This window comes from Bacillus sp. J14TS2 (assembly GCF_018333015.1).
Taxonomy (GTDB): Bacteria; Bacillota; Bacilli; order Bacillales; family Bacillaceae_C; genus Lederbergia.
In genome coordinates this window covers 115344-330191 of record NZ_BORE01000005.1, presented here as the reverse complement: position 1 = coordinate 330191, position 214848 = coordinate 115344, and the positions used below count along the sequence as shown (strand labels likewise).

The following is a 214848-nucleotide window of genomic DNA, read 5'->3' as shown; positions in this document are numbered from 1 at the left end:
ACTTTAACTTTATCAGAAGGTATCCTTTTTTTGTATATTTTTTCATTTTTTAATCAAATTAAAAAAGTGATTTCCTACTTCATCTTAGTAGAAAATCACTTTTTCTGTTTTTACTGGGTTTTGTCCCAGCCTCTTTTTCTTATAGGAGTCGAAATAAATAAAAGTATTTACAGAAGATTATAAAACACTATACATTCATTTTCGTATCTGAGAAGATATAGACAAAATAAAAAGCTGAAAATCAGGAGGCGTTCATTATGGTAGGAAAAGGTATTACTGAATTATCATTCAAACCATTCACCACCAATGAATTAAAACCCAAAGGCTGGCTGTTACGACAACTACAAATTCAAGCAGAAGGACTCAGTGGGAATCTTGATAAATTTTGGCCAGACATCAAGGAGAGTAAGTGGATTGGTGGGGATAAGGAGGGCTGGGAGCGTGTACCATATTGGTTAGATGGTTTTATCCCATTAGCTTATTTATTAGACGATGAAGATATGAAAATGCGGGCCGAAAAATATATAGATGCGATCATAGATGGCCAAGAGGAAGATGGTTGGATATGCCCATGTACGAGAGATGAAAGAAATAGCTATGATATGTGGGCATTGTTTTTAATTCTAAAAGTATTGGTTGTTTATTATGAATGTAGTAATGATAAGAGGGTAGAAGAGGTAATCTATAAAGCTACAAAAAACTTTGAACGTCATATAGATACATTTACAATTTTTAATTGGGCTTCAACAAGATGGTATGAAATGCTTATTCCCCTATATTGGCTTTATGAAAGACGAAAGGAAGAGTGGCTATTAAACTTAGCTATTAAAATAAGAGTTCAGGGATTTGATTATAAGTGTTTATATGAAAATTGGCCATATGAAAGCCCGCAAGCATTTGGACACTGGAGTCAAATGAATCATATTGTCAACCAAGCAATGGCGGTTAAATCCTTAACATTATTTAGCAGGATTAGTAAGAGTGATGAAGATAAACAGTTTGCCGAAATGATGATTCAAAAGTTATCTAATTATCATGGTACAGCAACGGGCATATTTACCGGTGATGAATGTCTCTCTGGTGACAGTCCTATTCAAGGAACGGAGCTGTGTGCTGTTGCAGAATATATGTATTCCTTGGAGCATCTTCTTCAAATAACAGGCGATATGGAATGGTCAGATAAGCTTGAGTATCTTGCTTATAATGCATTGCCCGCTGCTTTTAGCTCTGATATGTGGTCACATCAATATGATCAACTCGTTAATCAAGTGGAATGTAGTCGGATTGAGGAAGGAAAACAACCCTTTAACACAAACAATGGCGAAGCACATATATATGGTCTTGAGCCACATTTTGGTTGCTGTACGGCTAATTTTAATCAGGCTTGGCCTAAATTTGCATTGTCTACATTTATGAAAACGGATAGAGGGATTGCTTGCACGGCAATTGCGCCTTCGGAAGTGGAAACAGCCCTAAAGGTTGGGACAGTAAAAATAAGTCTATCTACAGATTATCCTTTTAACGGGAAATTAACCTTTACCGTTACAGCAAATAATCCACTCGATTTTGATTTTGATATTAGAATACCTAGCTTTTGCTCACATGCTACCGTAAATGGTGAAAAGGCGAAATGCGGAGAATATTTTAATCTATCAAAAACCTGGAGTGGTATAGAAACAATCGAAGTCTTGCTTGATTTCGAGACTGAATTTATCAATCGACCAGAAGATATGGTGGCAGTGAAAAGGGGACCACTTCTATATTCCATTGCGATTAAAGATGAGTGGAAAATGATTGATTATGGGCAAGAGGAAAAATTACGGGTATTCCCTCATTGTGATTATGATGTATTTCCACAATCACAATGGAATTATGGATATGTTGATAAGGATATCCAATATAAGTTTAATGGAATAGGGAAGTTTCCATTTAGCGTAGAAGAAGCTCCAATTGAAGCCACAGCAAACGTTGTGGAAATAAACTGGCCTAAAGAAAATGGAGTTGTTTCTAGAGTTCCAGCAGATCGAAAGCCACTGAGTTCAGTGAAAAAGGTAAAACTTTTACCATATGGTTGTACGAATCTAAGAATTACGGAAATTCCATTTATAGAAGATGAGTGATTGAGCGGGAGTTAATCCGAATGTATAGGAGTAAGCCCTTACTTTTCACTACTAAAAAACCACAGGAATGCTTGATATAAAAGCATTTCTGTGGTTTTAACTGTCAAAGGTGAACTAAATTAGCGTTATCGCACGCACAAGGATGTTTAATAAAAATTGTGGTTCCCCAACCTTTTTTACTCCTGATAATAAAAATATAATTGTTATTAAATACTAGTGATAAACGCTTTTTAATATTAGCTAAACCAATATGATTCGTGACATATTCATCTTTATCAAGTTCAGTATGTAATTGCCGCAAGGAATGTTTACTCATTCCTTGTCCATTATCAGTAATACGGAAACTCATACTATTATTTCGTCGCTCTATTTTTATCCTGATCTTGCTCGTGCTCTCGCCGTCGGTCCCATGCTGAAGGCAGTTTTCTAGTATTGGTTGCAAGATGAATTTCAAGACTTGCTGATCAAGATCAGACTGGTTATATTCCCAGTATATATGAAAATCATTTTGGGATCTTATTCTCATGATCTCTACATAATTTTTAGCATTTTCAATCTCCTCTTTCAAAGTCACTGTATGACTTTTAGTTCTCAATGAGAAATTTAGAATATCGGTTAATGTTCCCAGCATTTCAGTTACTTTATTTGGTTTCCCAGTCAATGCTATTGCCCTCCAATAAATAATAGCAAGTGTATTTGATAAGAAATGTGGATTAATCTGATTATGTAAGGCAGATAACTCTGCTGATTGAAGCTGGTATTTTTGTTCGTTTAATTCTTTTTCAAGATTGTTTTGGTTTATATAATTTTTTAAAATTCCTCTGACAATCAATTGATATTCATTGTCTCTGAATGAGATATCGTTGGTTAAGTTTTCTTTCTTTTGATTCGTCATATTTAAGATCATAATAATATCACTAATATGGCGGGCATTTTTTCGGGATAAATAGTAGATGATCGCAATTCCTATAATAAATGATAAACAGACAAAAATGATGGTTAATAATCGTAACTGATTGGGGATCCAGTAAATAATATTCTTTTCAACAATAGAGTAGTATCTAAGATTATAATTCTTCGAATGAAGTTGGTTCACAATATAGACTTTATGATCCATTTTAACTTCAAATGTTTGTTGATCAGTTGTAAGATCCCAATCTTCTATATTTAACATTTCACTATTTTTATTGCCATATAATTTGTTATTCTGGTCATCTAAGACAAAAATGCTTTGATTATGATAATTATTCCATTCATTGATTAGGTCTTCAAAATAGTTCTGTTGGATATTTAAAACAATCAAACCTTCAGAAGTAGGTGCATTTGTTTTGAACACATTTTTAAATATAGTGATAAGCGGTTTTGGCTCTTCAAATGGAAATTGTGCCTCATTTCTATTTTTTATCCAAATATTTTCTTCAGTGGATGTGGGATCAAACTCGTTAAACCAAGACTGGTCATTCATGGCATCTATTGAAGTAATCCCTGTTTGAGATGTTAAAACACGATTTTTCGTATTCGTGTAAAATACATAAATGGAATGAATATAAGGTGTGGCAATTTCCTTACGCCGAAGTGTCCCTTCTTGGTATTGCAGCTTCTGGTTTTGATTAAGAGTTAGATAATCCGAATCTAAAATATCTTGAAGAGAAAGGATAATTTCAGGATTCCAGTTGTAATCCAAATTCAACAAGTGCATTTCATTTAATACAATATCCGTTTGTTGCTCTAGCTGTTGTAAGGCATTAAAGTTATTACTAGTAATGGATTCTTTCATATATTTATCTGTAATGACTATGGCAAAAGATCCTAAAATGAACAAGGGAATTAATAATGGGAAAAGAAATAGTAAAGTATTCTTTAATAAGAATTTTCTATTTCTAATCACAATGACATAGCCCTCTGATTTCGATATTCTCGCGGGGACACGCCATAGTACTTTTTAAACATTCTAGTAAAACTCTTGGGATTATTATAGCCTAAGAGGTGACTAATCTCATAAGTTTTATAATGGTAATCAATTAAAAGTTCTGCTGCTTTCTTCATTCTAATCTCCGCTAAATAAGTAGAAAAGTTTATCCCCGTCTTTTCTTTAAAAAATGTACTAATATAATTTGGGGACATTTTTAATAACTGGGATAAATCCTCAAGTGTCACCTCTGAGTAATGCTCCTCTGTATATTTTTTTATGGTCTGAGTAATGTTTTCCGAGTAACTATTGGCAGATTGGTTTCTCCTTGCGTTGTTCCATTCTTGATCCAAGTCTTTTTTGAGTATGGTAAAAACCTCTTCAATTTCTTCGTACTTTCCTGGCTTTATAATATAATCTCTTACCCCATATTTAAGGGCATTTTGGGCATAGTGAAAGTCCTTATATCCACTTAGAAAAATGATTTGAATAGGGAATTCCCTTTTCTTAACCTCTCTAGCTAAATCAATGCCATCTAATACAGGCATGCGAATATCTGTTAATACGACATCTATCGGATTTTCCTTCAAAAATTCAAGAGCTTGTTGTCCGTTTTCGCAATCATGTGTAACTGTGAAGCCAAGATTGTTCCATGGGAAGTAATTTTTTAAACCGAAACGAATTTCTTGCTCATCATCAACAAGAAGTATTTTGTACATATCGAAGCTCCTTCCGCGAAAAAAGGTATCATATTTTATGAAACAAAAGAAGAAAAGCTACTTTTATATGTAAACGCTTAATATATTGGCGGTTATAAGAGATAGGATGCCTTTTTTTGATTGGAAAATTACTATACTCTTTTTATACAGTCATTCTAATGGAAATGAAGAACAATAACAACTAATGATGAAAGAGGTGACAAACCATACTTCAAACAAAATTAACGGAATCTGTGTATGTGTTTTGTATTTACGCATTGAAGCTCGTTTATGTAAATCTTTTGTGGTTCCTTTTCACCTTATTGGGTCTCGGTATACTGGGTATTTTTCCAGCGACCGTAGCGCTTTGTAAAATACAACAACAGTGGTTAACGCAGAAAAATGAGTCTTCTCCGATATTTATCTTATATTGGCAAGAATATAAGCAGCACTTTTTAGAAGTTAATATGTTAGCGGTTACCTTGTTCATTATTGGGTTTATTATCTACTTTGATTTAAGATTTTTTGTCCAAAAAGGAGGGTTGATCAATCAAATTATCAGTATAGGTATCTATATTATATCTGTTTGGTATTTGATTGTTTTAATGTATATCTTACCCACGTATACCACATACCGACTAAAATTACATAAATATATTCAATATGCTTTTATTATCGGTATGTTAAATCCGTTGAAGACTCTTGGCTTAGCCATTGCTGCAGGCGGCATGATGTATCTATCCTTATACTTTCCACAAATTTTGTTTTCGGTGGGAGTGAGTCTCACCTTGTTCATTATCATGATCGTAGGTGGTCAAGCTATCCATCAGGTCACCATGCTTAAGGGGAGTTTCAGCAAATACTGAAGGAATAAAGAGGAGAGAGAAAAATGCAAAGAAAAAGGAAATATTGGATCGCTATTATCTTATTATGTCTAACCATTGGTATGTTGGCAGGTTGTAATTCAAAAAAAGGAAACTCTAGCGGTAAGTCTAATGGAGATCAAGTAGAGTTACGCATGGTATGGTGGGGTTCTCAGGACCGCCATGATCGCACGCTGAAAGTGATTGATCAGTACATGGAGGAAAATCCACATGTAACGATTTCTCCTGAATTCACAGGTTGGGATGGTTATTGGGAAAAGATGGCAACCCAAGCAGCAGGAGGGAATTTACCGGATATTGTACAAATGGATTATAAATATTTATCAGAATATGTAGGAAAAGGATTGCTCGCAGATTTAAATCCTTTTGTAGAAAAGGGTGCACTTGATTTAAGTGATGTGGAAGATACCTATATTGATGGTGGAAAGCTTGATGATAAACTATATGCGGTCAATATCGGGGCCAATGCGCATGCCATTCTGTTGGATAAAGCAATGTTTGAAAAAGCTGATGTACCTGTATTAGAACCTGGTTATACATGGGAAGATTTAAAGGATGTGGCCCAACAATTATCAGATAACCTGGGAGAAGGTGTATATGGTGTTCAACCACATGCAGGAGTTATGGGATTCAAGCATTATTTACGAGAACATGGGAAGTGGCTATATAACGATGAAGGAAACGGATTAGGTTATGAGGATGATCAATTACTCATTGACTTTCTACAAGTAACCGTAGATATGTTGGATTCCGGAGCGGCTGCACCACCGGATGTATTTAAGGCTACTGGTGGCAGCGTTGAACAATTACCAATCATAAATGAGAAAACGGCTATTGTGACGGATTTTCATAGTAATCAATTGATTGCTGTTGAAACGGCTGCTGGTAGACCACTAGATTTAATGCTTCAACCTATGCTGGAAGATGGGGAATTGGGTCATTACATCAAACCAGGCCAGTTCCTTTCTGTTTCGACACATTCCAAAGAACAGGAGGAGGCTGCAAAATTTATAAGCTACTTCACAAATAGTATTGAGGCCAATGACATATTAAATGCCGAACGTGGTGTTCCGATAGCAACAAAAGTCCGTGAACATTTAAAAGGAAATGCAGCTGAAGCGGGGAAGAAGATGTTTGAGTATGTAGAACTAGCTGAGGAATACAGCCGTGAAATTGATCCACCAGACCCACGAGGCTCCACTGAAATTGAAACATTATTCGAGAATGAAGTAGCAGATCCAATTTATTATGGAGAAATGACACCTGAAAAAGCTGCAGAGAACTTTAGAAAGAAAGCGACAGATATACTAGCTAAAAATAAGTAAGGGAAGTAGTACAAGAGGCTGGGCCATAACTAAATGCCAAGCTTAAAGACGAATAGCGCATTACTTGAGCGAAGGGAATATTGCGGGAAGTAAGACTTCAGATAGATCTCGGAAGGCGAAGCCTGAGGAGACTTGCCACACGCCCGCGGCAAGCGGAGTGGACTATATGCTCCATGCTAGTTCGTCTTTTCTTTGGTGAAAACGTCTTTGCCTCAGCCTCTTTACGATTATAAATAAATTGGAGGTAGAACAAGTGGCCGGAAAAATAGCTGAGCAGGTAAGGAAGGCACATCTGTATCAATCAAATAAACCGCAAAACAGCATAAAAAATGATTTAATTGGTTTAGGCTTTATCGCCCCATGGTTAATAGGATTTTTAGGCTTTATTGTTGGACCAATGATCGCATCTTTTTATTTTTCCTTTACCAATTATGATCTATTGTCCGAGCCCTCTTGGGTTGGCTTTGATAATTATATTAAGATGTTTATAAATGATGACCGTTTTTGGAGAGCTGTTAAGATTACTTTTATTTTTGTATTCGTTAGTGTTCCACTTAAATTAGCATTTGCCCTTTTTGTTGCCATGTTATTTAATACAAATCGTCGTGGTGTAGGGTTATATCGCACTTTATATTATATCCCATCTATTTTAGGTGGAAGCGTAGCGATTGCGGTCGTATGGAAGCAACTTTTTGGTGGAGAGGGCGCAGTAAATGACATACTATCCATTTTTGGAGTTCCGTCCATTAGTTGGGTCACAAGCCCAAATTTTGCTCTCTCTACATTAATTTTGTTAGTTATTTGGCAATTCGGCTCGCCAATGCTCATTTTCTTAGCAGGTTTGAAGGCGATTCCTAATGAACTTTATGAAGCAGCTGCTGTGGATGGGGCCAATCCCTTTTTAAGATTTATGAAAATTACTCTACCGATGCTATCACCTGTTATATTCTTCAACTTAGTTATGCAAACGATTCAAGGATTTATGGCTTTTACTCAAAGTTTTTTAATTACGGAAGGCGGACCAATGGATCGTACCTTATTCTATGCCGTGTATTTATATGAGAAAGCATTTGGGCATTTTGATATGGGATATGCTTCCGCATTAGCTTGGATTTTGTTACTTATTTGTGCAATATTCACAGCTTTTATTTTCCGAACGGCGAAAAGTTGGGTTTATTATGAATCAGAAGGAGGGAGGTAAAGTTGAGGAAGAATAAAACAGTCAAAACATGGATTTATCATGGAGGTATATTGCTTTTAGGGTTATTGATGATTTACCCAATATTATGGACGATTGCAAGCTCCTTGAAACCGGAAAGTGAAATCTTTCGAAATGCTGTCTCCTTAATTCCTTCTGAATGGAAATGGGAGAACTATGTAACAGGGTGGGAAGGGTTTGGAAATTTAAGCTTCTCAACTTTTTTTCTTAATTCTACCTTTGTCACAACAATGGTGGTCATTGGTACTTTATTTTCGTCAACCTTAGTTGCCTTTGGATTTGCGAGACTTAAATTCAGGTTTCGCACCCCTTTATTTGTATGTATGATTGTAACGTTAATGTTACCTCAACAAGTAACCTTAATTCCGCAGTATATTTTATTTCATAATTTAGGATGGGTAAATACATATTTACCTCTAATTGTACCCGCATTTATTGGAGGCACCCCTTTTTTTATCTTTTTGATGATCCAATTTATTAGGGGGATACCTAGAGAGTTAGATGAGGCAGCTTATATGGATGGTGCAACCACTTTAGGCATTTTCTGGCGGGTAATTTTACCTTTAACTATACCAGCTCTTGCCACTGTCGCAATCTTTTCTTTCTATTGGACATGGGATGATTTTATGACACCACTTGTTTATTTAAATGATACAAAATTATATACAGTTGCATTGGGTTTACAACTTTTTTCCGACCCTTCTTCTGTATCTGCTTGGGGCCCAATGTTTGCAATGTCAGTAGCATCCATCGTCCCGCAGTTACTGATTTTCTTGTTTTTCCAAAAATACTTAGTAGAAGGGATTACGGCTGGAGGAGTGAAGGGGTAAGCATAAAACTGGCTCTCATTAAAATGCATTAACGCGAAAATTTTATCCCGTCTAGGGAGCTAACTGTCTTAATTTGCTTCTACCAGTATACCAGCTGCCTATTCTTTATGTGTTTAGAATAAAGAAAGAATATTCGTTTTTCTACAAGGCATTCTTTTCGCTACCCGAATGAAAAGAGAGTAAATCATGGCGGCATAACTTAACGTTTCCGGAGCACCACGATAGGTCTTTTTAGAGACAGCCCAAAAGAAAGGGGATATCAATTCTCTCGAAGATCCAACCATATTTTTCATTTGGCGATATTTCCTATAACTTTTCCATGCTGAATAGACTTTCTTGTACTATACTCTACATAGGGAGTTCAATCCTTTCATCTCTGTGTAGAGTTGCCGTAACTATACATTTCGAGATGTGAGGAGGTACCCCTTTTCTCTTTCCTTAAAAACTTAGTCATATCAGAGGGTTTGAATTATGAAATTTACTCTGCGAAAGTTGAGATATAAGTTTAATGGAATAGGGAAGTTTCCATTTAATGCCGAAGAAGCTCCAATTGAAGCCACAGCAAACGTTGTTGAAATAAACTGGCCTAAAGAAAATGGAATTGTTACTAGAGTTCCAGCAGATAGAAAGCCACTTAGTTCAGTGAAAAAGGTAAAACTTTTACCATATGGTGGTACGAACCTAAAAATGACTGAAATCCCATTTATAGAATAATAAGCGAAATTTACTAGCTAGTGAAAGATGAGTATCTGAGTAGTACTTTGTCTTCGGTTGTGGGGGAGTGAGTACAAAAAATGATACATGTATTTAGTGTACACTTCTTTTCTAAGACATTAGGACAACTAGCTGATTAGTGGTATTGCCAGGTAGAAATCAAAATCACCTAAGAAACAAGTAAAACAATAAGCATATTTATAACTATAGTTAATAATTATTGTTGACTGATTATTATTCAATAGTTATACTTGCTATAACGTTTTAGCAAAAAGGAGTAATAGTATGGTCAGTATTAAGAAAATAGCTGAATTAGCTGGTGTATCTATGAGTACTGCGTCTTTTATTTTAAATGGTAAAGGAGATGAGGCTCGAATAGCGAAAGCAACTCAAAAGAAAGTATTAGAACTTGCAAGAGAATTGGGATACAGTCCAAATATTGCCGCTCGAAGACTTAGAGGTGGAAAAGGAAATATGGTTCCTGTAATTGCCATTTTTTGGACTATTGATACTCGTACCTCACTCATTAGCCGATTTTTAAGAGGAATTAATTTCAGCTATCACAGTCATGAAAGCGAATTCGAATTAGTCATTCAACCATATGTTAACTCCGAATTAAAAAATGTAAAGAGCTTATTTACAGGAAACAACTTTAATGGCGCTATTATCGCTAATGCTTCTGATGAAGATCTACTCCATTTAGAAAATAATGAAGTGAATGTCCCAATTGTTTTGTATCAACGAAAATCAAAGAAGTTTAGTTCTGTTTTGGTAGATAGTGTCCAAACAGGCAGCGATGTAGCAAGATTATTCCATTCACGGAAACATAAAAACGTTGGATTGATTCAGCCGAGTATATCTTCTCAGGCAGTTCAACTTAGAAAAGAAGGTTTCTTAAATGAACTTAAGAAATATGAAATGTATCTTTCAGACCAACACATTATAGAAGGGGATTTTTCGGAAGAAGGAGGCTATCATTGCGCGCTTGAATTAATCAATCAACAGATTTTACCGTCAGCCATCTTTTCATTAAGTGATCATATGGCCATTGGGGCATTAGCAGCATTTCATAAAGCAGGGATCAATATACCTAAAGATATTGAAATGATTGGGTACGATGATAACGAAAATTCAAGATTTTCTATCCCCTCTTTAACAACGGTCCACTTACCTGTTGAAGACATGGCAAATGAATGTCTCAACATATTATTGGAGCTTATTCATCAAAAAGCAAAACAGCCTATTGCAAGAGAATGGACTACTTCCATCGTAATCCGTGATAGTTGTGGAGATTTTTTTTAAAATGGCTTTATTGCTAAAACGTTATAGCTAAAAAGGGAGATGTGATATGACTTTTGCAATTGAAAATGGGGTTTGGCCGACTATGGTGACCTTATATACAAAGAAAAATCAAATCGACTATCAGGCTATGAAAGAATTAATAAATTGGTATAAATTACATGATGTAAACGGGTTATTTGCCATCTGTCAATCAAGTGAAATGTTTTCTCTATCCCTTGAAGAGAAAGTAGATTTAGCACGATTTATCAAGAAGGAAGCTAAGTCTATGCAGATCATTGCATCTGGCCACACTTCCGATGAACTAGAAGCGCAAGTTAATGAGATTAGGAAAATATCTGATACTGGAATTGATGCTTTTGTTTTAGTGAGCAATCGGCTAGCTAAACAAAGTGAATCTGATGATGTATTTAAGCAGAATGTAGAAACGATATTATCCGAAATACCTAAAGTGAGATTTGGAATCTATGAATGTCCATATCCATATAAAAGACTTGTTTCCCCCTCTCTATTAAAATGGTTAGCTGAAACAGGCAGATTTTACTTTTTAAAAGACACCAGTTGTGACCTGCATCAATTAAAACTAAAAATGCAAGCTATTGAAGGGACTTCTTTAAAGATTTTTAATGCTAATTCGACAACTCTATTTGAATCCTTAAAGTACGGAATTCATGGCTATAGTGGAGTCATGGCTAATTTCCATCCGGAATTATATTCTTGGTTACAAAGCAATTGGGAAGAGTTTAGTGAGAAGGCGAAATCTATTCAAGCATTTCTTTCCATGACTTCCCTGTATGAACTGCAAAATTATCCTAAAAACGCAAAATATTTTTTATATTTAAATGGTGTAGCCAATACCTATATTACTCGGACAAATCAACATTTAACATTAACTGAGTTCCACAAAAAGGAAATTCAAAACTTGCAAATGATGACAGACTATGTAAAGAAGCAGTTATTCATAAATTGAAATAGCTGGAGGATATAGAGGATCCTAAAAAACGAAAAAAAGATTAATCGATGTGGTGACAGATAAAAGTTAAGTAAAAGAATGAACGTTTAGATATAGTTCAGATATCGCTCAATGTCTTTACTTGATCAACTTTTTTACAATTATGGAGGAGAAAATGAATATTCTGAAATTGGAAAAGGAATATATTTTTAAGGATGATCGTCCTTTTCAATGTTGTCATGCTTCTACGATCGTTCATTTACCAAATAATGAATTTCTAGCAGCATGGTTTGCCGGAACACAAGAAGGAGCTTCAGATGTTGATATATGGTGTGCTCGAAAACAACATGGAAAATGGTCAACCCCATATAAAATATGCGGGGAAGAAGGTTTACCACACTGGAATCCTGTTTTATTTAAAGGGAATAATCATATCTTGTATTTGTATTATAAGGTAGGTTATACGATCCCTAAATGGCATACAAGAGTAATAGAATCAAAAGATAATGGAAAAACATGGTCAGCACCAAAAGAGCTAGTGCCTGGTGATATCGGAGGAAGAGGCCCGGTTAGAAATAAACCCATCATCTTGGAAAATGGAAATTGGCTTGCTCCGGCTTCTATTGAAGAGGGAAATTGGGATGTATTTGTAGATATATCTAGAGATCAAGGAGAATCCTGGGAGAGCACAGATCAAATCTTTCTAGATCATAGCCTCACCAAAGGAGACGGTATTATCCAACCTACTCTTTGGGAATCACAAACAAATAAAGTACATATGCTGATGCGCAGTACCGAGGGAGCGATTTATAGAAGCGATTCAGAGGATGGGGGAGAAACGTGGAGTCCAGCCTATCCGACACCCTTACCTAATAATAATAGCGGAATTGATTTAGTTAAACTTGGAAATGGCTCACTCGTGTTGATATACAATCCTGTTAGAACAAGTGGTGTCCGAACCCCCTTAGTCCTTCGTTACTCAACAGATAATGGAGATAGTTGGCAAGGAGAAATCTCTCTAGAAACAAATGAAGGAGAATATTCGTATCCTGCGATCATATCCGATGGCAATAAAACCTATATCACTTATACGTGGAAAAGAGAAAGAATTGTATTCTGGAAAATTGAGTGGAAATAAACAAAGTAGAAATTTAAGATAGTTATCAAACACTAAAATAGGATTAATTATTTCAGAAGAAATGGAGTTCTTATCTTTTAAATTATCCGTGTAAAGAGAGCGCTTTATTATTGGTTGTTTTAATAAAATCCTATCAAACTTAGATGAAAATACGTTTTATGATATGGAGGTATTTATTTATGAATAGAGTTTTTAAAATGTTGGCTTTAATGACAATGGCTATACTTGGCTTTTCACTCCTTGTGGCATGTGGTGAATCACCAACCCCTTCCAATACTTCTGAACAGAAGACAAAGGATAACGTTGAGCAAGAACAGGAAGAAATTACGCTAATCTGGGCATATCAAGGAAATGAAGAACAATATTATGAGGATGTCGGTCAATATATTGAAGAAAAGTTCCCACAAATTAACATTGATGTATATGATGCAGGGACCGATCATCCAGAGACGCTTGAAGATTTAATTGCTAAAGGAAAGGTTCCAGATATTGTTACGATGGGGGCGATTAGTCATACAGGTCATTTAGCAAGGTATGAATTGGCGTATGATATGAGCGATTTAATTGAAGAAACAGGTTTTGATTTAGATCGCTTTGAGCCTTCATTTATTGAATTTGCGCGGAACCAAGATCCAAAGCAAGAGGGTGAGCTCGTCGTTATTCCAATGACACGCCCAACTTATTCTTTGCATTATAACAAAGACGTATTTGACATACTTGGCTATGACTATCCTACAGACGGAATGACATGGGAAGAAGTAACAGAACTTGCTAAAGACCTAACTCAAGAAAGGGACGGGGTTCAGTACCGTGGCTTAGACCTAGATACGCCTTATGATGCTTATACACAATTTAGCCAGAATTCCATCGATCCCGAAACCAACGAAGTGTTAATTACGCAATCAGAGGCTTATAAAAGATACTTAGGGCTGATAGGTGATGTAACATCTATCCCAGGAAATTATCCTGGAGAAAAACCTGGTGATCTTCTACATAATTGGGGAGAGGAATTCGGTAAAGGGAACGTTGCGATGACGGCGATTGGTACTAATTTTGGTTGGTTGGAACAAGATAATATTGATATTGTCACATATCCAGCTTGGGAGGGATATGAAGGCATTGCTCCGCAACCAAGAGGTAGGGGACACGCTATTACCGCTCCAAGTGAACACAAAGAAGCTGCATTAGAGATTATCGATTTTCTGCTATCCGATGAAATTCAAATAACAAAATCAAAAGAAGGAACAGCCTCACCATTAGCAGATCCAAAAATTCATGAAGTTTATTTGGAAAATAAACCTGAATACAAAGATAAGAATTTTGCATCATTATTTATGCATGGATATGCAATTGGGCCATCCAAAATGCCGAAGTATGATGATGGGGTGATTACAATGGCTGGTATTAATTATGTGAATTCAGGTAAGGATTTAAATGAATATTTAAGAATTCTTCAAGATGAGGCTGAGGAGAATGTTCGTACTCAAATGGAACAGGAGTAGGTCAAACAAGCCACACTCCTATTCGTTATATGTTTAGAATAAAGAAAGCCCAATCGTTTTTTTGCTAGGTATTCGCTTTCAAAATAGTATGATAGAATAAAATAAGCAACTGCATATTGTAGGGATCGGGACAACCATCCTGATGGCAGTAGTCACCGGAGAAGTGCTTTAGCACTTCTCATTTTATATACTTCGATTAATGTATTCTTTTAGAGGGGTTGATATCGTGAAACAACAAAAAAATTGGGCTGGAAATCTTATATATCAAGCAAAACATTGGCATGAACCAAGCAATGTAGAAGAAATTCAACAGATTGTCAAAGAAGCAACTCATGTCCGGGTGGTAGGCTCGCGTCATTCTTTTAATAATATTGCAGATTCAGATGATACCATTCTCTCTTTAGGGAATCTAAACCGTGTACTAGCCTTTGATAAAGAAAAGCAAACGGTCACGATAGAAGGTGGGATGAGGTATGGGGAATTAAGTTCATATCTTGAGGAGCGTGGCTTTGCTTTACCTAATTTGGCTTCTTTACCGCATATTTCGGTTGCAGGTGCTTGTGCGACAGCAACACATGGATCTGGTGATCAAAATCAATGTTTGTCTAGTAGTATAAGAGCGATGAAGGTTGCCAGGGCAAATGGAGAAATAGTAGAGTTTTCTCAAGATAAGAATCGAGAAGAGTGGCAAGGGGCAGCCGTTCATTTAGGGGCATTAGGTGTCATTATTGAGTTGACATTAGCTGTGATCCCTAGTTATCAAGTGAGTCAATATGTGTATGAACATCTGCCATTTGTCCAATTGCCAGGACATTTAGATGAAATCTTCTCCAGTGCTTACAGTGTTAGTTTGTTTACAGATTGGAAGCAGGATGCTATTAACCAAGTGTGGTTGAAGCAATTATCAGCTGACAAATCGTCCGTAAGATCGGAGCTATATGGTGCATTACCAGCAAAAGCCAATGCACACCCTATTCAAGGAATAGAGAGCATTAACTGTACGGAACAAATGGGAGTGGATGGCTCTTGGTTTGATCGATTGCCTCATTTTCGTCTTGATTTTATGCCAAGCAGCGGAAGTGAGTTGCAATCGGAGTATCTGATTCCGCGGCAATATGCTATGGAGTCATTGCAGGTCATTGGGGAGATGCGTGCAAAGATATCCCCTTTACTCCATGTGAATGAAATCCGCAGTGTAGCAAAGGATGACTTTTGGTTAAGTCCAAGCTATCACCAAGATGTCATCGGCCTTCATTTTACTTGGAAGGATAATTGGAAAGCTGTTCAACAAGTCCTCCCGCAAATTGAAGCAGCAATAGAGCCATTTCAGGCACGGCCCCACTGGGCAAAAGTATTCACCATGCCGAAGGAAAAAGTCCAATCCTTCTACGAAAAATTACCAGAATTCAGACAACTACTAATAGAAAATGATCCGGAAGGAAAATTTCGCAATAAATTTATAAACCATTATATCTTCTAAAATGGGGGCCAAATTGGGGGCCTGTCCCCCACCATGGTAACGCTGTACCACATTGGGGGACAGACCCCGATTAAAGAAAGGGCCCAAGAACGCTGTTATAGAAACGTTCTTGGGCTCTTCATTTAGGCAATCTCTTTACTTCATGAAACTCTTTATACAGCTTTCTTCTTAATTTTTCAAATCTTCGATAGAATTAACGTCTTCCATATATGCTGGAACACCTAAACCTTGACGTACTCCCTCCATATTTGCACCTAGATCGTCTAATTCATCTTCATACTTTTCGATGTAATTTTGATGGGTGACCGGAAGCCAAGCTGCCATTGTTGCATCTGCACTTCCATCCGCAACCCCCGCGAACATCGGGCCAGGTTCTACTGAAGATATGGTTACGTCATATCCTATACTTTCTAGTACTTGTTTCATCATAAAATGGCTGGCAATTTCACTATCCCATGGGGCGTAGGCGAGTTTAATTTTATCCCCGTCCACCTCAGGTACACCTTCCGTCCATTCTGCAACCTTGTCCTGATTATCATTTACCCAATTCTCTGCTGCAACATCAGGATCTTCTCCGTCTTCAATGTCTACCATAATATCCCCCATATCTTCTGTTTCCCAATGAAAACGTTCCAATATGGTGTAGGCTTCAGGCATGTCCTCTTTTAATCCTGTTCTAGCAAGTGTGTGAATTTCTTCCTCATCCCCATATATTAAATCTGGATCATCCAAGAATTTGAGATCATATTTTATAAACTTCCAATGTGGACTCCATGCAGCAAATACAATTGGTTCCTGTTTATCATATGCCTTTTTCAATGCAGCTGTCATAGAAGCCCCGGATCCTGTAATGAGATTCCAATCATCAAGCCCATAATCCTCCATCGCTTTTTCCGTTTCTTGCATAAGCCCGGAGCCAGGATCGGTTCCAACGATTGTATAGTCAACCTGTTCTCCAACAGTTTGATCTTCTGCCTTTTCATCATCAGTACCACAGGCCGCAAGTCCAATTGCTAACAATGTGGCTATTCCCATTCCTTTAATTAGTTTGAAATTCTTCATAGATGTAAACCCCCTGTAGTATGTCTAGTTATGAGAGCTGTATAAAGAGGGGGAAGGAAAAATATAGTGAGTATAAACGGACTACTTTGCCTATCTATTTGCACTCGCAAAAAGCGTACAAATTCAACTATAGTGTGTATCTTCTTTTTGAGCAACGCGCATATAGATACGTTATCGATGTGGAGCGAACGTAAGAGCATATTTAATGGACAATTAACGACGTTAACTTATAAATACTAGTATATCCTTTGATTATAGGCATGTTATAACATAAAGAATTATGAGAATCGTTGTTAAAGAACCGAGATAGGGGCCAGTCCCCCGCCATGGTAACGCTGTACCACGTTGGGGGACAGTCCCCTTAAAAATGTTCAACACGAATCTCATTATTTCGCTTCATATACCACTTGAAAAGTGTGGTTGCTAATGCAACTGGTATGTCGTTTATGCCTGAATGATGCACTGGTCTTCCTCTATTGATTGTCCCGATGGATGCGAGACCCAGCATTTTTTGAATGAGGTTTCGTGTGACTTTCACTTCGATTACTTTCTCTCGTTTTGAGAGGAATAACGAGGTCGTGAGCGCTCCTTCTTTAAACTGAATAAATTGGTCATTAATCACGTAACGGGTATGGAGAAAATTTAACCATCTTGATACTACAATACAAATTAAGAGAATTGCTGATAGGGTCATCCAAGCCTGTTTCACATCCAAAATGGTTGGCTTAAAATAATATAAAACTCCTGTTGTAATGATCCAGAGCCAGCTTGGTCGTAATAAGCGAACCCAAAGGGACTTTTTTGGAAGTCGATTCATTTTTTGTGTAATCTCATAGGATGGCAAAATTTCTGATATCATCTTATATGCCTTGTTAACAGGTAGAAAAGGATAGAGTGTATTCACTTCGAGCGTATCTTCCTCAGATCTTAAAGTACCGGCACTTGTCAGCTTTACTTCAGCAAGCCCGAGTAGTCTTTTCATTAAGGATTGTGTTATTTCAATGGCCTGCACTTTTTCTTTGGAAATGGAAAAGGCTGTTTCATCGATAACCCCTCTAGTAATAAAAATGAGATTCGAATCTGAAGATATTTCATATTTCCCATACTTTAAATAGGTTCTCACCCCTCCAAAGGTGGCAGAAGCAATAACGAGTACGATCACAATAATAGTCATAATCCACCAGGAGCTGATCAACTTTTCAAAGAATCCCTGTGCCGTACCTTCCACATGAAAAACATCATTGATTTTGTAATAAAATGAACCAACTAAAGGGATTAGCACTAAAAAACTTAAAGATGAAAAGGATGCTTTTAAGATATCCTTTTTCGTTGCTTGAAAATGAATCGTTCGATTCAACTTTGGATGTTCAACATCAACCTCCGAATCGTCAAATTCATGATCTTGTTCTTCAATCTCCTGGTCCACACTTTTAAGGTGTGCTTCTATCCGCTTAGCCTCTGTTTGAGAAATGACTTCAAACTTTATATTCGCATTTTCATCTGTCATCGCCGTTTCAAAACGAACAGAGGTTAAATGAAAGATACGATGGATCAAAGACGTGTGGCGATGAATGTTTTGAATTTTAGAGAACGGAATCGTTCGTTCTGATTTGTTAAAAAGACCTTTGTAAAGATAAAATGCCTGATGATCAAGCTTGTATTTGTGAGTAAACCACTTATAAATGATTGAAAAAAATGTCAATCCAACTACGATCAGGAAAATAACCCGGCCGTATGTGTTAAAAGCAGCTGAGCCTGTCTTTAACACATATAAATAAAATACGAAGATAAGGGAATTCCGTACTAATTTCCCTAGATCAAAAAGCATTACAAACGGAGAGTAACGTCTAATCATTTCTCCACTTCCTTAATTTTTGCGTATTGAGCAATTTGATTTCTCAACTCAACAGCCACCTCCTTTGGTAGAGCTGGTATGGTGTGAGAAGATCCCATTGTTTTAACTGATACGGAGCAGAGTCCATATTTTCTAAGAAACGGTCCTTGCTCAGTCATGACCGATTGAATCTTTGTCATCGGCACAAGTTGATGCGTTTCGTTAATTGCTCCTGATTTCAATTGTAGAAATTCCTCATCTACACCATAGCGCCAATTTTTATAAAGTATAAAGGGCCTGATCAATGACCAAATTCCAGCAATCGAAGCAAAGACTGTTATAACAATCAATATCCACCCAATCCATTCCTTCCATGAAAAACGATAATCAAGGTAAAATAAAGCACCCAGAATGATAAGGCCGATAATATTCTCAACTGTCTCGCTGATAAGCCAAACCTTAACTGCATCCTTCGATAAACGTTTCTTGGGTGCATCCAATGGGGTATACAAAAAAACACCTCCTATACCTATTTTAAGGTACTTACCTTACGTCCGCGAAAATTTCAGCTTAATTTCTCCTTAATTTTTTATGGTTTTTCGGATTTTGAGACTTTATATAGTAGATGGAACAGAATAAATCTCTTGTTCAACAAAAATCCCCTTTAGCCCTTAGTATTCATAAGGGCTAGAGGGGTTTAAGTTTTTATAAAACAAATGGGACATTTATAAAAAGAATGATAATCCAATAAAGCATCTGATCAACTGCTCCGTAATAACCGTAGGCGGTAGTTGACACATTAAGGGGTATTTCTAACTCTTCCTGTATATAGCCATTTTCTATTCGAAGATCTCTCTTAATCGTTTGCCTAATACGTGCATCCCCACTAAGCTGGCAATGCTTGGAGAAAAAACTACTTCACATTAAGTGTCAATCGTCTCGTTATTCTTTGACAGATCCAATTAACAAACCTTTTACAAAATAGCGTTGTAGAAATGGATAGAATAAAATAATTGGCCCAATTGTTAATATAGCAGTAGCCATCTTGACAGATTCATTAGGGAGAGTTGCACTTGCTGCCGCTGCAGTGCCCTGCATTTGTTGAATCATACTTATTTCAGAGTTCAATTTAAATAGTAGGTATTGTAAAGGATATAAATCTGGACGATCGACTAGCATAATGGCATTGAACCAATTATTCCAATAAGCAATACCGTAAAATAATGTGATGGTTGCTAGTACAGGCATGCAAAGTGGGAAGTATATCCGGAATGCAATGTAAAAGTCGTTAGCACCGTCAACTTTTGCTGCCTCTATGAGTGAATCTGGAATTTGCTTCATAAAATTCTTTACTAAAAATAAATTAAATGGATTAAAAACTAGGGTTGGGATGATTAGTGCCCAGATATTATTTTTTAATCCAAGAGAAGTACTCATCATATACCAAGGAACCAAGCCAGTATTAAACACCATTGTGATAAAAAAGAATATAGCCAAGGCATTACGATATTTTACATGCTTAGCCACAAGTGTGTAGCCAGCCATAAATGTGATTGATACAGCTAGCAAGGTACCGACTACCGTTACAACAATCGATATAAAATAACTTTGAAAAAGAGGGGAGTTACCAGTGAAAAGCAATTTATAGGCATCAAGAGAAATCTTTTCTGGAAAAAAGCTGTATCCATGAACTTGTATGGCTCTTTCATCGGTAAACGAAACAATAAAAACTAACAATAAAGGTAGTGTACACATGAGTGATATCACTGTAATAGCAAGTTTATTAATGTGATCAAAGAGTTTGGCTGCATTCAATTGATTGGCTCCTTTCTTTAAAATAATGAATTATCAGGGTTTATTTTTTTTACAATCCAGTTTGCTCCAAATACTAAAATGAATCCAACAACAGATTGGAAAATCCCTACAGCCATAGCTTGAGAAGGATTTCCTATTGTTCTTAATGCGCGAAATACATAAGTATCAATGACATCAACTGTCGGGTATAATAATCCGTTATCTTTGATAATTGCGTAAATCATATCGAAACTTCCGAACATGATCTTGCCCAATGCGAGTAATGATAAAATAATAACAGTGGGCATTAGAAGTGGCAGAGTAATATATCTAATTTGCTGCCAGCGATTGGCTCCATCGATTTTTGCCGCTTCAAAATAAACTCCATCAATTCCTGTGATTGTAGCTAAATAGATAACAAGCGAGATTCCAACATCCTTCCATATATTAGCTCCTACTAATATTTGAACCCAATATTGGGGCGAAGAATACCAATTAATAGGATCCAATTGAAAATATTCAAGGGTTTTATTGATTAGTCCAAAGTTAGAAGCAAATAAACTATAAATAACATAGCTGACTATTACCCAGGATAAAAAGTGGGGGAATAAAATAGTAGATTGTGTTATTTTAGAAAAACGTTTGTTTTTCAGTTCGCTAAATAAAATAGCTAATATTATGGCACAAATCGTGCTAAAAAGAATATAGAGAACATTTAGCCTAACCGTATTAAAAGTTACTTGCCATGCCCTGTCAGAGGCAAAGAAGAACTGAAAATTTTCTAATCCTACCCATTCAGAACCGAGTAATCCCATTTTATAGTTGAATTTTTGAAAGGCGATAAGCATATAAGGCATTGTTAGATAACCAAATATTAGTGTATAAATTGCAGCAGGTAGTGCTAACAAGTAAGCAGGATAGTTTTTCTTTATTTCACTCAAAAAGGAAACTTTCTTTTTTCCTTTTATATGGTTTTCTTTTACCTTTTTCATAGTAGTGATTTCTGCTTTATTAGAAATCATATTATGACCTCCCTTTAGATTTTTAATAGCAAGGAACAATTATTTAAGATAGGTGAACACTTTTATCACTCCTTCAATCTCTATTCCTATTCAACTTCTTTACGTACAGTAAACATATGATTTTATGAAATGGCCGTAAAGTATCAATATTTCGAATGAATAGAAAAACTTCGAGAGCTGTATTTTACTTTTTTATAAAGACTTTAAATTTTTACAATATGCAAAGAAAATAGGAATCTGCTACTTTTTAGGATTGGAAATTTTGCTATGATAAAAATATTAGTAGCCTTATTCATATAATTCTAACAACGGGGAGGAAAAAGATATGAAAGAATTAAAAGAAAAGATTATTCACTTTTCTACATATAGGAGTATTTTCTTAGGATTTATTATCTTGTCATCCATCCTTATTGCAGTGGCCTGTATTCTATTATTTTCCCTTTTTTATAATAGTTCAGAGAAGGAACTTGGTAATATGTCAACATCGATGTTACACCAAACAAGTTATGTAGCTGATATTGTAAATGAACAAGTTTTTGGCATTGGGAATTATTTAATAAATGATAGAGTTGTTTCAAATATGATGTTTAATAAAAAAGTGGATCGATTTAAAGAATATGAAGTAGTCAAATTTATGAAGAATATACAAATAAACTATCCTTACATTTATTCGATAGGGATATTCAATGAATACACAGATCGGTATATTAATACGAAAGGTTTTACTCGAGAGGATGAAGGCGCTTTAATAGATGAGCTGATCAATCAAAAAGATAGAATGTATATTAGTTTTTTTCCGAGAAAAGTGAAAGATATTGGAACTGATAAAGACATCAATCTGTTAACTTTTGTTCTTTCACCTGGTTATTCTTCTTACTTACCGAATAATGGTCTTATTATTATTAATTTTGACGAGCAATATTTACATAATCTTGTAGATCATTTAAAAAGTGAAAGCTCCCATTCCTTATTAATAATAGATACGGAGGGGAAAATTATCTCGCAAACAGGTGGGAAAGATTTTCTTAAAAATATCGCAAATAGGCCTTATATTGAAGAAGTCTTAAAAAGTAATCAACCAAGTGGTAACTTTACAACAGTTATTAAAGATCAACAGAGCATGATTGCTTTTGTGAAATCTGAAAGCTTAAACTGGTACCTTATTGGTGTCAATCATTATTCAGATTCATTATTTAGGATGAAAGATTTAAAAAAAAACGTACTGGTAGTAGCCTTTTGTTTGTTTTTAGTATGTATAGTAATATCCATTTTGTTAACAAATTTCATGTATAGTCCAATGAACAAGCTAATGAAAAAAATAATGAGTATCTCAAAGAGTGAAAACAAACCAACGAATATTAACGAGTTTCAAGTTCTTGATAAGGAGTTTTCCCAGTTATCAAATAAATTAAAGTTCTTAGAACCAGCAATAGCAGTAGTTGAAAAAAGTTATTTATTACATTATATAAATGGCAGTAAAGTAGACATTGAAAGTCGATTTAATCAACCATTATCAAGTGCCTATTTCATCGTTGTATTACTGAAAATGGATTGCTTTAAAGAGTATAAGGGAATGCATAGTTCACAAATCCATTCCCTAATTCAATTTTCAATTTGCAACATCGCAATGGAATTGGTAGGAAAACAAGAACGTATAGAAACAATAATAATAGAAGAGGACGAAGTAGGCATTTTGGGGTTGTTAAATTCAGAATATTATTCTCCCGATTTTTTATTATCTTTGGAGGAACTGCAAGAGAATGTGCAAAGACATTTTGGGATCGGACTAACAGTAGGTGTAGGTACTATTGTTAATAATTCTGAAAAAATACGTGATTCGTACTTAACGGCTAAAACGGCAGTTAACGAGAGATTTACGAATGGCGGAGGAAAGATTTATTCATATTCCGAAGATGCTATAATCAAGGACATCACGAATTATAGGATCCCGAATGATTTGGATAAAAGGATTATTAATGCCATTAATATTGGTAATGAGCAAGAAGTTATAGATGAAATTCGTTCCCTTATACCTACCTTAACAGGAGTGAATTATCACCAGGCCGTATTTACATTAAAGAAGCTATTATTCACACTTTATAAGTATTACGAAAATCTAGAATATACGAAACAGGCTTCAGATTTATTAACAGATTTAGTCTTTCAATTACCTAGTTTCGAAAAATTAGCGGACTTAGTAGGGGAGATGGAAACAATTTGTTTGGCTATTTGCGGGGAGTTGAGTGAGAATTCCAAAGGGAAAAACAGTGAAATGATTGAGAGGATAAAGGAATACACCCAAAAAGAATATATAGATCCAAATCTATCCATAGAGATACTGGCTGACCAAGTTCAAATTACACCTGGCTACTTAGGGAAGATGTTCAAAACTCATTGTAATATGTCTTTTAATGATTATCTAAAAGATATACGGCTTGAAAAGGCTAGAGATTTACTTTTAGAAACAAACGATGCTGCAAATATTATAAGTAATAAAGTAGGTATCTTGAATACGACCTATTTTTATACATTATTTAAAAAGAAATATGGTTTATCACCAGCAAAATATCGATTGGCAAATAATAAGTCTAGAATTTCAAATGAGTAGGCGTAATTTAAAATTAATTATCAATTTTTTTATAGTTTTTGCTACTATTTGAAGTTTACGGTTAGAGGTTTGTAAGGATATGATGAATGCGATTACAATACTTTTAACAAGGGGGATTAATTTTTATGATAGCTAAAAAGTCATGGATTGTTTTGCTGCTCATTTCAATCGCTTTTTTCTTAGGGGCATGTTCTAAATCATCAGTAGATAGTGAAAAAAAGGCCGATGGTGAGGGGAAATTAGCTGTTCGTTACGTAATGCCAGGAAATGCACCAGAAGATCAAAAGCAGGTTGAAGATGCTATAAATGAAAAATTGGAGATGGATGGTTTGAATTTAAAATATGAGGCCATTTATATTCCATGGGATGTCTGGGATCAAAAAACAAATCTAATGATGTCCACAGGTGAAGAATTCGAACTTATTCATATTATGCATGACCAAAAAGGTCCAAACGTTTTAGCTAGTAGTGGAGGAATTGTGCCAATTGATGAGTACCTAGATGAGTACGGATCAAACCTAAAGAAAAGCCTTCCTGATTGGATCTGGGATTCTTCCAAAATTAATGGTGAAACTTATTTTTTGCCGAATTTTTGGATGGATACTGCTTATGCAGAGGGCATGGTGACTATGCGTTCTGATCTATTAAAGGAAAACAACTTACAACCTCCGACATCTACCACAGAATTATTAGATGTATCTGAGACATTAAAAGAAAATTGGCCAGATGATAATAAAGATGTATATATTCGTTTTTTGAAAGAAGAAACACCAGCATATTTACACACAACTTATGATACCTATCCATTTACTGTCTTTTCGGACCTGATTTATATTGATCAGGAAGGAAATGTTCAATCTTGGATTGAAACAGATGAGTTCAAGAACGACGCTGCCTTCTTCAGGGAAGCGTATAACCGTAAATTGGTTAACCCTGATATTCTAACTGAACCAGTAGAAGTGACGAGTCGAGAAGAAGAGTTGGGGCGTTTTCTATATAGAGAAGGAGAAGGAACAAATGGGCAAGCGAATTTGGTTAAAAAGGTACCAGGTGCAGAACTTGATATTTATTATTTAAACGATAAAGAAAAGTTTCGTCCTTATGGTGTTCGAAATTCTAATGGAGTATCTGCTACGACAGAACACCCAGAAGCAGCTGTACAGTTTTTAGATTGGGTGTATTCAAGCCAAGAAAATTTTGACTTAGTATCTTATGGAGTAGAAGATGAGCATTGGGCTGATTCCGGTGAAAATAAAATGGATTTATTAAAAACAAATGACACTGGATCAGCATCGTATACTCTAGCATATTGGATGTTGGGAAATATTGAAATGAGTAGATGGGCTGCTGACACTCATCCTGAATTTCTGAAAACTCATACAACTGTTGAGGATAATGCAGTGAATAGTATTACTCTAGGATTTAACTTTGATGCAACCGAAGTAGGTGTTGAATACTCAAACTGTTTAGCAGAGTTGAAGACTAGTATTTATCCTATAAAACTAGGTTTAGTTGATTATGAGGAGGCCTTTCCAGAAGCACTTAATAAAATGAAAGCGGCAGGGATCGATAAAGTGGTTGCTGAATACGAAAAACAATTTAATGACTGGCTAGAAAATAATAATGAGAGTTAGGACTAAGAGGATATGGAGATAGGAAGTGACAGGATGATTTATAAGGATCGTTTTCGGCCAATAGAAGAGCGAGTAGAAGATTTATTATCACGAATGACGCTTAAGGAAAAAGTTGGTCAATTAAATCAAAAGATGTATGGTTGGAATGCATACGAAAATAGAGGGAATAGCATAGAATTATCGGGAGAATTTAGGAAGCAAGTTGCTTTTGGAGATGGGATGGGGGCATTATATGGTTTATTTCGTTCGGACCCATGGTCAGCAGTGACGTATGATAATGGAATTCCGACTGGTGAAAATGCAAAAATTGCCAATCAAATTCAAAAATATGTAATGGATCATACACGTTTAGGTATTCCAGTGCTTTTATCAGAAGAATGTCCACATGGACACCAAGCACTTGATGGAACTGTCCTACCAACCAATATAGGTGTTGGATCAACTTGGAATAGTGAGTTAATGGAAGAAGCCTATGCACACGTAGCGAAAGAAATTAGGGCTCGTGGTGGTCATCTTGGACTTATCTCCACTTTAGATATATTACGTGATCCGAGATGGGGACGATCAGAGGAATGTTTTAGTGAGGATCCCTTATTAGCGGCAAAAATGACTGAAGCAGCTGTTAAGGGGTTGCAAGGTGAGACAGAAGGTGAACGACTGGGCTCTGATAAAGTGGTAGCAGTCTTGAAGCATTTTTCAGCCCAAGGATCTGCTGAAGGAGGACATAATGCAGGCCCTGCTTCTATTGGTGAAAGGGAACTTAGGGAAATACATTTACCTGGTATGAAAGCAGGTGTGAAGTCGGGAGCACTTGGGTGTATGGCGGCATATAATGAAATAGATGGGATCCCTTGTCATGCTAATAAAAGTCTTCTTACAGAAATCCTTAGGGGAGAACTTAGGTTTAAGGGGATTGTTATGGCAGATGGAGTCGCTATTGATAGGTTACTTGCCTTAACGGGAGACCTTGAATCTGCTGCAAGTGTGGCATTGGAGGCAGGGGTAGACTTAAGCTTGTGGGATACGGCCTTCACAACACTAGAAAAAGCTGTTAAGGAAGGAAAAACAAGTGAGGAACGAATTAACAGAGCTGTTCGGCGCATACTACACTTGAAGTTCACTTTAGGATTATTTGAGACTCCATTTGTTGATGAGAGCACCCACATTAATGTGATAGGGAGCAAGGAATTTCAAAAGACGAATCTCCAAGTGGCTAGAGAATCTATAGTATTATTAAAGAATAAAAACAATATTTTACCATTAAGTAAAAAATTAAATAGAATTGCTGTAATTGGCCCGAATGCTGATTCCATTTACAATCAACTTGGCGATTACACAGCTATACAACCTGAAGGAAAAGGAGTTACAGTCCTTCAAGGAATAAAAGAAATTGTGTCTAAGGAGACAAAGGTTTTATATGCAAAGGGATGTGGAATACGTACAGAATCCAAAGATGGGTTCAAAAAAGCTCTATCTTTAGCAGAGCAATCTGATGTGGCTATTTTAGTATTAGGCGGCAGTAGTGCGCGTAATTTTGATATTGAGTTTGATACAAATGGGGCTGCTATTGTTTCAGATAATCCATTGGAAATGGATTGTGGGGAAGGTGTTGATTTGGCAGATTTACGATTGGGCGGTGCTCAAATAGAATTGCTTAAGGAAGTTGCAGCCATTGGAACGCCAATTATTACGATTCTTATTCAAGGAAGGCCTCATGCGATCACTGATATTGAAGATGAGTCGACTGCCATTCTCTGTGGTTGGTATCCTGGACAAGAGGGTGGAAAAGCGATTGGTGAAATATTATTTGGTGCGGAGAACCCTAGTGGGAAGTTGCCAATATCAATCCCACGAACTACCGCTCAACTCCCGATTTATTATAACCGTAAAGAACAAAGTAGAAAGCTTTTCTATGCAGATGTCACTGGAGAACCTTTATACCCTTTTGGTTATGGACTAAGCTATACGGAATTTAAATATAGCAATGTAAGACTAAAGGATTCTAGAATGTTATTGGGTGATTTACAAAACGGGAGAGCAGTTGAGGTTTCTGTTGATATAAAAAATGTTGGAAAAAGAGTTGGTGCTGAGGTTGTACAGCTGTATATCAAAGATATGGAAGCTAGTATAACTAGGAGAATATTAGAATTGAAGGGATTTCAAAAATTGAGGCTTATACCAGGGGAACAGAGGACTATTACCTTTCTCCTTAGGAATGAAGAGTTGGCCATCTGGAATGATGAAATGAAATTTGTTGTGGAACCTGGTAATGTCAAAATCATGGTTGGGAGTGACTCAACAACTACTCAAGAAGTAATGTTGGAACTGCAATAATGGGATTGAAGGAAAAACAAACAGCATTTCTTGAAAAAAACTCACATTATTTCAAACGATAGGCTCTGAACTTATGTTGTTCAACAAAAAGCCCCTCTAACCTTATAGTATTTATAAAGGTTAAAGGGGCTTAGGTTTTTATTAAGTAAATGAAACATTTATAAAAAGAATGATAATCCAATAAAGCATTTGATCAACTACTATGCTATTAGGTCTCTTTTCTTACAAATTCCCAAAATCTTTGTAGTTTTTTACATTTTCCTCTAGCTGTATACTAATTTCCTCAAGAAATAATTCCTTCATTTTCCTTAAAACGCGTAGTTCTGATTCACTTAGTGATAAATCCTCACTAATCGTATATTGCACAAGGGGATTGGGAAGAGAGAGACTTAGACAAGCTATGCAGAAAATCAAATTAGTACTATAAAAGGTCATACAATTCCCCTTTAAAAATATACTTATTCCAGTAAAGTTAAGGGAAATAAGGTTATTGGAGGTAAGAGGAATTGGTAAAGGAGCTAAATGCTGATATTGTCATAGTTGGCGGAAGTATAGGTGGGTGTGCGGCGGCGTTAGCAGCATCAAAAATGGGAAAAAAAGTTATTATGACTGAAGAAATGCTTTGGATTGGCGGACAATTAACAAATCAGGCAGTGCCGCCAGATGAGCATCCATGGATCGAACAGTTTGGTTGCACGAGAAGTTATCGTGAATTCCGAAACGGCATTATGAATTTTTATCGGAGAAATTTCCCGCTTACCCCCGAGGCTAGGGAAAAGGTAAACTTTGATCCCGGTAATGGTGGAGTAAGCAGAATATGTCACGAACCAAAAGTTGCTTTATCTGTCATCCAAGATTTGCTGGCCCCTTATGTTCATAGTGGAAAGCTAACGATTTTAACGAAGCATAAACCAATTCATGTGGAATCGGCAGGAGATTTTATTAGATTTGTACGTGTTCAAAGTCTTGAAACGAGTAATGAAATTGTCTTAACGGCGCCCTATATCTTAGATGCGACAGAGTGTGGCGATCTTCTATCATTGGCAGAGGTTGAATATGTAACAGGAGCGGAATCTCAATCAGAAACAGGGGAAGAGCATGCACTTCCAGGTGATGCGGACTCGTTGGATATGCAGGCAATTACCTATTGTTTTGCAATGGATCATCTGGAGGGGGAAAATCATACGATTGATCGACCAGCCGATTATGATTTTTGGAAGGGCTATCAGGCTGATTTTTGGCCAGGTAAGCAATTAGGGTGGGTATCTCCGCATTATATTACTCATGTCCCAACCACATATAGCCTCTTTCCATCAAAAGGCAAAAAGGATAGATGGATCTATAGAAGGATTATTGATAAAGGGAATTTTGCTCCTGGCGTATTTGATAGTGATATCACACTAGTAAACTGGCCGCAAAATGATTATTGGCTTGGCCCCATTTTTGAAGTGAGTGAAGAAGAAAGAAATAAACATTTGTATCAGGCTAAGCAACTAAGTTTATCTTTATTATATTGGTTACAAACAGAATCTCCGAGACCAGATGGTGGAGAAGGATACCCAGGGTTAAGGCTTAGAAAGGATATTGTTGGTACAGAGGATGGTTTGGCAATGTCTCCATATATTCGTGAATCAAGAAGAATTAAAGCAGAATATACGATTGTTGAACAGGATATTAGTGCTAAGATTAGAGGGGACAGAGGTGCGAAAGTATTCCATGATTCTGTAGGCATCGGTTGTTATCGAACTGATCTTCATCCAAGTACTGGAAACCGAAATTATATTGATCTATCTAGTTGGCCTTTTCAAATCCCGTTAGGTAGTTTATTGCCAGTTCGTATGGAGAATCTTTTACCAGCTTGTAAAAATATTGGTACAACTCATATTACGAACGGAAGTTATAGATTACACCCTGTAGAATGGAATATTGGGGAAGCTGTTGGTTATTTAGCTTCCTATTGCTTAGAGAAGAATATTCCTCCTCGTAATGTTCGATCAAATCAGCAGCATTTAAATGATTATCAAAAATTACTAACACAAGAGGGAATTGAATTGACTTGGCCTAAATTAAGGACAGTTTAATGAGCAAGCTCTAACAGTAATATTAAAGTTATGTTGGCATAAGGATTGTGAACTGAAATTAGTATAACAAGAGAGAATATAAGATAAGTAGAGAGAGGTTGAGATAAGCTACCAAGACGGACAATGCATTATCTTAGCGGAGGTATATGCACTCTAGTAGTTCGTTTTTTGGTGAAAACATTTTTGTCCCAGCCTCTTTCATGTTGCGATCTCCCGTAGAAATTCACCTTGTAACCACGTTTTAATAGAACATTGTTGCTTTGGGCAGCTGTGTTGCACCATATACGCCCCCGCAGAAACAATCATTTCCTTATCTTTCGGGATTTCATTTGTGTCAAGCTCAAATAATCTATAGGCCTAATGGTTGTTTCTAAACATGCGTGAACATAATCATGTGTGTTTATTAATATTTACCTCCAGTTTTAAAGTGTAGACCAAAGTGTAAAAAAGAATCTCTTTTTTAATTCCAATCGAATTAATAGTCATAAAAGTACCAAGATAGGTAAACAAAATATCTATTTTTAGAAATCGCTTTCAAATATAATGAAATCAATCATTACTAGCAAAAAAATGACCAGAGAGGTGGTGAAGCAATGAAAGAAGAAGGGGTGAAATTAGCCAGACAGCGACCTTCGTTGAACCACATTAAGGTTAAACGTAATATCTCTTTTTCTAAATATTGGAGTTTATATCTAATTATGGTTCCAGGAATTATTTATTTTATCTTATTTAAATATTTGCCTATGTGGGGAGTGATCATTGCTTTTCAAGATTACAGTGTATTTGGGGGACTCTTAGAAAGTACATGGGTTGGTTTGCAACATTTTAATCATATGTTTCACGATCGAGAGTTTTATCAAGTATTATGGAACACTTTTATTATTAGCTTTTATAAACTATTATGGGGATTTCCCGGACCGATTGTGCTGGCAATTTTGTTAAATGAGATACGAAATATGGGGTACAAGAGAGCTATTCAAACACTTGCCTATTTACCCCATTTTCTTTCTTGGGTGATTGTTGGTGGAATCCTTATTAATATCCTATCCCCATCTACGGGTATCGTTAATGAAGTCATAAAATTTCTAGGGATGAACCCTATATTATTTTTAGCGGATACAAGTTGGTTCCGATCTGTACTTGTTGCAAGTGACATTTGGAAGGAAATCGGCTGGGGCGCTATTATTTATTTGGCAGCGCTTGCAGGGGTTGATCCACAACTATATGAGGCAGCTACAGTGGATGGAGCAAATAAGTGGAAACAATTATGGTATGTAACGATACCTGCATTACTTCCAACGATTGCTATTCTATTCGTCCTTCGTCTTGGGAATGTATTGGACGTTGGGTTTGAACAAATATTTGTATTATATAATCCCGTAGTATATGAAGTGGCTGATGTAATTGAAACCTATGTCTATCGGGCTGGTATTGAGCAGGCGCAATTTAGCTATACAACGGCTGTTGGGTTATTTAAATCAGTAATCGCTCTACTCTTAGTATATTTAGCAAATAAAGCAGCGAAGAAAATGGGACAAGAAGGGATTTGGTAGGAGGTGAATAGATGAAATTATCACAGGGTGAAAAGATATTTTCATATACGAACTATTTCATACTGGGGATTTTTGGGATATTGGCTTTAGCTCCATTCATTTATGTTATGGCCCAATCGTTTAGTAGCCAACGTGCCATTGTGTCAGGAGAGGTTATCTTTTGGCCGGTAGAATTTAATGTGAATGCATATAGCGAGGTGCTAAATGATGATGCCTTTATGAAAGCATTCGTAGTTAGTGTAGGACGTACGGTAATTGGAACATTTATCAATGTCTTTCTTACTTGTTTATTAGCCTATCCACTTTCTAAACCTTACATTAAAGGAAGGGGAATCATTCTATTCCTAGTTGTTTTTACAATGCTATTTAGCGGGGGAATGATCCCAACTTATCTAACTGTAAAATCTTTGCATCTATTAAATTCGTTTTGGGCATTTATCATCCCAAGTGCTATTAGTGCCTTTAACGTGATTATTATGAAAAACTTTTTTCAAAGTGTTCCTTATGAACTTGAGGAGTCAGCGCGGATAGACGGTTGCTCTAATCTCGGAATTCTTTTCAGAATTGCTGTGCCACTATCCATGCCGGCCTTAGCAACGATTGCATTATTTCATGCTGTTTTTCATTGGAATTCATTCTTTGACGCCATGCTTTATATTAATGATCGCGGGTTATTCCCGCTACAAATTTATTTAAGAGAATTAATCCAGTTTAATCAAACAGACATTAATTTAATGGACAATATGGAAAAACAATTAATTGCTACAGAGTCATTAAAGGCTGCGGCCTTGATCGTAAGTACAATTCCCATACTAATGGTTTATCCATTTTTACAAAGGCATTTTGTGAAAGGAATTATGCTTGGCTCCGTTAAAGGATAAAGTGAGCCTTAATTAGTGGGATTTTCGACACATAGAGTGTGTTAGTTGCAAGGAGATGGAGCTAGATTAGGGATTACGTCTTCTCCGTATTCTCTAATGCCTTGAATAGGGGGATACTGCTTGTTAATGCGGATAAAAATGAAAGGGGCTGAAATGATGAAGAGGAAATATTTCCGGTTGAGTTTGATTGTGATGCTACTCCTAACTTTATTGATAGCATGCTCTTCCAATCAAGAAGCAGGGAGCAGCAAAAAGGACAATGGAGACAAAGAACAAATAGAGATTGTTTTGAATAATGCAAGCAGGAATTATCCAAAAGGAATGGATGCAAATAATAATCCTTATATCGAATATATTAGGGACAATACTGAACTGGACATTAAGGTGACTACTCCTTCAAGTGACGGTTATAATGAAAAATTAAATGTGATGATGGCATCCGGAGATCTCCCAGATATGATCTATACTACTGATCCTTCATGGGTAGTGAATTATGTCAATCAGAATGGTTTACAGCCGTTAGATGATGCGATTGAGAAATATGGTGAAGATTTAAAAAAGAATATACCCGATGAAGCATGGGAACATGTGACAATCGATGGGAAAATTTATGCAATTCCAAGTGTAAATACTTACCCAGGGACGATGATTATGTATGTTCGGAAAGATTGGTTAGATACGTTAAATTTAGAACCACCGAAAACATTAGATGAATATACAGAAGTGATGCGAGCTTTTAAAGAAGAAGATCCGGATGGCAATGGAAAAGATGATACATTAGGTTTAGTGATAGCGGAAAACTTAGCACGAACAGAGCCATTTTTTGGTGCATTTGGTATTCAAAGAAATCAATGGATTGAAAGAGATGGAGATTTGGTATATTCAAGTATTCTTCCAGAAACAAAAGAAACATTAGAATATCTTTCTACCCTTTATCAAGATGGAATGTTAGATAAAGAGTTTGCTCTTAATAAAACAGAAAACTTTGAGGAGAAAATAGCAAGCGGTAAAGCGGGATTATTTGCGGCCACTTGGTATGATACACGTGGGCCAATTCTTACGAATGAACAGAATGATCCGGAAGCTGAGTGGATTTCGTTAGACTTTCCTATTGGACAAAATGGAGAATCCGGGACAGATGGCACTGCACCAGTTAGAGTTTATAATGTCGTACCTGTAACAAGTAAACAGGCCGATTCCGTTGTCAAAATGTTGAATTTTATGATTGGAGAAGGATATGAAACACTGAAATTTGGCTTTGAGGACGATGTTTATACAATGGAGGATGGAAAAATGGTAACCGATTTTGAAAAACATAATAACCATCTTTATCGTTTAACATTGGCAGAGACGATTGAGCCTGATAATTTGGATTTAGTCAAACTACGGCTTGATTCCTTAGGGGAAGAATTTCATTTATATGATAACTTGCAAAAAATTAAGGAAAATGCGATTTACGATGAATTTCTCGGTACCCCGACAGAATCGATGGGGAAATTTAACGCAAAGTTAAATAAATTGGAAGCAGAGGTTTTTACCAAGATAGTCATGGGAGAAGCTCCACTTGATAAGTTTGATCAATTTGTGGATGAATGGAAAAAAGAAGGGGGAGATCAGATTACGAAAGAAGTAAATGATTGGTATAGCAATAAATAAACGGTAAAAGGAACTTAATTTCTTTGGATATGAAAGGACGGATAGAATGTTAGATTCATCTAAATTGAATTATTATACTCAGCAAACTAAATCCAATCAATTTGTCAGAATTGAAACTGATTTATGTATTTACGGAGGTACTTCAGCGGGTGTAACCGCAGCTGTGCAAGCTAAACGAATGGGATTAGATGTTGTGATACTAGAATTTGGTAGGCATTTGGGTGGGATGACTTCAAGTGGTTTAGGTGCAACAGACATTGGCAATAAGGAGGCAATCGGTGGAATATCACGTCAATTTTATCGTACGCTTGGAAAATATTATGAAAGCGATGAACCCGATGGAGCTGCATGGAAATTCGAACCTTCAGTAGCAGAGGAAGTTTTTAATACATGGATCAATGAGCAAGGTATCAATGTATTCTATGACCAACATCTAGAATCTGTACAAAAGGAAGCAGGACGCATTAAAAGCATTGAAATGGAAAATGGTGATGTTTTCTCCGCGAAAATTTTTATTGATGCTACTTATGAAGGGGATCTACTAGCGAAAGCCGGGGTTTCTTATCATGTAGGTAGAGAAGCGAATTCTGTATATAAAGAAACATTGAATGGTATTCACTTTGGTAATCCCAATCATAATTTTAAATCTTGGGTAGATCCTTATGTGGTAGAGGGGAAACCAGACAGCGGCTTATTGTATGGTATAACGAATGATACACTCGGTTATCAAGGGCAGGGAGATTCATCCATTCAGGCCTATAATTTTAGAATTTGTCTAACAGATCGATCTGATATCAAAATGCCATTTCCAAAACCAAACAATTATGATCCCAATAAATATGCCTTACTTGCAAGGTATATTGATACAGGTGTATGGGATGCCATGCAACTTCATAGAGTTCTACAAAATAGAAAAACAGATTTAAATAATTATGGAGGATTTTCAACTGATCATATAGGATTCAATTATAACTGGGCTGAAGGTGATTACGAAACACGCGAAAAGATATTTCAGGATCATGTCGACTATAATTTAGGAATGCTATATTTTTTAAGTCATGACGAAAGGGTGCCTACTACTATTCGCGAAGAGGTCTGTAGCTGGGGATTACCAGCAGATGAATTTCCTGAAACTGGCGGGTGGCCACATCAATTATATATACGTGAGGCTCGTAGGATGATATCAGATTGTGTGATGACGGAGCGCCATTGCCGAGGATATACTACTGCAGAAGATTCAATCGGTCTAGCAGCCTATACAATGGATTCACATCATTGTAGGAGAGTGATCATAGACGGCAGAGTGATTAATGAGGGAAATGTAGAGATTTCCCCAACTGCACCATATCCGATCTCTTATCAGGCTATTGTCCCAAAAGAGGATGAATGCTCCAACTTAATTGTTCCTGTTTGCCTTTCGAGCTCCCATATAGCCTTTGGTTCTATAAGGATGGAACCGGTATTTATGGTATTAGGTCAGTCTGCTGCAACGGCTGCCGCATTAGCTATTGAGGATGATGTATCGGTTCAACATGTAGAATACCAAAAGCTAAGGAATAAATTAATAGAAGATAATCAAGTATTGGAGTGGAAACGGAATACATTAAGTACAACTAAATGACTGTAGTGTTAAAGCTTAGTTTTGTTATTTAAAATCTAGCATTCTAAGTATATTGACAACTCAATTGGGGTAGGACAAAATAAAATTAATTGGTTAGCCGAAGTGGGGATAGGGAATGTGGAAGCGACTAAATAGTAGTTTTAAAACATCAATCCAATTAAAGCTTACTGTTTACTTTCTATTAACTCTAGCCCCACTTATTTTTATTAGTGTATATTCGAATATTCAATCTTATAAAGTTTTAAAGCAACAATTAAGCAAACAAGCAACAAGTGTCATGCATTCAGAAGTAGAGTATATCGATATGATCATGCAAAATATAGATGAATTATCTGTACTTATTAGCACGGACCAAACGATTAATCATTTGTTGAATCAAACTACTAGTGAGTTAACACCAGCATCTATCCTTGATCTTAAACAAATCCTTGATAAGGTGACAAAATTCTCCGATGCCAATAATTATATTTCAAATATATCCATATTCCATACTTCCTCGAAAACAATGTTGTCTTCTGAATATGGAGGTAAAAGAGGTTTAAATATTGAACAAGAATCCTGGTTTCAGCAAACAATGGCAGCAAATGGTCAAACCGTTTTGGTCGTTCTTCCAGGGACAGAGGAAAAGCATTCAAATTCAATATTTGATCCGGATGATTTAATTTTTATGAGATTACTTGATATTAATAATCCTGTGAAAAACAATAATATATTGGCCATATCAGTACCTCAAAGTAAATTCTTACATTTTGCAAATGAGTTTGCAGCTTCCAATCATACCCAGTTTTATCTTTTTTCTAATGAAGGGAAATTACTTTCTACTACAGTTAAAAATAATAAGATTCAATCTGAAACAGAATTACAGCATATACAAGAGGGAGATTTTTTCAAAATTGATGTGAGCTCTCCTTATTCTCATTGGAATCTAGTCATGATACAACCGAAGGATGAATTTTATAAGGAATTAGATACGATTTCACTTTTTACAATCTTTATTATTAGTTTAAGTTTTTTGTTGGCAATCTGGACTTCTTGGTTAGTCTATAAGACGATTGCTTCTCCATTGGGGAACCTATCTCAAGGGATGAAAAGGCTTAAACAAGGAGAATTAAATATCCAGTTGAAGGAAGGTAGAAAAGATGAATTTGGGTATTTAACGACAGCCTTTAATCAAATGGCGCTTGAACAAAAACATTTAATTAAAGATATTTATGAGAAACAGCTGAGGATGACAAAAACAGAATTGAAATTTCTCCAGTCCCAAATCAATCCTCACTTTTTATATAATACTTTGGATTCTGTATATTGGATGGCCAAAGATCATAATGCAGAAGAAATTAGTGAAATGGTCTTTAATTTATCAAAATTTTTTCGACTTAATTTAATGAAAGCAGATGAAACAGTATCGCTTGAAGAGGAGATTAAACATTTACATTACTATATTCGAATTCAGCAAATAAGGTTTATGGATCATTTTGAAGTAGATTATAAAATAGCAGAAAATACGAAACATATCCCAGTAATAAAACTATTATTACAACCATTAATCGAAAATGCCATTTTACATGGATTGGAACGTAGGAAGAGTAAAGGAATTCTTACGATTGAAACAAATATAGTTGAAGATAGGTTAAAGGTTGACATTATTGACAATGGAATCGGGATACGAATCGATCGTTTGCGCTATATTCTCGATGAATTAAATCATATAACGATCGAAAGGTTAAAGAACTTCAATAATTACCAAGAATTTAAACCAGATATCTTTGGGTTAAGAAATGTGAAATCAAGATTAAAACTCTTTTACGGTGATCAAGGCGATTTAGTTATAGGGAGTAAGGAAAATGAGGGGACGGTCGTAACCATATATATTCCTTTTTTGAATTTACGTAACGGAAGCTCATATCCTAATAGATCTGTTCCTTATTGATTTTCATTTTCAAGGGAGGATTCTGAATGAATTTGTTAATTGTTGAAGATGAGATTCGACTTTTGAATGGAATTACAAATAATATACCATGGAAAGAAATTAGTATGGAAATAATCGGCGCAGTTTCCAACGGATTAGAAGCATTAAAGATCGCAGAAGAAAAAAGGGTAGATATTATCTTACTTGATATTCGAATGCCTGAAATAGATGGAATAACGCTTGCTAAGCTGGTTTTAGAAAAAGATCCAAGCATAAAGATCATCTTTTTGACTGGACATGATGATTTTAATTATGCACAAGAAGCTATAAATATGGGCGTTTATAAGTACCTTTTGAAACCAGCTGGTGATAAAGAAATATTAGAGTCAGTGAGAGAGGCAGCTGTACAAAAGGAATTAGAATGGGAAAGGAAGCATAAACAAGTAGTGTTAAATAGAAAATGGAATGAGCATCTGCCTTATCTTCAGGAGCTTTTCTTACAGAGGTTGATTCTTGAAGGCTATGAAGACCGAGAACTTAAACAAAAAGCAAAAGAATTAATGATGGACTTGCCAGAGGATCCCAAATTTATTGTTGCGGCGCTGGATATTGATTCTTTGGTTGATGTAGAAAGGGAACGCTCTGAAATAAGATTACAACAATATTCCATTTTTTACTTTACGAGGGATTTTTTAGAAGGATATTCGTGTGAGCTTTTTAGAGATTCCAACCATTTAACGATAATTTTATTTTCTTGCGATCATGATAATGAAGACGATGAGTTTATAAAGGAAATTATTAACAAAATAACTGAATTGCTTTTGAGTATTCAAGATTATTTGAAGGTTTCGGTAAGTGTGGGCATGAGCCAAACTGTAAAACTTACGAAGGATCTTCCAAGTTGTTACCAACAAGCATTGAAAGCACTACAAGAAAGAGTTGTTTATGGCCGGAATGCGGTCATTCCATTTGTCCAAAAGATGAATCAAGATTACACCCAAGCAACCACTATTATGATTGATCCCCATATCGAAACTTTGATTATTTCCGGAGAGTTAATCAAAGCGACTAATCAGTTTAACTCTTTTATTGACGGTTATTTACATCAGATTTCCTCTTTTGAAGAGGTGAAGGAATTTATTTTATTTATTTATCACTTTTTAATCAATATTATTTATGAAAGAGGCTGGTTAATAAGTGAGGTACTTAAAAATGAATCCTTTTATCTTATAACAGCAGCAGAGAAATTTAAATCTAAGCAGCAAATAAAAGACTGGGCCAACAAAATAATAATTCGCATTGTAAAATATGCTGAATACCAGAAAAACATTAACCCCAATCATTTAATAAAATCTACTCTTTCTCAAATTGAAAAAAGTATAGAGTTGGAAGAAGAGATAACATTAAACTCAATTGCAGAAAAGCTATTTATTAATCCATCTTATCTTAGCCGTCTGTTTAAACAAGAAACAGGAAGTACCTTTTCAAAATATTTATTAGAACGAAAAATGAAGCGAGCAAAGGAATTACTTAATAGAGGAGAAAGGGTTTATGACACTGCGAACTTTTTGGGATACAATGATGTCAGCTACTTTACAAAAGTATTCCGGAAATATTGGGGGACCACTCCAGGAGAAATTAAGAAGGCTAGTGCTGTGAAATAAAATAAGAGTCTATAAGGGGATCAAACAGCGAGAACGAAGAAAAAAGGTTTTGGCTCAATATTGCGAGAGAAGTGTTAGTAGCACTTCTCTTTTTATATTTATCCCGCATTAACTGGCTGTAAAACCCCCACTTCAAAAATTCGTGGAAAAACCTAGAATTGTAAGTGGGGGATCAACAGCCAGGAAAATCCCGATTTGTTCGGGACGACAGGAAGTTGGTCACAAAGGTATTGCGACAGGACGTCGCGAATTTAGGCTTTGATCTTCTGAAATCAGTGGGGGATGAAAGAAAAACCCTCGATTGAAGTTTCACTTTATATTACAAAATAGATGATCTAGTTTTGAGTGAAACTCGTAGTTTATCAAAGCGGGAGTTCTCTATTTTTTAAAATGAAGGAAAAATCCTCTTTTTTAAAATAAATAGAAGAACATTTCCTTCCCTGGGGATATCATGTTATAATTCGATTATAAATGAATAGGCTTTCTAAACGTTTACCCTGATGTAACTGTCCGTAATCTCACATATTAAAACACTGAGCTTCCAAAAAAACTTAAGTAGAGTGAAGGAACGGATGCTAGCATTTGCGGTACGGAGAGTCACAATTGAATTTATTTCCCTGTTTTTAAAGCAGGTTAGTTAGGAGGAATTTTATTTTGAGTGACACTTTTTTTTCAAATATTAAGAATGAATTGATTGTCTCCTGTCAAGCTTTACAGGGAGAGCCTATGTTTGGTTCATTTATTATGGGAAGAATGGCTTTAGCGGCGAAGCAAGGCGGAGCAATAGCCATTCGAGCGAATGGGACAGAGGACATTAAGGAAATTAAAAAAATGGTCGACTTACCAATAATTGGCTTGATTAAGCGAAATTATCCAGGCAGCGATGTATACATTACGCCAACAAAACTTGAAATAGATGAACTATTAAACATAGGAGTAGACGTTGTTGCGCTCGATGCAACAGGGCGAAAACGTCCCAACGGGGAAAAGATAGAAGATCTAGTTGAATATTTACGATCAAAAGATCAACTGATTATGGCGGATATATCAAATTTAGAGGAAGGGATATATGCGGAGTCTTTGGGGGTAGATTGTGTCTCCACAACTTTGTTTGGCTACACTAGTGAGACAGCTGGAATAGAAGGTCCGAATTTTGAGCTTGTAAAAGAACTAAGTTTGACATTAAAAATACCAGTTATTGCTGAAGGGAGAATATCGTCTCCAGAGCAAGCGGCACATGCCATGCAGATAGGAGCTCATTCAGTTGTTGTTGGTTCGGCTATTACTAGACCGCAGATTACTACTGAACAGTATGTGAAAAAGATAAAGGAATACCAAAATGGAAATTAGAACGAATAATGTTATAAGTGTAATCCAAAGTTATTTACCATCTTTGACAAAAGCTGCTGGTACTTCTGGAATAACTGCTTTAAATGCGAAAAATCGTTTTTCAAGAATTGGACAAGATATTGAGGCTGTTATAGATCCCCATCCCAATCAATGACAGCAGTTACATTAAAGAAAAATGATCTCGTTATTGGCTTTAGTGTGTCAGGCAGTCCGATTGACACAATGAATACACTAAAACTTGCTAAGAAGAGCGGGGCTAAAGTAATTGCGGTTACGAACTATGCACGATCGCCTATCACTAGTATTGCAGATATTAGCTTAGTAACTGCTGGGAAGCAATTTCCATTAAAGGGAGGCTCCCTATTAAATAAAATCTCGCAATTATTAATCGTAGATTTAATATGTTTAGGTTTAATGAAATATGATGAACAGCTGGCGAGAAGAATGTTAGAGAAAACGGCCAATTCTGTTGCGGGTAGAATTATGTAATGTTATGCCATTGGATAGCTTTTGGATCTAGATCTAGGTGAAGAAAGTGAAAGATTACTAAATACGAGGAGGAACCATTTTGAAGATTAAAATACTATTTACTTCATTGTTACTTGTTATCGCTATTTCGTTGGTTGGTTGTTCAAATAACTCAGAAGATGGGGATGGTATAACACTTACTATGATGAATAACTGGAGCATTCAGTCTCCTGAATTTGATATTTATCAAGAAAGAATTGAGCAATTTGAAAAAGAAAACCCGGATATAAAAATCAAACAAGATAAAGTTCCGGCTGCCGATTACATGACAAAATTAAGAACGCTTGCAACAGGGGGGAACCTTCCTGATCTAGCAGTTGTTTGGCCAGAGGTTGATCTGCATCCTCTAGTGGAAGGAGGAGTCATTCAGCCATTAGAAGATATGTCAAAATGGGAAGACTTAATACTAGAAGAATACCTAGAAGGCTATGAAGTCGATGGTGAAAATTACGCAATCCCTACTAAAGTAAATTCGATGTCGGTTATTTACTATAATAAAGAATATCTTCAGCAAGTGGGATATTCAGAGTTCCCAAAAACCTATTCAGAATTACTTGAGCTTGTGTCTGCATTAGAAGAGGATGGGATCACTCCTATAGGTGTCGGGAATAAACCGAAATGGCCACTACAGTCATCTTATCTTTCAGTGATTGCTGATCGAATAACTGGAAGTGATTATTTAGCTGATGTATTAAATGGGGAAAAGAAATTTACAGATGAGGAATTTGTAAGTGCTTTAGAAGTAGTGGAAGAGTTGGTTGAAAAGAATGCATTTAATGAGGATATAAACTCAATAGATGCCGTACAGATTGAAGATAACTTCTTACAAGGTAAATCAGCGATGATTATGACGTCTGCTTCATCTAATGCCCGTTTAAGGTTAGATAATGAAAATGGCGATAATGTTGGAATCGCGCTATTTCCAGAAATTGAGAATGGGAAAGGGAATACGCTAGCAAGTCCAACTGCTATTCAATATGGGGTAGCAATGAATAGTGACTTGGATGGTGAGAAGAAGGAAGCAGCTACGAAGTTCTTGGAATTCTTCTTTAGCGAAGATTTATATGTAAGTTTAGCGGAAATAGGTGTTCCTATCCCTGCGGAAGTAGACATAGATGAAGATGTTGATAGTAAAATTGTTGAACTGCTTGAGCTAACCAGTCAAGGGATATCTCCAGTTTACGATAGTGTCGTTTCACCAGAATTAAAAACAACTTTAGAAGATGGATTACAAGCTATTACAACTGGTCAAAAAAGTGCAGAGGATGTATCTAAAGAAATGCAAGAGATTGTGGAAAATCAACAATAAAACAAAAATAAAGGGGTACTAATGGAAGCCGCTGAAAATCTTATGTTTTTTTGCGAAATGAAAGATTTACTGTGAAAAAGACGATGTATTTTCCACACTTAACCTATGTTAATGATTTGATTGGAGTGGAAGGTGGCAAGACTTAAGAGGGGGCTGGGGAAGCCCGCAAAAAGCGAAGCCACCTGAACGGAAATCAACAACTTAGTTTTTCCAGTTCCTTAATGGAAATGACTTTTTCAGTGGCCTAGTACTCATACCTCTTTATTTGTTAGAAAGGAGTTAATCATTTTGTATAATACGAAAAAGGCAAAATGGGCAGTGTTTTTTGGATTATCTCCAATTCTACTCATATATGTTGTTATGGCAGTAGTCCCCATCATCATTTCCTTTTACTATTCCTTTTATGATTGGAATGGACTTACTGACCGTAAGTTTATTGGATTAGAAAATTATATTGAAATTTTTACGGACTCGAATTTTTGGAACTCCTTTAAAAACAACATAATTATTATTTTGGCTGGTCTACTTGTGACAATCCCACTTGGATTTTGTACAGCACTAGCATTAAACAAAGCACTTAAAGGGATTAAATTTTATAGAATGGCTTTCTTTTTACCAGTGGTTATTTCGGCAGCTATTATTTCACTGGTATGGGGATTTGTATTCAATGTCGAACATGGCTTGATCAATAGTTTCTTAGAAATGATTGGTTTAGATGGTTTAACTAGAAACTGGTTAGGCAATCCAAATATTGCTATATATTCAGTGAGTGTAACCTATATTTGGTCGAATTTTGGTCTCTATATGGTGATATTCCTTGCTGCCATCCAAACTGTTCCGAAAGAGATCATTGAGGCAGCTCTAATCGACGGTGCAAATGGTTGGGTTCGTTTATGGAAAGTAATTATCCCATCCATTAAAGAAACAATGGTGGTAGCGATTATCTTTTCAATTAGCAGTAGCTTCAGGGCATTTGACTTACTCTTTGTATTAACTGGTGGTGGGCCATCAAAAAGCACCGAAATCATGACCCTGTATATGTACGAAAACACCTTTCAATTTATGAGATTTGGTTATGGCAGTGCCATTTCTGTAGTGATATTGGTCATTAGTTTTATTGTTATTTCAATTGTGCAGTTTTCTGCAAATACAGACAGAAAGAAGAAACTTAAGCATTGAGTAGTAGGGTGCTTCAGTTGAAAGGAGGATTTTGATGACTACCGAAAAAGTCAAAAGAATTTCTTTGTATGTATTTTGCATATCGTTTAGTTTAATAAATCTTGTCCCTTTACTATGGATGATTATGAACGCCTTTAAAAGTGAGCAAGATTATGCTGTGAATCCATTCGGATTACCGAAAGAATGGGTATGGGGAAATTTTAAAACGGCATGGGAATCAGCCGGTTTAACTCAATTTTTCATCAATAGTATGATTGTGACAATCATTGCCACCGTAGTAACCGTTATTTTAGGAGCATTGGCTTCCTATTTTATAACCCGGTTTGATTTTAAAATCCTCAAATGGGTTAAGGCCTTGTTTTTATTAGGAATGTTGATCCCGATTCACGCAACACTTGTCCCGGTTTTTCTAATGATGAATGAGGTAGGCTTGTCTAATAGTAGGATCGCATTGATTTTTCCCTATATCGCCTTTAACTTACCGATTACTATTTTTATTTTAAGTGGATTTATGAGTACTATCCCGAAAGATATCGAGGAGTCGGCTACGATCGATGGATGCAGTATTTTTAGAGTATTTCGGTCCATTATTCTACCCATAACTTTACCATCTGTTGCAACCGTTACGATATTAAACTTCATTTATAATTGGAATGAATTTTTATTTGCGCTAGTGTTAATTAATGATAGTGCACTCAAAACCTTACCGTTGGGTTTAACAAGTTTCGTCGGGGTAGAGACAGCAAGTTATACGTTGCAAATGGCAGCCTTAACATTAGCTTTAATCCCAACTATCGTTGTGTATCTATTTATGGAAAAGCAGCTTGTTAACGGTATGAGTGCTGGGGCCGTGAAAGGATAATTTTAAATATGGAGGAGTGTTTATAATGAGCAAGATTGTATATTTGCCCCTTGATGAAAGGCCTTGTAATTATAAATATCCCAAACAATTGGCAGCAATGACGGATGTATCATTTATTACGCCAAGCAAATCGATATTGGGAGAAAAGAAAAAGCCAGGTCATTTTGTGAAAATACAAGAATGGTTATTAGAGGCAACCAGAGATGCAAATTATTTAATTTTATCTTTGGATTCATTAATTTACGGTGGAATAGTTCCATCGAGGTTACATTATTTATCAAAAGATACTTGTCTAGAACGATTATCGATCATTCATGCAATCAAGAAACAAAATCCTGCTATAAAAATATATGCCTTTAATTTAATCATGCGTGTACCAAATAACAATCGAGATGAAGAGGAACCAGACTATTATGAGTATTATGGTAAGAATATTTGGAAATACGGTTGGTTATTGGATAAACAAACTGGAGAGTCATTAACTACTGAGGAAGAAAGAGAGTTTAATCAATTAAAAGAAATAATTCCTGAAGAGGTTATACAAGATTTTGTACAACGAAGAGAAGTAAATAAATTTGTTAATAATAAGGCATTAGACTATTTAAAAGATGGGGGATTGGACTATTTAGTCATTCCACTAGACGATAATTCAGAATATGGCTTTAGCGCCAAGGAGCAGAGGGAGTTACTTTTTAAGGTACATGCACAAGATCTAACCGATAGAGTCATGATTTATCCCGGGGCTGATGATATAGGTTGTTCCTTATTTTCAAAAGTATTTTGTGAAATAAAGAATTATGTGCCTGAAATATATATTAGATATTCCTCAACCCTTGGTCCTTATATGAAACCAAAATATGAAGATCGTAGTCTCAATGAAAGTGTCAAATCACAAGTAACAGCAGCAGGGGGAGTCATTGCAGACCAATCAACTGATACGTATATTATATTAGCAATAAATTCACCATCAACAGAGCAATGGAATATGGCAGAACAAGGTCCCTATGAAAGTAGACATCCATCTTACTATAGTGAAATCAATTATCTAGAATTTGTAGAAGCGATAAAAAATTATGTTCGTAAGGAAAAATACGTTTCCATAGCAGATGTGGCTCTATGTAATGGAGCAGATGAATATTTAATGAAACTTTTAGAGAAAAAGAATCTATTAAATAAATTGGCAGCATATGCAGGCTGGAACACTTCAGGAAATACATTAGGTACAGTCATTCCACATGCTATTATTGATTCATATAATTGTTCATATGCACAAAACCCTGAGTTTGCAAAGGCAAGTAGAGCCTTCTTTTATTCACGCTTAATTGAAGACTGGGGTTTTCAAGCAACGGTCCGCGGTGATGTAGTTGATAACCATCTACCAACTATGGATGCAAGCTATTTTAAAATATCCCATGTATATGATGACGTTGTACAACTTGTCGAGCAAAAATTAGCAGCGTTTATTGCAGATCATTTCCATGAGGAGAACCTGTCTATCCAAAATGTTCATCTTCCTTGGATCAGAATGTTTGAGGTAGACTTTGAGCTAATGAATTAGGAATGAATCATTTTTAACCCGCATTAACAGGCAGTGTATTCCCCCACCTCAAGACTTTAGAGAATACAAGTGGGGGATGCACTGCCCGTAATTGCAGAAAAGTATAAAAAGGGTAACGGCGGGAGGCCCGGCCGTTCCCAAAATAGAGGAAAAGCGTAAAAAGGGTAACGGCGAGAGGTCCGGCCGTTCCCGAAATAAAGGAAAAGCGTAAAAAGGGTAACGGCGGGAGGTTCGGCCGTTCCCGAAATAGAGGAAAAGCGTAAAAAGGGTAACGGCGGGAGGTCTTGCCGTTCCTGAAATCATGGAAAAGCAGCAAAAGGGTAACGGCGAAAGGCACGGCCGCCTCTACCCCATCTTTAATGATGTGGAGTGATATGATGGCTAGTGAAAAAGCCAAAAAGCTTTGAGAAAACGTCTCTATCCATGATGCGTTCCAAAGCTAAGACAGGGAGAAAATTAGTAAAATTAATTGTGTATGCCTTTTTCCCTTAAATAAAGATGTGGTGTTGTTCCTGTTATTGATTTAAAGACCTTGTTGAAATAAGTAATATTATTAAATCCAACCATATAGGCAATTTCCCCAATTTTATAATGGGGATTTTCTATTATAATAGACTTGGCTATTTCAATTCTATAATAGTTTAAAAATGTGACGAAGTTATCCCCAGTAACCTTTTTAAATTGACTACTAATATAGCTGGGGGTCACGTGAAGTTTTCTTGCAATTTCAGATAATTGAAGATTTCTCTTATAGTTCTTGCTCACTAAATATAGAATATCCATTATGAAAGGATGAGAAATGGCCCTTTTTTGTTTATAGGACTGAATGATATCATCACCGGTATCTGCAATGGGTTCCTGCTGGATTTCCGCTTCATTTAATCGATAAAACAGTTCATTTAATATATTCTCATCAATTGGTTTTAAGAGATAGTCGTGTACACCATAACGCAAGGATTTTTGAGCATATTCGAACTCTGAATAGGCCGTAAGCATAATACATTTTGTACAAGGAGAGATAGCCTTTTCTTTCCAATTCTTTACTAGTTCAATGCCATCCATAATGGGCATCTGTACATCAATAAAGGCGTAGTCAGGCTGAAGTAACTCGATCTTTTTTAATCCTTCTTCTCCATTTCTTGCTTCTCCAACAATTGTAATATCAAATTCCAATTGATCGAATAATAATTCCATGCCTCTCCGTATTGTTTTCTCATCATCAATCAGCAAAACCCTCATTTCCTCCACTCCCTTGGATGATAAAGTTTGATTTTGATGAAGGTGCCATTACCCGGCGAACTAGTTAATATAACCTCACAGCTATTCTCATAATAAAGAAAAAGGCGATTTAGAGCATTATACATGCCAATTTTATCTGGTTGAAATTCTTTGATAGAATTCATATCGATGATCTTATTTATTTCTTGGTCAAATCCACACCCATTGTCAATGATTTCAAATATTAAGATCCCTTCTTTTGTAAGATCCCCCTTTATTTTTAACTGTCCGCCATGTTCAAGATTCTTAAATCCGTGCATAATCGCATTCTCGATAAATGGTTGAAGAATTAAACGGTGAATTTTCATCTTAATTATTTTTGGATCGATCGAAAATTCTACTTCAAAGCGATCTTCAAAGCGTAATTTCTGTAAATAAATATATCGTTCTAGCCAGCGAATTTCATCCTCTACAAATACCAAGCTATTTGATTCTGTAATGGTATAGCGGAGATTTGCGGATAAAATAAAAAGCATATCGGCTATCTCTTTGTTATTTTGTTCAAGTGCTTTAAAGCGTATCGTGTCAAGAGTGTTATATAGAAAATGAGGATTGATTTGTGCTTCAAGCATTTTCTTTTCTGTTTCAAGTAGAATGAATTTGTTTCGATAATCCTTTTTAATTAAGTCCTGTATTCTATCAATCATATTATTGAAGCTAGTCCCTAATAAGCCAATTTCATCTTTTGTTGAAATTGGGAAAGGTTGATTTGATGGTTTCTGAATATATTGCTCCATTTTATACGATAAATTTCTTAGAGGATGTAAATTTTTATAAAAATAATAAATGGATAAAATGACTAAAATGATCATAAGCGGCATGATGAATAGATGAATCATCAACATATTTTTTAAATTATTAGCTAACAATACTGAGGTTGGAGTTAAATGGATCAAATTAAGTGAGTATTCATCCAGCGAGTCATAAACCATAAAATATCTTTCATCGTTAATCAAAATTTTCTTCGAACCAGAGCCGTTTATATCATGAAATTCTTGTGCTTTTTGGGGAAGAATCTCTTCTGGAAGCATTCCATCATGGTAGAGGATAACACCCTCGGAATTTGTAATAAGAAAGTTCCCCTTGTTTTCAATGAAGGATTTCCCGAAAAATTGGTTAAGAGAATTAAAATTAAACTCAAGTAGAACGACACCTTGTGGAGCTTTAGATAGTTTGATTAATTTGGAAATAGAAAACACTGGTCTGTTCGCATTTTGATAGGGCGCTCCCTCTGTTAATATATGCGTTCTTCCATTCTTTTGAACTGTTTCGATAAACCAAAGCTTCGATTGGTTGTCTGCATCAATTTCTGGAAATATATCTGACCAAAAGCCCCCATTATATGAATAGATTAAACTCCCTGATAAAGAAAAAAAATAAAAGTTAAATTTATCTGGACGAGAAGGGGACGTGTTTAAAAAGAGTTTGTCGAACTCCTGAAACAACTTGAGCTTTTCATTATCGTCGCTTAGTATATTGGTATTTTTTATAAGGTTCCCTAAGTCATTATTGTAGTATAAAGATGTAGAAAGGGCTTCCATTTGTTCTATATATATCTTTAACAATTGCTTTGAAGACTTCAAATTATCACTGGAGTGATTGTATGAGTTCTCTTTCGTTTCATTCCACCAATACACTGAAGTAAGTAAGTAGGAAAAGATAAATGGTATAGCTGTTAAACACAAGTAACTAATGGTGATTTTCCAAACCAAACTGTGATTCCAAGAGATTTTCCCCCGCAAAGTATCATCCCCCATTATGCAATTGTGTAAATGATTATACAGGAAGTGTAAAATATTTCAATTTATTTAAAATATTTCAATTGGTTCCGGAAATTAATTTGCTTATACTTCTTAATAACAAAGATAACTATTAGGTTTAAGGGGGTTGGAGAATGAGTCAAAATCAAACTACTGGAATGTTAAATCGTGGTCCAATATCGAAGGAGAGGAGACGTAATTTACTTGCTTTCTACTTGTTTATTAGTCCTTGGTTACTTGGATATTTAATATTTACATTAGGACCGATCATTGCATCTGGCTGGTTGAGTTTAACAGATTACGATATTGTGAATCCCGCAAAATTTATCGGTCTAGATAATTACAAGGAAATCTTTCAGTCAGATATTTTTTGGAAATCGGCGTGGGTTACCATTTATTATACTCTTGGACATGTACCATTAAGTGTGATAGGTGCTCTTTGTTTAGCAGTGCTTCTTAATCAAAAGATTCCTGGTTTATCATTATGGCGAACGATATTTTACCTGCCCGTGGTAACTTCTGGTGTAGCTGTTTCATTATTATGGTCATGGATCTTTCAACCAAGTTTTGGCTTAGTAAATAGTTTTTTGTTCGAAGCCTTTCATATCCAAGGACCTAATTGGTTTTTTTCAGAGGAGTGGGCTATTCCGGCATTTATTATCATGAGTCTATGGGGCGTCGGAGGACCGATGCTAATTTATTTGGCTGGCTTACAAGGAATTCCCAGTCAACTTTATGAAGCCGCTGAAATTGATGGAGCAGGAGCATTTAAAAGGTTTGTTCATATTACAATCCCCATGATTACTCCTGTTCTTTTCTATAATATGATCATTTCAGTCATTACATCTTTCCAAGTTTTTACACCAGCCTTTATTATCACAAAGGGAGGCCCAAATTACGCTTCTTACTTTTATGTTTTATATCTTTATGAGAACGCATTCAAGAATTTTCGAATGGGATTTTCCTCAGCACTTGCTTGGATCCTTTTCTGTGTAATTTTAATCATTACAATCCTGTTATTTAAATGGCAAAAAAGGTGGGTTCATTATGAGTCCTAATACACAAAATGAAAATCAAAAAAATGAATTTTCTTTTATAACAAAATATAAAGAAAATCAAAGGATCCAAGAATTAGGACTACGCTTTATCTATTTAATCATTGTTATAGTGGGAGCTATATTTACTCTTGCACCAATTGTCTGGATGATATCCACTTCCTTGAAAACAGATGGGGCTGTCATGATTATGCCGCCGCAATGGGTCCCTAGCCCACTGCGTTTTGAGAATTATCTTGAGGCATTAAATTTTATGAATGGAGGAAGAGTCTATTTAAATACCTTCTTCATTTCCTTTGCATCAATCCTAGGGCAAATTTTTGCCTGTACCTTAGTTGGTTTTGGATTTGCTCGAATTAAAGTGCCTGGAAGAAACTTTCTATTCATACTGGTGCTGACAGGGTTTATGCTTCCACCACAAGTAACATTAATCCCGCAATTTATTATGTTTAGTAAATTGAATTGGATTGATACGTACTTACCTTTAATTGTTCCAGAATTTATGGGAGCACCGTTTTTAATTTTTCTTGCTCGGCAATTTTTCCTTACCATCCCATTTGAAATGGATGAATCTGCCAAAATGGATGGCTGCGGTTATTGGGGGATTTACTGGCGGCTGATTTTACCTTTATCAAAGCCTGTTATAGGGATTGTCGCCATTCAAACTTTTATGAATACATGGAATGAGTTTTTAAAACCATTAATTTTTATTAACTCTTCAGAGAAGTATACAGTTGCACTAGCTTTACAAAATTTTACTGCCGACTATGGGATGACCCCTTGGCATCTGCTTATGGCAGCTTCTCTTACGGCTTTGCTACCATGTATACTATTATTCTTTCTTGCACAGAGATACTTCATTCAGGGAATTGTGATTACTGGTGTTAAGGGATAAAGCGTCGTTGTTTAGATTTTTAAGAATGGCAGATTTTACAAAAACAAAAAAGGGGAGAAAAACTTATGGGCAACAAAAGGATTAAGAAGATATGTGCGATCTTAGCTATCATGTCTATGATGATTTTGGCTGCATGTTCAGGTGGGAATAGTGGTGTACCGACAGATGGTAAAAGCTCATCAAATTCAAGCACAGATAATAAGGTGGAAATTAAATGGTTAATGCGAAGCAATCCATTTGAAAATAAATGGCAAAAAGAGCAGGTGATTCCGAAATTTGAGGAACAGTATCCGAATATCAAGGTGAATTTAATTGTAGTGCCACCGGAAGAGGTAGATTCTAAATTATCAAGTATGGTTGCTGCCGGAGATCCACCTGACGTTTTCTCCATGTGGGGAGACTCAGGATTTAGTGATTATTACAATCGAGGGATGTTAATGGACCTTACGGAATATGTTGAAAAAGACTTAGATAAAGCGGATTTTGTGGATGGGATTTTTGATATTTATGCTGTAGATGGACAGTATTTCTCTGTCCCTCAAGTGACTAATTTTGGGTTAATGATGGTTTATAATAAAGATTTGTTTGCTGAAGCAGGATTACCTGATCTGCCAACCAGTTGGGATAATGATACTTGGACATGGGATCAAATGATTGAATATGCCAAGAAACTTACAAAGAATTATGGTGAAGGGACAAATGCTCAGTATGGAATTGCTCCCAATTTTGAACCACATCAAATTGCTTATATGTGGGGAACTGATGCTTATCTTCCGGAGAATTACGAAACTGGATTGGCGACCGAAAGTAATTATGATGACCCAGCTTTTATTAAAGGACTTCAAGCAACGGCGGATTTAACGTATAAACATAAGGTTGCTCCAACACCAGCAGACACAAGGACACTCGAACAACTGGGGAATATTTTTCTTACAGGTAAAATAGGCATGGCTTTTATGTTGCCCACACAAGCTTACGGGAATTTAAAAGATGCACCTTTCAAGTGGGGATTAGCACCAGTGCCTCGAGCAGAAGATAATAAAACAGCCTTATTTAACGGAGCCTATTTTATCGCAAAGGATAGTAAGCATCCTGATGAAGCATGGAAACTAATTGACTATCTTCTGACTCCGGAGGCAGCAAAGGATATGAGTGAGACAACAGGATTCTTAGTTCCACATAATAATGCGGTTGAAGAATGGTTGGATTTGTTTGTAGAACCGACGGGGATGGATAAGGAAGAGTTAAGAGAAGTCATAACCAATTATCCAGAAAACTCTGTGGAAAATATTAATCATACATTTGTAAACTATCGAGAAATGGCAACGATTGCAAATCAGGGACTTGATCAACTTTGGATGGGGAAGGCAACTGCTGAGGAAACGATTGAAATACTAAAACCAAAAGTCGATCAAATTCTGAAAAGAACGTATGATGAATTTTCAGATGAAGAAAAAGACTAAGATGAAATTTGATCTTTTAGGAGAGTAGAACTTGGGCACATAGTAGTGTTTGAACATGCACATGATCCTGGCCTGCTATGTGTCTTTGTAATAGAACTGGAGGGGCTTCATAATGAATGACGAGAATCAAAAAGAAAAGAGAAAAAACGTTATCTGGATTTTTGGTGATCAGCATCGCGCCCAAGCTTTAAGTATTCACAATGATCCTAATGTAAACACACCCAATATTGATAATCTTGCTGTGTCAGGTGTAGATTTTCCCAATGCCATTGCAGGATATCCATTATGTTGTCCGGCTCGAGGCTCGATTTTGACAAGCAAATATCCCCATAAATGTGTTCCAGGCCATGAACATCAGCTGCCACAAGATCAACCAACGATTGCTCATGTGTTTAATGAAAATGGCTATGATACAGCCTATTTTGGTAAATGGCATTTAGATGGCTTTCAGGAAAAAGAGGGGAGAGCAGCAAAGCATTATATCCCAATAGAAAGAAGAGGGGGATTTAAAAAGTGGCTGGGATATGAAAATAATAATAGCCAATGGGATTGTTGGGTACATGGCAAAGTGAATGAGGAGGTAGAACCATATCGTTTGCCGGGCTATGAGACAGATGAATTAACGAATCTTTTTATCCAATACATTCAAGACAAAGGAAAAGAGAAACAAAACGAGAAGGGGAGTCCCTTTTTTGCTGTATTATCTGTACAGCCACCTCATGATCCTTATATTGCGCCGGAGGAATTTCGCCAGGGGCATTCACCAAGTCATATTTCATTGAGATCTAACGTTCCATCCGTTCCTCGAATTGAAGAAAAGGCTAGACAAGATCTATCTGGCTATTATGCGATGATTGAGAATTTGGATTGGAATTTAGGAAGAATTCAAGCTGCTTTACAGGAATGTGATTTAAGTTTTGACACCCATATTGTATTTTTTAGTGATCATGGTGATTTACATGGTTCACAGGGACAATTTAAAAAAACAAGCCCTTATGAAGAAGCGATTCGAGTCCCATTTATTATTGGGGGTGAGCAGTCTTTTTACGATGGGAGGAAAACGGGAGCGAGTTCTGTTCTCCTAAATCACGTGGATATTGCCCCCACCACTCTTGGTCTATGCGATATCGAAAAACCGGAATGGATGGATGGAAAAGATTATTCACCTTATCGTTTACAGAATAACAAAGAGCAAATCGAACCTGATTCCGCATATATACAATCGGTTATTCCTACGGGACATGGTGATAGTGTGGATAAGCCTTGGAGGGGTATTGTTACCAAGGATGGTTGGAAGTATGTATGCTTTGAAAAAATCACTTGGTTAATGTTTAACTTAAACGAAGATCCCTTTGAGCAAGTGAATCTAGCCCATAATACACTGTATTTTAAGAAGAGAAAAGAACTGAATGACCGACTTAAACTATGGATTGAAGACACGGAAGATGTATTTATCTTACCGATCTATGATGAGTGATTGAGACTAATCAGGTTATACGGCATGCAGGATTCTATTCGCTCAAAAAGGATGATTATGGAGGGGATTCATTTGCGAGATTCAGCTTTGTCTTTTTATAATCAGTTAGCTAGTTCTTATCATCTTATTTTTAATGAATGGGAACAGGCCATCTCAAATCAGGGAGAAATCCTAAATAAATTCATAAGATCAAAAATGGATCTTGATAGCTTGGAGCAGATTTCCCTTTTAGATTGTTCCTGCGGGATCGGTACTCAAGCAATTGGATTAGCTAGACATGGATTTAAGGTCACTGCTACTGACATAAGTCCGGTATCGGTAGAGAGAGCCAAAAGAGAAGCGGAAAATTTAAAAGTAAATAATATAAACTGGGGAGTAGCAGATTTTCGAGCTTTAGAACAAGAAGTTTCTGGTGTTTTTAATGTGGTGATGTCTGCAGATAATGCTATCTCTCACCTTTTAAATGATGAGGATTTGCATCTCGCGTTTAAGAATATGAATAGCAAGTTGGTAAAAAATGGTTTACTCTTGCTTACCATTAGGGATTATGACTCCATAATACATGATCAACCTACGGCCACCACTCCATATATATTTGAAAATGGTAAACGGATTGTTTTCCAGACTTGGAATTGGGATGAAAATGGGAAAACATATATGATTCAGCTATTTATCTTACAGCAGGAAAATGAAAAATGGGTCACACAACATTTTAAAACGAAGTATAGAGCCCTAATGCAACAGGAGATTAACAAAATGTTAAGTGAAACAGGCTTTTCGAATATTCAATGGTTTACAGCAAAAGAATCGGGTTATTATCAACCGATTGTCATCGCCAGAAAGATTAGCAATTAGCAATTTTTAGGAGGTCATGAGTTTGAAAGTTATTATGATTATGTTCGATACTCTTAATCGCAGAATGTTACCACCATACGGGTGTGACTGGATACATGCTCCAAATTTTAAGCGACTTGCTGACCAAACGGTTATTTTTGATAATTGTTATGTAGGAAGTATGCCCTGTGTCCCTGCTCGAAGGGAGCTGCATACGGGTCGTTATAATTTCTTGCATCGCGGATGGGGACCGTTGGAACCATTTGATGACTCAATGCCAGAGATTTTAAATCGGAACGGGGTATATTCCCATCTGATTACCGACCACCAACATTATTGGGAAGATGGCGGTGCAACCTATCACCAAAGATACAATTCTTTTGAATTTGTTCGTGGACAAGAAGGAGATCCGTGGAAGGGGAAGGTAAAAAGCATAAATGCAACTGATCCTTTAAGTCAAGTTCATCCTGCTGTTCGACAAGATCAGATCAATAGAAGTTATATTAAGAATGAACAAGACTTTCCTCAGGCTAAGGTATTTCAATTGGCTTCAGAATTCTTACTAGATAATGATCAAGAAGATAATTGGTTTCTTCAAATTGAAACCTTTGATCCGCATGAACCTTTTTTTGCTCCTCAGAAATATAAGGATTTATATCCTCATGAGCATGCAGATAATCTTTTGGATTGGCCGAGATATGGGGAGGTTACAGAAGGAAAAAAAGAAGTGGAGCATTTACGACTTGAATATGCTGCTTTACTATCGATGTGCGACAACTATTTAGGGAAGATATTAGATCTAATGGATGATTTAGATTTATGGAAGGATACCATGCTTATTGTCAACACCGATCATGGCTTTTTGCTTGGAGAACATGATCAATGGGCAAAGTGTGTGCAGCCATTTTATAATGAAGTAGCCCATACTCCATTATTTATTTGGGATCCCAGCTCCAAAAAGAAAGGTGAACACAGGAAAAGCCTTGTACAGATGATTGATATGGCCCCAACATTATTGGAACTTTTTGATATTACTAAGCCCAAGGATATGCAAGGATTTTCCTTACAAAAAGTGATAGATTCAGATGTTCCTGTTCGCGAGGCAGCTCTCTTTGGTATTCATGGTGGGCATATAAACTGCACGGATGGCCATTATGTATATATGAGAGCCCCTGTCACAGAGGCTAATGAGCCTTTATATGCCTATACCTTGATGCCTACACATATGCGCGCTTTTTTTAGTATAGATGAAATGGGCTCTATGGAATTATCTAAACCATTTACCTTTACTAAAGGATTAAGACCACTTAAAACAAAGGGGAATTGGCAACAGAAACCAAAGTCTATGGAAACCTTGCTCTTTGACCTAAAAGCAGATCCACAGCAAATGGAACCATTGAATAATTCAACAATAGAAAAATATATGTTAGAGCACCTTAAATATTTAATGGAGGAAAACGACGCTCCAAGCGAGCAATATCAAAGGATAGGTATTGAAGCGAAAAAATAATTCATATCAGACTAGTTATAATGACGCTTTCGACTCTATATTGCGGCAAAAATGAAAATGCTAAATTGTTAAAATAAAAAAGCAATCCATAAAGGTGTCTCGAAATCTCATTCTCTCGATTTTATGAAAACGATCTTTGGTGATATCCTCATTTTAAATGCAGACGAAGGGGGGAGGATGGGGCCTGTAGTAAGTGGATGTGAATATGCCAACATAAAAATAAAGCAGCACGACTAGTTCCCCCTTAAACCATCAGTGTGGATAAAGAAAACCCTACTGATGGTAGTCTTGTTTTATTAGCTATTCATGATATGTTTGGGGGAATATAGTAAGAAAAATGACGAAAGGGAGTTCAAATGTCGTGGAAAAAAGTAAAAAAAGCGTCCCAAAATAAATGGGGGGTATTTGAAGTACTTGAGGCACATTCCGCTAATCATTGATATAACTGTAATTGATTCCTATGATGCCTACATGGATGCATTCCGTCCCCATTCGAAACTACATAAGCAAAAAACATATCGTGAATTATAATTTTTCCATATATCAAGAGAAAATTTGGATACCCAAGAAAAGATGCAGCATTTTTATCTAATCATAATGACTGTTGTCTAACACTTTTATTATTATTATGCCTGTACGAACCTAAGCGTCATGACCATCATTTGCGCCTCTGGAAAGGGTCAACCATCGAAATGTTCCCCATCAATATCCCCTTGTATATCAATCATTTGATCAAGTAAGTCCAATTACATGTTGATCTAGAAGGATTCGCCATTGCTGGATCTGTTTTGTTAATCGAATAAGTGAGATAATTAGGATTGGCTAGGTCAATCCTTTTACCCCGTATTAACTGGCTGTAAAACCCCGATTTGTTCAGGCCTGCAGGACGTAGTTCACAAAGGCGTTGCGACGTACAGGACGTACTAGTGCAGGCGAAACGACAGGATGTCGTGCTTTGAACCTGCCGACAGGATGTTGCAACGCCTTTGATCCTTACTAATCAGTGGGGTTGAAGGAAAAACCCATTGATTGAAGTTTCACTTTTTAGAAGACAACATTGTGCCCACCTGTTAGCTCTCTTCCTAACTCCGAGTTTTCTTGAGAAATTCCAGAGAGAATATCTGCAAATCTGGAACAAACATTTCTTCAAATCTTTGCGATTAGGCCCAACTCTAACGTGATATAAGAAGGCAGTTTATTGTTCTCTAAAAGAAAATAAATCTAGCTTGCTGTGCGGAGGTAAATAAGGCCAAAAGTTAGTAAGAAGATTTTCTTCCCTCACTTTTTACAACAAAAAATACAATTTTCAAATATAAAACGAGTTAAACGCTTAACTAAAAATCTCAATATGTATATAAGGTTGAATAGTTCAAATGGATAGAGAAACCAGCTTTCGTAGTTCTAATTCCCACTGACAGTGTTCGTTTGACTGTAAAAATGAGACTCTTGAAATTCACTGATACTCTTGTAGTGACAATACCTATTTTGATTTTCAAGTAGCTATAATTGATTAGTTTTGAATGAAGTGGAAAAGTATAAATGCGTTGCGAGTATATAAAATTTTCAAAAAATATATTGCATTAACAATTGAAAGAATGTATTATAGGGAAAACGCTTACCCTAACTAATTACTTAGGGATAGAGTTTGCTGCAGTTTTTATGAATAGTTATGAAAGCGCATACTAAATGGGACCTCTAAAAGGATACATAGTCTATTTTTGTACGTAAATATAGTTTAACTTTTGGTATCTTTCCACACGTACTGACAGAATAGTCTACCTCAGAATTCGAATTTACCTAGGAGTATTAGTCACTTGAAATACACAGAGATTATCTACTTAACTGGAAATCTATTAAACGATAATTAAAACAAATACATTTATCCGCAATAATTAGATGCTTTCGTAGACATATGTATTTGTTTTTTTATAAAAATTGATAAAAGGAGGGGTGTGACCGTTTGTTCGGTAATGAATTAAAAAATTGCTTTTAAGGGGGAGAATAGTTTGAAAAAGAGGTTGAAGATATTTCTTATCTTTGTTTTTCTTATCTTGTTTCTAACTGCATGTATGAGTGCAGGAGTCGATGAAGCATCTAAGAATGTAGAGAACGAAACAAATAAAGAAGCAAATAACGAGTCTGCTGCACCTGTAGACCCAGCGGACATAAGTGAATATAAAGAAGCACCTGAACTAAAAGAGCTTGTTGATTCGGAAGAATTGCCACCAGTAGAAGAACGCTTACCAGTTGCTGAAGATATTATGGTTGAAGACGTGCATGAAGAATTAGGTAATTATGGTGGAAACATATCCATATCGTGGGGTGGCCCTGATGACAAGTGGGCTGTTGGTAAAATTACTGAAGAAGCACTATTTCGCTTTAATGAAGATGGGAGTGATGTTGAGCCCAATGTAGCTAAAGGTTATGACGTTAATGAAGATGCAACAGAATATACTATCTATTTAAGGGAAGGGATGAGATGGTCTGACGGTGTACCTTTTACAGCAGATGATGTGTTGTTCTATTGGGAGCACATGTTGACAAAAGAAACGTTCGGTAAATCAGTTTATGATGCCTATTTTACAATTGATCCTGATACTGGCGAGAGGAAAATGGCTGAAGTTACTAAAATTGATGATTATTCATTCAAAGTTACACATGCTTTTCCTAGTCCAGATTTCTTAAAGCGTGTCGCGATCGATAACAAATGGTTCTTTGCTCCAAAACATTTTCATGAAACGATATTACCGGAATTTGTCGGTGATGAAAAGGCTCTAGAGATAGCTAAAGAACATGGATACCCTGATGTCGGTACATACTTGGTAGATACAGGGTATTACTATTGGATTAATGAAGAAATTCCAACGCTTCGACCGTGGGTGGCAAGTAACGACCCCCACAATGAAGACTTTGTGATGAAACGCAATCCTTACTATTGGAAAGTAGATGCAGAAGGTAATCAGCTTCCCTACATTAATAATTTAGTAGCTAGTAAGATACAAGATCCAAGTCAAAGTGTACTTGGTATGTTAGGTGGAGACTTTAACTTAGGTTGGTTTAATGCCAGTGATTTTACCGTATTAAAGGAAAATGAAGAAAAAGCGGATTACCGTGTACTAATGTGGCCGACAGCTAGTCTTACTAGTGCTGCGATTCAGTTAAACCAAACAGTTCAAGATGATAAGCTGCGTGAATTGTTCCGAGATATCAAATTTAGGGAAGCACTTTCCGTTTCTGTCGATCGTCGAGAAATAACAGAGATTGTTACAAATGGTATTGCGGAACCAGTACAGGCGGCGGTTATTGAGGGATTATTTGGTTATCAAGAAGGATGGGAAGATCAATGGGCTGAATATAATCCAGAACGTGCCGAACAATTGCTTGACGAAATCGGAATAACAGAGAAGAATACCCAAGGCTTCCGATTGTTTGATGATGGCTCGGTTGTAACACTTACAATTACAGAGCAAAATCAAGCTAATGCTGATTTTTTGGAGTTGGTAAAAGATGCGTATGAAAAAGTCGGTCTAAAAGTCAACTTAAAATTTGTTGATGGAGGAACCTTTCAAGATTTGAAATATAGTAATCAGGTGGAAATTTCTACAGAAGGTGGAAACATAGTCAACGTGATATTACGTCCAGAATTACTTGTACCATTGCGTGTGCTAACACCATGGCAAGGGGATTATGGATTATATGTCGAAACTGACGGTAAAAGCGGAACAAAACCGGAGGGGGATGTTGCCAAGCTGTTAGAGTATTGGGACAATCTAAGAGGTTCTAAGACGGAAGAAGATACAAACCATTGGGCTGATGAAATTTATAAGCTCCACATGAAAAATCAGTGGATTATTGGTTATGCAGGTGGAACGCCTGCCGTAGTCGTTGCAGCAAACAGTTTACGGAATATTCCGGATAGTCTTACTCATTCTGATGAATTCCGAGAACTTGGACATGGTCATCCGGCACAATTCTTTATTAAAGAATAATATCATGGGGCAGAAGTTAGTGGGGATATTTATCCCTGCTGACTTATTACAAACCTAAATGAAAAGAGGGTAAAGAGGGTGCTTAAATATATATTTAGAAGGATTTTGTTAGTAACACCGGTTCTTATAGCAGTTTCTATTATCGTTTTCTTTATCATTCAGCTCCCGCCAGGAGATTATGTCACGCACTATGCGGCACAAATGTCAGCACAGGGTGAGAACATGACTGCTGCAGAAATGGCTGATATGAGAGCGAGATTAAATTTAGATAAACATTGGTTTATCCAATATCTGTTATGGATGCGAGATATCATCTTTGACTTTGACTTCGGTCATTCTTTTAATTATAACGAGCCTGTCACTACCGTTGTTGGACGTTATATGGTATTGACATTAATTGTGTCCCTTGTAACGATGGCATTTACCTACTTGGTTGCTATTCCGATTGGTATTTATTCGGCGGTCAGACAATATTCAATCGGTGACTACATCGCTTCCACAATTGGCTTCCTTGGTATGGCAACACCAAACTTCTTATTGGCAATAATTCTGATGTATGTTTCTTATGTGAATTTTGGTGATCCACTATTAGGGCTTTTCTCGAATGAATTTGAAAATGCTCCATGGACATGGGCAAAAGTTTGGGACTTAGCTAAGCATATGGTGATCCCGGTTATTGTTATTGGTACAGCTAGCACAGCAGGGTTAATTCGTATTATGAGGGGACAAATGCTTGACGAGATTAATAAGCCAAATGTTGTGACAGCTCGATCGAAAGGTTTATCTGAGACGAAAATATTATTTAAATATCCGACTAGAGCAGCACTGAATCCTATTGTTAGTACTTTTGGCTGGACCTTATCGAGCATATTTACAGGTTCAACTATAACTGCAATTGTTTTAAATTTACCAATTCAGGGACCGGTTATGTACAACGCACTCTTAGGCCAGGATATGTATTTAGCAGGAACCTGGTTGTTATTTATGGCTGTTTTAACAGTTGTCGGTACATTAATCTCGGATATATTACTTGCATGGCTTGATCCAAGAGTTCGAACCGAGATAAAAGGAGGGTAATGAATGAAAAAGTTACGTTTATTAAACAAATTATTTAATAAACGGAAAGACAATGATGCTGTTGATTCTAAAACAAACGATTCCGTTGACCCTACGGTAAAAAAGGAAGTTTACTATGACTCACAATGGAGTTTGATTTGGAAGAAATTAAAGAGGCATAAGTTAGCCCGTTTTAGTTTATTCCTCTTAGTTGTGTTTTACATAGGCATTATTTTTGCCGATTTTATTGCACCACAAGGATTACAAGAATATAAAAGTGATTATGCAAATGCACCACCAATGAATATTCACTTTTTTGATACAGAAGGTAATTTTCACCTTCGTCCATTTGTCTATGGCATTGAAAGCACACGACATCCTGACACATTTAGAAAGATATTCGTCGAAGATCGAACCGTGATGTATCCAATCCAATTTTTTGTAGAAGGGAGAGAATATAAATTTCTTGGCTTATTCCCAACAGATAAACATCTATTTGGTGTAGAAGAACCTGGTAAATATTTTGCCTTAGGTACAGATGGGATGGGGAGAGATTTATTTTCCCGGATTGTGGTAGGGAGTCGTGTATCTTTAAGTATCCCGCTAGCTGGGGTAGCCATTAGTTTAATCATTGGTTTGATTCTTGGTGGTATTTCTGGCTACTTTGGTGGTTGGATTGATGCGATTATTCAACGTGTCATAGAAATCTTTCGTTCTTTCCCAACTCTACCTTTATGGATGGCTTTATCTGCAGCAATTCCAGCGGGCATAGATGTGGTTATGATGTATCTCTATATTGTGATTATTATTTCGTTTATTGAGTGGACAGATTTAGCGCGGGTTGTACGTGGACAGTTTATGTCATTGAAAAATGAAGAATATGTTTTAGCGGCTAGAATTGCAGGTGTTAGTACCCCGAAAATTATTTCGAAACATCTCGTGCCAGGAATTGTTAGTTACTTGATTGTCTCAATTACGTTAGCCATACCTGGAATGATACTTGCGGAAACAGCAATGAGCTTTTTAGGTCTTGGTATTCGCTCACCAGCAACAAGTTGGGGAGTTCTACTTCAAGAAGCACAGCAAATTGATAATGTTGCGCTTTATCCATGGAAGCTAATTCCATTACTTTTTGTTGTCTTTGCAGTCCTATGCTTTAACTTCTTTGGAGATGGTTTGCGTGATGCCGCTGATCCATACAAAAGCTAGACATTTATGGTTAATATATTAAATTAGAGTGAGGAGATATTATGAATGTAAAAACTTCACAACCGCAACTAGAGGAAAAACCTATTCTTTCCGTTGATAACCTTAAAATTAATATTCAGGTGGATAATGCAGTTCTGAATGCAGTCGACGGGGTTGACTTTACTATTGAGAAGGGAAAAACACTCGGCCTAGTAGGAGAATCTGGTTGTGGGAAAAGTTTAACTAGTAGAGCGATCATGGGGCTTAACCCAAAAGAATGTGAAACGACAGGTGAAATTTTATATAATTCTACTGTAGATAAGAAGATGAAAAATATAAATATGTTGGATTTAAATCCAACTAAAAAAAAGTTCCGTTCGATTCGCGGGAAAAAAATATCGATGATTTTTCAAGAACCGATGACAGCCCTTTCACCATTGTATACCGTTGGGAACCAAATCGTTGAAATAATTTTATTACACCGTACGAAGGATAAAAATGAAGCAAAGAGAATTGCGCTAGAAATGTTAAGTAAAGTAGGGATATCTGATGAAGAAAAACGATTTAATCAATATCCACATGAATTCTCTGGTGGTATGCGTCAACGTGTAATGATAGCAATGGCATTATCTTGTAATCCGGAATTGCTTATTGCAGATGAGCCAACTACTGCATTAGATGTTACCATCCAGGCTCAAGTAATGGAGCTTATGAAGGATTTGCAAGATGAATTTAGTATGGCTATTCTGCTTGTGACTCATGATTTAGGGGTTATTGCCGAAATGTGTGATGAAGTAGCAGTGATGTATTTGGGCAAAATTGTTGAAAAAGCATCGGTAAAGGAGATTTTTAATAATCCCAAACATCCTTATACTCAAGGTTTAATCAACTCGATGCCAAAATTAGGGTATAACAAAAAGCGCCTTGAGCCCATTGAAGGGACGGTGCCACTTGCAATTAATATGCAGAATAAATGTGGATTTTACGACCGTTGCAAACATCGAATGCCTGGAGTTTGTGATGTGAATGCGGTACCAAATACAACAGTATCTCAGGATCATACCGTAAGATGTTTTCTTTACACAGAGGAGGGGGAGGAAAAGAAAAATGCCTGAGCGTATTTTGAATGTGAAAGGGTTAAATAAAGAATTTAAAGCTAAATCTACTAAACTATTTAGTCGGGCGATACCAATTAAAATTTTAAAAGATATATCTTTTGACTTATTAGAAGGTGAAACGTTAAGCATCGTTGGTGAGTCTGGTTCTGGAAAAACGACGCTAGGTAGATGTGTTTTAAAAGGCATGGATGCAACCTCTGGTGAGGTTATCTATCAAACGGAAAATGGGAAAGAAGTCGATTATTTACATTTAACAAAAGTAGACTATAAGAAATATCGGAAAGATCTCCAAATGATTTTCCAAGATCCATATTCGTCACTAAATCCTAGGATGACTGTTTTTGATATTATCTCAGAGCCGCTGATTACCAATTTTGATGTGGGAAAGAAGGAAATAGAGAAACGTGTTGCAGAAATTGCCAAAAAGGTGGGACTTAATCCAACATTGCTTAAACGTTATCCTCATGCTTTCTCCGGTGGGCAAAGACAACGGATAGCGATAGCTCGTGCATTAATTACTCAACCGAGAATCATTGTTTGTGATGAAGCGGTGTCAGCGCTTGACGTATCAATTCAGGCACAGATTATTAATCTGCTTAGTGATCTGCAAAAGGAATTTAGAATTACGTATATCTTTATTTCACACGATTTATCGGTAGTTCAAACAATATCTGATAGGGTTGCTGTTATGCACCTAGGGAGAATCGTTGAGCTTGCATCGGTTGATTCCATTTTCGACAACCCCAAGCATCCTTATACAGAGGCACTATTATCGGCTGTACCGAAGCCAGATCCAAATGTTAAGAAAGACAGAATCATTTTAGAAGGCGAAGTACCAAACCCTGGAAACCCGCCGAGCGGATGTGAATTCCATCCAAGATGTCCATACGCAACAAAAAAGTGTATGACCGAAGTTCCAGAAATAAAGGCGATAGGTAAAGATAGAAGACATTCTGTAGCATGCCACTATGCTGAAAATTTACAATTGAAAGGTGTAGACTATGGATCAAAAGCTCAATAACGAAAATAATAAGAAGTTAATAGTATTTTTAGATTGCGGGGATACGTTAATTGATGAGGGGACGGAAATCCGTGATGACCAGGGAGTGGTGATAGAAGCAAATCTGATACCTGGGGCAGATACAATGGTCAAGACGCTTGCTGAGCAGGGGTATACCCTTGCTATTGTAGCTGATGGGCTTGCGCAATCATTTAAAAATATACTAACCCAGAATGGGCTATACGATTATTTTACCACGATGATTTATTCAGAAACGATCAAAGCGGATAAACCAAGTACTCGAATGTTTAAAGCGGCAATTGGAGCATTAGATCTTAGTGAAAAAGACCGCTATCGTATTGTGATGGTAGGTAATAATTTGAGTCGAGATATTGCAGGTGCTAACCAAATGGGATTAACAAGTGTTCATTTAAATTGGACAACTCGATATCCCAAGCAACCAACTCACGAAGATGAAGTGCCGGATTATACAATCAGTGAACCAATAGAGTTGATTGAGTTAGTAGATTATATCAATCAGCAATTAACTATAAATCAATGAATATAATGAAAAAATCTTTAATATGTTAAACTACTATAAAGAAGACAGTTTTACTTCACACATAATGATGAATTGATACTTAAGCGCTTACCCTGAAACACGATTATTTTAGAGGGAGGATTGTTAGTTAACGTTGAAAACATAATAGATAAGCGCTTTGTATCAAACTAACCTCTAAGGAGAATGGCTGTGAAAAAATTAACGATAGGTATTATTGGGGCAGGAAGAATCGGACAATTGCATGTAACAAATGCTTTAAAATCTAACAAGATAGTATTAAAAGCGATAGCGGACCTTTATATTGACCATCTAAGCGAAAGTAATTTTGCACAGGACGTTCCAATCATTACACAAAACCCGGAGGATATTTTTAATGATCCTGAAATAGATGCTGTGTTTATTTGCTCAAGTACAGACACTCATGTTGATTTTATTAAAAAAGCGGCTTGCTCGAAAAAGCATATCTTCTGTGAAAAGCCGATAAGTCTGAATGTAGAGGAAACAAAAGAGACATTAGAAGTAGTAAAAGCTTCGGGAGTTAAATTCCAGATTGGCTTTAACAGGCGGTATGATAAGCACTACAAAGCTGCATGTGAAGCTGTGCGTGATGGGAAGATTGGTAATGCCCATCTGGTTAAAATTACTTCTCGTGACCCGGAAACACCTCCAGAAAGCTACATTAAAAAATCAGGCGGAATGTTTATGGACATGACGATTCATGATTTTGATATGATTCGCTATTTGGCTTCAAAAGAAATAAAGGATATTACGGTAAAAGCCTCCTCACTGATTGATGAAAAGTTTGTAAGAAATGATGATGTAGATACGGCGGTGATCATAGTAACGTTTGAGGATGGAACACTAGGTGTTATTGATAATAGCAGGCAAGCTGCCTATGGATATGACCAACGAATTGAAGTTTTTGGTAATAAGGGCGTGGTGACCGTTGGAAACGAGAAACCTACGAATGTCACGATTAGCACAAAAGAGGCGGTTGTTTCTGATAACCCTAAATATTTCTTTCTTGAGAGATACAATGATGCATTTATCGAAGAAATTAATTCTTTTGTAGCAGCTGTTCTTGAGGATCTACCTATCCTATCTACTATTGACGATGGATTTAAAGCCCAATTGCTAGCAACTGCAGCAAGAATTTCTTGGAAGGAAAATAGAACCGTAGAATTAGCAAATCTATTTAAGGAATTGCAATTATAAGCGTTAAACTATACTACAAATATTACTTAGGAGGTATTCGATGTCAAAATTAATTGTTAAACCAACAGAAAGAGATCATGAAGGAAAGATTCTTTCTGTCACACCAGAATCAGCAGGATGGGAATACGTTGGTTTTGAAGTGTATTCCTTAAAAAAGGGAGAAACCCTTTCAAAAGAAACCTTTGACAAGGAAGCGTGTTTAGTTCTTTTATCTGGAAAAGCTACAGTAAAAACTTCTGAGCAAATATTTGAAGATATTGGGAAACGAATGAGTGTGTTTGAAAAGATTCCACCATACTCTGTTTATGTTGCAGCTGGTGACAATTTTTTTGTAACCGCCAACACTGATCTAGAATTAGCCGTTTGTACAGCACCTGGAGATGGCAACCACAAAACTCGATTCATTTCACCGGATGATATTGGGGTGGAAGATCGTGGGCACGGGAAGATGTCGAGAAAAGTCCATAATATTTTACCAGAGGAAGAGAATGCAGATAGTTTGCTCGTTGTTGAAGTGTTTACACCTGATGGTAATACATCCAGTTATCCACCACATAAACATGATCAAAACAACTTGCCGTATGAGTCTTATTTGGAAGAGACGTATTATCATGAAGTAAATCCAAGACAAGGTTTTGTATTTCAACGTGTATATAATGATGACCGCAGCTTAAACGAAACGATGAGTATAGAGAATCGCAATGTCGTTCTCGTCCCAGAAGGATATCATCCGGTCTCCTGTGTACCAGGTTATGAATCGTATTATTTGAATGTAATGGCAGGCCCTGTTCGTACGTGGAAGTTTCATAATGAACCCGCTCATGAGTGGCTATTTCAGGGAGTCATGAAAAAGTAATCATTGTAGAAGGAGGTAAACCATGTATCAATTAAATTTTAAACAAGGAAGACCGATAGATCTAATCGGTATTGGTAGGCTTTGCATTGATTTGAATGCCAATGAGTTCAATCGTCCAATGGAGGAAACAATGTCATTTACCAAATATGTTGGTGGCTCTCCGGCGAATATTACGATTGGTGCTTCAAGATTAGGGTTAAAAACTGGTTTTATCGGAAAAGTTTCAGATGATCAAATGGGAAAATTTATTACGAACTACCTTGAGGATGACAATATTGATACATCCAATATTGCGATTGATAACACAGGGGCTATGACAGGGCTTGCATTTACAGAGATTATAAGTCCGGAAGAATGCAGTATACTAATGTATCGAGACAATGTGGCTGATTTAAAATTAACGACTGACGATGTATCTGAAGACTACATTAAACAATCGAAAGTGCTGCTAGTTTCCGGTACAGCACTCGCTGCTAGCCCTTCGAGGGAAGCGGTATTTTTAGCATTAGATTATTCAAGAAAACATGATGTAGTTGTTGTTTTTGATCTCGATTATCGTCCATATACATGGGCTTCGGATAAAGAGACAGCAACCTACTATAATTTAGTAGCGGAAAAAAGTGATGTTATCATCGGTACACGTGAAGAGTTTGATATGATGGAGCAATTTGAATCCGATCACAACTCTGATGATCATCTGACTGCACAAAAATGGTTTAATTACCAAGCGGAAATTGTTGTAATTAAACACGGTGGTGCTGGTTCGATTACCTATTCTAAAGATGGGTCAAAGCATATAGGTGGGACATTTAAAACGAAGGTGCTAAAGACATTTGGTGCTGGTGACTCTTATGCATCTGCATTTATTTACGGATTAATGAACCATTGGGATATTCCAAGAGCAATGGAATTTGGAAGTGCCTCGGCAGCAATTGTTATTTCTAAGCATAGCTGTTCCGATGCGATGCCGACTGTAAGTGAGATTGAAGATTTCATAAAATCGGCGGAGAGATACTAAGGAGGGAGAGGATTGTTAGCAAAGCTTAATGAGGTATTAAAAGATACGTTAACACATAATTATGCGATTCCTGCATTTAATGTATTTGGTTATGAAGATGCAATAGCAGTGATTGCTGCAGCAGAAGAAATTAATGCTCCAGTGATTCTTGCAACGAATAAAGTAGCGATTGAGTTTATACCCATCACTATTTTAGGAAAGATGCTGATAGGGCTTGCTGAGGAAGCATCTGTTCCAGTTGTTGTTCACCTAGACCATGGTAAAGATTATCAGACTGTTGCTCAAGCGATTGACGTTGGGTACAGTTCGGTGATGTACGATGGATCGTTACTGCCATTTGAAGAAAATGTTAGAAGTACCAAAAAAATTGTTGAGTTAGCGCATGGGTTTGGCATTCCAGTTGAAGCCGAAATTGGCTCGGTTGGGTATAGTGATCAAGCTGGAATGAAGGGTGCGTTGACAGATCCTGAAGAGGCAGCAGCTTTTGCAAAGCAAACGAATGTGGATGCATTAGCCGTTGCGGTTGGAACAGTTCACCGAATGGAACAGCAGGTGGCATCGTTACAATTTGATCGAATTGAACAAATTGAGTCGCTCGTAAATGTTCCATTGGTGATGCATGGCTCGACCGGCATTCCGGATGATGAATTGCGTAAGCTTCCATATACACAATTTGGAAAGGTCAATATCGGAACAGCAATTCGGATGGCTTTTGGGAAAGCTCTGAAGTATGAAATAGTAGCAAATCCAGATATATTTGACCGTCTTAAGTTGTTCGAAGCACCAATCGAAGCGGTTAAGCAAGAGGCATTAAAAAAGATGAGATTATTAAACTTAGAAAACTATTTTTCTGATAAATTGGTGTTTAAAAATAAATAGGAGGCAATAAGATGAAAGATACTGCAATGAAAGCACTAAAAAACTATGTTGCCGGCGAATGGGTCAATTCTCTCACGACAAAGACTGAGGAAGTATATAATCCTGCAACAGGTGAAGTGATTGCCCGAGTGCCTATTTCTATCAAAGAAGATTTAGATCACGCAGTGGATGTTGCTCAAAAAGCGTTCAAAGCATGGAGTGAAACAGCAGTACCGAAGCGTGCAAGAATACTATTTAAATATCAGCAATTATTAGTCGATCACTGGGATGAGTTAGCAGAGTTAATCACAGTTGAAAATGGAAAAAACTTTACAGAAGCGAAAGGGGAAGTGCTTCGCGGAATCGAATGTGTAGAGTTTGCTGCTGGTGCACCAACCCTAATGATGGGTTCACAATTGCCCTCGATTGCAACCGGCTTGGAATCGGGGGAATATCGATATCCAATCGGAGTAGTTGGTGGGATTACTCCATTTAACTTCCCAATGATGGTTCCTTGCTGGATGTTCCCAATGGCGATTGCGATGGGAAATACGTTTGTCTTAAAGCCATCGGAACGCACGCCGTTGCTTGCCAATCGATTAGCAGAACTGTTGGAACAAGCTGGATTACCGAAAGGTGTATTTAATATTGTGCATGGTGCTCATGAAGTAGTTAATGGCTTGCTCGACCATAAAGACGTAAAAGCCATCTCTTTCGTTGGCTCTCAGCCTGTTGCTGAATATGTGTATAAAAGAGGAACAGATAATTTGAAAAGAGTTCAAGCGCTTGCTGGGGCGAAAAATCACTCGATTGTATTGCATGACGCCAATTTGGAAAACGCAGTAAGTCAAATTATAAGTGCGGCATTTGGTTCTGCTGGTGAGCGGTGTATGGCCTGTTCTGTAGTAGCTGTCGAAGAGGATATTGCAGATGATTTTATCGACATGCTCATTGACAAAGCTAATGAAATTCAAATTGGTAACGGTTTAGATGAAAATGTCTTTTTAGGACCAGTTATTCGTGATCAACATAAACAAAGAACATTAGACTATATTGCAACAGGGGAACAAGAAGGCGCGAAACTGGTACGTGATGGCCGTATTGATCAGGTTGCCCAAAACAAAGGGTATTTTGTTGGGCCAACTATTTTTGACAATGTGACAAAAGAAATGAAGATCTGGCAGGATGAAATCTTTGCCCCAGTGTTATCGATAGCACGTGTGAAAAATTTGGATGAAGGAGTGGAAATGGCAAACCAATCAACATTCGCCAATGGTGCTTGTATTTTTACAAAAGATGGTGGAAGTGTAAGGCAATTTCGTGAAACAGTGGATGCAGGTATGCTGGGTGTCAATATTGGTGTACCAGCGCCAATGGCTTTCTTCCCATTCTCCGGTTGGAAGAATTCCTTCTATGGTGATTTGCATGCCAATGGTAAGGATGGAGTTAATTTCTATACAAGGAAAAAAGTAGTTACTGGACGTTGGGTATAATCATGTTTTTCTTCTATAACCATCCGTAGGACTGCTTCTAAAAAAGTATACGAAGACTAACCCTTCAATTTGTGCAATTAACAATTAGTCGGAAGAGCAAGAATTCCAAACTGATTGAAATTTCACTTTAGCGAGCCGGATAGGGCATCGTCCTATCTGACTCTATTTAACGGTCTTAGGCAGAAGTCTCCTTCCTCAACACCTGAAAGATGTAGGTGGGAGATGAATGCTTGCTCATATTTTTTTATTACTTAACGAACGCTTGTTTCTATATGTGGTATAATAAAAGTGTATCATCATATGGAGGGATAGAAATGATTCGTTGTATGAAGACGCCGTTCCGGGCCAGCAAAGAAACCATTGACCATCTGTTCCAGTGTAACCGGATTTCGGGGGAAGTTTGGAACCGATGTCTAGAACTTGCGAAAGAGGCCCATTTGAAAACGGGGAAGTGGATCACCAAGAGTGCGTTACAGAAAGGGACAAAGGGGATTTTCCCGCTTCATTCTCAATCCGTACAGGCTGTTTGCCATAAATATCTGTTTGCACGTGATGCGGCATTAAAAGCTAGAAAAGCGGGATATAAAAATAAATATCCGTACAAACGAAAAAAACATTTCAATACGAAGTGGGCCAACAACGGTTTCAAATTCTTTGAAAATGGGAAAATCCAATTATCAATGGGTGACTTTGAAGGCAAAAGACAAACACCACTTATTCTTTGGATAAAAGAATTACCAAAAGGCCCAATTAAAGAAATCGAACTGATTTTTGACCGACAACTGCAATTGTCCATTGCTTATGAAGATGGACAAGAAGTGAAAGGAAATTCCTTTGTGAACCGTTCAGCTATTGATGTTGGAGAGGTTCATACGATAGCGGCCGTCGCGGAGAATGGTGAAAATGTCCTCATCATAGGTCGTAAAATCCGTTCCATTCATCGGTTACGTAATAAAAAGCTGGCAGAACTGCAACGAAAAATGAGTAAGTGCACAAAAGGCTCGAGACAGTGGAAAAAATACAATCGAGCGAAACGCTATGTTCTCTCGAAAAGCAATCGACAACTTCAAGATGCCCTTCACAAAACAACGAAGCAATTTGTCGATTGGTGCATTGAAAATGAAGTAAAAGAAGTAGCTTTTGGCCATGTAGACGGGGTTCAACGCAACACATCTCATCGTCGTAAAAGAAAAGGGGTTCGTCGTAGGACAACAAATCAGAAACTATCCAATTGGTCTTTTGGAAAAGTCTATGCCTACCTTACTTATAAACTAGGGGCAACAGGAATGTCAATCAACAAATATGATGAAAGCTATACAACGCAACAATGTCCTTGTTGTTCGAAGAAGCGAAAAGTATCTTCGAGAAATTATGCATGTACTTGCGGATATTCGAACCATCGCGATATTCACGGTGCATCCAATTTCTTTGCCAAAACATTTTACGGAGAAATCAAAGTGCTTGATTTCAGCCTGAAAAGTACAAAGTATCTACGGATTGCCTAATGGCAGGAAGTAGTAGATGGTCAGTTCCGACCCCGCTTATCTTTAGATAAGTAGTTGCCTAATGTAGTGAATGAAAACGACTCCTACGAGAGTTCGTAAAAAGAGAGTGTCACCCACTTTCTTTGTTGGAGCGCTTCCATTAATTTGTTAGGAAACCCCCACTTCAAAAACGGATTGTTTTAAGTGGCGGGAGGTTCATATAACTAGCTCTTTATGAGGTGATAGGATGAAATTAACAACAGCTCAAGCGTTAATAAAGTTTTTAAATCAACAATATGTCGAGGTTGATGAAAAACAAACGAAGCTTTTTAAAGGGATTTTTTCGATTTTTGGTCATGGTAATGTACTCGGAATGGGGCAAGCACTAGAAGAAGATAGTGGCGACCTCGAAGTATACCAAGGCAGAAACGAACAGGGGATGGCGCATGTTGCTACTGCATTTGCCAAGCAAAACCATCATAAACAATTGATTGCTTGTACATCATCGGTTGGCCCGGGTTCGGCAAATATGGTCACTGCTGCTGCAACAGCTACAGCCAATAATATTCCATTGTTATTGTTACTAGGTGATACGTTTGCGACTCGTCAACCAGATCCAGTCCTGCAACAAATCGAACAAACTTATGATGCAAGTATTACAACAAATGACGCTTTCCGCCCTGTAAGTAAATATTGGGATCGGGTTAGTCGTCCGGAACAATTGATGTCTGCGATGATTAACGCCATGCTCGTTTTAACAGACCAAGGTAATGCTGGTGCTGTCACGATTGCCTTACCACAAGATGTGCAGGGTGAAGCGTATGATTATCCTGATTACTTTTTCAAAAAACGTGTGCACCGATTTGAGCGTAGACCCTCATCAGAAAGTCAGTTACAAGATGCAGTTGAAGTAATTAAATCGAAGAAAAAGCCTTTAATCATCTGTGGTGGCGGCGTTCGCTATTCGGAAGCAGGCGCAACATTAAAAGCATTTGCTGAGAAATACCGGATTCCGATTGCGGAAACACAAGCTGGGAAGAGTGCAATTGAGGGCGATCATGAGTTGAATCTTGGCGGAATCGGTGTCACTGGAAATTTAGCGGCTAATAAAATAGCGGCTACGGCAGATTTGATTATCGGAGTGGGAACCAGGTTTACCGATTTTACGACATCTTCTAAATATTTATTCCAAAATGAATCGGTGGAATATATAGCGATTAATATATCTAATTACCATGCCAACAAACTGGATGCTGTGAAAATTGTGGCAGATGCAAAAGAAGGGTTAGCCCAGTTAATGCTAAAATTAGATGAGATTCATTACCAAGCAGGGTACGATACAGAGATCACTGATGTGAAAGAAGAGTGGTGCAAAGAATTAGAAAGACTGTACCAAACAAACTATGAAACTAGTGATTATAAACCGGAGATTGCTGGGCATTTGGATGAGGAATTGGAGGAATATAAAAACACATTTGGCTCTTCATTAACGCAAACAGCTGTGATCGGTGAGCTTAATACATTAATTGATCCTAATGCGATTGTAGTTGGATCATCTGGTAGTTTACCGGGGGACCTGCAACGGATGTGGGTAAGCCATAGGCCAAATACATATCACATGGAATATGGATATTCTTGTATGGGATATGAAATTGCTGGGGCGTTAGGAGCTAAACTTGCTGCACCTGATCAAGAAGTATACGCCATGGTTGGGGATGGAAGTTATCTCATGCTTCATTCCGAACTAGTCACGAGTATTCAAGAAAATAAAAAAATAAATGTGGTGTTATTTGATAATGCTGGTTTTGGTTGCATCAATAATTTGCAAATGGGCAATGGAATGGGGAGCTTTGGAACCGAATTTAGAAAGAGAGATCCTGAAACAAATCAACTTACTGGCCCAGTAATTCCACTCAACTTTGCCCAAAGTGCTGCAGGCTATGGCGCGAAAACATATTCAGTTAGAAATCTATCAGAACTACGTGAGGCGATTATGGACTCTAAGAAACAATCGGTGTCGACATTAATTGATATTAAAGTGTTGCCAAAAACGATGACAGATGGCTATGACTCATGGTGGAATGTCGGTGTTGCGCAAGTGTCGAAAAAGGAAGCAATTGCAAGTGCGTATGAAGAAAATGTAGCGCAATTAAATAAGGCACGTAAATACTGATAGTGGGAAGGATGAATACACATGTTTAAACAAGATGCAGTGAAATTGGGAATTGCTCCAATTGGTTGGACTAATGATGATTTACCAGAACTTGGAAGTGAAAATACGTTTGAGCAATGCATTAGCGAGATGGCACTAGCTGGATTTAGCGGGACGGAGGTGGGAACTAAATACCCTAGGGATGCGGATAAATTGAAAAAGGCATTAGCACTAAGAAATATAGAAATTGCTAGCGCGTGGTTTAGTGCCTTTTTAACAACCCAACCGTTGGAACAAGTAAAACAAGAATTTATACTCCACCGTAATTTTCTTGCCGAGATGGGTGCCAAAGTCATTGTCGTCTCTGAACAAGGACATAGTATACAGAAAGAGGATTTACCCTTGTTCGAAAACAAACCTGTTTTTACTGATGATGACTGGACGAAACTAGTCAGTGGTTTACATGAATTAGGTCGTTTAGCCAAGGAAAAAGGGATGGATATCGTATTTCATCATCATATGGGAACTGGTGTACAAACAACAGAAGAAATTAATCGATTGATGGAACAGACGGATCCAGAACTCATTAGTCTTTTATACGATACAGGTCATCTTTATTTGTCAGGTGAAGATCCAGTAGAAGTATTGAAACATCATCTTCCCCGCATTAAACATGTGCATTTAAAGGATGTTCGTTCAGATATTGCAAAAAAAACACGCGAAGAACATCTTTGTTTTCTTGCCGCAGTAAAGTTGGGAGTATTCACGGTTCCTGGTGATGGTGCATTTGATTTTACACCAGTTTTTCAAGTGCTTGCGAATTCGGATTACAAAGGATGGATGTTGGTAGAAGCAGAACAAGATCCTGCAAAAGCAAATCCATTTGAATATGCTAAGATGGCTAGGACTTATATAGCCGAAAAAGCTGGTGTATAATACACAATTAGCTTTAAAATATATGCAAACTCGATATATGGCCTATGTGTAAAATTTCGCTTGATAAATAATACTTGTAAAAAATAGGAAGGCATTCTATTCTAAAAGTACGCCCTGTTAAGCGGTACTTAAAAGAAAGAGGCCTTCCCATGAAATCTGTCATTAGCCGATAGAGTTGACATTGGGGTAGTACCAATTGAAAAGGTGAACAAGAGATACATAATGGGTTTTTAGATGAGTCAATCTAAGATATCTACATATACTTAGTAAAAATCTATAAGAAGCGATATCAGTTAAGATCTGAACCAAAAGGTATAAGGAAGCGGAGAATGGTTCTCTATTCGGCATGCTGTTCTTTTTATTTCGAATGAAATTGTAGGGATGGCAAGTGCCTCGCTTTGATTATAGAATGATACCTGCTATAAATTCTAACGAGAAAAATTTGAAAAATGTACTAATTTTAATAATAGTGCGTGTTCAAAAAGGACCAAGTCGGCTAAAAGCGCTGACGTCCTGTCAGCAACGCCGACACTAGCACATCCTGTGCGTCGAAAGGCGGTTTCGAGCAGCGGACTTGCACAGGATGTGCTGACTTCTACGTTGCCCGCAGGTCGTGGGCGGTTTTAGTAGAAGTTCCTTATCCTAATACATGAGCAGCGAAGAAATTCGCAGTGTCATTTTTACCAGACTTTTTGAACATCCTCTAATACGTAACAGTTATAACAAAAGAAATGAGGCTTTAAGGTGAAAATAACTATTTATGATGTAGCAGAAGAAGCGGGTGTTTCCATTGCGACCGTTTCCAAGGTAATTAACAATACTGGAAGAATAGGAAAAATGACACGAGAAAAGGTTCTGCAGGCAATGGAAAAACTAAATTATCAACCAAGTTTTGTTGCTTCAGCCCTAACTGGGAAAAAGACTGAAACAATCGGCTTATTAGTTCCTGATATTTCTAATCCCTTTTTCTCAGAAATCGCACGTACAATCGAAGATCGAGCACATGAACGAGGAAAAAGTGTCATTATGTGTAGTACGAACTACAACGAAAAGAAAGAGGTAAAATATATAGAATTATTACAAAGGAAACAAGTGGACGGAATAATTGTTACCTCGGGTTTCCAGAATAGGACATTAGTCCAGCAAATGCAGAGAAATGGTACACCTTTAGCTCTTTTAGCTCAAGATGATCCTATTCTGAATGTTTCAGTTGTATCTGTTGATGATTTTAAAGGTGGCTATATGGCAGCATCTTTCTTGTTTGAAAATGGTCATACGAATATTGGGATTATTGGTGAGAAAGTTCAGTCAAGTAAAATGAGGGTTTATGGTTGTCTAGAGGCGCTTGAAATGGAAGGGATTCAGGTGGAGAAAAAGAATGTGATTAATACAACTGCTTCCATAGAAAATGGCAGAAAAGGTATTCTTCAACTACTGGATTGTGACAATCCTCCGACAGCAGTATTTGCTGTGAATGACTTGATTGCGATCGGAGCAATTAAAGGTGCAAGAGAAGTGGGAGTACTTGTACCAGAAGATCTGTCTATCATTGGTTTTGATAATACTATACTTGCAACTACTACTGTCCCTGAACTCACTACGATAGCTCAACCAATGCGTGATATGGGAAACAAGATTGTGGACATTTTAATAGAAGAAATTGAAACAGACAACAGTACCAAAAGTAAAGAAAGAATTTTATTTGTTCCGGAATTAATTGTCAGAGGGACTACTGCGAATTTACTAGTAAATAAAATTTAAAAGAAACAAGGGACGTTTCTATTAATTATAAGGAAGTGAGAACAGTATCAATTTAGACTAATCCATGAAGAAACATATAACAACAAATTAAATAATGTCGAATGGAAAGTCAATAAACTTATTTTTGCCTCATTTCCTTTAGATATCCTTTCACTTTATTGCTTTGTACTCCATAATATCTGCTTCATTCCGCTAGAAAACAACTCGACGCTGTTGAAGCGTTTTTACACATTCCCAAAACTATATTCGTAAACGATTTAAAGCCTTATAAAGGGTAATCCTTATAAGGTCTTTGAATGAGTCTTTTGCTAAGTAGGGCAATGAATTGGTTTGGAACTTGACGTTATGAAATTCGCAAAGATTTCCAGTTTTAGGTTCTAACTGCTGCGGAGTTTTATGCTTAAGGAATTATAAAATTATAGCTTGTGGATAAGTTGTAATTTTGAGTTTTGTCGTCTAGCTTCAGCGCCCAGCAACTAGCAAACTTTCAGCTTCTTCCTACGATAAGTCAACATCGGCTCATACTTCGCCGTGTATCCTTTATCTCGTCAGAAGCTTAAAAAGTTTGTACGTCGCTATACGGGCGCTTGCGCTTTTGTTCATTCAGCTTGGGTGCAGTGATCCTTCTCCTACCGAGTTTCCTTCGACTAAATTCACATCAATAAGGCTTTCTTCTATAGGTTGCTCTTTTATCATGTTCAATAATTGCTCGGCTGCTACCTGCCCCCATTGTTGACGAGAGTAACCAATGGTTGTTAATGTCGGTTGGATGTATTGGGAAAGTTCAATATTGTCAAAACCAATAATATGGACATGTTCTCCAATACGCAAATCCGTCTTAAGAAACTCATGGTACATGCCAATCGCCATTTCATCGTTAAAACAAAAGACAGCGACAGGTTGCCTGTATTCTTGAATGATCTGTTGTGCAGCTCGTTTGCCACTTTCCTTTACAAAAGCCCCACTAATCTCAGTGTAGTCGACATGTAAATAGTTGCTTACCACTTGTCTGGCAGATTGGAGACGCTTTCTATTATCAAAATTATTTTCAGGTCCCTTTACCATATAAAGCTTTTGATGACCTTTTTGAATTAAATGCTCAATCGCTAATTTTGCCCCTTGTTGATTATTGAGCAGAACGGGGTGTATGTTTGGGTGATCTAAATCTCGATCTAACACGACCATTTTGTGTCCTCTACTAGCATAGTCCATTATTTTTTCATTTGAAAATGAAATATCTAAGATGACAGCACCATCGAACATTCGCTCAGGGATAAATCGATGCGATTTTATACCGCTACAAACAACCAATTCATAATTATGAGCGTTTAACGCTTCCCGCATTCCTTGAAGAATTTGACCAAATATAGGAGCCGTGAAATCGTTAATAAAAGCTCCGATCACATTTGTTTCCTTCTTTTTTAAATTCCGCCCCGCAGCATTGGGAATATAATTGAGGTCGTTGGCGATCGCTAAAATTCTTGATCGCGTCTGTTCAGAGACTCTTGTATTTCCGTTGAGCGCATAAGATACCGTCGAAATAGAGACCCCCGCTTTTTGTGCTATATCTTTAATGTTCACCATAAAATTGATTCTCCTTAACGTGCTAAAGCAATCTGTATTTTAATTATAAACAAATTCTATTTGTTTTGATATTGTTTAGTAGATGACAGATAGAAACGTTTCACTTAAATTTGACTAAAACTCTATATATTCAAATAGGTTATAAAATGATTATACCCTAATTTATTAAAAATGCCTATATTTTATAGAGAAACGTTTCAGCAAATAATAAGCAGGGTATATGAGTGCTAACAATTTACGTTGTCATAATAAGATTAAAAAAATATTTGAAATCGCTTTCGATGTGTTTTATAATCTTTTGTAGAAACGTTTCAGCAGTTTTTTTAGAAAAGGGGGCTAAATTTGCTATTAATAAAGAAAGGGATTGTGAATCTATTGTTTCATTTTAATGATAGATTCATTTGTTTCAAGTTTAATAACAGCATGATGTCCATTGGAGCTGTGGGAAGACTTTAAGAAAATTAGAATACTAAAAAAGAGGTGTGATAGAGATGAAAAAGATGAATATAAAGCTTTTCACGATGATAATGCTGTGTGCGATCCTGATTCTTGGTGCATGCGGTGGTAATCAAGATTCCAGTGATAAAGAAGGGGGAAAATCCAGTAAAACCTTAAAAGTATGGCAAATGGGTGACTCTGGTTGGAATGAGATCATTGGACCGTATGAAGAGGAAACGGGTGTCGATGTCCAAATACAAGGGATACCTTGGGACAGTGGGCATGATAAATTATTGACTGCTGTGGCTTCCGGAAAAGGTCCGGATATCATATTAATGGGTACAACGTGGATGCATGAATTTGTCGATGCCAACACATTTGTTGATTTAACGGATTATCTGGATGAATATCCTAATCTAGCAGCAGATGACTTTTACGATGGTGCGCTGGAAGCAAGCGTGTTTGATGGAAAAACATATGGTATACCTTGGCATGTTGATACACGAGTACTTTTTTATCGAAAAGACTTATTAAGCGATGTCGGTTATCCCGACGGGCCCGAAACATGGGATGATCTGGAGGATGCTGCCAAACAGCTTGTGGCCAGTGATAAAGGGAAATATGCTGTTGATTTACCTCCAAAGGATATAAACCTAATATATCCCTTTGCTTGGGAACAGGGATGGGATTATGACCCCGATATGGGAGCCGACAATTTTACAAAACCAGAATTCAAAAAGACGGTAGAACTGTATAAAACTTTCTATGAGAATAAGTATTCTCAAATCGAAAAAGGCAAGGAAATGGTCCAAGCTTTTGAAGATGGGTCAAAACCGATGTTCTTTAGCGGACCTTGGGATATCAAAACGATTGAAGAGGGTGCACCTGACCTTGATGGAAAATGGGATGTCCGTTTAATGCCCGATGGTGGCACAAATCGATCGATAATTGGTGGCTCGCAAATAACCATTTTCAAAAACTCAGATAATGTTGATCAAGCACTCGACTTTATTAACTGGTTGTCTGATCCAGAAACGCAACTTGCTTGGTATAAAGAAAAAAATGAACTTCCATCTAGAAAAGAGGCTTGGGAGGATCCTCTCTTAGCTGAAGATCCTATGTTTTCTGTATTTGGTGAACAACTGGAATCAGTTGAAGCATCACCTACGATGCATGGAAGCGATAAAATAGCACAAGAAATTACGAAAATGATCGAGAAAGTCGCTCGGGGTGGAGAAGATATCGATAAAGCACTGAACGATTTGCATCAAAAAGTAGAAAAAATTCTTAAAGATTAATAAAGGCAAATTTATGGGATATTAGCATTCGTTGTCTCCACTTAGATTTATTAGAATCTAAGTGGAGGTCTTACGGACGGTTGCACAGGGATAAAGGTCTGGGGCATATACACGGTGATGCCTTAGAAGAATAATTTTAAAGGAGGGGACGAGATGAATAAACTAAAAATGAAGATGATACCTTTCTTTTTCATTATGCCAGCTGTCCTTTTATTGATCGTTTTTTCCTTTTTTCCGATTATTGTTGCCGCTGGAATTAGTTTTACAGATATGGATTTACTTGGGCTCGCTGATTGGTCCCAAATTAATTTTACGGGTTTCGAAAACTATATTGAATTATTCAAAGACGAAGAATTCCTGCAAGCTATTTATAATACATTATTTTACGTGATCATAGGAGTGCCACTGGCGGTCGGGAGTTCGTTCGTTATTGCTTTTCTCTTAAATCTTGTGAGTAATTGGTTATCATCTTTTTTTCGGGTAGTGTTTTACATGCCGTCCGTTACAAATATTGTTGCAGTTGCAGTAATCTGGGGATTTCTTTACAACAATGAATACGGTTTATTCAACTATATTCTTTCTCTTTTTGATATTGGTGCAGTTCCATGGTTAGAAAGCACCCAAATTGCTAAATTATCACTCATTTTGCTAGCAGTATGGAAAAGTAATGGCGTCAGTATGTTGATCTTTTTAGCAGCATTACAGTCGATACCCAAAATGTATTACGAAGCGGCAGATATTGATGGAGCGAATAGATGGCAGAAATTAACGAAAATTACCCTTCCTTCCGTTAGTTTTGCAACCTTTTTTGTTGTCATAACCACAATGATCGGCTGGTTCCAATTTTTTGAAGAGCCGTTTGTGATGACAGAAGGAGGTCCGCTGAATAGTACCAATTCTATGGCCTTATTTATCTACCAAGAAGGGTTCCAATATAATGAATTTGGATACGGTGCTGCCGGTTCATTTGTCCTATTTGCAATTATTATTGTGGTAACTCTTATTCAATTTAAAATTAGAAAAATAGAACAAAAAAGGTGAGGTGACAATCATGCAGCTAAAGAATAATGCTGAAAAAGCTTTGGTAACGATTGTTCTTTTTATTGGTAGTATCCTCGTTGCATTGCCGTTTATTTGGATGATGCTCAGTTCCTTTAAAGATAGTAGTGAGGTACTAAGAATTCCACCGACCATTATTCCGGAAAATCCAACGATCCAAAATTTTATTGAATTATTTCAAAATCTTAATTTTGATGCTTATCTAATTAACACATTAATCATCGTTGCTTGGTCCATGTTTGGTTTGCTACTGAATACAATGGCAGGGTACGGGTTTGGTAAGTTTCAGTTTCGGGGTAAAGAAACATGGTTTATCCTCGTGCTTATCACGATGATGTTACCGGGACAAATTACGATGATCCCAACTTATTTAATTCTGAATGAAATGGGACTAACAAACTCGATGACTGGTATCGTGTTACCAGGTCTGATCTCGGCATTTAATATTTTTCTAATCAGACAGTTTATGACGACGATCCCTGATGATTTGATTGAAGCTGCAAGATTGGATGGGGCTGGGGAATTTTACATTTTCCTACGATTGATTATCCCATTATCTAAGCCGATTCTTGCAGTGCAAGTGATTTTAACCTTTATTGGTGCATGGAATAGTTTTCTCTGGCCTTTGATTATCGCCAATGATGAATCTTTATATACCTTATCTGTTGGTTTATCACTCTTACAAGATCAAAATGCAACGAATTATGGTTTACAGATGGCAGGCTCAGCGGTCATGGTAATTCCGATCTTAATAGTTTTCACCATCTTCCAGAAACATCTTATCGAAGGTTTCAATGTATCGGGGATAAAGTGAAACTTCAATCAGTGGGGGGCCTTCATCTCCGACTGATTGTTAGTTGAACAAATCGGGCTTTTACTGGCTGTTGATCCCTCACTTACAATTCTAGGTTTTTCCACAAATTCTTGAAGTGGGGGTCTTACAGCCAGTTAATGCGGGATAAAATAATAAATACTTGCTGAATGGGACTATGGTTAAAGGTGTTTTACAATCAAAACAGATATCCACATTCACTCTCAAAACATAAAAAATTGAACATAAATGCTAGGAGAGATAATCGATGGAACAGCGGAAGCTTGAGAAGCTTTTATCGAATATGACGATAGATGAAAAAATCGGTCAGCTTATGCAATTTGCTGGTCACTTTTATGCAACAAATGATAATAAGGATCCGGTGACAGGTCCCGATGATTTACAGGTCAGTACTAAGTCCGTTAATCGCAGTGGCTCTGTTCTAGGAAGTGCGGGGGCAGAAAGGAACAGAGAGATTCAGGAGCGTTATTTAGCACAAAGTCGATTAAAAATCCCCCTGCTTTTTATGGCAGATGTCATTAATGGCTTCCGTACGATATTTCCGATCCCGTTGGGACTAGGAGCCTCATGGGATCCGAAGCTCGTGGAGCAATCTCAAGCGGTTAGTGCTAAGGAGGCTTCAAGTGCAGGAATACATGTGACTTTTGCACCGATGGTTGATTTGGTACGAGATCCTAGATGGGGACGAGTGATGGAGTCAACAGGAGAGGATTCCTTTCTAAATGAAGAATTCGCAAAGGCAAGTGTTCGCGGATTTCAAGGGGAGAATTTACAAGCTGATTTAAATAGAGTGGCAGCCTGTGTGAAGCATTTTGTTGGCTATGGCGCCGTAGAAGGCGGCCGTGATTATAATAAGGTAGATTTATCCGAACGTGAATTAAGAGAAAACTATCTACCAGCTTTTCAAGCGGCATTAGAAGCTGGGTGTGAATTAGTTATGACGGCTTTTAATACCATTGATTCGATCCCGGCCTCTGGAAATCAAAAATTGATGAGAGATATTTTGCGGGATGAATTTAATTTTGCAGGTGTGCTGATTTCAGATTACGGGGCTGTTGAAGAGCTCATCCCTCATGGAGTTGCGGCAGATCGGAAAGAGGCTGCCCAAAAGGCAATTTATGCAGGAGTGGATATTGAGATGATGAGCTTGTGCTATGAACATGGCCTTAAGAAACAGATTGAAGATGGGAAAGTTCCCGAAGAACTGCTTGATGAAGCGGTATTACGAATTCTTAACTTGAAGAATAAATTAGGCCTTTTTGAAAATCCGCACAGAAACGCCAGTATTCAGAAGCAAAATGAATACTTATCTTGTCCGCAACATAGAGAAATTGCTCGGGTAGCGGCTGAGAAAAGTTGTGTGTTGTTAAAAAATAATGATGTCCTGCCCCTTCGCAATGAAAAGATTGCATTGATCGGCCCTTATGCTGATAATCGAGATATTCTTGGAGAATGGTCTATTTTTGGTAAAAAGGAAGAGGCTGTAACTTTAAAGGGAGGAATTGCTAAACATACTGCAAACTATGAATATGCGTTAGGTTGTCCTATGTATGAAAGGAGCGAAGAGGCACATACTGAAGCCATAAAAATAGCAAAAGATGCTACTCACATTCTTCTCGCACTTGGAGAAGGCAGCGATCGAATTGGCGAAGGAAGAAGTCGATCCAGTATCACATTGCCTGAAAATCAATTGGAATTATTAAGGGAATTAAAGAAGATTGGAAAACCGATTACCGTCGTGTTGTTTAATGGGCGTCCTCTTGATTTGACGGAAGTAGAGGCGTTAGCGGATGGGATCCTAGAGGCATGGCATCCCGGTTCAGAGGGAGGAGCAGCCATAGCTAATCTATTATTTGGGCAAGTGAATCCCTCGGGAAAACTAACTATGTCTTTTCCACGAACAACGGGGCAAATTCCCGTGTATTATAATGCGTATAGTACAGGTCGCCCTCTACCTGAAGGCAGTACAGAGCGATTTTACTCCAAATATATTGATACTCCAAATGAGCCACTATATCCATTTGGCTTTGGATTAAGCTATGCCGACTTTCAATATGAATCTCTACGATTATCGGCAAACGAACTTGCACCAGGTGGATCGATTGATGTGCAAATTCGTGTGAAAAACCACAGCGATTATTCAGGGGAAGAAATAGTCCAGCTGTATATTCGTGATCTGGTTGGAGAGGTAGTACGTCCGGTAAAAGAACTAAAAGCTTTTCAAAAAGTATTTATTCCTGCCAATCAAACCAAACAGGTGAGCTTCTCCATTACAGAAGAGATGCTACGCTATCACCATGCAAACCTAGAATATAAAAGTGATACTGGAGAATTTATCGTGTTTGTTGGAGGAAATAGTTCAGATGTTTTAAGGCAGTCGTTCTATTTTAAGTAAGGAATCTATTCCTTCTCCTTAGGAGGTCTATTATTTTGGACAACCTACTATATTTGTGTGCTAGTTCTCCAGGCAATTTAATCGGTTTGCATAGATAATAAAAATACATGAGGCTGGGACAAAAGTATTTTCACCAAAGAAAAAAACGAACTAATATGGTGTATATACTCGTTCCGGAAATATCCTTCGCTTTCCGCGGTCGAGTGGCAAGTCTCCTCAGGCTTCGCCTTCCGGGGTCTTGCCGAACTCTCACTTCCCGCAGGAGTCTAAGTATATTTCCTTCGCTAAGGTAATACATCGTTCGTCTTTGGATCTTAACATTTTAGTTTTGTCCCGGCCTCATCATTAAAATGGGTTTATGTTTATATGTTTAATGCATATTCAAGCTTCATTTTCTCGCAGGCAAGTGAAGTTTAACACCTACTTTGCTTTTACAGCAAATAGTTTCCTATAATTTCCTGGGGTAATACCTTCTGCCTTTTTGAACAGACGTGTAAAGCTGTTGGGATTGAAATAACCAATTTGTTTAGCAATGTCTTTAATTGTTTCATTACTTTCTCTCAATAATCTTTTTGCTTTTTCAAGCCTGATTCTTTCCAGATACTCTACAAATCCTTCGCCAGTCTGCTGTTTGAAAAATCTACTGAAATTTGAGTATGATAAATTGAATTCATCAGCTAATCTTTGTAATGATATATTTTCCTCGCAATAGTGTTCATCGATAAAATGTAAAACTTGGGAGATTTCTATTTGCTTCATTGTGCTCTTTTTTAATAAATGCTCCCTTACCTTATGTCCCTTCTCTAATAGTTTTTTTGTAAGTTCATTAATATTTAAATCCTTTTCAGGGACGACATAACAGTATTCTTCATTAATGCCGAATTTGTTTAGGGCTTTTACGAACACATTATATGTATTTGTAAAGATAATATTTAAAATAAAAATGCGATTGATGTCATTTTCTATTACATTTATTAATTTATTCAAATGTTTATTAAATTGCTTTTCGTCTTCTCGCGTTATAGAAAGTTCAATGATATTAATCATTTTGAATAACTCACTAATTTCCTTTGAATTTTTAATATTGATATCGTAATAGCTCATAATGTGAAGATCTCTATTTAAAATTGCAAGTTCCAATGCGGCTAAGCTATGTGTGTAGCTGTGACTTAATAAACCAACATCTTCTACTGTACCAATTCCGACCTTCACACCGTTATCCATGCTATGAATTTTATAAATGAATGGCTTTATCTGCTCTTCCCGATCAAAAGATAATATTAATATAAAATCCTCATGACGAATACCTTTTACTCTGTAACAGGATATAAGGTTTAGCTCATCATTTAAATCAATCAATCTCTCTAAAGATGCAAGTAATGTAAAGATATTTCTATCTTTTGTAAAAAATGTGATACAGCATACTTTATTATTTAATTTTATATCATGTGCATGAGCTTGCTCAATCATTCTATGATTGTCAGCCGATGTTTTGTTTAGATATTGAATAAAAAAGTATTCCATTGAAATATTCTTATTTAACATTTCTCTGCTAACAAGTTCTTTATTTTCCTTTTGTAAATTGTCAAATGCATAAGAGACGATTTCATATTCAGTCTTTTCAAGATGAGACTCACCGCTAATTGCCTTAAGAGCGCTTTGGCGAAGCTTTTTAATAGGATTATAGTTCAGACGCATAAGGATAATGATTAATCCCACTTCGATGATTAATATCAAGAGAACCAATAATAAAGTTTTTCTTTTTAGCTGTGTAATCTCAGAAAGAATATCATCTAATGGTGTTAAATTAACGAAATTCAATCCATATATATTGGACCTTTGCATGTTAATCATGTAGGTCTTATTTCCGATTTTTATTTGACTGGAAGGTTCATTGCTTTCTGATAACCTCTTCATTAATGAAACTCCATCAATGTTTAGTTGATGATTTGATTGCGCTAAAATCGATTTTTTATTATCTAATACGAGAATATTATGATTGATCTCATTAGCACGATTACTATATGGGGAGAAATTTTTTTCTGAAATAATTAGGAGAAGAACACCATATGAGTACGTTCCTTTCCCGGGGATTGGCATCATGATTGTTATACCTTTAAAAGGTTTCTTCCCTATACTCCGGTCCATGATGCTACTAGCAGGTCGAATTTCTACATTTTCCAATTCATTTAATTTACTCATCATTTCTTCTTTATCCCAATCTAAGTAATAGAACGTTTTTTCACGATTATTAAAGTCATCTAATGTATAGGTCCCTGGAAAAGAATAAAAGGTTTCTGTTCTATTATTGTATAAGATAGCCTTTTCTATAAAAGAATTATAACCAAACATATTTTGCATTTCCTGTGAAATTTTATAAGCGTTAAAATAGTCCTTTTCCTCAAAAGTATCAAATTCTAAATGAGAATTTTTATGTATGGCATATGGATAGTACCAGATATTCCTCAATTGCATTTCTATATGATTCACTGTTTGTCTAAGTATAGAGTTAGCTTTCTCCACGGCATTATCATAAATAATGTCTGAACTCTTAGGATAAAAAAAGGCTAATAGGACAAGGACAGGTAATAGTAAAACGAGGATATAGGAAATAAGAAAATTTAATAAGACTCTTTTATTCCCGAATTTCTTCACAATAGATAGCCTCCTTTTAAACAAAAAAGTATGCGCTTACACGGATTATATCATAAGAAAATAGAATAAAAAGTACTTGTGATATTCAATAATTACAACTATTCAATTTTTGATATCAGCAAAAATTGAATAGTACATAGATGTGAGCGTTTACAATTTATGCGAATACTTTATAGAATTATTTCAACGCAAAGCTGTAGCGTTAAAGAATTCCAGAGGGATGTGAAGCGTATTAAAAGTAAATTGCTAGTCCAATGTATGAAGGGGAAGGAGGGGATTGCTTGGAACATCCAACTATAAATACCAAGGATATTGTAAATAGTAAAACAGGGTTATTAGAAAGGTTTATAAAACATGTAAAGTTATATTATCAACTGTATTTACTGGTGTTACCAGCTTTTACAATCGTTTTATTATTCAACTATCTGCCGATGTACGGCCTCCAATTATCATTTAAACAATTTGATCCATCAAGGGGATTGACGGGTGGAGAATTCGTAGGGCTAGAATATTTTCAACGATTTTTTAATTCTCATCAATTTTGGAACTTGATAAAGAATACATTTCTATTAAGTTTTTATTCTCTAATAGTGGGTTTTCCGATCCCTGTTTTGATCGCGCTTCTATTTAATCAGATAAGGAATACACGTGCAAAAAGTTTAATGCAAACGGTTGTTTATATCCCACATTTTATTTCTGTTATAGCGATAGTAGGAATGTTAATCGTATTTTTGTCACCCTCAATAGGGATTGTAGGTAATCTATTATCATTCGTAGGCATTGAACCAATTAACTTTATGGGGAAGACACAATATTTTCGCTCTATTTTCGTATTATCAGAAGTTTGGCAGCATGCAGGATGGAATAGCATTATTTATATTGCTGCACTTTCGGGTATCAATCCGCAACTGTATGAAGCGGCCAAGGTTGATGGTGCCAGTCGTATGCAACAAATGGTAAAGATTGATATACCTTATCTTATACCAACAATGGTTATACTTTTAATTTTAAACGCTGGCTCTCTTCTAACTGTTGGTTTCGAAAAAGTATTCTTGATGCAGAATCCTATGAATTTACCAGTTTCAGAAGTGATTGAAACCTATGTATATAAAATTGGTATTTTATCAAATCAGATTAGTTACTCTACAGCAATAGGATTTTTCAACACAATGATAAACTTTCTTGTTTTAGTAATCGTTAACCAAGTCGCAAGGAAGACTAGTGATAATAGCTTATGGTAGAGGAGAGAACATTTTATGAACAATACAATTAAGGACTCTTCCACTGATAAGTATTTTAAAGTTGCAATAGGAATAATTTGTGCTTTTATGCTTATTATTGTCCTTTATCCTTTGTATTTTGTTGTTATGGCCTCTTTTAGTAATCCTTCAGCTGTAGCAAATGGGGAAGTATGGTTACTACCAAAAGGGATAACGATGTTAGGATACAAAGAAATATTTCAAGATTCGAGGATTTGGACAGGGATTACCAATACTCTCATTTATACGATCGGTGGTACCTTAGCAAGTTTACTATTTACGATACCGGCAGGATATGCCCTTTCAAGATATGATTTTAGAGCAAGAAAAATACTAACCTTTTTTTTCGTATTCACTATGTTTTTTAATGGAGGATTAATTCCAACTTATTTAACGGTCAAAGGATTTGGTTTAACGAACAGCATATGGGTTATGATTATTCCATTCTCTGTGAACGTTTTTAATTTAATCATTACAAGAGTATTTTTTCAAACAACTATTCCTCATGAATTATTAGAATCAGCTAAATTGGATGGTTGTTCAGATTTCCAATTTTTTGTCAAAGTGGCTCTCCCGCTTTCTAAAGTAATTATTGCCGTGATGATGCTATATTACAGTGTTCAATATTGGAATGAATATATGAAGGCACTAATTTACTTAAATGACGATAAATTATTTCCGTTACAGCTTATATTAAGAGAGATCCTTGTTATGAATCAAGCCTTCAGCAGCGGTGGACAGGGAGTAAGTTTGGGCGATATTACTGTTCAACAAAAGGCAGATTTAATTAAATACGGTGTTATTATCGTATCATCATTACCTATGATTCTTTTCTTTCCGTTTATCCAAAAATACTTTGAAAAAGGTGTCCTGATTGGTTCACTTAAAGGTTAAAAATATCTAAAGGAGTCGATAAAACATGGTGGATTTAAATAGAAAGAGTAGTATGATTTTCATCATTTTATTATGCAGCATTTTAGTTATTGGTTGTAGTAAATCATCAGATACAAGTAAAAAGTCTTCCGGGAGTGGGGGTAGCGGAGATACTAAAATAGAGGTAACCGCCGTTATTAATGCCCAAACAAAAGATCTGGATGAAATCCCTTATATTAAAGATATCTCAAAAGAAGCCGGGGTAAATGTTGATTGGACCTTAGTCAGAAGTGGTTGGGAGGAACAGAAAAATCCGATTTTATCTAGTGGAGATATACCAGATGTCTTTATATCAGCTATTGATGATGAAGACATAGCAACCTACGAAAACTTATTTCTTCCTTTAGATGATTTAATTGAGGAACATGCCCCAAATATAAAAAGAATGTTTGATGAAATGCCTGAAATAAAAGAATTAGCCACTACTTTTGATGGGAAAATATATGGTCTCCCATCAATTATTCCACATCGCCCTGAAAGTATTAGTGTTCCTATGATTAATCGCGAATGGTTAGACAATCTCGAATTAGAAGCTCCTACTACATTTGACGAACTATATGACGTTCTGAAAGCATTTAAAGAAGAAGACCCAAATCAAAATGGTAAAAATGATGAGATCCCATTCGATTATAATTCTACAATCGGTCAATGGGGTACCTTGGAAATGATAGGGGCATACGGAAATTACACGTATTCTTTTTTTGATAATCTGTTAACCGTAAAAGATGATGAGTTCATTTTCCTTCCGACTACGGAGGATTATAAGAAATTAATTAACTTTATGAATAAATTGTATGAGGATGAGTTGTTAAATCAAGAAGTGATTACCCAAGATTGGTCGCAATTTAATTCACGGTCCAAAGGAACTGAAGCTGCTACAGTAGGCCTTACATTTGGCTGGTCTATCGAACAACGTGTTGGTCAGTGGAAAGATCAATATGAAATACTAATGCCTGTGGCAGCTGATTCGACGATTACACCTCTTTGGATGGCAGATCCAATTGGCTTAAGTGCTCAAGTTAATCGAGCAGTCGTTGCAAAAGATACTGAAAATCCGGAAAAAATCATTGAGTGGTTAGATGGCTTTTATACTGAAGAAAGCTCAGCTCAAGGATATTACGGGTCATTTGATATTGGTGTGGAGGAAAAAGATGGGCAATATGTTGTACTGCCCCCTCAGGACGGGGCTACAGAGGATGAATGGAAATGGACCAATTCACTCGTTGATCAAGGTTTAATGTATATTTCTGAGGAATTAAATCAAAAATTGATACCACCTTCATCAATTAAAGAAAGGTTAGAGCAGGATCAGGTATTGTCTGAGTATTACCCGGAAACTGCGGATATTTTACCGAAATTAAAGTTTTCACCTGAAGAAAGAAATGAACTTTCGATTATAAGAAATGACTTAGAAAACTTGGTAAACATAAAGTGGGCTGAATGGATTTCAGAAGGCGGTGTTGATGATAATTGGGATAGTTATATAGAAGAGTTAAACAATATGGGGCTAGAAAGATTTAAAGAAATTTACCAAAATGCTTATGATAACTATTAAACTTTAAAAGATGGAAGTCATTGAAAAGAAAACATGCTCTTGTTATTAATTATATTTGGAGGTTAAATCATGACACATCATTGTGATATTCCATACCTTGGAGATGCGCCAGATATTAGCAAATCATTCTCTAAGTTGGAAAACACATATTTTTTACCAAATCAAACGGATTATTTTGATGCAGAAGATGCAGCAGGAACAATAAAATGGAATAGATTTGAACGGAAACCTAGGTTTTCGTTCAATAAATATACTTTCCCATTTGAGGAAACGAAATCTTGGGAGTTCCCTGAATATATAGAATCACCTATATTACCATTCTCTATTACTTTTATTAATGATAGAACTATACGTATTAGAGTGTCTGCAAAAAGGGAAAGGTTTGCAGATCGTGATAGTCTAATGCTTACTAGCCCTATAACAGCAGGTGGAGAATGGGAGCTAGATAATAGCAATGAAAATAAAAGTATATACAAGAGTCAATATGGTGCTATTACAGTAGAGCATAGTCCTTGGAAAATAGAATTCCATAACGAAAAAGGGAAGCTATTAACAAAAACTATTAACATGACAGAGGGGAAAGCACTACAAAATTCTAATCCCATTCCATTTAGCTTTAACCGATCCATTGAAGATATGTCGCGAAGTATTTCTGCAAGTTTCTCCCTTTCACCATATGAGAAAATTTATGGTGCGGGAGAATCATTTATGAAAATGGACAAGCGTGGTCAAAAGATAGATTTATTTACTAGAGATGCGTTAAGTGGTCAAACAGAGGATATGTATAAACCAATCCCTTACTTTTTAAGTAGCGAAGGTTATGCGATGTTTTATCATCATAGTTGTCCAATTACTTGTGATTTTGGGTACTCAAACGATGGGGCAAACACTGTATATGTCGGTGAAGATGAACTAGATTTGTTTTTCTTTTTTGGGGAACCAAAGGAAGTGTTGGGGGCTTATACTTCCCTTACTGGAAAGAGTGAAGTGCCTCCCTTATGGTCATTTGGGTTATGGATGGGCAGAATAACGTATAAATCAGAAGATGAGACGAGAGAAGTAGCTCGTAAGTTACGTGAACACCGCATCCCATGTGATGTGATCCATTTGGATACAGGTTGGTTTGAAAAGGATTGGCGTTGCAATTATTTGTTCTCCCATTCCAGATTTAAGGATGCAAAGAAAATGATTTCTGATTTGAAAATGGATGGATATCATATTAGTCTGTGGCAAATCCCTTATTTCACTCCTTCAAATGATTTGTATAAAGAGATTGTCGAAAAGGGATTAGCTATAACAAATGCGAATGGTGGTTTGCCAACAGAAGATGCAATTCTTGATTTCTCCAATCCTAAAACGGTTAATTGGTATCAAAGTCATATTAAAAATCTATTAGACATAGGTGTAAGTGCAATTAAGGTCGATTTTGGTGAGGCTGCTCCTGTTCAAGGTCAATATGCATCTGGTAAAAGCGGCTGGCTTGAGCATAACCTTTATCCATTACGTTACAATAAAGCTGTTTCAGATATAACAAAAGCTGTTACAGGAGACTCCATTATATGGGGGAGAAGTGCTTGGGCAGGAAGTCAACGATATCCTGTTCACTGGGGTGGCGATGTAGAAAATACTGATAATGGGATGATAGCTTCATTAAGAGCAGGTCTATCTTTTGGTTTAACAGGATTCTCCTTCTGGAGTCATGATATTGGCGGATTTGTAAAGAAAAGTCCCCGTGAGCTATACCGAAGATGGATGCCTTTCGGGATGCTAACCTCTCATAGTCGCTGTCATGGAGCTCCACCAAAGGAACCATGGTTTTACGATGAGGAATTTGTAAGAGATTTCCGCTCTGCGGTGGAGTTAAAATATAAATTAATGCCCTATATTTATACTCAAGCAGTATTAAGTGCAAAAAATGGCTTACCAATGCTAAGACCTCTGTTCTTAGAGTATCCTAGTGATCCCGGGAGTTGGGACGTGGAGGATCAATATTTATTTGGTGCAGACCTTTTAGTAGCTCCATTATTTGAAGAAGAAGAAACCAAAAGAAATATTTATTTACCACCCGGTAATTGGATAGATTACCAAACAAACAGAAAATATCAAGGTGGTACTTGGCATGAAATAGAATCAGGAGATATCCCAATCATTATATTAGTAAAGGAAGGAACAGTTATTGCACATATTCCAATAGCACAAAGTACCCATGATATGGATTGGAGCCAAATAAATTTGGTAGCTTATGGCGAAACAAATAGTGAGTGGATTATAGCATTGCCAGAAAAGAATTCGCGCAAATTAGTGAGGGGTTCTATCAAAAATAGGAGGATTAATATAATAGAATCTGAATCTACAAATATTAATTTTGAAAATTGGAAAGTGACACAAGCGTAATCGATAAATGTAAAAGGTTATGGAAAGAATTTAAAAAGATTGAGATTGAACGACTGATTATTATGGAGAAAGATCACATTGTTCTAGTTTTAGAAGAACATACTACTATATTTATTGGCTGTTTCTCAATATAAAGGGGGAAATTTGTTCGCTTTTCTGGTAGACTTTCACAAAAGCATGATAATATCAAACTAGCAACTGAATATTGTTTGGGTGGTTGGTTGTCATACTTCTTTCCATTTTTAGGGAGGGAGGTGATAATCATGGAGACATTTCTTGATTTTCAAAGAGAAGTTTTAAAAGGGATTGTGCGTGTTGTCAGTGCACACTTCTTTAAAAAGGCATTTCTAGAAAATGAGAAAACCACCCGACGCCGTCACAAGCAAAAGGGTGGATCTCGAAAATAAATCTAATTTTTTGACAACCATCACCCTGACGGTAGAGGTTGCGGGAGAAGTGTTCAAAGCACTTCTCTTTATTAGTATATTCTCATTATGACATAAATAAACCAAAAAATAAAGGGAGTGGAAAGCAGTTTAATTTTAGGTATATTAAATATTGGTTTTTTTATCATCGCAAGCAAATATGTAATGCTGATAGGATCAAGAAAATAAGGGTTAGAACACGAAATATCAAATATGAAACCTTCAGGAACACTCGCCCGCAAAGACAAGTATTCCCGAAGGTTTTGAGAATTTCTTCTTAAAATTAATGTTTTTTATCCCTTCACTCCTGTAGTCGCAATTCCTTGTACCAGGTATTTTTGGAAGAATAGAAATACAACGAATTGGGGCAATAGGGAAAGGGTTGCCATCGAAAACATTGCTCCCCAGTTTGTTACGGCAGACGGATCAGCGAACATTCGCAGTCCAAGGGAGATAGTGTATAAGGCTGTGTCATTTAGATAGATTAAAGGGCCTAGAAAGTCATCCCATGTCCACATAAAGGCAAAGATCGCTGCTGTTACTAAAGCTGGTTTACATAGAGGTAGAATGACACGCCAGAAAACTCCGTACGTACTACACCCATCAATAATAGCAGCTTCATCTAATTCTCTAGGAACTCCTTTTATGAATTGAATTAATAAAAAGATAAAGAAGGGTCCTCCACCCAAAAAGGCCGGTACGATCAGCGGATAGAATGTGTTGACCCAATTGAATTTATCAAAAAGAATATATTGTGGAATCATTGTCACCTGCATAGGTAACATCATCGTCATTAGTAAACAAGCAAATAATAATGACTTGAATTTGAATTTCAAACGCGCAAAGCCAAAAGCTACGAATGAGGATGATAATATTGTGCCCACAACAACAAAAATGGTGATAATGGCTGAATTTCTAAAAAACACATCAAAGCCGACATTCCCAAACCCTTCCCATCCAGTGGCATAGTTTGTCCATTCAATGGGGGAAGGGATGAGTGACGCAGCATTGACAAAAATGTCGGAATTCGCTTTTAAAGAACTTGCAATCATCCATATGATTGGATAGATCATCACTAATCCAAAGAGTGAGACAAGAACATGATATATAATTGAAGAAATCTTAGGGGTCATTCATTATTCTCCTTCCGATTCGTAATATACCCAAGCTGATGATGATCTGAATATCAAGGCTGTAAAGATAGCGATGATTACTAATAGTATCCAAGCCATCGCAGAGGCATATCCCATATCGAAATGGGCAAATGCTTTCTCATAAAGGTATACTGCATAGAATAAGGTGCGATCCAGCGGTCCCCCTTCAGTTACAATAAAGCTTTGAGTAAATGTCATAAAGCCATTGATGGTTTGCATCACCAAATTGAAAAATAAAACAGGTGTCAGCATTGGAAGTGTAATTTTAATGAATTTTCTCCACCAATTTGCCCCATCCACAGAAGCTGCCTCATATAACTCCGTAGGTATTTGTTTAAGACCAGCTAAAAAAATAAGCATAGGCGCACCGAACTGCCAAACGACTAATAAAACGAGAGTAGAAAGCGCTGTATCTGGGCTGCCTACCCAGTTAATCCCCTTTATACCGATATACGCTAGAATATCGTTAATCGCTCCATTTTGACCAAATAGTTGACGCCACATTACTGCGACCGCGACACTTCCACCAATAATCGATGGAACATAATACACTGTTCGATAGAAGCCTACTCCTTTATGATTGCCGTTAAATAGCATCGCAATAAACAACGCGAAGGCCAGCTTTAACGGAACGGAGATAAACACGAACAAAAATGTAACTTTTAATGAAGTGATAAAGCGCGGGTCTTCCGTAAACATTCGTACATAGTTATCGAGTCCTATCCAGTTGGGACTGGATAGGATATCGTAATCTGTAAAAGATAAATAAAGGGAGGCAATCATTGGACCGATCACAAATCCAAGAAAACCAAGGAGCCAAGGTGCAATAAATGAAAACCCGATGGCATTTTCTTTTAAACTCTTTCTATTTGAATAAGCCTTTTTGGGGTTCGTATTTCTAGCAAGTTTTGTGTTAACCAAGTCAATACCTCCAAGCTAAAATGATTGTTAACTTTCAAGATGTTTACAAGCTATCAGTCTTTTGTATTCTTTGCTAATCGAGCTTCTGCCTCACTGCGAAATTGTTTTGCGGCATCTTCTGGCGTCAGTTCGCCAAAATTAATCTTTTCTAGAACGCGAGTATACATCGAGCTAATTTCGCCATGTCCAGATGGTTCGGGTGGTGAAATTGGACTAGAATAATCCTTTACTAGTTCGATATAGTCAAAAATTTGTTTTGTCGGTTCATCGACAAGAGGAGTAATATGTTCTTGAACTTTACTGGAAATTGGCACGCCATAGATGGCTTTTAAAATCTCATGTGCTTCTGTACTATTTGTAAAGAAATCGACTAATTTGGCTGCTTCCTCAGGATGTTTAGAGTGTGAACTAACTGCATAGAATTGGCCAGGTTTTAAATATTGGCCGTACTCTCCCCCCTCTAGGGAAGGAAAAATCGTTAATTCCAATGGCCGATCGGCAGCTTGTTGAATCGCTGTAAATTCATTGCTTGTTAAAGGATGAAATGGAGACGTTTTGTGCACGATTAATTCATCTTCTAAACCTTGTACACTATTCATCACATCTTGTGGAGGTGTGATATTTTCTTCCCTCAATTTTTGCTGCATTTCTAAAAAATCAACTAAGTATTGATCATCATCATATCCCAATCCAGTTCCATCCTCGTTATAAAGCCATAAGCCGTGCTGACGAAGGTAGTAGCCAAAATCATTGAAACCTTGAGGAACAGATACATAAGAGTCATCGCCGAAATGATTCTTCAATTTTTTTGCCATATCTATAAAATCATCCCATGTATAACCAGGTTCTATTTCTGAAATACCAGCTTCTTTCAACATTTCTGGGTCATATGTGAGAGCGGGAGAATTTGTTCCTTGATTGACGGCAAATAATTTTCCATTGATTATGCCACCATCTAGTAGAGAATCATCCACATCATCGAAATTTAAGATCCCTTTATCGATATATGGATTTAGATCAAGTAATAGATCGCGATCAACATATTCCGACAAGTATTGGATATCCATATTTACTACGTCAGGTATATTCTGTCCAGCTGCTTGAGTAGCCAATTTATCCCAGTAACCATCCCAACCAGTAAATTCTGTGGAGACTTTAATATCTGGGTTTTGCTCTTCAAATAAATCAATCACTTTCTGTGTGCGTTCATGAACTTCTTTATTTCCCCACCAAACCATTCTGATCGTTACTTGATCTTTTGAGTCTTTGGATGTTGAGTTACTGCTGCTACATCCAGTGAGGATAAAAGTTACAACTAAAAATATTGATAGAACTGTACATGAAAATTTTAATTTCATTTCCATATCCCCTTTCTAATTGATTTTCTCTTATTAAAAGGTGTAAGCGGTTCACATCCCTTTGCTGGTATTATATAATACATATAATAATTTGGACTATGTACATAATTCTGATTTCATGTACAATTTCATACTATTATAATTTTATAAATGAGGGTTCTTGGGAAGGAGAAGCTGTCATAATAGAGACTTTATTATAGGAAGTACGAGTTTTCATTCTATTAATAATATTTAAATTGGTATAATTTCCCACTGCTGTTATGAAGCCCATTTAGGAAGGTGCCTAACTATGTTATCTCTTCATTCGGTCAATAATGATTGTTTTATTCCTAATTGGCAAACGCCATTAGAAAAGATCCCATGGAATGTCCTTGTGATTGTGCTTGAGGGGAAAGTCGACTATATGATTAATAATAAGCGACTTATTTTAGAGCCAGGGGATATTATGTTTATCCCAGAGTCATCCTATCGAACTGGAAAAAACCATAATCATACATTGCATCAAAAATATACAGTTTTGTTCCATCTAACGAAAGAAATGAGAGATATTCCGGAATTTTTAACTATGGATGATTTTACAAAATTGCAGTCGAAAAACTTTAACTATATTAAACATCGAGCGGAAAAACTTTTTATGGAAATAAGAGGAAACAATACATGCAATACATTTATTTGTGATGGCATCCTTCAGGAATTATTGGGGAGTATAGGAAGAGAATTGCAATCTTCACAAGTGAATCCTATGAAGTTAAAATACGCTCAAACCATCCAGCGTTATATTGTTGAACATTATAGAGAAGCCATTGATATAAACCAACTAGCTAAATTAATTCATCGCTCACCAAATTATACCATTGAAGTCTTTAAAGAAATTACCGGGTACACGCCCATTCAATATATCCATCATTTACGCATAATGGAAGGATGCAGCTTACTATTAGCTACAGATATGACTATAGATAATCTCTCGAATTATCTTGGATATTATGATGCATCATACTTCTCGAGAACGTTTAAGAAGTTTATCTCAATGTCACCTAAAGAGTATAGAAACCAAGAATCGACCGTTTCTTCTTCAGAATTTGTCTAAAGGAGCAGGAAGAGATTTGCTTCGTTTCTAGAAGGAAATTAGGAGGAGAGTGTGAGGGAGTGCATCATTACATCCCTCACAAGTAGTTATTCTTCTTGACCTTGTATTTCTTTTACAATGATTTCATATCTTTCTCCCATTTCTCGAATAAAAGATTGAATATCCTTGTCGGACTCTAAGAACTCATTTGCTTCTTGGTGAATGAAATCATTCTCATTGAATTCTGGATTGGGTCCGTATTTAGAGTAAGCATGTATTTCTGCCTTTTTCATATTGAAGATGGGGGAAAGTTGATATCTTTTCTCCGTTTCATCGATAATATTGGCACCAAATTGCTCAATCACTTTTTCATTTGCAATGGTTGGTGGATGACCAATTTTGGATAAATGCATTTGTGCTTCTTCTGATGATAAAAACTCGATAACCGCCCATGCGGCTGCTTTATTTTCACTATGCTTATTGATACTTAATAACATGGGTGACGTAGATGGACCAACATTTGGCAAGTCAGACCATGTTGGAATTGTAACCATATCAAAATTAAGTCCTTCTACTTGGCTAAATAATGGTAACCATTGGATTTGTCCAATGCTCATGGCCACGTTTTGTTCACCAGTGAAACTATATTCGCTATCTGGGTCGACCATTTTCGGAATGTTCCTGTAATGATCAAGTAGTTCAAAGAACTTTGTGGTACCAGGATCAGCTGGAAATAGGACTTCTCCTGTTTCAGGATCACTCCCTTCGATACTTAATTGAGAATAAGCAAACGAATGAATGCCCATACTTAAACCTTTATATTGGACCCCATTCTTTTCTTGAGTTAATTTTCGTGCTAAGTCTAGCGTTTCTTCCCAAGTGATTCCATCTTTTGGGTAATGAACACCAAAAAGATCAAAGATATCTTTATTAAAGAACATAGCTTTGGGCATGTTTTCAAGTGGCATTCCAAATAGTTGACCTTCATCGCTTGGATCAAGAGAGCGGGCAAGGTCTACAAGTCCCACTTGAAAAATATCTAAATCAAAATTGAACTGATTTATATAAGGGTCGAGTGGTTCAAGCAAATCTAATTCGTGTAACACTTCGAAATTTCCTGGGGCCCAAATAAGATCGGGTATTTCTCCAGTGGCAATCAGTTCTTGCAACCTCTCTGATTCAATAGACTCTTCAATTAACTCAAGTTCAATATGGGGGAATTGCTTTTCAACCTGTGTTTTAAAACGTGATTCAAACGTTTCCTCATCGACTGGAAGCATCATTGTTAATCTAACATCTTCTCCGTTGTATTCTTCATTGTTTGCCATTTCGTCAGAATTCAATGAAGCACTACTATCAGATGTTTTTGAACAGGCTATAGAAAGTGAACTTAAGAAGAGAACGATCCCAATTAAAAGCCATCTATTAGCTAGTTTCATGTTAAATCTCCATTCTTTTAAGATATTTAGACAAAAGTCTAAGATGGATAGATTATTGATTTGATCCAGATAAGAACCTCCTCGCTATAAGAATATGAACTTTCTATTGCATAAACGTCTATCCATATCCCCAAGATATTCCTCTCTTGACGCAAGACCAAAATAGAGGGTAAGGTAATAAATAATAAAGCGGTTTCCTTTTGATGAAACGATTTCAAAAGATTGATGATAACGTGAGGATTTTTCTCTATCTAGGTTGTTGGAAAGTTTCAACGATTCAGGGGATATAGTGTAATCATATAATGGATTGTATTCTCTAAATAGGATATTAGGAACATATCAATCGGACAATTTGAACCTTACAAGGAGGTGAGAATATGAGTTCATTGTATTTTCAGCAGATGTCAATTCAAGAACAAGTGATTCCTCTTCATTTAGTGACGATCGGGTCGAATAATCAGCCTTATCTAAATAGACCGGTGGGATTACCTTACCATCAGATTTTTTTGGCAACAGAGGGAAAGGGGATTTTTCGGTTATTTGGGGTTGGTGATTTTGAATTATTACCGGGAGAAGTGATTATTATCCCTGCCGGAACAAGCCATGAATACTTCCCATTATCTAGGAGGACATGGGAACTTGGTTTTGTCGGTTTTGACGGTAAACTAGCAGATACAGTTCTTGGCCAATTAAATTTTCAAGAGACAAAAAAGATGACGATTCGTCCGTTTTCTGTCATTTGGAAAAATATTGAACAACTTTGGTTTATCGCAAAAAAGAATGAGGAAGATGCTCAGTGGCACGCATCAAAGTACTTATATTCTCTTCTGTTAGAGTTGAAAAAGCTATCTGAGGTTAACTATGGACCTGAAAACGATTCATATTCCCCAAATGAACATGTTCAAAAGGTAGCTGATTTTATTCGTACACACTATGCGAAACCACTTAGGGTAGCTTCTCTGTCAAACATGGCCGGATATTCTAATCACCATTTCACAAGATTGTTTCGGAAGACTTATGGATTGACTCCTCATCAATATTTGGAAAAGATCAGATTCGAAAGATCGAAGTTTTTACTTGAAGAGGAAAAAAATCTACTTGTTTCGGAAGTGGCCACTCGTGTAGGGATGGAGGAAAACTATTTCATTCGCTTGTTTAAGAAAAAATATGGCATGACCCCTGGGGCATATAGGGCTGCGTATGAAAGAGACGGAAGCTAGTCCTTGAAAGTTGGATATAAACGCCTTTTGTTGAGAATAGTTGATATCCGGGGTAATCCTGTGGAGTCCGCCTTGCACTTCTACTATAGCCGAGATTATTTTATCCGAGCCAAATAAATGGCCTGAACGCCCAAAATCCAGTCGAAACGGAGAAAAATGGTGCGTAGGGGGTTCTACGCACCCAAAATCCAGCCGAAACGCGGAAAAGTGGTGCGTAGGGGGTTCTACGCACCCAAAATCCAGTCGAAACGAGGAAAAATGGTGCGTAGGAAGTTCTACGCACCAAAAAACCAGTCAAAACGGAGAAAAGTGGTGCGTAGGGGTTCTATGCACCAAAAATCCAGTCGAAACGCGGAAAAGAGGTGCGTAGAGAGTTCTATGCACCCAAAATCCAGTTGAAACGCGGAAAAATGGTGCGTAGAGAGTTCTATGCACCCAAAATCCAGTCAAAACGAAGAGAAATGGTGCGTAGGGGGTTCTACGCACCCAAAATCCAGTCAAAACGAAGAAAAATGATGCGTAGGCCGGAGCGAATTTAGCCTTTCTTCCTAGATCAAGGCGCCTTGCGCTTTTATTCTATTTGCTATCACGATAGATTTCTAGTTCTTTTATGGCCACTTTCTCGCCGCCGCCACCAGCCATAAGGTTATGAATGTAAATACGAATATGCTTAATTGAATGTGCCTTGAAATCTATAGGATGGTAATAAGAACCAGTAGAGGTTTTGTTCACAACATCTATCCAGCTTTGTTCATCCTTGGATACTTGAATTTTGTAAGCGTAATGCGTGCTATCCTTTCCCCAGAGTATTTTCGCTCCAGAAATGTTTTCTTTCTTTTCGAAGTTAATTTGTAACCATTGCGGCAACGTATATGTACCTGCTTGCCATGAGGTCAGGTCGTTCTGATTTACAGCCTTATTAGGTTCATTTCCTGGTGTAAAGCTACTTGCTAGTGCTGTTTTTCCCGTAGCGATGTTAATTCTTGGTTTTGGGCGAATTGGATCCTTTGCTGTGCCTCTACCGGTAAAAAGTTGAAAATCGACGATTCCTTCGCATATCATAGATGAATCGCAAAGGCTTAAGCGCACAAATTGCGCATTCGATGCAAAATATTCTCGCTGTGTCTGTTCTGTTCTTTCATTTTCAGATTGATTGACTACTGTAATCCAATTCTTTTGATCCTCACTTACTTCTATCCTATATTTCTTTGAAGCTTTGTTGGAAGACCAAAGTATTTTTGCCCCTATGAGATTGCTCTTTTCTCCTAAATCGACTACCAGCCATGGTGCTAGATCCATTTTATCTGGTAACCAGTAACTTTCAGGATGTTCACTATTGATATTCGATTCTTTATGGCCGTTTTGTTCACTGCTTACGGTGATACATCTATGTGCTATGATGTTTGGCTCATGGATTAAAGGATCTCGGTCAATCTCTCTTCCTGGCAACCATTTCCCCCTATAAGGAATACTAGTGATTTGTGCTTCGCCGAACTGTAAACCTGGTGCTGTAGCTGTTAAGGTTAGGTCGCCTGGTGTTAAAGAGGAGCGGATGAGAGCAGGTCCAATTCCAGCTTCCGTCTTCACTGGGTTTGCTCTCACCCGGCTATCTTCATTCCCAATCAGTTGGCCAGGTCCCGATAGATGTAAAGAAATAGAATGACTCCCCGTAGGAACGACATGCCCATGTTGATCTCGTATAGATACATGAGCCTTTATCATATCTGCCCCGTTTGCGACGAGCTTATCTACTCCATTGCTAACAAACTCAACAGATAAGTGATCAGGTTTTCCTGGTGTAGCAATGGTATGTGTTGCAACGACGTTACCATTTATAAACCCTTCAGCTCGAAGTTCTCCTTCCTCCCAAGGGACGTCATGGAAAATGATGATTGGATGGCGAATATGGTCAATTGTAGGAGGGGTTCTTGTGCCGACATATTTTTGATTTCTATACAGCTTGACTTCATCCGTATTTGTATAAATATGTAGATCCCTTGGCGATGATTCTAATCCATAATTGGCAATAAAAATCATAGGTTTATAATTAGCGCATGGGGATTGCTGGCTTTGAAACCAATAATAATTAAACTTTGGATAGCGATCACGATCAACGATTCCAGAATGAGCAATTTCTTGGGACATGCCTCGGTTATAATCATTATAACTCCATAATGCGTACCCCGAAATTCGTTGATTGGCATTCAATCCGGCCCAATCCCAATAGCCATCTTCTTCATCACTGTCCTTCCATTTATTTCCTTTAAGGGAATTTTGCCGATGGAGACTCGCTTGGATTAGGCTATTTTCACCAAACTTGCGAGCGGAGCGTTCTCCATCCATAATATTATGGTTTGCATCTCCCCATTCCCTTGTAATCAGTGGCTTTGTTTCACTATAGGCTTCTTTATAGACTACATCAAAATGTATTCCATAAGGAGCCCCGAAATCAGATGCCGCAAAAGCCTGGTTCGTCGGATACTCTTCGTGGACAACCTGATAAGCCCTTTGGGCAAATTCCTCGGGATACCAAGTTTCGTTTAAAACTGGTTCCCAGACAATAACGGATGGATGATTACGATAGAGTCGAATCATCTCCCGAGTCATTTGTAAGGATCTTTTCTGGAAATCTCCCTTCCCTGTATAATATTGCCAACCAGGAGTAGGGACAATCACGGCAATTCCTAATTCATCACAAGCTTTCATAAAGGCTTGATTATGAGGATAATGCCCAGTACGAATAAAATTAAAGCCTGCTTCCTTGACCATTTTTACATCACGATAAAGCATGGAATCGGATACCGCGTTTCCAACATAGAGGAAATCTTCATGATAATTTACGCCATTTAATAGGACACGGGTTCCATTTATATAGAATCCATTTTCCGGAGTAAATGTAATATTTTTTATCCCGATTTGTTCTTGATAGATATCTCTTAGATCATTCCCTTCTTTTACTTGAATAAGCACGATATACAAGTTTGGATGATCCATACTCCATAATTTAGGCCTATCGATGGAGAGTGTTTGAACAAACGTTTCATCACTTTCCGCACTCAATAATCTCTTACCACTTTTTCCTTCGGCAACAATTGTCAGCTTCTCTTTTTCAAGAATTTTTGCTTGAATATACACCTCTTTCATTCTATTATCATCGTTTTGCACGTGAGTTTGGATTCTTATTTTTGCTTTCTGTTTATCTATTTCTGGGTAAGTAATGAAGACACCACCGTTTGCAACCTTATTGGCTGATAGTACATCTGAGACATGAAGTGGGTTGGTTACAATAAGCTGCGCATTGCGATATAAACCGCCAAAATAAACAAAATCGAGTTCTTTTTGTGGCTTTCCGGGAGGGGTCTCCCAGTCATCGTTTGAATCCACCTTGACTTCAATAAGATTCTCTTTTCCAAGGATCACTGTATCTGTAATATCAATGGTAAAAGGCAAATAACCTCCATGATGGGAAAAAAGATATTGCCCATTCACCCAAACATCTGCATTTATCATTGCTCCTTTAAATCGCACAAAGATTTTTTTTCCTAACAGGGTTTGATCTAATGTAAAATATCTGCGGTACCAACTGATGCCTTGATAACTTGGTGTATCTTCCCACTCTTTCGGTTCAAGACGAACCGTATGTGGCAAAACGACTCTCTCCCAACAGCTATCATCAATAGGGAGCTCTTTATTGATGTCTCCTCTATAAAATAACCAATCCATATTGAAATTGAATACTTCTCTATCTATCTTCTTCCCGTTTAGGAACGAATTCCCCAGCATGATAACTCACTCCTTTTCGTACTTTTCAAACTGAAGACGAAAACATTCAGTCGCTTAACATCATACAATACATCGGATTTCCTCTAGTAGGAGTATTTGAACAATTCCATAGGACGAATTGGATGTCGGGGGAGGGGGGATGTTGAAAAGGTATAAGGTCTATTGATCTATGCATTCCCACTAAATCAGTATTCATGGATGAAATGATGAGGGGATTTTTCTTTTTTAAAGTGTCCAAAGATTTTATTTCTCCATTCTGCAATACTCAAAATGTACGATTGATATGTTCCTAATATCCTATTTAGAGTGCAAAAATTATTATATGATGAAGACACAGGCATTGCTGAGAAATGCCAAAGTATCTTAGTAGAATGAACGTTTCACGGTATTGAATAGTTTTGATTTACTCGTTTCCCGTTCACGTCAGCTTTAGAGAGAACACGAGAAATAACGGATCAAAATAGTAATCGATGAGGAGTGGTTTTGATGAAAAAAATGTCGTTGATATTGAGTATTATCATTTTGCTTGCTGTTGTGGCAGGAGCATGCTCAAGTGGTGATGAAAATGGTAATACTGTCACTCTGAAAGTATGGAATAGATATCCAGAATTAAATTCTACTTTCCAGACATTTGTTGAGGATTTTGAAAAGGAAAACCCAGAAATAAAAATTGATCTGCAAAATATTCCCGTTAGTTCTCAAGCAGCCCAATATCAAACGGCTGTTTCAGAGAAGAGCCTTCCAGATATTTTTACGACTTCGACTGTTACATTAAGAGAGTTAGTAGATATGGATATGGCGAAAGATTTAAGCGAATTCTTCACAGAGGAAGTACGAGATGAATATTATCCTGGTACATGGTATGAAAATGGGACAACCATAGACAATGTTCCTTATGTTTTTCCGTTGTTTTCCCCAAACCATGGTGTAAACATGATGTTTTATAACAAAGATGTTTTGGAGGAGAATAATATTTCTGAAAGTGAGATTCCTCAGACTTGGGAAGAATTGATTGAGATAGGGAAGGAAATTTATAAAAGCTCTGGAGGACAAACATATGGATTGATGTGGTATAACGCAGATTGGGCAAATGCCGGTGTCATTAACTATCAATCTACGGCTATTTTCCCTGAAACGCCGGAAGATATTAATTATAAAGAAGGAACTCCCGATTACAATAATATCGGAAAGCTGGAGTCCATTGAATATTTAAAAACGCTACAAACAGAAAACATTATGCATCCAACCAGTCTTGAAATTGATCCTCCACAAGCAGAAGCGAATTTTGCTGCGGGGAAAGCTGCTTTTTATATTGGTGGGAATTGGACAGGCACCAATTTGCTCGAAACAAGTCAGTTTGAAAACTGGGGTGTCGTGAATATGCCTACGAAGGATGGACAGCCTTGGTATCACTCTGCAAACGGCACCAATGGCCTTGTGGTCAATAATGAAACAGAGCACTGGGAAGAAGTGAAGGTTTTCCTTAACTATGCTTTTGATCATATTTATGGTGACGTAATTTTAAAAGCGGGGAGTACGCAGCCAGCAAAAATGGACGTGGAAGGGAAAGCACCTTTTCCACAGTATAAAGAAATTACTGATTTAATGACTGAACAAGCGATAACGGTTCCAGATCCAACAGAAAGAAGCTTGGAAACCATTGATTTTAAAAGGGAGTATACTTCCCAATTAAGTTTTAGTGATATTGGTGAAATAGCAGTTGGTTATTTGACTGGAGAAGTAAAAGATCTAGAAAGTGAGTTGAACAAGATTAATACAGAAGCAAATGAAACATTCGATAAACTTTTAGAGGAAACCCCAGATGTGACAAGAGAATTGTATCAATTTCCAAATTGGGAGCCACTTACCCCCTACACAAAGGAAGATTATGAGGATTTAGAGTAAGAACAATTTAATGAGGCACGGTGCATACTTGCCCGTGCCCACATCATGTAGGAGCTATGTGATAAAGGAGTGAGAAAGGATGTCCAAAAGTAATTTGGAAGTGCTACCAATGAAAAAAAGATATAGTAAGCGAGAAAAAAGACGATTTATGTGGGCCTATATTTTTTTATTACCACAAGCCATTGTATTTCTAACCTTATCGGTTTATCCAATTGTAATGAGCTATGTCTATTCATTTTTTAATTGGACGGGGTTTGGCCCATTAACAAATTTTGTTGGCGTTGATAACTATCTGCGACTCTTGACACAAGAACGATTTTGGAACGCTTTTCTAAATACTTTATATTATGTGCTTGGCACAACGATTCTTAGTGTGGGTTTCTCTTTGATTTTAGCCATCATTCTAAATGATGTTCGACTACGAGGAAAAGCCTTTTATCGAACGATTTATTTTCTGCCTGTTGTCACAACGACAGCTATCGTAGGGATTATCATGGGGAATATCTTTGGGGTGGATGGATTAGTCAATCAAATCTTACAAATGATAAGTCCTGACAAAAAACCAATTTCCTGGTTATCCACAGGAACACTTGCCATGATTGTTTTAATTTTAGTTGGCTCTTGGAAAAGTATAGGAATTAATATGATTTATTGGCTGGCTGGCCTACAAGCAATCCCAACAGAATTATATGAATCTGCTCAATTGGACGGTGCCGGTTTTTGGAAAATGTTAAGGCATATTACACTGCCATTAATAAAACCAATGTTAGCAGTTATTGTTTTACTATCTTTAGTAAGTGGAATGCAGGTCTTTGATCTTGTAAAAACCTTGACTGATGGCGGCCCTTACCGTGCCACAGAAACACTAGATCTCTATATCTATAATTATGCCTTTGCTGATGGAGAAGGTGGGGGTACGCCTATGATGGGATATGCTTCTGCAGCAGGCGTTTTATTAGGAATATTTACCTTTATCATCAGTCTTATATTTGGGGGAGCTGGTTTTTCAGGAGAAATAAGGAACTATAGGAAAGCTAGAGCGGAAAAGAAGGCGGTGAAACGATGATAAGTAGTAAGTCGGCACGTATTGCTATTCACTTTTTTCTGGCTGTGATCGGTTTGATTTGGATCTATCCTTTTATATGGATGATCTTCTCGTCACTTAAAACGAATAGAGAATTACTTGTATCAGGAACAACACTTTTACCTGAGGTCTTCCAATGGGAAAATTATTCGAGAGCTTGGTATAATGCAAATTTCTCAGGCTATTTTCTAAATACGGTTATTTTAACCGTTTCAACCGTTTTGATTGTAGTCGTTCTATGTGCACTAACCGGGTATGCTTTGGGACGGGTGAATTTTCCGGGAAGAAATATTGTGGTCATAGGAGTAGCGGCTATTATGTTCATTCCAAAAGGGTACACGATTATCCCTCTATTTAAGTTGATTAACCAATTCGGTCTATCTGATAGTTTATTAGGTGTGATTGTTGCAGAGTCATCTGGAGCCCACGTTTTATTTATTCTAATGTTTACGTCCTTTTTTGCTGCGATACCAAAGGAATTAGAAGAAGCAGCTGAGATAGATGGAGCGAGCTTTGTCGGGACATTTTCCAGAATCATGCTCCCACTAAGTGCACCCATGGTGGCAACAACAGCGATTATGCAATTTATTTGGACATGGAGTTCTTTCTTAGTTCCTCTTGTGTTAACCATCAATAAGCCTGAATTAAGAACGTTAGCTGTGGGAATGCAGTCATTTGTAGGTACTTATAGTAATGATTTTGCAGGAATGACAGCAGGTGCAACGATATCCTTAGTTCCGGTTATGCTAGTTTTTATAGTGATGCAAAGATATTTCATTGAGGGAGTTGCAGGAGCAGTAAAATCCTAATGAAGAAACACTAATGACTGCGAGTGCACCCATCTAGGAAGTTCTAGGAAATATAATGTACTGTAAGCAGATCATCTAATGTTTGCAGTGCAAATAAAGAAACAGCTAAGGAACTCGCATGAACGCTGATTCCTAGCTGTTTTTTATGCTGTAATGAAATAGAAGCTTTCTACCGGAACCTACCCATTAACGTTTAAAGTCCAACTCCAATTTTCCATTTTTCAGCTCAAGTGGAGCGTCAAACTTTTTCCCAGCTGAAGAAGTAAAGCCTTTGATGACATTGCTTTTCCCTTTGGTGCATAATAATTTAATTTGCGTTGGCGTGAGTTTCTTTTTTAAAAAGGTGCCTGGAAAGGTCTGTTTACAACCATTTTTATAATTGCTACAACCGTAAAATGATTTTCGGGCAATGATCGTGCCTTTACCGCATGCTGGACAGGGAGCCACTTCCTTCGGCTGATAACGGCTTTTGCGAGAAGGGGAAGGTGGAAGCACGATATCCATTTGTTGCTGTTCCAGCTGTTTTGGTACCTCTTGCAAGAGTTTGTGAATGAAATTTCCGATATTGTCCAAGAAATAAGCTGCAGTTCCTTCTCCGTTGCCAATTTTTCGCAAATAAGCTTCCCATTTTGCTGTCATGGAGGGGCTGGCGAGCAGGTTACCCTCGATAGCTTGGCAGAGGATACGTCCTTTATCCGTAATCGTGACTATGTTTTTGGACACGGTTATATAATCGTGCTTTTTAATTGTTTCAATAATCCCGCTTCGCGTGGCCTCTGTTCCAAGTCCTTCGATTTCTCTTAAAACATTTGTCTCCATTTGATCCTCGACGAGCTTCCCGCATGTCTTCATCATGGTGATCAGCTGCCCCTCAGTGTACGGCTTCGGCGGCTGGGTTTTCCCTTCCTTAATCCCAATGTCACTTTGTACTGTTTCCCCCTGGTTCAATGGTGGAAGGACTGGTTCATCGGAGTTCTTTGACTTTTTTGGAGGAGGAAAAAGCTCTTTCCATCCTTTATCGCGTTCCGTTTTGCCGATGGAGAAAAAGGGCAGTCCGTTAACGGTTGTTGTGACTTTCGTTTCGGTGTACAGATAGTCACGATGAAACATGGCAAGTGTTGTTCGGACAATTTCTTCATATAAATTCCGTTCGAGTGATGACAGTTTGGCAAGTGCATTTGATGTCGGTCGTTTTTTTGTCGGAATGATAGCATAGTGCTCATGGACCTTAGAGCTGTCAACAAAACGTTTCTTCGAGGTGCGCGATGCCACTTCGAATGGCAGATTGATCAACTTCTGAAGCTCTTCAACCGAAGCAACGAGATAGGAGAATTCCGCTGGAGTGATGTATCTTGTATCGGTTCGTGGATAGGAAACGAGCTTTTTTTCGTACAGCGTTTGCATCGTCTTTAGTACCGTAGCCGGGCTTGCCTTCCATCTGCGATTGGCGGTCGCCTGCAGGGAGGAAAGTGAATGCAATTGTGGCGGGAGTATGCGCTTTTCTGTCTGGGTCAACTTAGTAATGGTTCCTGGCGTGTCGGGCCGTATTTGTCGATCATTTAATTGGTTAACAACGAATTCGCGCTTTGGTTCTTTTATTTTAGCTTTACCTTTATACGTCCCGTGTTGAGCGGTGAATTGTGCTTCTACTTCGAAAAAAGGCTCAGAAATAAATGTCTCAATCTCACGATCACGCTGATAAATCAGATAAACCGTTGGCGATTGCACTCGCCCGATGGGAAAGACATGTTGAATGTCTTTTTTCTTCATCAATAGTGTATATAAACGTGAGCCATTCATGCCCACAAGCCAGTCACTAATTTGGCGGGCTTTTGCTTCTTCATACAATTGCAAGTCTTTTTTATTATCGTGCAGATGAGCGAACCCTTTGCGCACTTCGTCTGCCTCCAGAGAATTAATCCATAACCGTTTGATGGTCTTTCCATATGCCCCCACATGATTGTAAATACTATAGAAAATATTTGAGCCTTCGCGATCGACATCACAAGCGTTAATGACAGTATCTGTGTTACGAATCAGCTTTTTCACGATATTAAACTGTTTGAATTTGCCTTTTGCCACTTGGAATTCATAATGATCCGGCAGAATCGGTAAACTCTCAAGAGACCAGCGTTTCCAAGCGGGATTGTAGGTGTGCGGCTCTTTTAATTCTACAAGATGCCCTATCCCCCATGTTAAATAGGCTCCGTTTGGAAAAACTGGACAAGGGGTAATTTCCATATAGCCTTCAAATTTTCGTGTCGAAAATGCATCTGCATAGGCCTTTGCCTGACTTGGTTTCTCAGCTAAGATTACGGGTTTCATAACAGCACCTCTAATTATTAAACGTACACTCGTTCTGTTTTGATTATCTCATAAAAGGGGTACGGTAGCAAGCAAATCGCGATAACTTCAGGTGTTTAAATGACCTAGAATTAAGTATGAACTTCATACTTAAACTCTTTCTAAAATGCGTTATACTTAAGGGAGACAGATCATTTTTTTAGGGAGGTTCTTTTTATGAAGAAAATTATAAATGATCCAAACGAAACGGTACAGGAGATGCTGGAAGGATTAGTGATGGCCTACCCGCAAAAATTGCAAAGACTAGCTGAGACAACAGTTGTGATGAGAAAGGATGTACCAGTAACAGGCAAGGTTGGGCTTGTAAGTGGCGGAGGTAGTGGCCATGAGCCAGCACATGCTGGATATGTGGGGGAAGGGATGCTGGATGCAGCTGTTGCCGGAGAAGTTTTTACTTCACCAACACCGGATCAAGTTTTGGAAGCGATTAAAGCGGTAGATAGTGGCAACGGAGTTTTCCTCGTAATTAAAAATTATACTGGCGACGTGATGAATTTTGAGATGGCAGCGGAATTAGCGGAAGCAGAAGGTATCCAAGTAGAAAAGGTGATTGTGAACGATGATGTGGCGGTAGAAGATAGTTCGTTCACAACAGGGCGTCGTGGGATTGCTGGCACAGTACTCGTCCATAAAATTGCCGGCGCCAAAGCAGAAGAGGGAGCCGAACTCTCCGAAGTGAAGCGAGTTGCTGAAAAAGTCGTAGCCAATGTTCGGTCGATGGGAATGGCCCTTACACCTTGTACAGTTCCGGCATCAGGAGAACCGAGTTTTCAATTAGACGAGAATGAAATGGAAATAGGGATTGGCATTCACGGGGAACCGGGTATCGAAAGAAAAAGGATTGGTACGGCAATGGAAATTGCGGATGAATTAACGGAAAGGATTCTAAAGGATCGGGCATTCTCTGGCGATGTTGCTGTTATGATCAATGGACTCGGGGCCACACCAGAAATGGAACTTTATATTCTTAACAAAAATGTCCAAAAAATCCTAAGTGAGAAAGGGATACATGTCTACAGGACATATGTTGGCGAATATATGACTTCGCTTGAAATGGCAGGATGCTCGCTGACATTATTGGAATTGGATGAGGAATTAAAGTCACTGCTCGATGCAGAAGCTAACACGATTGCTTTTAGCCAGTGAAAAAATCTAGTCAATTTTATGACTTGAAAGGTGTGGTCGTTATGATGGAAATCAATGTAACTCAAGCGGTTCAATGGATTGAAAAAGCGAACGAAAAATTCCAGGAAAACAAGGAGTATCTTACTTCGCTTGATCGACCAATCGGTGATGGGGATCATGGGCTCAATATGTCGCGTGGCTTCAAGGAAGCGGTAGGAAAGGTGAAAGCAGGAAATTATTCAGCACCAGCTGATGTCTTCAAGGATGTAGCCATGACTTTAGTTTCTAAGGTAGGAGGAGCCTCCGGACCATTGTTTGGGACAGCTTTTCTAAAAATGTCTGTTGCGACTGCAGGTCAGCAAGTGCTAAATGAAAGTACCTTTGTGCAAGGCCTTGAAGCAGCTGTAGAGGGAATTAAACAGCGTGGTAAATCAACAATCGGTGAAAAAACGATGGTGGATGTTTGGCAGCCTGTTGTGGAATGGCTTCAAGCAAATGGTTTTGAACCTGAAGGTCTACTTGCTGAAGCTGAAAGAGCGATGAATGCTACAAAAGATATGACGGCTACAAAAGGACGAGCTGCCTATTTTAAAGAAAAATCAGTTGGACATATCGACGCTGGTGCAGCTTCCTCTTATTATGTGTTTGCTGCATTGGCAGAAGTGTTGGGAGGAAAGTAAAAGGATGACATATGTAGGGATCGTTCTTATTTCACATAGTTCAAAAATAGCAGAGGGTGTGAATGAGCTTATTCGGCAGGTCGTAAAGGATGTTCCAATTGCAACAGCCGGCGGTACGGAAGAAAATGAGATTGGCACAAGTATCGATAAAATACAAGCCGCCATCAGCAAAGCTGACCAAGGGAAAGGCGTACTGCTATTCTACGACCTTGGCAGTGCCAAAATGAACGCAGAAATGGCAATCGAAATGAGCGGCTCAGAACACATTCACTTGATTGAAGCACCAATCGTAGAAGGAGCCTATGTAGCCGCTGTAGAAGCAAGCATGGGAAAAGAATTGGATGCAGTTGTTGAACGAGTAAAAGAAAACTTTTAAAATGACGGGGCCTGTCCCCCAGTATGTTAATGCGTTACCATATTGGGGGACAGTCCCCAACGGTTTTCAACGGTTTTATATATTGGTATTCAAGGAGCTGTTTCCTCTGATGGGGACAGGTCTTTTTTATCCCGCATTAACGGGCAGTAATCCCCCCACCCTCAAGGCTTAAGAGAATACGGAGAAGGATAGGTGGGGGATACACTGCCTGTAAAAGCCCGATTGGTTCAACTAACAATCAGTGGGGATGAAATAACCTCCCACTGATTGAAGGTTCACTTTATAGAGGTTCTTTTTGCATACTCAATTCGGCATTTGAAGGGGTTCTCACTTTTTTGTGTCTAACCCCCTTGTGGCTAGGAAGGGGGAGTGAAATTGGAGAATTTTTATAAAAAAATTCACAAAATGGCATATTAATATTTAAAATGTATATTGATATTTATGCTAGTATGCTATTATAATATATGAAAGCGGTTTATTAATAAAATGTACTCAAGGTTAGTTTAAAATTCATTGAGGGGGCTGATTGTTTGAGCTTGAAATTGGCAAAAACGTATAAGGAAAAAGCAGAACAGTCGTATGAAGCGTTAGTAGACTATTATTTTGTAAAGGAGCAGCAGCTTTTTCTTGAACACTATGAAAAAAAGCCAGATGATCGTGATGTTTCCTATCTTTGGCCATTTTCCGGGGTCCTTTCTGCCGTAAATGCTCTTGCAAGAATGAAAGGGGAGGAAGAAACATATCGTAAGGAATTGGTTAGCATCTTAGAAAATCTTGAACAATATAGAGATGTAAACGCTAATCCAGCTGCCTATGATTCCTATGTCATTAAACAAGGGGGAGGTTCAAAGTTTTATGATGATAATCAATGGTTGGGACTAGATTTTGTAGAAGCGTACAGAACATTAGGTAATCCATATTATTTAGAAATGGCAAAAGAGATGTTTGATTTTTCAATTAGTGGTTGGTCAACTGAGCTTGGTGGAGGGATTTATTGGCAAGAGGATCAAAAAACGTCCAAGAATACTTGCTCCAATGGTCCAGCCGCGGTATTGGCTATGAAATTATTTGAAGAAACAGGTAAGGATGAGTATATCGTTTGGGCGGAAAAAATTTTAGAATGGACAAATGCTCTTTGGCAAGCTGAAACCGGGGTATATGGAGACAATATGAAATTGGATGGATCCATTGATGGAACCACCTACACATATAATACGGGAACGATTATCCATGCCAATGCTCTGTTATATAGAGCAACCAATAATCCTGACTATTTAGAAGTGGCCCGAGGTCTCGCTCAAAAGAGTTTGTCTCATTTTACCACTAAGCATCCAGATCTCTCTATTCACTTATTTCCAACAACACCTTGGTTTAATACGATTTTATTTAAAGGATATTTAGCTTTGTTTGAGGTTGATCCAGAGAAAGATCGTACTTTTATTGAGATTATCCAGGACAATGTAGATTATGCATGGACAAATGGTCGTGATCATCTTGGTCTTTTTAGTGCAGATTGGTCGGGAAAGACCGGTCTAGAACAGAAACATAAATGGCTGTTAGATCAAGCACCGATGGTTGAATTATATGCCTTATTAACCAATTATCAGTTGTTAAGTTGAATGTACATGAGGGGGAGAAAACGATGAATGTTCATAAACGTTTATTTTCAATGTTTGCTGTTTTGCTTATCTTATTGCTTGTTGCGTGCTCCAATCAAAAGACCGATTCGGAACCTAAACCATCTGATGCTGGTGGGGAAGAAGAGCATGAACCAATCACATTAAAGGTAGTTGCCCTTTGGGATGAGGAAATGTTTAATGAGCGTTTAAAAGAACCAATTGAAAAGGAATTCCCTTATATTACAATTGAACACCAAGCTGGCAATAACTTTGATCGTCAATCTCTTGAAGAGGAAGTGTTCAGTAGTGGGGAAAATCCTGATTTCTTTTTTACCTTATCACAAGACGATATGGAATATTTCGAGCTTGATCAGGATTTAACCGATTTACTTGAAGCCAATCAGATTGACACCGGTCATTTAAATCAAGCATTGCTTGACACGATTCGGGCAAGAGATCCAGAGGGGCGTCTAGTAGCGTGGCCATATGAAGATACGTACTATGTGATTATGTATAATAAGGATATATTTGATAAGTTCGGAGAAGATTATCCGAGTGATGATATGACTTGGGATGAATTAATTGAATTAGCTGGTCGATTAACACAGGAGCGGGATGGCACTGCCTATCGAGGCCTTGACTTTCAAGATGAAGTAGCCCTTTCTCAGTTTTCTGTCAATAAGACAGACCCAGAGACGGGGGAAGTTCTGATCGCAAATCAAGATGAGTTTTCAAAATTTTTAAATATGTATAAGCGTTATTTTGAAAGAGTTCCCCTTCATGCTGACGAAGAAGATGGATTAATCACAGATCATCGGTTTATCGATCAAAGAACAGCAATGGTTGTGAGCAACGCTCAGGCGTTAAATTGGCGGAAAGATTCCGGTCTGAATTATGATATTGCCACCATTCCTACATGGCCAGAACTTCCGGGAGTAGCACCAAGAGGGTTTTTACACACATTGACCTTAAATCCAGCAAGTGAACATGCTGATGATGTTGTGAAGATCTTTGCCTACCTTTCATCCGATGAATACCAACAGTGGATGTCTAAAAATGGAATTGGTATTGTCTCCGATAAAAAAGAATTACAGGAGAGCTTTTATTCAGATTATGAAAGCGTCGAGGGGAAAAATATTGAAGCGATCTTTAAAAATGAAACAGCTCCACCACCTGAGCGCATTAGTCCATATGATCAATACGTCGATATCGATCTGCAAAAATTCTATGAATCAGGCATGGATGCGAATGAATTTCTGCGGGTTGTAACAGAAGAATCAGAAACGAAAATTCTGGATGCAAAAAATCAAGAATAGCTGGTCTTATTGAGCGGGAGAGGGTATCTGTACCTCTCCTTTTATCTTTTTGATCCCAACTATCATCATTCCCCGCCAACTATTGAATTGGTTAGCGATGGTTTTAATGACCTTATTACCAGTTTGCTAATCCATTTTATCCGCGAATTTATAACCAGCTCTCATAACAATTACAATCCTATTCGCTTTCGTGTCAAAAACTAGTGGAATGCTATCCGTAATCCAGGTGTCTCTTATGGCGATTCTAGTGTATTAAGAGAAAATAAAGTAATAGCGGTATTGCTCGGACTTGGCTATGCATACATCAATTCATCTGCTTTTTAAAAGAAAGCCATTTCAGGAATTGTAGATAGAATTAAGGCTTTTTTTGACAGATGGAACATAGAACTAATTTACTTGAATTATGGATAAGTTGTAGTACTAGGAATAGATTCACGAAATTGATAACTCCTTTACAGAGCTGTTTTTAATCTTATAGAATGTTGAAGAATTGATTTGACTTAACGCTATCCTTTTTTTTCTAAAAGAATCAAACAATAAAACATTTGATCAAGAGTCTAAAAAACTACTTGACTTAAGGTAAGAAGGGGCTGTTCAATAAGTCGATGCTTCATCTGCTTTTTCCCGCTCGATATATTAATTAATAATTCCATGGCGAATGATTTCTACATGGAAGGTTGTTTCAATCGGAACCTCAGGATATTCTTTATCCCAGTCGACTTTTTTCCATGTGGAATGATGGTAGGCTTTCACTTTTTCGCCGAGCCCCAAAGAATCATTATTAGCCTCTTTCATTTTGGTGAGTGTTTTTTTTGCCAATTTATTTAACTGATTTTCTATATTGTTAGACAGGGCCTTCACTTTTTTTTCATTCTTTAAATGATCTAATGGATACTCATCAATTTCCACCTCGAGCTTCACATTTACCATTGCGCCAATATGCCCATTTTTTGTGTTCATCTTTATTTTTCTTTTGATATCACGTATGGCAATATTCACAAAGTTCTTTTCATGCTTTTTTTGATCGCTCCTGACCTTTAGGTTTAATGTTAGGCCGTTTGGATTGTGATTAGCGAGAATCAGGAACATGCTCGTTTCCTTTATATTCAAATGCCCCGTCAATTGATCACCATGGAACAAAGCCACCCCTTTCACTCTTACTTCTTTATCATCCTTTAAATCAACATAAGGCAACACGAGGTCTTTTCCTTCCGATAAAATAATGGGACAAGCGGTTTGCACATTTTCAATTTTGGTAATTCCCTGTTCTGCTGCACTGTCAAGAAGCTGTGAATAAACATCACTGACAAGCATAGACTCGTCCGTCTTGACAGATAATGCATCCTTTGCTTTTCCGTCAAAGATCGCCGTTTTGGCATTTAATGGACCTCTCAAATCCCGATAGATGGAATCCAAAGTTGAAAAGATGCCTTGGAAGGCTAATTGTTCCCCCATAAGGATGACCTTTGCTTTGGACCTGTCAAATTTTTCAGGAATGCTTTGATCCATTTTTTTTTCAGCATCTTTGACTGTATCGCCGGTCATTGATAAAACTATACTTTCAACTGAACGTTTATTTTGCTGAGTCATATCATTACTGTTTGTTGGAAAGGTAACGGTCTTGATTAGCTTTTCATCATTTTCCCTGTCATATCCAATAGCCAATACTAAGCTGTGATCCTTTAATAAGCGTTGGTCCCAGCAGCCGGCAAGAATGATTGTCAAGATGACTGTCCAAATAAAAAGTAATCGATTATTCATCCGTCATTCTCCCGTCCCTTCTTGTTGAAAATAATGGATATAAGTAAAAATAAAATCGGTAAGCCTAAAGTGAAAGGAAAAACAACAAATTTATTATAAATCCTAGATATGGTTCCTATGTTATACGCTTCACGAAAAGTCATCGCCAACAAAAAGCAGATGCCTGCAGCTATGATGACATATTTTTTTAATTGGTTTGAATTCATGATCATTGACAGTCCCAAGGATGAGGCATAGATCGCATTCATGAAAGCGGTGGCCGCCAGCACAATCCACATGGACGTAAACAGCAAATCCGGTCTTTCAACGATTTTAAATGAGAATGCCTTGATTAAATATAAAACAGGTTCAGGTACAAGCTTAAATTCTTCCGGACTAAAAAAAAGCAAACTGGTTAAAACCAAAAACGAATAAAAAAGTGTCATGAAAATATTGGCAATTGTTGCCGCTTTGAGCACACCCTTTTTATTATTTGCTTGAACAAAAGGGTAGATGACTAGCAATATCTCAAATCCCTGAAATGCATACAGACCGCGTTCTATTCCCTGAATAATCGGCAGGATTCCATTTGTGCCAATAGGTAAAATAAATGTAAGGTTTGCATCTTTTAAGGCGTAAGCAGCCAATCCGATAAATCCAATTAAAACAATGGAGGCAAGGACAAAGAAACGCGCCATAAGTTGAAGATTTTCTTTTACGATATAAATCGCTGTGAAGGTCATAATGGCAAGTATTAACCATTTAGGTGTCAGTGGCATCATCCAAGCCTTGAGGATATAGGCGAATTTGGTTAGAATCAGTCCTCCAATGGTAATAAAATATATACTGTATAATAGGACGATTACTTTCCCGATCCATTTTCCAAAGAGAGATTGGACAATGCCATACAAATTAGTGGAAGGAAATCGGACCATTAATGCTCCGAATAAAAAGATCATAATTTGAATGAGGGCCCCTGTTAACAAAACAGAGATCCAACCATCTCCCTTTGCCTTCATAAAAACATCGAAAGGCAAAGTAATAACACCTACTCCTACTTGGCTGTGAATTAATAAAAAGATCAACTGGAATTGAGTGATTTCTTTTTTATTGATCATCTTTCTGCCATTCCCTCGATGTTCCTTGTCTAACCGGCTTTTGCGGTTGTACACTTATTGGACGATGATTCAGTGTCCAGATTGGAAACCGGATAATAGAATCCTTTAAATTTTTAACATGTAAGGGGGCTAAAGGTGCGATATACGGTGTCCCGAAGGATTCCAATTTACACATATGGATGAGGATGAGCATAAGCGAAAATACAATACCGACAAATCCAAGAGTAGCTGCGGCAATCATGACTGGTAGAGAAAGGATGCGGACTGTGTTTCCCATTTCGTATGAAGGGATACAAAATGACATGATTGCAGTTAAGGCAATAACAATCACCATAATGTTTGATACCAAGCCTGCATTGACGACTGCATCCCCGATAATAAGTCCTCCGACAATGCCGATCGTCTGACCAATTGGCGATGGAAGCCTGATTCCTGCTTCCCGTATTAATTCAATTGTGATTGCCATAATGAGTGCTTCAAAAAATGGTGAGAATGGAATATTTTCGATCGAGCCTTTTACAAGCGTTACCATATCATATGGAATAATTTCAAAGTGGAATCCGACAATAGCAATGTATATCGCTGGAAGCGTGAGGGCGCCCCAAAAACTGAATAACCGTAGCAAACGGAAAAAGGATCCCCCATAAAATCTGATGTTGAAGTCATCGGGCGTCTGAAAGAAGGAAAAAAATGTGACTGGCACAATTGATACATCAGACGAGCCTTCACTGATAATGGCCACCCTCCCCTCCATTAAATGAGCTTCTAACCGATCAGGTCTTTCAGTAAACAGAATTTCTTGAAACGGGGAAAACGGATGACCTTCAATACATTCCTCAATATACCCCGGACTGAAAACCATATCGGTTGAAATCGATTCAAGCCGTTTTTGAACTTCCTCAACGATCGATGGGTTAGCAAGTCCCCCCATATAAATCATTGCTACGTTTGTGTTCGACTCCTGGCCCAGTTCAAAATACTTGATTATTAGCTGACGATTGTGGATACGTTCCCTAACCAAGTTTAAATTAACATCGAGATTTTCTATAAATCCCATGTGTGCTCCCCGGACGACCTTTTCATTATCAGGTTCCTCAGGTGTTCTAGGATTAGCTTGAATGCAGTTAAATAGAAAACATTCCGTACGCCCTTCGAAGAAAAGGGCACAATCGCCTCTTAGCAAGGCGGATACAATCTTATTGAGGTCATTCGTCATACTAAATTCCGGACTTGTTATCAGTTCCTCGACATTTTGTCGGTCAACGGCTTCCGACAAGGGAATTAGAAAACTTTGTTGAAATACTTCCCTGTCCACCAATGTTTCCAAGTAAATAATGATGCCGGATACTTCTCTATACTTCACTTCCCGAAATTTTAAATCATCCGTATTGAATAAAGCTTCGCATAGATAATGTCGATTTTTCTCGATAGTGGAAAAGATCTTGTTCGTATTTGCTTTTGAATTCGTTTTTAAAGGTTTCCCCTTTTTCTTAAAAAAAGACATAGCCATTGCTTCACTCAACTTCCTATTATGTTAATAGAAGTATTCGCAATGAATACCAAGTCTATTCATATAACACGAAGGGAAGGGGGGCTATTTTAGCCTGACAAGGTAACGGGGTATCTACCATCAGAATATAGAAAAATGCATATTTCATAAACATGAAAAGTGCTATTTCAGAGGCGAGAAGATGAAGGAATAATGAGTGAAGATGTAGAAGCTGTGAAAGGCTAATAAAAAATCGAGAGGAGAGTAACATGATAATTTTTAATCCATTAATGGGAGGACTTTCATCTCTCCCACTTATGAATAATGGGAGAAGCCGTGCCATCACAGCAGAAAATCCACACGGTGAAAAAGGGAAGGGAGGCATGGCTGCAAGTCCTCTAGGACCTTCACGAAAAGGCTCGCCATGTATTTCTAATGTAAAAGCGGGCGAGACCGTTACTTTATGTGAAATGGATGGTCCTGGGATCATCCAACATATCTGGATTACGGTGACAGATCAAACGGAAAAGGATTGTTTTGTCCTTAGAGACCTAGTGCTAAGAATGTATTGGGATGGTGAGACGGTTCCTTCAGTTGAGAGTCCTCTTGGTGATTTTTTCTGCAATGGGTTTGCGAGAGGCTGTATGGTTAATTCACTCCCGATTGTGGTGAATCCAACTCGAGGATTTAATAGTTATTTTCCAATGCCTTTTAATAAAAAGGCGAAAATCACAATTGAGAATCAGCATGAGGGGACGATTCCAGCCTTGTTTTATCAAATTGATTATTGTTTATATGATGAGCTCCCGGAAAATACAGCTTATTTTCATGCACAATGGCGGCGGCAAAAGATCACAAATATTGCAGAAGATTACGTGATCGTTGATAACATTAAAGGCAAAGGACAGTATGTAGGAACATATTTAGCTTTGACCACCCTCGAAAGGTACTGGTGGGGAGAAGGTGAAGTAAAGATGTTTATCGATGGAGATGAAGACTATCCAACAATTTGTGGTACAGGTTTGGAAGACTATGTTGGTGGTGCTTGGAGCTTTGCGAGTCAACAGGATGGGAAGACAGTCGAGAACACTTTCTGCACTCCATTTATGGGCTATCCATACTATTCAAAACATGATGAGCTTGTTCACAACTTTTACCATAATGATGATGTCCCTCCTATGAGAGGCTTCTATCGCTGGCATATACCTGATCCTATCCGCTTCAATGAAGATCTTAGAGTAACGGTCCAACAGATCGGCGTTTCCAAAAAGGGATTATTTGAAAGACAGGATGATGTTGCTTCGGTTGCCTATTGGTACCAAACAGAACCACATCATTCGTTCCAGCCATTGATAAGCAAGGAAGAAAGATGGCCGCGTTAGTATAATGGGGGACAGGCCCCGTGGGATAAAGCGAAACTGCATTCTCATCACCAATGAATGCAGTTTCGCTTTATTTTATACCCGATTTTTTGGCGTTTTCCCATCCTTGAGACCATAATTTATTGCATTACACAACATATCGTTAAAAATATAAAACAAGGTATGATTGCTAAAAACAAACGGATTTTCCTGGCTTACATTAGGCAAAACAAAGACTCTCTCGATATTTAAATTGATTTTCTTGGAGGTCGTAATCATATAGATTTTTGCTTTCTTCTTTAATGCACCAGCTAGAATTTGATTGGTAAAAAGACTTTTACCAGAAACAGAGTAAACAATGACAATATCCTCTTTTGAAAATAAATACTCCATATCATCCGCGATAAACAACGAATCCATCATTTGTGCGTAAATCCCTAGTGTTTGCAGACTATATTTTAGTTGCAGTCCTGGGGGCGTAGACTTTCCAGTTCCTAAGATTTTTATTGATGAAGCAGTCGAAATTTCTTTTGCAAGTTCAAAAATGCCCTCTTCTTTAATCAAATTTTGGTTTAGAATCTCATCTAGCTTTCCTTTATATCCATGAATGATCTCATGCACAAGATTTTTGTTCGAGTCGTCAGAAGTGCCCTGTTGAAGAGTAAGAAATTTCGAGAATTCAAATTTGAATTCTGTATATCCGCTAAAGCCCAATGTTTTACAAAACCTAGTAATAGAATTTCGCGAGACTCCAATACTTGCAGCAAGCCCTGAAATGTTTTTATCTAAAATAAACCTTGGATATTCAAGGAAGTTATCAGCTACAATTTTTTCTTGGGGGGTGAATGTTTCATAATTATCTTGAATCAATTGTATTAAATTTACCATAATAAAAAAACCCTTCCATTTCGTATTTCATTAACATTATAACCATATTTGGTCAAAAGACCAAAAAATATTTATTTTTTTGATCCTTTGCACAAAAGAGGAAATGGTGCTATACTTAAATTGATAAATGAAGGCGTAATCATAATTCATCTATATTATATCATTCCAAAAAGGAGCCTGAGCATGAAGAATAAGAACTTATTTCCGAAGGATTTTTTATGGGGAGGCGCTATTTCAGCAAATCAATCTGAAGGTGCTTGGAATCAAGGTGGTAAAGGACCATCGATTGCAGATGTTGCGATGTGTAGAAAGAATCTTCACATTAGTGAGTATTCGGATCAACACACGCTTCAGGGAATTCAGCGAGCTCTTGCCGATTCAAACGATCAGATCTTCCCAAAAAGAGGAGGAATAGATTTTTACCACCGGTATCCTGAAGATATTAAGCTTTTAGCTGAAATGAATATCAATGCTTTTCGAACATCGATTTCTTGGGCAAGACTTTTTCCAAAAGGGGATGAAACTGAGCCAAATCAAGAAGGAATGCAATTTTACCGAAATCTATTTTTAGAATGTAAAAAGTACGGAATTCAGCCTGTAGTGACATTATCCCATTATGAAATGCCATTATATCTTATTGAAGAATACGGAGGCTGGAAGAATCGAAAATTAATCGACTTCTTTGTCCGTTTTTGTAAGGTTGTTTTTGAAGAACTCCATGATCTTGTTCATTATTGGATTACATTTAATGAGATTGACAGCGTTTTAAGACATCCATTTGTCAGTGCTGGTTTAACGACTGACAACTCAGATAAACGTACGATGTACCAGGCCATGCATTATCAGTATGTTGCCAGTGCGAAAGCCGTTGGAATTTGCCGCTCTATCGATCCTACGGCACAAATCGGTTGCATGCTTACAGGTATCGCTGCTTATCCTTACACATGCAAACCAGAAGATAATTATAAGGTCCAACAATTACGACATTATGTATATCTATCAGGGGATGTTCAAATAAAGGGAAAGTATCCAAAGTCATTGATGTACCTTTTTGAGAACGAAATGAAGCTTGATATGACAGAAGAGGATTTAACGATTATTCAAAATAATCGCTGCGACTTTTTATCCTTTAGCTATTATATGTCGATTACGCAAGGGACAGAGGAAGATGCTCAACATACATCAGGAAACACGATTGGTGGTGTGAAGAACCCGTATTTAGAATCAACCGATTGGGGCTGGCAAATTGATCCTACTGGACTGAGAATTTTATGCCAAGATTTATACAATCGTTTTGAAGTACCTTTATTTATAGTTGAAAATGGACTAGGTGCCAAAGACACTTTGCCTAAAAATGGTGAGATTATGGATGATTATCGCATTGATTATCATCGAAGACATCTTATCGAATTGTCTCGTGTTATCAATGAAGATCATGTTGAAATGTTGGGATATTTAACCTGGGGGCTTATTGATATTGTTAGTTCTTCTTCAGCGGAAATGGATAAACGATATGGATTTATTCATGTGGATTTAAACAATGAAGGCCAAGGTACATTAAAACGAACGCCTAAGAAGAGTTATCACTGGTACAAGCAAGTGATCCAAACACAGGGAGAAAGCTTATATTTTGATTAAAAAGCTTATTCAAAAGTTCGGTAAAAAGGAGGCAAGAAAATGAATGATCAAAAAATGGCAAAAGAGATTCTTGCAAGTTTGGGTGGGGCAGATAATGTAGAACAGGCTTGGCATTGTGCTACAAGATTAAGAGTGATTGCCAATGATGAAGAGAGAATCGATGAGGAGAAAGTAAAACAAATCGATGGTGTTATAGGCCTGGTAAAACAAAGCGGGCAAAATCAAATCATTATTGGAAATAGGGTAAATGCTGTTTACAAGGCTTTTCAAGAACTGCTAGATCAAGCGTCAGGGGAAGGGAATAGCGAGAAGAAAGAATCTGGTAAAGAAACGCATGAACGAACAGAGAAAAAAGGAAAAAGACCAAACGTTATTTCGAGAATGCTTAGTACACTAGTTGGTTGTATCACCCCGCTGATCCCAGTATTGATTGCTGGAGGAATGGGAAAATGTCTAATCTTATTACTAAATATGTTAGGCGTACTTAGCGATCAATCGCAAACATATCAAATTTTATTTTTGATTTTTGACTCTGCTTTCTTCTTCCTACCTGTTTTTGTTGCAATTTCTGCTGCAAAACAGTTCAAAAGTAATCCTTATTTGGCGGCTTTATTAGGAGCTGCACTATTAAATCCAACTTTTATCGAAATGATACAAAGTGGACAAGATATCGCATTCCTTGGGATTCCGGTAGTACCATTCTCGTATTCAAGTACCATTATTCCGGCTATTGTTGCAGTATGGATTTTATCTTATGTTGAAAAGTTTTTTGATAAACATTTATGGAGTGCCATTCGCGGATTTATGAGCCCGCTATTGAGTATTTTGATTGTTGCTCCTTTGACGTTTGTACTGATTGGCCCAGCAATGGTTGCAGTTTCTACTCAATTAACCAACGTGGTTTTCTTCCTAAGTGATAAATTAGGATTCTTCTCATTGGCTATATTTGCTTTAATCTATCCATGGATCGTTACGACAGGGATGCATTCTGCCTTAGCGATTGCAGGATTGGAAGCCATTAATAAAAAGGGAGTGGACCCTTTTACAAGAGCATTAACATTACTTCACAATATCACTCAGGCATCCGCTACCTTAGCGATTGCCCTGAGGACAAAAAATAAAGAGTTCAGAGGTACAGCAATTTCAGCCAGTTTAACGGCATTTTTTGCCGGCATTACCGAGCCTTGTTTGTATGGTGTTACGCTTAAATTGAAAAGGCCTATGTATGCATGTATGATTGGTGGATTTGCGGGTGGCCTGTATGCCGGAATTGCCGGGTTGAAAGCTTATGTGTTCCTGACTCCTGGTCTTTTTACGTTACCAATGTGGATTGATCCTGCGAATTCAGGAGACTTATCTAATCTATGGAATGCCATTATAGCAATGGGGATCGCAGCGGTTGTCACCTTTGTTGCAACACTAGTCATTGGTTTTAAAGATGTTCCCCCTTCACAAGAAGCTGCAGAGAGATAAGAAAAGCGCAAGGCGCCCGCTACCTTCGACAAGCAAATGTTCTGAGACAGAGAAAGGCGTTCTTTGCCTTTCATTGGCTCAGGTTATTATGCAGAACATCGGCTAAGTTCGCGCCGTCCTGGCGACAGACTCAAACGCGACGTCGTGTCGCTTCGTCTGCACTAGTACATCCTGTACGTCGCAACGCCGATGGACTCGCTCCTGCGAGCCTCGAGCCGATGGCGCCTGGAGCTGGACAACAACTGCCCAGCCTTAAAGCAATCTTAAGGAAAATTATATACTTTCTTATCTTTTAAAGAGGGAGTGCGCTATGGCAATTCAAAAAGTGCCATGGCACACTCTAATCTATTTTTACGTTAAAATAAAGAAGAACATGAGAATCGAAGGACAAGTACGGGCGATCATCTAAAAGGGAAGTTGGATGTGCATAAAGTAAAATTTCTTTTGCAAAAAAACGCCCGTGTTTGTTTTTATAATTATTTGAGGTGAAAAAAATGGAAACATTAGTTAATTTTAGAGATCTTGGTGGAATTGTTACGAAAGAGGGTAAGAAGGTAAAAAGGAACAAATTATTACGGGCAGGGCAGCCAGTGAATGTAAGTGATTCTGACAAAAGGGAATTGGTTCAAGGGCATGATTTGAAATTAATCATCGATTTTAGAGAACAATCGGAGGTTGATAAGGAACCAGTTGATAAAATAGAAGGAGTTGAATATGTTCACATTGATGTTTTAAAAAGCGAAAGCACAAACTCAATAGGTAGGGAAGACTTTGAAAAAGTCACTTCGATTGAAGACGCGGACCGTTTGATGTTTTCCGTTTATGAACAACTTGTTCTTGATCCAAGTGCCCAAAGAGGTTACAAATTATTTCTGAATAAAGTTTTGGAGCAAGAAAACGGCTCAATCTTATTTCATTGTTTTGCGGGGAAAGATCGCACGGGAATTGCAGCAGCCCTCCTATTAACCATTCTGAATGTTGATAGAACGGCCATTATGAATGATTATCTTCAAACCAATATGCAGCGACAAGAAGCCAATGAACGTTTCTTACAAGATGTCCAAACAGGTGATGCGAATAGCGAGAAAACGAAGGCATTAAAAAAAGTACTTGGTGTGGATCAAGCATATTTACAAAAATCATTTGAGGCGATTGAGAATAATTACAATAATATAGATAATTATCTAGTCAATATATTACAATTTGGAAATGCTAAACAAGAAAAGCTTCGAGAAATGTTACTTGAATCAGAAAAAGCAGTGCTGGCCTAGCTGATTACATCTAAGAATGCACCCCATCAAAATACTCTTTACATGGAGGTTTAAAAAATGTTCCGAAAATTATTTGGGAAAGAAAAACCAACAGAGGAAATACTGAAAGCCCCGGTCAATGGAAAAGTTGTTAGTCTGGAGGATGTACCTGATCCTGTATTCTCACAGAAGATGATGGGAGATGGAGTCGCTATTGAACCGAAAGATGGCCAAGTTGTTTCACCAGTAGAAGGGGAGGTTATTCAGGTATTCCCTACGAAACACGCGATCGGATTGAAGGGAAAGACCGGCATTGAAATTCTGATTCATATCGGTTTAGAAACCGTTCAAATGGAAGGCGAAGGGTTTGAAACGCTTGTCAACCAAGGCGATAAGGTCAAGGTAGGAGATGTATTAGTCCGCTTTGATAAAAACCTGATTGAGGAGAAGGCGACGAGTTCGATCATCCCGATTGTCCTGACAAATGGCGATATTATTGAGTCGGTAGATCATTTTGAAACCGCGGATGCGGAAAGTGGTGTAACAGACTTATTGAAAATAACGGTTAAGAATTAAGTCCGCTTTGAAAGAAACATCGAAAAAAGGAGGCTTGATGCTGAATGAGTACTGATTTACAAGGAATAGGCGCATCAGCGGGTATTGCTATAGCCAAAGCCTATCGTTTGCAGGAGCCTGAACTGACGATTGAAAAGCAGGAAATTGCAGATAAAGAGGCGGAAAAACAACGATTTGAACAAGCCATCGAGCAGTCTAAAGCAGAGCTTGAAACGATTAAAGACCATGCGAACCGCGAATTGGGTGCCGATAAAGCAGACATTTTTGCCGCTCATTTACTTGTGTTAAGTGATCCGGAATTGCTTACTCCCGTGTTGGATAAGATCGGGTTAGAGGGAATCAATGCGGAGGTAGCCATGAAGGAAACCGCGGATCAGTTTGTTTCGATCTTCGAATCGATGGATAATGATTATATGAAAGAACGTGCCGCTGATATTCGGGATGTTACAAAACGTGTGATTGCCAACTTATTAGGTGTGCAAATCCCCAATCCAAGTCTGATTTCGGAGGAAGTTGTGGTCATTGCCGAAGATTTAACCCCTTCGGATACAGCCCAGCTCAACCGCCAATTTGTCAAAGGGTTTACCACTGATATTGGAGGACGTACTTCTCACTCCGCCATTATGGCTCGATCGATGGAAATACCAGCAGTTGTGGGTACAAAACAAGCAACCGCCCGGATTGAAAATGGAATGATGGTAATTGTGGATGGCTTGGATGGAGCAGTTTTGATCGATCCTTCCGCTGAAGAGATGGCTTACTATCAGGAAAAAAAGGCAAAATACGAAGCACAGAAAGTGGAATGGGCAAAACTGGTTCATGAACCAACTATCTCGAAGGATGGCCAGCATGTAGAGCTTGCCGCCAATATTGGGACACCGGATGATATAAAAGCTGTGTTAGAAAATGGCGGCGAAGCTGTCGGGCTATACCGAACAGAGTTTTTATACATGGGCAAAGACCAACTGCCTACAGAGGACGAGCAGTTTGAGGCCTACAAAACTGTCTTGGAAAAAATGGCGGGGAAATCAGTGGTGGTTCGTACCCTCGATATTGGCGGAGACAAAAAACTCTCTTATTTACAGCTGCCAAAAGAGATGAACCCGTTCTTAGGCTTTCGAGCCATTCGCTTATGTTTAGAAGAACAGGACATATTCCGTACCCAACTCCGTGCCTTACTACGGGCAAGCCACTATGGAAACTTGAAAATTATGTTCCCGATGATTGCCACGATTTCCGAATTAAAGGAAGCCAAAGCAATTTTGCAAGAGGAAAAGGCACAGCTGGTTGCAGAGGGTGCCGAAGTATCCGATTCAATCGAAATCGGCATGATGGTCGAGATCCCATCCACAGCTGTGCTGGCAGATCAATTTGCGAAAGAGGTTGACTTCTTCAGTATTGGCACCAATGACTTAATCCAATACACAATGGCAGCCGACCGTATGAACGAACGTGTAGGCTACCTGTATCAACCATACAATCCCGCAATTTTACGTCTGGTCTCCATGGTGATTGATGCCGCCCATCAAGAAGGAAAATGGGTAGGGATGTGTGGGGAAATGGCCGGCGATCCCATCGCGATTCCCCTATTACTTGGTCTAGGGCTTGATGAATTCTCCATGAGCGCCACCTCGATTCTACCGGCGCGATCACAAATAAAAGAGCTAGAAAAAGAACAAGCAAAGACGATAAAAGAGACGGTTTTATCCATGAACACGTCAGAAGAAGTCATCGAATTTGTGAAAAAGACATTCCCTAGCGAATAATACCCAAAAAAAGGCAGATGTGAACATCTGTCTTTTTTAGGTGGGCAATTTAAGGAGGGCGCCTGATTATGTCAGACTACTAACACTGAAAAAGAAAGATCCGCTAATGATGCATTTATTAACGGATTCAGTATCCAACTTGAACGGAGTCAACTAGGTGGTTTAAAAGTTGTATATCGGTTAATCTACTAGGTAGACGGGAGAATAGGAACTTTGATATCTAAATTGATCGAATTAGACTTCTGCTGTTTTTGAAGAAAATGATAAAAGTGATTTATCAAAATTGGATTGGAATGATACAAATGGAAAAGGAAATCCTGGATTTTGTTGATAGAATCACAAACGGATTACCTGATATTGAAGCTAGATTAGCTTTATTTCAAGCCATTAGGGACTTCGAATATTGTACCGATGGCGCCTTTGATGCCGTTGGACTTATATGTGTGGAGAGAGGCAATTGCCTTGCAAAATCTGACTTATTAGTGAAATCTTTCAAAACGTTAGGATATGAAGCTCAGCGAATACGTTATCTTTACGAACTTCCCGCCTCTCCTTCGGAAGTAGAGTTATTGCCTAGCAAGGACGATATTCATTCGGCAGTCAGGTTAAAACTAGGTAGTGAATGGATTTTTGTTGACGCTACACATGATCCACCATTGAACTTACAACTCACTGTAACCAATTGGGATGGAATAAATAGCACTCAGTTTTGTTATCAACCTAAAGGTCCCATATGGGTCGACGGAGAAAACGATCAAGAAATACAGCGAGAAATTTCTCGTATCGGCAAGCTGTATGAGGTGTCTGACATAAGTCATGGTTATATGACAGCCTTCAATATGTGGCTCCATTATATACGAACCCAGCATATATCCTAAATATGGTATCCTGTTCGAAATTGGAGTTGTTTCGACAGGTATGACAGGTCATCTGGCTAACAAAAGATCCGGTCGAAAATGAAGAGAGTCTTGTTTCCCTACTGTCAAGTAGGGAATGGAAGGCGGCGACTCCTGAAGGGTTAGCGCCACAGGTGAGATCCCGCAGGAGCGGTAATGTACAAAGACTAAATACGCGCCGTCCTATCGCTTCGTCTACACTATACGTCGCAACGTCTTCATGATCAACTTCCTGTTGACCTGAGGAAGCCCCCAGAAAGCGTCCGCCTGCAATGAAAATCAAAAAACGTATAGGCTCTCACCTTGTATTTTGCAGGCTGTTTTTTTTACAAAAAGGAATTATGAAATTGATTCAAATAGTAAAAACTCTCCATTTTGTTAATTTATATATGCTAATATACAATGAAATAAGAAATGTATAAAACCCCATGTAAAATACAATTTTTTCTGCAGGTGAAATAATGATGCAAGAATTTGATAAGGAATATGCGGAGTTCTTTTATTTAACATCAGAAATGTTAGGTGGTATGGGCGGGATATGGCCCCTCCGTGGTGGAATGAATAGAGCAAAATCCAATTACCATATCGGACCACGTTTTATAGAATGCTATAGTTTTCATTTTGTTATGGAGGGAACTGTAAAGTTTGTCCAAGGAGAAAATCAAACAGAACTACAGAAGGGTGACGTCTTTTGTCAGTTTCCTCATATTATTTATGAATACTATACAACCTCACCAGATTTGGAATTGCGGATGTTCTGGTTGGCCTTTTCTGAACAGCGAATAAAGAAAATCATTCATTTACTAAACTTAACACCGCAAAAATCTTATTTCAGAATCAATGATTATTTCTATTTAAATGATCATTTAGAAAAAATATGTAGACTCCTTTCCAAATTGGATTCTACTAATTTCAAGGAAGTTATAGAGTTACAAAGTTCGTTATATAATCTCTTTCATTTTCTTTTAAACCATGCTTCCCAAGATGTTTCTATCGATATTTCAGACTGGTTGCAGCGAAGTAAAAATTATCTAGATAACCATTTTACAGAGAACATCACGATTAAGGATGTCGCAGCATATGCAGGGGTACATCGTTCCTATTTATCCAAATCTTTTTCAAAAAAGTTTGGAATGCCTCCCATACAATATTTGCAACATCAAAGATTAGAAAAAGGAAAGAAGATGCTCGAATCAACAGATTATGCCATTTCAGAAATTGCCTCGTCACTTGGCTATCCAAGTCTTTATGCATTTACGAGGGCATTTAGCAATTATTGTAAAATCCCCCCAACACAATATCGTCAAATGAAGCGATAAAAGCGGGATAGGTGATATAGCTTAAACAGCAAATAATCTAACAAAATGACAATTACTTATAACATTATGTTATTGGTTTGACCGAGATTTTATCTTATGATCACATATATACCTTACCAGAGGAAGTGATCGTTTTGGGGAAACCTAATATTCTACTTATTACAAGTGATCAACAACATTTCGATACGATAGGCGCATTCAATTCTCAGATTTCCACCCCGAATTTGGATAGACTTGTAAAAGAGGGGGCAACGTTTCAACGGGCTTATTGCCCAAATCCGACATGTACTCCAACTCGTGCATCTATTCTTACGGGACAATATCCGAGTCAGCATGGGGCATGGACGCTTGGAACTAAATTACTAGAGGATCGCCATACAATGGGAGAAGATTTTCTGGAAAATGGATATCGTACTGCTCTTATTGGAAAAGCACATTTTCAACCATTACAAGCAACAGACGAGTATTCCTCTTTAGAGGCTTATCCACTTTTACAGGATTTGGATTATTGGAAGCGATTTAAAGATGAATTTTATGGCTTTGAACATATAGAGCTTGCTAGAAATCATACGAATGAGGCACATGTTGGGCAACATTATGCCCTATGGCTGGAAGAAAAGGGTTGTAAAAATTGGCGAGATTATTTTGTAGAACCTACTGGTACAATGAGTAAAGAGATAGAACATAGATGGCCGATTCCTGAAGAATATCATTATAATACATGGATCGCAGAACGGACCAATCATAAGTTAGAAGAATACAAGCAAAATAATGAGAATTTCTTTATGTGGGCTAGTTTTTTTGATCCACATCCACCTTATTTAGTTCCTGAACCTTGGGATCGCATGTATGATCCTGAGAAATTGACAATCCCAAAAGGCGTGGAAGGGGAGCATCAAAAAAACCCTCCGCACTTTCAGATGACACAAGAAGAATCACCAGATTTTTCTGCCTATCGAGAAACAGGGATTGGTATACATGGCTATCATTCTCATCTTGTAGACGAAAAAAGACATAAAAAGCTTACCGCCACCTATTATGGAATGATTAGCATGATGGATAAATATATTGGGAAAATCCTTGATAAACTGGATGAACTTGGGATTGCAGAAGATACCATTATTGTATTTACGAGCGATCATGGACACTTCTTTGGACAGCATGGCTTACAGTTTAAAGGAGGATTTCATTATGAAGACTTAATCAAGGTGCCATTTATTGTTCGATATCCTGGAAAGATACCAGCAGGCCACATCTCCAATGCTATGCAATCCTTGGTTGATTTAGCTCCTACCTTTCTATCGTTTACGGAAATCCCTATTCCAAGAGCGATGACAGGCGTTGATCAAAGTAAAGTGTGGATGAATCAAAAAGACCATGCAAGGGATCATGTTATTTGTGAATTTCGCCATGAGCCAACTACCATTCATCAAAAAACATTTGTGGATGAACGATATAAAATTACTGTTTATTATAACCAAACCTATGGCGAAATTTTTGATTTGCAGAAGGATCCACAAGAATATAATAATTTATGGGATCAAGAAGAATATCAAACTCTAAAATCCCAACTTCTTTTGAAATACGTATGGGCAGAACTAGGTAAAGAGCCGATGCCAATGCCAAGAATATGGGGAGCCTGATTATTGTATGTAATTTTATATGAATGTATAGCAGAGGCCGAGGGTTATTCACGGCCTCTTTAATTTTGCTTCTATACCACGTTTAAAAGCCTACTCATAGAGGAAAGATAATATATATCATAAAGATTATATATTTTATTACTTTTATAATTAAAGCATAATATATATCTAAAAGTATATTGACCCATTATCTATTTTCGCCTATAGTTGGATATGAAAGTTACTTTTAAGCACTTTTTATCTAGTATTGTAAGCTTGAATAGTATTTTTTTATATTAAATAGAACTAATAGTGAGGCTATGTATATGAAATCATTATATGAGAAGATATATGAATCGTTAAAAGAGGAGATAACGTCAGGAAAATACAAAGTTGGCGAACAAATCCCTTCCGAAAAGGAATTGACTAAGTACTTTAGTGTGAGCACCATCACGACTAAAAAGGCGCTAGAAAAGTTGAGTAATGAAGGGTTTGTTAATCGAATACGTGGTAAGGGTACATTTGTCATTGACTATAGTAAGAATATGAATGATGAACAAAAAGTGGAGAATGAGGATAAACCATTATTTGGTTTAATTATGACTACTTTTGACGATAGTTTTGGGAACGAATTAATTGGGACTATCGAAGAGGCTTCACAAGGAAAATGCTTTGTGATTTTAAGGCGTTCTTTAAGTATTCCAAGTAAGGAAGATAAAGTGATAAATGAGCTAATTGCACACGGAATTGATGGGCTCATTGTTTCGCCGGCACAAGCTGAACATTATAGCTTAGAAATTCTTAAGATGGTTGTAAATCAGTTTCCTTTAGTACTTATTGACAGAACTTTTAAAGGCTTGGCAGCTCCTTCTGTTTCAACGAATAATGAACAAGCTGCTCAAGTAGGGGTCAATCACTTACTTGAGTTGGGACATAAAAACATTGGAGTTTTAATCCCTAAAGCTAATAGTACTACGACAATCGAAGATAGGAAGAAAGGGATTTTAAGGGCGTTTGCGAAGAAGAAATTGATAGCCGATACTGATTTATGGTGTTCAGACATTCGCAATTTAATTCCTTCTCATGAAGATGCTGTGAAGGATATAGAGGTTATAAAAGAACATATAAAGAAACACAGAGAAATTACAGCCTTATTTGCCCTTGAATATAACATCGCAATATTAGCTAAGCAAGCAATTGAACAATTAAATCTAAAAGTACCAGAAGATATATCGATTATTTGTTTTGATAGTCCACCAAGAAATAAATTCGAATGGAATTTTACTCACATCGAACAAAATGAAAAAGAAATTGGGCGCCTAGCACTAAACAAATTATTTGAGATGTACAAGGGCGATTTTACAGTTAATAATATTCATGTGCCTGCTAAGTTGGTTAAGGGTGACACGACAACGAAGTTATCTGTCTAAACTGAAGTTTTTTCATAAGGAATGTCCTTCCGCGTGATCTCTTAGGGAGATCCTTTTTGAGTGTTAAAAAAAGTGTTTCAAGTTTTGACTTGGAGCACTTTTTTTCATTTAGTAATTGCTACTTACTCTACACTTAATAAATACATACTGCTACTTACTTTCCTCATACCCTAGTGCAACCTTGATCATTTCCTATAATCATTTTTATTAATAGAGTCATATTATGCCTATTTTGTTAGGTTATTTCCTTTGTTTAAAATTATAACTTTTAAGATTTTTTGTTAAGTGATTATATATAATATGTTTAATATAATTATAATATAAAAATATATTGAATTAAAAATGAATATACATTATAGTGAGGGTATTAGATTGTTAATATAGTAAATATATCTAAAGTTTGTAGAAATATGTGTTTTTTTCTAGGGTTATGTAATCGCTATTTTATTTGTGAGATTCATGATGGAGAGGAGATTGAGATAAAGGGGAGAGTGGATAGCATTGAATAAAAGTTTGTTTCGACTTCTCTTGCATAACGGGCAGTAATCTCTAGTGATAGTCTCGCATTATGATTAGTAAGAAAAAGATAGATTTTTACATACTATACAAAAGGTGAGTGTGAATATGACAAAAAAAGCATATTTTGTAGATGGGTATCATGGTGGTGTGAAAGGTCATATGCCTCTAGGTTCTTGGGCAGATGTGTTAAGTAAAATGGCGCACAATCCTGATTGGAAAATTGGCTTGGACATTGAACCGATTTCTTGGGAAGTGTTAAAAAGAACCGATCCAAAATCATACCAAACGCTCCACACCTACTTAAAAGATAATGGCAGCCAAGCAAGGGTAGAAATGCTGGCAGGCAGCTATGCACAGCCCTTTGGTTGGGTGATTGGCGGCGAAAGTAATATCAGACATTTGATACGGGGGAAGGAGATCATTCGAGAACATTTTCCAGAGGCAGTGGTTGACACCTATGCCACACAAGAACCGTGCTGGAGTAGCTCTTTTCCGCAGATCCTTCTGTCACTTGGCTATAAACGGGCTGTTCTGAAGAATCCTGGTACAGCCTGGGGCGGATATGCCGCCACAAATCCACATGAAATCGTCCTTTGGGTGGGGCCTGATGGGTCGGCGATTCCTTGTGTGCCACGCTATGAATCAGAGAAGCTTGTCAATTGTTGGGAGACAGAAGCCGCGCATATGGAAGCGGACTTTGTCAATAGGAGTTTCAGTCAGGGCATCTCCCATCCGATTGGAAGCTTTTTGCAAGATTTAGGGTGGCCGGCACAACCGAAAATGGAAAATAAAGAGGTTCAGTATGTAACATGGAGAGAATATTTTGAAGAAATTGTCGATGAACCTGTGCATCAGTGGGCGTTTTCTCAAGAAGATATAAGATGCACTCTTCCTTGGGGAGAAGGCACCCTTCAAAAAATGGCCCGAGAAGTACGAGCTGCGGAAAATAAAATGATCCAAGCAGAAAAATTGGCTGTTCTCGCTAGTGTCACGCGCGGCTTGGATTATCCGGATGAGAAGTTTCGTGAAGCGTGGGATGAATTACTGCTATCCCAGCATCATGATGCATGGATTTGTGCAACGACACAAATTGGAAGACGAAATTGGGCGTGGCAAGCGGGAGTACAAAGCTGGAATGCAGAAACGATCAGCCGCGACATCATTGAAACATCCATGGACGCCTTCCGTATGGAGGAAGGAGCAGATGAGGCTGGAATCACAGTGTTTAACACATCAGGTACGGAGCGCAGGGATGTAGTTGAAATCGAAATCCCGACCCCCGTAGGGACAAAAGCAGTACGGGTGACAGATCAACAGGGGAATGAAAGGCTGAGTCAAATTGTGCCCTCAAGACACTATCAAGCGGATGATAGTGTCAATGCTGGAAAGCTTTTGTTCCAAGCAGAGGTGCCAGCGATGGGGTATCGTACATTTACGATTACACCGATTACATATCCGAAGCGTTTCACAGACATGGTCCAAGTTACACCTAACACAGTAAGGATCGAAACCGATATCTATGAGCTGGAAATCGATACAGCTCGTGGCGGTGTCATCACAAAGGTATACGATAAGGATGTGAAGAAGGAATTTGTGCGTGACTCTGCTGAGGGACTGAACGAATATTCAGGGTATTTTATTGCAGAAGAACGGTGGGTTAGCAGCACGGAATCCCCAGTAGAAGTGATGGTTAAGGAAAATGGTCCATTGCGTGCAACGGTTGAGATGAAAGGCAAGATGGCTAATGTGGACATCATCACGACGATCAGTGTCATAAATAGCGAGAAGAAAATAGATGTTCATGTTCGGCTGCATTACAAAGAGCAGACATGGATTGGGGATCCTTGGGATATAGAACCAGAAAATCGAAGAACAGAGCGGCGCAGGTCCCATCATAATGATCAATATAAATTGAGCGCGTTATTTCCCGTTTCATTGGATAATGGCAAGCTGTATAAAAATGCGGCATTTGATGTAACAGAAAGTCGGAATGATCACACCCATTTTACGCGCTGGGATGAAATTAAGCATACGATTCTCCTTCATTGGCTGGATGTCTATGATGAACAACAAGATTGCGGGTTTGCCATTTTCTCCGATCATACAACTGGATATTCACATGCCAAAGGAGAGCCTTTAGCTCTTACTTTAGGATGGGGATGGGAAGGGGGATTTTGGTGGGGGAAATGTCCGCTTGAAGGTCAGAAAGAAATCAACTATTCCCTTCTTCCCCATTGCGGCCGCTGGGATCAAGCGGGGGTACACCAGGAATATTCATCATGGGCGGAGCCGTTCGTGGCGATGTTGGGAACACCAGAGCTTGATACGTATTCGCTTATCCAGGTCTCTGATCCTGCTATTGAGGTCACAACCTTGTTGCGTGATGGAGAGGATGTACTTGTTCGCTTGTTTAACACTGGACCTGAAAGAAAAACCACCCATGTTAGGGTGAACTGTGAAGTAGGAGAAGCTGAAAAAGTCGAGCTCGATGGAAAATTCAAAGACTCCTTGGTGATGCAGGCAGGGAATGATGGCGGTTTTGAAACAGAAATCACATTGGCGGGTTTCGGTCTTTCAACCATACGGTTGTGTAAAGTGAAAGAATAAAAACGGAAATAGACAAACGACAATTGGGGTGACGGTATGAAACTAGAAAAAGGGTGTAAGCTTGTAATGATTGGTGATTCGATTACAGACTGTGGGCGCAAGCATCCATATGGCGAAGGCTTATTTGAAGGCGTGGGAAAAGGCTATGTCGCATTGGTCGATGCGTTGCTGCAAGCTTCCTACCCAGAGTTGGCCATTCGCTGTATTAATATGGGGAATAGCGGAAATACGGTTCGAGATTTAAAAGAGCGCTGGAAGACCGATGTAGTAGATCTGCAACCAGACTGGCTTTCCATAATGATTGGGATCAACGATGTTTGGCGCCATTTTGATGAACCGAACATTACAGAATCCCATATCAGTCTAAGAGAATATGAAACGACATTATTAGAGCTAGTGGAACAGGTGAAACCGGATGGAAAAGGGCTTGTGCTGATGACACCTTTTCTGATCGAGGCGAACGCGGATGATGCGATGAGAAAAAAGATGGATGAGTATGGACTGGCGGTTAAGCGAGTCGCTGAACAGGTCGAGGCCATATTTGTTGATATTCAAGGGGCATTTAATAAGCTGCTTGATTACTATTACTCAGCAACCTTTGCGGCAGATCGTGTCCATCCAAATATGACAGGACATATGGCGATTGCACGGGCATTTTTAAATGCGGTTGACTATGATTGGGCGAGAAATAGATAAATGATATTTATTCGTCAATATTAGGAAGAAAACTAGAATTTAATAATAAATGTTTTGTTAGGAGGATGTTGTATGGATTATAAGATAGGTATGAGAATCCCTCACAATATTGGGAAAATGGGTATGGAGAACCTTGCAAAATGGGCTGCAAGTGTTGGTTTGGACGTTCTGGATGTTCCATATCTAGATGCAGAAATAAAAAAAGTTTGTACAGTTAATGGTATAGAAATTGGATCAGTAGATGGAGAAGGAGCGGTAGGTAATACCAAATTACTGAGTAAAGATGAGAGAACACGACAAAATGCGGTAGAAAAGATAAAAAAACAAATGGTTGAAATGGCTGATCTAGGTGCAAAAGTTATGTTCATGTGTCTTATTCCAGAAGATATTGATACACCAAGAAGTGAAAGTTTTGAAATTTGGAAGCGAACATTTCCGGAAATTGTCCAACAAGCCGAGCAAAATGACATTTACATAGCGATAGAAGGGTTTCCTGGACCTGCACCACAATATCCTACAATTGGTTGCACGCCAGAAATGCTCAGAGCCATGTTTAAAGAAATCCCTTCTAAACATTTTGGAATTAATTATGATCCATCGCACTTAGTAAGATTAGGGATCGATTACTTACGTGTGTTAACCGAGTTTGGTGACCATGTGAATTATTGTCATGGAAAAGATACGGAAATTTTACAGGATGAATTATTCGAATACGGTAGTTTACCAGCTACGTTTGGACCAAATTATATCTTCTCTGAAGGATCATGGCGTTATACCATTCCCGGACATGGAGAAGTTCATTGGGGAAGAATCGTCAGTCAGCTTGAGAAAATAGGTTATCATGGTCCTGTAAGTATTGAGTTAGAGGATCATAGATATTGTGGTTCATTAGAAAAGGAGCAACAAGGAATTATTAAGGCGATCGAACACTTATCGCTTTATTGTAAATAAAAAATTGATAAAAAATGGAGGAGCGAACATGGAAACAAAATTAAAAGTAGCAATTATAGGCTGTGGAGGTATTGCAAATGGGAAGCACATGCCTACCTTAAGCAAACTTGACCAAGTAGAACTCGTAGCATTTTGCGATATTATACTAGAAAGGGCACGTGAGGCAGCCGCTAAATTTGGAATCGGAGAAGCAAAAATATATGAAAATTATGAGGACCTGCTCGAAGATGAATCGATTGATGTTGTTCACGTTTTAACGCCTAATGATGCACACGCTAGAATTACTGTCGATTCACTTGAGGCTGGAAAACATGTTATGTGTGAAAAGCCAATGGCCAAAACAACTGAGGAAGCAAAATTAATGGTTGATGCGGCTAAAAGAACAGGGAAGAAACTAACAATTGGATATAACAACCGTTTTAGACCGGATAGTCAATATCTACATAAGGTTTGTCAACAAGGTGATCTAGGGGAGATTTATTTTGCAAAGGCACATGCGATAAGGCGTCGTGCTGTTCCCACATGGGGTGTGTTTCTTGATGAAGACAAGCAAGGTGGAGGTCCTTTAATTGATATTGGGACACATGCACTTGATCTAACATTATGGATGATGAACAATTATAAGCCAAAATACGTTGTTGGGAATGTATATCATAAGTTGGGGCAAAAGAAAAATGCAGCAAATGCCTTTGGTTCTTGGGATCCAGAGAAGTTCAAGGTAGAAGATTCCGCCTTTGGTTTTATTACAATGGAAAATGGCGCGACAATTGTTCTTGAATCGAGTTGGGCACTTAATTCTTTGGATGTGGACGAGGCGAAATGTTCATTAAGTGGCACTGAAGGCGGAGCAGATATGAAAGAAGGCCTGCGAATTAACGGAGAAAAATTCGGGAAATTATATACTACAAACGTTGATTTGGGTTCAGGTGGAGTGGCATTCTATGACGGTGATGGAGAAAACGATGTGGATCTTGAAGCCCGTCAATGGATTGAAAGTATCCTCAATGATACAAAACCGGTTGTAAAGCCAGAGGAAGCATTTGTTGTAACACAAATCCTAGAAGCGATCTATGAATCTGCTAAAACTGGAAAAGCAGTATATCTATAAATTTTTCTACTAATGCGTTCTCAAAAGGAGGGCGAATATGGAAACAGATAAAATGTATGAAACCAATGCCCTTAAACCTACACGCTTGCGCGTGGAATATGTCGAGAATCCAATTGGCGTAGACACATGCATGCCTCGCTTTAGCTGGGAATTCATAGCAATCGGCCGTTGTCAGCAGCAATCGGCTTATCAACTTATCGTTGCTGACGATGAGGCAAGTGCAACTATGGGAAATGGACAACAGTGGGATTCCGGTAAAATCATTTCATCGGATACGCTACAAATCGAATATGCAGGAAAGCCTCTCGTTAGCGGACGACGTTATTATTGGACAGTTAGATGCTGGAATCAGGATGATGAGAGAGGGGAAGCAGAGGCAGGATCTTTTTTTGAAATGGGGATTCTAGATACAAGTGAGTGGACAGCGCAGTGGATCGGCTCTGAGGAGGAGGTGGCTGCGCCGTTATTTCGCAAGCAGTTCCGAGCTGAGAAGATGATTAAGCAAGCTACGGTTTATGTATCGGGACTGGGTTATTACGAGCTGTACTTGAATGGTCGCAAAATTGGTGATCATGTTCTAGTCCCAAATTGGACCGACTATGACAATCGTCAGATCGAAGGCCTGCTCTATCCCTTCGATGATCAAACCTCTAAGCGGGTAAATTATATTCAATATTCCGTAACTGAAGATCTTATACAGGGGGAGAATAGCGTCGGTTTGATGCTGGGCAATGGCTTTTATAATCAAGTTGAAAGAACGGTAGAAGGGAAAATGAGCTATAGTTCTCCAAAGTTGATCCTGCAGTTGGCAATCCAATACGAGGATGGTACGGAGGAGTGTGTTCAAAGTGATGAGAGCTGGACATGCAGCAGTGGACCCATTGTATTTAATAATGTGTTTTATGGAGAAATTTACGATGCTCGATTTGAGCAGCCGGGGTGGGCAGACATCGGCTTTGATGATTCCGCTTGGGATAATGCGCGGATTGTCCCCGCTCCGACTGGCCGATTGGTATCACAACTTTCTCCTCCTGATAAAATCATTGATATGATCGCTCCTATTTCTAGAACGTGCCTAAAGCCAGACGTGTACGTTTTTGACTTTGGTCAAAATATTTCGGGCTGGGTTAGAATTCGGATGCAAGGTGTAGTTGGACAACATGTGACGTTAAGATTCGCAGAGGAGATAGGAGAAACCGGCGAACTGGATATGACAAGCAGCGGTGGAGAAGAGCAAGTACAATCTGATGTCTATATTATGAAGGGCGAAGACTCTGAATTATACGAGCCGAGATTTGTTTGGCATGCCTTTCGTTATGTGGAAGTTAGCGGATATCCTGGCATTCCGAAAATAAAGGATTTAGACGGGGTTGTAGTGCATGCAGCTGTTGATTCAGCTGGTGGGTTCAATTGTTCAGATCCAATTCTAAATGGGGTGCAAACAGCTTATCGATGGTCGCAGCTCACGAATCTGCATGGAGGAGTACCTAGCGACTGTCCACATCGTGAGCGGCTTGGGTACACTGGAGATGGACATTTGTCCGCCGAGGCGGCGATGTACAATTTTGATATGGCGTCGTTTTATACGAAATGGATCGAAGATATTAGCGATTCTCAGAACCAGATGACTGGATTTGTTCCACATACCGCCCCATTCAATGGAGGGGGAGGAGGAGTTGCTTGGGGAAGCGCATATGTCATTATGCCTTGGCTCATGTACCGCATATATGGAGATCGACGGATATTAATCAAACATTATGAAGGAATGAAACGATGGGTCAAGTACTTGAGCACTCGTAATGAGGGGGGGCATTTGGTTCGATTTGAAGAGCCGGATAGCTGGTTCTTGGGGGATTGGTGTATACCTGGTGAGATTGAGCTTCCACCGATATTGGTCAATAATTTCTATTATGCCTACATCAATCGAATTATGGCACAGGTTGCTGAAGTACTTGGATTGATGGAGGATCATAAACTTTTTTCTGCGTTATTTAGCGATATTTGCCGATCGTTTAATGAGGAGTTTTTTGATTACGACCGTGCATGCTACTCAATTGGCAGACAGGGTGCTGATATTTTTCCATTAGTGTTGGATTGCGTTCCTGACGGCTATGTTGACCGAGTGTGGGAGCACGTATTGCAACACTATCAAGAAGAGCTGGATGAACACCTGGATACGGGCATATTTGGGACATCTTTCCTGTTTGAATTACTAAGCGAACGCGGGGAGACAGATATGGCTTTGAGGATGGTGCTTAAAAGGGATTATCCCGGTTATGGATATATGATCGAGAATGGTGCTACGACCTTATGGGAATCATGGGAAGGAGTTGGTTCGCATAATCATCCGATGTTCGGAAGTGTCAGCGCCTGGTTTTACAAGTACCTAGCAGGAATAGTACCACACCCTGAATCTGTTGCATTCGACCGAGTCGTTTTAAAGCCGTTCATGGTAAAGAGTTTGGATTATGCAACCGCATCGGTTCACACCATACGAGGTACATACGTTATTCGTTGGTCCAAGGAAAACGACGATTATTGGGAAGTGGATGCGATTATTCCGGCAAATTGCCGTGCAAACATTCACTTCCCGTTGGAACCAAATGGAGGCGTGCTCTCTCACATCTACGAGCGTGATCTAGAAGGTTTCATTTGGCGTCTTGGTGATTCGGAAGAGATGAATAGCGAATTTTGTTTCCATCAAAAAGGAAACGATCTTATTCTGATGATAGGTTCAGGTAGCTACTCCTTCCAATTAAGAAAAAATGACGGCTGATTCCAACCCATAACAAGCTATGAACAAACAAATAATAGTAATAGGGGGAGAGAGAAAACGTGAATTTAAAACAAAAGAGAAAGCAGTTTGAAAAAACAAAAACGATTTATGAAAGTACTAAACTTACATTTAATGGAGTGAAAGGATTTGATGTTTATAATACATCTATTCCATTTTCATATAAAGGTAAGAGCTATCTTTTTGGGCGGATTGAAAAAAGAGAGGAATGGGCAAGATCTTGGGTTCGTTTATTTGAAAATACAGGAAAAGATGAATGGACCCTAGTGAAGGATTCAATGATTCATCAGTTAGAAGACCCTTACATCGCGATTATTCATGGCGAGTTGGTTTTAGGAGGGACTCATGTTCGATACAGCCAAGGTAAACTGGATACGTTCTATGGATATTTTTATAGAGGTCATGATATCAATGATTTATATTATTTCACGACCGGTCCTGATTATATGAAAGATATTCGACTAGTTCCATTAGCAAATAACAAAATAGGGATTTTTTCACGCCCTAGAAGTGAGGAAATACGAAAAAAATACGGTAGTGAATCAATTGTAGGATTTACAACAATAGACCATTTAAATGAATTAAATGCTGAAGTGATTGAAAACGCTCCAATCATTGAAGGGTTATTTGGCGATGATGAATGGGGTGGCTGTAATCAATGCTATCTATTATCGAGTGGTTATATAGGAGTGATAGCTCACAAATGCTATCATTACCGTACTGATGATGGAGAGGACCTTATGGCATATATGAATGTTTCATTTGTATTTGACCCTAAAACGCATAAATTGCTGGATGAGAAAATTATAGGGACACGCTCTTGTTATCCGCAAGGACCTGCGAAAAAATCTCACCTGGTTGATTGTGCTTTCACCTCCGGAATTGTGATGAGACCTGACGGAAAAGCTGATCTCTATAGCGGGATTGGCGATACAGAAGAAGGCAGACTTACAATAGACTATCCCTTTGAGAGCTATGGAGAGATTATTGAATCGGAGATGAAGGATACTTAATAAATGATCAATCAGAAGTGTTCTTCCAACAGTCTAGAATAATGACTGCGCAAGATCTGCACCAAGCAAAATCAAAACAAACGAATAAAACTCCAATTCTGGATGAGAATTGGAGTTTTTGTGAAGGCTTTAAATTTTTCTAGTTGATTCACGTATGATAAGTTCAGTGGATAACAGAACTTTTTTGTAATTGTGAGAGGGGACATGATAACTTTCGAGTAAAAGTTTTGCAGCTTCATAACCCAATGCAGCGAAATCTTGCATTACGGTACTTAAGGGAACTCTAGCAAACTTTGAGCTTTCAAAGTCATCGAATCCCATTATAGATATTTGTTCGGGAATATTAACGCCTAGCATCTCAAGTCTTTCAATAACATCAAGCGCGCGTCTATCATTTGCGCAGAATAGAGCGGTTAGCTTCTCTTTTTTTATTTGAGCTAAGAGTTTATTATAGTCCAAAACTCGCTTGAAAAATAAACTTTCATTATTTAGAACGAGAGAAGCGTCTAGTATAGCTTGACGATAACCATTGAAACGCTCAACCTCCGTGCTCAGATGAAAATCGCAAGCGATAAAGCCAATATGGTGATGCCCTTGTTCAATCAGATATTGGACGGCTCCATAGGCGCCATCATGATTGTTAGAAGTAATACAGTTGACCGCATAGCCAGAAGGTATTCGATCAAGCATGACAAACGGTATTGACTTTTTGCGAATTTCTTTAAGGTAAACTTTGGCTGCATTGGGATTACGTGAGTAAATAAGCAATCCGTGATTATCGGATTGGATAAGTTTCAAAATGAGCTTTTGTTCTTGTTCAAAGTTTTTCTCAATAAATTCGATAACCAATTTACAATTTTTTAGACTGAGGTAAGATTGAATCCCTTTAATGATCTGCATGTAGGAATTATCGTATATTTCGTTACCATCAATTATAAGAGTAACGTAACTAGGAAAATTATTAATCTCACTTTCCTTCCCGACAACGAAACTACCTTTTCCCCTTACTCGATAAATAATACCTTCGTTTACCAGTTCTGCCATTGCTTTTCTCACAGTAATAGAGCTGACATCTAATGTTTTTGAAAACTCTGATTCACTTGGAATTCGTCCATCTTTTCCAATTTTCTTCTTCTTTATTTGGAGTAATACATAATCCTTCACCATCTGATACTTTGGTAATGGCAATTCCTTCTTTTTCATAAATATTTCCTCCACTTACATCAAAAATATCTTTAATCATATCACCACTGAATATAAAAGTATACTAACTTATGACGGAGATATAAGTTATAAACAGTATTGACCACGTATAATGTATGTGTTATATTTCTATTATATTATACGGACTTAAGGAAGGGTGCATAGAATGAGGTGAACAAAAGTCTAAATAATACATAATTACTATCTTAATAAACTTGATAGACTATCTTTTTGAAAACGCTAAATTAATTGTCTGTCCCTTGATAAATATAGGGTTCATTAGTCTATAGATATCAATGTACTATAAGAGTAAACTGTCTCACATGAAAATGTATTATTTTTATTAATGTATGTGGAAGTAAAAGATGCTTGATTAAAAAGGTATATGTTAGTGGCAATTGATTTTGTTAACCTAGTATACTACGTAAAGGAGACGTTTATGTTGCAGGAAATCAATCGAAGTAAGAATGCGGTTTCATTGCATGGCTCAAAACCCAAACGAAATATTATTGGGAAACTATGGAGACATCGATATCTTTATTTGATGGTGCTACCTGGCTTTCTGACGGTATTAATCTTTAATTACTTTCCTATGTACGGAATTTTGATTGCTTTTAAGGATTTCAGTGCTGCTCAAGGGATATGGGGAAGTGATTGGGTTGGTTTAAAATACTTTAAAACATTTTTTAATGATCCTATGGCATTGAGGGTACTGAAAAATACGTTGTTATTGGGTCTATATAGTTTGCTTTGGTCGTTCCCGGCCCCTATTGTACTTGCATTGTTATTTAATGAATTGAAGAGTAAACGCTTTAAAAAGTTCGTACAAACAGTTTCGTATTTTCCACATTTTATATCAATTGTAATCGTTGCCGGGTTGATTACGATGTATACAGCTAGAGAAGGGATTTTTAACCGCATAATTACCTTTTTTGGAGGCGAACCAATCATGTTCCTGCTTGAGTCAGATTGGTTTAGAACCATTTTTATTACTTCTGGTATATGGCAAGGGGTTGGTTTTGGCTGTATTATCTACCTCGCTGCTATGAGTGGGATTGACACAACGCTTTATGATGTGGCCGAAATAGATGGTGCGGGAAGATGGAAAAAAGTAGTGCATGTCACGTGGCCATCTATTAAACCTACCACTATAATATTGCTCATATTTGCGATGGGAGGAATATTAGGAACAGATTTTCAAAAAGTCATCTTGTTATATAATCCTCAAACGTATGAAGTAGCAGACGTAATTGATTCTTATGTCTATAGGCAGGGGATTTTGGGAGCACAATACTCGTATACGACTGCAATCGGTTTATTCATGTCTGTTATCTCCTTTTTTATTCTGTATATTACGAATTGGATAAGCCGTAAAGTATCGGAAACAAGCTTATTTTAAAAAGGAGGGATAATGTTGAAAAAGGAAAGTTTAGGGTCTCGTATTTTCGATGTTTTTAATATTATGATTATGGTATTCATACTGGTGGTGGTGCTTTATCCAATATTGAATATTGTGGCCACATCCTTAAGTGGTGGACGTTATGTATCTAGCGGTAGTGTCTCGGTTTGGCCGAAAGGGCTTACTCTTGATGCATATAAATATATATTTAAAGATGTATTTATTTATAAGGGATATATGAATTCTATTATTTATGCAATTGGTTCTACGGGTATCATGCTGCTTTTTACTTCCATGATGGCTTATCCGCTCACTGTCCAAGGATTTATAGGTAAGAAATTTATTACCGTATTTTTAACAATTACCATGTTCTTTGGAGGAGGACTAATCCCTACCTATCTACTTATACGTAACCTAGGGATGATAGATACACTCTGGGTAATGATTCTTCCGGGGGCAGTTGGAGCTTATAATGTTTTTCTTTTTAGAACGTTTTTTTCGAATATTCCTTCAGAATTAAAAGAGGCTGCCTATATTGATGGAGCAAATGAGTTTGTAGTTTTGTCAAAAGTTATCTTCCCTTTATCAAAACCACTTTTGGCTACATTTGCGTTGTTCGGCATAGTAGGAAGTTGGAATGCTTGGTTTGAAGCTTTGATCTATCTGCAAGATCAAGGCAAGTATCCTTTACAAATGATCCTAAGAAACTATCTATTTACCCTTGATAATAATGAGATTCAAGGAAGAGTAGGTGCTGCTAATGTTGCAATAAATGGTCCGGGAAATAAGCTTGATCCACAGGCAATTAGAATGGCTATCATAGTCATCACTATGTTCCCTATTATGTGTATTTATCCGTTCTTCCAGAAGTATTTTACAAAAGGAATGTTCGTTGGTTCGATCAAAGGTTAAGAGACAACTATTAAATTTTGATAGCGTTTGATAAATAGGGTGTAAAGAGAAATGCTAATTATAAAAGGAGGTGAGAATATAGATCGATGATTTCTCATGTACCATATTTACCTATGAAAAATTATAAGGGGGCATAAAGAATGAAAGGAAAAATTGGATTACTTAGTTTTGTTATCGTAACCTGCATGTTGGTCTTTTTAGCAACAGGCTGTAATAATTCAAAAAAAACATCTGATTCTGGAGGAAGTGATAGCTCAGATACTTTGAGTTTTAGTGTGACGCTTTCGTCTGATGGGGTTGATAACAGTAAGAGTCAAATACAAGAAGAATGGTTAAAGTTAATGGAAGAGAAAATGGGCAAAAAGATAGACATTAAATGGAATTACATTCCGTCCTCCGATTATGACCAAAAAGTACAGCTTGAAATTGCGAGTAATGATTTAACGGATTTTCTCATGACACCATTATTCTATGATACTGCTGAATTGGCTAAACAAGGACAGGTCATTGAATTAAGTCAATATAAAGAATATATGCCTAATTACATGGACTATCTTAGCCAGGTGAAAAATGGTATGGAGCGAGAAACAGATGGTGATGGAAATATGTATGCTTTTAGAGAAACTTCCCTGCCGAGATTTGAAGAGGATAAGGGATTGTTGATTCAAAACGTATCCACATATCGCTATGATTTGTTTCAGGAACATGATATTAAAATCCCAGAAACGCTGGATGAAGTGTATGATGTTGCAAAGCAGCTTAAAGAGCTATATCCAGATAAATATCCCATTAATACGCAATGGAATGATTTAAGATCTCTGTTTCATGCTAATCATACTCAAGCCGAAGTTTACTGGAATGGAACAGAGTATGTTTATGGTATTTTCGATGAGGGGTATAAAGATGCCCTGCAATTTGCAAATAAGTTATACTCAGAAAAATTATTAGACCCTGAGTATTTGACAGATACTGATGATACCTTGCAACAAAAAGCATTGAATGATAAAAACTTTATGTGGTTGGCTCAATGGTTTACAACTCCAGGTGATTACACAAGAACTGCTGATGATGGAAAAATATTTGCTGTAACATTATACCCGGATAATCCGAAATATGGTACAGCATGGCAAAATGCTACGAATGGAAATACTCCAGACTTGGGATGGGGAGCTTATGTAATCAGTTCTCAAGTCGAAAATCCTGAAGATATTATTAAGTTTGTGGATTTACAATATGATCCTGAGGTTATTAGACTTCTTACTTGGGGAATCGAAGGAACTACTTATACACTTGATTCTGAAGGGAATCCAACTTTTACGGATGAATTTAGGGATGCAGGTGATCCATGGGCAGTTGGGGATAAATATGGAATTAGAGCTAGTAAAAAATACCGTCCTGGTTTACAGATATCATCCGATTCCAAAGCATTCGTAGATTTTGCAGCAACGGATTATACTTACTTTGATGGAAAATATGAAGAAACGCCGATTGAAAAATCGCCGTATTTAACAAATCTACCAATGCCTGATAACGATTATGTTCCACCATTTTACGACGAACCCGCTATTCAATTGACACAGTCCGAAAACCAAGAGGTTTCCGAGATTATGAATGCTATCACAACGTATGTTGAGGAGCAAGAAGCCAGGTTTGTAAATGGTGATCAGAGTTTCGGGAATTGGGAGGAATTTATTACAAAAGTTAAGAAAATGGGCGACATTGATAGAGTGTTAGAGATATATAACGGTGCCGCAGAAAGAGTTACCTCGAATTAAGTGCAAACTTGGAAATTATCCTGGTGTGACGTCCGTAACCCCCATTTCTTAGATGATGAGATACGGACGTTAGCACTTCAGTGAACCTTGCTTCCACCATCAGGGCATGAAGAAAACCTCGTATTGATGGAAGTTTCGTTTTTTTGTGAAAACCCTTACCGTTATTAAAAAGTGAAGCTGAAGGGATAATGACAAAGAATTAGACGAGTTTTATTATACACTTTGATGATAAGGAGTTCGGTATTTTACCGGACTCATGCCATTTTAATTCGTGTATGTTCATCCTGATGCAAACATTCGCTAACACTTTGATAAGTTTCGTTTTATTATACCATTTTTCACATCTTATCTTTACTACAAGTCTTTCAGAAAATATAAAAATGCCATAGTTATCATCAAAGACGGAATAGAATGGCAGAGATTAAAAATGACAAGCTCTAGATAATATATTCAAATGGAGGAGTTCGAATCATGTTCAACATTTGTTCTCCAAATAAAGCTGGAGATGAACTGCTTATTCAAGAAATTGATACAGGAAGATGGATTTTACCTAAGGAGAGAACATTGACAAGTTCCAAAGAAGAATTGTGGGCAATAATGGACTTAGGGGGAACATATCCGATAGGAGAAATAGTATTAGGAGGAGATCAGCAAAATCGAACCACTGATTCGGAACTGATTAGAAGAAAATTTAAAGATTTCAAGATCGAGCATTCAATGGATAAACATAACTGGACTCCGGTACAAAAGGATAGTCAGTCAGAACATGGAGACCAATTCTTTATAAAGCTTAACAATGCTTTAGCAAGGTACATTAAATTATCTGTCAGGCTATCGAAAGAAGTAGATAACCAGACAGAATTATTAGACTGGAAGTATGTTTATAATTTGAGAAAAACCATAATTTATGCCGGAAGAGGTTTAGCTGTGGTTCCTTCTACTGATTGGACGAATCTTTTTCACAGAAAAGAAGGCTGGAGTGGAGCGGACGGTATATACTCCATCCCCTTTAATGGTTGTGAGAGACAAGGAGAGGCTCATAGAACAAAAACGATGTTCGTGTTTGGCGACACTTTTATAGGCGATGTCGACTCTTCATCCAATCGTCGATGCGATACTAGTATGGTTAATAATACACTTGCTATTCTCAAAGGGGGAAGGCCCAAAGAAGATGCGATACAGTTTTTATGGAATACAGATTCGAATGGTAATCCCGCAAGTTATTTTGTTCCTACAACAGAAAAAGGAAGAACTATAGGAGAGTCCTATTATTGGTTACAAGATGGTATTTCAATTAAGGGGACTTTTTACTGTTTTCCAATGCTTATTAGCCCCGATCCTACGCAGCCAGAAGGGTTTGAATTTAAAGTGAATGGTGTAGCTTGTGTTTCTGCGCCAATAGGGGAGGCTGGTCCAATTCTTGAGCAACAAACACAGCTCGACACGCCCTTTTATTATACAGCTCATAATGGAAAAACAACCTATTTTGGCGCTAGTTTTATGGCACAGACAGAAGAATCTCAAATTCGTAATCCTGATGGATTTATTTATGTATATGGTCTGCAAAAATGGGAAACAACAAAGCTAGTTGTAGCCCGAGTGTTGCCGCATCAATTTACCGATTTTACTGAATGGAAGGTTTGGGATGGAGAAAATTGGACAAGGGAAAAGGAAAAAGTCGTCCCGATTGCGGAAGAGGTTTCGAGTGAGTTAAGTGTCTCACCTATGTTAGGTGGATATTTAGACGGAAAGTTTATTATTGTTTTTCAAGAAGATGGCACTGGAAAAAGATTAGGAATTTATGTTGGTGACTCACCGGTTGGACCGTTTGGTGAACCGATATATTTATATTATTGTTCCGAATCTGAGAGCGATGCCTCGATATACACCTATAATGCAAAAGGTCATCCCCATTTATCCAATTTTGGTGAATTGCTCGTTAGTTACAATGTAAATACGTCTAGTTGGCCTATGCACGAAAAAGATAGCAGTATTTATAGACCGAAATTTTTAACAATTACGCAGTTTGAATAGCTATATTTATGCATAGAGCGATTAATAAAGTCATTGGCGAATAGGTAGTTACATTCCTGAATCCAATTTTTTCAAAAGGAAAGGTGATTTCTTTGTTATGGAAGAGAGTTACTGCTTTAATATTTGTATTTACGTTACTAACATACGGTAGTATATTCGTTCTGGATGACACCAATAATACTGTGGTTGCTGGAAATGTAGGAATTGAATATAAGCCCTTTAAAATTAAAGTGATAGATTCTGAGACTGGTAGGGGGATCCCTCTTGTTGAAGTGAAAACGGTCAATGATATTCCTTATATTACAGATAGTGCAGGATATGTAGCATTTTTTGAACCTGGATTGATGAACCAGGATGTGTGGTTCACATTTGAAAGTCACGGCTACAATTTTACACAGGAATCATTCGGAGCAAAAGGAATTTCCATCCCGGTGACACCGGGGGGAGAGGCACAAATCGAAATGGATAGAGAAAATATCGCTGAGCGACTCTACAGAATTACAGGACAGGGGATTTATAGAGATAGTGTCCTTCTGGGATTGGATACCCCGATTACAGAGCCGCTGCTAAATGGAAAAGTTATGGGGCAGGATACAGTCCAAACTATTGAATACAATGGGAAATTATATTGGTTCTGGGGAGATACAGATAAACCTAATCACCCACTTGGTAATTTTAGAACAACCGGAGCTACATCTGAATTACCTGAAAAAGGTGGCCTAGATCCTGATAAGGGAGTAGATCTTACATACTTTGTGGATGAAGAAGGATATACCAAGAAAATGGTCCCTGAAAGACCAGGGGATCCGAATCTCTTTTGGGTAAGTGGGCTTATGACGACTGATGATGAAAAAGGGGAGGAAAAATTGTTAGTCACTTATTCTGCTCTGAGGGGTCTTGATGAAGAAGTGGCTTCAGGAATACTTATTTGGAATGATGAGGACGAACAATTCAGTGAACGAGTTGAATTTGATATGGATCAGCGTTGGAAACATCCTGATGGTCAAACAACTCTTTATGAGGAGGAAGGCATTGAATATTGGCTTTTTAATGAGCCATGGCCTGTTAAGAGAGTTCGCAATGAATTTGAAGCTATCAAAGATATGAATAGCTATGAGTCTTTTACTCCGCTAAAACCTGGCACGAAATATAATGGTGAAGAGACAGAATTGAACAGAGATCATAGTGGAGAGCTCGTATGGAAGTGGAGAGCGGATACTCCAGCGATTAGCCAAGAGGAAGAAGCTAAATTGGTAGAATTTGATTTAATGAAGAAAGAAGAATCTCGCTTTCAGTTGGAGAGTGTGGATACTGGAGAAAAAGTTATCAACCACACTGGCTCAGCCAAATGGAATGAGTACCGTCAAACTTGGAATAACGTCATCGAGCAACGAGAAGGTTCTTCATTCATGGGGGAAATATGGTATGCGGAAGCTCCAAATCCCACTGGTCCTTGGACTTTAGCTAAAAAGATCATAACCCACAACCAGCATGATTTCTATAATATAGCACGACATACCTATTTTGATAAAGAGGATGGACGTGAAATTTATTTCGAGGGAACGTATGTAGCGATGTTTGGTGCTGAAATTCCAACGCCACTTTACGACTATAATCAAATGATGTACAAGCTTGATCTTAGTGATGGACGGCTCGACTCGATAAAAATTGAAGCGAATCCGGAACTAGGACAAGTGGATTTAGCTTTGAATAAACAGGTAAGTGCATCCTTTTCTAATAGTACAAATTCGGCTGTAGGCGTAAATGATGGCAATTCAACTACACGCTGGGCATTTAATGCGAGTGATCCACAATGGATTCAGTTTGATCTAAAAAGGAGTGTATTTAATGTTTTGGACAGTAGAGAAATTAGAAAAGCAAATAAATGAGTTGCCGTCATATCGATATATAGATAAGAGACCACTCGAAACATTTGACTCATTATTTGAAGAAGAAAGCGTCGTAGGGCAACACCCGCCCGAAAATGGTAAGTGGGAAAAAATGTCTATCGGCCAACGTTGGAAAGGTAGAGATCAATACGTATGGCTTAAAGCTGTACTAACAATACCAAGTGAATGGAAGGATAAAACCATAGTTGGTGTGTTTGATTTTGGTAAAACGGGTGACGCACATCTCTCTGGTTTTGAATCTTTACTTTACGTCAATGGAAGGCCTTATCAAGGAGTGGACTCCAATCATGAAGAAGTATTTTTTGATGATCAACTGGTTGGAACTAAAGTGGAATTGTGTTTCCGGCTTTGGTCAGGTTTAGAAGGTGGGGGAACGCCAAAGGAACAAGAACATGAGTTGAAAATGGCCTTTTTATCTTGTTTAGATAAAAAAGTAGATGATTTTTATTATACCGCCAAAGTTGCTGTTGATACAGCCAAATATTTGGATGAAAATCTACCAGAACGAGTAAATTTATTAAATGCGCTTGATCGAGCGTTCTTCCGAGTTAACTGGGCTCGTCCGGGGAATGCCACTTTTTACAAAACTATTTATGAAGCACAGAAATTACTAAATGAAGAAATAGACAAAATCCCCAAAAATTACCCAGTTACAATTAATGCTGTTGGACATACTCATATTGATGTTGCTTGGCTCTGGAGATTAAATCATACAAGAGAAAAATCAGTAAGGTCATTTTCTACTGTACTCCGCTTAATGGAACAATATCCTGATTATATCTTTTTACAAACACAGCCACAATTATATGATTATATAAAAAAAGATTATCCAGAAATTTTTGAACAAATTAAAAAAAGAGTAGAAGAGGGATATTGGGAAACAGATGGTGGTATGTGGCTGGAAGCTGATTGTAATTTACCATCGGGAGAATCACTCGTTCGTCAACTACTATTAGGGACAAAATTTATCCGTGAACAATTTGGGAAAGAGTGTGAGTATCTATGGTTGCCTGATGTGTTTGGGTATAGCTGGGCATTACCGCAAATCCTTATTAAATCAGGAATCAAAACGTTTATGACAACGAAAATTAGTTGGAATCAGTTTAATCAAATGCCTCATGATACTTTTAAATGGCGTGGTATCGATGGGACTGAGATTTTGACTCACTTTATCACAACCCCAGATGACGATACGGGTTACTATACATATAATGGAATATTAACTCCAAGAACAGTCAAAGGAAGTTGGGAAGCATACCGAGATAAAAATATAAATCAGGAGCTAATCATTGCTTATGGTTACGGCGATGGCGGTGGCGGGGTTAACCGTGAAATGTTAGAGATGAGAAGAAGATTGGATAAGATGCCAGGGCTGCCAAAAGTGAAGACTGGCAGAGCGGACGAATATTTTCAACGCTTACATGAAACTATTGAGAAAACGGATCAATATGTCCATACATGGGATGGAGAACTCTATCTTGAATATCATCGTGGTACATATACCTCTCAAGCACATAATAAACGAATGAATAGGAAGTTAGAACTTCTCCTTAGAGAAACAGAATGGTTGAGCGCATTTCGAGCTGTGATAGATGGAGATTGGTCCTCTTATCCAAGCGAAGAGCTAACAGACAGTTGGAAAATAGTTTTAAGAAATCAATTTCATGATATTATTCCAGGCTCTTCTATTAAAGAAGTCTATGAAGATAGTAAAATAGAATATGAGCAAGCAAAAAAGTTAGCCGATGAAGCTTGGACGCGTGCTGCGACTTCACTTGTATATGCTGTAGAAAACAAAATTACAGTTTTTAATTCGGCGTCCAATAAACGCGATGACATTGTGGTGATTGATCAAACTCAAGCAAACCTGATATGGAAAGATCTCCAAGGAAATCTTCTTGATTCGCAACGATCTATTGATGGTCGTTGGCTTGTTAGAGTAAAAAATATTCCATCTTTAGGGAATACTTCAATTGAGTTTGAAGAAGGTACGTTAGAGAAAACATCTGCGTTCACGTTAAAGGAGAATGGGGTTATCTCACCATTTTATGAAATTGATTGGGATGAAAATGGTCAATTAACGAGGATCCTAGACTTACAAAATAATCGAGATGTATTAGCCCCAAATTCAAAAGGGAATGCATTCCAAGTATTTGAAGATAAACCGATGAAGTTCGATGCATGGGATATTGATCTTTATTATTATCAGAAGATGAGAGAAATTCGAATGTTAAAGAATGTAAATGTTATTGAAAATGGTTTAGTTCGTTCTGTTATTGAATTTACATGGGAATACTGTGAATCTACGATTAAACAGAATCTGATCTTGTACGCAAAGAATCCTAGAATTGATTTTGAGACGCTTGTTAATTGGCAAGAACAACAGCAACTGTTAAAAGTTGCCTTTCCTGTTGATGTTAGATCTACCGAAGCTACGTATGATATTCAATATGGTAATGTGAAAAGGCCCACACATTGGAATACAAGCTGGGATTATGCTCGATTTGAAACAGTTGGTCATCAATGGGTTGATTTATCTGAGACTGGATATGGGGTTAGTTTATTAAACAATTGTAAATACGGTCACGATATCAAGGATAATGTGATGAGATTAACACTTATAAAATCGGCAACATGGCCAGATGTTGAACAAGATCAAGGAGAGCATTATTTTACCTATTCTTTATTACCACATGCAGGTGATTGGATTGAGGGAAATACAGTCCAAGCAGCATGGAATCTGAATAATCCATTGACCTGCAAAAAAGGGATGATGCAGACGTCATCGTTGTTTCAAATTGAGGGTAGTAATGTAATGATTGATGCTGTTAAAAAATCAGAGGTCTCAAATCAAGTTATTCTCCGGTTGCATGAATTTACAGGTGCAAGAGGAACTGTAAAAATAACAAGTGATTCCAACATTATCTCTTGGCAAGAAAGTGATCTAATGGAAAGAGCTATTGATGGACAAGTAAAGGGAAAACCGTTTGCCTTTTCTATTAAACCATATGAAATTAAAACATTTATTATTGATATTGAGCAATAATTGCTATGTAGACACCATAAAACGCCAAAAGCATTGTGAATTCAATGATTCTGGCGTTTTTTTCGGAAAAACAGCATATTATCTATCCTTTTCGTGTATTTCAAAATTTTTCATTTTCTTTTGTGTTGTTTCTAAAAGACTCCTGTATAATTGATTTTAAAATGTCTCTAGGAAAACCAGATAAAATCTTTTACACTAGAATTCTGCGTCTATTTAATATTGTAATAATTAATTTAATTTGGAGGTGATAAATTGAAACCATTGTACATACAGATCTATGAATCATTAAAGCAAGATATAATATCAGCAAAGTATAAGGTTGGAGATCAGGTTCCTTCAGAAAAGGAATTATCCAAATATTATAACGTTAGTTCAATAACTGTTAAAAAGGCTTTAGAAAAACTGGCGAATGAGGGTTTTGTTTATCGAAAGCGAGGAAAAGGAACGTTTGTTTCTGAAAATGCGACTGAGGTAGGCCTTGTAAAAAAAGATTTGACACATAAAAAACCGTTGTTTGGTTTGGTTCTTACATCATTTGATGAAAGCTTTGGGAATGACTTAATTGCTAGCCTTGAAGAAGCCTCTCAGGATACCTGTTTTATTATTTTAAAACGCTCTTTAAGTATTCCGAGCAGAGAAGATAAGGTAATTAGAGAACTATTGGAATACGGGATAGATGGGCTAATCATAATTCCTGCTAAGGCTGAACATTATAGTTTAGAAATTCTTAAAATGGTCGTGAATAAATTTCCGTTAGTGTTAATTGATCGATCCTTTAAACGATTAGCTGCTACCTCGATTTCAACGGATAATGAACAAGCAGCTAAAATGGCAGTGAATCATCTATTTGATCTCGGACACGAGAATATAGGTGTTCTTATACCTAAGGATAATGATACAACGGCTATTTATGACCGTATTAAGGGAATTGTAGAAGCATTTGCTGAAAAAAAGATTTTCGTGAATCGGGAACAATGGTGCTCAGATATAAAAATTCCCTATCCTACTCATGAATATGCCAAGATAACGATTGAAACTATCAAAAATCATATTATGAGGAATAAAGAAATCACAGCCCTATTTGCACTGGAATATAACATTGCTATGTTAGCAAAAACAGCTGTTGAACAATTAAATCTTAAGGTACCAGAAGACATATCGATTCTCTGTTTTGACAGCCCTCCACGGAATATATTGGGATGGAATTTTACTCATATTGAACAGGATGAGCAAGCGATTGGGCAATTAGCGTTAAATAAACTAATAGAAATGCAAAACGGTCATACTATTATTGATGATATCCGCGTGCCAGCAACGTTAGTTAAAGGGGATTCGACAATAAAAAACAGGAGACTCGTAAGTAATTTTGAAAAATAAATTAACCTTAAGAGGCTGTTCAAAAAGTACGGTAATAATGACACTATGAGCTAAGGGATCTTCGAATAAGTCCTGACACATCCTATGTCGAAGTCACTGTGCAAGCTCGTTGGCTTTCTTCTTCGCCACGAAATTTACGGCGTATAGGGTGGACTAATGTTGGCGGTGCTGACAGGACGTCAGCGTCTTTAGCTTGTTATTCTCTTTTTTGAACATGTGCTTTAATAGATGATTAAAATTGTCATACAATCCCCATTTAAGTGGGGGCTATTTTTCTCCTTAATACGAATCCCTTCATAACATGAAGAAATCCAGACTCACGAACAGCTTCAAAAAATTAGAGAGTCCGGGTTTACTATTCTATAATTCATTCGAAAATTACTAAAGCCCATAAACCAAGCTCCTAACCATCACAACTTTTCCTCAATTTTCTTTACCAAGCAATTTTCATTTGATATGCCTCATCATTTGTTAGTTGCAGGGCTTATGTGTTTTGATAAGACCAATGTATTCTGCCGAAGTATCACTGATACCATTTTTGTTGAACGGTATGCCAGGTTTGCAAACAATTATGAGCGGATCAAATCCAAGCACCAGAACGATTGCTAAACGCAATTAAGCATGTAAACGATAGTATTGCTGTGCTACCCTATAAATGTTATATTAAATATGATATATCAATAAAAATAATAATCAGGAGTTTTCAATATGTCCAATGAACCAAGAGAGCCGCTTTATTTGCAGATTAAGGAGTACTTCCAAGATTTAATATCTTCTAAACGGCTGTCCGCTCACGAACGAATACCAACAGAACGTGAGATTATGGAAAAATTCAGTGTTAGTCGGATTACCGTTACAAACGCTTTAACAGAATTAGTAAGGGAAGGATGGATTTACCGAATTCCAGGAAAAGGCAGCTTTGTACAAGATGGGGGCAAGAAATTTCCTCATGAAGTGAGTAATCCAGAAGAGATAACGACAAAAAATAGTTTGATTGATTCCTCAACTGATACAAATTCAAGACGCAAGATGATAGGGCTTATCATGCCGACCATTGAAGACTTCTTTGCCGTAAAGTTAATTAATGGTATTTATGGAGTTTTACTAAATACGGAATATACTGTCTCCATTATTCTCACTCACAATTCAAAAGAAAAGGAACAAGCAGCCATTAGAGAATTCCTTCGTATGCAAGTGGTTGGACTTCTTATTTTTCCAGTTGATGCTGAAACGTACAATGAGGATCTTCTAGAATTGAAGGTGAAGAATTTTCCTTTTGTTTTAATCGACCGATATTTGCCAGGTATTGAGACGAACTTTGTCGGTTCTGATAATACCGAGGGTGCCAGGTTGGCAGTTTCCCATTTATGGGATTTGGGGCATAGAAATATTGTCATTTGTGGGGATTCAGCTAGAACTACGGTTTCTGTAGAAGATCGGATTAAAGGATATATGGACGTATTTACAGAAAAGGGGGCAATGATTAACCCATCATTTATTGTAACGGATTTCGCAGTAAATTATTCCAATCTAGAAGATAGTTTACCTCTTAAAAACCTTATCCAGAATAAGGTTGCTACTGCTTTTATCGCATTAAACGCAAAATTGGGTCTGCATATTTATAAATTGGCTGAAAGTATGAATTTGAACGTTCCGGATGATCTATCCATTATATCATTTGATGATCCGTATTTTGATTCTGAGTTAGGTGCTTTTACACATATCTATCAGTCCGAAGAACTTATAGGAGAGGGGGCGGCAAACATATTAATTCAGTTACTGGATAAGCGTCATAATAATGAAGGATATAAGAAAAAGAACATTCCGCCCAAACTTGTTGTGAAGGGTACAACCGGTAACGCACCAAAAATTTTCAATTGAAAAAAACCACAGATTGAGGATGAGTCCTCAGTCTGTGGTTTTAATAGTATTAATCCACTACTCTACCATATATTTCAACATTAGCAATCCTTGCGGTATCATCTGCACCTGGATTATCAATTGTAAGCCTTAGATATCTGGCTTCTACTGGATCGAATTCGATATCTGTTACATTTAATTGATTCCCTCTATAATCATCGACTAATTCCCATGTTGAGCCATCTGTGCTTACTTCTACTCGATAATCGCGTGTATTCAACTTTTGATCGAGGCTATGTTCCCCTGCATGTCTGATCACATACCGATTGATCTCATATGTTTCGCTGAAATCAAATTCCAACCAATTTTCTTCCTCTGAAGAAGACCAAATATCAGCGAAGGTACCATTAATAGTAACTTTTGGATCTACTGTAGTATCACTTGCTGTTACTGTGGTATCCTCTGACATCGCTAAGTTAAATGGTAAGTGATTTGCTTCATTATACAATGCAAAGAAGTGATCTGCTCGAACAAACTCAACATTCCCATCATACTGTTCATTCAGCTTATCATGAATTTCTATGATTACTTCTGGTCTTAACTCGCTCCAAATATCGACTTGATAAGATAAGAAATATGGAGACTCTCCATCCCATTTATTAATCTCACTTGTCATATCACCGAAGATATGATCGTAGCCACTTCCGTATGGAATCCTTAATTTTTCAAAAGGTACTCGATCATTTTCGATACTTCCCGCAACAGAAGGTACATCCCTAAAATTTTGAACGGTTGCTCCATATAAGTTACGACTATTTCTTTCATAAGCCTCTCTAACCATTGGTGAAGCATCATCCCAGATCGTGACAACTCTAATACCCGATCTTTGTAAGTAGGTTTCTGTTAAGCGCGTATATCCATCGGCTGCACCCTCATCCGTTAAGATATCTTTTACTGGGGCTCCAGGCTCATTTAGTGTATTATAAGGCATCATGTAACCCATCCCGGAAGGTCCAGTTACAAAATATTCATTTTCTGTTGCATCTTGATAATAATAGTTTAATAGTCCAGGACCAATATCAACAAGGCCAGGAGCAATTGTCCAGTTCATCGGGATTTGTCCTCGATAGTCTTCATTCTCATCCCAAATCACCCTCATCGCCCGTTGTGTATATTGAATATTATCACCATCGCTTATATATAAAGCGATATATACTTTATTTTCTAACTCAGGTTTATTCGGAACTGGTGGAGGTGTTATGGTATTATCATTTCCGCTATATACGCTGCCGCTTATATAAAAATCAGCAGGCATTGTACCTATGCCAAACTTTGATGCTAACGTAATGCCAGAACGCTCGGTCGTATACCAACCAAGTGCAATTGCATTTCCTGGTTCCATATCTCCATAAAACTTTTCAAGTACTTCTCTCTCGTCATCGTCTAATGTATCAAGCCAAAGAACTGTCTCACCAGTTGCTGCAATAATATCTCTTGTATGATGATGGTCTCCACCTTCATCATATGGTTTAGCATTTAAAATAACCCGTTTCTGTGTGTCACCCCAATAATTATCATAGAGATAGTTATAGATTTCAATCGGAGTTGTAAAAGTCATTTCTGTGAGATCTTCTACTACATCTAATTCAATCCCTTTAGCCTCCATTTTTTCATGTACACTTTCAGCTACAGGTATAGCATTCATTATTCCAGCCATTGTTCCCGCTAAATTTCTATAATGGGGACTTATTGTTGGATCATATAATATGACGCCATCGACTTCGTCTGCGTACTTGGCAAGTAAATCGAATTTAGTAGTTTCTAAATAGGTTTCACGATTTTCAAAACCAATGATTGGTGTCATCGGCCATGTAAAAGCACCTTCATCTGTACTAGAGTCAAGCAATAAAATTCTAGGTTTTTCTTTATTCACAAGCCCTTGTAATGCAGAAAAGGTGATCGCTTCATCTGTCGTAAATGCTTGAACCAATATTGTATCAAGCGTATCTTCAGGTGTTGCAAAGGTAGGCAATGCTTGCCCTTCTGGCCAAGAAATGCCATTTTCTATGTTTGTTACTTCGGGATATGGCTTATAATGATTTGTTTTATTTTCGTAGCTTTCCATAAGACTACCTCCTCCTAATATACATCCAAATAATAAGAAAAGAATCGGAAACATTAGAGATCCTTTATTCATATAAATTCTCCTCGTAAATCTTTACATTTCAAAAATTAACATAACTGGTCGACCTCTTATCATTGCACTCTCTCCAATATAAAAAATAAAGGGCACACCCTTCTCTTCTTAGTAAGGTGAAGAATATGCCCAATCATTATTTGAAAATATCATACAACTATTTCTTTATTCTGCTCCCATTGCCTCCTGAATCTTTGCAGCTGATTCTTCTGCGACAATACGCAAATATTCATTTCGATCAATGTTCATATATTCCTCATCATTTAACCAACGGTGTACGTTAAAATCAACATATTCATCCCATCTACTAATCTGCTCCGGTGGGCTTGCAGGCGGATGAGCAAAAATAGATTGCATATTTTTATCATGCGTTGATTCATAATCTTGGAAGAATTGTTCTAGAACCTCATCTTCTGCACTAGTAGGCCCGAGACCAATTCGAGAAGCGAATGTCTGATATTCTGTTTCGGTAAAATGAGTGATCGCTTCAAACGCTGCGTCTTTGTTTTCACTTAGAGGGCTGATACTCCAATTAAGAATCCCAAAATCAGGTCGATGCGTTACTGCTGGTTCACCCTCCCATGTAGGGAGTGCTGTAACATCATAATTAAGGCCTTCTACTTCTGACCACCAATCTACTGCTTGGACAAACTCAACGAACATGGCTGTAGAACGTTCGTCAGTAAATTTAGCTGACTCGAAGAAAGGTTCACCTGAATTATCTAGTGCTCCTATATCTTGGATTAAATCTAGATACCTAGCAAATTCCTCTTCCTCTTGGATTAAAACTTCACCTGTTTCAGGATCAGTGCGATTCACCGAAAATTGTGCAAATGGTACATGCGCAGGTCCTAAATCTAAACCACGATAATGAACACCATTTCGCTCACCAGATACTTTACTTGCTAAATCGATCGCTTCTTTCCAAGTCATATCCTCTGTTGGATAATCAACACCAAAGGTATCGAAAATATCTTTATTATAGAACAACACCCAGTTGACAATCTCATATGGCATACCTAAAAGTCGTCTGTCTGGATCTTTAGCTCGAATAGCGTCCAAATAAACAGGGTTGATATGGCTCACATCATAGCCATGTTTTTCGATTAATTCATCTAGATCGTATTCAAGTCCAAAGTACTCCATATTGTCGGGAGAGATTTCAAAGATAATATCTGGATTCAAATCTTTAGCAAATACTTCTTCTAACTCTTCTCTACCAGAACCTGATTTAATTTGTTCAATTGTCATCCAAGGAAATGCTTCTTCGATCGGATCTTTAAAACGATTGTTAAACATTTCTTCATCCCACCCTACAACTACTTGTAGAGTAACTGGATCTGGATCTCCCTCTTCATTACTTGCTGTGTTATCCTCATCATTTGGTTCAGTATTCGTATCATTAGCACAGCCAAAAGCAACTATCACTAATAAAAAAAACAGACACATCATTAGGGATTTTTTTATCTTTATCCTCACGCAACTAACCTCCCGTATTTTAGGTAATTTCAACAATTTCTTAAGACCTTGCTTGTCATGTGATTCTTATCAACATGTTGTTACACTTTCTCAAGGCTCAGTTAAACGCTTTCAATTATAGACTTTTAACTGACAATGGCAGAATGAAAGGATATCATAACCTGAGACATCTCCTTTTGTGTTTGGTTGTTACCCATTTCCAATGCCACAAAAAGTGAGGTGTCATTTTATTTCGTGCAAACATTCAAAACTAGTCATCATTCAGCAAATGTTGACGACAAACTTTTGCATGAGTCAAGTTGATTATTTCAACTAACAGATTCAGACACTATGAATCAATCCATATTAAACTTGTTCATCCTATATATGTTGATCTATATCCATTAACATTTTCCCAATCCCTCCCCCCTTGAAGGCCCTTTTAAGAAAAAACTGCAAAATAATTCAAATACTTGAAATAAATGGAATATAGCCAATATAGCTTAATTTGTTATAACAGTCAAGGTGTTATTGATATGTCATTAAGTGCATATTTAACAATTTTCTCATAAGAGAAGGGAAAGAATAAAATGTTTTAACTAGAATTCTGAGCCTATTTAATATATTATCATAATAATTAAACTAATTTGGAGGTGATAAATTGAAGCCATTGTACTTACAGATCTATGAATCCTTGAAGCAAGATATAACATCGGCAAAGTATAAAGTTGGGGATCAAGTACCATCAGAAAAGGAATTGTCCATGTATTTTCATGTTAGTTCAATAACCGTTAAAAAAGCTTTAGAAAAACTGGCGAATGAGGGGTTTGTTTATCGAAAGCGAGGGAAAGGAACTTTCGTTTCTGAAAATGCAACTGAAGCGGAGCTTGTAAAACAAGATTTAACGCGTAAAAAACCGTTGTTTGGTTTGGTCCTTACGACATTTGATGAAAGCTTTGGAAATGATTTGATTGCAAGCCTTGAGGAAGCCTCTCAGGATACCTGTTTTATTATCTTGAAACGTACTCTAAGTATTCCGAACAGAGAAGATGAGGTGATCAGAGAGCTACTTGAATACGGGATAGATGGTCTAATCATAGTTCCGGCAAAGGCTGAACATTATAGTATGGAAATTCTTAAAATGGTCGTAAATAAATTTCCGTTAGTGTTGATTGATCGATCCTTTAAACGATTAGCTGCTACCTCGGTTTCAACAGATAATGAACAGGCAGCTAAAATGGGGATGAATCACCTTTTTGATCTTGGACATGAGAATATAGGTGTTCTAATACCTAAAGATAATGATACAACGGCTATTTATGACCGGATTAAAGGAATTGTAGAAGCATTTGCTGAAAAAGAAGTGATTGTAAATCGGGAATATTGGTGCTCAGATATAAAAATTCCCTATCTCACTCATGAAAATGCTAAGAAAGCGATCGAAAACATCAAAAATCATATTAGGGAGAATCAAGAAATCACTGCTCTATTTGCACTAGAATATAACATTGCTATGTTAGCAAAAACGGCTGCTGAACAATTAAATCTTAAGGTACCAGAAGACATATCGATTCTCTGTTTTGACAGCCCTCCACGGAATATATTGGGATGGAATTTTACTCATATTGAACAGGATGAGCAAGCGATTGGGCAATTAGCGTTAAATAAACTAATAGAAATGCAAAATGGTCATACTATTATTGATGATATCCGCGTGCCGGCTATGTTAGTTAAAGGAGATTCGACAATAAAAAATAGAAGACTAGTAGGTAATTTTGAAAGGTAAATTAGATAGCGTGTGTCATATAATCCCCATTTACTTGGGGATCTTTTTTATGGTTAAGGAAACTATAAAATTGTCGCTTGTGGATAACTGTTTACCTTGTGGTTGATGTCTAGCTCCAGGCGCCATCGTCTCGAGGCTCGCAGGAGCGAGTCCATCGGCGTTGCGCCAGGACGGCGCGAACTTAGCCGATGTTCTGCATAATAACCTGAGCCAATGAAAGGCAAAGAACGCCTTTCTTTGTCTCAGAACATTTGCTTGTCGCCGATAGGCGGGCGCCTTGCGCTTTTCTTGTGGTTTCGATACATGTTTAGTATATGGAAACACCAAAAAATATATTGACATACTAAGTTGATTAAAATATAATCTTGTAAACGAATACATTTATAAAAAAGGGGATAACGGTACTTATTATATTAAGTCGGATCACTTTATTCATTCTATAATCCAATTTTGAAAAGGAAGTGAGGAAGGCATGGGTAATGTAGGCACAATCAGTCCACAGACCAATCGGCCCAATCTAAAAAAAAATAATAAAAAGAGTATCTGGGTTAGGATGTGGCAACATCGTTTATTCTATCTTTTTATGCTCCCAGGTATTGTTTGGTTCTTTATCTTTTCGTATATTCCCATGTATGGTTTAACAGTAGCCTTTAAAGATTTTAATTTTGTTGGGGGAATTACTGGAAGCCCTTGGGCAGGACTGAAGTATTTTAAAGAGTTTTTTCAATTTTATCAATCTAAGGAAATTATTCGCAATACACTTACGATCAGTTTAATGAAATTGGTAATCGGATTTCCAATGCCTATCATTTTAGCTTTACTCTTAAATGAAGTAAAAGCTATTAAGTTTAAAAAGGCAGTTCAAACCATTTCATATTTACCACATTTTATTTCATGGGTTGTTGTCGTAACCATTTTGCAACGAATGCTTACTCCTTATGGTGGCCCAGTAAATGAATTTATCTCTTTTTTAGGCTTCGACAAAGTCCAATTTTTAGGTAGTCTCTCTTATTTTTATCAAGTCATTATACTATCAGATATTTGGAAGACAGTTGGTTTTGGGGCAATCATTTATTTGGCAGCAATTTCAGGTGTTGACCAGCAGTTATATGAATCTGCCAAAATGGATGGAGCCAATAGATTTAGACAAATATGGCATATTACATTACCCTCTATACGCCCTGTAATGGTCATTATGTTCCTGCTTGCATGTGGAAATATTATGACTGTTGGTTATGAGCAATTGTTACTTTTGAACACTCCTGCAACCGCTTCAATTGGAACCGTGTTAGACGTATATGTCATTCAATCAGGATTGGAACAAGGTCGAATAAGTTACGGGACCGCGGTAGGGTTATTCCAAGGCGTTATCGGAGTCATTCTAATTATTGTTGCGAATAGCATCAGTAAGAAAGTAAACGAAACATCATTATGGTAGAGGAGGTTAGTGTATAAAATGAACAAAAAGTGGTCACTATTTTCCGTTATTAATTATACATTTCTCGCGGTATTCTCTTTTACAACATTATATCCGTTTATTTATATTATCGCCTATTCACTGAGTGATGGTGTAAAAGCTATGAATAATCCAATTTACTTTTTACCTCAAGGATTCACCTTTGAGAACTATATAACTATTTTTAAAGATAGTAAGTTTTTAGATGCATATGTTATCACGGTTCTAAGAACTGTTATTGGGACATCTCTCCATGTCTTTCTATCAGCATTATTTGCTTATGCTCTAACAAGGAAACAGTTGCCAGGTAAAACCTTTTTGACCTTCTATATCTTTATTCCATCTATTTTCAGTGGTGGGATGATACCTAACTTCATTTTATTCCGTGAATTGGGATTAATAAATAACTTTTGGGTATATGTTTTTCCATTTTTGTTTAGCTTTTTCCATATCATTATTATGCGCACCTTCTTTCAACAGCTGCCTAGTTCATTAGAAGAGTCAGCGCAAATAGACGGTGCTAGTAACTTTCGGGTTTTTATGAGAATTATACTACCTTTATCTATGCCCGTCCTTGCCACTATTGCTCTATTCCAAGGTGTGTTTCACTGGAATGATTGGTTTACCGGGACTTATTTTGTCACAACAGAGTCTCTACGACCTGTTCAAACGCTGCTTAATCAATTATTAACAGAGTCGGAAGCACTGGCCAATGCGGCTCAAAAAGCGTCACAAACAGGTACTACTGTTTCAAACGGAATGATTGCAGTTACGCCAGAATCTCTAAGGATGGCTACATTAATAGTTGCGACACTACCGATTATTTGTATCTACCCATTCTTACAGAAGTACTTTGTAAAAGGCGTTATGATTGGCTCAATAAAAGAATAATAACATCTTCATACTTATGGATGGAGATTATTATAAATAAAAAATTTATATAGGAGGGATTTAAATGAGAGGGAGATTCAACAGTTTACTTATAGTATTCATGACGGTTCTACTAATTAGTTTTTTAGCTGCATGTAGCAAAGAAAGTAATAGTAGTGAGAAGGATGGAGAAATTACGCTGAAAGTGCTAAATAACTGGAATGGATCTGGAGCAGGTGCTCCTCCAAATGATAATCCAATTGTAGAAAAGATAGCGGAGGAAACTGGGGTAAGATTGGAATATGAATATACGAATGGCAGTGAAGTTGAAAAATTGACGCAAATATTAGCGACTGGTGAATTTCCTGATGTTTATGTAGGTCCAGCCTGGGGAAAAGAGTCTGAACTCATGCTGCAAGCCGGTAATGAAGGACAATTACATGATTTAACCCCTTATATAGAAAAGTATCCTAGCTTGGCGGAAGTCGTTAAAAAAGATAAAATGTCTTCTTCATTTTATGAGAATATAATCTCTAAACAAAAGGATGGGCAATATTTTCTTCATTCCACTTATCCTGCTACAGAAGAAGATATTGATGACTGGTTATATGGATTGTATGTAAATAAGGAGATAGCAGATGAAGTAGGGGTAGATCCGGATTCTGTAAAGACGCCTGACGACCTTTATAATTTTTTGAAGAAGATTAAGGAAGGCGATTTTGAAGTAAACGGAAACGCAGTATTCCCACTGGGTGCATATGATAATGGTTGGCCATTAGATATTACTTCAGAGATGTTTGTACCTGTTGCCGGTGGGGGTAGTTGGTTTATTGATGACAAAGGCAATGCTAGATACAACTTTATGACTGAGGAATATGAGGACTGGATTCTATTTATGAGAAAACTTATGAATGAGGGATTACTAGACCCTGAAGTATATTCCCATACAGGCACTATCGCAAGGGAAAAAGTGGCACAGGGTAGGTATGCTGTCATACCAAACCAATTTCCTGGTCTCTGGAATGATACAAAACAAGGAGGAATAGAAGATAAATATGTTCCGCTTGGGCCATTAGAAGACTTCGATGGTGACCGCTATCGAACAGAATTTAATGTTCAAGGGAGTCAATTAATCGCTGTCCCTGCAACGACTTCTGAAGAAAAACTAGAGGCATTTGTTAAAGTGTTTGATTATTTATCTAGTGAGGAAGGATATCTTTTAGCTACATTTGGAATTGAAGGAGTTCATTATGATTTAGAAGATGGAGAAGTGGTAGCGAAGGAAGAGATGGTACAAAAAATGGAGGATCAAACTTTCAAGGACGAAGGAGTAGGTAACTACACAGCTTTCACCGGTTTAGACCGTAGAAATTCCCTTGGGGGAGGACCATTAGGTTATCAATTTGATAAACAATATAAAGTTAAAGATGAATTTAAAGAGATTTTCAGAAAGGATGGAATTCAACCTATAACTGGAATTGATCCAGATTTAATATTGAAAGATCATCCGAACTTTGAGAAAATAGAGCCAATTACACTTGTAATGGGAGATGCTGTACAACAAGCGATACATGCTGGTACTGAAGATGAAGCACGTAGTATTATTAATAAAACTCGAGATGCACTAAAAGACGCAGGGATAGAGGAAGTTGCAGACGAAATTACCAAGCAAGCTCAAGCGGGTACTGAAATTATGCGTTATCGAACTTCAAATTAATAGTTTAATAGAGTTGTAATGTTGGAAGCTCTCTCAAAATGTTACCTAAAAGAGGGAGCTTACACTTTTTTTGATGTACCATTACAAACACGAAATGGAGTGGAAATGATGGAAAATTCAATGAGGCCTCCAGCGGTGCCTTTATTAAATGTTGACCCTTATTTTAATGCTTGGTCCAGCTCGGACCATTTGTATGATGATCATGTACACCATTGGACATATGATGAACATCGTGATTCTGGTATTTTCGGAATGGTTGGAATGATTAGGATTGATGGAGAAGTGTGGCGTTTTATGGGGAAAGTGTCAGACGCTGAAGAAGAGGTAAATAATTTAGAGCAACTTCAATTAACTGTAAAGCCTTTATCAACCATATATATTTTTCAAGGTGCAGGGATTAAACTGCAAGTAGATTTTACAACACCGCTCCTTTTAAATGATTTGGATGCGCTCTCAAGACCAGCTTCATATGTCACATTTGATGTATGGGCAGATGATGGCAAGGAACATGATGTACAAATTTACTTTGATGTAACAGCGGAATGGTGTGTTCATGATAAAAAACAGCAAGTCAGGTGGTCACGATCAACCTTAGAGGATAATATAGCAGATATGTGTATCGGAACGGTTGACCAGCCTATTTTGGAACGGACAGGTGATGATACACGGATTGATTGGGGGTATTTTCATTTATTGGTCCCTCAGGCAAGTAACGCTGTATCTGTTATTCATGCTAGTAATATTAGGAAGCAGTGGATACAGACGAACTCCCTTCCCAATGAAGATGATCGTCATATGCCTCGCTCAGTAGAAGAGAACACTCCGGTAATGGCGGTAGTATTAGATTTTAAATCGGTCGATGCAACAAAAGAGACAAAGTTTTTAACGCTAGCCTATGACGATATTGATTCAATTGAATATTTTCATCAAAGACTTCCTGGTTACTGGAAAGGTAATGGTCAAACGACTGATCAAATGTTGCAATTGTCTATCACTGATTACTCTAAATTGAAGAAAGCTTGCCATGAATTTAATGAAAGCATGATCCAAGAGACAACGGATGTGGGGGGCACGAAATATAGGGATATTACCTCTTTGGTTTATCGGCAAGCGGTTGCAGCTCATAAACTAGTCTTGGATGATAAAGGAGAGCTATTATTTCTTTCAAAAGAAAATAATAGTAATGGGTGTATTGGAACTGTAGATATCAGTTACCCATCAATTCCTTTATTCTTATTGTACAATCCTGAATTAGTAAAAGGGATGATGCGGCCTATTTTTCGCTATTCCAGATCAGATGATTGGCCATTTGAATTTGCTCCACATGATGTTGGTGTCTATCCAGTTGCAAATGGTAATGTGTATGGAGAGAATAAGTTGGAAAACCAAATGCCTATTGAAGAATGCGGCAATATGTTAATCATGATGACTGCAGTTTGTTTAGCAGAGGGAGAAGCCACTTTTGCAGAGGAAAATTGGGATTTACTTACGCAATGGGCTCAGTACCTTGAAAAGAATGGATTAGATCCTGGGAATCAACTGTGTACAGATGATTTTGCTGGTCATTTAGCCCACAATGCAAACCTATCAATAAAAGCGATCATTGGGATAGGCAGCTATGGTATTTTATGTGAATTATTAGGAAAAAAGGAAGAAAAGAAAAAATACATTGCTTTAGCTCAGCAAATGGCAACAAAATGGGAAGAGATGGCGATAGACGATGATCATTATAAGTTAACATTTGAGCAAGCGGATACATGGAGTCTTAAGTATAATTTGGTTTGGGATGTAATTTTTCCTCTAAACTTGTTTTCTAAAGAAGTAAGAGAAAGAGAAATATCGTATTATTTGCCAAAACGAAATCGTTTTGGTACACCCCTTGATAGTCGGGAAACCTATACAAAAGCAGATTGGCTTGTATGGGTAGCCACTTTAGCCGATCAGAAGGAAGATGCAAACGCATTGATTGAACCGCTATGGCTTTATTTAAATGAGACCGAGGATCGTGTTCCATTTTCTGATTGGTTTGATACGAAGTCAGCCAAAAGATTAAATTTTAAAAATCGATCAGTTGTAGGTGGACTATTCATGTTGATGTTAAAGGAAACGAATTGGAAAACGGCCAACGCATAATGATGCAATGGAAGGGGAATGAGTGATGGAGAAAACTAGATCGGAAGAAAAAACGGGTTTCCAGGAAAGAGTAGCCTATCATCCCACGTTTGATTTAAGAACAGACTTTGTTATGGTGTACGGCATTGATGAATCAATGCCGAAAAGAATAAAAGAATGGCAAGACCGTGGGTACGTTGTTCATCTAATGACAGGAGTAGCATGGGGAGAATATCAAGATTATTTATACGGCGAAGTTGATGGAAGGAAACATTGGGATGAAGCTCAGAAAAATCGTCTTGGTGAAATTATTGGCCATGGTAAAGACGTACCTTATATGGTCCCAACAATCGCCTTTACTAACTATTTAACTGAACGGATTAAAGTGGCTGTAGATGCTGGAGTAGAGGCCATTCATCTTGAGGAACCAGAGTTTTGGGTAGAAGGTGGTTATTCAGAGGCTTTTAAGAGAGAATGGCAGATCTTTTACAAGGAAGCATGGGTCCCTCCCCATGAATCAGTAGATGCCCAGTATCGAGCGTCAAAATTAAAGGCTTTTCTCTATACACGCTGCTTAGATCGGTTATGCGGTGAATTAAAGGAATACGCGCAAGTAAAATATCAAAGAGATTTACGTTTCTACGTTCCTACTCATAGTCTAATAAACTATACACAGTGGAGAATTGTCAGTCCACAGTCACAGTTGCTTAGCTTACCGACTGTTGATGGATATATTGCGCAAGTATGGACAGGTACCTCGCGTACACCAAATGTATACAATGGTGTCCGCAAAGAGCGGACATTTGAAACGGCATACTTAGAATATGGAGTTATGCAGGAATTAGTGCGTGGCACCCAAAGAAGAATGTGGTTTTTGCATGATCCAATTGAAGATAATCCAAATTATGATTGGGATGATTATCGAAACAATTATTATAAAATCGTAACGGCTTCTTTATTTCATCCAGATGTTCATCGCTATGAAATATCGCCATGGCCAAACAGGGTCTTCAATGGATCTTATCCTAAAAAGAACGGGGAAGGTAAAGAAGCGATTCCACCAGATTATGCGACCAGTTTGCTTATATTGATGAATACATTGCGTGATTTTGATCAAAGTGAGATTGAATGGGTTGGGAAAATGGATCCAATTGGTGTTCTCCTTGCTGATTCCACTATGTTCCAACGCAATCACCCTGATATCTTGGGAGAGGATGGCTCGCAAAAATATGATGGAACAGATGCGGAAATGTTGAAAGGAGACAAAGCGCAAGAATTGCTTGTTTGGTCAGAGTTCTATGGTTTGACGTTACCCTTATTAAAATCAGGGATTCCCGTAAGGCCTGTTCAGTTAGATAATATTAGGCGATTTTCTTCCTATCTAGATGACTATCAAACTTTGATTCTAAGCTATGAATTTTTAAAACCAGAAGCGCCCGATATTCATCTTGGCTTAAGTCAGTGGGTGCAAAATGGCGGTCGTTTGCTGTATGTTGGTGATCATAGTGATGATTATCATCATGTAAGAGAATGGTGGAATTCAAATGGTTCTTCGTATGAAAATCCGGCTGAACATCTTTTTGAAGCACTTGGACTCGAACGAAAACTGGAACAAGGTACCTATCCAGTTGGAAAAGGAATGGTGAGCTTTCTGCCATTAAATCCAAAGGAATGCGCTGAAACCCAGCAAGATGCAGAATTATTGAAAAATACTGTGAGACAGCTTTTTTCAAGCAACGATTGGGAGGAAAAAAATTATTTACTTCTGAAGCGAGGGCCGTACGTTATTAGTACTGTGATGGACGAATCAATGAACGAGGAACCTTTAAAATTACAAGGTGTATATGTCGATTTATTTGATCATAATCTTTCAATACGTAAAGAGGTTGTGGTTCAACCGGGAAATCAGTTGCTCCTATATGATCTGGAGCACCACCCAATTGATCAAAAGAATTGCCAGGTGATTGCTTCCTCTTCGAGAATAGAAGATATCGTCAATGATGGAAATGATATTGAGATGTTCGTGAAGGGACCTTTAGGAGTACCTGGAATTAGTAGATTGCGATGTGTCAAAAAACCATCGAGTATACAAATAAAAAACAAAGAGCAAGACAGCTATCAGGATATTCGCTTTGATTGGGATCAAGAAAGCCAAACTGTTTTAGTGCGCTATGAAAATAATCATAATGGCCTCCATATAAAGATTGCATTTGAGCAAACAGAGGGGGAATAGAATTGGCAAATCACAATACACAGCCGCCGATAGCAAGTGCAAATAGGGAATCAGGAAAACTGTTTAAGGCTCCAGTTGCCAACAAAAAACCGCTTATTGAGACGCCGTTTACACCATTGCCTCTTGGATCAGTCGCGGCTAAAGGGTGGTTGCTAAAGCAACTCGAACTCCAGCGAGCGGGGGCTACCGGTTATGCGGAAAAGTTGTATAGTGAATTGGGAGAAGAGGCGGCTTGGCTTGGAGGCACGGCTCCCGAATCCGATTGGGAACGCCCTGTTTATTATTTGAAGGGTTTAGTTGCTCTTGCCTACACGTTAAATGACGAAGAACTCATTGTCACTTCCCAAAAATGGATCAATGCCATTTTGGCAAGTCAGCGTAAGGATGGATTTTTCGGTCCAGAAACGAATGACGACTGGTGGCCGCGGATGGTCGCTCTTTATGCGTTGAAAGATTATTATGAAGCAACGAGTGATGAACGAGTTCTTCCATTTATGACAAACTATTTTAAGTATCAGGCTGCGCATTTGCCTCATCGCCCTTTGAGAGATTGGGGGAAAATGCGTGTTGGAGATAATATCGACACCGTTTTATGGTTGTACAACCACACGGAGGATAAATTCTTGCTTGAGCTGGCAGACATGCTCGCAGGCCAAGGCTATCCGATTACAGATCTGTTTACCTATAATAAGTTTCAAGACTTTGGGGATGATTTTCACCCAACCCATACGGTCAATGTGAATCAATCGATTAAAATGCCTGCGATTTATTATCAACGTTCGCATTCCGAAACCGATCGTGATGCCTTCAAGGTCGGAGTTAAAAACTTATCCAATCATAATCAGATTACAGGCATGACAGCAGGTACTGAAATGCTTGCTGGAATTTCCTCCACACAGGGAGTAGAGCTTTGCGCCATTACGGAACGAATACAAAGTAATGGCGCAGTAACAATGATTCTTGGTGATCCACATATTGGTGATGATTTAGAAAAAATTGCTTTTAATTCCTTGCCTGGAGCTATGGATAAACAAGTCAAAAACCATCAATATTATTCTTTACCGAACCAGGTAGAGAGTGATTATGCTGATCATGGTTTTAAGCAAGACTATTCTAATGGTACGATGCCTTCCCCAACCTCTGGTTTTGCGTGCTGTCGTTTCAATATGCATATGGGCTGGCCCTATTTTGTGAAGAACATGTGGGCTGCCACTGCAGACGGGGGCATTGGCGTGATTGCTTATGGACCAAGTCAGGTATCGGTGAGATTAAAAGATGTGAATGTAACCATTAAAGAGACGACAAATTATCCATTTGAGGATCAAATTCAATTTGTTATCACCACGTCTCAAAAAGTGAGTTTTCCCTTAAAGCTACGAATTCCGGCTTGGACAGTTAAACCTAGTGTTACGGTTAATGGGGAACCGGTGGAAGCTGTGAAAGCGGGGGAGTATGTAAGTATCACGGAAGAATGGAAGACGGGTGACAAGGTTGTTCTTCACCTGCCAATGAAGCTGAAAACGACAACATGGGTCAATCATTCCATTGGTATTGAACGCGGTCCACTTGTGTACTCCTTACAAATGAAGGAAAATTGGCAGATTAAACATAAGCCAATAGCGGATTTACCTGAATTCGATCCATCTGCTTTGGGTTTTAACGAGTATCATGTAAAGACGGATAATGCATGGAACTATGGGTTGCTCATGGACCGAAAGAATCCGGAGAAATTCATTAATGTGGTGACAAGGCCAATGCCTGAGAATCCGTTCCAGCAAGAGCTAACTCCGGTTAAGCTTGTAGCGCAAGCAAAGAAACTTCCAACTTGGGGAAAAGCAGCCAATCATGTAGAAGCTGACGAACCCCCTGTAGGTCCAATTCTCTCAACAGAGCCTACGGAAGAGATTACCTTGGTTCCTTATGGCGCCCAGAATCTGCGTATCACCTATTTTCCGGAAGTAACAGAGAGCTTGACGGAGACAGGAGCTGCTAAATATGAGGCGGAACAAGCAGAAATATTCCATGCAGAGATCAGGAAGAATGAACCTCATGCATCTGAAGGTAGCTATGTTGGCGGCATCGATTTTGCGGAAAGCTACGTGAAATTCAATCAAGTTATTGTTCCAGAAGAGGGGCAGTACAACATCGATATTTGGTTTGCCAATGGAAATGGTTATAACTCAGCAACTGGCAAAATGATTGTCAATAACGAAGAATATGTTTTGACATATCAAGGTACACGTGGCTGGGGCCGTTTCATGGCCATCAAAATAGAGGTTCCATTAAATAAAGGCTCTAATACGATCACATTTATGAAGGATCAAGGATTTTATGAACTTGATTATATTGTGGTTAGGCCGCTTTACATAAATGGTTCTTAAAAGATAGATTAAGAAGGAACATAATTGATTTGTAGCAAAAACAGGAATTACCAATGAGGGGTTGTCAATCTTCTCTCCGTTTTAAGGAAAGGAGATTGACAAGGATATTTTAACGAGAAGCGAGGCTTCAAAATAGAATCACCATCCCAAGCATTAGGCTTAAATCAACTTAATGCTCGGGGGATAGACGAGTATCACCAATTCTAGATCCATTCACTTGAAACTGATCCCACTTTTTAAAAACTGCTCGCTTACCTTGTGCGATTTTAGGGTGAAATTGAATAAGAGCATTCTCTCTCGTTTCGTTAGTCTTTTTTATAGAATTCTCAAGTTCCTTTTCCACATTTATACCAGATTTATGAACGATCGATAATCCCGCAGTTGTACCTTGAGCAATTGCCACTTTTGCGCCCTCAATACCCGTAATATTACCAGCTACAAATAGACCTTCCATTGTTGTCTCCATTTTTTCATTATGCAGGGGAACATGGCCACCTAGTTCCTCTATATAATAAAATGGACATCCGGCAAGCGCTGCGAGTTCGGCTAGGGGATAAAGCCCCCCAGCAATACAAACAAAGTCAACTTCAATCTTCTTTTCGCTGTTAGGGATTACTTTACCTTTCCGATCGATACTGGCAATCGTTACCCCCTCCACTGAATTTTCTCCATAAATATCAATTACAGCTTTTTTCAACTGGAATGGAATTCCTGCTATTTTAATCCCTTTTTTTGGATAAAGCGCAAGGACCATTTTTCTGAAAAAGTCCTTTCTTAAAAAAAGTCCTGATCGTTGAATGAATTTATTTGGGGCTAAATGAGCTAAACTGGCAAGAGAATCGAGAGTACTAATCGGGTTAGCAAATTTTTCTGTTACTTTAGTTCGCGTTGGTAATGTAAGGGCAGATAATTCCACGCCAGCTAATTTCAGCTCGGTTGCTATAGCCACAGAAAGAACATTAATTCCTATGATAATCCCTTTCTTTCCAGGCTTTACTCGATGAACATTTGTCATGACTTGTGCTGCACCAATGGACATAACTCCCGGTAAAGTCCATCCCCGTATAGGGAGGGGAGCTTCCGCTGCGCCAGTAGCAAGAAGTAAAAAGGGAGTTTTGAAAATGTTTTGCTCTGTATAAACAGTCCATTGCATTCCGTCTTTTTCGATATTATAAATAGATGTATTTAATTGAATATTTACACCGAGGTGGGTGGCTTCTTCTGCTAATTTCTTTGATTCTTCTATTCCATTCCACCAAACCCCATTCGGCTCTTGATATAATTGACCTAAAAGGCGACCGCCGGCAAACATAAATTCATCAAGAATAAGCACCTTTAAACCATATTTTGCACATATAATCCCAGCAGACAAACCTGCAGGTCCAGCCCCTATAATAATGACCTCACTCATGGCTTATACCCCCATTCTTGAGAGGAGTAGGGAACTTCATTATACTTTCAACAATCATACCTTCTTTGACTAGGGTTAAACAGGCTCTTACGCCTGTTTTTCCATCGACTGTTAATCTGCATTCATAGCAATGTCCAATATTGCAATAGATTCCTCGCGGAGCCCCACTTTCTTCATGTTCACGCAAACGACGGATCCCATTAGCTAATAATGCTGCTGCGAGTGTTTCTCCCTTTCTTGCAGTGAATACTTGATTATCGAAACGGAAAGATATTTCTAGTTGCCCATCAATCTTATCTAATACAGGATGGTCAAGTATTCTGTTTGTCATTATTTACACCTCCTAATTCTCCAAAACTTACCGGTCTTATTGGAGGTTGGTATTTTAATGTAATCTCGTCTTGCCTCGGATTCATTGAATGGGCAATTTCATCAATTAATGTTCGGCAGACTCTTCCTCCACAATATCCCATCCCTGCTCTAGTCCGTAATTTTAACTCTCTAGGAGAACAATGAAAGGCAGCCATCGTTTCTGAGAGTTTTTGATAAGAAACTTCCTCACATCTACAGATAATGAATGAATTATTTTCCAAAATTGAACACCCCAATTGATGAAGATTTATATTTTCAGTATGTAATTATGCAAGTTTCGGGCCAAATGGATAAAAAGGCTGGGGCATAACTAAAAAGCTAACCTTTCAAAGAATATAGATAAAACCGAACTTATACCCTGCTCCGGAAATATATTTCGCTTTCCGCGAACGACTGGTGAGTTTCCTCGTGCTCTCGCACTTCACCCGCAGGAGACTACAGATATTTCCTCCGCCAAGGCAATGAATGAAAATACTTTTCTCTCGGCCTCTCATGATAATTATTCGTGTATGCCCAATTTATTCATACGATTATAAAGGGTAGCGCGAGATATATGTAGATTTTGAGCACATAATAGTTTGTTTCCCTTTGTTTTCTCCAACTCATTAATAATAATTTCTTTTTCGTAACGTTGTAATCTCTGGCTTAGAGCTAGGTGTTCATTTACTTTATTTTTTTCTGCTTCATCGTAAAATGGTAAGTCTGCAATATTTAGTTCTCCGTTTTCTGAAAAAACAACAAGTCTTTCGATGACATTCCGCAATTCTCGAATATTTCCGGGCCATCGATATTGCAGTAGTGCTTGCATGACCTCTTGTGAGATCCCATGGACAGGCCGATGATATTTGACAGAGAATTCATATAGAAAGTAATGGGTTAGCTCAATCACATCTTCGATTCGTTTTCTTAACGGTGGGATTTCTAAACTGACCACATTTAATCGGTAATATAGGTCTTCTCGAAAGCTTTCTTCGTGGATTCTTTGTAATAAATCTCGATTGGTTGCAGCTATAATTCTAAAATCAACTTCGATTTCTTTTGTACCTCCAACAGGAAAGTAGCGTTTTTCTTGAAGCACCCTCAACAACTTCACTTGCATCTCCATTGGCATTTCGCCAATTTCATCCAAAAATAGAGTACCGTTTTTAGCAAGTTCTATTTTTCCCTTTTTTCCTTTATGATCAGCACCCGAAAAGGCACCTTTTTCGTAACCAAATAATTCACTTTCAAAAAGAGCTGAAGGAATGGCACCACAATTGATGGGGACAAATGGTGCATTTTTTTGTTCTCTTAGATCATGGATCGCTTTTGCGAACAGCTCTTTGCCAACACCACTCTCACCGAGAATTAATATATTAGCTGGTGTTGAGGCCGCTTTACTAGTTTTATTGATTGTCTCTTTCAAAGGGAGACTGTTTCCTTTTATATGTATAAAGGGATTATTCACATTTGAATGGGCTTTCATTTCCTTTTCGAGTTTTATCATTTTTTCGGATATGGTAAATAATTCACGATTCATTCGAACTTGGCTTGTAATATCTGTTTCTGAAACAACGGCACCAATAATCTGTTTATTTAATCGCACAGGGTTTGAATTAATTAAAACAATTAGATTATTTCTTGCATGATGTTGTTTGAAAGTTTCAGAGGTTCCTTGTTCAAGTGTTGTAACAATCTCCAAATCATCCCGATGGAAAAAATCTGTAATGACCTTACCCAGAATTTCCTCCTTTTTAATGGTAAATATTTTTTCTGCTCCTTTTGTCCATACTAATACCTTTTTCTCTTGATCTATTACTGTACAAGATGTATCAATGGTGTCTAATACCGTCTGGAAGTAGACATCTAGTTTTTGATATTTATAGAAAAGCGAAGATAAGAAACTTTGGATACGAATAAAACCGACAATGTCCTTTTTGTGCTGCATAACAATGACTCGTGATTCATCGTGTTGTTTGCTATTTCCAAATAGTTTAATCAATTCCTGTATATCCGTAGACGGGGAAATTGTTCTACATTTTTTGCTGAAAATTGGCAGATTTTTTTGATATTTTATAGTGTATACGCTATTTTGTTTGCGAAGAAATATTTCTGTTTCTGGATTGGATATTGTTTTTTCATACACAAATTGTTCAATGTTCTTGTGTCCTTCTTCTAGAACGATCATATTGGTAGAAATAAAATCCGTCATCTCATTTTGTAATAAAAACATAAGGATCCCCTTTCAGTGTGTAAGTTTATTGACAACCTTTAAAATATTTTGACATGCTGGTGTAAAAAATGCAATTTTTCGAAAAAAAAGTAATTTAAGTATTGGCATAATAATTGCATTTTATTACTTTAAATTATTGGAAGGGGTGAATGCATTATAAGGACGAATCATTGTGATGTTGTTGTCATTGGAGGAGGCATTATTGGGGCAGCTATCGCCTACTATGGGGTGAAAGGGGGACTAGATATCACTATTTTGGAAAAACATGAACTGGCAAGTGGTACCTCTTCCCGATGCGATGGGAATATACTAGCTATTGATAAGGCCCCCGGATTCGACAGTCAGATGTCTTTGAAGAGTCAACAACTTGTTCATGAATTAAGTAAAGAATTAGAAGTACCTTTTGAATACCGTAATCCGGGTAGTATTTTGGTATGTGAAAACGAGTTGGAAATGGAAGCCGCTCATCAATGGGTTCAGAAGCAACAAGCGATAGGTCTAGACTTCCATATGTTAGATCAAGAAGATTTACGGAATGAATCTCGATATTTTGCGGATGACTTACTAGGTGGTCTGGAATGTAAAACAGATTCAACGGTCAATCCATATATGTTGACATATTCAATGTTAGACGGTGCCAAACATTTAGGTGCAAAAATTCGTACAAAAACAGAAGTTAGAAATATCCAAAAGAATGCGGTTAAACAATTTGTTATTGAAACAAGTGATGGAATGTTTACGGCTAATAGAGTAGTAAATGCATGTGGGATTTGGGCGCCCATTATTGGCGAAATGTTGGATGTTACTATTCCAATCAAACCGAGAAAAGGCCAACTTATTGTAGCATCAAGACAACAATCTGTAGGTTTGAGAAAGGTGATGGAGTTTGGTTACCTTATGTCAAAATTTGGTGGAGAAAGAGCAGTCGATCCACTCTTTGAAAAATACGGAATTGCTTTAGTATTTGAACCAACTGAAAGTCAAAACTTTCTTATTGGGAGTAGTCGTGAGTTTTGTGGTTTTGATTTAAAAGTCAATCAAGAAATAACAAAACTGATGGCAAAACGAACATTAAGGTTTTATCCCAAAATAGCGGATATGACAGTGATTAGAACCTATGCAGGATTACGCCCGTGGACAGAAGATCATTTGCCGATTATTTCACCAGTGGAAGAAGTTCCGGGATTTTACATTGCAGCGGGTCATGAAGGGGATGGAATTTCACTTGCCGCGATCACTGGAAAATTAATGGAGGAAATATTAAACGAGAAGGAAACGTCCATGCCGATTCATCCGCTCCGAAATGAACGATTTAAGGAAGGGATGATCTCTACATGAACTTCCAACGCGTTTTTACAACAATTGATACACATACAGGGGGAAATCCGACAAGAACATTAATCAGTGGACTGCCTATTCTTCGAGGTAACACAATGGCTGATAAAATGCTCTATATGAAAAATAATTATGATTGGATTAGAAAATTTTTGATGAATGAACCTCGAGGACATGCTGTGATGTCAGGCGCCATATTAGTTGAACCATGCCATCCTGAGGCTGATATTGGTGTGATTTATATCGAAACCGGTGGTTATCTACCTATGTGTGGTCATGATACAATTGGTTGCTGTACAGCTTTAATTGAGGCTGGTTTGATTGAAGTGATGGAACCCTACACCTTTGTGAAAATAGACACACCGGCCGGTTTGATAGAAGTAAAGATAAAGGTAATAAATGGGATTGCCGAAGAAGTTTCGTTTACAAATGTTCCTTCCTTCTTTTTAAAGTCTATCCAATTATATGTGGATGGAATTGGGGAGGTAGAATGCGATATTGCATACGGGGGAAACTTTTATGGAATTATTGATGCCCACAAAATCAACTTACAATTAACGGTAGAAAATGCATCAAATATTATCGAAAAGGCTATCATGATTCGCAATGCAATCAATGCAACTGAAGAAGTGATCCATCCCGAATTCTCGTTTATTAAAGGTCTAACCCATATCGAGTTTTATACAGATCCTATCCATCCTGATGCTAATGTGAAAAATACTGTCGTTGTTCCACCTGGTGGAATTGACCGTTCTCCTTGTGGGACAGGGACATCAGCAAAGATTGCTACTATGTTTTCCAAAGGAGAAATCCTAATGAATGAACTGTTTATTCATGAGAGTATTGTCGGTTCATTATTTAAGGCAAGAGTGCTTCAGAAGACAAAGGTGAACACTACCCATGCAGTGGTTGCCGAAATAACAGGATCAGCATGGATAATGGGAATGCATCGTTTTTTTTATCAAGATGATGATCCATTAAAAGAAGGTTATTTACTAATCCCCCCAATGCAAAATCATTGTTAGAAGGTGAATAAATGGACGTTGATAGCATGAGTTTTACGATTGATACCCATGTATGTGGTGAGGCTTTCCGAATTATTATCAACTCACCTATAAAGCTAAAGAAAAAAGATCTTATGGGAAATTATCGTCTCCTGAAGGAAGGATATAAAAGAGAACAACAACTTTTATTAAATGAACCTAGAGGACATCGCGGTATGAATGGATGTATCGTCACTACATCCGAAGTGGCTGATTTTGCCCTTCTCTTTTTAGGACATGATGAAGATACATCATTTAAATATAGTGGATTAATAGCGACAGTTACAGCATTATTGGAAACTGGAAATCTTGAAAAAAGTATTATGAATATATATAAGATTGAAACGCTTAATGGTATTTATCAAGTAGAGGCGATCGTTGAAAACCAGTCTGTCGTCTCCGTTTCGATTGAAAGTGAAGAATGTGTGCTTTTAGAAGAAAATGCGGAATTCAGTGTCGTAGCTGTAGATGGGACTCGTCATTATTTAATTTTTCCACTGCCCAGACATATTCCTGCTATCCAACTTGAGCAAATGATCCCCTTACAAACATGGGGAAATGCGATCGCAAGACAGATAGGGGCTGAAAATGTTCAAATGGATGGTGTGATTTTATATGAATCCTTTTCCGGTTTAGCCAATAAGGTCCGTTCCCTGACGTTTGCAAAAGATGGGGGGATTGTCCGTTCTCCAGGAATCGATAGTACATTTGCGATCTTTGCTAAATTGGCGGTGGAAAAACCAATGAATTCGGTTATAAATGAAAGTATATTTTCAAGTACCTTGACTGCACATAAGATAGCTGATACAACCAATCGCTTTTTCGTAAAAACTAGGGCGTTTATTACTGGTACACACGAGTTTATTTATGACCATCGAGATCCATTTAAGGAAGGATTTTTACTAAAATAGTAGTCACTTCTAATGAGTATGAACCATTTTATTGTGAAGGGAATGGAGTAAATGAAGAAACTAGAAGGAGTATTTCCTGTATTAATTACACCGATGGAACAGAACGGTGAAATCAATTGGTCGGGATTAAAAGAGAATATTGAGCATTTTATTCAAAATCAAGTAGCAGGAATTGTCGTGAATGGGAGTACAGGTGAATTTGTGAGTTTGACGAAAGAAGAGCGTTTCCGTGTGGCAGAAATTGCGGCAGAACAGGTAAATGGACGGATTCCCCTGATTGTAGGGACAGCGGCTGAAACAACGAGTGATGCCGTAATATATACGAGGCAAGCAGAGTCTGTCGGGGCAGATGCCGCTTTACTCATTAATTCTTACTATGCCCATCCAAAAGAAAATGAACTCTATGAACATTTTAAAACGATTGCAAGCTCAGTTGTCTTTCCTGTTATGATTTATAATAATCCGTATACCTCGGGGGTCAATATGAGTACTGATTTAATCTTAAAAGTTGGACGTGGAATAGAGAATATTACACATATAAAAGAATCTAGTGGTGATATTCGAAAAGTTCGCGACCTTACAAGACAAGGCAGTTCATATATTCAGACATTTTGTGGAGCAGATGATCTAGCGTTGGAATCTTTTTTAGTGGGGGCGACGGGATGGATCTCAGTTGCGGGGAATATTGCGCCACGACTAGTGACTGATTTATTTGTTATGGTCCAAAAAAAGCAACTAGAAGTTGCTTGGAAGATATATGATTCTCTTTTACCACTTTGCCGCTTTTTAGAGGAATCTGGAAAATATGTACAGATTGTCAAACGAGCAATGGAATTACAAGGACTTGCCGGTGGACCATCTCGGAAACCTAGGCTCCCTCTTTCAACGGAAGAAGATGCAAAGCTTCAAAGTATCTTAGAAAGTCTAGGAGTCTTTGAAAATGAAAAGGAGTGGATATAAGTGATTACCTCAAATATCGAGTTAAAACCTAGGGTAAGAGAATTTTTGTCTGGCGAAATCCCATTATATATAAATGGTGAATTTGTTTCAGCAATCTCTGAAAAAACATTTTCAGTAACCAATCCTGCTACGGAAGAAGTACTTGCTAAAGTGAGTGAGGCAGAAGAAATGGATATTGATCGGGCAGTGCAGGCAGCGCGGCGAGCGTTTGAAGAAGGAGAGTGGCCGCGATTAAGTGCAGCTGAACGGTCTCATCTGATTTATAAATTGGCTGATCTTATCGAGGAAAATAAGATGGAATTAGCCCAGCTGGAAGCATTGGATAATGGAAAACCGTATTATGTGGCTTTGGAAGATGATATCTCCGGGACTATTGAACATTTCCGGTATTATGCGGGTTGGGCAACAAAGGTATTAGGGCAAACAACCCCAATACACCCAGATTATTTACATTATACAACACATGAGCCGATAGGGGTTGTTGGTCAGATCATCCCCTGGAATTTCCCGCTGTTAATGGCATCATGGAAATTAGGAGCAGCGCTTGCAACAGGTTGTACAGTCGTTCTAAAGCCGGCAGAACAAACGCCACTCTCGGTACTTTATGTAGCAAGATTGTTTAAAGAGGCCGGTTTTCCTGATGGGGTGGTCAATTTTGTACCTGGGTTTGGACAAACAGCTGGTGCTGCGATCGTCAGACATCAAAATATCGATAAAATTGCCTTTACAGGCTCAACCGTTGTCGGGAAAGAAATTATGCGTGAGGCCGCTAAAACAGTTAAACATGTAACGCTTGAACTCGGAGGAAAATCACCGAATATCATTTTTGAAGATGCTGATATCGATAAAGCGATTGAAGGCGCCTTTCAAGGAATAATGTATAACCATGGTCAGAATTGTAGTGCTGGATCTCGTGTTTATGTTCATCGAGCACATTATAATAAGGTAGTTGCTGAATTGGCTGCCCGGTCACGGAAGGTGAAATTGGGTGAAGGTTTATCTTCAGAAGCGGAGATGGGGCCATTAGTGTCGGAGGAACAATGTAATCGGGTGTTGAACTATATTCAAAAAGGAATTGAAGAAGGAGCCAGATTAGTAACAGGAGGCAAAAAGGCCTTTGATAAAGGTTATTTTATTACTCCTACGGTGTTTGCTGATGTAGGAGATGATATGACGATTGCGCAAGAGGAAATCTTTGGCCCGGTCGTTACTGTGTTTGCATTTGATACAACTGAAGAAGTGATCAAAAGGGCAAATGATAGTAATTTCGGTTTAGCAGCAGGTGTATGGACATCGGATATTAAGCGTGCTCATTATGTGGCCCATCGCATTAAAGCTGGAACCGTTTGGATCAATGATTATAACCTTGAAAATCCCGCAGCTGCATTTGGTGGCTATAAGCAATCCGGAATCGGAAGAGAAATGGGGAGTTATGCATTGGATAACTATACAGAAGTAAAAAGTATTTGGGTGAATCTACAGTAATAAGGAGAAGGCTTCTACGTAAGTGGAAGCCCTTTCCAATTTTAGAAAAACTCCTTTCGTTTACTCGAAGATGGCAAAGTTAATTCTTCCCTATATTTGGCGACTGTTCGTCTTGAGATGCTGATTTTATTATGTTCATATAAATATTCCGCTATTTTCTGATCTGAAAGAGGTTTACTTTTATTCTCCTTTTCGATAACGGTTTTAATTAAAATTTTCACTCTTGCTGAAGAGGTATGACCACCGTCATCTATTTTTAACTTGGATGTAAATAACTGCTGCATTTCGAACGTCCCTTTCGGTGTTTGAATCACTTTGTTTTTAACTGCCCGACTTACGGAAGATTCATGCATATCAATTGTATGGGCGATCTCCTTTAATGTTAAGGGCTGAAGCATATAAAAGCCATGCTCTAAAAATTCCCTTTGTTTATCAATAAGAACAGTAGTAATTTTCAACAAAGTATTCCGACGTTGTTCGATACTTCTGGTTAGCCATTTATAATGGTTATATTTTTCATGGGAATAGTTAGCGGTTTCATTATTTTGGGACAACATCTCTTTATAGGTTTTGTTCAAACGAATCCCAGGTAGAAAATTATCATTTAAAGAGACGATGTATTCATCATGCTCTTTTGCAATCGTAATATCAGGAACCAAATATTTCGTTGAATCATATTCAATCCCGTTACAAGGCTTCGGATGGAGAGTTCGGATACAATTTGCAACGTCTTTAATGTCATTTAATGTAACACGTAATTTCTGTGCAAGCTCTTGCCATTTTTTATGTGCAAATATTTCAAGATGATCACTTATTATTTTGGCAGCTAATTCTTTTTCAGGATAATAGGCTTGCAATTGTAAAAGTAAACATTCTTTTAAGCTTCTTGAACCTACGCCTATTGGCTCTAAAGCTTGTAATCTTTTAATATTCCTTTCAACAATATGATTTCCAATCGACAGATGAGTGGCTGCTTCAATACTACTGATAGTTAAATATCCATTTTCGTCTAAGCTATGGATTAGAAACTTTAATATAGTGCGATCTCTTGCGGATATATCTAACCATTGGACTTGTTCCAATAGACTTTCCGACAATCTTCCTTTTTCTTCTGCAATTAAATCTAATGGACCTAGCGATTCATTATTTTTTGTATAATTTCTCCTTGGAACCTCATAGGTTTCCCCAATCTGTATCTTTTGTTTCTTTTCTTCCAGTTCAATAAGTGGGTTTTCTAGTGCTTGTTCCTGGATAAATTGTGCTAATTCCATTGTTGAATACTGTAATAAGGCAATCGCTTGTCTCAATTCTGTTGTCATGACCAGATTTGTTGTTTGCTTTTGAAACAAACCTAATTCCAATTTTATTACCTCCTTTCTTGGATCTTTCATAAATAACCAAATCTTTTGATGTTTTTCAATATACTATACAATATTCCACACCCTTTTGCACAATTATTATGCCATCTATTTGTCTTGAAGTTGCAACGGATCGAAGAATTGGAAGAAATCGCTTATATGGAAAGTTTGGCATAAGACTTGCATGTTCTAAAGTGAAGAATATTAAAAATTAATAAGTAAGGGAGGATTTAATTTCAATGCTAGAGAAGATTAGAAAGCAACTCGAAAAGCTTCAGATTGATGGAATGTTTATTAGTAAGCCAGAAAACGTACGCTACCTAACAAATTTTACAGGGACTTCTGGGGTTGTCATCGTTTCTCGAACTAAAGCTATTTTTTTAACAGACTTCCGTTATGACAAACAGGCTCATGAACAAATCACAGGCTATGAAATCATTATTTGCGGTCAGTCAGCTTCTATGATGGATACAATCGTTCAGCTTGTTAAAAGGGAGGAAATGAGGAAACTTGGTTTTGAGTCAAGTTATGTCACTTATGATTTTTATTTACAATTAAAAGAGGAGGTTAATGTTGAACTTTATCCAACGACTAATGTCGTTGAAAGTCTCCGCCTAATCAAGACGGAAAGGGAAGTTGGAAAACTTCGGAAAGCAGCTTCAATTGCTGATTTGGCGTTTGATCATATTCTAGACTTTATTCGTCCAGGTGTTACCGAGATTGATGTTGCCAATGAGCTTGAATTTTACATGCGAAAAAATGGAGCAACTTCCAATTCTTCCATGATTATCGTTGCCTCAGGTTTTCGGTCAGCCCTCCCTCATGGTGTTGCTAGTGAAAAAGTAATTGAAAAAGGGGATATGGTTACACTTGATTTTGGCGCATTATATGAGGGATATCGATCAGATATGACGAGAACGGTTGCTGTTGGAGAACCTGATCCGAAATTAAAAGAAATTTATCAGATTGTTCTAGATGCATTATTACAATGTACGGCAGTAATCGAACATGGAATGCCTGCAAAACAAGCAGATGCAATTGTTCGTGATTTCATTGAACTTCAAGGTTATGGGGAGTATTTTGGTCATGGAGCTGGCCATGGTATTGGGTTAATGATACATGAAGATCCATTTTTATCACCTAAATCGGCTCAAGTTATCCAATCAGGTATGGTCATTACGGTAGAACCGGGTATTTATCTTCCTAATTTAGGTGGCGTCAGAATTGAAGATGATCTATTCATTAAACAAAATGGTAATGAAATATTAACAAAGTCACCACGAGAGCTTATGATCCTTTAAGAAGGATCGAATCCAGTTGTACTTCTAAGTACTCACATTTAATTTTAAGGGGGAATGATGATGCTAGAAATGAGTATCGAAACGAAGGCAAAACCTTTCCATTTGAAAGATGTCAACGTGTTGGATGGACCTTTTAAACATGCGATGGATCTGAACCGCGATTATTTACTGCAACTTGAACCAGATCGGTTATTGGCTAGATTTAGAGAATATGCAGGCTTGGAAGCAAAGGCGACTCAGTATGAGGGCTGGGAAGCGATGAGTTTATCAGGGCACACACTTGGTCATTATTTATCGGCTTGTGCGATGCTTTATGCCTCGTTAGATGATTACCGCTTCAAAACACGGATCGATTATATTATTGATGAACTTAGTCAATGTCAAGAAGCTCATGGAGATGGTTATGTTTCAGGTATTCCAAATGCAAAAGAAGTGTTCCAACAAGTTTCGGAGGGGGAAATTGAATCAAAAGGGTTTGATCTAAATGGTTTATGGGCCCCTCTTTATACAATCCATAAGTTATTTGCTGGTTTACGTGATTCATTGCATCTTGTTGAGAATACTAAAGCCCTTTATATCGCTATTAAATTAGCTGACTGGCTTGATTCTATATTTTCTAAACTTGATGAGGAGCAAATGCAAGAAGTAATGGAATGCGAGTTTGGCGGGATAAATGAGGTATTGGTTGATTTATATGCTGATACAGGGAATGAAAAATATCTGAATCTAGCTCAACGATTTTGGCATAAGCAAATTCTCGATCCCCTTTCAGAGCAGAAGGATAGTTTACCAGGAAGACATGCTAATACACAAATTCCTAAGATTATTGGCCTTGCAAGGGAATATGAACTGACAAATGATATGAAACGGAAAGAGATAGCTGAATTCTTTTGGGAACAGGTTATTGATCATCATTCTTATGTTACTGGCGGGCATAGTTTTGAAGAGTATTTTGGTACACCAGATCAACTTAGCGATCGACTTGGCCCGCATACGACTGAAACTTGTAATACGTATAATATGTTAAAACTTACGAAGCATTTATTTGAATGGAATCGTTCTACAAAAGCAGCCGATTACTATGAAAGGGCTCTCTTTAATCATATACTAGCTTCTCAAGATCCTTTAGAAGGAGGAGTTACCTACTTTTTGTCATTGGATATGGGGGGCTACAAGGACTATAATCATAAATTTGATCATTTTACATGTTGTGTTGGCACCGGAATGGAAAATCATGCGAGCTATGGAAATAGCATTTACTTTCACAATGAAGACCAATTATACGTGAATCAATATATTCCATCTGCTCTTAATTGGGGGGATAAAGGAATTAAAGTAATTCAGGAAACAAAATATCCTGAAGAAAATGATATTCATATCCGTGTTCAATGTACGAACCCCGAAAAATTCACGATGAATATCCGTTACCCATCTTGGGCTGAACAAGGAATTTTAATCAAAATAAATGATGAAAACTATGAATCGGACTCCACTCCTGGAAGTTTTATTGAGATCAATCGAGTTTGGTCCAACAATGATAAAGTGGAAATTAAGATTCCGATGACATTACGTCTTGAAAGAATGCCGGATAATCCAAAGAGGGCTGCTATTATGTATGGACCACTTGTACTTGCCGGGGAATTGGGCCCATTGGGTGATCAGGAAGCAACTGACTTTTTGTATACACCTGTCTTTATCCCTGAAGGAAAATCATTATCTGGATGGATCCAACCCGTACAAGGGGAAATAAATACTTTCCGAACGGTTCAAGCAGGCTATCCAAGAGATATTGAGCTTTATCCATTTTATCGTATGCATGATAAAATGTATTCGGTTTATTGGGACTTATTTACACAAGAAGAGTGGGAAAAGCGTCAGAAGGATTACCTTCATGCTCGAAAACAGATCAATATTTTAGAGAAAGCAACAATCGATTATGTTCAGCCTGGGGAAATGCAACCAGAACGCGATCATCGTTTCGATGGGGATAATACGCGAGTTGGTGCCTTGCAAAGTAGGAATAGTAGAACAGCCTATGGCGGGGGATGGTTTTCCTTTGATCTAAAGGTAGATCATCAAGAAGAGATGATGTTGGTCATCACCTATGCAAAAGAATTACAAAGAAGAGAAACGGAGTTTGACATTTTTATCAATGATAATCATTTAGCGGTAGAACCAATTGAAGGTTTCCATGAGACGTCTAGGTTCTATAATGTCAACTATGTTATTCCTTCAAAGTTCTATGAAGATAAGAATCATATAACTGTAAAATTCCAAGCTCATCCTCAAGGGAGAGTAAGACGGATTTTCGGTTTGCGGGTAGTCAATAAGAATGTATACAAACTTTAAAAACTGAGTTGTTAAAAGAGAGTGTAGGGAATTAACTACACTCTTTTTTTTACGCTTATGAAGGCGTAAAAAAGCTGTCCAAGAGTTTAGAATAAAAGGATTTATGTGTAAAAAAGTTTTGCTCTAATCAGGAAGTATTTCTCTATTTGAAAAAAGGTTAATATAAATATTCTTTTCTTTAGAAAAGTTGACATGGATAGTATAATCCATTTATTTTTTTGGCATGAAAAATGCAAGTAATAATAGCAAAGAAAAAAGAAAGGGGGTTGAGATTAAAAGATATTAATAGAATTCATAACGGCAGCAAGTTTAACGAGAACAATTAGAAGTGGCCATTAGGTGGGAGTGACGTATATGCTATGGCAGATTTATCTTATGAAACGCTGTGTATCAGGCCAATTGAAATGCATATCAGTATAAATTTGTTTAAAGGGGGAGTAATGATGAGATTTATCCGACAGTTCTTTACAGTTATTGTATTTGTCCTATCGGTTATATTCATAGCGGGTTGTAGTGGATCGGAGACAGGTGGAAAAGAAAAGGGCGTGTCTTTAACGATGACGTATTGGGGTGGTCCACTTGAGAAAGAATCTGTTGAGGCATTGATTAAAACATTTAATGACCAGCATGATGATATCCATGTGAAAGCACAGCAGGTCAATGAAGGTTACATTGAAAAACTAACATCACAGGCCGCATCAAATAAATTGCCTGATTTAGGTTATTTTCCAGAAGGCAGCTTACCGGCGTGGGTAGAAAATGGTCGAATTAAGGATGTCTCTGAGTTGTATGAATCTGGAGAGATTGGCAATAAACTGTCCTATTCAATTTTTCAATTCGAAGAAGGAGGACCTATCGGTGGATCAAGTGTTGCCAACGAGACCAATAACATCTATTACAATAAGCAATTTTTTGATGAGCAGGGGGTAGATTATCCCCCTACAAAAGCGGAAGATGCCTGGACCTGGGAGGAATTCATCGAGGTAGCTCGGAAATTTACGGTTGATCGAGAGGGAAATCACCCTGGTGAATCAGGATTTGATCCGAAAAATATTGAGACCTATGGTATCAGCAATTTCACATATTTTTACGAAAACTTTTTATTGCTTAATGAAGGCGGTATCATTTCTGAGGATGGAAAAACAATTTTGTTAGGAAGTAAGAATACAATTGATGCATTACAAGCGATTCAAGATTTAATGTACGTTGAGAATGTAATGCCAAAACCGTCCCAATTGTCAACCCTCCCTGCAACAGATACAGCATTATTAACTGGTAGGGTCGCAATGAATATAGACGGCCAATGGGCAATGCAAGAACTCGGAAAAGCAAAGAAGGAAAAATCATTAGATCTAGGAATAGGAGTTTTACCGAAGATGAAGAAGGCGGTTACATTGACCACGGGAACACCAATTGTTGTCTTTAATAGTGATAATGCAAATGAAAATTGGGAAGAAACGAAAACATTTTTAACGTTCATTATGGATCCCGAAAATAGCTTACCTTTAATTCAAGGGGGGTTATGGATGCCCAATGAGGAATCTTGGTACACCGATGAAGAACTGATAAAAAAATGGACTAATACAGAGATCCACCCGGAGGAATATAAAGAAGCTGTTATCGAATGGGGATTGAATCATGTTGTTCAAAACCCAAACTACTATTGGGGCGATCGATCGAAGGCATCGACAATTATTAATCCCGGCTTAGATCAAATCTGGAATAATCAAAAGCCTGCCAAAGATGCGATTCTGGATGATATATTACCTAAGCTGAAAGACGAATTTGGCGATAAATATGAGTATGTTGAATACGAATAATGTTTCTGTCGAAGTCAAAATAAAAAAACAAACTGGGGGACGGTGACTTTTCTTGAAATTAAGGAACGAAATAGTAGGGGAATCTATAATAGAGCCTTCCAAACGAAAAAAAAAATTTGTGAGTATTAAAAAAAAGGAAGCTATTTTCGGATATTTGTTTGCTATGCCGGCTATACTTGGCATTCTAATCTGGACAGTCTTCCCGCTAATAGCTAGTTTCGTATTAAGTTTTACTGATTGGACGGCGCTTGGATCTTTTAACTGGGTTGGTCTAGAAAACTTTTATGAAATTTTCGTAAATGATATCTTCTTTAAAAAATCAATTGTTGTCACATTCTATTTTGCGTTTGGGAGTACCTTTTTTACCCTAGTTGCCGCCTTATTTGTGGCTTTGTTGATGAATATGAAGGTAAAGGGACAGGCGTTTTTTCGGACAATTTACTATTTGCCTGTCCTCGTCCCGGCAGTTGCCTCAAATATATTGTGGGTATGGCTTTTTAATCCGGATTTTGGCTTGTTTAATACAATTTTAAAATACCTTCAATTGCCAACATCCATGTGGATTTATGATGAGAAAACAGCCATTCCTTCACTTATATTAATGAGCGTGTGGGGCCTGGGAGGAACTGCGTTGATCTTTTTGGCTGGCTTACAAGATGTCCCAAAAGATTTGCATGAAGCGGTGGAAATAGATGGTGGAAACGGGTGGCATAAGCTACGATATGTTACCATCCCCTCTTTAACTCCCATTATTTTTTTTAATTTAATTATGGGATTGATTGGTTCATTTCAAGCTTTCACCCAGGCATACATTATGACGGAAGGCGGGCCTAATAACTCAACATTGTTTTATGTTTTATTAATTTATCGAACAGCTTTCCAACAGAATGACTTTGGTTATGCAAGTGCACTTGCATGGATTTTGTTTGTTATCATTGGCTTTTTCACATTAATAATATTTAGAAGCTCGAAATCATGGGTTTACTATGGAGGTGGAAAATAATATGGTGAAAAAAATAAAGAGATATCCTGCGTTTCTTCTATTAGTCATTGGAGCGGTAATCTCATTTGTACCTTTTTTATGGTTGCTGCGGAGCTCGTTGATGACCACAACTGAAATTTTTGTTTTCCCACCGAAAATCTTACCAGAAACTTTTCAATGGCATAATTTTAGGGATGTTTTTGACATTATCGATTTTGGTTTATATTTTAAGAACACGATGATAATTATGGTTCCTGTTTTAATTGGGACCATAGCAACCTGTTGTATGTGTGGATATGCTTTTGCAAGATTAAGATTTCCGGGTAGGGATATCTGGTTTGCGATGATTATTGGTACGATGATGTTACCTGCTGCCGTAACAATGATTCCAACCTTTTTGATGTGGTCAGAGATTGGAGGAGTGGGTACTTTTTGGCCTTTGGTATTTCCTGCATTTTTTGGAGGAGGGGGATTTAACATTTTCCTAATGAGGCAATTTTTCTTAAACATTCCAAAAGAATTAGATGAAGCGGCCATTTTAGATGGTGCCAATTACTTTCAAATTTTCACAAAAATAATGATACCACTTGTTAAACCAGCATTATTGGTGATTGGCTTTTTCACTTTTATGGCTGTTTGGAATGACTTTTTCGGCCCGCTTATTTATCTGAACGACGAATCTAAATACACATTGGCACTAGGTCTACTTCAGTTAAGAGGTTCATATTCCTCTGATTGGAACTTAATGATGGCTGGGTCGACAATCATGATCTTACCTGCCATTGTTATCTTCTTCTTTGGTCAAAGGTACTTTATACAAGGTATTAGTATTACAGGTGGAAATAAAGGATAATAAAAGAAAAATATTGAACTGCACAATTAAAGATAAAGAAATTTTAGGCGTGTCGTTGTTATCACAGGTGAAGCTAAAATTGGGAAAACACTCTGTATTGACTGCACAAAACCTATATTCCATTATGTACGAGCAATTATGGATCTAGTGGAATGTTAGTATGGGTAAATAAAGCGAAGGTTCATTTAATGGAGATGAAATCCTCCCGATAAATGAACCTTCATTTTATTTTTTATACTTAGAACCAATTATTTTTTGCAGTGTGGGAACAATTATTTTCCTTTCATCTACCGGCTGTTGTTTGATGATAGTAAACAACAGTTTGGTGGAAAATTCACCTAATTTATGGGTTGGATTTTCTATTTGAATTAGTGAAGGAAATAAAAATGATGTAATCTCTGTATTACTGTATCCCCCAACTAAAAGCTCAGACGGGGTTTTAATTTCCAGTTCGTCTAATATTTTATACAATCCTAATAATTTTAGATCGTCCGTAGCGAAAATAGCGGTCGGATATGGCTTAGAATCGAATAACTTTTTAGAATTATTATAGGCTTCTCCCATCGTAAAACCGCAATTTATCATCAGTTCATCTTTTAATGCAAGTTGATTATCTAGTAGGCACTGTTTGTATCCCTTTAATCTGTCGATGGAAACGTGATATTCTTGAGGGGAGTATAAACAAGCGATGTTTTGATGTCCTAAATCAATCATGTATTGAACTAAATTATAGCTATCTTTAAAATTGTCAGTATCGACAGAATAAATATTTTCAAAATGGCCATTTACTTTTCCAATCACAACTGTTGGGATATTAAGTGAGTTTATTTGTTCGAAATAATTTTCATCACTTGGAGAGCTTAGCATTATAATTCCTTTTACAATTTTTGATGATGTTTTCATGATGGTTTTCTCTATTTCATCCAAGTTGTTTTGCGATGTTTGTAAAATCACATCATAGCCTTCTGTTTCTGCGTACGTCGAAATAACATGGAGTATTTCTGAAAAAAACGGGTTGTTTTTTGTAGTAGCAGTAGATCTTGAAACAACTAGAATAGCATCAAATCCAGCTGATAGCCCTCTGGCTATTTTACTTGGCTGGTAGTTTAGCTCTGCGATTGCTTTTAATACTCGTTGTTTGCTTTTATTAGAAATATTGGGGTTATTATTCAAAACTCGAGAAACAGTAGACTTTGATACTTTCGCAACTTTTGCAATATCATAAATAGTTGGTTTCATTACATCACTTCCTAACTGGGATCGGTACCAAGTATATTGTAATATATATTCAATGTAAAGTCATCTCCATTTTTTTATTTTAAAAAATGAATAGGCCAAAAATCATGTATTTTAAGCGTTTCTATCTTGATGAAATCGTATTCTATTAATTTTTTGATTTGAAAACTAATAAATCTTTCAAACAACCCCCTTGACATGAGCCAAAAGTATGTATTAAGCTATTATCTACTGGGAGCGCTCCCAAGGTAATATTAAATTTGGGACCGCTCCCTAAAGAAGAAGTTTAACAACTAATTAAAGGAGAGGGTAATCTCTTAAACTCATTCTTGAAGTCTTAATCTGTTTTGAAAATAGGGAGGTCATATGAAATGAAGAAGAATATGGTAATACTTTTTTCTATACTATCATTGAGTTTTGTATTATTTGCTTGTTCGAATAAAGAGGATTCTGCGAAAGAGAGTAGTAGCGATCAGGTAACAATTGAATTCATGCATACTTCGGTTGAACAAGAACGTCTGACAGTGATCGATAAATTAATTGAGAAATTTGAGAAAGAAAATCCTGATATTAAGATTAAGCAAGTTGTAACAGAAGAGAGCAATTTAAATACAAAAATTATTACACTTGCACAGTCTGGCGAGTTACCTGAAGTTGTAGAGGTTGGCCAGGATTATGCAAAAGTAATGGATAAAGATGAATTAATTGATAAAGATGCTGTACAAGAAATTATTGAATCCGTAGGTGCTGATGAATACTATGATGGTGCTTTGCGATTGGTGCGCTCTGAGGATGGAAATAGCTACCGCGGTGTACCTATAAGTGGTTGGGTACAAGGCATTTGGTATAACAAAGAAATGCTAGAGTCTGAAGGGTTTGAAGAACCAAAGAACTGGGATGAGCTTTTAGAAATTGCTAAGGCTTTTACAGATGAGAAAAACCAGCAGTATGGAATTGCGCTGCCAACTGTAGAAAGTAACTATTCAGAACAAGCTTTTTCACAATTTGCCTTATCAAACGATGCAAATGTTCTTGATGCAGATGGGAATGAAACATTTAATACCCCTGAAATGAAAGAAGCATTAGAATTTTATGATGAATTATCTGAATATACAATGCCGGGGTCCAATGATACGACTGAGGTAAAAGATGCCTTTATGAATGGGAGTGCCCCGATGGCGTTATATTCCACTTATTTGTTACCAGGTATCTATAGTGACGGAGATCCAAGCAATGTAGGCTTTGCGATTCCGACTCAAAAAAATGAGGCTGTTTTTGGTACTGTAAGTTCATTTACGATTACTTCAGGTTTGGAAGATAAGCAAAAAGAAGCAGCGCAAACTTTTGTAGAGTTTATGTCTCAACCTGAAAATACGACAGATTGGATTCTTATGGCTCCAGGCGGTGCTCAACCGGTTCATAAAGGTGTGGTTGAGAACGAGACATATAAGTCTAATGAAGTCATTCAAGCATTTGGAGAATTATCGGATGAAATTGCCGAATCCTTTAATGATATACAAGTATTTGGAGTAGTAGGGGATTCGAATTTTGTGAAAATGGGAGATATCACAAGTACGGGCGCGATTCCAACCATGATTAATAATGTGACAGTAGGTGGACAAGATATTCAAAAGGCATTAGATGAAACAGAAGCTCGAATTCAAGAAGTGACCAAATAATACAATCGGATGATGCTGCGAGTTTATTGTCATCCAGCTCCAGCGCCTAGCCCCTCGAGGTCAAATAACCTGAGCCAATAAAAGTCAAAACCGGACTTTTCTTGGCTCAGAACATTTGCTTGTCGGGGCTGATCAAGGCGCTTGTGCTTTTGTTCCTTAACCTTGCAGCATTGCTCATATTTGGAATATCTATCTCGTAAAGTGTGTGTTCAAAAAGAAGGATAAAAAGGGGCCTAAGTCGGCGTCGGAATTTTGAGGCGGAGAAGCAAGCGGCGACTTCGACATCACAGGACGTGTCGGCACTTAGTCGAAGATCCTTTAGCTCGCAGTGTCACTTTTACCCGACTTTTTAAACATCCTTGTAAAGGGAATTTCTGAAGGTGGTAATAATCATGTTTAAAATAAAGCGAGAATTATCTAATGGAAAATTTGCGTTAATACTACTATTACCCAGTATTCTTTTAATATTAATGCTTATTGGATATCCGATGATTTCAAATATATACTATAGCTTTTTTTATCAACCAGTGAATCCGCGCTTGGGTGCAGAGTTTATTGGTTTTCAAAATTATATAGATACATTTAAGGATGTAGAATTTTACAAATCATTGGGCATTACATTGCTATATACATTGTTAGTTGTTGGAGGCAGTACCATTGTAGGGTTATATGTTGCAATTTTGTTTAATCGGCCATTTAAATTCCGGAAAATTGCTCGATCACTTATCATCTTATCTTATGTTACGCCATCGATTTCACTGATTTTTGCTTGGAAATATATGTTTAATAATGGATATGGGATTGTAAATTACATTGGAAGAGACGTTTTACATTTATTTGATCAAGCTCCCTTATGGTTCGATAATCCTTCTAGTAGTTTTATTCTAGTTGTATTATTTGCCATCTGGAGATATTTCCCTTATGCGTTTATCTCATTTTTAGCCATTCTTCAAACTATTTCACCTACATTATATGAAGCAGCTGAAATGGATGGGGCGAATATATGGGAGAAGTTTAAGGCGGTTACGTTACCTGCTGTTATGCCGGTGTTATTAACTATTGTTACCTTGAGAACAATCTGGATGTTCTATATGTTCGAAGATGTTTACCTCTTAACAAATAAAGTGAATGTTCTTGGCATTTATCTGTATAAAACGGCATTTGCCTTTAATGATTTAGGGAAGGCATCCGCTATCTCTGTCATATTATTCGCAGTTATTTGTACTCTCATTATTCTTATTAGAAAGAGGGTGAATTTAAATGGCAGCCGTTAGTACAAAGAAAACGAAAACGTTGAAGGGAATCTTCTTTTATATAGGGATTTTACTGATCTTAGTTATCAGCTTATTTCCCTTCTTTATTATGTTAATGACGGCTTTAAAAAGTTCACAAGAAGCCATTTCAAGAAATCCAACCTTTTTTCCTAGGGAATGGACGATTCAACACTTTGTAGATATTTTTAATCCAAGTATTTTTCCGTACCTTACTTATCTAGAGAATAGTTTTGTCGTAGCCTTAACAGCATCGATTATTTCTGTTGTGATTGCAATCTTTGGAGCCTATGCCCTTTCTAGATTGGATTTTAAAGGTCGACTCCAAATTAATGCTAGTTTTTACACTGTGTATATGTTCTCTGGGATTTTATTAGTAGTACCGTTATTCAAGATCATTTCAAGTCTTGGTCTATACGATACCAAGACATCTCTAATTATCGTCATGATTGTACAAACGTTGCCTACAGCGATTTTAATGCTGATTAGCTTTTTTGAAACAATCCCTAAGGATTTGGAAGAGGCAGCGAAAATTGATGGTTTAAATCGAGTGAAAATTATTTTTTACATTATTATTCCACTTTCCCTATCGGGGATCATTTCAGTATTTGTCTATTGTTTTATGGTTGCTTGGAATGACTTTTTATTCGCATCGATCTTTTTCTCAAGTGATGAAAACTTCACACTACCAGTTGGGTTAAATTCATTGTTCAGTAATCCGGATTATATTTGGGGAAGAATGATGGCAGCTTCAATTGTGACGGCTTTACCAGTAGTCATTATGTATGCTATATCGGAAAGTCTTATTAAAGGGAATGTAACCTCGGGTGGGGTAAAAGAATAATTCAGAAGGGAAGAAATAGGATGAAAACATTAATAGCAACAGAACCAAGGATTGCCAAATTACAAACATTGGAAGAACCTACTATAAAAGACACGGAAGTCAAAGTGAAGGTTGAATTTTCCGCTCCTAAGCACGGAACAGAAGTAATTGATTTTAGAGGGACAACTCCCTTTATGGAAGAGGAATTCTCTGAAGAATGGAGAATGTTTATGCCTCGTAAAGACAAATCCCAAAAGGGAGTTGTCTTCGGAGAATTCAAATTAGGAAATATGGTTGTAGGAGAAATTGTGGAAGTAGGCAAAAGCGTAACTGATTATAGTATCGGAGAACGAGTTTGTACCTATGGACCAATATCAGACTATGTAGTTGTTGATGCAATTGATAATCATCGTTTATTGAAAATGTCAAAAGATGCGAAATGGCAAAATGCTGTTTGCTATGATCCTGCTCAGTTTGCTCTTAGCGCTGTTCGTGATGGAAATATTCGAGCGGGAGATTATGTTGTTGTCTCTGGATTAGGTGCAATCGGACAAATCGCCGTTCAACTTGCTAAAAAAGCGGGTGCGAGTTTTGTGGTGGCAGTTGATCCTATTGCGCACCGAAGAGACATTGCTCTAGAGCATGGTGCAGATCTTGCTTTAGATCCAACACAGTGTGACGTTGGATTTGAAGTGAAACAAAATACCCAAAAAAAAGGGGTAGATGTTTACATTGAAACCAGTGGAATTGCGAGTGCGCTGCAAGATGCCTTACGTGCCATTGCGTATGGTGGAACGATTTCTTACATTGCCTTTGCGAAGCCATTCCCGGAAGGATTAAATTTTGGCAGAGAAGCTCATTTTAATAATGCAAATATCGTTTTCTCTCGAGCTGCAAGTGAACCGAACCCGGATTACCCTAGATGGGATAGAAAACGGATTGAAAAAACATGCTGGGAATTACTGATGAACGGATATTTAGATTGTGAAAAAATTATTGATCCGATTGTTTCATTCGAGGAAAGTGCAGAGGCATATATGAAATATGTTGATCAATCACCACATTTGAGTATAAAGCTAGGCGTCACACATTCAAAGTAAATTTTCCAAGAAAGGATGAGAGCTATGAAACTAGCAACTCAAGACCAAAATTTTTTTCCGGAAAAAATCATTGATAAATTCCGTTATTTAAAAGACTTAGGGATAGATGGATACGAAATTGATGGGAAAATGCTAGTCGAAAATATAGAAGAAATTAAATCCGCTATGGAAGAGACTGGAATAGAAGTTAAAACGGCATGTAATGGCTATGACGGTTGGATTGGTGACTTTTCAGAGGAGAGAAGAAAAAACGGATTAGAGGAGCTTAAAAATATTTTATATGCTCTGCAAAAAATTGGTGGCAAAGGGGTCGTTATTCCAGCTGCATGGGGGATGTTCACATACCGATTACCACCATTTACTCCACCTAGAAATAAAGAAGGTGATTGGAATGCAATCTCGGATTCACTACTGTATCTAGAAAAGGTAGCAGAGAAAACCAATACTTCCATTTATCTAGAACCCTTGAATCGTTATCAAGACCATATGATCAACAGGGTTGCTGATGCGCGTGAATATATTGAAAAGAACGACTTAAAGCATGTAAAAATTGTGGCGGATTTTTACCATATGAATATAGAAGAAGATAATATTCTTGTTACCTTACAAAACAATAAAGAACTAATCGGTCATATCCATTTGGCAGACAATCATCGTTTCCAGCCTGGAAGCGGATCGATCAATTTTAAGCAATGTTTTGATCAGCTTCGGGCCAATCGTTATGATGGTTATTTAGCTATTGAATGTAGAATTCAGGGCGAAGATGCAGAACATGAATTCAAAAAGTCGCTTGCTTATTTAAAGTCGATTCTTGATTGTTAAGAGGTGTAGCATTTGGAAAATTTGAAGGTAGCCATTATTGGTGGGGGACAAGTGGCAGAAACAACCCATATCCCGGCTTATCGAGATAAAGAAGGGATTCAGATTGTTTCTGTCGTTAGTCGAAGATATGAGAGTGCTCAAGCTTTTGCAAAAAAGAATAATATCCCAACCTATTATACAAACGTGACGGACATGCTGCAGGCGGAAAAACCAGATATCGTCAGTGTATGTACTCCGAATAAATATCATTACCAACATGTAAGAGAGGCCTTAGAGCATCATTGTCATGTGATTTGTGAAAAGCCGCCAACCATTAGTGCGGATGATGCAATAAAATTAAGTCAATTAGCCAAGGAAAAAAACCTTGTTTTGGCCTATAACTTTCAGCATCGATTTGCACCAGAAACGAACTTATTGCATCAAAAAATGGAGGAAGAAATCCTCGGGGATGTTTATTATACGAAAATTTCTGCTGTTCGCAGATCCGGAGTTCCAGGCTGGGGCCATTTTACAAACAAAGAATTACAAGGTGGGGGACCATTAATTGATATTGGCATTCATATGGTGGATTGCGCCCTATTTTTATTAAAGTTTCCAACCATTTATAGAGTAACGGCTAAGATGTTTTCTAAAATCGCTCCTTTTAAATCTGAAGGGTCATTCGGAAAATGGGACCCAAATAAATATGAAGTTGAGGATTCTTTGTTTGCTTTTATCGAACTGGAAAATGGTGGTTTAATCGAATTAGAAACATCCTTTGCCTTGCACATAAAACCAAAATCGTATTTGAACGTTTCCTTCTCCGGTGACAAAGCAGGGGCGAGTTTGTATCCACTAGAGATATATACGGATAGAGCAGGCGAACTCGTTACATTGTATGAGTACGAAAATACAACAAATGAAGATGCAAAGAAGAAGAGCATTCATTCATTTATCGATCACTGTACAGGCAAGGGGAATAACTCCATTGTAACTGGAGATGAAGGATACAAAGTCCAAACATTAATCGAAGCATTATATCGATCAGCGGAAACGGGAGAGAGTGTTTATTTATGAAGTGGCAACAAGTTCTACTAGATGATCATTTTGATTTACGAAAATTAAATAAATATGGAACACTCATGACCTTAGGAAATGGTTATATGGGAATTCGGGGTGTTCATGAAGAGGAATACCCTGAACAAACAAGAGGCATGTATGTTGCGGGTATATACAATAAAGAGACAAATAATGCTCCTGCAGAAATCGTCAATCTCCCAGATTTAGTTGGTGTAAAAATAGAGATTGATCACGAAGTGTTTTCGATGATGTCCGGTAAGATTCTTGCATACTCGAAAAAGCTTTATCTAGATAGAGGAGAAATGATTCGGGAAGTTGTTTGGGAGAGAAATGATGGTCTCCAATTAAAAATGACTTTTAGAAGAATGGTCTCCAAAGCTGATTTGCATGTTTTGTCTTCCGCTATCACGATCGTTAGTTTAAATAAAGATATATCGATAAAAATTACCACAGGGATTGACGGACAACAAACAAATCACGGTAGACAACATGTAATGGAAGAGAATGTTCGGGTATTTAACGATCGGTATATGCAAGGTGTTTACCAAACCTCTCATTCCAAGCAAAAAATTGCTTTGTTTGCTGCTTGTAAATATTCCATGATCGATAAAGAATATTTCACTTCAAAAAACAGGCAATTATTAGCACATGGAGAAGTGACCGTAAAAAAAGAACAGCCCTTTACCTTTGAAAAGTATGGGGCGATTTTTACGAGTCTTGATCAGGATATCCCGGAAAAATTGGCCATCGAAGCAGTGGGATTGGAAAAAATCAAACAACTGTATCAGGACGGCTATAACCAGGCATTGCAAAAGTCTGAACAGGTTTGGAACGATTTTTGGAAAGATCACAGAATAGAGATTTCTTCTCCAAACGAAATGGATCAGTTATCGATTGATTTTGCCATATATCATATTGAAATTATGACACCCAAGCATAATGCTGATTTTAGTATTGGCGCAAAGGGATTAACAGGTGAAGGATACAAAGGCCATGTGTTTTGGGATACAGAGATTTTCATTTTACCCTCACATCTCTATACAAATCCGTCTATTGCTAGGCAGCTTCTGCACTATCGCTATAGTCGCTTACCAATGGCGCGTAAAAAGGCAGAAATGAATGGATTTAAGGGAGCGCAATTCCCATGGGAAAGTGCGCTATCAGGGGAAGAAGAAACGCCTGCTTATGCAGCGATTAATATTAAAACAGGTAAAAGGCAAAAAGTAGCATCAGCATTGGCTGAACATCATATTGTGGCAGATATTGCTTTTGCGGTGATTCGATACTATGAAACAACGAGAGACGATCAGTTTATGATAGAAGAAGGATTAGCATTATTAAAAGAGACGAGTGCGTTTTGGATTAGCCGTACGGTGAAGCAAAATGACAAGCTTTCTATAAAAAATGTTATCGGTCCTGATGAATATACGGAGTTTATTGATAATAATGCTTATACAAATTATCTTGCTCATTATAATGTGCAACAAGCATTAAGGTATATGGAGCAGTTCGCGATAGTAGATGAAGTCTTTAAACAAGAAGCTGAGCATTTTATGAAACATTTATATTTACCACAAGTGAATGAAGACGGGTTACTTCCACAAGATGATACGTTTCTGCAAAAGCCTTATATTGATCTAGCAAAATATAAGCAAAGTCAAGGAAACCAATCGATCTTATTGGATTATTCAAGGCCGGAAGTAAATGAGATGCAAATATTAAAGCAGGCAGATGTTGTTATGCTCTTTTATTTATTTCCGCAATTGTTTTCAAAAGAGATTGTTTACCAAAACTTTCAATACTATGAGAACAGAACGATTCATGATTCATCCTTAAGCAAAGCGATCCATGCCATTGTTGCAATGAGATGCGGAGAGAAAGACTTAGCGTATCAATGGTTTCAGGAAGCGTGTCTAATTGATTTGGGGGCCAATCCCCATTCATCAGATGAAGGCGTCCATGCCGCATCTTTAGGAGCGATTTGGCTTGCGGTATTTCACTTTCTAAACATATCTTTTTCAGAAGATAGTATTACTGTTCAACCGACACTTCCCAAAGACTGGTCGAAATTAAAATTTCCGATTCAATATAGAGGAAGAAAGCTTGAATTTATCGTTGAAAACGAAAAGCTAATCGTTAAAAAAGTTGGCGGTGCCCCTCTTACAATCAAGGTGAAGAATGAAGTGTTTGAACTAACGAAGGAGCCAATATCTGTCCAACTTGTGTAGCAGTCAAGAAAGGAATCTTTTAAAATGCAGAGTAAAATAATTGAGGCCGTTGTATTTGATTTAGATGGAGTTATTACAGATACAGCTAAGTATCACTATTTAGCTTGGAAAAGCATCGCAGATGAACGTGATATTCCTTTTAATGAGGAGTTTAATGAAAATCTAAAAGGTGTAAGTCGACTAGAATCACTTGAACTTATTTTAAATAGAGGAAATATAGAGTTGACCGATGCGGAAAAAATGGAACTAGCAGAGAAAAAGAATGAACGATACAAACAATTTATTCAGCAATTAACGCCGGAAGAAATTCTGCCAGGGATTCTATCATTCATAAATAAAATAAAGAGTGAAAATATCCCGATTGGATTAGCGTCTGTTTCTAAAAATGCTCAAACCGTTTTACAAGCGCTGAAGATCGAACATTTATTTGATTATTGTGCAGATGCAAGTAAAATAAAAAATTCAAAACCAGACCCGGAGATATTTTTAAATGTATGTGATGTACTTCAAGCCAATCCCTCTAATGCAATCGGAATAGAAGATGCGCTAGTTGGCATTGCAGCGATTCAATCTAGTAATATGTTTGCTGTTGGCATTGGCGGTCATTTAACAGAGGCTGATTTGCTTGTGGAAGAGACCTCACAGTTAGATTGGAATAAAGTAAAAAAAGCCTTCTCACTTTGGAAAGAAAGTTGAGTGTTTTGTGATGAAGATCTTACTATCGCCTGATTCATTTAAAGAAAGTCTATCTGCTTCTCGTGTAGCTCAGATTATGAGTAAAGCGATTATAAGCGTCGATCCTGACATTAAGGTTGACTTGTTGCCAGTAGCGGATGGTGGAGAAGGAACGTTGGAAGTATTAAATCACGCATTGGCTGGTGAAGTTTTCTATAAACAGGTGACTGGTCCTCTGGGCGAAAAAGTGCTTGCACGCTATGCTGTATTTTCAGATCAGAAAACAGCCATCGTTGAGATGGCTGAAGCAAGCGGGATTCATTTAATATCAGCAGAAAAAAGAAATCCAATGACAACGACTAGTTATGGCACTGGTGAATTAATATTGGCTGCATTAGAACATGAAATTACCAATTTAATCATTACGATCGGCGGCAGTGCTACGAATGATGGTGGCGTGGGAATGCTGCAGGCAATAGGAGCTGAAATAGTTGACCAATCTGGTAGACAAGTCGACTATGGCGGCGGGAGCCTATGTGAGATTTCTAGTGTGCATTTAGCTTCCATTGATCCCAGGTTGAAAGACATCAATATTTCTGTCGCATGCGATGTAACAAATCCTTTATGTGGAGAAAATGGAGCAAGCTATATTTATGGACCACAAAAAGGGGCCACTAATGCAATGATCAAACAATTGGACCGAAATCTTCATCATTTTAATCATCTATTAGAAAAAACAGTACAAATGCCGATTGGTGATGTGCAAGGTTCGGGGGCAGCAGGTGGGCTTGGCGCTGCCTTATTAGCCATTGGTGGAAAATTGCAAAGTGGGATTGATTTAGTTCTCGAAACATTGGATTTTTCCAAGGCACTTGATCAAGTGGATTTTGTTTTTACTGGTGAAGGAAAGATAGATCACCAAACTCCGAATGGAAAAGTCATAGCTGGAATCGTCCGTGAAGCCAACATTCATCATGTACCTGTGGTGGCATTTGCAGGTAGTGTGCAAGAAGGATATGAACCTTTATTTAAAAAAGGTTTACTCTCTGTCCACAGCATTATAAACAATCCTTGTGATTTAGAAGAAGCCTTTATAAAAGCGGAAGAAAATTTATTCCAGACAGTTGAAAATGTTGTTCGATTAATCAACTTTAATTAGGATGTGAGGGTTGCAAATGGAAAGACATACAAAAGAACAAATATTAAATAGATTAGCTTTTTTATATGATGGAGATATCTCAGATATATTCTCGAAAATTGAAAGCATTGTGGAAAAGTATAACCGGCAGCAAGCGTTAAACGAACAATGGATATCAGAGAAAGACGTAATGTTAATCACTTATGGTGATAGCATTTTGAAACAGGAAGAAGCACCATTAAAAACATTAAAGGATTTTTTGTTAAGTCATGTCGATTGTGTAAATGCTGTTCATATTTTGCCGTTCTATCCATATACGTCTGATGATGGATTCTCAGTTGTTGATTATCGCGAAATAGACCCGGATTTGGGGAGTTGGAAAGATATCAATCAACTTTCTAATCAATATGATTTAATGTTTGACGCGGTAATCAATCATATTTCTAAGAGCAGCGACTGGTTTCAAGGATTTTTGCAAGGGCAGGATCAATATAAAAAATATTTTATTGAAGCTGACCCTTCATTAGATTATAGTCAAGTGACACGTCCAAGAGCCCTTCCGCTTCTTACCGCATTTGATACAAAGGAAGGTCCGAAATATGTTTGGACAACCTTTAGTGAAGACCAGATTGACTTAAATTATAAAAATCCTGACTTGTTGCTTGAAATACTGGATATTCTAGGCATGTATGTCGCAAATGGAGCGAAGTATATTCGTTTAGATGCGATCGGTTTTATGTGGAAAGAATTGGGGACAAGCTGCATTCATTTAGAAGAAACACATGTTTTAATTAAATTAATGCGAAAGGTATTAGAGGCGATAAACCCTAATGCTATTATTATTACAGAAACAAATGTACCACATAAAGAGAATATAAGTTATTTTGGGAATGGGCAGGATGAGGCACAAATGGTTTATCAATTTCCTTTGCCTCCATTAACATTGTTCTCTTTTTTAACAAAAAATGCTGAGAAATTATCAGATTGGTTAAACACACTAGAATCGACTACTTCGACTACAACATATTTTAATTTTCTAGCTTCACATGATGGCATTGGTTTGCGGCCAACTGAAGGTATTTTAACAGAAGATGAAAAACAATTGTTGGTTGATAAAGCCCTTGAACACGGAGGGTTAGTCTCCTATAAAGATAATGGTGACGGTACAAAGAGTCCTTATGAATTAAATATAAATTATTTAAATGCTTTAGCCCATCCAGATGAAAATAACGAGGTGAAAGTGCGACGGACGATGGCCGCTCATTCAATATTGTTATCTGTAGTTGGAGTCCCAGCCGTTTATATTCACAGCCTGCTTGGATCCGAAAATGATCTAGAAGGTGTGGAAAAATCTGGTATAAATAGAAGAATAAACCGTGAGAAACTAAATAAGGACGAATTAGAGAGCGCATTAAAAGAAAACACACTGAGAGCACAAATATTTGAAGCATTATCCAAACGAATAAAACTAAGAAGAAGCTTAAAAGCCTTCCATCCAAACGCAAAACAAAAAATTATCTACCTAGACAAACGCATCTTCTCAATCATTAGACACAACGAAGAAACTGGAGACCAAATACTAGCCATGGTAAACGTATCAGACGATCACATCCCCATGGAAATAGAATACAAAGGAACAAACCTCATCGATAACCAACCATTCGATGGAAACTTTGAAATCACACCTAACCAAACTTTATGGATACAACTATAGGCGGGGCCATTTCGGGGTCAGTCCCCCGCCAAGTTAATGCGTTAAAGGATGGCTGAGCTCTTTTCATTCTTAATTGATTCTATCTATATAAGTAAAATGCATGCTTAAATTGAAAAGGCATTGGGAAGAATTTTCTTCTCAATGCCTTTGATTTTGTTAAGTGAAACTTTTTTACAGGTTGAAAATTTACCTCTTATGCATTTTCTGCTAGTAATCATTACAAGGATCTGTATCTATGTAACTATAACGGGCTTCATTGAGAGTGGAAAGGATAAGTTGTAAGTAAGTATAATAACGATTGACATAAAACAAGAGAATTAATCATGTAAACCACTAAGTCTTTTATGAAATGTCGAATTATAAGCGAGTTTGATAGTTAGAATAATACTCTTGGACCCGTCTATCTTCAGTAAATTTCAACTTCTATGTGCATTTACAGTTTGTTTTTTCTCTATGAAAACGACCTACAACCCTTATATACCAAGATTTAAAGAGTGTAGGGAGGGCTGAAGCCTTTTGTTGAGTGGTTTTTTACTTTATATGACTATTTGTCGAATCGCGGAAAAAATATTTGTGGAAACGTTTGACACATAAGGAAGGGTTTGCTAATATAAAAATCATTAAAGCGCCTACTAGAAAGGGGAGAATTATGAAAATCTTATTAATATCCGATATCCATAGTAATTCTGTCGCATTGAAAACAATTTTAGATTACGAGAAAGATTGGGATGCTATTTATTGTGCTGGAGATTATGTTGACTACGGGATAGATCCAAAGGGGGTGCTGGATTATATAAAAAAACATAATGTAATTGGTGTTAGAGGAAATCATGATGATCATTTACTTAATGTCTGGTCTAGGGATGAGCATAAACATGTAGGACCTGAACATTTCAAGTGGATTCATCACAATGCCCAATTACTGAGTTCGTCAGATCTTGATTTTTTGCGTTCCATGCCTAAAATACTTTCTTTTGATATAGATGGGATTGCGTATGTTATGAAACATCAGTGGTTTGAAGATTCCTATGAAACGATCCAAAGTAAATATCATTTTGAGAAGTTTTGGGATGAGAATTATCGAGGGAATTTAACGGGAGATTATGAGAAGCGAATGATCTTTGGTCATACACATCGACAAGGAATACATATCTTAGGTAAGAACATGATGTGGATAAACCCCGGAAGTATTTCCTACAGGCGTCCGGATGATTGTACGAAAAATGCTCATTATGTAACTATTACGAATGGATTGATAGAACTTAAAGAAATTCCCTATGAAAAGAAAGATATAATGAAGGAAGTTTTAAAGTGGGAAGGTAAAATGAAACAGTCAGATATAGAAGATACCAAATTCTTTTTTGGTGAATAAAGCTAGATTTATCGGGGGTTAGCGTCCGTTATCTTTCTCAGAGACTTCTTTATCTCATTGTCTTGAAGTGAGGGTCTTACGGACGGTTGAATTGGGATAAAAATACTCAATATATCAAACGATTGACATAAAAAGGGAGAGTGTAAAGAATGAAAAATATTAAGCTGCTCATAAATCTACTTTTGTTGGTCTCTATTCTTTTATTAGTAGGGGCGTGTGGTAACTCTGAGAAGGATAATGGGGCATCAGAAGGATCGAAAGTAGTAAAAATTTGGGCTTTAGATGGAGCTGAATCAGAAGCTTACAAACAGTTATTTCCGAAATTAGATGAAAAATATGAAGAGTTTACTGTAGATTATTCAATTTTTCCAAAAGATGAATTTTACAATAAATTACAAATGGCACCTCAAGTCGGAGATACACCAGATATTGTAATTATGGATGCAACGCAAGTTCCTTATTATGTAAAAGCAGACATGCTATTAGAAATTGATGATGTCTATACGGACGAACTAAAAGAAGATATGCTAGCTTCCGTTTTAGCTGAAAGTGAATTTGAGGATCATATGTATGGAGTCGCTCAATTTGACTCAGGAATGTCTCTATGGGGGAACAAATCAATGCTAGAAGATGCAGGTGTGAGAATTCCTACTAGTTATAAAGAAGCGTGGTCAAAAGATGAATTTGAAGATGCGTTAGAAAAATTAAAGAATCCTTCAGAAGGAGTCGAGTACCCTCTTTATATGAGACAAAACTCACCACGTACCTTGTTATATACGTACTTTCCTATTGTAAAGAGTTTTGGTGGTGAATTATTAAATACTGAAACTGGTTTGACTGATTCTGCTATGAATAGTAAGGAAACAATCGAAGCTTATGATTATATAACTTGGCTAATTGATAATAAATATGTGGATCCATACGTGGACTATGAAGATAGTTTTTATGGTAGAAAGGAAAATGCACTCTCTTTGGTTGGCCATTGGGCATATAGCGACACCGTAAATGCATTAGGTGATGATGCGATATTAATCCCACTTCCGGATTTTGGAAATGGAGTTTATACAGGAATGGGATCAGTCGTATGGAGTGTAACGAAACAAGCTGAAGAAAATGGTGTTGTACAAGAAGCCAAAGATCTACTCTTAGATGTTATCTCAGAAGAAAATATTAAGGAAATGGTAGATGTTAATGGAGGAATCCCTTCAAGAATTTCCGTTTTAGAACAGGATGAAAAGTTCAAAGAAGGCGGACAACTATATCTTTATAGAGAACAACTTGAAGCAGGTATTGGTGTAGTAAGACCACAAACAGCAGGATATGACACTTTATATAACGAGCTCAGTAGTGCAACTGCAAATATATTTAATAATTCACCTGCAGATGATGAATTAACAAAGGCCTCTGAAAAAATAGATGAAGTGCTCCAAGAAAACGGTTGGGCAGAATAATAAAAACGTATAGAGTGGTCTAAAGCATTTTTAGACCCTCTATATTCATTTGCTGAAAAGTGTATGGAATGCATTTTCTTCGTAAATGAATGGCATTTGCCTCCCTCACTTGCAATTCTTGTTCCACTCGAATTCTTGAGTGGGGGTCATACTGTCAATTGATCCACGATAAAAATTTAAATGAACGATTTTATAAAAAGCCTATTAGTTTGACAGATTGGAGTGAGGAAAGAATGAAAAGAGCAAAGTACCAAGAGACGTTCTCAGCATGGATTCTTGGTTTTCCTGCCCTGGTATTAATTGGTGTATTTATGGTTGTACCTTTTTTTATGTCAGTATGGTATTCCTTTACAAATAAAATGTTAGTCGAAAATGCAAGTAACCCATTAAGGTTTACAGGATTAGATAACTTTATAAAGATGTTCGAATCGCAGGAGGTTAAGGATGCATTTATTCAAACATTCAAATATGCTATTGTCGTTATTCCTTTTACCGTAATCTTAGCAACTTTGCTTGCTTTATTAATTAATAAAAAAATAAAAGGAATCACCTTTTTTAGAGCAGTTTATTTTAGCCCACAAGCAGTAACGGTGACTGTAATAGCAGTTATTTGGGGATTTATCTTTTCTGCAAATCCTGAGGGGCTATTAAACTCCTTTTTAGGCATATTTAATATTGAACCGAATACGTGGCTGAAGAATGGGGATATTGCCATATATTGTTTGGCAGTCATTGGAATTTGGCAAGTGCTTGGTCTGCAAATGTTGTTGATTCTCGGTGGACTTCAATATATTCCGGAAGAGATATATGAAGCAGCTGTTGTAGATGGGTGTGGTCCTATTAGGAAATTTTTTATGATCACGGTACCTTTATTAAAAAATACCTTTACGTATGTACTAATTACAAATACGATCACTGCATTAAAATTATTCTCCTTAGTATTTATGCTTACTGACGGGGGACCAAATAATAAAACAACATCGATCATCTATATGGTTTATAAAACTGGATTTACGAACAATCAAATTGGATTTGCTTCGGCAATATCGGTAATTTTCTTTATTCTTGTCTTAATCATATCGTTAATCCAAAACAAACTCATGTCAGAGTCTAAATAATTCCAGGAGTTAGAGGAGTGATTAATATGTCGAATGGAATGAATGTCTTTCGTAAGAGTGGACTTTATATCATATATCTGTTAGTGGCATTTATATTTATTGGTCCTATTATTTATCTGTTTGTTGCCTCTTTAAAAAGCGATACACAAATTATTTCAGATATGTCCTCACTAAAAGGATTCATCCCATATGGGAATTTATCTTTTGAAAATTATAAAAGTGTTTTAACTACAATGGATTTTACTAGATATTTCAGTAATTCCGTTATTGTAACACTATGCACTGTCCTGTTTGGAACAATTATCAATGCCATGATTGGTTTTTCTCTTGGCATGTTAAATTTTAAGGGAAAAAAGCTCTTGATTTCAATCGTGATTGCACTAACTATCATCCCAACTGAAGCCGTTATTATTAACCGATTAATGATAACAGCAGAATTAAATTTATTAAATACTATGGCTGCATTAATTCTGCCATCAATGGCCTATCCTTCTTATATATTCTTATACTATACCCACTTTAGGGGAATGCCAAAAGAATTATTAGAGGCAGCAATAATGGATGGTAGTGGTTATATCAGGTCATTCTTTAAAATCTTTTTACCACTATCAAAACCAATTGTAGCGACGGTAGCGATCATGGCTTTTATTAGAACATGGGGAGATTTGTTATGGCCAACGCTTGTTTTACGAGATGATAGTCTAAGAACACTTCCATTAGTTTTAAGATCCTTATTCAATTCAGAGTATATGCAATGGGGAGAAATCTTTGCTTTTGGAGCGATGACGACCTTACCGACTTTAGTGATATTTATGATTTTCCAAAAACAATTTATCCAATCTGTTGCAAGCTCAGGTATAAAATAATCGAGTTAGTCTCCGTAGACACTTCTTTGTTAAGTGGTACAATCAATTATTAAGGAGGATGTGTCAGAGGGGGATGTACCCATTCTTAAATAGCTGATGCTATCTTCCGCAATGGATGTATTAATGTTAGAAGTTTTAAATTAAATGTAACAGGGAGGTTAGGATGGCAACATTAAAAGATGTCGCAAAGTTGGCCGAAGTTTCGGTTACTACTGTTTCAAGAGTCATCAATAATCGAGGGTATATTAGTACTGACACATATAATAAAGTACATGATGCGATGAAAGTACTTAATTATCAACCAGATGAGATTGCCCGTTCCTTATTAAAAAAACAAACAAATTTAATTGGTTTAATAGTACCATCGATCACACATCCCTTTTTCTCTGTAGTCATTGAGGAAATTGAAAAGAATGCTGCTAAAAAAGGCTATAAATTATTGTTAATTAATAGTAATAACCGTACAGAAGCAACAGTTGATGCTATGAATATGTTAAAGGCAAACAAGACAGCCGGAATTGTCTTATGTAATAGAACATTAGATTTTGATAAATATGTTGATTCATCCTTTCCGATCATTTCATTAGAAAGAGAAAATGTAAAAGATAGTATTGTGATCGCTTGTGACAATTTTAGAGGAGGAGAATTAGCTGCCAATTTATTAATAAGTAAAGGCTGCAAGCATCTTGTTCATATTAGTGGTAGTTATGGGATAAAGTTGCCCGCAAATCAGCGCGAAGAAGGCTTCTCAAGTGTTTGTGAGGAAAATAATGTGAATTACCACATTATCCGAACGACCGAGGAGCAATTTTTAGAAAAGAATTATATCCAGCAAATCAATGAGGTTTTTAAAAAGCATCCTAAGGTAGATGGGATTTTTGCGAGTAGTGATATTATTGGCATGCAGGTAATACAATACTGCCATTCTAATAAGATTGATGTTCCTGGTAAATTGAAAGTTGTGGGTTTTGATAATATAAACGAATCTGAGTATATTTATCCTCGTCTAACGACCATTGAACAGCCTATTGCAACGATGTGCGAGCATGCAATCAATTTAATTAGTAAAAGTAACGAGGGAGAAATAGTAGCTAAAAACACGTTATTTCCTGTAAACCTCATTGAAAGGCAAAGTACCTAAAGGATTCATTATGTAAGATCCAGACACCATGCAAACGGGCAATTTGGACCCTGATTATAGTAGTGTGAGGACCAAAAGGTTTTAACTTCTTTTAACTGAGATATTTGCCTAGATCGAGTCCATAGGCCCCCCTTAAATGGATTGAAATAGGTAATCACTCTCCGTCACTAAGAAAGAAGTTTTTTCTTTTTTAACTGGTCTAATTTAAGGGGAGGTTCAAAAAGTCCGGTAAAAATGACACTTCGAGATAAAGTACCGACACGTCCT

The 214848-nt window shown here is 37.5% G+C and carries 155 protein-coding genes and 1 pseudogene; 125 read left to right on the top strand and 31 right to left on the bottom strand.

Annotated elements, in window-relative coordinates; translation table 11 throughout:
* Positions 1-257: 257 nt before the first annotated feature.
* The gene (locus KI375_RS10260; RefSeq protein ID WP_212973399.1) at positions 258-2120 is read left to right on the top strand and encodes a beta-L-arabinofuranosidase domain-containing protein; all 1863 of its coding nucleotides are present in this window, start codon (positions 258-260) and stop codon (positions 2118-2120) included.
* A 103-nt stretch (positions 2121-2223) separates the two neighbouring features.
* On the opposite strand, the gene KI375_RS10255 is transcribed toward KI375_RS10260, so the two are convergent.
* The gene (locus tag KI375_RS10255) at positions 2224-4008 is read right to left on the bottom strand and encodes a sensor histidine kinase (RefSeq protein WP_212973398.1); all 1785 of its coding nucleotides are present in this window, start codon (positions 4006-4008) and stop codon (positions 2224-2226) included.
* Positions 4005-4748, bottom strand: a complete 744-nt coding sequence (locus KI375_RS10250; protein WP_212973397.1) for a response regulator transcription factor — start codon at positions 4746-4748, stop codon at positions 4005-4007. The genes KI375_RS10255 and KI375_RS10250 overlap by 4 nt, the downstream gene beginning before the upstream one ends.
* A 233-nt stretch (positions 4749-4981) precedes the next feature.
* Between KI375_RS10250 and KI375_RS27935 the strand changes: the two are divergent.
* The 11 genes and pseudogenes from KI375_RS27935 to KI375_RS10200 form a co-directional block, all read left to right on the top strand.
* Positions 4982-5185 (top strand): annotated as a pseudogene (locus KI375_RS27935) (DUF624 domain-containing protein); the annotation flags it as partial.
* An 84-nt stretch (positions 5186-5269) separates the two neighbouring features.
* Entirely contained in the window at positions 5270-5593 is a 324-nt protein-coding gene (locus tag KI375_RS27355; protein WP_244852508.1) for a YesL family protein, read from the top strand.
* Between the two features lie 23 nt (positions 5594-5616).
* Entirely contained in the window at positions 5617-6936 is a 1320-nt protein-coding gene (locus tag KI375_RS10240; RefSeq protein WP_212973395.1) for an ABC transporter substrate-binding protein, read from the top strand.
* A 292-nt stretch (positions 6937-7228) separates the two neighbouring features.
* Positions 7229-8137 (top strand): carbohydrate ABC transporter permease, encoded by a 909-nt coding sequence (locus KI375_RS10235; RefSeq protein ID WP_212973427.1) that lies wholly within the window; start codon positions 7229-7231, stop codon positions 8135-8137.
* A 68-nt stretch (positions 8138-8205) separates the two neighbouring features.
* A complete protein-coding gene (locus KI375_RS10230; protein ID WP_212973426.1) occupies positions 8206-8985 on the top strand; it encodes a carbohydrate ABC transporter permease in 780 nt (259 codons plus the stop codon).
* Positions 8986-9456: 471 nt separating this feature from the next.
* Positions 9457-9699, top strand: coding sequence for a hypothetical protein (locus KI375_RS10225; RefSeq protein WP_212973394.1), 243 nt, complete (start codon positions 9457-9459; stop codon positions 9697-9699).
* A gap of 285 nt (positions 9700-9984) precedes the next feature.
* Positions 9985-11001 carry a LacI family DNA-binding transcriptional regulator gene (locus tag KI375_RS10220; protein WP_212973393.1) on the top strand — a complete coding sequence of 339 codons (1017 nt, stop codon included), beginning with the start codon at positions 9985-9987 and terminating at the stop codon, positions 10999-11001.
* Between the two features lie 46 nt (positions 11002-11047).
* Positions 11048-11968 carry a dihydrodipicolinate synthase family protein gene (locus tag KI375_RS10215; RefSeq protein WP_212973392.1) on the top strand — a complete coding sequence of 307 codons (921 nt, stop codon included), beginning with the start codon at positions 11048-11050 and terminating at the stop codon, positions 11966-11968.
* Between the two features lie 157 nt (positions 11969-12125).
* Positions 12126-13088 (top strand): sialidase family protein, encoded by a 963-nt coding sequence (locus KI375_RS10210; RefSeq protein WP_212973391.1) that lies wholly within the window; start codon positions 12126-12128, stop codon positions 13086-13088.
* Positions 13089-13267: 179 nt separating this feature from the next.
* Positions 13268-14590, top strand: a complete 1323-nt coding sequence (locus KI375_RS10205; RefSeq protein WP_212973390.1) for an ABC transporter substrate-binding protein — start codon at positions 13268-13270, stop codon at positions 14588-14590.
* A 226-nt stretch (positions 14591-14816) separates the two neighbouring features.
* Positions 14817-16070: an FAD-binding protein gene (locus KI375_RS10200; RefSeq protein WP_212973389.1), complete on the top strand. Its 1254-nt coding sequence runs from the start codon at positions 14817-14819 to the stop codon at positions 16068-16070.
* Positions 16071-16238: 168 nt separating this feature from the next.
* Here KI375_RS10200 and KI375_RS10195 read toward each other — a convergent pair whose 3' ends face one another.
* From KI375_RS10195 to KI375_RS10175, 5 genes are all read right to left on the bottom strand, one after another.
* Positions 16239-17132, bottom strand: coding sequence for a glycine betaine ABC transporter substrate-binding protein (locus tag KI375_RS10195; protein ID WP_212973388.1), 894 nt, complete (start codon positions 17130-17132; stop codon positions 16239-16241).
* Between the two features lie 361 nt (positions 17133-17493).
* A complete protein-coding gene (locus KI375_RS10190) occupies positions 17494-18987 on the bottom strand; it encodes a PH domain-containing protein (RefSeq protein ID WP_212973387.1) in 1494 nt (497 codons plus the stop codon).
* On the bottom strand, positions 18984-19478 hold the full coding sequence (locus KI375_RS10185; protein WP_212973386.1) for a PH domain-containing protein: 495 nt from the start codon (positions 19476-19478) through the stop codon (positions 18984-18986). Before KI375_RS10185 ends, KI375_RS10190 begins: the two co-directional genes overlap by 4 nt.
* Positions 19479-19908: 430 nt before the next feature.
* Complete coding sequence (locus KI375_RS10180; RefSeq protein WP_244852504.1) at positions 19909-20781, bottom strand: carbohydrate ABC transporter permease; 873 nt, start codon at positions 20779-20781, stop codon at positions 19909-19911.
* 17 nt (positions 20782-20798) lie between these two features.
* A complete protein-coding gene (locus KI375_RS10175) occupies positions 20799-21782 on the bottom strand; it encodes an ABC transporter permease (RefSeq protein ID WP_244852502.1) in 984 nt (327 codons plus the stop codon).
* Between the two features lie 325 nt (positions 21783-22107).
* On the opposite strand from KI375_RS10175, the gene KI375_RS10170 reads away from it, so the two are divergent.
* The 3 genes from KI375_RS10170 to KI375_RS10160 all read left to right on the top strand — a co-directional run bounded on the left by KI375_RS10170 (position 22108) and on the right by KI375_RS10160 (position 28358).
* A complete protein-coding gene (locus tag KI375_RS10170; protein WP_212973385.1) occupies positions 22108-24390 on the top strand; it encodes a helix-turn-helix domain-containing protein in 2283 nt (760 codons plus the stop codon).
* 125 nt (positions 24391-24515) lie between these two features.
* Complete coding sequence (locus tag KI375_RS10165; protein ID WP_212973384.1) at positions 24516-26024, top strand: extracellular solute-binding protein; 1509 nt, start codon at positions 24516-24518, stop codon at positions 26022-26024.
* Between the two features lie 33 nt (positions 26025-26057).
* The gene (locus KI375_RS10160; RefSeq protein ID WP_212973383.1) at positions 26058-28358 is read left to right on the top strand and encodes a glycoside hydrolase family 3 N-terminal domain-containing protein; all 2301 of its coding nucleotides are present in this window, start codon (positions 26058-26060) and stop codon (positions 28356-28358) included.
* Between the two features lie 222 nt (positions 28359-28580).
* Here the strand turns inward: KI375_RS10160 and KI375_RS10155 are convergent, their stop codons facing one another.
* On the bottom strand, positions 28581-28793 hold the full coding sequence (locus KI375_RS10155) for a hypothetical protein (RefSeq protein WP_212973382.1): 213 nt from the start codon (positions 28791-28793) through the stop codon (positions 28581-28583).
* Positions 28794-28864: 71 nt separating this feature from the next.
* Between KI375_RS10155 and KI375_RS10150 the strand changes: the two genes are divergently transcribed.
* The 14 genes from KI375_RS10150 to KI375_RS10090 all read left to right on the top strand — a co-directional run bounded on the left by KI375_RS10150 (position 28865) and on the right by KI375_RS10090 (position 46509).
* Complete coding sequence (locus tag KI375_RS10150; RefSeq protein ID WP_212973381.1) at positions 28865-30439, top strand: FAD-dependent oxidoreductase; 1575 nt, start codon at positions 28865-28867, stop codon at positions 30437-30439.
* A 593-nt stretch (positions 30440-31032) separates the two neighbouring features.
* The gene (locus KI375_RS10145) at positions 31033-31992 is read left to right on the top strand and encodes an ABC transporter permease (protein ID WP_212973380.1); all 960 of its coding nucleotides are present in this window, start codon (positions 31033-31035) and stop codon (positions 31990-31992) included.
* Between the two features lie 11 nt (positions 31993-32003).
* The gene (locus KI375_RS10140) at positions 32004-32873 is read left to right on the top strand and encodes a carbohydrate ABC transporter permease (RefSeq protein ID WP_212973379.1); all 870 of its coding nucleotides are present in this window, start codon (positions 32004-32006) and stop codon (positions 32871-32873) included.
* 126 nt (positions 32874-32999) lie between these two features.
* Entirely contained in the window at positions 33000-34529 is a 1530-nt protein-coding gene (locus KI375_RS10135; RefSeq protein ID WP_244852518.1) for an extracellular solute-binding protein, read from the top strand.
* Positions 34530-34575: 46 nt separating this feature from the next.
* Entirely contained in the window at positions 34576-36150 is a 1575-nt protein-coding gene (locus KI375_RS10130; protein ID WP_212973378.1) for an FAD-dependent oxidoreductase, read from the top strand.
* A 115-nt stretch (positions 36151-36265) separates the two neighbouring features.
* Entirely contained in the window at positions 36266-38080 is a 1815-nt protein-coding gene (locus KI375_RS10125) for a cache domain-containing sensor histidine kinase (protein WP_212973377.1), read from the top strand.
* A 26-nt stretch (positions 38081-38106) separates the two neighbouring features.
* Positions 38107-39723, top strand: coding sequence for a response regulator (locus KI375_RS10120; protein ID WP_212973376.1), 1617 nt, complete (start codon positions 38107-38109; stop codon positions 39721-39723).
* Between the two features lie 651 nt (positions 39724-40374).
* Entirely contained in the window at positions 40375-41073 is a 699-nt protein-coding gene (locus KI375_RS10115) for an N-acetylmannosamine-6-phosphate 2-epimerase (RefSeq protein WP_374706828.1), read from the top strand.
* On the top strand, positions 41063-41227 hold the full coding sequence (locus KI375_RS27350; RefSeq protein WP_244852500.1) for a hypothetical protein: 165 nt from the start codon (positions 41063-41065) through the stop codon (positions 41225-41227). The genes KI375_RS10115 and KI375_RS27350 overlap by 11 nt, the downstream gene beginning before the upstream one ends.
* Entirely contained in the window at positions 41224-41562 is a 339-nt protein-coding gene (locus KI375_RS10110) for a MurR/RpiR family transcriptional regulator (protein WP_244852498.1), read from the top strand. The genes KI375_RS27350 and KI375_RS10110 overlap by 4 nt, the downstream gene beginning before the upstream one ends.
* A 79-nt stretch (positions 41563-41641) precedes the next feature.
* Positions 41642-42910 (top strand): extracellular solute-binding protein, encoded by a 1269-nt coding sequence (locus KI375_RS10105; protein WP_212973374.1) that lies wholly within the window; start codon positions 41642-41644, stop codon positions 42908-42910.
* Positions 42911-43198: 288 nt separating this feature from the next.
* Positions 43199-44089 (top strand): carbohydrate ABC transporter permease, encoded by an 891-nt coding sequence (locus KI375_RS10100; protein WP_244852496.1) that lies wholly within the window; start codon positions 43199-43201, stop codon positions 44087-44089.
* A gap of 34 nt (positions 44090-44123) precedes the next feature.
* Positions 44124-44951 (top strand): carbohydrate ABC transporter permease, encoded by an 828-nt coding sequence (locus tag KI375_RS10095; protein ID WP_212973373.1) that lies wholly within the window; start codon positions 44124-44126, stop codon positions 44949-44951.
* 25 nt (positions 44952-44976) lie between these two features.
* Entirely contained in the window at positions 44977-46509 is a 1533-nt protein-coding gene (locus KI375_RS10090; RefSeq protein WP_212973372.1) for a DUF4127 family protein, read from the top strand.
* A 465-nt stretch (positions 46510-46974) separates the two neighbouring features.
* Here KI375_RS10090 and KI375_RS10085 read toward each other — a convergent pair whose 3' ends face one another.
* Both KI375_RS10085 and KI375_RS10080 read right to left on the bottom strand, forming a co-directional pair.
* Entirely contained in the window at positions 46975-47748 is a 774-nt protein-coding gene (locus KI375_RS10085; protein ID WP_212973371.1) for a response regulator, read from the bottom strand.
* Positions 47745-49529: a cache domain-containing sensor histidine kinase gene (locus tag KI375_RS10080; RefSeq protein ID WP_212973370.1), complete on the bottom strand. Its 1785-nt coding sequence runs from the start codon at positions 49527-49529 to the stop codon at positions 47745-47747. The genes KI375_RS10085 and KI375_RS10080 overlap by 4 nt, the downstream gene beginning before the upstream one ends.
* Before the next feature lie 152 nt (positions 49530-49681).
* On the opposite strand from KI375_RS10080, the gene KI375_RS10075 reads away from it, so the two are divergent.
* The 21 genes from KI375_RS10075 to KI375_RS09975 all read left to right on the top strand — a co-directional run bounded on the left by KI375_RS10075 (position 49682) and on the right by KI375_RS09975 (position 77467).
* Positions 49682-50605 carry a carbohydrate ABC transporter permease gene (locus KI375_RS10075; protein WP_244852494.1) on the top strand — a complete coding sequence of 308 codons (924 nt, stop codon included), beginning with the start codon at positions 49682-49684 and terminating at the stop codon, positions 50603-50605.
* On the top strand, positions 50595-51497 hold the full coding sequence (locus tag KI375_RS10070) for a carbohydrate ABC transporter permease (RefSeq protein ID WP_212973369.1): 903 nt from the start codon (positions 50595-50597) through the stop codon (positions 51495-51497). Before KI375_RS10075 ends, KI375_RS10070 begins: the two co-directional genes overlap by 11 nt.
* A gap of 65 nt (positions 51498-51562) precedes the next feature.
* The gene (locus KI375_RS10065; RefSeq protein WP_212973368.1) at positions 51563-52960 is read left to right on the top strand and encodes an ABC transporter substrate-binding protein; all 1398 of its coding nucleotides are present in this window, start codon (positions 51563-51565) and stop codon (positions 52958-52960) included.
* A 112-nt stretch (positions 52961-53072) separates the two neighbouring features.
* Positions 53073-54437, top strand: coding sequence for a sulfatase family protein (locus tag KI375_RS10060; RefSeq protein ID WP_212973367.1), 1365 nt, complete (start codon positions 53073-53075; stop codon positions 54435-54437).
* Between the two features lie 72 nt (positions 54438-54509).
* Complete coding sequence (locus KI375_RS10055) at positions 54510-55292, top strand: class I SAM-dependent methyltransferase (protein WP_212973366.1); 783 nt, start codon at positions 54510-54512, stop codon at positions 55290-55292.
* Between the two features lie 16 nt (positions 55293-55308).
* The gene (locus tag KI375_RS10050; protein ID WP_244852492.1) at positions 55309-56781 is read left to right on the top strand and encodes a sulfatase; all 1473 of its coding nucleotides are present in this window, start codon (positions 55309-55311) and stop codon (positions 56779-56781) included.
* A 2006-nt stretch (positions 56782-58787) separates the two neighbouring features.
* Positions 58788-60770 carry an ABC transporter substrate-binding protein gene (locus tag KI375_RS10045; protein ID WP_244852490.1) on the top strand — a complete coding sequence of 661 codons (1983 nt, stop codon included), beginning with the start codon at positions 58788-58790 and terminating at the stop codon, positions 60768-60770.
* 78 nt (positions 60771-60848) lie between these two features.
* Entirely contained in the window at positions 60849-61847 is a 999-nt protein-coding gene (locus KI375_RS10040; RefSeq protein ID WP_212973364.1) for an ABC transporter permease, read from the top strand.
* A gap of 3 nt (positions 61848-61850) precedes the next feature.
* Entirely contained in the window at positions 61851-63035 is a 1185-nt protein-coding gene (locus tag KI375_RS10035; RefSeq protein WP_212973363.1) for an ABC transporter permease, read from the top strand.
* Between the two features lie 41 nt (positions 63036-63076).
* A complete protein-coding gene (locus KI375_RS10030; protein WP_212973362.1) occupies positions 63077-64129 on the top strand; it encodes an ABC transporter ATP-binding protein in 1053 nt (350 codons plus the stop codon).
* Positions 64122-65153, top strand: coding sequence for an ABC transporter ATP-binding protein (locus KI375_RS10025; RefSeq protein WP_212973361.1), 1032 nt, complete (start codon positions 64122-64124; stop codon positions 65151-65153). Before KI375_RS10030 ends, KI375_RS10025 begins: the two co-directional genes overlap by 8 nt.
* Entirely contained in the window at positions 65134-65694 is a 561-nt protein-coding gene (locus KI375_RS10020) for an HAD family hydrolase (RefSeq protein WP_212973360.1), read from the top strand. Before KI375_RS10025 ends, KI375_RS10020 begins: the two co-directional genes overlap by 20 nt.
* A gap of 189 nt (positions 65695-65883) precedes the next feature.
* Entirely contained in the window at positions 65884-66909 is a 1026-nt protein-coding gene (gene iolG / locus KI375_RS10015; RefSeq protein ID WP_212973359.1) for an inositol 2-dehydrogenase, read from the top strand.
* Between the two features lie 40 nt (positions 66910-66949).
* Complete coding sequence (gene iolB, locus KI375_RS10010) at positions 66950-67765, top strand: 5-deoxy-glucuronate isomerase (protein ID WP_212973358.1); 816 nt, start codon at positions 66950-66952, stop codon at positions 67763-67765.
* 22 nt (positions 67766-67787) lie between these two features.
* Positions 67788-68783 (top strand): 5-dehydro-2-deoxygluconokinase, encoded by a 996-nt coding sequence (iolC, locus tag KI375_RS10005; RefSeq protein WP_212973357.1) that lies wholly within the window; start codon positions 67788-67790, stop codon positions 68781-68783.
* A gap of 12 nt (positions 68784-68795) precedes the next feature.
* On the top strand, positions 68796-69662 hold the full coding sequence (locus KI375_RS10000) for a class II fructose-bisphosphate aldolase (RefSeq protein WP_212973356.1): 867 nt from the start codon (positions 68796-68798) through the stop codon (positions 69660-69662).
* An 11-nt stretch (positions 69663-69673) separates the two neighbouring features.
* Positions 69674-71134 (top strand): CoA-acylating methylmalonate-semialdehyde dehydrogenase, encoded by a 1461-nt coding sequence (locus KI375_RS09995; RefSeq protein WP_212973355.1) that lies wholly within the window; start codon positions 69674-69676, stop codon positions 71132-71134.
* Between the two features lie 314 nt (positions 71135-71448).
* Positions 71449-72639: an RNA-guided endonuclease InsQ/TnpB family protein gene (locus KI375_RS09990; protein WP_212973354.1), complete on the top strand. Its 1191-nt coding sequence runs from the start codon at positions 71449-71451 to the stop codon at positions 72637-72639.
* A gap of 226 nt (positions 72640-72865) precedes the next feature.
* Positions 72866-74791: a 3D-(3,5/4)-trihydroxycyclohexane-1,2-dione acylhydrolase (decyclizing) gene (iolD, locus tag KI375_RS09985; protein WP_212973353.1), complete on the top strand. Its 1926-nt coding sequence runs from the start codon at positions 72866-72868 to the stop codon at positions 74789-74791.
* A 21-nt stretch (positions 74792-74812) separates the two neighbouring features.
* On the top strand, positions 74813-75706 hold the full coding sequence (gene iolE / locus KI375_RS09980; protein WP_212973352.1) for a myo-inosose-2 dehydratase: 894 nt from the start codon (positions 74813-74815) through the stop codon (positions 75704-75706).
* Between the two features lie 744 nt (positions 75707-76450).
* Positions 76451-77467 (top strand): LacI family DNA-binding transcriptional regulator, encoded by a 1017-nt coding sequence (locus tag KI375_RS09975; RefSeq protein ID WP_212973351.1) that lies wholly within the window; start codon positions 76451-76453, stop codon positions 77465-77467.
* Between the two features lie 603 nt (positions 77468-78070).
* On the opposite strand, the gene KI375_RS09970 is transcribed toward KI375_RS09975, so the two are convergent.
* Positions 78071-79051, bottom strand: a complete 981-nt coding sequence (locus KI375_RS09970; protein WP_212973350.1) for a LacI family DNA-binding transcriptional regulator — start codon at positions 79049-79051, stop codon at positions 78071-78073.
* A gap of 491 nt (positions 79052-79542) precedes the next feature.
* Between KI375_RS09970 and KI375_RS09965 the strand changes: the two genes are divergently transcribed.
* From KI375_RS09965 to KI375_RS09950, 4 genes are all read left to right on the top strand, one after another.
* Positions 79543-80787, top strand: a complete 1245-nt coding sequence (locus KI375_RS09965; protein WP_212973349.1) for a sugar ABC transporter substrate-binding protein — start codon at positions 79543-79545, stop codon at positions 80785-80787.
* A 153-nt stretch (positions 80788-80940) separates the two neighbouring features.
* Positions 80941-81828, top strand: coding sequence for a carbohydrate ABC transporter permease (locus KI375_RS09960; protein WP_207450140.1), 888 nt, complete (start codon positions 80941-80943; stop codon positions 81826-81828).
* A gap of 10 nt (positions 81829-81838) precedes the next feature.
* Complete coding sequence (locus KI375_RS09955) at positions 81839-82660, top strand: carbohydrate ABC transporter permease (protein ID WP_212973348.1); 822 nt, start codon at positions 81839-81841, stop codon at positions 82658-82660.
* 265 nt (positions 82661-82925) lie between these two features.
* A complete protein-coding gene (locus KI375_RS09950; protein ID WP_212973347.1) occupies positions 82926-85073 on the top strand; it encodes a glycoside hydrolase family 3 N-terminal domain-containing protein in 2148 nt (715 codons plus the stop codon).
* A 420-nt stretch (positions 85074-85493) separates the two neighbouring features.
* On the opposite strand, the gene KI375_RS09945 is transcribed toward KI375_RS09950, so the two are convergent.
* Positions 85494-87728, bottom strand: a complete 2235-nt coding sequence (locus KI375_RS09945; RefSeq protein WP_212973346.1) for a helix-turn-helix domain-containing protein — start codon at positions 87726-87728, stop codon at positions 85494-85496.
* 254 nt (positions 87729-87982) lie between these two features.
* Here KI375_RS09945 and KI375_RS09940 point away from each other — a divergent pair, with 254 nt between their 5' ends.
* From KI375_RS09940 to KI375_RS09920, 5 genes are all read left to right on the top strand, one after another.
* Positions 87983-88969, top strand: coding sequence for an ABC transporter permease (locus tag KI375_RS09940; protein ID WP_212973345.1), 987 nt, complete (start codon positions 87983-87985; stop codon positions 88967-88969).
* 15 nt (positions 88970-88984) lie between these two features.
* Positions 88985-89881, top strand: coding sequence for a carbohydrate ABC transporter permease (locus KI375_RS09935; RefSeq protein ID WP_212973344.1), 897 nt, complete (start codon positions 88985-88987; stop codon positions 89879-89881).
* A gap of 25 nt (positions 89882-89906) precedes the next feature.
* Complete coding sequence (locus KI375_RS09930; RefSeq protein WP_212973343.1) at positions 89907-91475, top strand: extracellular solute-binding protein; 1569 nt, start codon at positions 89907-89909, stop codon at positions 91473-91475.
* A 69-nt stretch (positions 91476-91544) separates the two neighbouring features.
* Positions 91545-93869 carry a glycoside hydrolase family 31 protein gene (locus KI375_RS09925; protein ID WP_212973342.1) on the top strand — a complete coding sequence of 775 codons (2325 nt, stop codon included), beginning with the start codon at positions 91545-91547 and terminating at the stop codon, positions 93867-93869.
* Between the two features lie 263 nt (positions 93870-94132).
* Positions 94133-94276 (top strand): hypothetical protein, encoded by a 144-nt coding sequence (locus KI375_RS09920; RefSeq protein WP_212973341.1) that lies wholly within the window; start codon positions 94133-94135, stop codon positions 94274-94276.
* A 311-nt stretch (positions 94277-94587) separates the two neighbouring features.
* Here KI375_RS09920 and KI375_RS09915 read toward each other — a convergent pair whose 3' ends face one another.
* Genes KI375_RS09915 through KI375_RS09905 form a run of 3 tightly spaced genes read right to left on the bottom strand, consistent with a single transcriptional unit; the run spans position 94588 to position 97727 of the window.
* A complete protein-coding gene (locus tag KI375_RS09915) occupies positions 94588-95427 on the bottom strand; it encodes a carbohydrate ABC transporter permease (RefSeq protein ID WP_212973340.1) in 840 nt (279 codons plus the stop codon).
* A gap of 3 nt (positions 95428-95430) precedes the next feature.
* Positions 95431-96369: a carbohydrate ABC transporter permease gene (locus KI375_RS09910; RefSeq protein WP_374706826.1), complete on the bottom strand. Its 939-nt coding sequence runs from the start codon at positions 96367-96369 to the stop codon at positions 95431-95433.
* A gap of 53 nt (positions 96370-96422) precedes the next feature.
* Positions 96423-97727: an ABC transporter substrate-binding protein gene (locus KI375_RS09905; protein WP_212973339.1), complete on the bottom strand. Its 1305-nt coding sequence runs from the start codon at positions 97725-97727 to the stop codon at positions 96423-96425.
* A gap of 289 nt (positions 97728-98016) precedes the next feature.
* Between KI375_RS09905 and KI375_RS09900 the strand changes: the two genes are divergently transcribed.
* Positions 98017-98817 (top strand): AraC family transcriptional regulator, encoded by an 801-nt coding sequence (locus KI375_RS09900; RefSeq protein WP_212973338.1) that lies wholly within the window; start codon positions 98017-98019, stop codon positions 98815-98817.
* Positions 98818-98903: 86 nt separating this feature from the next.
* On the opposite strand, the gene KI375_RS09895 is transcribed toward KI375_RS09900, so the two are convergent.
* Positions 98904-100235, bottom strand: coding sequence for an ABC transporter substrate-binding protein (locus tag KI375_RS09895; protein ID WP_212973337.1), 1332 nt, complete (start codon positions 100233-100235; stop codon positions 98904-98906).
* Positions 100236-100612: 377 nt separating this feature from the next.
* Between KI375_RS09895 and KI375_RS09890 the strand changes: the two genes are divergently transcribed.
* Positions 100613-101455: an AraC family transcriptional regulator gene (locus tag KI375_RS09890; RefSeq protein ID WP_212973336.1), complete on the top strand. Its 843-nt coding sequence runs from the start codon at positions 100613-100615 to the stop codon at positions 101453-101455.
* A gap of 576 nt (positions 101456-102031) precedes the next feature.
* Here KI375_RS09890 and KI375_RS09885 read toward each other — a convergent pair.
* Positions 102032-105238 (bottom strand): discoidin domain-containing protein, encoded by a 3207-nt coding sequence (locus tag KI375_RS09885; protein WP_212973335.1) that lies wholly within the window; start codon positions 105236-105238, stop codon positions 102032-102034.
* A 486-nt stretch (positions 105239-105724) separates the two neighbouring features.
* Between KI375_RS09885 and KI375_RS09880 the strand changes: the two genes are divergently transcribed.
* The 3 genes from KI375_RS09880 (at position 105725) to KI375_RS09870 (ending at position 109036) form a co-directional block, all read left to right on the top strand.
* Positions 105725-107143, top strand: a complete 1419-nt coding sequence (locus KI375_RS09880; protein WP_212973334.1) for an ABC transporter substrate-binding protein — start codon at positions 105725-105727, stop codon at positions 107141-107143.
* A 79-nt stretch (positions 107144-107222) separates the two neighbouring features.
* Positions 107223-108209 (top strand): carbohydrate ABC transporter permease, encoded by a 987-nt coding sequence (locus tag KI375_RS09875; protein WP_212973333.1) that lies wholly within the window; start codon positions 107223-107225, stop codon positions 108207-108209.
* Positions 108206-109036 (top strand): carbohydrate ABC transporter permease, encoded by an 831-nt coding sequence (locus tag KI375_RS09870; RefSeq protein WP_212973332.1) that lies wholly within the window; start codon positions 108206-108208, stop codon positions 109034-109036. Before KI375_RS09875 ends, KI375_RS09870 begins: the two co-directional genes overlap by 4 nt.
* A 186-nt stretch (positions 109037-109222) precedes the next feature.
* Here KI375_RS09870 and KI375_RS09865 read toward each other — a convergent pair whose 3' ends face one another.
* Entirely contained in the window at positions 109223-111361 is a 2139-nt protein-coding gene (locus tag KI375_RS09865) for a type IA DNA topoisomerase (RefSeq protein ID WP_212973331.1), read from the bottom strand.
* Positions 111362-111556: 195 nt separating this feature from the next.
* On the opposite strand from KI375_RS09865, the gene dhaK reads away from it, so the two are divergent.
* From dhaK to KI375_RS09840, 5 genes are all read left to right on the top strand, one after another.
* Positions 111557-112546, top strand: coding sequence for a dihydroxyacetone kinase subunit DhaK (gene dhaK, locus KI375_RS09860; protein WP_212973330.1), 990 nt, complete (start codon positions 111557-111559; stop codon positions 112544-112546).
* Positions 112547-112587: 41 nt separating this feature from the next.
* Positions 112588-113205 carry a dihydroxyacetone kinase subunit DhaL gene (dhaL, locus tag KI375_RS09855; RefSeq protein WP_306419806.1) on the top strand — a complete coding sequence of 206 codons (618 nt, stop codon included), beginning with the start codon at positions 112588-112590 and terminating at the stop codon, positions 113203-113205.
* A gap of 4 nt (positions 113206-113209) precedes the next feature.
* Positions 113210-113581 (top strand): dihydroxyacetone kinase phosphoryl donor subunit DhaM, encoded by a 372-nt coding sequence (gene dhaM / locus KI375_RS09850; RefSeq protein ID WP_212973329.1) that lies wholly within the window; start codon positions 113210-113212, stop codon positions 113579-113581.
* A 530-nt stretch (positions 113582-114111) separates the two neighbouring features.
* Positions 114112-115200 carry a glycoside hydrolase family 76 protein gene (locus KI375_RS09845; RefSeq protein WP_212973328.1) on the top strand — a complete coding sequence of 363 codons (1089 nt, stop codon included), beginning with the start codon at positions 114112-114114 and terminating at the stop codon, positions 115198-115200.
* A 23-nt stretch (positions 115201-115223) separates the two neighbouring features.
* Complete coding sequence (locus tag KI375_RS09840) at positions 115224-116516, top strand: ABC transporter substrate-binding protein (protein ID WP_212973327.1); 1293 nt, start codon at positions 115224-115226, stop codon at positions 116514-116516.
* A gap of 636 nt (positions 116517-117152) precedes the next feature.
* Here the strand turns inward: KI375_RS09840 and KI375_RS09835 are convergent.
* Genes KI375_RS09835 through KI375_RS09825 form a run of 3 tightly spaced genes read right to left on the bottom strand, consistent with a single transcriptional unit; the run spans position 117153 to position 120884 of the window.
* Complete coding sequence (locus KI375_RS09835) at positions 117153-118277, bottom strand: Ger(x)C family spore germination protein (RefSeq protein ID WP_212973326.1); 1125 nt, start codon at positions 118275-118277, stop codon at positions 117153-117155.
* Positions 118274-119374 carry a GerAB/ArcD/ProY family transporter gene (locus KI375_RS09830; protein WP_212973325.1) on the bottom strand — a complete coding sequence of 367 codons (1101 nt, stop codon included), beginning with the start codon at positions 119372-119374 and terminating at the stop codon, positions 118274-118276. The genes KI375_RS09835 and KI375_RS09830 overlap by 4 nt, the downstream gene beginning before the upstream one ends.
* Positions 119364-120884 carry a spore germination protein gene (locus tag KI375_RS09825; RefSeq protein ID WP_244852486.1) on the bottom strand — a complete coding sequence of 507 codons (1521 nt, stop codon included), beginning with the start codon at positions 120882-120884 and terminating at the stop codon, positions 119364-119366. The genes KI375_RS09830 and KI375_RS09825 overlap by 11 nt, the downstream gene beginning before the upstream one ends.
* A 248-nt stretch (positions 120885-121132) precedes the next feature.
* Here KI375_RS09825 and KI375_RS09820 point away from each other — a divergent pair, with 248 nt between their 5' ends.
* Positions 121133-122245 carry a glycoside hydrolase family 172 protein gene (locus KI375_RS09820; RefSeq protein WP_212973323.1) on the top strand — a complete coding sequence of 371 codons (1113 nt, stop codon included), beginning with the start codon at positions 121133-121135 and terminating at the stop codon, positions 122243-122245.
* A 75-nt stretch (positions 122246-122320) separates the two neighbouring features.
* Here KI375_RS09820 and KI375_RS09815 read toward each other — a convergent pair whose 3' ends face one another.
* Positions 122321-123112, bottom strand: a complete 792-nt coding sequence (locus tag KI375_RS09815) for a MurR/RpiR family transcriptional regulator (RefSeq protein WP_212973322.1) — start codon at positions 123110-123112, stop codon at positions 122321-122323.
* A gap of 183 nt (positions 123113-123295) precedes the next feature.
* On the opposite strand from KI375_RS09815, the gene KI375_RS09810 reads away from it, so the two are divergent.
* From KI375_RS09810 to KI375_RS09740, 15 genes are all read left to right on the top strand, one after another.
* Positions 123296-124750, top strand: coding sequence for a glycoside hydrolase family 1 protein (locus tag KI375_RS09810; protein ID WP_212973321.1), 1455 nt, complete (start codon positions 123296-123298; stop codon positions 124748-124750).
* A 39-nt stretch (positions 124751-124789) separates the two neighbouring features.
* On the top strand, positions 124790-126223 hold the full coding sequence (locus KI375_RS09805; protein ID WP_212973320.1) for a PTS transporter subunit EIIC: 1434 nt from the start codon (positions 124790-124792) through the stop codon (positions 126221-126223).
* A 494-nt stretch (positions 126224-126717) separates the two neighbouring features.
* Positions 126718-127494, top strand: a complete 777-nt coding sequence (locus KI375_RS09800) for a tyrosine-protein phosphatase (protein ID WP_212973319.1) — start codon at positions 126718-126720, stop codon at positions 127492-127494.
* A 57-nt stretch (positions 127495-127551) separates the two neighbouring features.
* Complete coding sequence (locus tag KI375_RS09795) at positions 127552-128049, top strand: PTS sugar transporter subunit IIA (protein ID WP_212973318.1); 498 nt, start codon at positions 127552-127554, stop codon at positions 128047-128049.
* A 44-nt stretch (positions 128050-128093) separates the two neighbouring features.
* Positions 128094-129815 carry a phosphoenolpyruvate--protein phosphotransferase gene (ptsP, locus tag KI375_RS09790; RefSeq protein WP_212973317.1) on the top strand — a complete coding sequence of 574 codons (1722 nt, stop codon included), beginning with the start codon at positions 128094-128096 and terminating at the stop codon, positions 129813-129815.
* 302 nt (positions 129816-130117) lie between these two features.
* Complete coding sequence (locus tag KI375_RS09785) at positions 130118-130693, top strand: hypothetical protein (RefSeq protein ID WP_212973316.1); 576 nt, start codon at positions 130118-130120, stop codon at positions 130691-130693.
* A gap of 482 nt (positions 130694-131175) precedes the next feature.
* Entirely contained in the window at positions 131176-132030 is an 855-nt protein-coding gene (locus KI375_RS09780; RefSeq protein ID WP_212973315.1) for a helix-turn-helix transcriptional regulator, read from the top strand.
* 134 nt (positions 132031-132164) lie between these two features.
* Positions 132165-133673: a sulfatase family protein gene (locus KI375_RS09775; RefSeq protein WP_212973314.1), complete on the top strand. Its 1509-nt coding sequence runs from the start codon at positions 132165-132167 to the stop codon at positions 133671-133673.
* Positions 133674-133978: 305 nt separating this feature from the next.
* On the top strand, positions 133979-135082 hold the full coding sequence (locus KI375_RS09770; protein ID WP_212973313.1) for a GntR family transcriptional regulator: 1104 nt from the start codon (positions 133979-133981) through the stop codon (positions 135080-135082).
* A 624-nt stretch (positions 135083-135706) separates the two neighbouring features.
* On the top strand, positions 135707-138208 hold the full coding sequence (locus KI375_RS09765; protein ID WP_212973312.1) for a glycoside hydrolase family 38 C-terminal domain-containing protein: 2502 nt from the start codon (positions 135707-135709) through the stop codon (positions 138206-138208).
* Positions 138209-138244: 36 nt separating this feature from the next.
* Positions 138245-138904 carry an SGNH/GDSL hydrolase family protein gene (locus tag KI375_RS09760; protein WP_212973311.1) on the top strand — a complete coding sequence of 220 codons (660 nt, stop codon included), beginning with the start codon at positions 138245-138247 and terminating at the stop codon, positions 138902-138904.
* A gap of 72 nt (positions 138905-138976) precedes the next feature.
* Entirely contained in the window at positions 138977-139855 is an 879-nt protein-coding gene (locus tag KI375_RS09755) for a sugar phosphate isomerase/epimerase family protein (protein WP_212973310.1), read from the top strand.
* A 28-nt stretch (positions 139856-139883) separates the two neighbouring features.
* Positions 139884-140963, top strand: coding sequence for a Gfo/Idh/MocA family protein (locus KI375_RS09750; protein WP_212973309.1), 1080 nt, complete (start codon positions 139884-139886; stop codon positions 140961-140963).
* Between the two features lie 37 nt (positions 140964-141000).
* Complete coding sequence (locus KI375_RS09745; protein WP_483861597.1) at positions 141001-143739, top strand: family 78 glycoside hydrolase catalytic domain; 2739 nt, start codon at positions 141001-141003, stop codon at positions 143737-143739.
* Positions 143740-143798: 59 nt separating this feature from the next.
* The gene (locus KI375_RS09740; protein ID WP_212973307.1) at positions 143799-144770 is read left to right on the top strand and encodes a DUF1861 family protein; all 972 of its coding nucleotides are present in this window, start codon (positions 143799-143801) and stop codon (positions 144768-144770) included.
* Positions 144771-144899: 129 nt separating this feature from the next.
* Here the strand turns inward: KI375_RS09740 and KI375_RS09735 are convergent, their stop codons facing one another.
* Positions 144900-145973 (bottom strand): substrate-binding domain-containing protein, encoded by a 1074-nt coding sequence (locus KI375_RS09735; RefSeq protein WP_212973306.1) that lies wholly within the window; start codon positions 145971-145973, stop codon positions 144900-144902.
* Between the two features lie 544 nt (positions 145974-146517).
* On the opposite strand from KI375_RS09735, the gene KI375_RS09730 reads away from it, so the two are divergent.
* The 8 genes from KI375_RS09730 (at position 146518) to KI375_RS09695 (ending at position 160307) form a co-directional block, all read left to right on the top strand.
* Positions 146518-147372 (top strand): ABC transporter permease, encoded by an 855-nt coding sequence (locus tag KI375_RS09730; RefSeq protein WP_244852514.1) that lies wholly within the window; start codon positions 146518-146520, stop codon positions 147370-147372.
* A 15-nt stretch (positions 147373-147387) separates the two neighbouring features.
* On the top strand, positions 147388-148284 hold the full coding sequence (locus KI375_RS09725) for a carbohydrate ABC transporter permease (protein WP_244852484.1): 897 nt from the start codon (positions 147388-147390) through the stop codon (positions 148282-148284).
* Positions 148285-148424: 140 nt separating this feature from the next.
* Complete coding sequence (locus KI375_RS09720; RefSeq protein WP_212973303.1) at positions 148425-150059, top strand: extracellular solute-binding protein; 1635 nt, start codon at positions 148425-148427, stop codon at positions 150057-150059.
* A gap of 471 nt (positions 150060-150530) precedes the next feature.
* On the top strand, positions 150531-152093 hold the full coding sequence (locus tag KI375_RS09715; RefSeq protein ID WP_212973302.1) for a DUF4185 domain-containing protein: 1563 nt from the start codon (positions 150531-150533) through the stop codon (positions 152091-152093).
* A gap of 92 nt (positions 152094-152185) precedes the next feature.
* Positions 152186-153982: a hypothetical protein gene (locus tag KI375_RS09710; protein ID WP_212973301.1), complete on the top strand. Its 1797-nt coding sequence runs from the start codon at positions 152186-152188 to the stop codon at positions 153980-153982.
* Positions 153942-157049, top strand: coding sequence for an alpha-mannosidase (locus tag KI375_RS09705; RefSeq protein WP_212973300.1), 3108 nt, complete (start codon positions 153942-153944; stop codon positions 157047-157049). The genes KI375_RS09710 and KI375_RS09705 overlap by 41 nt, the downstream gene beginning before the upstream one ends.
* A gap of 252 nt (positions 157050-157301) precedes the next feature.
* Positions 157302-158426, top strand: a complete 1125-nt coding sequence (locus KI375_RS09700) for a GntR family transcriptional regulator (protein WP_212973299.1) — start codon at positions 157302-157304, stop codon at positions 158424-158426.
* Positions 158427-159134: 708 nt separating this feature from the next.
* The gene (locus KI375_RS09695) at positions 159135-160307 is read left to right on the top strand and encodes a GntR family transcriptional regulator (RefSeq protein WP_212973298.1); all 1173 of its coding nucleotides are present in this window, start codon (positions 159135-159137) and stop codon (positions 160305-160307) included.
* A gap of 49 nt (positions 160308-160356) precedes the next feature.
* Here KI375_RS09695 and KI375_RS09690 read toward each other — a convergent pair whose 3' ends face one another.
* Complete coding sequence (locus KI375_RS09690) at positions 160357-162411, bottom strand: galactose-binding domain-containing protein (protein ID WP_212973297.1); 2055 nt, start codon at positions 162409-162411, stop codon at positions 160357-160359.
* Between the two features lie 237 nt (positions 162412-162648).
* A complete protein-coding gene (locus KI375_RS09685; protein ID WP_212973296.1) occupies positions 162649-163962 on the bottom strand; it encodes an ABC transporter substrate-binding protein in 1314 nt (437 codons plus the stop codon).
* 640 nt (positions 163963-164602) lie between these two features.
* On the opposite strand from KI375_RS09685, the gene KI375_RS09680 reads away from it, so the two are divergent.
* The 7 genes from KI375_RS09680 (at position 164603) to KI375_RS09650 (ending at position 176496) form a co-directional block, all read left to right on the top strand.
* Positions 164603-165727 carry a GntR family transcriptional regulator gene (locus tag KI375_RS09680; protein WP_212973295.1) on the top strand — a complete coding sequence of 375 codons (1125 nt, stop codon included), beginning with the start codon at positions 164603-164605 and terminating at the stop codon, positions 165725-165727.
* A 472-nt stretch (positions 165728-166199) separates the two neighbouring features.
* A complete protein-coding gene (locus KI375_RS09675; RefSeq protein ID WP_212973294.1) occupies positions 166200-167165 on the top strand; it encodes an ABC transporter permease in 966 nt (321 codons plus the stop codon).
* 18 nt (positions 167166-167183) lie between these two features.
* Entirely contained in the window at positions 167184-168074 is an 891-nt protein-coding gene (locus KI375_RS09670; protein WP_212973293.1) for a carbohydrate ABC transporter permease, read from the top strand.
* A 64-nt stretch (positions 168075-168138) separates the two neighbouring features.
* Positions 168139-169770, top strand: coding sequence for an extracellular solute-binding protein (locus tag KI375_RS09665; RefSeq protein WP_212973292.1), 1632 nt, complete (start codon positions 168139-168141; stop codon positions 169768-169770).
* A 108-nt stretch (positions 169771-169878) separates the two neighbouring features.
* Entirely contained in the window at positions 169879-171903 is a 2025-nt protein-coding gene (locus tag KI375_RS09660; protein WP_212973291.1) for a glutaminase family protein, read from the top strand.
* Positions 171904-171928: 25 nt separating this feature from the next.
* Positions 171929-174115, top strand: coding sequence for a DUF4350 domain-containing protein (locus KI375_RS09655; protein WP_244852481.1), 2187 nt, complete (start codon positions 171929-171931; stop codon positions 174113-174115).
* A gap of 2 nt (positions 174116-174117) precedes the next feature.
* Positions 174118-176496 (top strand): beta-L-arabinofuranosidase domain-containing protein, encoded by a 2379-nt coding sequence (locus KI375_RS09650; protein ID WP_212973289.1) that lies wholly within the window; start codon positions 174118-174120, stop codon positions 176494-176496.
* 169 nt (positions 176497-176665) lie between these two features.
* Here the strand turns inward: KI375_RS09650 and KI375_RS09645 are convergent, their stop codons facing one another.
* The 4 genes from KI375_RS09645 to KI375_RS09630 form a co-directional block, all read right to left on the bottom strand.
* Positions 176666-177907 (bottom strand): NAD(P)/FAD-dependent oxidoreductase, encoded by a 1242-nt coding sequence (locus KI375_RS09645; RefSeq protein ID WP_212973288.1) that lies wholly within the window; start codon positions 177905-177907, stop codon positions 176666-176668.
* Positions 177900-178238: a (2Fe-2S)-binding protein gene (locus KI375_RS09640; protein ID WP_212973287.1), complete on the bottom strand. Its 339-nt coding sequence runs from the start codon at positions 178236-178238 to the stop codon at positions 177900-177902. The genes KI375_RS09645 and KI375_RS09640 overlap by 8 nt, the downstream gene beginning before the upstream one ends.
* A complete protein-coding gene (locus KI375_RS09635) occupies positions 178219-178503 on the bottom strand; it encodes a (2Fe-2S)-binding protein (protein WP_212973417.1) in 285 nt (94 codons plus the stop codon). The genes KI375_RS09640 and KI375_RS09635 overlap by 20 nt, the downstream gene beginning before the upstream one ends.
* A 275-nt stretch (positions 178504-178778) precedes the next feature.
* Complete coding sequence (locus tag KI375_RS09630; RefSeq protein ID WP_212973286.1) at positions 178779-180491, bottom strand: sigma-54 interaction domain-containing protein; 1713 nt, start codon at positions 180489-180491, stop codon at positions 178779-178781.
* A 156-nt stretch (positions 180492-180647) separates the two neighbouring features.
* Here KI375_RS09630 and KI375_RS09625 point away from each other — a divergent pair, with 156 nt between their 5' ends.
* Genes KI375_RS09625 through KI375_RS09605 form a run of 5 tightly spaced genes read left to right on the top strand, consistent with a single transcriptional unit; the run spans position 180648 to position 186225 of the window.
* Positions 180648-181829, top strand: coding sequence for an NAD(P)/FAD-dependent oxidoreductase (locus tag KI375_RS09625; RefSeq protein WP_212973416.1), 1182 nt, complete (start codon positions 180648-180650; stop codon positions 181827-181829).
* Entirely contained in the window at positions 181826-182851 is a 1026-nt protein-coding gene (locus KI375_RS09620) for a proline racemase family protein (protein WP_212973285.1), read from the top strand. Before KI375_RS09625 ends, KI375_RS09620 begins: the two co-directional genes overlap by 4 nt.
* Positions 182852-182862: 11 nt before the next feature.
* Positions 182863-183780, top strand: coding sequence for a proline racemase family protein (locus KI375_RS09615; protein ID WP_212973284.1), 918 nt, complete (start codon positions 182863-182865; stop codon positions 183778-183780).
* Between the two features lie 51 nt (positions 183781-183831).
* The gene (dapA, locus tag KI375_RS09610) at positions 183832-184740 is read left to right on the top strand and encodes a 4-hydroxy-tetrahydrodipicolinate synthase (RefSeq protein WP_212973283.1); all 909 of its coding nucleotides are present in this window, start codon (positions 183832-183834) and stop codon (positions 184738-184740) included.
* Positions 184741-186225, top strand: a complete 1485-nt coding sequence (locus KI375_RS09605; RefSeq protein WP_212973282.1) for an aldehyde dehydrogenase family protein — start codon at positions 184741-184743, stop codon at positions 186223-186225. It begins immediately after the preceding gene.
* Between the two features lie 41 nt (positions 186226-186266).
* Here the strand turns inward: KI375_RS09605 and rpoN are convergent, their stop codons facing one another.
* On the bottom strand, positions 186267-187586 hold the full coding sequence (gene rpoN / locus KI375_RS09600; RefSeq protein ID WP_212973281.1) for an RNA polymerase factor sigma-54: 1320 nt from the start codon (positions 187584-187586) through the stop codon (positions 186267-186269).
* Positions 187587-187816: 230 nt separating this feature from the next.
* On the opposite strand from rpoN, the gene KI375_RS09595 reads away from it, so the two are divergent.
* From KI375_RS09595 to KI375_RS09575, 5 genes are all read left to right on the top strand, one after another.
* Positions 187817-188884: a M24 family metallopeptidase gene (locus tag KI375_RS09595; RefSeq protein WP_212973415.1), complete on the top strand. Its 1068-nt coding sequence runs from the start codon at positions 187817-187819 to the stop codon at positions 188882-188884.
* Between the two features lie 57 nt (positions 188885-188941).
* A complete protein-coding gene (locus KI375_RS09590) occupies positions 188942-191233 on the top strand; it encodes a glycoside hydrolase family 127 protein (protein WP_374706825.1) in 2292 nt (763 codons plus the stop codon).
* Between the two features lie 443 nt (positions 191234-191676).
* On the top strand, positions 191677-193053 hold the full coding sequence (locus KI375_RS09585) for an ABC transporter substrate-binding protein (RefSeq protein ID WP_212973280.1): 1377 nt from the start codon (positions 191677-191679) through the stop codon (positions 193051-193053).
* 163 nt (positions 193054-193216) lie between these two features.
* Positions 193217-194056, top strand: coding sequence for a carbohydrate ABC transporter permease (locus tag KI375_RS09580; protein ID WP_212973413.1), 840 nt, complete (start codon positions 193217-193219; stop codon positions 194054-194056).
* Position 194057: 1 nt separating this feature from the next.
* Positions 194058-194888 (top strand): carbohydrate ABC transporter permease, encoded by an 831-nt coding sequence (locus KI375_RS09575; RefSeq protein ID WP_212973279.1) that lies wholly within the window; start codon positions 194058-194060, stop codon positions 194886-194888.
* A gap of 225 nt (positions 194889-195113) precedes the next feature.
* Here the strand turns inward: KI375_RS09575 and KI375_RS09570 are convergent, their stop codons facing one another.
* A complete protein-coding gene (locus tag KI375_RS09570) occupies positions 195114-196127 on the bottom strand; it encodes a LacI family DNA-binding transcriptional regulator (protein ID WP_212973278.1) in 1014 nt (337 codons plus the stop codon).
* Positions 196128-196495: 368 nt separating this feature from the next.
* Here KI375_RS09570 and KI375_RS09565 point away from each other — a divergent pair, with 368 nt between their 5' ends.
* The 15 genes from KI375_RS09565 to KI375_RS09495 all read left to right on the top strand — a co-directional run bounded on the left by KI375_RS09565 (position 196496) and on the right by KI375_RS09495 (position 214581).
* Complete coding sequence (locus KI375_RS09565; RefSeq protein ID WP_212973277.1) at positions 196496-197803, top strand: ABC transporter substrate-binding protein; 1308 nt, start codon at positions 196496-196498, stop codon at positions 197801-197803.
* Positions 197804-198195: 392 nt separating this feature from the next.
* On the top strand, positions 198196-199077 hold the full coding sequence (locus KI375_RS09560; protein ID WP_207453355.1) for a carbohydrate ABC transporter permease: 882 nt from the start codon (positions 198196-198198) through the stop codon (positions 199075-199077).
* Positions 199064-199918 (top strand): carbohydrate ABC transporter permease, encoded by an 855-nt coding sequence (locus KI375_RS09555; protein WP_212973276.1) that lies wholly within the window; start codon positions 199064-199066, stop codon positions 199916-199918. Before KI375_RS09560 ends, KI375_RS09555 begins: the two co-directional genes overlap by 14 nt.
* Positions 199919-199938: 20 nt before the next feature.
* Positions 199939-200997 (top strand): zinc-dependent alcohol dehydrogenase, encoded by a 1059-nt coding sequence (locus KI375_RS09550; RefSeq protein WP_212973275.1) that lies wholly within the window; start codon positions 199939-199941, stop codon positions 200995-200997.
* Positions 200998-201021: 24 nt separating this feature from the next.
* Entirely contained in the window at positions 201022-201819 is a 798-nt protein-coding gene (locus KI375_RS09545) for a sugar phosphate isomerase/epimerase family protein (protein WP_212973274.1), read from the top strand.
* A gap of 12 nt (positions 201820-201831) precedes the next feature.
* Positions 201832-202875 carry a Gfo/Idh/MocA family protein gene (locus tag KI375_RS09540; protein WP_244852479.1) on the top strand — a complete coding sequence of 348 codons (1044 nt, stop codon included), beginning with the start codon at positions 201832-201834 and terminating at the stop codon, positions 202873-202875.
* The gene (locus KI375_RS09535; RefSeq protein ID WP_212973273.1) at positions 202872-205106 is read left to right on the top strand and encodes a glycoside hydrolase family 65 protein; all 2235 of its coding nucleotides are present in this window, start codon (positions 202872-202874) and stop codon (positions 205104-205106) included. Before KI375_RS09540 ends, KI375_RS09535 begins: the two co-directional genes overlap by 4 nt.
* 24 nt (positions 205107-205130) lie before the next feature.
* The gene (gene pgmB / locus KI375_RS09530; protein ID WP_212973272.1) at positions 205131-205802 is read left to right on the top strand and encodes a beta-phosphoglucomutase; all 672 of its coding nucleotides are present in this window, start codon (positions 205131-205133) and stop codon (positions 205800-205802) included.
* Between the two features lie 10 nt (positions 205803-205812).
* Positions 205813-206940: a glycerate kinase gene (locus KI375_RS09525; protein WP_212973271.1), complete on the top strand. Its 1128-nt coding sequence runs from the start codon at positions 205813-205815 to the stop codon at positions 206938-206940.
* A 16-nt stretch (positions 206941-206956) separates the two neighbouring features.
* Positions 206957-208633, top strand: coding sequence for a sugar phosphorylase (locus KI375_RS09520; protein WP_212973270.1), 1677 nt, complete (start codon positions 206957-206959; stop codon positions 208631-208633).
* 649 nt (positions 208634-209282) lie between these two features.
* Positions 209283-210005 carry a metallophosphoesterase family protein gene (locus KI375_RS09515; protein WP_212973269.1) on the top strand — a complete coding sequence of 241 codons (723 nt, stop codon included), beginning with the start codon at positions 209283-209285 and terminating at the stop codon, positions 210003-210005.
* Between the two features lie 149 nt (positions 210006-210154).
* The gene (locus KI375_RS09510; protein WP_212973268.1) at positions 210155-211456 is read left to right on the top strand and encodes a sugar ABC transporter substrate-binding protein; all 1302 of its coding nucleotides are present in this window, start codon (positions 210155-210157) and stop codon (positions 211454-211456) included.
* Positions 211457-211614: 158 nt separating this feature from the next.
* The gene (locus KI375_RS09505; RefSeq protein WP_244852477.1) at positions 211615-212574 is read left to right on the top strand and encodes a carbohydrate ABC transporter permease; all 960 of its coding nucleotides are present in this window, start codon (positions 211615-211617) and stop codon (positions 212572-212574) included.
* A 26-nt stretch (positions 212575-212600) separates the two neighbouring features.
* Positions 212601-213440 carry a carbohydrate ABC transporter permease gene (locus KI375_RS09500; RefSeq protein WP_212973267.1) on the top strand — a complete coding sequence of 280 codons (840 nt, stop codon included), beginning with the start codon at positions 212601-212603 and terminating at the stop codon, positions 213438-213440.
* Between the two features lie 163 nt (positions 213441-213603).
* Positions 213604-214581 (top strand): LacI family DNA-binding transcriptional regulator, encoded by a 978-nt coding sequence (locus KI375_RS09495; protein ID WP_212973266.1) that lies wholly within the window; start codon positions 213604-213606, stop codon positions 214579-214581.
* Positions 214582-214848: the final 267 nt, after the last annotated feature.

What these genes read in the sequence shown, in the direction of transcription:
- KI375_RS10260 (WP_212973399.1), top strand. Translation starts at nt 258, where the DNA reads ATGGTAGGAAAAGGTATTACTGAATTATCATTCAAACCATTCACCACC.
- KI375_RS10250 (WP_212973397.1), bottom strand. Translation starts at nt 4,748, where the DNA reads ATGTACAAAATACTTCTTGTTGATGATGAGCAAGAAATTCGTTTCGGT.
- KI375_RS10240 (WP_212973395.1), top strand. Translation starts at nt 5,617, where the DNA reads ATGCAAAGAAAAAGGAAATATTGGATCGCTATTATCTTATTATGTCTA.
- KI375_RS10230 (WP_212973426.1), top strand. Translation starts at nt 8,206, where the DNA reads ATGATTTACCCAATATTATGGACGATTGCAAGCTCCTTGAAACCGGAA.
- KI375_RS10225 (WP_212973394.1), top strand. Translation starts at nt 9,457, where the DNA reads ATGAAATTTACTCTGCGAAAGTTGAGATATAAGTTTAATGGAATAGGG.
- KI375_RS10220 (WP_212973393.1), top strand. Translation starts at nt 9,985, where the DNA reads ATGGTCAGTATTAAGAAAATAGCTGAATTAGCTGGTGTATCTATGAGT.
- KI375_RS10215 (WP_212973392.1), top strand. Translation starts at nt 11,048, where the DNA reads ATGACTTTTGCAATTGAAAATGGGGTTTGGCCGACTATGGTGACCTTA.
- KI375_RS10210 (WP_212973391.1), top strand. Translation starts at nt 12,126, where the DNA reads ATGAATATTCTGAAATTGGAAAAGGAATATATTTTTAAGGATGATCGT.
- KI375_RS10205 (WP_212973390.1), top strand. Translation starts at nt 13,268, where the DNA reads ATGAATAGAGTTTTTAAAATGTTGGCTTTAATGACAATGGCTATACTT.
- KI375_RS10195 (WP_212973388.1), bottom strand. Translation starts at nt 17,132, where the DNA reads ATGAAGAATTTCAAACTAATTAAAGGAATGGGAATAGCCACATTGTTA.
- KI375_RS10190 (WP_212973387.1), bottom strand. Translation starts at nt 18,987, where the DNA reads ATGATTAGACGTTACTCTCCGTTTGTAATGCTTTTTGATCTAGGGAAA.
- KI375_RS10175 (WP_244852502.1), bottom strand. Translation starts at nt 21,782, where the DNA reads ATGATTTCTAATAAAGCAGAAATCACTACTATGAAAAAGGTAAAAGAA.
- KI375_RS10170 (WP_212973385.1), top strand. Translation starts at nt 22,108, where the DNA reads ATGAAAGAATTAAAAGAAAAGATTATTCACTTTTCTACATATAGGAGT.
- KI375_RS10165 (WP_212973384.1), top strand. Translation starts at nt 24,516, where the DNA reads ATGATAGCTAAAAAGTCATGGATTGTTTTGCTGCTCATTTCAATCGCT.
- KI375_RS10160 (WP_212973383.1), top strand. Translation starts at nt 26,058, where the DNA reads ATGATTTATAAGGATCGTTTTCGGCCAATAGAAGAGCGAGTAGAAGAT.
- KI375_RS10155 (WP_212973382.1), bottom strand. Translation starts at nt 28,793, where the DNA reads ATGACCTTTTATAGTACTAATTTGATTTTCTGCATAGCTTGTCTAAGT.
- KI375_RS10145 (WP_212973380.1), top strand. Translation starts at nt 31,033, where the DNA reads ATGAAAGAAGAAGGGGTGAAATTAGCCAGACAGCGACCTTCGTTGAAC.
- KI375_RS10140 (WP_212973379.1), top strand. Translation starts at nt 32,004, where the DNA reads ATGAAATTATCACAGGGTGAAAAGATATTTTCATATACGAACTATTTC.
- KI375_RS10135 (WP_244852518.1), top strand. Translation starts at nt 33,000, where the DNA reads ATGCGGATAAAAATGAAAGGGGCTGAAATGATGAAGAGGAAATATTTC.
- KI375_RS10130 (WP_212973378.1), top strand. Translation starts at nt 34,576, where the DNA reads ATGTTAGATTCATCTAAATTGAATTATTATACTCAGCAAACTAAATCC.
- KI375_RS10125 (WP_212973377.1), top strand. Translation starts at nt 36,266, where the DNA reads ATGTGGAAGCGACTAAATAGTAGTTTTAAAACATCAATCCAATTAAAG.
- KI375_RS10120 (WP_212973376.1), top strand. Translation starts at nt 38,107, where the DNA reads ATGAATTTGTTAATTGTTGAAGATGAGATTCGACTTTTGAATGGAATT.
- KI375_RS27350 (WP_244852500.1), top strand. Translation starts at nt 41,063, where the DNA reads ATGGAAATTAGAACGAATAATGTTATAAGTGTAATCCAAAGTTATTTA.
- KI375_RS10110 (WP_244852498.1), top strand. Translation starts at nt 41,224, where the DNA reads ATGACAGCAGTTACATTAAAGAAAAATGATCTCGTTATTGGCTTTAGT.
- KI375_RS10095 (WP_212973373.1), top strand. Translation starts at nt 44,124, where the DNA reads ATGACTACCGAAAAAGTCAAAAGAATTTCTTTGTATGTATTTTGCATA.
- KI375_RS10090 (WP_212973372.1), top strand. Translation starts at nt 44,977, where the DNA reads ATGAGCAAGATTGTATATTTGCCCCTTGATGAAAGGCCTTGTAATTAT.
- KI375_RS10085 (WP_212973371.1), bottom strand. Translation starts at nt 47,748, where the DNA reads ATGAGGGTTTTGCTGATTGATGATGAGAAAACAATACGGAGAGGCATG.
- KI375_RS10075 (WP_244852494.1), top strand. Translation starts at nt 49,682, where the DNA reads ATGAGTCAAAATCAAACTACTGGAATGTTAAATCGTGGTCCAATATCG.
- KI375_RS10070 (WP_212973369.1), top strand. Translation starts at nt 50,595, where the DNA reads ATGAGTCCTAATACACAAAATGAAAATCAAAAAAATGAATTTTCTTTT.
- KI375_RS10065 (WP_212973368.1), top strand. Translation starts at nt 51,563, where the DNA reads ATGGGCAACAAAAGGATTAAGAAGATATGTGCGATCTTAGCTATCATG.
- KI375_RS10060 (WP_212973367.1), top strand. Translation starts at nt 53,073, where the DNA reads ATGAATGACGAGAATCAAAAAGAAAAGAGAAAAAACGTTATCTGGATT.
- KI375_RS10050 (WP_244852492.1), top strand. Translation starts at nt 55,309, where the DNA reads ATGAGTTTGAAAGTTATTATGATTATGTTCGATACTCTTAATCGCAGA.
- KI375_RS10035 (WP_212973363.1), top strand. Translation starts at nt 61,851, where the DNA reads ATGAAAAAGTTACGTTTATTAAACAAATTATTTAATAAACGGAAAGAC.
- KI375_RS10030 (WP_212973362.1), top strand. Translation starts at nt 63,077, where the DNA reads ATGAATGTAAAAACTTCACAACCGCAACTAGAGGAAAAACCTATTCTT.
- KI375_RS10025 (WP_212973361.1), top strand. Translation starts at nt 64,122, where the DNA reads ATGCCTGAGCGTATTTTGAATGTGAAAGGGTTAAATAAAGAATTTAAA.
- KI375_RS10020 (WP_212973360.1), top strand. Translation starts at nt 65,134, where the DNA reads ATGGATCAAAAGCTCAATAACGAAAATAATAAGAAGTTAATAGTATTT.
- iolB (WP_212973358.1), top strand. Translation starts at nt 66,950, where the DNA reads ATGTCAAAATTAATTGTTAAACCAACAGAAAGAGATCATGAAGGAAAG.
- iolC (WP_212973357.1), top strand. Translation starts at nt 67,788, where the DNA reads ATGTATCAATTAAATTTTAAACAAGGAAGACCGATAGATCTAATCGGT.
- KI375_RS09995 (WP_212973355.1), top strand. Translation starts at nt 69,674, where the DNA reads ATGAAAGATACTGCAATGAAAGCACTAAAAAACTATGTTGCCGGCGAA.
- KI375_RS09990 (WP_212973354.1), top strand. Translation starts at nt 71,449, where the DNA reads ATGATTCGTTGTATGAAGACGCCGTTCCGGGCCAGCAAAGAAACCATT.
- iolD (WP_212973353.1), top strand. Translation starts at nt 72,866, where the DNA reads ATGAAATTAACAACAGCTCAAGCGTTAATAAAGTTTTTAAATCAACAA.
- iolE (WP_212973352.1), top strand. Translation starts at nt 74,813, where the DNA reads ATGTTTAAACAAGATGCAGTGAAATTGGGAATTGCTCCAATTGGTTGG.
- KI375_RS09970 (WP_212973350.1), bottom strand. Translation starts at nt 79,051, where the DNA reads ATGGTGAACATTAAAGATATAGCACAAAAAGCGGGGGTCTCTATTTCG.
- KI375_RS09965 (WP_212973349.1), top strand. Translation starts at nt 79,543, where the DNA reads ATGAAAAAGATGAATATAAAGCTTTTCACGATGATAATGCTGTGTGCG.
- KI375_RS09960 (WP_207450140.1), top strand. Translation starts at nt 80,941, where the DNA reads ATGAATAAACTAAAAATGAAGATGATACCTTTCTTTTTCATTATGCCA.
- KI375_RS09955 (WP_212973348.1), top strand. Translation starts at nt 81,839, where the DNA reads ATGCAGCTAAAGAATAATGCTGAAAAAGCTTTGGTAACGATTGTTCTT.
- KI375_RS09950 (WP_212973347.1), top strand. Translation starts at nt 82,926, where the DNA reads ATGGAACAGCGGAAGCTTGAGAAGCTTTTATCGAATATGACGATAGAT.
- KI375_RS09940 (WP_212973345.1), top strand. Translation starts at nt 87,983, where the DNA reads ATGTATGAAGGGGAAGGAGGGGATTGCTTGGAACATCCAACTATAAAT.
- KI375_RS09935 (WP_212973344.1), top strand. Translation starts at nt 88,985, where the DNA reads ATGAACAATACAATTAAGGACTCTTCCACTGATAAGTATTTTAAAGTT.
- KI375_RS09930 (WP_212973343.1), top strand. Translation starts at nt 89,907, where the DNA reads ATGGTGGATTTAAATAGAAAGAGTAGTATGATTTTCATCATTTTATTA.
- KI375_RS09925 (WP_212973342.1), top strand. Translation starts at nt 91,545, where the DNA reads ATGACACATCATTGTGATATTCCATACCTTGGAGATGCGCCAGATATT.
- KI375_RS09920 (WP_212973341.1), top strand. Translation starts at nt 94,133, where the DNA reads ATGGAGACATTTCTTGATTTTCAAAGAGAAGTTTTAAAAGGGATTGTG.
- KI375_RS09915 (WP_212973340.1), bottom strand. Translation starts at nt 95,427, where the DNA reads ATGACCCCTAAGATTTCTTCAATTATATATCATGTTCTTGTCTCACTC.
- KI375_RS09905 (WP_212973339.1), bottom strand. Translation starts at nt 97,727, where the DNA reads ATGAAATTAAAATTTTCATGTACAGTTCTATCAATATTTTTAGTTGTA.
- KI375_RS09900 (WP_212973338.1), top strand. Translation starts at nt 98,017, where the DNA reads ATGTTATCTCTTCATTCGGTCAATAATGATTGTTTTATTCCTAATTGG.
- KI375_RS09895 (WP_212973337.1), bottom strand. Translation starts at nt 100,235, where the DNA reads ATGAAACTAGCTAATAGATGGCTTTTAATTGGGATCGTTCTCTTCTTA.
- KI375_RS09890 (WP_212973336.1), top strand. Translation starts at nt 100,613, where the DNA reads ATGAGTTCATTGTATTTTCAGCAGATGTCAATTCAAGAACAAGTGATT.
- KI375_RS09885 (WP_212973335.1), bottom strand. Translation starts at nt 105,238, where the DNA reads ATGCTGGGGAATTCGTTCCTAAACGGGAAGAAGATAGATAGAGAAGTA.
- KI375_RS09880 (WP_212973334.1), top strand. Translation starts at nt 105,725, where the DNA reads ATGAAAAAAATGTCGTTGATATTGAGTATTATCATTTTGCTTGCTGTT.
- KI375_RS09875 (WP_212973333.1), top strand. Translation starts at nt 107,223, where the DNA reads ATGTCCAAAAGTAATTTGGAAGTGCTACCAATGAAAAAAAGATATAGT.
- KI375_RS09870 (WP_212973332.1), top strand. Translation starts at nt 108,206, where the DNA reads ATGATAAGTAGTAAGTCGGCACGTATTGCTATTCACTTTTTTCTGGCT.
- KI375_RS09865 (WP_212973331.1), bottom strand. Translation starts at nt 111,361, where the DNA reads ATGAAACCCGTAATCTTAGCTGAGAAACCAAGTCAGGCAAAGGCCTAT.
- dhaK (WP_212973330.1), top strand. Translation starts at nt 111,557, where the DNA reads ATGAAGAAAATTATAAATGATCCAAACGAAACGGTACAGGAGATGCTG.
- dhaL (WP_306419806.1), top strand. Translation starts at nt 112,588, where the DNA reads ATGATGGAAATCAATGTAACTCAAGCGGTTCAATGGATTGAAAAAGCG.
- dhaM (WP_212973329.1), top strand. Translation starts at nt 113,210, where the DNA reads ATGACATATGTAGGGATCGTTCTTATTTCACATAGTTCAAAAATAGCA.
- KI375_RS09840 (WP_212973327.1), top strand. Translation starts at nt 115,224, where the DNA reads ATGAATGTTCATAAACGTTTATTTTCAATGTTTGCTGTTTTGCTTATC.
- KI375_RS09835 (WP_212973326.1), bottom strand. Translation starts at nt 118,277, where the DNA reads ATGAATAATCGATTACTTTTTATTTGGACAGTCATCTTGACAATCATT.
- KI375_RS09830 (WP_212973325.1), bottom strand. Translation starts at nt 119,374, where the DNA reads ATGATCAATAAAAAAGAAATCACTCAATTCCAGTTGATCTTTTTATTA.
- KI375_RS09825 (WP_244852486.1), bottom strand. Translation starts at nt 120,884, where the DNA reads ATGGCTATGTCTTTTTTTAAGAAAAAGGGGAAACCTTTAAAAACGAAT.
- KI375_RS09820 (WP_212973323.1), top strand. Translation starts at nt 121,133, where the DNA reads ATGATAATTTTTAATCCATTAATGGGAGGACTTTCATCTCTCCCACTT.
- KI375_RS09815 (WP_212973322.1), bottom strand. Translation starts at nt 123,112, where the DNA reads ATGGTAAATTTAATACAATTGATTCAAGATAATTATGAAACATTCACC.
- KI375_RS09810 (WP_212973321.1), top strand. Translation starts at nt 123,296, where the DNA reads ATGAAGAATAAGAACTTATTTCCGAAGGATTTTTTATGGGGAGGCGCT.
- KI375_RS09805 (WP_212973320.1), top strand. Translation starts at nt 124,790, where the DNA reads ATGAATGATCAAAAAATGGCAAAAGAGATTCTTGCAAGTTTGGGTGGG.
- KI375_RS09800 (WP_212973319.1), top strand. Translation starts at nt 126,718, where the DNA reads ATGGAAACATTAGTTAATTTTAGAGATCTTGGTGGAATTGTTACGAAA.
- KI375_RS09795 (WP_212973318.1), top strand. Translation starts at nt 127,552, where the DNA reads ATGTTCCGAAAATTATTTGGGAAAGAAAAACCAACAGAGGAAATACTG.
- ptsP (WP_212973317.1), top strand. Translation starts at nt 128,094, where the DNA reads ATGAGTACTGATTTACAAGGAATAGGCGCATCAGCGGGTATTGCTATA.
- KI375_RS09785 (WP_212973316.1), top strand. Translation starts at nt 130,118, where the DNA reads ATGGAAAAGGAAATCCTGGATTTTGTTGATAGAATCACAAACGGATTA.
- KI375_RS09780 (WP_212973315.1), top strand. Translation starts at nt 131,176, where the DNA reads ATGCAAGAATTTGATAAGGAATATGCGGAGTTCTTTTATTTAACATCA.
- KI375_RS09770 (WP_212973313.1), top strand. Translation starts at nt 133,979, where the DNA reads ATGAAATCATTATATGAGAAGATATATGAATCGTTAAAAGAGGAGATA.
- KI375_RS09765 (WP_212973312.1), top strand. Translation starts at nt 135,707, where the DNA reads ATGACAAAAAAAGCATATTTTGTAGATGGGTATCATGGTGGTGTGAAA.
- KI375_RS09760 (WP_212973311.1), top strand. Translation starts at nt 138,245, where the DNA reads ATGAAACTAGAAAAAGGGTGTAAGCTTGTAATGATTGGTGATTCGATT.
- KI375_RS09755 (WP_212973310.1), top strand. Translation starts at nt 138,977, where the DNA reads ATGGATTATAAGATAGGTATGAGAATCCCTCACAATATTGGGAAAATG.
- KI375_RS09750 (WP_212973309.1), top strand. Translation starts at nt 139,884, where the DNA reads ATGGAAACAAAATTAAAAGTAGCAATTATAGGCTGTGGAGGTATTGCA.
- KI375_RS09745 (WP_483861597.1), top strand. Translation starts at nt 141,001, where the DNA reads ATGGAAACAGATAAAATGTATGAAACCAATGCCCTTAAACCTACACGC.
- KI375_RS09735 (WP_212973306.1), bottom strand. Translation starts at nt 145,973, where the DNA reads ATGAAAAAGAAGGAATTGCCATTACCAAAGTATCAGATGGTGAAGGAT.
- KI375_RS09730 (WP_244852514.1), top strand. Translation starts at nt 146,518, where the DNA reads ATGGTGCTACCTGGCTTTCTGACGGTATTAATCTTTAATTACTTTCCT.
- KI375_RS09720 (WP_212973303.1), top strand. Translation starts at nt 148,425, where the DNA reads ATGAAAGGAAAAATTGGATTACTTAGTTTTGTTATCGTAACCTGCATG.
- KI375_RS09715 (WP_212973302.1), top strand. Translation starts at nt 150,531, where the DNA reads ATGTTCAACATTTGTTCTCCAAATAAAGCTGGAGATGAACTGCTTATT.
- KI375_RS09705 (WP_212973300.1), top strand. Translation starts at nt 153,942, where the DNA reads ATGTTTTGGACAGTAGAGAAATTAGAAAAGCAAATAAATGAGTTGCCG.
- KI375_RS09695 (WP_212973298.1), top strand. Translation starts at nt 159,135, where the DNA reads ATGTCCAATGAACCAAGAGAGCCGCTTTATTTGCAGATTAAGGAGTAC.
- KI375_RS09690 (WP_212973297.1), bottom strand. Translation starts at nt 162,411, where the DNA reads ATGGAAAGCTACGAAAATAAAACAAATCATTATAAGCCATATCCCGAA.
- KI375_RS09675 (WP_212973294.1), top strand. Translation starts at nt 166,200, where the DNA reads ATGGGTAATGTAGGCACAATCAGTCCACAGACCAATCGGCCCAATCTA.
- KI375_RS09670 (WP_212973293.1), top strand. Translation starts at nt 167,184, where the DNA reads ATGAACAAAAAGTGGTCACTATTTTCCGTTATTAATTATACATTTCTC.
- KI375_RS09665 (WP_212973292.1), top strand. Translation starts at nt 168,139, where the DNA reads ATGAGAGGGAGATTCAACAGTTTACTTATAGTATTCATGACGGTTCTA.
- KI375_RS09660 (WP_212973291.1), top strand. Translation starts at nt 169,879, where the DNA reads ATGGAAAATTCAATGAGGCCTCCAGCGGTGCCTTTATTAAATGTTGAC.
- KI375_RS09655 (WP_244852481.1), top strand. Translation starts at nt 171,929, where the DNA reads ATGGAGAAAACTAGATCGGAAGAAAAAACGGGTTTCCAGGAAAGAGTA.
- KI375_RS09645 (WP_212973288.1), bottom strand. Translation starts at nt 177,907, where the DNA reads ATGAGTGAGGTCATTATTATAGGGGCTGGACCTGCAGGTTTGTCTGCT.
- KI375_RS09640 (WP_212973287.1), bottom strand. Translation starts at nt 178,238, where the DNA reads ATGACAAACAGAATACTTGACCATCCTGTATTAGATAAGATTGATGGG.
- KI375_RS09630 (WP_212973286.1), bottom strand. Translation starts at nt 180,491, where the DNA reads ATGTTTTTATTACAAAATGAGATGACGGATTTTATTTCTACCAATATG.
- KI375_RS09620 (WP_212973285.1), top strand. Translation starts at nt 181,826, where the DNA reads ATGAACTTCCAACGCGTTTTTACAACAATTGATACACATACAGGGGGA.
- KI375_RS09615 (WP_212973284.1), top strand. Translation starts at nt 182,863, where the DNA reads ATGGACGTTGATAGCATGAGTTTTACGATTGATACCCATGTATGTGGT.
- dapA (WP_212973283.1), top strand. Translation starts at nt 183,832, where the DNA reads ATGAAGAAACTAGAAGGAGTATTTCCTGTATTAATTACACCGATGGAA.
- KI375_RS09590 (WP_374706825.1), top strand. Translation starts at nt 188,942, where the DNA reads ATGATGCTAGAAATGAGTATCGAAACGAAGGCAAAACCTTTCCATTTG.
- KI375_RS09585 (WP_212973280.1), top strand. Translation starts at nt 191,677, where the DNA reads ATGAGATTTATCCGACAGTTCTTTACAGTTATTGTATTTGTCCTATCG.
- KI375_RS09580 (WP_212973413.1), top strand. Translation starts at nt 193,217, where the DNA reads ATGCCGGCTATACTTGGCATTCTAATCTGGACAGTCTTCCCGCTAATA.
- KI375_RS09575 (WP_212973279.1), top strand. Translation starts at nt 194,058, where the DNA reads ATGGTGAAAAAAATAAAGAGATATCCTGCGTTTCTTCTATTAGTCATT.
- KI375_RS09570 (WP_212973278.1), bottom strand. Translation starts at nt 196,127, where the DNA reads ATGAAACCAACTATTTATGATATTGCAAAAGTTGCGAAAGTATCAAAG.
- KI375_RS09565 (WP_212973277.1), top strand. Translation starts at nt 196,496, where the DNA reads ATGAAGAAGAATATGGTAATACTTTTTTCTATACTATCATTGAGTTTT.
- KI375_RS09560 (WP_207453355.1), top strand. Translation starts at nt 198,196, where the DNA reads ATGTTTAAAATAAAGCGAGAATTATCTAATGGAAAATTTGCGTTAATA.
- KI375_RS09555 (WP_212973276.1), top strand. Translation starts at nt 199,064, where the DNA reads ATGGCAGCCGTTAGTACAAAGAAAACGAAAACGTTGAAGGGAATCTTC.
- KI375_RS09550 (WP_212973275.1), top strand. Translation starts at nt 199,939, where the DNA reads ATGAAAACATTAATAGCAACAGAACCAAGGATTGCCAAATTACAAACA.
- KI375_RS09545 (WP_212973274.1), top strand. Translation starts at nt 201,022, where the DNA reads ATGAAACTAGCAACTCAAGACCAAAATTTTTTTCCGGAAAAAATCATT.
- KI375_RS09535 (WP_212973273.1), top strand. Translation starts at nt 202,872, where the DNA reads ATGAAGTGGCAACAAGTTCTACTAGATGATCATTTTGATTTACGAAAA.
- pgmB (WP_212973272.1), top strand. Translation starts at nt 205,131, where the DNA reads ATGCAGAGTAAAATAATTGAGGCCGTTGTATTTGATTTAGATGGAGTT.
- KI375_RS09525 (WP_212973271.1), top strand. Translation starts at nt 205,813, where the DNA reads ATGAAGATCTTACTATCGCCTGATTCATTTAAAGAAAGTCTATCTGCT.
- KI375_RS09520 (WP_212973270.1), top strand. Translation starts at nt 206,957, where the DNA reads ATGGAAAGACATACAAAAGAACAAATATTAAATAGATTAGCTTTTTTA.
- KI375_RS09515 (WP_212973269.1), top strand. Translation starts at nt 209,283, where the DNA reads ATGAAAATCTTATTAATATCCGATATCCATAGTAATTCTGTCGCATTG.
- KI375_RS09510 (WP_212973268.1), top strand. Translation starts at nt 210,155, where the DNA reads ATGAAAAATATTAAGCTGCTCATAAATCTACTTTTGTTGGTCTCTATT.
- KI375_RS09500 (WP_212973267.1), top strand. Translation starts at nt 212,601, where the DNA reads ATGTCGAATGGAATGAATGTCTTTCGTAAGAGTGGACTTTATATCATA.
- KI375_RS09495 (WP_212973266.1), top strand. Translation starts at nt 213,604, where the DNA reads ATGGCAACATTAAAAGATGTCGCAAAGTTGGCCGAAGTTTCGGTTACT.